Annotated in this window: 207 protein-coding genes, 1 other RNA gene, 1 pseudogene and 1 riboswitch (1 of these 210 cut by a window edge); of the genes and pseudogenes, 119 read left to right on the top strand and 90 right to left on the bottom strand. The window is 62.9% G+C overall.

The features are described from left to right. The 18 genes from rsmI to lpxC all read left to right on the top strand — a co-directional run. Positions 1-361: the final stretch of a 16S rRNA (cytidine(1402)-2'-O)-methyltransferase gene (rsmI, locus tag BM279_RS12340; RefSeq protein ID WP_093504126.1), read on the top strand. The gene continues 512 nt to the left of window position 1, outside the view; only the last 361 of its 873 coding nucleotides appear in the window; the start codon falls outside the window, past its left edge; it ends in the stop codon at positions 359-361. Positions 362-402: 41 nt separating this feature from the next. Continuing rightward, an RNA gene (rnpB, locus tag BM279_RS12335) (RNase P RNA component class A) lies at positions 403-752 on the top strand. 302 nt (positions 753-1054) lie between these two features. After that, positions 1055-1510, top strand: coding sequence for a division/cell wall cluster transcriptional repressor MraZ (gene mraZ, locus BM279_RS12330; RefSeq protein ID WP_013792660.1), 456 nt, complete (start codon positions 1055-1057; stop codon positions 1508-1510). A gap of 2 nt (positions 1511-1512) precedes the next feature. Beyond that, positions 1513-2454, top strand: a complete 942-nt coding sequence (rsmH, locus tag BM279_RS12325) for a 16S rRNA (cytosine(1402)-N(4))-methyltransferase RsmH (RefSeq protein ID WP_093504125.1) — start codon at positions 1513-1515, stop codon at positions 2452-2454. Beyond that, positions 2451-2744 (top strand): cell division protein FtsL, encoded by a 294-nt coding sequence (gene ftsL / locus BM279_RS12320; RefSeq protein WP_013792658.1) that lies wholly within the window; start codon positions 2451-2453, stop codon positions 2742-2744. Before rsmH ends, ftsL begins: the two co-directional genes overlap by 4 nt. After that, entirely contained in the window at positions 2741-4480 is a 1740-nt protein-coding gene (locus BM279_RS12315) for a peptidoglycan D,D-transpeptidase FtsI family protein (RefSeq protein ID WP_093504124.1), read from the top strand. Before ftsL ends, BM279_RS12315 begins: the two co-directional genes overlap by 4 nt. Next, the gene (locus BM279_RS12310; protein ID WP_093504123.1) at positions 4480-5943 is read left to right on the top strand and encodes a UDP-N-acetylmuramoyl-L-alanyl-D-glutamate--2,6-diaminopimelate ligase; all 1464 of its coding nucleotides are present in this window, start codon (positions 4480-4482) and stop codon (positions 5941-5943) included. The genes BM279_RS12315 and BM279_RS12310 overlap by 1 nt, the downstream gene beginning before the upstream one ends. Beyond that, on the top strand, positions 5936-7315 hold the full coding sequence (locus BM279_RS12305; RefSeq protein ID WP_093504122.1) for a UDP-N-acetylmuramoyl-tripeptide--D-alanyl-D-alanine ligase: 1380 nt from the start codon (positions 5936-5938) through the stop codon (positions 7313-7315). The genes BM279_RS12310 and BM279_RS12305 overlap by 8 nt, the downstream gene beginning before the upstream one ends. Further along, positions 7316-8398, top strand: a complete 1083-nt coding sequence (gene mraY / locus BM279_RS12300; RefSeq protein ID WP_027903603.1) for a phospho-N-acetylmuramoyl-pentapeptide-transferase — start codon at positions 7316-7318, stop codon at positions 8396-8398. Positions 8399-8405: 7 nt separating this feature from the next. Next, positions 8406-9752, top strand: coding sequence for a UDP-N-acetylmuramoyl-L-alanine--D-glutamate ligase (murD, locus tag BM279_RS12295; RefSeq protein WP_093504121.1), 1347 nt, complete (start codon positions 8406-8408; stop codon positions 9750-9752). Continuing rightward, positions 9749-10975 carry a putative lipid II flippase FtsW gene (gene ftsW, locus BM279_RS12290; RefSeq protein ID WP_425272684.1) on the top strand — a complete coding sequence of 409 codons (1227 nt, stop codon included), beginning with the start codon at positions 9749-9751 and terminating at the stop codon, positions 10973-10975. The genes murD and ftsW overlap by 4 nt, the downstream gene beginning before the upstream one ends. Beyond that, entirely contained in the window at positions 10965-12035 is a 1071-nt protein-coding gene (murG, locus tag BM279_RS12285; RefSeq protein WP_093504119.1) for an undecaprenyldiphospho-muramoylpentapeptide beta-N-acetylglucosaminyltransferase, read from the top strand. Before ftsW ends, murG begins: the two co-directional genes overlap by 11 nt. Then, on the top strand, positions 12028-13476 hold the full coding sequence (gene murC, locus BM279_RS12280) for a UDP-N-acetylmuramate--L-alanine ligase (RefSeq protein WP_093504117.1): 1449 nt from the start codon (positions 12028-12030) through the stop codon (positions 13474-13476). The genes murG and murC overlap by 8 nt, the downstream gene beginning before the upstream one ends. Continuing rightward, positions 13473-14423, top strand: a complete 951-nt coding sequence (locus BM279_RS12275) for a D-alanine--D-alanine ligase (protein ID WP_093504115.1) — start codon at positions 13473-13475, stop codon at positions 14421-14423. Before murC ends, BM279_RS12275 begins: the two co-directional genes overlap by 4 nt. 2 nt (positions 14424-14425) lie before the next feature. Next, positions 14426-15280, top strand: a complete 855-nt coding sequence (locus BM279_RS12270) for a cell division protein FtsQ/DivIB (protein ID WP_093504113.1) — start codon at positions 14426-14428, stop codon at positions 15278-15280. Between the two features lie 22 nt (positions 15281-15302). Then, the gene (gene ftsA / locus BM279_RS12265) at positions 15303-16550 is read left to right on the top strand and encodes a cell division protein FtsA (protein ID WP_093504111.1); all 1248 of its coding nucleotides are present in this window, start codon (positions 15303-15305) and stop codon (positions 16548-16550) included. Positions 16551-16627: 77 nt separating this feature from the next. Next, complete coding sequence (gene ftsZ / locus BM279_RS12260) at positions 16628-17818, top strand: cell division protein FtsZ (RefSeq protein ID WP_013792646.1); 1191 nt, start codon at positions 16628-16630, stop codon at positions 17816-17818. Between the two features lie 112 nt (positions 17819-17930). Beyond that, on the top strand, positions 17931-18842 hold the full coding sequence (gene lpxC, locus BM279_RS12255) for a UDP-3-O-acyl-N-acetylglucosamine deacetylase (protein ID WP_013792645.1): 912 nt from the start codon (positions 17931-17933) through the stop codon (positions 18840-18842). Positions 18843-19021: 179 nt separating this feature from the next. Here lpxC and BM279_RS12250 read toward each other — a convergent pair whose 3' ends face one another. Then, positions 19022-19480, bottom strand: coding sequence for a DUF721 domain-containing protein (locus BM279_RS12250; protein WP_093504109.1), 459 nt, complete (start codon positions 19478-19480; stop codon positions 19022-19024). An 89-nt stretch (positions 19481-19569) separates the two neighbouring features. On the opposite strand from BM279_RS12250, the gene BM279_RS12245 reads away from it, so the two are divergent. The 7 genes from BM279_RS12245 to BM279_RS12215 all read left to right on the top strand — a co-directional run bounded on the left by BM279_RS12245 (position 19570) and on the right by BM279_RS12215 (position 28527). Continuing rightward, positions 19570-20496 (top strand): M23 family metallopeptidase, encoded by a 927-nt coding sequence (locus BM279_RS12245; RefSeq protein WP_093504107.1) that lies wholly within the window; start codon positions 19570-19572, stop codon positions 20494-20496. A gap of 168 nt (positions 20497-20664) precedes the next feature. Then, on the top strand, positions 20665-23400 hold the full coding sequence (gene secA, locus BM279_RS12240; RefSeq protein WP_093504105.1) for a preprotein translocase subunit SecA: 2736 nt from the start codon (positions 20665-20667) through the stop codon (positions 23398-23400). A 316-nt stretch (positions 23401-23716) separates the two neighbouring features. Beyond that, complete coding sequence (gene argJ, locus BM279_RS12235; RefSeq protein ID WP_093504103.1) at positions 23717-24934, top strand: bifunctional glutamate N-acetyltransferase/amino-acid acetyltransferase ArgJ; 1218 nt, start codon at positions 23717-23719, stop codon at positions 24932-24934. Between the two features lie 109 nt (positions 24935-25043). Beyond that, positions 25044-25676 carry a glutathione S-transferase family protein gene (locus tag BM279_RS12230; RefSeq protein WP_093504101.1) on the top strand — a complete coding sequence of 211 codons (633 nt, stop codon included), beginning with the start codon at positions 25044-25046 and terminating at the stop codon, positions 25674-25676. After that, positions 25673-26623 (top strand): Nudix family hydrolase, encoded by a 951-nt coding sequence (locus tag BM279_RS12225; protein WP_093504099.1) that lies wholly within the window; start codon positions 25673-25675, stop codon positions 26621-26623. The genes BM279_RS12230 and BM279_RS12225 overlap by 4 nt, the downstream gene beginning before the upstream one ends. Positions 26624-26693: 70 nt before the next feature. After that, positions 26694-27620 (top strand): AEC family transporter, encoded by a 927-nt coding sequence (locus BM279_RS12220; RefSeq protein WP_093504096.1) that lies wholly within the window; start codon positions 26694-26696, stop codon positions 27618-27620. Positions 27621-27642: 22 nt separating this feature from the next. Continuing rightward, a complete protein-coding gene (locus BM279_RS12215; protein ID WP_093504094.1) occupies positions 27643-28527 on the top strand; it encodes a pseudouridine synthase in 885 nt (294 codons plus the stop codon). Here the strand turns inward: BM279_RS12215 and BM279_RS12210 are convergent. From BM279_RS12210 to BM279_RS12195, 4 genes are read right to left on the bottom strand one after another with little or no spacing between them, the layout of a single operon-like run. Continuing rightward, positions 28517-29092 (bottom strand): cob(I)yrinic acid a,c-diamide adenosyltransferase, encoded by a 576-nt coding sequence (locus BM279_RS12210; RefSeq protein ID WP_093504092.1) that lies wholly within the window; start codon positions 29090-29092, stop codon positions 28517-28519. The two genes, BM279_RS12215 and BM279_RS12210, sit on opposite strands and share 11 nt — an antisense overlap. A gap of 14 nt (positions 29093-29106) precedes the next feature. Further along, a complete protein-coding gene (locus tag BM279_RS12205) occupies positions 29107-31110 on the bottom strand; it encodes a HAMP domain-containing sensor histidine kinase (protein ID WP_093504090.1) in 2004 nt (667 codons plus the stop codon). Between the two features lie 46 nt (positions 31111-31156). Beyond that, positions 31157-32068, bottom strand: a complete 912-nt coding sequence (locus BM279_RS12200) for a putative 2-dehydropantoate 2-reductase (protein WP_093504088.1) — start codon at positions 32066-32068, stop codon at positions 31157-31159. Further along, positions 32065-33027, bottom strand: coding sequence for a GGDEF domain-containing response regulator (locus BM279_RS12195; RefSeq protein WP_093504087.1), 963 nt, complete (start codon positions 33025-33027; stop codon positions 32065-32067). The genes BM279_RS12200 and BM279_RS12195 overlap by 4 nt, the downstream gene beginning before the upstream one ends. Positions 33028-33284: 257 nt before the next feature. Here BM279_RS12195 and BM279_RS12190 point away from each other — a divergent pair, with 257 nt between their 5' ends. Together BM279_RS12190 and BM279_RS12185 are read left to right on the top strand one after the other, a co-directional pair. Further along, positions 33285-33764 carry a YajQ family cyclic di-GMP-binding protein gene (locus BM279_RS12190; protein WP_093504084.1) on the top strand — a complete coding sequence of 160 codons (480 nt, stop codon included), beginning with the start codon at positions 33285-33287 and terminating at the stop codon, positions 33762-33764. A 116-nt stretch (positions 33765-33880) separates the two neighbouring features. Beyond that, positions 33881-34717: a mechanosensitive ion channel family protein gene (locus tag BM279_RS12185; RefSeq protein ID WP_093504082.1), complete on the top strand. Its 837-nt coding sequence runs from the start codon at positions 33881-33883 to the stop codon at positions 34715-34717. Between the two features lie 53 nt (positions 34718-34770). Here BM279_RS12185 and BM279_RS12180 read toward each other — a convergent pair whose 3' ends face one another. Both BM279_RS12180 and BM279_RS12175 read right to left on the bottom strand, forming a co-directional pair. Further along, positions 34771-36315 carry an AmpG family muropeptide MFS transporter gene (locus BM279_RS12180; protein ID WP_093504080.1) on the bottom strand — a complete coding sequence of 515 codons (1545 nt, stop codon included), beginning with the start codon at positions 36313-36315 and terminating at the stop codon, positions 34771-34773. A 100-nt stretch (positions 36316-36415) separates the two neighbouring features. Further along, positions 36416-36781 (bottom strand): MGMT family protein, encoded by a 366-nt coding sequence (locus tag BM279_RS12175; RefSeq protein WP_093504078.1) that lies wholly within the window; start codon positions 36779-36781, stop codon positions 36416-36418. 132 nt (positions 36782-36913) lie between these two features. On the opposite strand from BM279_RS12175, the gene BM279_RS12170 reads away from it, so the two are divergent. After that, positions 36914-37918, top strand: coding sequence for a DUF481 domain-containing protein (locus BM279_RS12170; RefSeq protein ID WP_093504076.1), 1005 nt, complete (start codon positions 36914-36916; stop codon positions 37916-37918). Between the two features lie 74 nt (positions 37919-37992). Here BM279_RS12170 and BM279_RS12165 read toward each other — a convergent pair whose 3' ends face one another. Then, complete coding sequence (locus BM279_RS12165; protein WP_093504074.1) at positions 37993-38751, bottom strand: SDR family oxidoreductase; 759 nt, start codon at positions 38749-38751, stop codon at positions 37993-37995. A 300-nt stretch (positions 38752-39051) separates the two neighbouring features. Between BM279_RS12165 and BM279_RS12160 the strand changes: the two genes are divergently transcribed. The 5 genes from BM279_RS12160 to BM279_RS12140 all read left to right on the top strand — a co-directional run bounded on the left by BM279_RS12160 (position 39052) and on the right by BM279_RS12140 (position 43826). Beyond that, the gene (locus BM279_RS12160) at positions 39052-39510 is read left to right on the top strand and encodes an FxsA family protein (protein WP_093504072.1); all 459 of its coding nucleotides are present in this window, start codon (positions 39052-39054) and stop codon (positions 39508-39510) included. A 255-nt stretch (positions 39511-39765) separates the two neighbouring features. Beyond that, complete coding sequence (locus tag BM279_RS12155; RefSeq protein ID WP_093504070.1) at positions 39766-40059, top strand: co-chaperone GroES; 294 nt, start codon at positions 39766-39768, stop codon at positions 40057-40059. Between the two features lie 48 nt (positions 40060-40107). After that, positions 40108-41748 carry a chaperonin GroEL gene (gene groL / locus BM279_RS12150; protein WP_093504068.1) on the top strand — a complete coding sequence of 547 codons (1641 nt, stop codon included), beginning with the start codon at positions 40108-40110 and terminating at the stop codon, positions 41746-41748. Positions 41749-42304: 556 nt separating this feature from the next. Next, positions 42305-43135 (top strand): isocitrate lyase/PEP mutase family protein, encoded by an 831-nt coding sequence (locus BM279_RS12145; RefSeq protein ID WP_093504066.1) that lies wholly within the window; start codon positions 42305-42307, stop codon positions 43133-43135. 1 nt (position 43136) lies between these two features. Further along, complete coding sequence (locus tag BM279_RS12140) at positions 43137-43826, top strand: extensin-like domain-containing protein (protein ID WP_093504064.1); 690 nt, start codon at positions 43137-43139, stop codon at positions 43824-43826. A 2-nt stretch (positions 43827-43828) separates the two neighbouring features. Here BM279_RS12140 and BM279_RS12135 read toward each other — a convergent pair whose 3' ends face one another. Then, positions 43829-44260: a hypothetical protein gene (locus tag BM279_RS12135; RefSeq protein ID WP_093504062.1), complete on the bottom strand. Its 432-nt coding sequence runs from the start codon at positions 44258-44260 to the stop codon at positions 43829-43831. Between the two features lie 114 nt (positions 44261-44374). Between BM279_RS12135 and BM279_RS12130 the strand changes: the two genes are divergently transcribed. The 4 genes from BM279_RS12130 (at position 44375) to BM279_RS12115 (ending at position 49171) form a co-directional block, all read left to right on the top strand. Continuing rightward, positions 44375-45154: a class I SAM-dependent methyltransferase gene (locus BM279_RS12130; protein ID WP_093504060.1), complete on the top strand. Its 780-nt coding sequence runs from the start codon at positions 44375-44377 to the stop codon at positions 45152-45154. A 329-nt stretch (positions 45155-45483) separates the two neighbouring features. Next, the gene (locus BM279_RS12125) at positions 45484-45993 is read left to right on the top strand and encodes a (2Fe-2S)-binding protein (protein WP_093504058.1); all 510 of its coding nucleotides are present in this window, start codon (positions 45484-45486) and stop codon (positions 45991-45993) included. Further along, positions 45990-46979 (top strand): FAD binding domain-containing protein, encoded by a 990-nt coding sequence (locus BM279_RS12120; RefSeq protein ID WP_093504056.1) that lies wholly within the window; start codon positions 45990-45992, stop codon positions 46977-46979. The genes BM279_RS12125 and BM279_RS12120 overlap by 4 nt, the downstream gene beginning before the upstream one ends. After that, positions 46976-49171: a xanthine dehydrogenase family protein molybdopterin-binding subunit gene (locus BM279_RS12115; protein ID WP_093504054.1), complete on the top strand. Its 2196-nt coding sequence runs from the start codon at positions 46976-46978 to the stop codon at positions 49169-49171. The genes BM279_RS12120 and BM279_RS12115 overlap by 4 nt, the downstream gene beginning before the upstream one ends. Here BM279_RS12115 and BM279_RS12110 read toward each other — a convergent pair. Further along, positions 49149-50114 carry a DMT family transporter gene (locus tag BM279_RS12110; RefSeq protein ID WP_093504052.1) on the bottom strand — a complete coding sequence of 322 codons (966 nt, stop codon included), beginning with the start codon at positions 50112-50114 and terminating at the stop codon, positions 49149-49151. The two genes, BM279_RS12115 and BM279_RS12110, sit on opposite strands and share 23 nt — an antisense overlap. A gap of 98 nt (positions 50115-50212) precedes the next feature. On the opposite strand from BM279_RS12110, the gene BM279_RS12105 reads away from it, so the two are divergent. After that, positions 50213-51067: a LysR family transcriptional regulator gene (locus BM279_RS12105; protein ID WP_093504050.1), complete on the top strand. Its 855-nt coding sequence runs from the start codon at positions 50213-50215 to the stop codon at positions 51065-51067. On the opposite strand, the gene hutC is transcribed toward BM279_RS12105, so the two are convergent. The 8 genes from hutC to BM279_RS12065 form a co-directional block, all read right to left on the bottom strand. Beyond that, a complete protein-coding gene (gene hutC / locus BM279_RS12100; protein WP_093504048.1) occupies positions 51068-51778 on the bottom strand; it encodes a histidine utilization repressor in 711 nt (236 codons plus the stop codon). Positions 51779-51941: 163 nt separating this feature from the next. Beyond that, positions 51942-53477 carry a histidine ammonia-lyase gene (hutH, locus tag BM279_RS12095; protein ID WP_093504046.1) on the bottom strand — a complete coding sequence of 512 codons (1536 nt, stop codon included), beginning with the start codon at positions 53475-53477 and terminating at the stop codon, positions 51942-51944. A 13-nt stretch (positions 53478-53490) separates the two neighbouring features. Next, positions 53491-55152: a urocanate hydratase gene (gene hutU / locus BM279_RS12090; protein ID WP_093504044.1), complete on the bottom strand. Its 1662-nt coding sequence runs from the start codon at positions 55150-55152 to the stop codon at positions 53491-53493. Positions 55153-55190: 38 nt separating this feature from the next. Next, positions 55191-56516 (bottom strand): YjiH family protein, encoded by a 1326-nt coding sequence (locus BM279_RS12085; protein ID WP_093504042.1) that lies wholly within the window; start codon positions 56514-56516, stop codon positions 55191-55193. 80 nt (positions 56517-56596) lie between these two features. Beyond that, complete coding sequence (hutG, locus tag BM279_RS12080) at positions 56597-57532, bottom strand: formimidoylglutamase (RefSeq protein WP_093504040.1); 936 nt, start codon at positions 57530-57532, stop codon at positions 56597-56599. Beyond that, a complete protein-coding gene (hutI, locus tag BM279_RS12075; RefSeq protein ID WP_093504038.1) occupies positions 57522-58739 on the bottom strand; it encodes an imidazolonepropionase in 1218 nt (405 codons plus the stop codon). The genes hutG and hutI overlap by 11 nt, the downstream gene beginning before the upstream one ends. 174 nt (positions 58740-58913) lie before the next feature. Further along, positions 58914-59285 carry a GFA family protein gene (locus BM279_RS12070; protein ID WP_093504036.1) on the bottom strand — a complete coding sequence of 124 codons (372 nt, stop codon included), beginning with the start codon at positions 59283-59285 and terminating at the stop codon, positions 58914-58916. Positions 59286-59343: 58 nt separating this feature from the next. Then, positions 59344-59979, bottom strand: coding sequence for a TetR/AcrR family transcriptional regulator (locus BM279_RS12065; RefSeq protein WP_093504034.1), 636 nt, complete (start codon positions 59977-59979; stop codon positions 59344-59346). A 94-nt stretch (positions 59980-60073) separates the two neighbouring features. On the opposite strand from BM279_RS12065, the gene BM279_RS12060 reads away from it, so the two are divergent. Together BM279_RS12060 and BM279_RS12055 are read left to right on the top strand one after the other, a co-directional pair. Beyond that, positions 60074-61177, top strand: coding sequence for an efflux RND transporter periplasmic adaptor subunit (locus tag BM279_RS12060; protein WP_093504032.1), 1104 nt, complete (start codon positions 60074-60076; stop codon positions 61175-61177). A gap of 6 nt (positions 61178-61183) precedes the next feature. After that, positions 61184-64273, top strand: a complete 3090-nt coding sequence (locus tag BM279_RS12055; RefSeq protein WP_093504030.1) for an efflux RND transporter permease subunit — start codon at positions 61184-61186, stop codon at positions 64271-64273. 343 nt (positions 64274-64616) lie between these two features. Here BM279_RS12055 and BM279_RS12050 read toward each other — a convergent pair whose 3' ends face one another. The 7 genes from BM279_RS12050 to BM279_RS12020 form a co-directional block, all read right to left on the bottom strand. After that, the gene (locus tag BM279_RS12050; protein ID WP_075931398.1) at positions 64617-65294 is read right to left on the bottom strand and encodes a DUF4197 domain-containing protein; all 678 of its coding nucleotides are present in this window, start codon (positions 65292-65294) and stop codon (positions 64617-64619) included. 128 nt (positions 65295-65422) lie between these two features. After that, a complete protein-coding gene (locus BM279_RS12045; RefSeq protein ID WP_093504028.1) occupies positions 65423-66448 on the bottom strand; it encodes a peptidoglycan-binding domain-containing protein in 1026 nt (341 codons plus the stop codon). Between the two features lie 159 nt (positions 66449-66607). Continuing rightward, positions 66608-69091, bottom strand: a complete 2484-nt coding sequence (gene plsB, locus BM279_RS12040) for a glycerol-3-phosphate 1-O-acyltransferase PlsB (RefSeq protein ID WP_093504026.1) — start codon at positions 69089-69091, stop codon at positions 66608-66610. A gap of 121 nt (positions 69092-69212) precedes the next feature. Next, positions 69213-70151: a LysR family transcriptional regulator gene (locus tag BM279_RS12035; protein ID WP_093504024.1), complete on the bottom strand. Its 939-nt coding sequence runs from the start codon at positions 70149-70151 to the stop codon at positions 69213-69215. Between the two features lie 112 nt (positions 70152-70263). Beyond that, positions 70264-71784, bottom strand: coding sequence for a tripartite tricarboxylate transporter permease (locus tag BM279_RS12030; protein ID WP_075931395.1), 1521 nt, complete (start codon positions 71782-71784; stop codon positions 70264-70266). Then, positions 71781-72311, bottom strand: coding sequence for a tripartite tricarboxylate transporter TctB family protein (locus BM279_RS12025; RefSeq protein WP_093504022.1), 531 nt, complete (start codon positions 72309-72311; stop codon positions 71781-71783). Before BM279_RS12025 ends, BM279_RS12030 begins: the two co-directional genes overlap by 4 nt. Positions 72312-72376: 65 nt before the next feature. Continuing rightward, positions 72377-73381, bottom strand: coding sequence for a tripartite tricarboxylate transporter substrate binding protein (locus tag BM279_RS12020; RefSeq protein WP_093504020.1), 1005 nt, complete (start codon positions 73379-73381; stop codon positions 72377-72379). 256 nt (positions 73382-73637) lie between these two features. On the opposite strand from BM279_RS12020, the gene BM279_RS12015 reads away from it, so the two are divergent. The 9 genes from BM279_RS12015 (at position 73638) to BM279_RS11975 (ending at position 82857) form a co-directional block, all read left to right on the top strand. Beyond that, positions 73638-74963 (top strand): MFS transporter, encoded by a 1326-nt coding sequence (locus BM279_RS12015; protein WP_093504018.1) that lies wholly within the window; start codon positions 73638-73640, stop codon positions 74961-74963. After that, complete coding sequence (locus tag BM279_RS12010; RefSeq protein ID WP_093504016.1) at positions 74956-75915, top strand: amidohydrolase family protein; 960 nt, start codon at positions 74956-74958, stop codon at positions 75913-75915. The genes BM279_RS12015 and BM279_RS12010 overlap by 8 nt, the downstream gene beginning before the upstream one ends. After that, the gene (locus tag BM279_RS12005) at positions 75912-76928 is read left to right on the top strand and encodes a 4-hydroxythreonine-4-phosphate dehydrogenase PdxA (RefSeq protein WP_093504014.1); all 1017 of its coding nucleotides are present in this window, start codon (positions 75912-75914) and stop codon (positions 76926-76928) included. The genes BM279_RS12010 and BM279_RS12005 overlap by 4 nt, the downstream gene beginning before the upstream one ends. A 130-nt stretch (positions 76929-77058) precedes the next feature. After that, a complete protein-coding gene (locus BM279_RS12000; RefSeq protein ID WP_093504013.1) occupies positions 77059-77586 on the top strand; it encodes a TRAP transporter small permease in 528 nt (175 codons plus the stop codon). Then, entirely contained in the window at positions 77583-78863 is a 1281-nt protein-coding gene (locus BM279_RS11995) for a TRAP transporter large permease subunit (RefSeq protein WP_093504011.1), read from the top strand. The genes BM279_RS12000 and BM279_RS11995 overlap by 4 nt, the downstream gene beginning before the upstream one ends. A 31-nt stretch (positions 78864-78894) precedes the next feature. Next, a complete protein-coding gene (locus BM279_RS11990) occupies positions 78895-79881 on the top strand; it encodes a TRAP transporter substrate-binding protein (protein WP_093504009.1) in 987 nt (328 codons plus the stop codon). A 49-nt stretch (positions 79882-79930) separates the two neighbouring features. Then, entirely contained in the window at positions 79931-80857 is a 927-nt protein-coding gene (locus BM279_RS11985; protein WP_093504007.1) for a YncE family protein, read from the top strand. 27 nt (positions 80858-80884) lie between these two features. After that, positions 80885-81895 (top strand): TRAP transporter substrate-binding protein, encoded by a 1011-nt coding sequence (locus tag BM279_RS11980; RefSeq protein WP_093504005.1) that lies wholly within the window; start codon positions 80885-80887, stop codon positions 81893-81895. A gap of 2 nt (positions 81896-81897) precedes the next feature. Next, a complete protein-coding gene (locus tag BM279_RS11975) occupies positions 81898-82857 on the top strand; it encodes an amidohydrolase family protein (protein WP_093504004.1) in 960 nt (319 codons plus the stop codon). Positions 82858-82903: 46 nt separating this feature from the next. Here the strand turns inward: BM279_RS11975 and BM279_RS11970 are convergent, their stop codons facing one another. Next, the gene (locus BM279_RS11970; protein ID WP_093504002.1) at positions 82904-83857 is read right to left on the bottom strand and encodes a hypothetical protein; all 954 of its coding nucleotides are present in this window, start codon (positions 83855-83857) and stop codon (positions 82904-82906) included. 555 nt (positions 83858-84412) lie between these two features. Here BM279_RS11970 and BM279_RS11965 point away from each other — a divergent pair. Beyond that, a complete protein-coding gene (locus tag BM279_RS11965; RefSeq protein WP_093504000.1) occupies positions 84413-85588 on the top strand; it encodes an L-rhamnonate dehydratase in 1176 nt (391 codons plus the stop codon). Between the two features lie 50 nt (positions 85589-85638). Here the strand turns inward: BM279_RS11965 and BM279_RS11960 are convergent, their stop codons facing one another. Then, positions 85639-87021 carry a M16 family metallopeptidase gene (locus BM279_RS11960; protein WP_208604534.1) on the bottom strand — a complete coding sequence of 461 codons (1383 nt, stop codon included), beginning with the start codon at positions 87019-87021 and terminating at the stop codon, positions 85639-85641. 8 nt (positions 87022-87029) lie between these two features. Further along, positions 87030-88673, bottom strand: a complete 1644-nt coding sequence (locus BM279_RS11955; protein ID WP_093503996.1) for a Na/Pi cotransporter family protein — start codon at positions 88671-88673, stop codon at positions 87030-87032. A gap of 397 nt (positions 88674-89070) precedes the next feature. On the opposite strand from BM279_RS11955, the gene BM279_RS11950 reads away from it, so the two are divergent. Both BM279_RS11950 and prfH read left to right on the top strand, forming a co-directional pair. Continuing rightward, positions 89071-90207: an RNA ligase RtcB family protein gene (locus BM279_RS11950; protein WP_093503994.1), complete on the top strand. Its 1137-nt coding sequence runs from the start codon at positions 89071-89073 to the stop codon at positions 90205-90207. Further along, complete coding sequence (gene prfH, locus BM279_RS11945) at positions 90207-90833, top strand: peptide chain release factor H (RefSeq protein ID WP_093503992.1); 627 nt, start codon at positions 90207-90209, stop codon at positions 90831-90833. The genes BM279_RS11950 and prfH overlap by 1 nt, the downstream gene beginning before the upstream one ends. Before the next feature lie 58 nt (positions 90834-90891). Here the strand turns inward: prfH and BM279_RS11940 are convergent, their stop codons facing one another. The 3 genes from BM279_RS11940 to BM279_RS11930 form a co-directional block, all read right to left on the bottom strand. Beyond that, the gene (locus BM279_RS11940; protein WP_093503990.1) at positions 90892-91665 is read right to left on the bottom strand and encodes a TerC family protein; all 774 of its coding nucleotides are present in this window, start codon (positions 91663-91665) and stop codon (positions 90892-90894) included. A 90-nt stretch (positions 91666-91755) separates the two neighbouring features. Continuing rightward, positions 91756-93060: a CitMHS family transporter gene (locus tag BM279_RS11935; protein WP_093503988.1), complete on the bottom strand. Its 1305-nt coding sequence runs from the start codon at positions 93058-93060 to the stop codon at positions 91756-91758. Positions 93061-93354: 294 nt separating this feature from the next. Then, the gene (locus tag BM279_RS11930; RefSeq protein WP_093503987.1) at positions 93355-94269 is read right to left on the bottom strand and encodes an AEC family transporter; all 915 of its coding nucleotides are present in this window, start codon (positions 94267-94269) and stop codon (positions 93355-93357) included. Positions 94270-94358: 89 nt separating this feature from the next. Here BM279_RS11930 and BM279_RS11925 point away from each other — a divergent pair, with 89 nt between their 5' ends. From BM279_RS11925 to BM279_RS11895, 7 genes are all read left to right on the top strand, one after another. Next, complete coding sequence (locus tag BM279_RS11925) at positions 94359-94763, top strand: GFA family protein (protein ID WP_093503985.1); 405 nt, start codon at positions 94359-94361, stop codon at positions 94761-94763. A gap of 239 nt (positions 94764-95002) precedes the next feature. Further along, positions 95003-96961: a methyl-accepting chemotaxis protein gene (locus tag BM279_RS11920; RefSeq protein ID WP_093503983.1), complete on the top strand. Its 1959-nt coding sequence runs from the start codon at positions 95003-95005 to the stop codon at positions 96959-96961. Between the two features lie 141 nt (positions 96962-97102). After that, positions 97103-97492 carry a response regulator gene (locus BM279_RS11915; RefSeq protein WP_093503982.1) on the top strand — a complete coding sequence of 130 codons (390 nt, stop codon included), beginning with the start codon at positions 97103-97105 and terminating at the stop codon, positions 97490-97492. 93 nt (positions 97493-97585) lie between these two features. Further along, positions 97586-97939, top strand: coding sequence for a hypothetical protein (locus tag BM279_RS11910; protein WP_093503980.1), 354 nt, complete (start codon positions 97586-97588; stop codon positions 97937-97939). Positions 97940-98070: 131 nt separating this feature from the next. Beyond that, entirely contained in the window at positions 98071-99039 is a 969-nt protein-coding gene (locus BM279_RS11905) for an XdhC family protein (RefSeq protein ID WP_093503978.1), read from the top strand. A 2-nt stretch (positions 99040-99041) separates the two neighbouring features. Further along, on the top strand, positions 99042-99593 hold the full coding sequence (locus tag BM279_RS11900) for a nucleotidyltransferase family protein (protein WP_093503976.1): 552 nt from the start codon (positions 99042-99044) through the stop codon (positions 99591-99593). A gap of 262 nt (positions 99594-99855) precedes the next feature. Beyond that, a complete protein-coding gene (locus BM279_RS11895) occupies positions 99856-100968 on the top strand; it encodes a metallophosphoesterase (RefSeq protein WP_093503974.1) in 1113 nt (370 codons plus the stop codon). Positions 100969-101199: 231 nt separating this feature from the next. Here the strand turns inward: BM279_RS11895 and BM279_RS11890 are convergent, their stop codons facing one another. The 3 genes from BM279_RS11890 to BM279_RS11880 are packed head-to-tail and all read right to left on the bottom strand — an operon-like array spanning position 101200 to position 103680. Then, positions 101200-102864, bottom strand: coding sequence for a phosphoethanolamine transferase (locus tag BM279_RS11890; protein WP_093503972.1), 1665 nt, complete (start codon positions 102862-102864; stop codon positions 101200-101202). Between the two features lie 10 nt (positions 102865-102874). After that, positions 102875-103414, bottom strand: coding sequence for a cytochrome b/b6 domain-containing protein (locus tag BM279_RS11885; RefSeq protein WP_093503970.1), 540 nt, complete (start codon positions 103412-103414; stop codon positions 102875-102877). Then, entirely contained in the window at positions 103414-103680 is a 267-nt protein-coding gene (locus tag BM279_RS11880) for a PepSY domain-containing protein (RefSeq protein ID WP_093503968.1), read from the bottom strand. Before BM279_RS11880 ends, BM279_RS11885 begins: the two co-directional genes overlap by 1 nt. Before the next feature lie 150 nt (positions 103681-103830). Between BM279_RS11880 and BM279_RS11875 the strand changes: the two genes are divergently transcribed. After that, entirely contained in the window at positions 103831-104496 is a 666-nt protein-coding gene (locus tag BM279_RS11875; RefSeq protein WP_093504281.1) for a response regulator, read from the top strand. Then, complete coding sequence (locus BM279_RS11870) at positions 104493-105854, top strand: sensor histidine kinase (protein WP_093503966.1); 1362 nt, start codon at positions 104493-104495, stop codon at positions 105852-105854. The genes BM279_RS11875 and BM279_RS11870 overlap by 4 nt, the downstream gene beginning before the upstream one ends. A 24-nt stretch (positions 105855-105878) precedes the next feature. Here the strand turns inward: BM279_RS11870 and BM279_RS11865 are convergent, their stop codons facing one another. The 11 genes from BM279_RS11865 to BM279_RS11815 form a co-directional block, all read right to left on the bottom strand. Continuing rightward, positions 105879-107828: a DUF7844 domain-containing protein gene (locus tag BM279_RS11865; protein ID WP_425272680.1), complete on the bottom strand. Its 1950-nt coding sequence runs from the start codon at positions 107826-107828 to the stop codon at positions 105879-105881. Beyond that, entirely contained in the window at positions 107825-108145 is a 321-nt protein-coding gene (locus BM279_RS11860; protein ID WP_093503961.1) for a DUF2388 domain-containing protein, read from the bottom strand. Before BM279_RS11860 ends, BM279_RS11865 begins: the two co-directional genes overlap by 4 nt. Before the next feature lie 75 nt (positions 108146-108220). Beyond that, on the bottom strand, positions 108221-108538 hold the full coding sequence (locus tag BM279_RS11855; protein WP_093503959.1) for a DUF2388 domain-containing protein: 318 nt from the start codon (positions 108536-108538) through the stop codon (positions 108221-108223). Between the two features lie 182 nt (positions 108539-108720). Then, the gene (locus BM279_RS11850) at positions 108721-108933 is read right to left on the bottom strand and encodes a DUF1127 domain-containing protein (RefSeq protein ID WP_093503958.1); all 213 of its coding nucleotides are present in this window, start codon (positions 108931-108933) and stop codon (positions 108721-108723) included. 388 nt (positions 108934-109321) lie between these two features. Further along, complete coding sequence (locus BM279_RS11845) at positions 109322-110758, bottom strand: NAD(P)(+) transhydrogenase (Re/Si-specific) subunit beta (protein ID WP_093503957.1); 1437 nt, start codon at positions 110756-110758, stop codon at positions 109322-109324. 3 nt (positions 110759-110761) lie between these two features. Beyond that, entirely contained in the window at positions 110762-111073 is a 312-nt protein-coding gene (locus BM279_RS11840; protein ID WP_093503955.1) for an NAD(P) transhydrogenase subunit alpha part 2, read from the bottom strand. A gap of 52 nt (positions 111074-111125) precedes the next feature. Continuing rightward, positions 111126-112244 (bottom strand): Re/Si-specific NAD(P)(+) transhydrogenase subunit alpha, encoded by a 1119-nt coding sequence (locus BM279_RS11835; RefSeq protein ID WP_093503954.1) that lies wholly within the window; start codon positions 112242-112244, stop codon positions 111126-111128. 540 nt (positions 112245-112784) lie between these two features. After that, positions 112785-113156: a hypothetical protein gene (locus BM279_RS11830; protein ID WP_093503952.1), complete on the bottom strand. Its 372-nt coding sequence runs from the start codon at positions 113154-113156 to the stop codon at positions 112785-112787. Positions 113157-113180: 24 nt separating this feature from the next. Beyond that, positions 113181-113990 carry a putative RNA methyltransferase gene (locus BM279_RS11825; RefSeq protein ID WP_093503950.1) on the bottom strand — a complete coding sequence of 270 codons (810 nt, stop codon included), beginning with the start codon at positions 113988-113990 and terminating at the stop codon, positions 113181-113183. Continuing rightward, on the bottom strand, positions 113990-115132 hold the full coding sequence (gene dapE / locus BM279_RS11820) for a succinyl-diaminopimelate desuccinylase (RefSeq protein ID WP_093503948.1): 1143 nt from the start codon (positions 115130-115132) through the stop codon (positions 113990-113992). The genes BM279_RS11825 and dapE overlap by 1 nt, the downstream gene beginning before the upstream one ends. Before the next feature lie 160 nt (positions 115133-115292). Next, on the bottom strand, positions 115293-117902 hold the full coding sequence (locus BM279_RS11815) for a glycosyltransferase (protein WP_093503946.1): 2610 nt from the start codon (positions 117900-117902) through the stop codon (positions 115293-115295). Between the two features lie 217 nt (positions 117903-118119). Here BM279_RS11815 and tcdA point away from each other — a divergent pair, with 217 nt between their 5' ends. After that, entirely contained in the window at positions 118120-118932 is an 813-nt protein-coding gene (gene tcdA, locus BM279_RS11810; RefSeq protein WP_093503943.1) for a tRNA cyclic N6-threonylcarbamoyladenosine(37) synthase TcdA, read from the top strand. Here tcdA and BM279_RS11805 read toward each other — a convergent pair. The 4 genes from BM279_RS11805 to BM279_RS11790 form a co-directional block, all read right to left on the bottom strand. Next, a complete protein-coding gene (locus BM279_RS11805; RefSeq protein WP_093503941.1) occupies positions 118929-119333 on the bottom strand; it encodes a SufE family protein in 405 nt (134 codons plus the stop codon). The genes tcdA and BM279_RS11805 overlap by 4 nt on opposite strands. Then, positions 119330-120535 (bottom strand): aminotransferase class V-fold PLP-dependent enzyme, encoded by a 1206-nt coding sequence (locus BM279_RS11800; protein ID WP_093503939.1) that lies wholly within the window; start codon positions 120533-120535, stop codon positions 119330-119332. The genes BM279_RS11805 and BM279_RS11800 overlap by 4 nt, the downstream gene beginning before the upstream one ends. Positions 120536-120626: 91 nt before the next feature. Continuing rightward, the gene (gene dapD, locus BM279_RS11795; RefSeq protein ID WP_093503938.1) at positions 120627-121661 is read right to left on the bottom strand and encodes a 2,3,4,5-tetrahydropyridine-2,6-dicarboxylate N-succinyltransferase; all 1035 of its coding nucleotides are present in this window, start codon (positions 121659-121661) and stop codon (positions 120627-120629) included. Between the two features lie 39 nt (positions 121662-121700). After that, positions 121701-122048 (bottom strand): ArsC family reductase, encoded by a 348-nt coding sequence (locus tag BM279_RS11790; protein ID WP_093503937.1) that lies wholly within the window; start codon positions 122046-122048, stop codon positions 121701-121703. A gap of 173 nt (positions 122049-122221) precedes the next feature. Here BM279_RS11790 and BM279_RS11785 point away from each other — a divergent pair, with 173 nt between their 5' ends. Further along, positions 122222-123862, top strand: coding sequence for a Na+/H+ antiporter (locus tag BM279_RS11785; RefSeq protein ID WP_093503935.1), 1641 nt, complete (start codon positions 122222-122224; stop codon positions 123860-123862). 347 nt (positions 123863-124209) lie between these two features. Here BM279_RS11785 and BM279_RS11780 read toward each other — a convergent pair whose 3' ends face one another. The 6 genes from BM279_RS11780 to leuS form a co-directional block, all read right to left on the bottom strand. Continuing rightward, positions 124210-125361: an acyl-CoA dehydrogenase family protein gene (locus BM279_RS11780; RefSeq protein WP_093503933.1), complete on the bottom strand. Its 1152-nt coding sequence runs from the start codon at positions 125359-125361 to the stop codon at positions 124210-124212. A 160-nt stretch (positions 125362-125521) separates the two neighbouring features. After that, positions 125522-126805: a lytic murein transglycosylase gene (locus BM279_RS11775; RefSeq protein ID WP_093504279.1), complete on the bottom strand. Its 1284-nt coding sequence runs from the start codon at positions 126803-126805 to the stop codon at positions 125522-125524. Between the two features lie 71 nt (positions 126806-126876). Continuing rightward, entirely contained in the window at positions 126877-127029 is a 153-nt protein-coding gene (gene arfA / locus BM279_RS11770) for an alternative ribosome rescue factor ArfA (RefSeq protein WP_075929904.1), read from the bottom strand. 87 nt (positions 127030-127116) lie between these two features. Next, on the bottom strand, positions 127117-128151 hold the full coding sequence (gene holA / locus BM279_RS11765; RefSeq protein ID WP_093503931.1) for a DNA polymerase III subunit delta: 1035 nt from the start codon (positions 128149-128151) through the stop codon (positions 127117-127119). Positions 128152-128347: 196 nt separating this feature from the next. Then, positions 128348-128953 (bottom strand): LPS-assembly lipoprotein LptE, encoded by a 606-nt coding sequence (locus BM279_RS11760; RefSeq protein WP_093503929.1) that lies wholly within the window; start codon positions 128951-128953, stop codon positions 128348-128350. A 97-nt stretch (positions 128954-129050) separates the two neighbouring features. After that, entirely contained in the window at positions 129051-131654 is a 2604-nt protein-coding gene (gene leuS, locus BM279_RS11755; RefSeq protein ID WP_093503926.1) for a leucine--tRNA ligase, read from the bottom strand. 178 nt (positions 131655-131832) lie between these two features. Here leuS and BM279_RS11750 point away from each other — a divergent pair, with 178 nt between their 5' ends. Together BM279_RS11750 and BM279_RS11745 are read left to right on the top strand one after the other, a co-directional pair. Then, positions 131833-132141: a hypothetical protein gene (locus BM279_RS11750; RefSeq protein ID WP_093503923.1), complete on the top strand. Its 309-nt coding sequence runs from the start codon at positions 131833-131835 to the stop codon at positions 132139-132141. Between the two features lie 79 nt (positions 132142-132220). After that, positions 132221-132985 (top strand): YdcF family protein, encoded by a 765-nt coding sequence (locus BM279_RS11745; RefSeq protein ID WP_093503921.1) that lies wholly within the window; start codon positions 132221-132223, stop codon positions 132983-132985. 216 nt (positions 132986-133201) lie between these two features. Here the strand turns inward: BM279_RS11745 and lnt are convergent, their stop codons facing one another. The 5 genes from lnt to miaB form a co-directional block, all read right to left on the bottom strand. Beyond that, positions 133202-134719, bottom strand: a complete 1518-nt coding sequence (gene lnt / locus BM279_RS11740; protein ID WP_093503918.1) for an apolipoprotein N-acyltransferase — start codon at positions 134717-134719, stop codon at positions 133202-133204. Positions 134720-134767: 48 nt separating this feature from the next. After that, positions 134768-135604, bottom strand: a complete 837-nt coding sequence (locus BM279_RS11735; RefSeq protein WP_093503916.1) for an HlyC/CorC family transporter — start codon at positions 135602-135604, stop codon at positions 134768-134770. Between the two features lie 24 nt (positions 135605-135628). Further along, entirely contained in the window at positions 135629-136087 is a 459-nt protein-coding gene (gene ybeY, locus BM279_RS11730) for an rRNA maturation RNase YbeY (protein WP_093503914.1), read from the bottom strand. Continuing rightward, positions 136084-137103 carry a PhoH family protein gene (locus tag BM279_RS11725; protein ID WP_093503912.1) on the bottom strand — a complete coding sequence of 340 codons (1020 nt, stop codon included), beginning with the start codon at positions 137101-137103 and terminating at the stop codon, positions 136084-136086. Before BM279_RS11725 ends, ybeY begins: the two co-directional genes overlap by 4 nt. A 131-nt stretch (positions 137104-137234) precedes the next feature. Then, complete coding sequence (miaB, locus tag BM279_RS11720; protein WP_093503909.1) at positions 137235-138569, bottom strand: tRNA (N6-isopentenyl adenosine(37)-C2)-methylthiotransferase MiaB; 1335 nt, start codon at positions 138567-138569, stop codon at positions 137235-137237. 149 nt (positions 138570-138718) lie between these two features. On the opposite strand from miaB, the gene BM279_RS11715 reads away from it, so the two are divergent. Continuing rightward, entirely contained in the window at positions 138719-139045 is a 327-nt protein-coding gene (locus BM279_RS11715) for a DUF1820 family protein (protein ID WP_027911089.1), read from the top strand. A gap of 28 nt (positions 139046-139073) precedes the next feature. Here BM279_RS11715 and BM279_RS11710 read toward each other — a convergent pair whose 3' ends face one another. The 4 genes from BM279_RS11710 to BM279_RS11695 all read right to left on the bottom strand — a co-directional run bounded on the left by BM279_RS11710 (position 139074) and on the right by BM279_RS11695 (position 142645). Then, positions 139074-139622, bottom strand: coding sequence for a tetratricopeptide repeat protein (locus BM279_RS11710; protein WP_093503907.1), 549 nt, complete (start codon positions 139620-139622; stop codon positions 139074-139076). A gap of 236 nt (positions 139623-139858) precedes the next feature. Then, complete coding sequence (gene hemL / locus BM279_RS11705) at positions 139859-141148, bottom strand: glutamate-1-semialdehyde 2,1-aminomutase (RefSeq protein ID WP_093503905.1); 1290 nt, start codon at positions 141146-141148, stop codon at positions 139859-139861. Between the two features lie 22 nt (positions 141149-141170). Beyond that, complete coding sequence (gene thiE, locus BM279_RS11700) at positions 141171-141812, bottom strand: thiamine phosphate synthase (RefSeq protein WP_093503903.1); 642 nt, start codon at positions 141810-141812, stop codon at positions 141171-141173. Next, positions 141812-142645 (bottom strand): bifunctional hydroxymethylpyrimidine kinase/phosphomethylpyrimidine kinase, encoded by an 834-nt coding sequence (locus BM279_RS11695; protein WP_093503901.1) that lies wholly within the window; start codon positions 142643-142645, stop codon positions 141812-141814. Before BM279_RS11695 ends, thiE begins: the two co-directional genes overlap by 1 nt. Before the next feature lie 236 nt (positions 142646-142881). Between BM279_RS11695 and BM279_RS11690 the strand changes: the two genes are divergently transcribed. Both BM279_RS11690 and BM279_RS11685 read left to right on the top strand, forming a co-directional pair. Then, complete coding sequence (locus tag BM279_RS11690; RefSeq protein WP_093503899.1) at positions 142882-143736, top strand: ABC transporter substrate-binding protein; 855 nt, start codon at positions 142882-142884, stop codon at positions 143734-143736. Between the two features lie 367 nt (positions 143737-144103). Continuing rightward, positions 144104-146509 (top strand): hybrid sensor histidine kinase/response regulator, encoded by a 2406-nt coding sequence (locus BM279_RS11685; protein ID WP_093503897.1) that lies wholly within the window; start codon positions 144104-144106, stop codon positions 146507-146509. A 188-nt stretch (positions 146510-146697) separates the two neighbouring features. Here BM279_RS11685 and BM279_RS11680 read toward each other — a convergent pair whose 3' ends face one another. The 3 genes from BM279_RS11680 to BM279_RS11665 form a co-directional block, all read right to left on the bottom strand. After that, entirely contained in the window at positions 146698-147450 is a 753-nt protein-coding gene (locus BM279_RS11680; RefSeq protein WP_093503895.1) for an OBAP family protein, read from the bottom strand. A 52-nt stretch (positions 147451-147502) separates the two neighbouring features. Beyond that, on the bottom strand, positions 147503-148012 hold the full coding sequence (locus BM279_RS11675; protein ID WP_093503893.1) for a DUF4142 domain-containing protein: 510 nt from the start codon (positions 148010-148012) through the stop codon (positions 147503-147505). 778 nt (positions 148013-148790) lie between these two features. Next, complete coding sequence (locus tag BM279_RS11665; RefSeq protein ID WP_093503890.1) at positions 148791-149300, bottom strand: ferritin-like domain-containing protein; 510 nt, start codon at positions 149298-149300, stop codon at positions 148791-148793. A gap of 266 nt (positions 149301-149566) precedes the next feature. Here BM279_RS11665 and BM279_RS11660 point away from each other — a divergent pair. From BM279_RS11660 to BM279_RS11650, 3 genes and pseudogenes are all read left to right on the top strand, one after another. Beyond that, positions 149567-150444, top strand: a pseudogene (locus BM279_RS11660) (manganese catalase family protein). 238 nt (positions 150445-150682) lie between these two features. Then, positions 150683-152059 (top strand): iron-containing redox enzyme family protein, encoded by a 1377-nt coding sequence (locus tag BM279_RS11655; RefSeq protein WP_093504277.1) that lies wholly within the window; start codon positions 150683-150685, stop codon positions 152057-152059. 17 nt (positions 152060-152076) lie between these two features. Continuing rightward, positions 152077-153033 (top strand): methyltransferase, encoded by a 957-nt coding sequence (locus BM279_RS11650; RefSeq protein ID WP_093504275.1) that lies wholly within the window; start codon positions 152077-152079, stop codon positions 153031-153033. 44 nt (positions 153034-153077) lie between these two features. On the opposite strand, the gene dapC is transcribed toward BM279_RS11650, so the two are convergent. Next, entirely contained in the window at positions 153078-154274 is a 1197-nt protein-coding gene (gene dapC / locus BM279_RS11645) for a succinyldiaminopimelate transaminase (RefSeq protein ID WP_093503888.1), read from the bottom strand. Between the two features lie 312 nt (positions 154275-154586). On the opposite strand from dapC, the gene BM279_RS11640 reads away from it, so the two are divergent. After that, positions 154587-156479, top strand: coding sequence for a methyl-accepting chemotaxis protein (locus BM279_RS11640; protein ID WP_093503886.1), 1893 nt, complete (start codon positions 154587-154589; stop codon positions 156477-156479). A 39-nt stretch (positions 156480-156518) separates the two neighbouring features. Here the strand turns inward: BM279_RS11640 and BM279_RS11635 are convergent, their stop codons facing one another. After that, entirely contained in the window at positions 156519-159212 is a 2694-nt protein-coding gene (locus BM279_RS11635; RefSeq protein WP_093503884.1) for a [protein-PII] uridylyltransferase, read from the bottom strand. A gap of 40 nt (positions 159213-159252) precedes the next feature. Further along, on the bottom strand, positions 159253-160059 hold the full coding sequence (map, locus tag BM279_RS11630) for a type I methionyl aminopeptidase (RefSeq protein ID WP_279626500.1): 807 nt from the start codon (positions 160057-160059) through the stop codon (positions 159253-159255). 294 nt (positions 160060-160353) lie between these two features. On the opposite strand from map, the gene rpsB reads away from it, so the two are divergent. From rpsB to ispD, 23 genes are all read left to right on the top strand, one after another. After that, positions 160354-161097 carry a 30S ribosomal protein S2 gene (gene rpsB, locus BM279_RS11625; protein WP_013792518.1) on the top strand — a complete coding sequence of 248 codons (744 nt, stop codon included), beginning with the start codon at positions 160354-160356 and terminating at the stop codon, positions 161095-161097. A 128-nt stretch (positions 161098-161225) separates the two neighbouring features. Beyond that, positions 161226-162089 carry a translation elongation factor Ts gene (tsf, locus tag BM279_RS11620; RefSeq protein ID WP_027903504.1) on the top strand — a complete coding sequence of 288 codons (864 nt, stop codon included), beginning with the start codon at positions 161226-161228 and terminating at the stop codon, positions 162087-162089. 185 nt (positions 162090-162274) lie between these two features. Next, on the top strand, positions 162275-163018 hold the full coding sequence (pyrH, locus tag BM279_RS11615) for a UMP kinase (protein ID WP_013792516.1): 744 nt from the start codon (positions 162275-162277) through the stop codon (positions 163016-163018). Further along, on the top strand, positions 163015-163572 hold the full coding sequence (frr, locus tag BM279_RS11610) for a ribosome recycling factor (RefSeq protein ID WP_093503880.1): 558 nt from the start codon (positions 163015-163017) through the stop codon (positions 163570-163572). Before pyrH ends, frr begins: the two co-directional genes overlap by 4 nt. Before the next feature lie 16 nt (positions 163573-163588). Further along, positions 163589-164353, top strand: coding sequence for a polyprenyl diphosphate synthase (uppS, locus tag BM279_RS11605; RefSeq protein ID WP_093503878.1), 765 nt, complete (start codon positions 163589-163591; stop codon positions 164351-164353). Then, on the top strand, positions 164353-165168 hold the full coding sequence (locus tag BM279_RS11600; RefSeq protein ID WP_093503876.1) for a phosphatidate cytidylyltransferase: 816 nt from the start codon (positions 164353-164355) through the stop codon (positions 165166-165168). Before uppS ends, BM279_RS11600 begins: the two co-directional genes overlap by 1 nt. Next, complete coding sequence (gene ispC / locus BM279_RS11595; RefSeq protein ID WP_093503874.1) at positions 165165-166358, top strand: 1-deoxy-D-xylulose-5-phosphate reductoisomerase; 1194 nt, start codon at positions 165165-165167, stop codon at positions 166356-166358. Before BM279_RS11600 ends, ispC begins: the two co-directional genes overlap by 4 nt. Beyond that, positions 166355-167707, top strand: a complete 1353-nt coding sequence (gene rseP, locus BM279_RS11590; RefSeq protein ID WP_093503872.1) for an RIP metalloprotease RseP — start codon at positions 166355-166357, stop codon at positions 167705-167707. The genes ispC and rseP overlap by 4 nt, the downstream gene beginning before the upstream one ends. 73 nt (positions 167708-167780) lie before the next feature. After that, positions 167781-170138 carry an outer membrane protein assembly factor BamA gene (gene bamA / locus BM279_RS11585; RefSeq protein ID WP_093503870.1) on the top strand — a complete coding sequence of 786 codons (2358 nt, stop codon included), beginning with the start codon at positions 167781-167783 and terminating at the stop codon, positions 170136-170138. Between the two features lie 44 nt (positions 170139-170182). Then, a complete protein-coding gene (locus tag BM279_RS11580; protein WP_027911076.1) occupies positions 170183-170686 on the top strand; it encodes an OmpH/Skp family outer membrane protein in 504 nt (167 codons plus the stop codon). Next, a complete protein-coding gene (lpxD, locus tag BM279_RS11575) occupies positions 170686-171747 on the top strand; it encodes a UDP-3-O-(3-hydroxymyristoyl)glucosamine N-acyltransferase (RefSeq protein ID WP_093503868.1) in 1062 nt (353 codons plus the stop codon). Before BM279_RS11580 ends, lpxD begins: the two co-directional genes overlap by 1 nt. Positions 171748-171790: 43 nt before the next feature. Next, positions 171791-172231 (top strand): 3-hydroxyacyl-ACP dehydratase FabZ, encoded by a 441-nt coding sequence (fabZ, locus tag BM279_RS11570; RefSeq protein ID WP_013792507.1) that lies wholly within the window; start codon positions 171791-171793, stop codon positions 172229-172231. After that, entirely contained in the window at positions 172228-173004 is a 777-nt protein-coding gene (lpxA, locus tag BM279_RS11565) for an acyl-ACP--UDP-N-acetylglucosamine O-acyltransferase (RefSeq protein WP_093503866.1), read from the top strand. Before fabZ ends, lpxA begins: the two co-directional genes overlap by 4 nt. A 3-nt stretch (positions 173005-173007) precedes the next feature. Beyond that, entirely contained in the window at positions 173008-174141 is a 1134-nt protein-coding gene (lpxB, locus tag BM279_RS11560) for a lipid-A-disaccharide synthase (RefSeq protein WP_093503864.1), read from the top strand. Further along, positions 174141-174749 (top strand): ribonuclease HII, encoded by a 609-nt coding sequence (gene rnhB / locus BM279_RS11555; protein WP_093503862.1) that lies wholly within the window; start codon positions 174141-174143, stop codon positions 174747-174749. Before lpxB ends, rnhB begins: the two co-directional genes overlap by 1 nt. Positions 174750-174825: 76 nt before the next feature. Beyond that, positions 174826-178365: a DNA polymerase III subunit alpha gene (gene dnaE / locus BM279_RS11550; RefSeq protein WP_093503860.1), complete on the top strand. Its 3540-nt coding sequence runs from the start codon at positions 174826-174828 to the stop codon at positions 178363-178365. 241 nt (positions 178366-178606) lie between these two features. Next, positions 178607-179557, top strand: coding sequence for an acetyl-CoA carboxylase carboxyltransferase subunit alpha (locus BM279_RS11545; RefSeq protein WP_093503858.1), 951 nt, complete (start codon positions 178607-178609; stop codon positions 179555-179557). 76 nt (positions 179558-179633) lie between these two features. Further along, positions 179634-180944, top strand: a complete 1311-nt coding sequence (gene tilS, locus BM279_RS11540) for a tRNA lysidine(34) synthetase TilS (protein WP_093503856.1) — start codon at positions 179634-179636, stop codon at positions 180942-180944. A gap of 292 nt (positions 180945-181236) precedes the next feature. After that, positions 181237-182868 (top strand): CTP synthase, encoded by a 1632-nt coding sequence (locus BM279_RS11535; RefSeq protein WP_074881162.1) that lies wholly within the window; start codon positions 181237-181239, stop codon positions 182866-182868. Positions 182869-182871: 3 nt separating this feature from the next. Next, positions 182872-183717 carry a 3-deoxy-8-phosphooctulonate synthase gene (gene kdsA, locus BM279_RS11530; protein ID WP_013792499.1) on the top strand — a complete coding sequence of 282 codons (846 nt, stop codon included), beginning with the start codon at positions 182872-182874 and terminating at the stop codon, positions 183715-183717. Between the two features lie 141 nt (positions 183718-183858). Further along, a complete protein-coding gene (gene eno / locus BM279_RS11525) occupies positions 183859-185148 on the top strand; it encodes a phosphopyruvate hydratase (RefSeq protein ID WP_093503854.1) in 1290 nt (429 codons plus the stop codon). Between the two features lie 154 nt (positions 185149-185302). After that, positions 185303-185581, top strand: coding sequence for a cell division protein FtsB (ftsB, locus tag BM279_RS11520; protein WP_027903495.1), 279 nt, complete (start codon positions 185303-185305; stop codon positions 185579-185581). Next, positions 185578-186288, top strand: coding sequence for a 2-C-methyl-D-erythritol 4-phosphate cytidylyltransferase (gene ispD / locus BM279_RS11515; protein ID WP_093503852.1), 711 nt, complete (start codon positions 185578-185580; stop codon positions 186286-186288). Before ftsB ends, ispD begins: the two co-directional genes overlap by 4 nt. Positions 186289-186303: 15 nt before the next feature. On the opposite strand, the gene BM279_RS11510 is transcribed toward ispD, so the two are convergent. Next, entirely contained in the window at positions 186304-186627 is a 324-nt protein-coding gene (locus tag BM279_RS11510) for an HPF/RaiA family ribosome-associated protein (RefSeq protein WP_093503850.1), read from the bottom strand. A gap of 129 nt (positions 186628-186756) precedes the next feature. Continuing rightward, the gene (locus tag BM279_RS11505; RefSeq protein WP_093503848.1) at positions 186757-187644 is read right to left on the bottom strand and encodes a LysR substrate-binding domain-containing protein; all 888 of its coding nucleotides are present in this window, start codon (positions 187642-187644) and stop codon (positions 186757-186759) included. Between the two features lie 124 nt (positions 187645-187768). Here BM279_RS11505 and BM279_RS11500 point away from each other — a divergent pair, with 124 nt between their 5' ends. Then, positions 187769-188881, top strand: coding sequence for an S-(hydroxymethyl)glutathione dehydrogenase/class III alcohol dehydrogenase (locus BM279_RS11500; RefSeq protein ID WP_093503846.1), 1113 nt, complete (start codon positions 187769-187771; stop codon positions 188879-188881). 60 nt (positions 188882-188941) lie between these two features. Beyond that, the gene (gene fghA / locus BM279_RS11495; RefSeq protein WP_093503844.1) at positions 188942-189787 is read left to right on the top strand and encodes an S-formylglutathione hydrolase; all 846 of its coding nucleotides are present in this window, start codon (positions 188942-188944) and stop codon (positions 189785-189787) included. Positions 189788-189964: 177 nt separating this feature from the next. On the opposite strand, the gene BM279_RS11490 is transcribed toward fghA, so the two are convergent. Continuing rightward, positions 189965-190522 (bottom strand): Dps family protein, encoded by a 558-nt coding sequence (locus BM279_RS11490; RefSeq protein WP_093503842.1) that lies wholly within the window; start codon positions 190520-190522, stop codon positions 189965-189967. Positions 190523-190714: 192 nt separating this feature from the next. On the opposite strand from BM279_RS11490, the gene ispF reads away from it, so the two are divergent. The 7 genes from ispF (at position 190715) to rpoS (ending at position 196627) form a co-directional block, all read left to right on the top strand. Beyond that, a complete protein-coding gene (ispF, locus tag BM279_RS11485; RefSeq protein ID WP_093503840.1) occupies positions 190715-191188 on the top strand; it encodes a 2-C-methyl-D-erythritol 2,4-cyclodiphosphate synthase in 474 nt (157 codons plus the stop codon). After that, a complete protein-coding gene (gene truD, locus BM279_RS11480) occupies positions 191185-192243 on the top strand; it encodes a tRNA pseudouridine(13) synthase TruD (RefSeq protein ID WP_093503838.1) in 1059 nt (352 codons plus the stop codon). Before ispF ends, truD begins: the two co-directional genes overlap by 4 nt. Then, positions 192231-192983: a 5'/3'-nucleotidase SurE gene (gene surE, locus BM279_RS11475; protein WP_093503836.1), complete on the top strand. Its 753-nt coding sequence runs from the start codon at positions 192231-192233 to the stop codon at positions 192981-192983. The genes truD and surE overlap by 13 nt, the downstream gene beginning before the upstream one ends. Next, positions 192980-193648, top strand: a complete 669-nt coding sequence (locus BM279_RS11470; protein ID WP_093503834.1) for a protein-L-isoaspartate(D-aspartate) O-methyltransferase — start codon at positions 192980-192982, stop codon at positions 193646-193648. The genes surE and BM279_RS11470 overlap by 4 nt, the downstream gene beginning before the upstream one ends. 22 nt (positions 193649-193670) lie before the next feature. Beyond that, positions 193671-194597, top strand: coding sequence for a polyprenyl-phosphate transporter (locus BM279_RS11465; protein WP_093503832.1), 927 nt, complete (start codon positions 193671-193673; stop codon positions 194595-194597). 91 nt (positions 194598-194688) lie between these two features. Beyond that, positions 194689-195507: a peptidoglycan DD-metalloendopeptidase family protein gene (locus BM279_RS11460; RefSeq protein WP_167363135.1), complete on the top strand. Its 819-nt coding sequence runs from the start codon at positions 194689-194691 to the stop codon at positions 195505-195507. Positions 195508-195616: 109 nt separating this feature from the next. Then, a complete protein-coding gene (gene rpoS / locus BM279_RS11455) occupies positions 195617-196627 on the top strand; it encodes an RNA polymerase sigma factor RpoS (RefSeq protein ID WP_093503828.1) in 1011 nt (336 codons plus the stop codon). Between the two features lie 119 nt (positions 196628-196746). Here rpoS and mqo read toward each other — a convergent pair whose 3' ends face one another. After that, positions 196747-198249, bottom strand: a complete 1503-nt coding sequence (gene mqo / locus BM279_RS11450; RefSeq protein WP_093503826.1) for a malate dehydrogenase (quinone) — start codon at positions 198247-198249, stop codon at positions 196747-196749. 484 nt (positions 198250-198733) lie between these two features. Continuing rightward, positions 198734-198928 (bottom strand): hypothetical protein, encoded by a 195-nt coding sequence (locus BM279_RS11445; protein WP_093503825.1) that lies wholly within the window; start codon positions 198926-198928, stop codon positions 198734-198736. A 143-nt stretch (positions 198929-199071) separates the two neighbouring features. Here BM279_RS11445 and BM279_RS11440 point away from each other — a divergent pair, with 143 nt between their 5' ends. Next, the gene (locus BM279_RS11440) at positions 199072-199656 is read left to right on the top strand and encodes a YajG family lipoprotein (RefSeq protein WP_093503823.1); all 585 of its coding nucleotides are present in this window, start codon (positions 199072-199074) and stop codon (positions 199654-199656) included. A gap of 63 nt (positions 199657-199719) precedes the next feature. Here the strand turns inward: BM279_RS11440 and BM279_RS11435 are convergent, their stop codons facing one another. After that, positions 199720-200883 carry a 1-acyl-sn-glycerol-3-phosphate acyltransferase gene (locus tag BM279_RS11435; RefSeq protein WP_093503821.1) on the bottom strand — a complete coding sequence of 388 codons (1164 nt, stop codon included), beginning with the start codon at positions 200881-200883 and terminating at the stop codon, positions 199720-199722. A gap of 145 nt (positions 200884-201028) precedes the next feature. Between BM279_RS11435 and BM279_RS11430 the strand changes: the two genes are divergently transcribed. The 4 genes from BM279_RS11430 (at position 201029) to BM279_RS11415 (ending at position 203008) form a co-directional block, all read left to right on the top strand. Further along, positions 201029-201211 (top strand): CPXCG motif-containing cysteine-rich protein, encoded by a 183-nt coding sequence (locus BM279_RS11430; protein WP_093504273.1) that lies wholly within the window; start codon positions 201029-201031, stop codon positions 201209-201211. Beyond that, a complete protein-coding gene (locus BM279_RS11425) occupies positions 201211-201471 on the top strand; it encodes a putative signal transducing protein (protein WP_013792478.1) in 261 nt (86 codons plus the stop codon). Before BM279_RS11430 ends, BM279_RS11425 begins: the two co-directional genes overlap by 1 nt. A gap of 33 nt (positions 201472-201504) precedes the next feature. After that, positions 201505-202122, top strand: coding sequence for an SOS response-associated peptidase (locus BM279_RS11420; RefSeq protein ID WP_093503819.1), 618 nt, complete (start codon positions 201505-201507; stop codon positions 202120-202122). Between the two features lie 67 nt (positions 202123-202189). Beyond that, positions 202190-203008: a M48 family metallopeptidase gene (locus tag BM279_RS11415; RefSeq protein WP_093503817.1), complete on the top strand. Its 819-nt coding sequence runs from the start codon at positions 202190-202192 to the stop codon at positions 203006-203008. A gap of 91 nt (positions 203009-203099) precedes the next feature. Here BM279_RS11415 and BM279_RS11410 read toward each other — a convergent pair whose 3' ends face one another. From BM279_RS11410 to BM279_RS11400, 3 genes are all read right to left on the bottom strand, one after another. Further along, entirely contained in the window at positions 203100-203687 is a 588-nt protein-coding gene (locus tag BM279_RS11410; RefSeq protein ID WP_093504271.1) for a TMEM165/GDT1 family protein, read from the bottom strand. Positions 203688-203777: 90 nt separating this feature from the next. After that, positions 203778-203922, bottom strand: a riboswitch (yybP-ykoY riboswitch). Between the two features lie 61 nt (positions 203923-203983). Beyond that, the gene (locus tag BM279_RS11405) at positions 203984-204982 is read right to left on the bottom strand and encodes a methyltransferase (protein ID WP_093503815.1); all 999 of its coding nucleotides are present in this window, start codon (positions 204980-204982) and stop codon (positions 203984-203986) included. 72 nt (positions 204983-205054) lie between these two features. Continuing rightward, positions 205055-206020, bottom strand: coding sequence for a 2-hydroxyacid dehydrogenase (locus BM279_RS11400; RefSeq protein WP_093503813.1), 966 nt, complete (start codon positions 206018-206020; stop codon positions 205055-205057). Positions 206021-206126: 106 nt separating this feature from the next. Here BM279_RS11400 and BM279_RS11395 point away from each other — a divergent pair, with 106 nt between their 5' ends. Further along, positions 206127-206756: a LysE family transporter gene (locus BM279_RS11395; RefSeq protein ID WP_093503811.1), complete on the top strand. Its 630-nt coding sequence runs from the start codon at positions 206127-206129 to the stop codon at positions 206754-206756. Positions 206757-206785: 29 nt separating this feature from the next. Here BM279_RS11395 and BM279_RS11390 read toward each other — a convergent pair whose 3' ends face one another. Beyond that, positions 206786-207961: an acetyl-CoA C-acyltransferase gene (locus BM279_RS11390; protein ID WP_093503809.1), complete on the bottom strand. Its 1176-nt coding sequence runs from the start codon at positions 207959-207961 to the stop codon at positions 206786-206788. 179 nt (positions 207962-208140) lie between these two features. Here BM279_RS11390 and BM279_RS11385 point away from each other — a divergent pair, with 179 nt between their 5' ends. The 5 genes from BM279_RS11385 to trfA all read left to right on the top strand — a co-directional run bounded on the left by BM279_RS11385 (position 208141) and on the right by trfA (position 215334). After that, entirely contained in the window at positions 208141-209820 is a 1680-nt protein-coding gene (locus BM279_RS11385; RefSeq protein WP_093503807.1) for a fatty acid--CoA ligase, read from the top strand. 212 nt (positions 209821-210032) lie between these two features. Beyond that, positions 210033-211943, top strand: a complete 1911-nt coding sequence (locus BM279_RS11380; protein WP_093503805.1) for a DUF1302 domain-containing protein — start codon at positions 210033-210035, stop codon at positions 211941-211943. Between the two features lie 28 nt (positions 211944-211971). Continuing rightward, entirely contained in the window at positions 211972-213339 is a 1368-nt protein-coding gene (locus BM279_RS11375) for a DUF1329 domain-containing protein (RefSeq protein WP_093503803.1), read from the top strand. Positions 213340-214133: 794 nt separating this feature from the next. Continuing rightward, positions 214134-214430: a helix-turn-helix transcriptional regulator gene (locus BM279_RS23755; RefSeq protein WP_093503801.1), complete on the top strand. Its 297-nt coding sequence runs from the start codon at positions 214134-214136 to the stop codon at positions 214428-214430. Further along, entirely contained in the window at positions 214423-215334 is a 912-nt protein-coding gene (trfA, locus tag BM279_RS11365) for a plasmid replication initiator TrfA (RefSeq protein WP_167363132.1), read from the top strand. The genes BM279_RS23755 and trfA overlap by 8 nt, the downstream gene beginning before the upstream one ends. 321 nt (positions 215335-215655) lie before the next feature. Here trfA and BM279_RS11360 read toward each other — a convergent pair whose 3' ends face one another. Continuing rightward, positions 215656-216390, bottom strand: coding sequence for a TraX family protein (locus BM279_RS11360; RefSeq protein ID WP_093503796.1), 735 nt, complete (start codon positions 216388-216390; stop codon positions 215656-215658). 312 nt (positions 216391-216702) lie between these two features. On the opposite strand from BM279_RS11360, the gene BM279_RS11355 reads away from it, so the two are divergent. Genes BM279_RS11355 through BM279_RS23155 form a run of 3 tightly spaced genes read left to right on the top strand, consistent with a single transcriptional unit; the run spans position 216703 to position 218001 of the window. Next, entirely contained in the window at positions 216703-217389 is a 687-nt protein-coding gene (locus tag BM279_RS11355; protein WP_093503794.1) for a YiaD family glycine zipper/OmpA-like lipoprotein, read from the top strand. Further along, entirely contained in the window at positions 217389-217547 is a 159-nt protein-coding gene (locus BM279_RS23380; protein WP_167363129.1) for a hypothetical protein, read from the top strand. Before BM279_RS11355 ends, BM279_RS23380 begins: the two co-directional genes overlap by 1 nt. A gap of 31 nt (positions 217548-217578) precedes the next feature. Further along, on the top strand, positions 217579-218001 hold the full coding sequence (locus BM279_RS23155) for a hypothetical protein (RefSeq protein ID WP_143103587.1): 423 nt from the start codon (positions 217579-217581) through the stop codon (positions 217999-218001). A 40-nt stretch (positions 218002-218041) separates the two neighbouring features. Here BM279_RS23155 and BM279_RS11350 read toward each other — a convergent pair whose 3' ends face one another. Then, a complete protein-coding gene (locus BM279_RS11350) occupies positions 218042-220213 on the bottom strand; it encodes a hypothetical protein (protein WP_093503792.1) in 2172 nt (723 codons plus the stop codon). A gap of 4 nt (positions 220214-220217) precedes the next feature. Next, positions 220218-220454: a hypothetical protein gene (locus tag BM279_RS23150; RefSeq protein ID WP_143103586.1), complete on the bottom strand. Its 237-nt coding sequence runs from the start codon at positions 220452-220454 to the stop codon at positions 220218-220220. A 599-nt stretch (positions 220455-221053) separates the two neighbouring features. Here BM279_RS23150 and BM279_RS11345 point away from each other — a divergent pair. After that, complete coding sequence (locus BM279_RS11345) at positions 221054-221545, top strand: hypothetical protein (RefSeq protein ID WP_093504269.1); 492 nt, start codon at positions 221054-221056, stop codon at positions 221543-221545. 202 nt (positions 221546-221747) lie between these two features. Here BM279_RS11345 and BM279_RS11340 read toward each other — a convergent pair whose 3' ends face one another. From BM279_RS11340 to BM279_RS11310, 7 genes are all read right to left on the bottom strand, one after another. Then, a complete protein-coding gene (locus BM279_RS11340) occupies positions 221748-222608 on the bottom strand; it encodes a hypothetical protein (protein WP_093503789.1) in 861 nt (286 codons plus the stop codon). Continuing rightward, positions 222605-225160 carry a type IV secretory system conjugative DNA transfer family protein gene (locus BM279_RS23460; protein WP_208604533.1) on the bottom strand — a complete coding sequence of 852 codons (2556 nt, stop codon included), beginning with the start codon at positions 225158-225160 and terminating at the stop codon, positions 222605-222607. Before BM279_RS23460 ends, BM279_RS11340 begins: the two co-directional genes overlap by 4 nt. Before the next feature lie 77 nt (positions 225161-225237). Beyond that, entirely contained in the window at positions 225238-225726 is a 489-nt protein-coding gene (locus BM279_RS11330) for a hypothetical protein (RefSeq protein ID WP_093503786.1), read from the bottom strand. Beyond that, complete coding sequence (locus BM279_RS11325; RefSeq protein ID WP_093503784.1) at positions 225726-226100, bottom strand: hypothetical protein; 375 nt, start codon at positions 226098-226100, stop codon at positions 225726-225728. The genes BM279_RS11330 and BM279_RS11325 overlap by 1 nt, the downstream gene beginning before the upstream one ends. A gap of 28 nt (positions 226101-226128) precedes the next feature. Further along, positions 226129-226893, bottom strand: coding sequence for a hypothetical protein (locus BM279_RS11320; protein ID WP_093503782.1), 765 nt, complete (start codon positions 226891-226893; stop codon positions 226129-226131). Between the two features lies 1 nt (position 226894). Beyond that, positions 226895-227617, bottom strand: coding sequence for a StbB family protein (gene stbB / locus BM279_RS11315; RefSeq protein WP_093503780.1), 723 nt, complete (start codon positions 227615-227617; stop codon positions 226895-226897). 28 nt (positions 227618-227645) lie between these two features. Continuing rightward, complete coding sequence (locus tag BM279_RS11310) at positions 227646-228188, bottom strand: hypothetical protein (protein WP_093503777.1); 543 nt, start codon at positions 228186-228188, stop codon at positions 227646-227648. Positions 228189-228371 lie beyond the last annotated feature (183 nt).

Here is a 228371-nt window from a genome sequence, read left to right as displayed (position 1 = left end):
GCCGCATCGCATCCTCGAGTGCCTGCAGGACATGCGCGAGGTGTTTGGCAGCGAGCGCCAGGCGCTGCTGGCCCGGGAGCTGACCAAGACGTTCGAGACCCTGCAGGGCATGCCGCTAGAGCAGTTGTGCGAGTGGGTGGCGGCCGATGCCAATCAGCAGCGTGGCGAATGCGTGGTGCTGGTTGCCGGTTGGCAGGCGCCCGAAGACGAGGCGGCGGTAAGCGTCGAGGCGCTGCGCGTGCTCGATCTGCTGCTTGCCGAAATGCCGCTCAAGCGTGCGGCAGCACTGGCCGCGCAGATCACCGGCGCGCGTAAGAACCTGCTCTATCAGGCAGCTTTGGAGCGTCAGCAGGACGGTTGACCTTGTTCTAGGCGTGCGCCAGCGGTTACCCTACGCGGCGGAGAGTCGATCGGACAGTCGCTGCCTTCCATCTGGAAGGGGGAGGAAAGTCCGGGCTCCATAGGGCGGAGTGCCAGGTAATGCCTGGGAGGCGTGAGCCTACGGAAAGTGCCACAGAAAATAACCGCCTAAGCGCTTCGGCGCCGGTAAGGGTGAAAAGGTGCGGTAAGAGCGCACCGCACGGCTGGTAACAGTCCGTGGCTAGGCAAACCCCACTCGGAGCAAGACCAAATAGGGTTCCATTGGCGTGGCCCGCGCTGGAACCGGGTAGGTTGCTAAAGACGTGCAGTGATGTACGTCGTAGAGGAATGGCTGTCCTCGACAGAACCCGGCTTATAGATCGACTCTCCACCTCCTTACTGTTTTTGCTTCTCCTCCTCATTTCTAATACCGAAAAAATCTTACTCTTAACAAACTACTTTAAGTTCGTTGAGTAGGTTCTTGTATGTGGTTGTTTTTTAGCCATCTTTCCGGCTTTGGGCGCTCGTCCCACTTCTTATTTATTCGCTAAATCTCCGTTCTATAAGGAATTTTCCGTTCTGGCCCGCCTTGACGGTGGGGTATGCGCGTTCCTATAGTGTGCTCCGGTGGTAAAAAGTGGCATGAAGTGGGTTTTTTTGGATGCGGATGGCTGATTAAAGGGGAAACGCGATCGTGTTTCGCGGAGCTAACGCCATAAGTCTTGACGCCAAGGGGCGGCTCGCGATGCCAAGTCGGTATCGGGATGAGCTCGTTTCGCGTTCGGCTGGCCAGCTCATCGTCACCATCGACGCCATCGATCCCTGCCTTTGTGTCTACCCGCTGCCGGAGTGGGAAATCATCGAGAACAAGCTGCGCGAACTGGCCTCCTTCCGTGAAGAGAACCGTCGCCTGCAACGTCTGCTGATTGGTAATGCCGTCGATCTCGAACTGGATGGCAGCGGTCGTTTCCTGGTTCCACCGCGGTTGCGCGAATACGCCAAACTGGACAAGCGCGCGATGCTGGTGGGGCAGCTCAATAAATTTCAACTGTGGGATGAGGATTCCTGGAACGCCGTGGCTGATGCCGATCTGGCCGCCATCAAACAACCGGGTGCTCTTTCCGATGACCTTCGTGACCTGATTCTGTGAACATGACCTCTACCTTCCGCCATATCACCGTGTTGCTCGAGGAAGCCGTTGCGGCGCTCTCGCTGCGCACCGATGGCTGCTATGTAGATGGCACGTTCGGGCGGGGTGGGCACAGCCGGCTGATCCTGGAGAGGATTGGGCCAGGCGGTCGCTTGCTGGGGTTCGACAAGGACCCTCTCGCAATCGCGACTGGAAATACGCTAGCGGCCGAAGACGGCCGCTTTGTCGTTGTACAGAGAAGCTTTGCGGAACTTGCCGACGAGCTCGCTGTCCGCGGCCTGGCCGGTCAGGTCAGCGGCATTCTGCTGGATCTGGGCGTGTCGTCGCCGCAGCTCGATGACGCCGAGCGCGGCTTCAGCTTTCTCAACGACGGTCCGCTGGATATGCGCATGGACCCCTCGCGCGGCGTCAGCGCGGCGCAGTTCATCGCCACTGCCGACGAAGACGAAATCGCCCGGGTGTTCAAGGAGTATGGCGAGGAGCGTTTCGCCAAGCGTATGGCCCGCGCCGTGGTCGCCCGTCGCCAGGAGCAGCCGTTCGAGCGCACCGCCGATCTGGCCCAGGTGCTGACCGTCGCCAATCCCGCCTGGGAGAAGGGCAAGAATCCGGCGACTCGCGCGTTCCAGGGGCTGCGCATTCACGTCAACAACGAGCTGGGTGATCTGGAGCGCGGCCTTGATGCGGCGCTGGAAAGTCTGGAAGTCGGCGGCCGCCTGGTGGTGATCAGCTTCCACTCCCTGGAAGACCGCATCGTCAAACAGTTCATGCGCAAACACGCCAAGGGCGAGATGGACAAGCTGCCGCGTGATCTGCCCATCATCCCCAAAGCCTTCGAGCCGCGTCTGAAGCTGATCGGCAAGCCGCAGTTCGCTTCCGAGGCCGAACTCAAAGCCAACCCACGTTCGCGCAGTGCGGTCATGCGTGTCGCGGAGAAGCTACGATGAGCGGCGTGGGCGCCAAGCGCTTTCCCAAGGGCAGCCTGCTGATGCTGGTGCTCTTTATCGCCGTGCTGGGCTCCGCGCTGGCGGTTTCCTACAGCGCGCACTGGAATCGCCAACTGCTCAATAGCCTGTACGGCGAGCTCAGCGTGCGTGACAAGGCGCAGGCCGAGTGGGGCCGTTTGATCCTCGAGCAGAGCACCTGGACCGCCCACAATCGTATCGAGACCCTGGCCAGCGAACAGCTTAAAATGCGCATTCCCGACGCCGCCGAAGTGCGCATGGTGGCGCCATGATGAAGCTCGAGGGTGCTCTGTACCCATGGCGCTTCCGTCTAGTCATGTTGCTGCTGGCGCTGATGGTCGCGGCCATCGCCGCACGTATCTTCGAGCTGCATGTGTTCGACCATGACTTCCTCAAGGCTCATGGCGATGCGCGTAGCGTGCGACATATCCCGATTCCGGCGCATCGTGGCCTGATTACCGACCGTAACGGCGAGCCGCTGGCGGTCAGTACGCCGGTCACCACGCTGTGGGCCAACGGCAAGGAGCTGCAGGCTGGCAAGGCGCAGTGGCCGGTGCTGGCAGCGGCCCTGGGCCAGGAGCCCAATGCCTTCGCGCAGCGTCTGCAGGCCAACGCCGAGCGCGAGTTCATGTACCTGGTGCGCGGCCTGACCCCCGAGCAGGGTCAACGCGTGCTCGACCTCAAGGTGCCGGGCGTCTACTCCATCGAAGAGTTTCGTCGTTTCTATCCGGCCGGCGAAGTCACAGCGCACATGGTCGGCTTTACCGATATCGACGACCACGGTCGCGAAGGCGTCGAGCTGGCGTTCGAAGACTGGCTGGCTGGCGTGCCGGGCAAGCGTCAGGTGCTCAAGGATCGCCGCGGCCGTCTGATCCGCGATGTGCAGGTCACCCAGAATGCCAAGGCCGGCAAGTCGCTGGCGCTGTCCATCGACCTGCGTCTGCAGTATCTGGCGCACCGTGAACTGCGCAACGCGCTGGTCGAGTTCGGCGCCAAGGCCGGCAGCCTGGTGATGCTCGACGTGAAGACCGGTGAAATCCTCGCCATGGTCAATCAGCCGACCTACAACCCCAACAACCGTCGCAACCTGCAACCGGCGGCCATGCGTAACCGCGCCATGATCGACGTGTTCGAGCCGGGTTCGACCATGAAACCGTTCTCTATGAGCGCCGCCCTGGAAACTGGGCGCTGGAAACCGACCGACAAGGTCGACGTGCAGGGCGGTACGCTGCAGATCGGCCGTTACACCATCAAGGACGTATCGCGCGCGCCGGAAGGTGTGCTGGATCTGACCGGCATTCTGATCAAGTCCAGTAACGTGGGCATGAGCAAGGTCGCCTTCGATATTGGCGGCGCGGCTATTTATGACGTGATGCAGCAGGTCGGCCTCGGTCAGGACACCGGCCTGAGTTTCCCTGGCGAGCGCGTCGGCAACCTGCCCAACCACCGTGAGTGGCGCAAGGCGGAAACCGCGACCCTGTCCTACGGTTACGGCCTGTCCGTGACCGCCGTGCAGCTGGCCCACGCCTATGCGGTGCTCGGCAATAACGGTCGTAGCGTACCGATGTCGCTGACCCGCACCGACAGCGTACGTGACGGCGTGCAGGTGATTCCTGAAGACGTCGCCCACACCCTGCAGGGCATGCTGCAACAGGTTATCGAGGCCCCAGGTGGCGTGTTCCGCGCTCAGGTTCCGGGTTACCACGTGGCCGGCAAGAGTGGCACGGCGCGCAAGACCGCCTCGGGTACCAAAGGCTACCAAGCCAATGCCTATCGCTCGCTGTTCGCCGGCTTCGCACCAGCCAGCAACCCACGCATCGCGGTGGCCGTGGTCATCGACGAGCCGAGCAAGAGCGGCTACTTCGGCGGCCTGGTATCGGCACCGGTATTCAGCCGCGTCATGGCTGGCGGCCTGCGCCTGATGAACATTACCCCGGACAACCTGCCCGAAACCGCCGCGGCGAAAGCCGATGCGCCGGCGGCGGCTAGCAATGGAGGGCGCGGCTGATGCCCATGCCATTGAATCAGCTTCTGCCTCAGGCCAGCAGCGGCGTACTGATCCGCGAATTGACCCTCGACAGCCGCCAGGTGCGCCCAGGCGACCTGTTCCTGGCCGTGCCCGGTACTCGTCAGGACGGTCGCGTACATATCGCCGATGCAATTTCCCGCGGTGCGGCGGCAGTTGCTTATGAAACCGACGGCTCGCTGCCGATGACTGCCGAAAGCGCCGAGCTGGTCGCCATCAAGGGCCTGGCCGGCCAACTGTCGGCCATCGCCGGGCGCTTCTATGGCGAGCCGAGCCGCGGCCTGCACATGGTCGGCATCACCGGCACCAACGGTAAAACCAGCGTCAGCCAGCTGCTGGCCCAGGCGCTGGATCTGCTCGGCGAACCCTGCGGCATCGTCGGCACCCTCGGCAACGGCTTCTACGGCGCGCTGGCCCAGGGCATGCACACCACGCCTGATCCGATCGGCGTACAGGCGACTCTGGCTGGTCTGAAGAAGCAAGGTGCCCGTGCGATCGCCATGGAAGTGTCCTCCCATGGCCTGCATCAGGGCCGCGTGGCCGCTCTGGATTTCGACGTGGCGGTGTTCACCAACCTGTCGCGCGATCACCTCGACTACCACGGTTCGATGCAAGCCTATCAGGCTGCCAAGGCCGCACTGTTCGCCTGGCCTAGCCTGCGCGCTCGCGTTATCAATCTTGACGACGCCATGGGCCGCGAACTGGCTGCTCAGGAGCGTGACTCGCGGCTGATCGGCTACAGCCTGCAGGATCAGGGCGCCTACCTGTTCTGCCGCGATATTCACTTCGACGATCAGGGCGTGCGGGCCACGCTGGTCACCCCACGTGGCGAAGGCAGCCTGCGCAGTTCGCTGCTGGGCCGCTTCAACCTGAGCAACCTGCTGGCCGTGGTCGGTGCGCTGGTCGCCATGGACTACCCGCTGGACGAAATTCTCAAGGTGTTGCCGCGTCTGCAGGGCCCGATTGGCCGCATGCAGCGTCTGGGCGGCCAGGATGCGCCGCTGGTAGTGGTCGACTACGCCCACACCCCGGATGCGCTGGAGCAGGTGCTGGGCGCACTGCGCCCCCATGTGACCGGCCGCCTGCTGTGCCTGTTCGGTTGTGGCGGTGACCGTGATCGCGGCAAGCGCCCGCTGATGGCTGAAGTGGTCGAGCGCCTGGCCGATGCTGCGCTGGTTACCGACGACAACCCACGTACTGAAGCGCCCGCACAGATTTTCGACGACATTCGCGAAGGCTTCCGTAGCGCTGATCAGGTCCGCTTCGTACACGGCCGTGGCGATGCAATCGCCAAGCTGATTGGCGAAGCCCAGGTCGGCGATGTGGTGGTGTTGGCCGGCAAGGGCCATGAGGACTATCAGGAAATCGACGGCGTCCGCCAGCAGTTTTCCGATCTGCAGCAAGCCAGCAGTGCGTTGGCTGCATGGGAGGCGGCACATGCTTAAGGCCCTGCGGTTGAGCGACGTGGCAAGTGCACTGAATGGCCGTGTGGTTGGTGCCGACTGCGCCTTCTCGGCAGTCAGCACCGACAGCCGCAGCATCGTGCCGGGCCAGCTGTTCGTGGCCCTGAGCGGCCCGCGCTTCGACGGCCATGACTACCTGGCTCAGGTCGCTGCCAAGGGCGCCGTCGCTGCGCTGGTGTCGCGCGAAGTGGCGGGCGTCGATCTGCCGCAGCTGGTCGTCGCCGACACTACCCTGGCGCTCGGCCAGCTCGGCGCGCTCAATCGTCAGGCCTACGGCGGCTTACTGGCAGCCGTGACCGGTTCCAGCGGCAAGACCACGGTCAAGGAAATGCTCGCGGCCATCCTGCGTGCAGCCTGTGCCCAAGACGGCGGCGCCGTGCTGGCGACCCGTGGCAACCTCAATAATCAACTGGGTGTACCGCTGACTCTGCTGGAACTGGGCCCGCAGCACACCGGCGCTGTGATCGAGCTCGGCGCTTCGGGTATCGGCGAGATCGCCTACACCGTTGGCTTGACCAAGCCGCAGGTTGCCATCATCACCAATGCCGGTAACGCCCACGTCGGTGAGTTCGGCGGTCCCGAGAACATCGTGCTGGCCAAGGGCGAGATTCTCGAAGGCCTGAGCGATAACGGCGTGGCCGTGCTCAACCGTGACGACGTGGCGTTCGAGCGCTGGGTCAAGCGCGCTGCCGGTCGCCGCGTGCTGAGCTTCGCCCTGCGCGACGCCAGCGCTGATTTCCATGCCCGTGAGCTGAGCCGCGATCCACGCGGCTGTCCGGCGTTCACGCTGTTCTGCCATGAAGGCCAGGCCCGCGTGCAACTGAATCTGCTTGGCGAGCACAACGTGGCCAATGCGCTGGCCGCCGCTGCCGCCGCCCATGCCCTGGCGGTGCCGCTGGTGGCCATCAAGAACGGTCTCGAGAGCCTGCTGCCGGTCAAGGGCCGCGCCGTGGCGCAACTGGCGCAAAACGGCGCCCGGGTGATCGACGATACCTACAACGCCAATCCGGCCTCCATCTGCGCAGCCATCGACATCCTTACCGGCTTTTCCGGCCGCAAGGTGCTGGTGCTGGGCGATATCGGCGAGCTGGGCGAGTGGTCCGAGCAGGGCCACCGCGAAGTGGGTGAATACGCCCGCGGCCGCGCCGACGTGCTGTACGCGGTTGGCCCGCAGATGAAACACGCCGTGCAGGCCTTTGGCGCCGAGGGTCGGCATTTCGCCGATCAGGCCGCGCTGATCGACGCGGTACGCGCCGAGAGCGGCGACAGCACCATTCTAATTAAAGGTTCACGCAGCGCCGCGATGGAAAACGTCGTCGCCGCCTTGTGTGGCGACAGTGGGGAGAGTCACTAAATGCTGCTGCTGCTGGCAGAGTATCTGCAACAGTTCTACAAGGGCTTCGCGGTCTTTCAGTACCTGACCCTGCGCGGGATTCTCGGCGTGCTGACCGCGCTGGTGCTGGCGCTGTGCCTGGGCCCGTGGATGATTCGTACCCTGCAGATACGCCAGATCGGCCAGGCCGTGCGTAACGACGGCCCGCAATCGCACCTGTCCAAGAAGGGCACGCCGACCATGGGTGGCGCGCTGATCCTCTCGGCCATCGCCATCAGCACGCTGCTGTGGGCTGACCTGAGCAACCGTTACGTGTGGGTGGTGCTGATCGTCACCCTGCTGTTCGGCGCCATCGGCTGGGTCGACGACTACCGCAAGGTGATCGAGAAGAACTCGCGCGGCCTGCCGAGCCGCTGGAAGTACTTCTGGCAGTCGGTGTTCGGCATCGGCGCGGCTGTCTTCCTTTATATGACTGCGCAGAGCCCGATCGAAACCACCTTCATCGTGCCGCTGCTCAAGGACGTCAGCATCCCGCTGGGCATCGGTTTCGTGGTGCTGACCTACTTCGTGATCGTCGGCTCCAGCAACGCGGTGAACCTCACCGACGGCCTCGACGGCCTGGCGATTCTGCCCACCGTAATGGTTGGCGGCGCCCTGGGCATCTTCTGCTACCTGTCGGGCAACGTGAAGTTCGCCGAATACCTGCTGATTCCCTACGTGCCGGGCGCGGGCGAGCTGATCGTGTTCTGCGGCGCGCTGATCGGCGCCGGCCTGGGCTTTCTGTGGTTCAACACCTACCCGGCGCAGGTGTTCATGGGCGACGTCGGCGCGCTGGCGCTGGGCGCCGCGCTGGGCACCATCGCCGTGATCGTGCGTCAGGAAATCGTGCTGTTCATCATGGGCGGCGTGTTCGTGATGGAAACCCTGTCGGTGATCATCCAGGTCGCCAGCTTCAAGCTGACCGGCAAGCGCGTGTTCCGCATGGCACCGATTCACCACCATTTCGAGTTGAAGGGTTGGCCCGAGCCACGGGTCATCGTTCGTTTCTGGATCATCACCGTCATTTTGGTGCTGATCGGCCTCGCTACTTTGAAACTGCGTTGAGGACAGCATGAGCCTGATCGCTTCCGACCAATTCCGCATCGTTGTCGGCCTCGGCAAGAGCGGCATGTCCCTGGTGCGCTACCTCGCGCGCCAGGGCGTGCGCTTCGCCGTGGCCGACACCCGTGCCAATCCGCCGGAACTGAGCACCTTGCGTGAGCAGTTCCCGCAGGTCGAAGTGCGTTGTGGCGAGCTGGACGTGGAATTCCTCAGCCGTGCCAGTGAACTGCTGATCAGCCCCGGCCTGGCCGTAGCCACCCCGGCGCTGCAGGAAGCGGCCAAACGCGGCGTCAAGCTGTCCGGCGATATCGACCTGTTCGCCCGCGCGGCAAAGGCGCCGATCGTCGCCATCACCGGCTCCAATGCCAAGAGCACCGTGACCACCCTGGTCGGCGAGATGGCTGCCGCGGCCGGCCGCAAGGTCGCCGTGGGTGGCAACCTCGGCACGCCGGCGCTGGATCTGCTAGCTGATGACGTCGAGCTTTACGTGATCGAGCTGTCCAGCTTCCAGCTGGAAACCACCGAGCTGCTCAACGCCGAAGTGGCCACCTGCCTGAACGTCAGCGAAGACCACATGGATCGCTATGCCGATCTGCCGGCCTACCACCTGGCCAAGCACCGCATCTTCCGCGGCGCGCGTCAGGTGGTGGTCAACCGTGACGATCCGCTGTCGCGGCCGATGATCGGCGATCAGGTACCGTGCTGGAGCTTCGGCCTCGGCAAGCCGGACTTCAAGCGCTTCGGCTTGCTCGAAGAGAACGGCGAAAAATACCTGGCCTATCAATTCGACGCGCTGCTTCCGGTACGCGAGCTCAAGGTGCGTGGCGCGCACAATCAGTCCAACGCCCTGGCGGCGCTGGCGCTGGGCCATGCCGTGGGCCTGCCTATGGCGGCCATGCTGGAAACCCTCAAGCAGTTCACCGGGCTGGCGCACCGCTGCCAGTGGGTCGGTGAGCGCGCGGGCGTGAGTTACTACGACGATTCCAAAGCCACCAATGTCGGGGCAGCACTCGCGGCCATCGAAGGCCTGGGCGCGGACATCGCCGGCAAGCTGGTGCTGATCGCCGGTGGCGACGGCAAGGGCGCCGACTTCTCCAGCCTGCGCAAGCCGGTTGCCGCTCACTGCCGCGCCGTGGTGCTGCTCGGCCGTGATGCCGACAAGCTGGCTGCGGTGCTCGATGGCGCGGTGGACATCATTCGTGTCGACAGCCTGCAGGCCGCCGTCGAGCGCGCTGCTGCCATCGCCCAGAGCGGCGACGCCGTCCTGCTGTCGCCCGCCTGCGCAAGCCTGGACATGTTCAAGAATTTCGAAGAGCGCGGACGTCTGTTCGCCCAGGCAGTGGAGGAGCTTAACTGATGCTGTCCTTCCTGCGCCCCTATCCGTCCCCACTGTTCGGCCGTCGTGGCCTGATGGACATGGACTTCGCGATGCTCGCCGGCTGCCTGGCGCTGCTCGGTCTCGGCCTGGTGATGATCTCCTCGGCCTCCACCGAAGTGGCGGCGGCCAACACCGGCAGCCCGCTGTACTACATGATCCGCCACCTGATCTATCTGGCCATCGGCCTGGGCGCAGCCGGCGTGGTGCTTATGATCCCGCTGTCCACCTGGCAACGTCACAGCTGGGTGATGCTGATCATCGCCATCGTGCTGCTGGTCTTGGTGCTGCTGCCCGGCATTGGCCGTGAGGTCAACGGCGCCAAGCGCTGGATCGGTTTCGGCGCCTTCAACATTCAGCCGTCGGAGATCGCCAAGGTCTTCGTGGTGCTTTATCTGGCTGGCTACCTGGTGCGTCGTCAGGAAGAAGTGCGTGAAAGCTGGGCCGGCTTCTTCAAGCCCTTCGTGGTGTTGCTGCCGATGGCCTTCCTGCTGCTGCTCGAGCCCGACTTCGGCGCCACGGTGGTCATGATGGGCGCGGCCATGGCCATGCTGTTCCTCGGCGGCGTCGGCCTGTTCCGCTTCCTGCTGATGGTGGCTCTGGCAGTCGGCGCGGTGTTCGTGCTGGTGCAGAGCCAGGAATACCGCCTGCAGCGTCTGATCACCTTCACCGATCCCTGGGCCGACCAGTACGGCTCCGGTTACCAGCTGACCCAGGCGCTGATCGCTTTCGGCCGTGGCGAGTGGCTGGGCGTTGGCCTGGGCAACAGCATCCAGAAGCAGTTCTACCTGCCTGAAGCCCACACCGACTTCGTATTCTCCGTTCTGGCCGAAGAGCTGGGCCTGGTCGGCGCGCTGGCGACCGTGGGCCTGTTCGTGTTCGTCAGCGTACGCGCGCTGTACATCGGCCTGTGGGCCGAGAAGGCCAAGCAGTTCTTCTCCGCCTATGTGGCGTTCGGCCTGGGGTTCCTGTGGATCGGCCAGTTCCTGATCAACATCGGCGTGAACATCGGTTTGCTGCCGACCAAGGGCCTGACCCTGCCGTTCCTCAGCTACGGCGGTTCGTCCCTGGTGATCTGCTGCGTCAGCCTGGCGCTGCTGCTGCGCATCGAGTGGGAAGCACGCAACGGCCTGGGCAACGAAGACATCGAATTCGACGAGAGCGACTTCCCCGAGCCCGAGCGGGAGGTGCAGCATGGCCGCTAACGTATTGATCATGGCCGGCGGCACTGGCGGCCACGTGTTCCCGGCGCTGGCCTGCGCCCGCGAATTCCAGGCGCGCGGCTATCGTGTGCACTGGCTGGGCACACCGCGCGGCATCGAGAACGAATTGGTGCCGGCGGCTGGTCTGCCGCTGCACCTGATCAACGTCAGTGGCCTGCGCGGCAAAGGCAAACTGTCGCTGCTCAAGGCGCCGCTGCAACTGATCAAGGCACTGTTCCAGGCCCGCAAGGTGGTGCGCGAGCTGCAACCGGTCTGCGTGCTCGGCATGGGCGGCTACGTGACTGGCCCGGGCGGCCTGGCTGCCAAGCTGGCCGGCGTGCCACTGATCATTCACGAACAGAATGCCGTGGCTGGTACCGCTAATCGCAGCCTGGTGGCATTCGCCAGCCGGGTCTGCGAGGCTTTCCCCGATACCTTCGCTGCGTCCGACAAGCGTCGTACCACCGGCAACCCGGTGCGCGAAGAGCTGTTCCTGGAAACCCCGCGTGATTCGCTGACCGGCCGTCGGCCACGTCTGCTGATTCTCGGTGGCAGCCTGGGCGCCGAACCGCTGAACAAACTGCTGCCGGAGGCGCTGGCACAGGTATCTGCCGAGTTGCGTCCGGAAGTCTTCCACCAGGCCGGCAAGCAACACGCCGCGGTGACCGCCGAACGATACAGTGCAGTGGGCGTCGAAGCGCAGGTCGCTCCCTTTATCAGCGACATGGCCCGCGCTTACGCCTGGGCCGACCTGGTGGTCTGCCGCTCCGGTGCGCTGACCGTCAGCGAACTGGCTGCCGCCGGTCTGCCGGCTTTCCTGGTGCCGTTGCCCCACGCGATCGACGATCACCAGACGCGCAACGCCAGCTATCTCGCGAAGGACGGTGCCGCCGTTCTTCTGCCGCAACGTTCCACTGACGCTGCCGATCTGGCAGCGCAGCTGACCGAGGTCTTGATGCACCCCGAACGACTCAAACAAATGGCCAGCACCGCACGTCGCCTGGCCAAGCCCGATGCTACCCGTACCGTTGTCGATGTTTGTCTGGAGGTGGCCCGTGGCTAAGTCTCCCGCAGCGGTCAAGGCAGAAGTGCGGCGCATGCGCCGTATCCGCCGCATTCACTTCGTCGGTATCGGCGGCGCCGGCATGTGCGGTATCGCGGAAGTCCTGCTCAACCTGGGCTACGAAGTGTCCGGCTCCGATCTGAAAACCTCGGCCGTGACCGAGCGCCTGGAAAAATTCGGCGCGCAGATCTTCATCGGCCACCGCGCCGAGAACGCCGAGAACGCCGATGTGCTGGTGGTTTCCAGCGCAATCAATACCTCCAACCCGGAAGTGGCCACTGCCCTGGAGCGTCGCATCCCCGTGGTGCCGCGCGCCGAGATGCTCGCCGAGCTGATGCGCTACCGCCATGGCATCGCCGTGGCCGGTACTCATGGCAAGACCACCACCACCAGCCTGCTGGCTTCGGTGTTCGCCGCCGGCGGCCTGGATCCGACCTTCGTGATCGGCGGCCGCCTCAACGCTGCCGGAACCAACGCCCAGCTGGGTTCCAGTCGCTACCTGATCGCCGAAGCTGATGAGAGCGACGCCAGCTTCCTGCACCTGCAGCCCATGGTGTCGGTGGTGACCAACATCGACATGGACCACATGAGCACCTATGAGGGCGACTTCAACAAACTGAAGAAGACCTTCATCGAGTTCCTGCACAACCTGCCGTTCTATGGCTTGGCTGTGCTCTGTGTGGACGATCCGGTGGTGCGCGAGATTCTCGCCCAGGTCGGTCGCCCGACCCTGACCTACGGCTTCAGCGAAGACGCCGACGTGCGCGCCATCAACGTGCGCCAGCAGGGCATGCAGACCTTCTTCACCGTGCTGCGCCCGGACTGCGAACCGCTGGACGTATCGGTGAACATGCCGGGCAACCACAACGTGCTCAACGCCCTGGCGACCATCTGCATCGCCAGCGACGAAGGCATCAGCGACGAGGCCATCGTTCAGGGCCTGTCGCAGTTCCAGGGCGTCGGCCGGCGCTTCCAGGTGTACGGTCAGCTGCCGGTCGAAGGCGGCGAAGTGATGCTGGTCGACGACTACGGCCACCACCCGCGCGAAGTGGCGGCGGTGATCAAGGCCGTGCGCGGCGGCTGGCCGGAGCGTCGCCTGGTGATGGTCTATCAGCCGCACCGCTACAGCCGTACCCGCGATCTGTACGACGATTTCGTGCAGGTGCTGACCGATGCCAACGTGCTGCTGCTGATGGAGGTCTACCCGGCCGGCGAAGAGCCGATCCCCGGTGCCGACAGCCGTCAGCTGTGCCACAGCATCCGCCAGCGCGGTCAGCTGGACCCCATCTATATCGAGCGCGGTGCCGACCTGGCGCCGCTGATCAAGCCGCTGCTGCGTGCTGGCGACATCCTGCTGTGTCAGGGCGCCGGTGACATCGGTGGCGTGGCCCCCCAACTGCTGCAGAGCCCGCTGTTTCGCGCGCAAGGTCAAGGGAAATGAGTGCTGAAACCCTGAAATCACAACTGCCGGGCGCCGCCTTCGGTCGCGTTGCCGTACTGTTCGGCGGCAAGAGCGCCGAGCGCGAAGTGTCGCTCAAGTCCGGCAATGCCGTGCTCAGCGCGCTGCAGAGCGCCGGTGTGGACGCCTTCGGCATTGACGTGGGCGATGATTTCCTGGCGCGTCTGACCAGCGAGAAGATCGACCGCGCCTTTATCGTGCTGCACGGCCGTGGGGGTGAGGACGGCAGCATGCAGGGCCTGCTCGAGTGCGCCGGCATTCCTTACACGGGCAGCGGCATCCTGGCTTCGGCCCTGGCCATGGACAAGCTGCGCACCAAGCAGGTGTGGCAGAGCCTGGGGCTGTCCACGCCGCGTCACGCGGTGCTGAGCAGCGCCGACGATTGCCGCCGCGCCGCCTACGAGCTGGGCTTCCCATTGATCGTCAAACCGGCCCACGAAGGCTCGAGCATCGGCATGGCCAAGGTCGGCGACGTCGACTCCCTGATCGCCGCCTGGCAGGACGCTGCCTGCTACGACAGCCAGGTGCTGGTCGAGCAGTGGATCCAGGGCCCGGAGTTCACCATCGCCATGCTGCGCGGCGAGGTACTGCCACCGATCGCCCTGGGCACGCCACACAGCTTCTACGACTACGACGCCAAGTACCTGGCCAATGACACCCAGTACCGCGTGCCCTGCGGCTTGCCTGCAGACAAGGAAGCCGAGCTGAAGGCCCTGACCGCCCGCGCCTGCGAAGCCGTTGGCGCCCAGGGCTGGGCCCGCGCCGACGTGATGCAGGACGCCGACGGCCGCTTCTGGCTGCTGGAGGTGAATACCGTTCCGGGTATGACCGACCACAGCCTGGTGCCGATGGCGGCGCAGGCGGCCGGTCTGGATTTCCAGCAGCTGGTGTTGGCGATTCTCGCTGACAGCGTCGAGGCTCGGGGGTAAGCATGGGCGCCGTCCTTCGTCATCAGCCAGGTTCAGGCACGCCGCCACGCGGCAAGGCCGTACCGCGTGGCGCCAGCCGCCTGGTGGCCAAGGAGCCGATCAGTGCGCGTCTGCCGCGGCCGAATTTCAGCCTGTTCAAGCGCCTGACCTGGCCGGTGATGCTGCTGGTGCTGGGCTTTGGCGCCTATGAACTGTCGCTGCGTCTGCTGCCTTACGCCGACCGGCCCATCGCCAAGATCAGCGTGGAAGGCGACCTGAGCTATATCAGCCAGCAATCGGTGCAACAACGCATTGAACCTTTTGTGAGTGCGAGCTTCTTCAGTGTCGACCTTGTCGGTATGCGCCATGAACTGGAGCAGATGCCATGGATCGCCCACGCCGAAGTTCGCCGCGTGTGGCCCGATCAGGTGGTGGTGCGCCTTGAAGAGCAGCTGCCGATCGCCCGCTGGGGCAACGAGGCGCTGCTCAACAACCAGGGCCAGGCATTCGCGCCACGGGAACTGGCGCACTACGAGAATTTGCCGCAGCTGGTCGGCCCGAAACGCGCCCAGCAGCAAGTGATGCAGCAGTATCAGGTACTCAGCCAGATGCTGCGCCCCATGGGCTTCACCGTGACACGCCTGGAACTGCGTGAGCGGGGCAGCTGGTTCCTGTCCACCGGGCAGGGGATCGAAGTGCTGCTGGGGCGCGACCATCTTGTGGAAAAAATACGTCGTTTCGGCGCCATTTACAGCAAGGCGCTGAAGGATCAGAAAGACAACATCGCGCGGGTCGATCTGCGTTACGCCAACGGCCTGGCCGTCGCGTGGCGCGAGCCGCCGGCACCTGCGGCGGTCGACACCGCTGCAGTGCAGTGAATAGAGAGAGAAGGCAGGAAACATGGCAAACGTGCAGAGCGGCAAGATGATCGTCGGCCTCGACATCGGCACCTCCAAGGTGGTGGCGCTGGTAGGCGAAGTGACCGCTGATGGTCAGCTGGAAATCGTTGGCATCGGTACTCACCCATCGCGCGGCCTGAAGAAGGGCGTGGTGGTCAACATCGAGTCCACCGTGGCGTCGATCCAGCGCGCAGTGGAGGAAGCCCAGCTGATGGCGGGCTGCCGCATCCACTCGGCATTCGTCGGCGTGGCCGGCAACCACATCCGCAGCCTGAACAGCCACGGTATCGTCGCCATCCGTGATCGTGAAGTCAGCAATGCCGACCTGGAGCGCGTGCTGGATGCCGCCCAGGCAGTGGCCATTCCTGCCGACCAGCGTGTGCTGCATACCCTGCCGCAGGACTACGTGATCGATAACCAGGAAGGCGTGCGCGAGCCCCTGGGCATGTCCGGCGTACGCCTGGAAGCCAAGGTGCACGTGGTCACCTGCGCGGTGAACGCGGCGCAGAACATCGAAAAATGCGTGCGCCGTTGCGGCCTGGAAGTCGACGACATCATCCTCGAGCAACTGGCTTCCGCCTATGCGGTGCTGACCGACGACGAGAAAGAGCTGGGTGTGTGCCTGGTCGACATCGGCGGCGGCACCACCGACATCTGCATCTTCACCGAAGGCGCTATCCGTCACACCGCGGTAATCCCGATTGCCGGTGACCAGGTTACCAACGACATCGCCATGGCGCTGCGCACCCCGACCCAGTACGCCGAAGAGATCAAGATCCGTTACGCCTGCGCCCTGGCCAAGCTGGCCGGCGCCGGCGAAACCATCAAGGTGCCGAGCGTCGGTGATCGTCCGCCGCGCGACCTGTCGCGCCAGTCCCTGGCCGAGGTGGTCGAGCCGCGTTACGACGAGCTGTTCACCCTGATCCAGGCCGAATTGCGCCGCAGTGGCTACGAAGATCTGATCCCGGCGGGCATCGTGCTTACCGGTGGTACGGCGAAGATGGAAGGCGCGGTCGAGCTGGCTGAAGAAATCTTTCACATGCCGGTGCGCCTGGGCGTGCCGCACAGTGTCAAAGGCCTCAGCGATGTGGTCCGCAACCCTATTTACTCGACGGGCGTTGGCCTGTTGATGTATGGCCTGCGCAAGCAGTCCGACGACATCCCGATGCCCGGCAATGGCGGGTACGGTGATGAAACCAAGGCACCCGCTCTGGAACGGCTCAAGCGCTGGATTCAGGGCAATTTCTAAGGCGGGCGACGCGGCACGGGCGTGTGCAGCGTTGTCGGCACTAGGCGTTAAAAACTAGAAAATACAGGAGAGAGACCATGTTTGAACTCGTAGACAACCTTCCGCAAAGCGCGGTCATCAAGGTTATCGGTGTCGGCGGTGGCGGTGGCAACGCAGTCAACCACATGGCCAAGAGCAACATCGAAGGCGTCGAATTCATTTGCGCCAACACCGATGCTCAGGCACTGAAGAACATCGGCGCACGTACCGTGCTGCAACTCGGTACTGGCGTCACCAAGGGCCTGGGCGCTGGCGCCAACCCGGAAGTTGGCCGTCAGGCGGCCATCGAAGACCGTGAGCGCATCGCCGAAGTACTACAGGGCTGCGACATGGTTTTCATCACCACCGGCATGGGCGGCGGTACCGGTACCGGTGCAGCACCTGTGATTGCCGAAGTGGCCAAGGAGCTGGGCATCCTCACCGTTGCGGTGGTGACCCGTCCGTTCCCGTTCGAAGGCCGCAAGCGCATGCAGATCGCCGACGAAGGCATCCGCGCGCTGCAGGAAAGCGTTGACTCGCTGATCACCATCCCCAACGAGAAGCTGCTGACCATCCTCGGCAAGGACGCCAGCCTGCTGTCCGCCTTCTCCAAGGCCGACGACGTGCTCAGTGGTGCCGTGCGTGGTATCTCCGACATCATCAAGCGCCCGGGCATGATCAACGTCGACTTCGCCGACGTGAAGACCGTGATGAGCGAAATGGGCATGGCGATGATGGGCACCGGCTGCGCCAGTGGTCCGAACCGTGCGCGTGAAGCCACCGAAGCGGCCATCCGCAACCCGCTGCTCGAAGACGTCAACCTGCAGGGCGCCCGCGGCATCCTGGTGAACATCACCGCTGGCCCGGACCTGTCCCTGGGTGAGTACTCCGATGTGGGTAACATCATCGAACAGTTCGCTTCCGAGCACGCTACCGTCAAGGTCGGCACCGTGATCGATCCGGACATGCGCGACGAGCTGCACGTGACCGTGGTTGCCACTGGTCTGGGCGCGCGCATGGAGAAGCCGGTCAAGGTCGTCGACAACACCGTTCAGGTCGCCGCCGCACAGCCAGTTGCCCCGGTAGCCGCTCCGGTTCGCGCCGAGCAGAACGTCAACTACAAGGACTACGAGCGCCCGACCGTTCAGCGTCAGAGCCATGGTGGCGCAGCCACTGCGGCGAAAATGAATCCGCAGGACGACCTGGATTACCTAGACATTCCGGCATTCCTGCGTCGTCAGGCGGATTAATGAAATCTATCAGGGGTATAAAGGTGATTGGTGTTCAGCAAAGGTCGGTTCTGCTATCATCGCCAGCCTTTGTTGAAAACAATTCGCACCTAGCGTAATAGCGGCCAGACCCATGATCAGACAACGCACCCTGAAGAACATCATCCGCGCCACGGGTATCGGCCTGCATTCCGGGGAGAAGGTTTACCTGACCCTGAAGCCGGCTCCGGTGGATACCGGTATCGTGTTCCGTCGTACCGACCTTGACCCTGTGGTGGAGGTGAAGGGGCACGCCCTGAACGTTGGTGAGACCACCATGTCGACCACGCTGGTCAACGGTGATGTCAAGGTGGATACGGTCGAGCATCTGCTTTCGGCCATGGCAGGCCTGGGCATCGATAACGCCTACGTCGAGCTCTCCGCCTGTGAAGTGCCGATCATGGATGGCAGTGCGGGTCCCTTTGTTTTCCTGATTCAGTCGGCTGGTCTGCAAGAGCAGGACGCCCCCAAGAAGTTCATCCGCATCACCCGTGAAGTGACCGTGACGGACGGCGACAAGCGCGCCACCTTCGTTCCGTTCGATGGCTTCAAGGTGAGTTTCGAGATCGACTTCGATCACCCGGTATTCCACGACCGCACCAAGACCGCGAGTGTCGATTTTTCCAGCACCTCGTTCGTCAAGGAAGTCAGCCGTGCCCGCACCTTCGGTTTCATGCGTGATATCGAATTCCTGCGTTCGCACAACCTGGCGCGCGGCGGCAGTGTGGACAATGCCATCGTGGTGGACGAAGACGGTGTGCTCAACGAAGACGGCCTGCGTTACGAGGACGAATTCGTCAGGCACAAGATTCTCGATGCGATCGGTGACCTCTATCTGCTCGGCAACAGCCTGATCGGTGAGTTCCGCGGCTACAAATCCGGCCATGGCCTGAACAATCGTCTGCTGCGAGCGTTGATCGCACAGCCGGATGCTTGGGAAACGGTGACGTTCGAAGACGCCGACACTGCTCCGATCTCTTACATGCGCCCGGCTGCGGCGGTGTAAGGCACTCTCTCCTAGTTTTAACTTCTTCAAGGCCACCCTCGGGTGGCCTTTTTTATGCCGAGTTCAAGTGACCCGACAAACGGCCAGGGGCCGGTCCGGCGTGAGTTGTGCAGGAATCGTTAACCGAGCTGTCATTTTTATGGCGCTCGCCGTTTGGTGAATCTAACTGGCTGACGAGTTTAAGAATCACTGCGGCGGCGATGGCTGGCGAGGCGTTCCAGAGCGGCCTTCAGGCGCGGATCGCTGACCCCTTCGGCAGTTTCCTGGATGTTGTCGGCGGCGCTGTCGGAGAGCTTAAAAGGCCGTGGCGCCTGGCGTTTCTCGCCGCTCGGAGGTTGCACCTTGAAGAGGATTTTCGTTAAGGTCGCGAACGTTTCGAGCGCCTGCAACTGCCGTTGCAGGCGTTTTTGTTGATAACGCAGCCGCGTGGCCCAGTGGCCGTCGGTGACGATCAGCAGCAGGCAGCCTTCACGCCACGATGCCACGCGACAGTGTTCACGGGCGGCAGGCTGCAGCTGGCTTTCCACCACCTGCTGCAGGTGGTCGAGGCGTTGAGCCTGGCTGAACAGCGCTTTCAGCGGCTTCGCCTCGCGCAGGAGCGCGGCGGGCGCCTTGGCCGGCAAGGGACGAAAACTCATGGCAGGAAGCCTGCGACGTTTTGGGGCCGTCATGGTAGCAGAACCTCTGCTGACCGCTCGGGTTCCACTTTTTTCGAAATGGGGATGTGATGCACATCATTTTGCTCAGCAGGCGCCACGGCGCCGCGCGCTCGCTCAGCCTCGATTTGCGCTGGCTGATGGCCGGCGCGGTGCTGCTGGTCGTTCTGGCGGTGGGCGGCGGTGCAGCGCTGGGGGCGTGGATTGCGCCGCAATCGGTGCCGGTACTGAACAGCGATGTTGTCAGCCAGGCCCTCGATGCCCAGCGCGAGGAAGTCGGGGCGGTGAAGATCGACGCCCAGCGTCAGCTCGATGCCTTCGCCGCCCACGTCGCCGAGCTGCAGGCGCGCCTGACCCGGCTCGACGCCCTGGGCGAGCGGCTTACCGAACTGGCCGAACTGGATGCTAGTGAGTTCGATTTTTCTCTTGGCGTGGGGCAGGGCGGTCCTGAGGAACCGCTTGGCAGCGCGGCCTACGCGCCACCGCCGTTCATGAGCACTCTCGACGAGCTGGCCCTGCGCATGGACAGCCGTGAGCAGCAGCTCGAAGTGTTGGAACAGCTGCTCGCCGACCGTCGTCTCGACGAGGCGACGATGCTCTCCGGCCATCCGGTGTTGCAAGGCTACGTGTCGTCACCGTTCGGGCGGCGTATCGACCCGCTGACCGGACGCGTCAGCGTGCACAAGGGCGTTGACTTCGCTGCCAAGGCCGGCAGTGACGTGGTGGCGGTCGGTGCCGGCGTGGTGACCTTCGCCGGGCGCCGCAATGGTTATGGCAACACCGTGGAAATCAGCCACGCCGACGGCTATGTCACCCTGTATGCGCACAACCGCAGCAACAAGGTGCAGGTCGGCGATCTGGTCCAGCGTGGCCAGGCCATCGCCACGGTCGGCAGCACTGGGCGCTCGACCGGTAACCACGTGCACTTCGAAGTCACCCGCAGCGGCGAGCTGGTCAACCCGCACAGCTATATCGCCCGCGTCAGCGACGAGCCCTGACAAAAGCCGGTCAAGGCCGGCTTGCCCTGCGCCAATGGCCCTGTGCCAATCGCGCTCTTTCTTCAATTCCGTTTCCGGGTAGAATGCCCCCTTCGCACGCAGCCATACGGGCTGCATGGGCGACTCACGGGGCCGCCCTCCATTCATAGCGTGGAAGATCCTGTCGATATGTTTGCGCCTTTGTTGAAAAAACTCTTTGGAAGCAAGAACGAGCGTGAAGTCAAACGCATGCTCAAGGCGGTTCAGGCCGTCAATGCATTCGAGGAGCAGATGCTCGCGCTCTCCGATGAGCAACTGCGTGCCAAGACCGAAGAATTCAAGGCCCGCCTGGCCAAGGGCGAAACCCTGGATCAACTGCTGCCTGAAGCCTTTGCCGTGGCCCGCGAGGCGGGTAAGCGCGTGATGGGCATGCGCCACTTCGACGTCCAGCTGATCGGCGGTATGACTCTGCACGAAGGCAAGATCGCCGAAATGCGTACCGGTGAGGGTAAAACCCTGGTCGGTACCCTGGCCGTCTACCTTAACGCCCTGGAAGGCAAGGGTGTGCACGTGGTCACGGTCAACGACTACCTGGCCCGCCGCGACGCCAACTGGATGCGCCCGCTGTACGAATTCCTCGGCCTGTCGGTCGGCATTGTCACCCCGTTCATGCCGCCGGAAGAGAAGCGCGCCGCTTACGCTGCCGACATCACCTACGGTACCAACAACGAATTCGGTTTCGATTACCTGCGCGACAACATGGCGTTCAGCCTGGAAGAGAAATTCCAGCGCGAACTGAATTTCGCGGTGATCGACGAAGTGGACTCGATCCTCATCGACGAAGCCCGTACGCCGCTGATCATTTCCGGTCAGGCCGAAGACAGTTCCAAGCTGTACATCGAGATCAACAAGCTGATTCCCCGCCTCAAGCAGCACATCGAGGAAGAGGAAGGCGTGGTCACTCAGGAAGGCCACTACAAGGTCGACGAGAAGAGCCGTCAGGTCGAACTCAACGAAGCCGGCCATCAGATCATCGAAGACATGCTCACCCAGATCGGCTTGCTGGCCGAGGGCGAGAGCCTGTACTCGGCGCATAATCTGGGCCTGCTGACCCACGTATATGCCGGCCTGCGTGCCCACACCCTGTTCCATCGCAACGTCGAATACATCGTGCAGAACGGTCAGGTCATCCTGATCGACGAACACACCGGGCGTACCATGCAGGGCCGTCGCTTGTCCGAAGGCCTGCACCAGGCCATCGAGGCGAAGGAAGGCGTGCAGATCCAGGCCGAAAGCCAGACCCTGGCGTCGACCACCTTCCAGAACTACTTCCGCCTGTACAACAAGCTGTCCGGCATGACCGGTACCGCCGACACCGAAGCTTTCGAATTCCGCCAGATCTACGGTCTGGACGTGATGGTGATCCCGACCAACAAGCCGATCGCCCGTAAGGACTTCAACGACCTCGTCTACCTGACCCAGGAAGAGAAGTACGCCGCGATCATCAACGATATCCGCGAGTGCCAGGCCCAGGGCCGCCCGATCCTGGTCGGCACCGCGACCATCGAGACCTCCGAATACGTGTCGCGCCTGCTCGAGCAGGAAGGCATCGAGCACAAGGTGCTCAACGCCAAGTTCCACGAGAAGGAAGCCGAGATCATCGCCCAGGCCGGTCGTCCCGGCGCGCTGACCATCGCCACCAACATGGCCGGTCGTGGTACCGACATCCTGCTCGGCGGCAACTGGGAAGTGGAAGTCGCTGCGCTGGAGAACCCAAGCGACGAGCAGATCGCGCAGATCAAGGCCGACTGGCAGAAGCGTCACCAGCAGGTGCTGGAAGCCGGTGGCCTGCACGTGATCGCCTCCGAGCGCCACGAGTCGCGGCGTATCGACAACCAGCTGCGCGGCCGTGCCGGTCGCCAGGGCGATGCCGGTTCCAGCCGCTTCTACCTGTCTCTCGAAGACAGCCTGATGCGCATCTTTGCCTCCGACCGCGTGAAGAACTTCATGAAAGCCCTGGGCATGCAGCCGGGAGAAGCCATCGAACACCGCATGGTGACCAACGCCATCGAGAAGGCGCAGCGCAAGGTCGAAGGCCGTAACTTCGACATGCGTAAACAGCTGCTCGAATACGATGACGTGGCCAACGAGCAGCGCAAGGTGATCTATCACATGCGCAACACCGTGCTGGCTTCCGACAACGTCGGCGAGACCATCGAAGACTTCCGCCAGGAAGTGCTGGACAGCACCATCAGCGCGCACATGCCGCCGCAGTCGCTGCCCGAGCAGTGGGACATCGCCGGTCTGGAAGAGGCGATCTTCGCCGGCTTCAACCTGCGCCTGCCGATCCAGCAGTGGCTCGACGAAGACGACAAGCTGTACGAAGAAACCCTGCGCGAGCGCATCCTCAAGGAACTGGTGGACGCTTACAACGAGAAGGAAACCCAGGCCAGCGCCGAAGCCCTGCGTACCTTCGAGAAGCAGATTCTGCTGCGCGTTCTGGACGACCTGTGGAAAGACCACCTGTCGACCATGGACCACCTGCGTCACGGTATCCACCTGCGTGGTTACGCGCAGAAGAACCCGAAACAGGAATACAAGCGCGAGTCCTTCACCCTGTTCCAGGAACTACTGGATTCGATCAAGCGCGACACCATCCGCGTGCTGTCCCACGTGCAGGTGCGCCGCGAAGATCCTGCCGAGGAAGAAGCCCGTCTGCGCCGCGAAGCCGAAGCCATGGCCCAGCGTATGCAGTTCCAGCACGATGAAGTTTCCGCGCTCGAAGAGCCGGAAGCCGAAGGCCAGGACGGCGATGTCGCCGTGGCTGCCGCGCCGGTACGCGCCGAGCAGAAGATCGGTCGCAACGAGCTGTGCCCTTGCGGTTCCGGCAAGAAGTACAAGCACTGCCACGGTCAGGTCAACTGAGAGCCTGAACACGACTAGCTGCGCGTCGGCCCTGCGGCGTTGAAAACAGGTTCGGCAAGCCGCTTGCGGCTAACGCACTTTAGTGCGGCCCCGTAGGGGCGAGCGAAGCGAGTAATGCTCATGTACACCAGTACACTCCGCGTCCTCGCCTGTTTTCGTGGGGCCGCCTAGGCCTTGCAGGACTCTAGCTCGCAAGGTCGTGATCAGGTTCTTAACCTGAGCTGGTTATAAAATTAACGCCGCGAGGGTCTAGCCCTTCGCGGCGTTTTCGCATCGAACATGCTGTGCCCATCCACCTAATTCAAGGAGCTTCACCATGGCTGTTGGTCTTGGCCCGCTGTCTACCCTGCATCCGGTTCCAGGTTTCGAGCTGGGCATCGCCTCTGCCGGCATCAAGCGCCCAGGGCGCAAGGATGTAGTGGTGATGCGCTGTGCCGAGGGGAGCAGCGTGGCGGGAGTGTTCACCCTCAACGCGTTCTGCGCGGCGCCGGTGATCCTGGCCAAGAAGCGAGCGTCCGGCAGCGTGCGTTACCTGCTGACCAACACTGGTAATGCCAATGCCGGCACCGGCGAGCCGGGCCTGCAGAACGCCATGCGTACCTGCGCCAGCCTGGCTATCCTGGCCGGCGTCGATGAGAGCGAAGTGCTGCCGTTCTCCACCGGGGTAATCGGTGAGCCGCTGCCGGTCGAGAAGATCGAAGGTGCCCTGCAGGCCGCGCTGGACAACCTCTCTGAAAACAACTGGGCCGATGCCGCCACCGGCATCATGACCACCGACACGCTGCCCAAGGGGGCCAGCCGCCAGTTCACCCACGAGGGCGTGACCGTCACCGTGACCGGCATCAGCAAGGGCGCGGGCATGATCAAACCGAACATGGCCACCATGCTCGGCTACATCGCCACCGACGCCAAGGTCGCCCAGGGCGTGTTGCAGGACCTGCTGCGCGACGCGGCGAACAAGTCGTTCAACCGCATCACTATCGATGGCGATACCTCCACCAACGACTGCTGCATGCTGATCGCCACCGGCAAGGCCGCCCTGCCGGAAATCACCCAGGCCAGCGGGGCGCTGTTCGCCGCGCTCAAGCAGGCTGTATTCGAGGTGTGCATGGAAGTGGCCCAGGCCATCGTGCGTGACGGCGAAGGCGCTACCAAGTTCGTCACCGTGCAGGTCAACGGCGGCGCGACCCACCAGGAATGCCTGGATGTCGGCTATGCCGTGGCCCACTCGCCGCTGATCAAGACCGCGCTGTTCGCCTCCGACCCCAACTGGGGGCGCATCCTCGCCGCCGTCGGTCGTGCCGGTGTGGCGCAGCTGGACGTCAGCAAGATCGACGTGTTCCTGGGCGAGGTGTGCATCGCCAGCAAGGGCTGCCGTGCGGTCAGCTACACCGAAGAGCAGGGCGCGGCGGTGATGGCCGAAGAGGAAATCACCATCCGTATCGAGCTGGGCCGCGGCACCTGCAGCGAGACGATCTGGACCACCGACCTGTCTCACGAGTACGTGAAGATCAACGCCGAATACCGTACCTGATCGCCGATGGATTCCGCGCGCGCATGGCCCCATGCGCGCGGGGAATTTGCCTTGCTGGCAGCCACGGGTGAAGCTGTCGCTCTGTTCCTTCCGAACGCTGGAGAAATAGATGTCGCTCGAACTGGTGATAGGCAACAAGAACTACTCCTCCTGGTCGCTGCGCGGCTGGCTGTTGGTTGAACTCAGCGGCGCGGCCTATCAGGAAACCCTGGTGCCGCTTTTTCGCGCCGACACCCATGCACGCCTGCTGGAGCATTCGCCGACCGGCAAGGTGCCGGTGCTCAAGACCGAGGACGTCGGGGTGATCTGGGATTCTCTGGCCATCGCCGAATACCTGGCCGAGCGTTTCTCCGATGCCGGGCTGTGGCCCCGTGATGTGGCTGCCCGCGCGATGGCCCGTTCGGCCTGCGCGGAAATGCACAGCGGCTTCGGTGCGCTGCGTAGCCACATGCCGATGGACATGCAGCGCAATGCGCCGCTGGCCAGCGTGACCGACGAGGTCAAGCACGATATCCAGCGCATCGTCGCGCTGTGGGCGGGCTGTCGTGAGCGATTCGGTCAAGGCGGGCCGTACCTGTTCGGTCAGCTCAGCATTGCCGACGCCTACTTCGCCCCGGTCGCCAGCCGGCTGCGCAGCTACGGCGTGCAACTTCCGGCGGATGCGGCGGCCTATGTGGAAACCATTTTTCAGTGGCCGGCATTCCAGCGCTGGCACCAGGCAGCTCTAGAGGAGAAGACGTGAAACGCGTGCATGTAGCGGCCGCGGTAATCCGTGGTGATGATGGGCGGATCCTGATCGCCAAACGCTCGGACGACAAACACCAGGGCGGGCTTTGGGAGTTTCCGGGCGGCAAGGTCGAGGAGGGCGAGGCCGTTCTGGCGGCGCTGTCGCGCGAGTTGCACGAGGAATTGGACATACGCGTGGAAGCGGCGCGGCCGCTGATTCAGGTGCGCCACGACTACAGCGACAAGCAGGTGTTGCTGGACGTCTGGGAAGTCAGTCGCTTCGCGGGTGAACCCCACGGCGCCGAAGGCCAGCCGCTGGCGTGGGTCAGCGCACGGCAATTGGGCGACTATGAATTTCCTGCCGCCAACCGACCGATCGTCGCGGCTGCTCGGCTGCCCGAGCATTACCTGATCACCCCGGAAGGGTTGGACGGCCCCGAGCTGCTTGCGGGTGCACGTGCAGCGATTGCCAACGGTATTCGCCTGATCCAACTGCGCGCGCCGGCGATGTTCGACGCCCAGTACCGGGACATCGCCGTTGACGTCCAGGGGCTCTGCGCCGGCAAGGCGCAGTTGATGCTCAAGGGCCCGCTGGAGTGGCTGGGCGATTTCCCCGCAGCCGGCTGGCACCTCACTGCCGAGCAGCTACGCAAGTACGCCAGCAAGGGCCGTCCACTGCCCGAAGGCCGCTGGCTGGCCGCTTCCTGCCACAATGCCGAAGAGCTCGAGCTGGCCTCGCAAATCGGTGCCGATTTCATCACCCTGTCGCCTTTGCAGGCCACCGCAAGCCATCCCGATGCCCTGCCGCTGGGTTGGGAGCAGGCGACCGAATTGCTGAAGGGCTTCAACCAGCCGTGCTACCTGCTCGGCGGTGTGGGGCCGCAGCAGATCGAGCAGGCCTGGCAGGCCGGTGCCCAGGGCGTCGCCGGGATTCGTGCGTTCTGGCCCGAGCGTCAGCAGTGACGGCTGCGCTTGTGTGAGCAGGCCGTAGCGCCTACCCTGCGGCGTCCCGTTTTCGAGTGATCCACGGCCCATGGCCTCCGTTCTCAACGTCATCCTGCCGGTCTTCGCGCTGATCCTTGCCGGATTCGCCTGCCGGCGCCTGGGCCTGCTGGGCGCCACCGCCGCCTCGGAGATCAACCGCATGGTGGTCTGGCTGTGCCTGCCGGCGCTGCTGTTCGAGGCGATGGCCACCGTGGTGTGGGACGAGATCTGGCAGCCCGGTTTCATCCTCGCCTATGGCATCGCCACCCTGGGCCTTTTTGCCCTGGTGCTGCTGTGGCGCCTGCGCAGCACCAGCCTGGCCGATGCCAGCGTGCAGGGGCTGAGCGCTTCCTACGCCAATACCGGTTACATGGGCATTCCGCTGTGCCTGCTGGTGTTCGGCGATGCCGGTATGGAGCCGGCGCTGATCGCCTGCCTGATCGTCATCTGCGTACTTTTCGCCCTGGCGGTGGTGTGCATCGAAGTGGGCCTGCAGAACGAAAAGAGCCTGCTGGCCGCGGTGCGCAAAGTCGGTATCGCTCTGCTGAAGAACCCCATCGTCATGGCGCCGCTGCTCGGTGGTCTGTGGGCGGCTACGGCGCAGCCGCTGCCGGCGCCCCTGCACCAGTTTCTCAAATTGCTCGCCGCCGCCACGGGCCCCTGCGCGCTCATCGCCCTGGGTTTGTTCCTGGCTGCAAAGCACGCAGGGCCGAAGCAGCGCGGTACCGGCCTGGTACTGATCAAGCTGGTCGCTCATCCGCTGATCACCTGGACATTGGCCGTCTACGTGTTCCGCCTGCCGTCGATGTGGGCCCACGCCGCGCTGCTGCTCAGCGCGTTGCCGACCGGTACCGGGCCGTTCATGCTCGCCGAGTTCTATCGCCGCGACGGTGCCGAGGTGTCGAGCACCATTCTGTTGTCGACGCTGGGTTCGCTGGTGACGCTGTCGATCTTTCTCTACCTGATCGCGCCCTGACTACCGCGCCTGGAGCCTTCGCATGCCACCATCCGATCAGCCGACCCTGCGTCCCAGCACGCTGCACCTGCCTGCCGGCGACTGGGCGACGGTGCTCGACTGCCTGTGCGCGCATTTCTCGGCGATTCCGCGAGACGTCTGGCTCGAGCGCATGGCCCGTGGCCGGGTGCTGGACGCCGACGGCGCGCCCATCGGCGTCGATCACCCGTATCGGGTCGGCCTGCGCGTGCATTATTTCCGTGAGGTGCCCGCCGAGCCGCTGATTCCCTTCGAGGAAGCCATCCTGCATGTCGACGAGCACATTCTGGTCGCCGACAAGCCACATTTCCTGTCGGTGATGCCGGCCGGCGCCTATGTCGAGCAGACTCTGCTGGCGCGGCTGGTCAAGCGTACCGGCAATGCCGATCTGGTGCCCCTGCATCGCATCGACCGGCACACCGCCGGGCTGGTGCTGTTCTCCAGCAATCCGCAGACTCGCGGGCGCTACCAGGCAATGTTTCGCGAGCGCGCCATCGACAAGCGCTACGAGGCGCTGGCTGCTCCCTTGCCCGGGCTGCAGTTTCCGCTGTTGCGCGAGACGCGTTTCGAAGCCGGGGAGCCGTTCTTTCGCATGCGCGAGGCACCGGGGGTGGCGAACACCCGTACGCGCGTCGAGGTGATCGAGAAGCGCGCCGAGCATTGGTTGTACGGTCTGGAGCCAGTCACCGGCAAGAAACATCAGCTACGGGTGCATATGGCGGCCCTGGGCGCGCCGATCCTCAACGATCCGTTCTATCCCGAAGTCAGCTGCGCCGAGGGTGAGCCCGACGACTACGGGCGGCCGCTGAAGCTGCTGGCCCGTGGGCTGTCGTTCAGCGACCCGCTGAGCGGCGAGCTGCGCCGCTTCGAGAGTTGCCTCAGCCTTTGACGGCGGCCTGCCAGAGCACTTCGTCGATGCCCTGGCGCCTGGCGATCAGCCGCGCGGCCACGAACAGCAGGTCGGACAGCCGGTTGATGTAGGCCAGCAACTCACCGCGCAGTGGTTCGATGGTATGCAGCTGGCCGCAGCGTCGCTCGGCGGTGCGGGCGCTGCTGCGACACAGGTGGGCCTGGGCGATCAGCCGTGAGCCGCCGGGCAGGATGAAGTTGGTGAGCGGCCCGACTTCCTCGTTCCAGCGGTCGATGGCCGCTTCCAGGCGCTCGATTTCGGCGCCCTGCAGCGCTTGGTACTCGGGCATCGCCAGCTCGCCACCGAGGTCGAACAGGCGGTGCTGGCAGGGCGCGAGCACTTCGACAAGCTCGCCGAGACCCGGGTGGTTAGCCTGCTGCTCGAGCAGGTCGGCGAGTAGCAGGCCGAGCTGGCTGTTGAGGGTGTCCACTTCGCCGATGGCTTCGATGCGCGGATGATCCTTGGCGACGCGGCGGCCGTCGGCCAGACCGGTTTGTCCGGCATCGCCGGTGCGCGTGTAGATTTTCGAGAGTCGATAACCCATGGGGTCTCCGCTGATCAGCTGCTGGCGCCCAGGGGCAGGCGCAGGGTGAAACAGGTGCCCTGGCCGGTGCGCGAGTGCACTTCCATCTGGCCCTTGTGGTTGTTGGTGACGATGAAGTACGACACCGAAAGTCCCAGTCCGGTGCCTTGACCGACCTCTTTGGTGGTGAAGAACGGTTCGAAGATGCGCTTGCGCACGGCTTCGGGGATGCCCACGCCATTGTCTTCGACCTGCACTTCGGCCCAGGGCGGCGCCAGGCGCGTGCGCAGTATCAGCTTGCCGGGCTCACTTTCGTCTTCACGCAGGTGAATGGCCTGGGCAGCGTTCTTCAGCAGGTTGAGCAGCACCTGCTCCAGTTCGTTGGCGATGCCGGGAATTGGCCCCAGCTGCGGGTCGAATTCACGCTGGATCAGCAGGCTCTTGAAGTCGAAGCTTTCGGTCAGGTCGAAGTCGTTGCTGGCGATCTCCACCGCCTGGTCGATCAGCGCCGGCAACTGGCAGGGCGCCAGCTGACGGTTGCTCAGGCGGCTGAAGCTGAGCATGTGGGTGACGATCTTCGAGGCTCGTGCACCGGCCTGCTGGATGCCGTCGAGCAGCATAGGGATCTCCCGCGCTACCAGGTATCGGTCAATGGCCGGCAGGCTGACGCCGGCCAATTCGGCTTGCTCCTGATTGCGTGGAAGCTCCGGCGACAGGCGCCGGCGGATGTTCTGCACGTTGTGCAGGATGGCGCCCAGCGGGTTGTTGATCTCGTGCGCCATGCCGGCCGCCAGGCCGCCCACGGAAAGCATCTTCTCGGACTGCACCATGACCTCTTCGAGATTCAGGCGCTGGGTGATGTCGTCGATGCGGATCACCACGCCACGGCCGATGCTGCCGATCAGCGGATAGAAGGTCAGGGCGTAGTGATGGGGCTCGTCATCGCGAATCCAGGTAACGCGTTCGATCTTCTCGACCCGATGTTGCTCGGCGGTGCGCTTGAGTTTGGACAGGTACGGCTTGAGCAGCGGGAAGGCGAGGAACACCGGCTGGTTGACAGCCTCGTCGATGGATGTGCCAGACAGCGCACTGGCCTCCTGATTCCACTGCGCCACATAGAGCTGCTCGTCGAGGGCGATGAGCGCCGAGGGCATGGAGTCGATGATGCTGTTGAGGTAGTTCTGGAAGCCCGTGAGCTTCTTCTCGATCTTGCTGCGAACCTGCACTTCGAGTTCCAGCTTGCGGTTCGACAGGCGGGTTTCCTCGGCCAGACCGCGGGCCTGGTTGTAAGCCTCTTCGGAATCGTCGCGGGCACGCTTGAGCTGCTGTTCGCGGGCCTCGATGCGCTCGAGCATGGTGTTGAAGGCTTCGGCCAGGCTACCGATTTCGTCGCGGTTGCCGCGTCGCGCGCGCAGCGAGTAGTTCTCTTCGCGGGTGACCTGGCGGGTCAGCTCTTCCAGGCGTTTGATCGGGCTGGTGACCAGGCGGCGGATCTGCCGCGCCACCAACAGCCATAGCACCAGGCTGAACAGCAGGATCACCAGGCTGGCGGTGACGGTGCCGGTGTAGAACGCGCCCGGCAACTCACTGGATGCGACCAGTAGCAGGTGGCCTGGCGGAGCATCGGATCGCGGCAGCTCGACCAACTGGTTGGCGCGAAATTCACCGATGCGCCAGTTGTCCAGAGCAGCGACCTGCTCGGGTAGGTCGAGTTTCTCGCCCCTCTGCAACTGCGCCATGCTATTGCCGTCGGCGTCGTAGATCACCGCGGCGCGTAGTGGGCCATAACCCTCCAGGCGCTTGAGTAGCTCATGGGCGTTTTCGGGAGAGCTCAGGGCGTCGCGGCTCAGGGCGGGAGTGGCGAACAGCCGGCCCAAGGTCTGCAGCGCCTGGGGCGCGACGCTTTCCTGGGAGATCCAGTAGGCCGCGCTGATGAAGGTCATGTTGGCGACCACCAGCACGGCGGCCAGCAGGACCAGCAGGGCAGCGAGCAGCTTTCGGCCTACGGGCAGGTTCTTCAGGCGGTGGCGCAGACGCATGGGCGTGTTTCGTGGTGGCAGGTGAGGGCGCAGGGTAGCGCGTGACTCAATAGCGCGGCAATCCGTGGCCGTCCAGATGCTCCTGCAGTCGCTGGTGCAAGGCTTTCAGCTGCGGCAGCTGCAGCAAAGCGCGTTCGCCGGCGGCGCAGGCGTAGCCGAGCAGGTAGCTGATTTCGGTGCGCCGACCAGCGGCGACGTCCTGGTACATGGACGAGTAATTGGCGGCCGTGGCCTCGATCACCCGCCACACTTCGCTATGCAGCTTTTGGGCGGCCTCTACCTGGCCACAGCCGATCAACAGCTCGGCCAGCTCGGTACATAGCGCATCGACCTGTTCGTGATAGCGCACCAGTTCGCCATTGCGGCAGCCGTGCAGCACGGTCAGCGGGTTTATCGCGCAATTGAACGCCAGCTTACGCCACAGGCGCGCGAGGATGTCCGCGCTCCAGGTGTGGGGAATCTGGCTACGTTCCAGTTCCTGCAGCCAGGCAGGCGCCGCCGCGCCGCATGGATCGCCGATCCAGGTGTGGCCCTGACCGGCGAATACCACGCGCCAGTCACCGTCACGAAACGCGCCTTCGGTGCTGGAGGCGGGCAGGCAACGGCGGCCAGGCAACTGCTGCGCCACTTCGTCCTGGCTGCCCAGGCCGTTCTGCAGCAGGACGACTTCGGCAGCCGGTGTCAGGCGATGGGCCACGGCGGCAATCGCCTCAGCGGCGTCATAGGCCTTGCAGGCCAGCAGCAGACGCTCGATGGGCGCCGAATCCTGCAGGTCGCTGGCCGGGATAGGGTAGAGGTGGCTGTGGCCCTGCTCGACCAGGGTCAGGCCGCTCGCCTGGCGATACGCGGTCAGACGCCGCGGGTCACGGAGCACAAGCTGCACCTGCACATCGGCGCGAAACAGGCGGCAGGCCCACAGACTGCCCAGGCTGCCGGCACCGAGTACATGCCAGCTCATGGACGGGGCAGGCGTACCGCGGTCACGCGGCCGCTGGCGTGGGCTTCGGGTAGCAGACGAGTGGCCAGGTCGAGCAGTTGCTGCTGCTCCATGGGCATGGCCTTGCTGTCCAGCCCGACCACGGCGATGCCGGCCTTGAGGCTGATAAAGCCTTCGCTGGTCTTGAAGGCCTTGAGGTTGAGGCCTTCGTGCAGACGCTTGAAGCTGCTCGGCGAGCATTCCTGCAGATCTTCGAGCAGGGTGATCAGTGCGAAATGACGATCATCCAGGCTGACCAGCACGTCCAGCGGGCGTACCAGCTGTTGCAGGCGGCGGGCCACGCTGCGCAGCAACTCGTTGCTGAATACCGCGCCGTGGCGTGCGCTCAGCTCGTCGACGCCCTGCAGACCGATCATCAGGTAGCACAGTGCGCCACCACGCGATTCCACCTGGCGCAGGCTGTCGGCCATCTTCTGTTTCAGGTAGCGGGTGTTGCCCAGGCCGGTCAGTGGGTCGACCAGGTTGCGTTCTTCCAGGCTGGCGATGTTCTGCACCAGCAGGGCGTTTTCGTGGAGCAGGCGCTGCAGGGTGCTGCACAGGCGTTCGGCGGCGAATACCCGGGGCAGCAGCTGTTCGTTCATCGCTGACTTGCTGATGAAGTCATCGACGCCGCGGTCGAAGGCTTCGTTGAGGACGTTCTCGCCCTCCTTGCCGGTCAGCAGGATGATGTAGGTGTAGTGCTCGGCCGCCTCGTCGAGCTGGCGCACCCGTCCGGTCAGCTCCAGACCGTCCATTTCGGGCATCAGCCAGTCTGCCAGCAGTACGCTGGCGGGGCGTTGTTCGAGATTGCTGATGGCTTCGGCAGCGCTGCTGGCGAAGCGAATATCCTGATATCCAGCCTGGCTCAATGCACGGCCGATCATGGCGCTCGAGAACTTGGCGTCGTCCACCACCAGAATACTGAGATGGGGGTTGGGCATTTTTTATGGCACTCGCGGGCAGGAAAACAGGTCGAGGGAAGGGAGTAACCAATACAACGCCGAGCGATCTGTATCAGAGCGGATATAATGATCGCGCCAATTTTATCGTCAAGCCATCCGCGCGATTTGCGCAGACTTAATTCACGATCTCGCGAACTGGCGCCCAGCCCGATGCATTCGTAGCGCGGCCAAGGCGGCTGCCGGCAGCGACTCGCGAAACGGTGCTGCCGGTCGCGCTTTTTAACTGGAGGAATTCCATGCCCTCGTTCGACGTGGTGTCGGAGCTGGACAAACACGAACTCACCAACGCCCTGGATAATGCCACCAAGGAGCTGGAGCGGCGCTTCGACCTGCGCGGCAAGTGCAGTTTCGAAGTCAAGGACAAGGCCGTTACGCTGACCGCCGAAGCCGATTTCATGCTTGAGCAGATGCTCGACATCATTCGCAGCTGCCTGATCAAGCGCAAGATCGACAGCCAGTGCATGGAGACCAAGGACCCGTATGCGTCCGGCAAGGTGATCAAGCAGGAAGTCGAATTCCGCGAAGGCATCGACAAGGAGCTGGCCAAGAAGATCGTCGCCCACATCAAGGACGCCAAGCTCAAAGTGCAGGCCGCCATCCAGGGCGAGCAGGTGCGCGTTACTGGCAAGAAGCGCGACGACCTGCAGGAATGCATCGCCTCGCTGCGCGGCAAGGACTTCGGCATGCCCCTGCAGTACAACAATTTCCGCGACTGATAGGGCGGGGTTTATTGAACCCCGACGGAACGGCAGCGTCGCAAGTTCGTGAACGCCCGAGCAAACGCCATGGCCTGCCATGGCGTTTTCGTTTGAATTGCTAGAAGGAATGCCCGATGGATATGAGCATCGACCAGCTGGTCGTCATGTCACAGGCCTGGATTCCGGTATTGCTGCAGTACAGCGGCAAGCTGGCCCTGGCCATCGTTACCCTGCTGATCGGCTGGTGGCTGATCAGCAAGCTGACCAGCAAGGTCAGCGCCCTGATGGACGGCCGCAAGGTCGACCGCGCGCTGAGCAGTTTCATCGGTAGCCTGGCGAGCATTGTGCTCAAAGTGCTGCTGATCATCAGCGTGGCGTCGATGATCGGCGTGGAGACCACCTCGTTCATCGCGGTGATCGGTGCGGCGGGCCTGGCCATCGGCCTGGCGCTGCAGGGCAGCCTCGCGAACTTCGCCGGCGGCGTGCTGATCATGCTGTTCCGCCCCTTCAAGGCCGGCGACTTCATCGAGGCCCAGGGTGTTTCCGGTTCGGTGGACTACATCCAGATCTTCCACACCGTGCTGCGTACCGGTGACAACAAGGTGGTGATCGTGCCCAACGGCACCCTGTCCAACGGCATCATCACCAACCACTCGCGGCAGAACACCCGCCAGGTGCTGTACGACGTGAAGCTCGACTACGATGCCGACCTGGCCAAGGCTCGCGAAGTGCTGCTGGAGCTTTCCAAGGATGCGCGCGTGCATCAGGAGCCGGCGCCGGTGGTGGTGGTATCTAGCCTGGGCGAAACCTCGATCAACCTGTCGCTGCGCATGTGGACGGCTGCCGGCGATTACTGGCCAGTGATCTTCATGCTCAACGAGAGCGTGCGCGATCGTCTGCGCGCCGAGGGCGTCGAGCTGGCGCAGCCGCCGCGCATGGTGCAGATGATGCAGCAGGGCAAGGCCGGCTGACGCGCGGCCCGCAGAAACGAAAAAGCCGACGAGAGTCGGCTTTTTCATGGGCGTCATTCCTGCTTCGGTGGCTCGTCGGCCGGTAGCGCGCTGGCCCGGTTACCCTGGCGATGCCACTGCAGCAGGATCAGCAGCAGGGTCGGTACGCCCATCAGTGCGGTGATCAGGAAGAAATCCGCGTAGCCGAACTTCTCCACCAGTACGCCGGAATAGCCGCCGATCAACCGTGGCAGCAGCAGCATGATGGAGCTCAGCAGCGCGTACTGGGTGGCGGAGAACTTCAGGTTGGTCAGGCTCGACAGGTAGGCGACGAACGCCGCCGTGGCCAGGCCGGAGCTGAAGTTGTCCGCCGAGATGGTGAAGATCAGCATTTGCAGGTTGGCGCCCATGCCAGCCAGGGCCATGAACAGCAGGTTGGTGGCCGCCGACGCCGCGCCGCCGATGAACAGGATCGGCATGATGCCGAAGCGCACGATCAGCAACCCGCCGGCACCGGCGCCGACCAGGGTCATGATCAGCCCAAACAGTTTGCTGACGCTGGCGATCTGGTCCTTGGTAAAGCCCTGGTCGATGTAGAAGACGTTGGCCATCACGCCCATGACCGTGTCGGACATGCGGTAGGTGGCGATCAACCCCAGTAGCAGGAAGGCCTGCCAGCGGTAACGCAGGATGAAGTCGTTGACCGGCGTGAGTACTGGCGCCAGTCCGCGGCGGCCCATGGACGACAGGCACAGGGCAGTCAGGATCGTATAGAGGATGGCGCGCAGGAAGGCGCGGTCCTCGAGCAACAGGTCCAGCAGCGTGGCTTCACCGGTGACCAGACTGGGGAAGTCGGTGTTGTAGAGCTGGGTGAACATCGCCGGCACCGACACCAGCAGCACGATCAGCACCAGCACCGAGGCGATCTGGTGGCTGAATCCATACTTGGCGGCGGCCAGCTGGGTCTTCATCGACACCGCCGGCTCTTTCATCCACAGGCTGGTCAGGAGGCCCGGCAGCATCAGCAGGGCGAACAGCAGGTAGGTGCCGGCCCAGGCGGCGTGCTGGTAGAGCAGGGTGGTCGAGCCGAGGCCCTCGGCGACGTACAGTGCGCCGGCGGTGGCGAGCAGCGCGGCGACCCGGTAGCCGGCCATGTAGCTGGCGGCCAGGGCGGCCTGGCGGGTGTCGTCGACGATCTCCAGACGGTAGGCATCGACAGCGATGTCCTGGGTTGCCGAGGCGAAGGCCACCAGCACGGCGAGGGCGATCAGCCAGGTCAGGTGGGTGTGCGGATCGCACAGCGCCATGCCGGCGAGGCCGACGGCGATCAGAATCTGCGACAGCACCAGCCAGGAACGTCGCCTGCCGAGCTTGCCGAGCAGCGGCAGGCGCCATTGGTCGAGCAGCGGCGACCACACCCATTTGAAGGCGTAAGCCAGGCCGATCAGGCTGGCGAAACCGATGGTTTCCCGCGCCACGCCGGCTTCGCGCAGCCACACCGACAGGGTCGAGAACACCAACATGTAAGGCAGGCCGGCGGCAAAGCCCAGCACCAGAAGAACCAGTGTCGAGGGGCTGGAATAGGCGGCGACCGCGTCGCGCCAGCTTTTACGATGCATTGAGGGGGATCGGCCTGGAGGGAGAAAGCATGAACAAGTGGCGCACTCTAGGGGCTAGGGTCGGGTCAGTGCAAGCCGGTTGCGCGTGGCGCCGCGAGTCTCATGCCTCGTGCTCCAGGGGCCGCCAGCCGTGGCGTCGGATATCCACCCGACCATTGTGGGATAGCACCCCTTCGACGCGCAATCGGGCACGTTGTTCAACCCCGCTTGGCGAGTCTGCTGTCAGGCTCAACCGGCCGCCAGCCGCGACCACCCGATGCCAGGGCAGGGTGGTGCCGTCCGGCAACTGGCCTAGGGTGCGGCCGACCCAGCGCGCTGCACGTCCCAGGCCGGCCAGCGCCGCCAGTTCGCCATAGGTCACCACCTTGCCGGGCGGCACCTGGGCCAGCGCCAGATAAAGGGCATCGCGGCGGGCTTGCTGATCGTCTGGACGAGGGGCGTTGTCACCGGGCTGTAGCGCGGGCATTACAGACTCCTGAGGCCGACGAATAACGGCTCTCGATGAACTCAAGGCATTTCCGTCGGTCATTTCTTGCTCAATTTTCGGGTATGCGGATAATGCCCGATTTCCCGCGAACCGGAGCAGACTCGTCCGCTTATGTTTACTCGTACTCTGTTGTGCCTGGGCCTTAGCGTGGCCGCCACGCCGCTGATGGCCGATACCGTCTGGATGAAGAACGGCGACCGCCTGACCGGGACCATCCGTGTCTTCGACGGCGGCAAATTGATGCTGCAGACCGAATACGGCGGCTCCATCCCGCTGGACTGGAAGCAGGTCGCTACTCTGGAAAGCGACCGCGAACTGCTGGTCAAGGAAAACGACATCACCGGCGAGCGGGCCAAGTCGCTGCAGGCCGCAGAGCCCGGCAAGGTGACGTTGGCCAATGGCGCTGCACCCAAGACCGTCGAGCTGGCCAGCATCAAGCAGATCATGAAGCCCAAGCCGCTGGTGGAAGACTTCCTGTGGAAGGGCAACGTCGACGTGGCCATGGACTACAAGCGCGCCGAGCGCGACACCGATGACTACGATGTCGATCTCAAGACCCAGGCGCGTCATGGCAAGTGGCGTCACAACGCCGAGGTCGATTACAACCGCGAACTCAAGGACGACGTGGTCAGTACCGACAACTGGAGCACCGAGTACGCGCTGGACCGCTTTCTCGACGAGAAGTGGTTCTGGCAGGGGCGCCTGGAATACAAGCGCGACAAGATCGAGGATCTGGCCCGTCAGCGCACTGTCGGTACCGGTCCGGGTTACCAGTTCTGGGATAACGAACTCGGCGCCTTCTCTCTGGCTGGCCTGATCAACCGTTCCGACTACGAGTTTGCCAATGGCGAGAAGGATAACTTCTACGCCATCAGTATGAAGTGGGATTACAACCGCTACCTGGTCGGCAAGACCATCGAGCTGTTCAGCAATGGCGAGATTGGCAAGCCGCTGGCCGGCGCTGCCGATTATTCCCTGGATGCCGAAGTGGGCCTGCGCTACAAGGTCACCGACTGGGCGTCGCTGAACATGAAGGCTTCCAAGGATCAGGTCAGTGGATCGGAAGGCGACAAGGACGAAACCCGTTACACTCTGGGCTTCGGTGTAGGCTGGTAAGCCAAGCCGATGCACAGCAAAAAGCCCCGCCAGATGCGGGGCTTTCTGTTGTCCGGCGTTTGCCGGCTGACGCCTTACAGCCGCACGCCGCCGTCGAGTTCGAGGATGCGCCCGGTGAAGTAGTCGTTTTCCAATAGGAAGGCGATGGCGTGGGCGATCTCCTGCGGCTTGCCGAGGCGCTTGAGCGGGATCACGTCGGTCATGCGCTGCAGCGCTTCGGGCTTCATGCTGGCGACCATGTCGGTTTCGATGAATCCGGGCGCCACGCCGGACACGCGGATGCCATAACGGGCGAACTCGCGGGCCCATACCACGGTGTCGGCAGCGACCGCCGCCTTGGCTGCCGAGTAGTTGGCTTGGCCGATATTGCCGGCGCGCGACACCGAGGAAATATTGATGATCGCGCCCTCGTTCTGCAGCTCGATCATCTTCGCCGCCACTTCGCGAGTACACAGGAACACGCCGGTCAGGTTGACGTCGATCACCGACTGCCACTGGGCCAGGCTCATCTTGCTCATCTCGCCGTCTTTGACCTTGATGGTCAGGCCATCGCGCAGGATGCCGGCGTTGTTGACCAGGCCATTGATCGAACCGAAGTCCTCGGCGATCTGCGCCACGGTCTGAGTCACCTGTTCTTCGTTGGCCACGTTGCACAGGTAGGTACGCGTCTGCACGCCGATGGCCCGGCAGGCCGTGGCGGTTTCATCGAGCTTTTCCTGATTCAGGTCGACCAGTGCCAGGCGCACGCCGCGCTCGGCGAGATACTCGGCCATGGCGCGGCCCAGGCCCTGGCCGCCGCCGGTGATGATGATGACTTTGTCTTGGAGTTGCATGCCAATTCCCTTGATTGAGAGTCGAACGGGTCGTACCGGTGCAAGGTGATTCGCTTGTTCGCGCCGGTCGATTGCCATGACGTACCGGCAGCAGCATAGAGTGCGACGAGGCCGGCGCACCAGTGCCTGTAATCGCGATCACCAACATCCTGTAACAGCGCTGCTCGCCTAGCCGAAGCCCCGCGTCGCCTGGCTTGGAACGTGGCGGCTACTTGAGAAGTCGAAACTTCAGCTTGAATTAAGCGCAACACCCCATATTTCTCTCCTACTGGAAGGTGTTCTTCCGTCAAGGAAACCGCGATGCGCATTTTCACGTTGTTGTTCCTGCTGTTCCCGATTCTCGAGCTGGCCGTGCTCATCTCGGTGGGCAGTGCTATCGGTGTGCTGCCGACCATTGCCCTGGTGATTCTCACCTCGATCTTCGGCGGCCTGATGCTGCGCATCGCCGGTATCACCACCGCTTGGCGTGCCCGCGAGCGCCTGGCGCGCGGCGAAATGCCGGATCAGGAAGTGCTGCAGGGCCTGATGATGGCAGTCGGTGGTGGCCTGTTGCTGCTGCCGGGGTTCATCAGTGATGTCATCGGCATTTTCTGCCTGCTGCCCTTCACCCGCCGCTGGCTGGTCGAGCGGGTACGTCAACGCGCTGCCGAGCAGGCCGAGCGGCAACGTGCTTTCGCCGATGACATGGCGGCTCGTAATGGCCAGCCCGGCGGTCACAAGCCCAATGTGCTTGAAGGTGAATACGAGCGCCGCGACTGATCCCGCGCGCTGCTCCCGGGCCCCGGTCAGTGTTCACTGACCGGGGCCTTGCTTTTTCAGGTGCCGAGCGTCCGTTGCCTGCGTAAAAAAATTAGCGGCTGCCCTTGAATTGCGTTTGGCCGCCCCTATGTAGCGGACACCGCAAGGTTTTTCAGCGTCAGCTGAAGCAAATTTCGGCGTTGGGTGTTTGCGCAGCGCCATGATCCTGCCGGTGAGAGCACCGGTAATTTCAACAACTATTGGGAGAGATCGACAATGAAGCTTCGTCCTTTGCATGACCGCGTCGTGATCCGTCGCAGCGAAGAAGAAACCAAAACCGCTGGCGGTATCGTGCTGCCGGGCTCGGCCGCCGAGAAGCCGAATCAGGGCGAAATCGTTGCCGTTGGTACTGGCCGTGTTCTGGACAACGGTGAAGTCCGTGCCCTGGCCGTCAAGGTCGGTGACAAAGTGGTGTTCGGCCCGTATTCGGGCAGCAACACCGTCAAGGTCAATGGCGAAGACCTGCTGGTAATGGGCGAGAGCGAAATCCTCGCTGTTATCGAAGCCTGATCGACCGCGAATTTCCGTTTAATCGTCAAGAATTGAGGATCAAATAACATGGCAGCTAAAGACGTAAAATTCGGCGACGCCGCTCGCAAGAAACTGCTCACCGGTGTCAACGTTCTGGCCGATGCAGTCAAAGCCACCCTCGGCCCGAAGGGCCGTAACGTGGTCCTGGAGCGCAGCTTCGGCGCGCCGCTGATCACCAAGGACGGCGTTTCCGTCGCCAAAGAGATCGAGCTCAAGGACAAGATCGAAAACATCGGCGCCCAGCTGGTCAAAGACGTTGCCTCCAAGGCCAACGACGCTGCCGGTGACGGCACCACCACCGCTACCGTTCTGGCTCAAGCCATCGTCACCGAAGGCCTGAAGTCGGTCGCTGCCGGCCTGAACCCGATGGACCTGAAGCGCGGCATCGACAAGGCCACCGCAGCCATCGTCGCCGAGCTGAAGAACCTGTCCAAGCCGTGCACCGACAGCAAAGCCATTGCCCAGGTTGGCACCATCTCCGCCAACTCCGATGACTCCATCGGCAACATCATTGCCGAAGCCATGGAAAAAGTCGGTAAAGAAGGCGTGATCACCGTTGAAGAAGGCTCGGGCCTGGAAAACGAACTGTCCGTCGTAGAAGGCATGCAGTTCGACCGCGGCTACCTGTCGCCGTACTTCATCAACAAGCCGGACACCATGGTTGCCGAGCTGGATAGCCCGCTGCTGCTGCTGGTCGACAAGAAAATCAGCAACATCCGCGAACTGCTGCCGGTCCTGGAAGCCGTTGCCAAGGCTGGCCGTCCGCTGCTGATCGTTGCCGAAGATGTCGAGGGCGAAGCCCTGGCTACTCTGGTAGTCAACAACATGCGTGGCATCGTCAAGGTCGCTGCCGTCAAGGCGCCGGGCTTCGGTGATCGTCGCAAGGCCATGCTGCAGGACATCGCCGTTCTGACCGGCGGTACCGTGATCTCCGAAGAGATCGGCCTGAGCCTGGAAAGCACCACTCTGGAGCACCTGGGTCAAGCCAAGCGTGTAGTCCTGAACAAGGAAAACACCACTATCATCGACGGTGCTGGCCAGCAATCCGACATCGAGTCGCGCGTTGCCCAGATCCGCAAGCAGGTTGAAGAGACCTCTTCGGACTACGACAAAGAGAAGCTGCAAGAGCGTCTGGCCAAGCTGGCCGGCGGTGTTGCAGTGATCAAGGTCGGCGCTGCCACCGAAGTCGAGATGAAAGAGAAGAAAGCCCGCGTTGAAGACGCCCTGCACGCAACCCGCGCAGCCGTCGAAGAGGGCGTGGTACCTGGCGGTGGTGTTGCCCTGGTTCGTGCTCAGTCCGCTCTGGACGGCCTCAAAGGCATCAACCTGGAGCAGGACGCTGGTATCAGCATTCTGCGCCGTGCCATCGAAGCGCCGCTGCGTCAGATCGTCACCAACGCTGGCGACGAAGCGTCCGTGGTTCTGGACAAGGTCAAACAGGGTTCCGGTAACTACGGTTACAACGCTGCCAACGGCGAGTACGGCGACCTGATCGAGTTCGGCATCATCGACCCGGCCAAGGTTACCCGTAGCGCGCTGCAAGCCGCTGCTTCCATCGCTGGCCTGCTGATCACCACCGAGGCGATCGTTGCAGAGCTGCCGGAAGACAAGGCTGCTCCGGCCATGCCGGACATGGGCGGTATGGGTGGCATGGGCGGCATGATGTAAGCCTCCCGGCACCTGAGCTGTACCGAAAACCCCGCGCCCTGCGCGGGGTTTTTTATTGCGTGCTTTTTTGCACCGCAAGTGTCTAGCTGGCGGGCCAGCGGCAATAGTTGGCTGATGGCGAGACCGCTTTCGGCGCAAAGGGTTTTGACCGTTCGTCTTGTTGCAACCTTTCCAAGTCCATCGTGATCTAGTGTTAGCGGACGCATTGGCCGCACTATCAAGAGGTTGCGATCATGAGCTTAGGCGTAGCCAGAGGTTTGTTTCTTGTTGCTGCATTGAGCGTTTCGGCGTTCGCGGCGACCTCCTGGTATGAGCCTGGCCCAGGTGTCGTGACCAGCACTCACCGAACCAATTGCCTGAGCCCGAAAATCAAACGGGTTACCCAGGCGTCTCCTGAAGCCAGCCAGAATCTGTTGTTATTGGTGATGGGCCTTTCCCAGGCACGACGCTGATCTCCTGCCGATTTGCCTTGCGCCGGATCGCGGAACAGTGAATTTCTTCCGAAGCTGCGAACTCCGATACCCTGAGCGCTCACTCGACGCAAGGGAAGCAGCCGATGTCCATCTACCGTGAACGTGCCGAACGCCTCCGGGCATTGCACCAGCAAGCCGAGCTACTGGTTCTGCCCAACCCCTGGGATGCCGGGTCGGCGAAGATGCTCGCCGCGCTTGGTTTTCACGCTCTGGCTACCACCAGCGCCGGACTGGCCTTTTCCTTGGGCCGCCGCGATGCCGAAGGCGCGGTAAACCGCGACGAGGCACTGGCCAATGCCCGCGCCATCGTCGAGGCGACTTCGCTGCCGGTGGTCGCCGACTTGGAAAATGGCTATGGCGATTCCCCCGAGGCATGTGCCGCGACCGTGCGGCTGGCGGCGCAGGTCGGCCTGGTCGGCGGCTCCATCGAGGATGCCACCGGCCGGCCGGAACAGCCCATCTACCCCTTCGAACTGGCGGTGCAGCGCATTCGCGCTTGCGTGGTGGCGGCTCGCGAGCTGGACATTCCCTTCACCCTGACGGCGCGGGCGGAAAACTTCCTGCACGGCCGTGCCTACCTGAACGACACCATCCGCCGCCTGGTGGCTTACGCTGAGGCGGGCGCGGACGTGCTCTACGCGCCAGGGCTGACCAGTCGTGAACAGATCAAGGCAGTGGTCGAGGCGGTGGCGCCCAAACCGGTCAACGTGCTGGTCGGCTCGCCGAGCCTGACACTGTCGCTAGACGAGCTGGCGCAACTGGGCGTCAAGCGTGTCAGCCTGGGCTCCAATCTGGCCCGCGCTGCCTATGGCGCCTTTCTGCAGGCAGCCACGGGGCTTGCCGAACGTGGCGACCTGGGCGGCGCCCGACAGGCCCTGCCGTTCGACGCCATCAACGATCTGTTCAAGGGCTAGCGTGCGGCAGTTCCTGATTGCGCTGCTGATCTTCGTGGTGGTCGGCGGCCCACTGGCGCTGTACCGCCAGTGGATCGACGTGCCGCCGCGCTGGAATCCCTGGGCGCCTCTGGACCTGCGCGACACGCCCAACTGGCTGACCGCCTACAAGCTGCGTCGTCTGCAGGGCGACGCCGAGCTATGCCGCACGGTGCTGGATACGTCCGCGCTGCGTTATGTTGTGCTGCCCGACAGCACGCCTGCCGCCGACTGCCCGCTGACCAATACGGTACGCGTGCAGGGCAGCGACGTGCGCCTGAGCAGCAGCTTCATCGCCACCTGCCCGGTAGCTGCGGCCTTCGCCCTGTTCGAGCGCCACGGCCTGCAGCCGGCAGCTGAGCAGCGCTTCGGCCAGCGTGTGGTGCAGGTCGACCACGTTGGCAGCTTCGCCTGCCGCACCATCGCTGGTAGTCAGCGGCGCAGCCAGCACGCCTCGGCCAATGCCCTGGATATCGTCGGCTTTCGCCTGGCCGATGGCCGGCGCATCAGCGTGCTGCGCGACTGGCCGGGGGAGGATGACAAGTCGCTGTTCCTGCGCCAGGTGCAGCAGGCGGCGTGCTCCAGTTTCAACACTACTCTGGGTCCGGACTACAACGCCGCGCACCGCGATCATTTCCACTTGGATATGGGCGGTTTTCGCATGTGTCGTTGAGTTCAGCGAGCCAGGCGTTGCTGTAGGGTCAGATGGCCCATCAGCAGCTCCCAGGGCGCCAGGGATTCTTCCAACAGCGGGTTGCTCGAGGCGTTCTCGGCATTGCCAGACGGCGCCAGCAGATTCTGCTGCGACGCCAGTTCTCCGAGGGGCAGGGCGGCGCCCACGTCTTTCAGCGAGCAGGTGAACTGGCGCTGCATCATCACATCTTCCAAGGTTCGCATGCCTTGCAGGGGCGCTTCATCGGCGGGGGTTGCCGTTGGTGTGGGCGTGACCAGTGCTGGCGCCGAGTGCTGGGCGATGGCGCTTTCCATCTCGCGCAGCACGCTGCGCAGAATCTGGTCGTACAGCGCCGCGCTGGCGCTCGATGGCGTACCGGATTTCTGGGCGGCTACCCGGATGTCACCGGGAATACGGGAGATGACTTCAAACATCGAACGTCGGGCTCTGGCAAACTAGCGCTTTCCAAGGTATCGGCTGCTGTCGGCCCGAGTTGAGCCCCGCGGTTGCTTGAAAGCTGCCGCATCTGAGTTGATGGACGATCCGCAATGAGTGAACTACAGCCCGACGCGCGCATTCGCATGGAGGCCCTGGCGCCGCATCTGCAAGCCGGCGCGCAGCAATGGGCGCAGCGTCTGGGCTTGCCGCTCGAAGGCGAGGCCGGTTATGCGTTGCAACTGGGCGAGGCTGGCTTGCAGCTGGTCGAGCTCGGCCCGCAGGCGCCAGGGCCGGTGCGGGTGGATTTCGTCGAGGGCGCGGTGGCGCATCGTCGCCAGTTCGGCGGCGGCGCTGGGCAGATGATCGCCAAGGCTGTCGGCATCTCCCAGGGCATTCGCCCGCGGGTGCTGGATGCCACCGCAGGGCTGGGCCGCGATGCCTTCGTGTTGGCCAGCCTGGGTTGCCAGGTCGACCTGATCGAGCGCCAGCCGCTGGTCGGTGCGCTGCTCGAGGAGGGCCTGCAGCGGGCGGCAGCGGACGCCGAGGTGGCAGGTATCGTCGCGCGCATGCGCCTGCTGCAGGGCAACGCCATCGAGCTGATGGCCGGTTGGCAGGGCGAGGCGCCGCAAGTGATCTACCTCGACCCGATGTTTCCTCACCGCGACAAGAGCGCTCTGGTGAAAAAGGAGATGCGCCTGTTCCGTCCCTTCGTCGGCGATGATCTGGATGCTCCGGCACTGCTCGAGGCGGCGCTCAAACTCGCCAGCCACCGCGTGGTGGTCAAGCGCCCGCGCAAGGCGCCGGTCATCGAGGGCGCTAAGCCGGGTTATGCGCTGGAGGGCAAGTCCAGCCGCTACGACATCTACCCATTGAAGAAGCTCACGCCTTAAAGGCTTGCTCACGATCTTTCGGCTCGGCTTCAGCGCTTGACCGCCAAGTGGCGGGAGCTGACGTTTGCGTAAACGTGTAGGAGGGGCTTCAGCCCCGAGCTCTTTTCACCCATCTAAAGCTCGGGGCTAAAGCCCTTCCTACAAAAGCAGCGGCGCCCTGATGTCCGCTTCCGCCTTGTAACCGCCTCATCAATGTCGCCCAAAGAGACCGTGAAGAGGTTCTTCAACGAACCGCTCTACGGTCGTGATCCAACCTGAACGTTTTTGGCGGGCCTCACCTCAGATTTTGAACGGATGCACGAGATATCCGAGCGAACCGAGGTAGCCCCATGAGCGAGACCATCACAGCTGGCGCCGAGCGCCGGACGATTTCCCTGTCGTTGAACGGCAGCCCCACCCAGGTCGAGGTGTACCCGTGGATCACGGCCCTTGATCTGCTTCGTGAACAGCTCGACCTGATCGGTACCAAGAAAGGCTGCGACCACGGCCAGTGCGGCGCCTGCACGGTGCTGGTGGACGGCCGGCGGGTCAATGCCTGCCTGACCCTGGCGGTCATGCTCGACGGTCGTGAGCTGACCACCATCGAAGGCCTGGCCACGGGCGACGAGCTGCACCCCATGCAGCGTGCCTTCGTCAAGCACGATGCCTTTCAATGCGGCTACTGCACACCTGGGCAGATCTGCTCGGCGGTCGGCCTGGCCAATGAAGGGCGGGTCGGCGACGCTGCCGACATCCGTGAGCGCATGAGCGGCAACCTGTGCCGCTGCGGCGCCTACAGCAACATCCTGGCGGCCATCGAAGAGGCACTACCCGAGAGCGAACAGGCGGTGCGCCCATGACCCCCTTCGCCTACAGCAAACCCGAGGCCATCGACGAAGCGGTGCGCCTGGCCGGGCCCGACAGCCTGTTTATCGCCGGCGGCACCAACCTGGTCGACCTGATGAAGGAAAACCTGGTGCGGCCCAAGCGCCTCATCGACATCAACGCGTTGCCGCTGCGTGACGTGACCGCCACCGCCGAGGGCGGCCTGCGCATCGGCGCTCTGGTCGGCAACGCCGAGCTGGCCTGGCACCCGGAAGTCGAGCGGCGTTATCCGCTGCTCGCCCAGGCGCTGCTGTCCGGTGCGTCGCCCCAGGTGCGCAACATGGCCAGCGCGGGCGGCAACCTGCTGCAGCGTACCCGCTGCCATTACTTCTACGATGCCCAGGTGCCGTGCAACAAGCGTGAGCCGGGGAGCGGCTGCCCGGCCCGCGCGGGGCTGAACCGCAACCATGCGCTGTTCGGCGCCAGCGAGCATTGCGTGGCGGTGCACCCGTCGGACTTCTGCGTGGCCCTGGCCGCCCTGGATGCCGAGGTGATCATCACCGGCCTGCAAGGCGAGCGCCGCGTAGCCATGAGCGACTTTCACCGCTTGCCGGGCGATACCCCGCAACGCGACACGGTGCTGGAGCCAGGCGAACTGATCCTTGCCATCGAGCTGCCGGCCGAAGATTTCGCCAGTCATCACGCCTACCTCAAGTTGCGTGACCGTGCTTCGTTCGCCTTCGCCCTGGTGTCGGTGGCCGCAGCGCTGCAGCTGGATGAAAACGGCCAGATCCACCAGGCGCGCATCGCCTTGGGCGGTGTCGCCCACAAACCTTGGCGGCGAGTAGACGTGGAGGCCAGCCTGGTTGGCCAGGTCGCCACACCTGAACATTTCGAGGCAGCCGCCGAGCTGCTGCTCAAGGATGCCCAGCCGCTGGCCCACAACGCCTTCAAGGTCGAACTGGCGCGTCGCGCGGTAGTTCGTGCCCTGTCTACCGCCGCAGAAGGAGCCCGCCCATGAACGCGCGAACCCTCGGCCAACCCCTGGACCGCGTCGACGGCCCGCTGAAAGTCAGCGGCCAGGCGCGTTATGCCGCCGAGCATCCGGCCGATGGCCTGCTGCATGGCAGCGTGATCTGCAGCGTGATCGCTCGCGGCCGCATCACTGACATCGACGACTCGGCAGCCTTGGCGCTGCCTGGCGTCAAGCTGGTGCTCAGCCACCTCAATCGTCCGCCCATGGCCCAGGACGACGAGAGCTACGAGGATGACGATGCCGCCGACGGCTCGCCCTTTCGCCCGTTGTTCAACGCGCGCATCCGCTACAGCGGCCAGCCGGTGGCGCTGGTGGTCGCTGACACCCTGGAGCTGGCCCGTCATGCCGGCTCGTTGGTGCGCATCAGCTACGAGCGGCAGCCCCATGCCACCGACCTGCGCGAAGCCCTCAGCGAGGCTCACGCCGCGCCGGCCGAACTGCCCAAACCCCGTGGCGACGCCGATGGGGTGATCGCTGGCGCGCCGCTGCGCCTGGAGCTGGAATACGAACTGCCGTGCGAGTATCACCACCCGATGGAGCCCCATGCATCGACGGTAATCTACCAGGCCGATGGCAGCCTGCTGGTGCACGACAAGACCCAGGGCCCGCAGAACAGCCAGCGGTATCTGGCCGATGTGCTCAAGCTCGAGCCTGGCCGCGTGCGTATCAAATCTTCCTTCGTCGGCGGCGCCTTCGGTTCCGGCCTGCGCCCGCAGTACCAGTTGCCGCTGGCCGCCATGGCCGCGTTGAAGCTGCAGCAATCGGTGCGCGTGACCCTGACCCGCCAGCAGATGTTCACCTTCGGCTATCGCCCGCGGGCGGTGCAGCACCTGCAGCTCGGCGCTGATGAAAGTGGCAGGTTGCAGGGCCTGGTGCACGAGGTGATCGCCCAGACCTCGCGCTTCGAAGATTTCACCGAGCACGTCGCCGAATGGTCGGGGATGCTCTACCACTGCGATCACGTGCGCCTGGCTTATCGGCTGGCGCCGCTGGATGTCTACACGCCGCTGGACATGCGTGCGCCGGGCGCTGCGACCGGGCTCTATGCCCTGGAGTCGGCGATGGACGAGCTGGCCTGGGCGGCGGGTGTCGACCCCGTGCAATTGCGCCTGACCAACTACGCCGAAACCAACCAGAACGAGGGCAAGCCCTATTCCAGCAAGGAGCTGCGCGCCTGCTACCAGCAGGGTGCCGAGGCCTTCGGCTGGAGCAAGCGCAGCCCGCAGCCGGGGGGCATGCGCGAGGGTAATCAGCTGATCGGCTACGGCATGGCCACCGGCGTGTGGGAAGCCATGCAGATGCCGGCCAGCGCCCGCGCCAGTTTCACCGCCGACGGCCGCCTGATCGTCGCTAGCGCGACCTGCGACATCGGCCCAGGCACCGCCACGGTGATGACCCAAATCGCTGCTGACGTGCTGGGTATGGACCCGTCCCAGGTGGAGTTTCGCCTCGGTGACTCCAGCCTGCCCAAGGCACCGCTGCAGGGCGGCTCGTTCACCGTGTCATCGGTGGGCAGTGCGGTACGCGAGGCGTGCCTGGCCCTGGCCGAAAAACTCTGCGAAGCGGCCCGGCAATGGCCGGAGGCACCGTTCAGCGATGGTGCGGCGCTACGCTTCAGTGCAGGTCGCGTACAGCAGGGCGAGGATGCCAGCCGTGCGGTCGAGCTGGGCGCGCTACTCGCCCGGCATGGCAGCCTGGAGGCCGAAGTGCAGGCGCAGCCCGGCAAACAGCGTGAGCGCTACGCCAGTGCCAGCCATTCGGCGGTGTTCGTCGAGGTGCAGGTGGACGAAGCGCTGGGCACGGTGCGGGTCACCCGCGTGGTCAGCGCCATCGCCGCGGGCCGGGTGATCAACCCGAAAACCGCACGCAGCCAGATTCTCGGCGGCGTGGTGTGGGGCATCGGCATGGCCCTGCACGAGGAGGCGATGATCGATCATGACCTGGGACGCTGCATGAACCACAACCTGGCCGATTATCACCTGCCGGTGCAAGCCGATATCGGTGATATCGAAGTGATCTTCGTCGAGGAGAACGACACCATCATCAACCCGCTGGGCTCCAAGGGCGTGGGCGAGATCGGTATCGTCGGCGTTGCCGCGGCGGTCGCCAATGCGGTCTACCACGCCACTGGCAAGCGCATCCGCCAGTTGCCGATCACCCTCGACAAGCTGCTTTGACGGGTGCCGATGACGGGCTCACCTGCACGGGCCCGTCATCACGCTCCTTTGGTTCATTACGTATCACCAGCCAGATTCCCAGCCCCGAAATCAGCGTGCCCAGGCCCATCACCCAGGACAGTGGCTCGCCGAACATCGCCCAGGCCCACACCAGCGTCAGCGCGGGACTCAGGTACAGCACGCTGGCCACCCGGGTCGGCGTTGAGCGCTTCAGGCACAGCCAGTACAAGCCGTAGCCGCCGATGGTGGAGATGCTCGTCCACAGCACGCTCAGGGCGAAGCCGCCTGAGGGCACCGGCATCAGGCTGCCGTCTATCGCGGCCAGCAGCGCGAACGGCACGCAGCAGATGCAGCATTGCAGCCACAGGTTGCCGAGCAGGTCGAACGACGCCGTGGCCCTGGTGCGTTTCTGCCACAGGGTCGCGACCGCCAGCGAGAACATCCCCAGTAGGGGCAAGCCGTACACCCACAACGGCGCATCACCCCAGGCCAGCGCATCCGAGGTGACCAGCACCACGCCCGTCAGGCCGATGAGCAGACCCAGCCAGGTTTGCCAGCCCAGGCGCTGGCGCAGCACCAGCACGCTGAGCAGGGCAACGCCGATGGGCAGCAGATCGGCCAGCAGGGCGGCAAGCCCGGCAGGGACGCCCAAGGCGATGCCCTGAACCACACCAGCTAGGTAGCCGCCCATTGCCAGCAAACCGATAGCGGCGTGGCGCAGCAGGGTGGCTGGCGCGGCATTGCGCAGGCGGGGCAGCGCCCAGGGTGCCAGCAGCAGCGCGAACAGCAGGCTGCGCCAGAACACCACCAGCATGGCCGGCGCATGGTCGATGGAAAAGCGCGCGCCGATGAAGCCCGAACTCCAGATCACTACCAGCGCTGCCTCGATCAGCAGCAGGGGAATGACAACGGGCCAAAGGCGGGCAGTCTGTCGAACGGACATGGCGGTAAACCGGATGAAGGGTGTAGGTCCAGCCTACGAAGTTGGCGTAATCTAATAAATCAAAATGTATTGAATGAGTCGTTCGGAGTTTTTGAATCATGAGCGCCGTGCTCGACATCGAACTGATCCGCACCTTTCACGCTGTGGCACGTAGCGGGCGCTTCAAGGCCGCTGCCGAACAGTTGCACAAGAGCCCGGCGGCGATCAGCGTGCATATCCAGCGTCTGGAGGTGGTCGCCGGTGGCCGGCTGTTCGACCGCGACAACCAGTCGGTGGCGCTGACCGCGCTGGGCAAGCGGCTGCTGCGCTCGACCAGCGAACTGCTCAGTACCCACGACCGGGTGCTCGCCGAGCTGCATGGCCCGCGGCTGGTCGGGCGCATCCGCCTGGGGATTCCCGATGAGTACGCTGCCCACGTGATCCGCGACATCCTGCCGATCTTCGCGGCGGCCTGGCCCAACGTGGTGCTGGAGGTGAAGACCGCCTCCAGCTACACGCTGCGCGAGCAGGTGCAGGCCGGCAAGCTGCACGGCGCGGTACTCACCCTGCCGTTGGGGCAGCGCGAGCCCCGGGCTCAGGTGCTGGTCGCCACCACGCCGGTGTGGGTCGCGGCGGCGGCCTATCCCCAGGCCTGGAAGGAGACGCTACCGTTGGCCATCCATGCAGCCGAATGTCCGTACCGCAGCCTGATGCTGGAATCGCTTAAAGCGGCGGGGCACACCTGGCGGGTGGTGCTGGAAAGCCCGTCCAGCCAGGCCATCAGGGCCTGTGTCGAATCAGGGTTGGCGATTACCCTGATGGACCGCGCGAAGATGACCAGTGCCATGCGCATCGTCGAGGAGTTGCCCCTGGCTGCCGAGCACGAGGTGATGTTCCTGCGCTCAGCCCAGGCGCAGCACGACGAAGCCCTGGCGCTGTTGGCCCAGGCCATTCATCAGCATTTCCGGCTGTGATCAGCGGTGCTTGGTGCTCGAGCGCAGCTTGTAGCGCTCGCCCGGGTGAATCAGTCGCACGTAGCTGATCAGGTGCTCGTCCGACCAGGTGCGGCGAATCATCGACAGGCACGCGGCGCCCGGTGCGATATCCAGCCATTCGGCGGTGCGGGCGTCGGCGTGCACGGCCTCGACCACATGCTCCACGTCGCTGATCGGGCAACTGGCGACCAGCACTTCGTTGGGCGTCTGCTTGGAAAAGTCGCTGCTCAGGTAATGGGGCACCCAGCGTGGATTGACGAAGCGATCCTCGAGCTGGATCGGCACGCCATCTTCCAGGTGCACGAGGATGCTGTGAAACACCTCGGCGCCGATGCGCAGACCCAGGCGCAGCGCTACTTCGTCGTCGGCGGCCAGCGCTTCGCTGCGCAGGATGCGATTGGAGTAGGTGTGGCCACGGGCGCGCACCTCGGCGGCGATGTTCATCACCTCGTGCAGTGAAGACTCGGACTTGCGGTCGGTGACGAAGGTACCCAGGCCCGCCTGGCGAATCAGGTAACCCTGCTGCACCAGGTTGTTGATGGCCTTGTTGGCGGTCATGCGGCTGACGCCGAAGTCCCTGGCCAGCTGCTCTTCGGGGGGAATCTGGTGATGTAACGGGTAGTCACCGTTGCCGATGCGCTCGAGCAGAAAATCCTCGATGGCCTTGTAGCGCGGGGTGGAACTGGTCACGGCAACTCCTTGGTAATGCCCGGTGCGCGGATGATACATCAGCCATACAACTGATCTCGTAGGAGCCCCGCCTCGGGTCGAAAGCGGTCGGAGCCACTCAGCAAGACCTGCGGTATAACTCCCCTCGCCGCTGGGCGCGGCTCCTACAAAGATGTAGCGCGGCTCAGCCTACCGACGGCAACATGCCGGCCGGCAGCAACGGCGTCAGCACGCGTTCGGCCAGCAGCTCATCGGCGACGGCGATATCCGGGGCGAAGAAGCGATCCTCTACGTAGTAGGGCACCTTGGTGCGCAGCGTCTGGCGCGCCTGCTCCAGCGCCGGCGTGCTCTTAAGGCCCTCACGGAAGTCCAGGCCCTGGCAGGCACCCAGCCACTCCACGGCCAGCACGCCACGGGTGTTGGCAGCCATGTCCCACAGGCGTTTGCCGGCAGCCGGGGCCATGGACACATGGTCTTCCTGGTTGGCCGAGGTCGGCAGGCTGTCGACGCTGTGCGGATGGGCCAACGCCTTGTTCTCGCTGGTCAATGCCGCGGCAGTGACCTGGGCGATCATGAAACCGGAGTTGACCCCGCCGTTGGCCACCAGGAACGGAGGCAGTTGCGACATGTGCTTGTCCATCATCAGTGAGATGCGCCGCTCTGACAGCGCGCCGATTTCAGCGATGGCCAGGGCGATATTGTCGGCGGCCATGGCCACGAGTTCTGCGTGGAAGTTGCCACCGGAAATCACCTCGCCTTCGGCGGCGAATACCAGCGGGTTGTCGGAGACCGCGTTGGCCTCGACACCGAGCACTTCGGCGGCCTGGCGCAGTTGGGTCAGGCAGGCGCCCATGACCTGCGGCTGGCAGCGCAGCGAATACGGATCCTGCACCTTGTCGCAGGCGGCATGGGAGCGGCCGATCTCGCTGCTGTCGCCGAGCAGGTGACGGAAGGCGGCTGCCGCATCGATCTGCCCACGCTGGCCACGGGCGGCATGGATGCGTGCATCGAAAGGCGAGCGCGAACCGAGCAGCGCCTCGACGCTGAGCGCGCCGCAGACGCTGGCGGCGGCATACAAGTCTTCGGCCTCGAACAGGCCGCGCAGAGCGTAGGCGGTGGACACCTGGGTGCCGTTGAGCAGGGCCAGTCCCTCCTTGGCGGCCAGGGTCATCGGCTCCAGGCCGGCGATGGCCAGCGCCTCGCTGGCTGGCAGCCATTGGCCCTTGTGCCGCGCCTGGCTTTCGCCGAGCAGCACCAGCGACATATGCGCCAACGGCGCCAGGTCACCGGAGGCGCCGACCGAACCTTTGAGCGGGATATGCGGGTAGACCTCGGCATTGACCAGGGCGATCAGCGCCTCGATCACCGGGCGGCGGATACCGGAGAAACCACGCGCCAGGCTGTTGATCTTCAGCAGCATGATTAGGCGAACCATGGCATCGCTCAGCGGCTCGCCAATGCCGGCGGCGTGGGACAGCACCAGCGAACGCTGCAGCTTTTCCAGGTCGGCGTTGGCAATGCGGGTCGAGGCCAGCAGGCCGAAACCGGTGTTGATGCCGTAGGCGGTGCGGCCCTCGGCGATGATCTGGTTGACACAGGCGACACTGGCGTCGATGGCCTGATGGGCGCTGGCGTCCAGGTTCAGGTGCACGGGCGTTTGGTAGGCGGCGCGCAGGTCGGCCAGGGTCAGGTGGCCGGGTTTCAGGTTCAGGATGTTCATGAGTTGTGTGTCCTTAGCCGATCATCGGCAGATTCAAACCCTGCTCGCGGGCGCAATCGATGGCGATCTGGTAACCAGCGTCGGCATGACGCATCACGCCGGTGCCCGGGTCGTTGGTCAGCACGCGGGCAATGCGCGCGGCGGCTTCATCGGAGCCATCGCAAACGATGACCATACCCGAATGCTGGGAGAAGCCCATGCCCACGCCACCGCCGTGGTGCAGCGACACCCAGGTGGCGCCGCTGGCGGTGTTGAGCAGGGCGTTGAGCAGCGGCCAGTCGGACACGGCATCGGAGCCATCCTGCATGGCCTCGGTTTCGCGGTTGGGGCTGGACACCGAGCCGCTGTCGAGGTGGTCGCGACCGATGACGATGGGCGCACTCAGCTTTCCCGAACGCACCATCTCGTTGAAGGCCAGGCCGAGCTTGGCACGCAGACCCAGGCCGACCCAGCAGATACGCGCCGGCAGCCCTTGGAAGGCGATGCGCTCGCGGGCCATGTCCAGCCAGCGGTGCAGGTGGGCGTCGTCCGGGATCAGTTCCTTGACCTTGGCGTCGGTCTTGTAGATGTCCTCGGGGTTGCCGGACAGCGCCGCCCAGCGGAACGGGCCGATGCCGCGGCAGAACAGTGGGCGGATATAGGCCGGGACGAAACCGGGGAAGTCGAAGGCATTGCTCACGCCTTCTTCCTTGGCCATCTGGCGGATATTGTTGCCGTAGTCGAAGGTCGGTACGCCCATCTTCTGGAAGTCGAGCATGGCCTGCACGTGCACGGCCATGGACTGCTTGGCGGCCTTGACCACGCCAGCCGGGTCGGTGGCTGCACGGTCCTTGTACTCGGCCCAGCTCCAGCCGATCGGCAGGTAGCCGTTGAGCGGGTCGTGGGCGCTGGTCTGGTCGGTGACCATATCCGGACGCACGCCACGGCGTACCAGTTCCGGCAGGATTTCGGCAGCGTTACCCAGCAGCGCGACGGAGATGGCCTTGCCTTCTGCGCAGTACTTGGCGATACGCGCCAGGGCGTCGTCCAGATCGCTGGCCTGCTCATCGACGTAACGGCTGCGCAGGCGGAAATCGATGCTGCTCTGCTGGCATTCGATGTTCAGCGAGCAGGCGCCAGCCAGGGTGGCGGCCAGCGGCTGGGCACCGCCCATGCCACCCAGACCCGCGGTCAGCACCCAGCGGCCCTTGAGGTTGCCGGCGTAGTGCTGGCGACCGGCTTCGACGAAGGTTTCATAGGTGCCCTGGACGATGCCCTGGCTACCGATGTAGATCCACGAACCGGCGGTCATCTGGCCGTACATGGCCAGGCCCTTGGCGTCGAGCTCGTTGAAGTGCTCCCAGCTCGCCCAGTGCGGCACTAGGTTGGAGTTGGCGATCAGCACGCGCGGCGCGTTGGCGTGGGTCTTGAACACGCCGACCGGCTTGCCGGATTGCACCAGCAGGGTCTCGTCGTCATTCAGGTTGGTCAGGCTCTCGACGATCTTGTCGTAGCACTCCCAGTTGCGCGCGGCGCGGCCGATGCCGCCGTACACCACCAGCTCCTTGGGGTTCTCGGCCACGTCCGGGTCGAGGTTGTTCATCAGCATGCGCAGCGGCGCCTCGGTCAGCCAGCTCTTCGCGGTGAGCGTGGTGCCGCGCGGGGCGCGGATTTCTGTGTCGCGGAACTTGGTCATGTTGCGGGCTCCTGTGGGAACGGGTCAGTGGTGGGCGGTCAGAGCCAACCCAGAAATTGGGCGAGGTAGGCCAGCGGAATGGCCAACAGCAGGCTGAGCAAGGTGCGCTGCAGCCAGATCAGCAGCAGGTGGCCCAGGCTCAGCGGAATTCGCGTGGCCAGCACGCAGGGAATCGAGGCGGAGAGAAACAGCACGCTGCTTACCGAGACGATGGCGGTGACGAACTTCACCAGCACGTCGGCATCCTTTAGCAGCATCGCCGGCAGGAACATCTCGGCCAGGCCGGCTGACATGGCGCGCGCCACCTGCATGGGTTCTTCCAGGCCGAACAGCCAGGTCAGCGGGTAGAGCAGCACGCCGAGGGCGTCGAACAGCGGGGTGTACTTGGCGGCCAGCAGCCCGAGCAGGCCGACGGCGAGAATGCTCGGCAGGATGGCGGCGGTCATGCGCAGGCCATCGATGAAGGTTTCACGCAGTGCCGACCACAGCGACGGCGCCACGCTGGCCTGCTGCATGCCGGCGCGCCAGGCGCTGCCCAGACGACTTTCACCGGGTTGCAGCTGCGCCTCGGGTGTGGACTCGGACGGCAGGCGCGACAGCGGGTAGATGCGCGCGCTGATCGCGGTGACGGCGAAGGTCACCGCCATGGCGCCCCAGAAATACAGGTTCCACTGGCCCATCAGGCCCAGGGTCTTGGCGATGATCATCATGAACGGCGCCGACACGGTGGAGAAGCCGGTGGCGATGATCGCCGCCTCGCGCACGCTGTAATGGCCCTGCTGGTACATGCGATCGGTGATCAACAGGCCCACCGAGTAGCTGCCGACGAAGGACGCCACGGCGTCGATGGCCGACTTGCCCGGCGTGCGCCAGATCGGCCGCATTACCGGCTGCATCAGCACACCGATCAGCTCCAGCAGGCCGAAGCCGATCAGGAACACCAGCGCCAGCGAGCCCAGCGGCACGATCAGCGCCAGGCTGAGCACCAGCTTCTCGAACAGGAACGGCAGCATGTCCGGCTGGTACAGCGCTTGCGGGCCGAGCTGCAGCAGGTAGGCGGCGCCGATCAGCAAGCCGCACACCTTGAGCACGCTGAATGCGCTGTGGGTCAGGCTGCGCCGCCAACTGCCGTCGAGCCAGGGCGCGACGGCGCCGTAGAGCATGAACAGCAGCGCCACGCCGATCACCAATGGCCGCGCGTGCAGTTGCAGGGCGCTGGCGGCGTGGTCGAGGAGGATGGTCGAGCGCCCGGCGATCTCGAACGGCACGAAGAACAGCAGCAGGCCGATCAGGCTGTAACCCAGCAGGCGCGCCAGCGCGCGCGGGCGCGATACGCCGCTGCTCAAGGACAGGGACTCAGACATGACGCGGCTCCTGGCCGCGGCGGGCGGTGATGAACATCGGGTTTTCCTCGTAGTTGTTGTTGTGCGGGAAAGCGTCGGGCTCAGAGGCTAAGCAGATGAATCAGCCGCGCCGCCACCTTGGCAGTGCGGTTGTCGATGTCATATTCGGGGTTGATTTCGGCCAGGTCGGCCAGGCGCAGCTTGCCGCTGGCCTTGAGCCGTTCGAGCAGCGGCTCCAGCAGCTCCAGGCGCACGCCACGGGCGGCTGGCGCGCTGACGCCCGGCGCCTCGCAGGCCGGCAGCACGTCGATATCGATGGTCAGGTAAAGCGCGTCGCACTCGGCGGCGAAGGCGTCCAGCTCGGCGCCGATGGCATCGAGGGTCGACTCGCGAATTTCATGATCCTCACGCACCAGCACATTCAGCTCGGCGGCGCGGGCGAACAGCGCGCGGGTGTTGCTGGCGCGGCTGACGCCGAGGCAGGCATAGCGGAACGGCCAGCCGCGTGCGGCGCACTGCTCGGCGATCTGCGCGAAGGGCGTGCCGGAGGAATGCACATGGGCCGGGTCGCGCAGATCGAAATGGGCGTCGAAATTGATGATGCCGATTTTTGGGGCTGGGTTGCCGGACAGGTGCTCGGCCAGACCCGACCAGCTACCGAAGGCGACTTCATGCCCACCACCGATCACCAGCGGCAGATGGCCGGCGTCCAGCAGCGCGCAGACGTTTTGGCCGAGGCGCGCCTGGGCAGCTTCCAGGTCGCCATCCTCGCAGATCACGTCACCGGCGTCATAGGCCGGCGCCTGGCGATGCCAGGCCAGGTTGGCCAGGGCCTTGCGCACGCTTTGTGGCGCAGCGGCGGCGCCAACGCGACCGTGGTTGCGGCGCACACCCTCGTCGCAGGCGAAACCGAGTAGGGCCAGGCCCGGCTGGCTGTTTTCTGCCAGCGCCTGGATGCGCTGGTGCCAGCGCGCGCTATCGGTTTCCGGATCGGTACGGCCGCTCCAGGCGACCATGCTGTGACGATCAGCGTGCATAGGTAATGGCTCCATTGAACACGCGCTGGCGCAGACGTCCGGCCTGAACCGCGTAGGCCAGTTCGGCCGGTTGCTGGATATCCCACAGGCACAGATCCGCGGGTGCGCCGACGGCGATGCGGCCGAGATCTGGCAGACCGAGGGCACGGGCGCCGTGGGCGGTCATGCCGGCCAGGGCTTCGCGCGGGGTGAGGCGAAACAGGGTGCAGGCCAGGTTGGCCATCAGCGTGGGCATGCAGATCGGCGAGGTGCCGGGATTGGCGTCGCTGGCCACGGCCATCGGCACGCCGTACTGGCGCAGCAATTCAATGGGTGGCAACTGGGTTTCGCGCAGCACATGAAAGGCGCCGGGCAGTAACACGGCCACCGTGCCAGCCTCGGCCATGGCGCGCACGCCGGCTTCATCCAGGTATTCGATATGGTCGGCGGACAGCGCGCCGTGGCGTGCGGCCAGGGCACTGCCGCCAAGGTTGGAGAGTTGCTCGGCATGGGCCTTGATGGCCAGACAGTGGGCCTGGGCTGCCTGATAGATGCGTTCGCACTGCGCCGGGGAAAAGCCGATGCCCTCGCAGAACACGTCCACCGCATCGGCCAGCCCTTCACGAGCAGCAGCCGGGATCATCTCGTCGCAGACCAGGCTTACATAGTCATCGGCGCGGCCGGCATATTCCGGCGGTAGGGCATGGGCACCGAGCAGCGTGGTGAGCACCCGCACCGGGCGCAGTTCGCCGAGGCGGCGGGCCGCACGCAGCATCTTCAGCTCGTCGGCAACGGTCAGGCCGTAGCCGGACTTGATCTCCAGCGTGGTCACGCCATCAGCCAGCAGCGCATCGAGACGCGGCAGGCAGGCGGCGATCAGCTCGTCTTCGCTGGCGGCACGGGTAGCGCGCACGCTGCTGAGGATGCCGCCGCCGTTGCGGGCGATGGTTTCGTAGCTGACGCCTTCCAGGCGCTGCTCGAATTCACCCGCGCGGTCACCGGCGTACACCAGATGGGTGTGGCAATCGACCAGTCCCGGAGTCATCACGCCGCCGCTTGCTGCTTGCTCGGCGTCGCCAGCCAGACTCATATCGAACTCGCTTTCCGACCACAGGCCCGCCACACGATCGTTCTCGATCAGAACGGCCATCGGCTCGGGGAGCTGTTCGAGGCCGTCGAACAGCGTGACGTTGCGCCAGAGCAAGCGGGTGGACTGAGAAGAAACCATGTAGATCGTCCTTTCTTGTAATGTATATACAATTTAACGAAAGGCACGGTCTGGTCAAGAGCCAGGCGATCAATTGCGCTGTCGATGAGGTGCTATGAGATGGTTATGTATATACATATTGGTTGGGCATGACTGCACAAGCGCGGTAATGCGATCAGCGGCTGGCTTAAAGAATCAGATGCGATCCTTGGGATAGCGCTTGCTGACGGAAAAGACCGGCAGCCAGGTTTCGCGCCGGCTGGTCCAGCATTCGTAGGTGGGCTGCAGCTGATCAGGCGCGTCGAGGGCGCCCAAGTGGATTTCGATTTCATCGCCGCTGCGGGCGAAGATCGATGAGCCGCAACGTGGGCAAAAGTGGCGCCCGGCGTAGCTATGGGTTTCGCCACTGATCGTCACGGCGCGCAGGGCAAAGATCGCGGCGGCGTAGAACAGCGCGCCGTGGTGCTTACGGCAGTCGAGACAATGGCAAATACCGACTCGGTCAGGCTGGCCTCTGGCCTCGAAACGTACCTCGCCGCAAAGGCAGCCGCCGCTGAATCGTTCCATGCCACACCTCCTGTTGAGTCATGGCAGAAACCCTAGCAGTAGGCGAGCGCTCGACGGCTCAGGGACGATAGGCGCGCAAGAACAGCTCGACGGTAGCACGAGCATGTTGCTCCTGCTGTGCCTCGGTTTCCGGCTCGCCGCAGCCAATCAGCAGGCGAAAGTTGGCGCAGCCCTTGAGCAGGGAGAAGAACTGATCGGCGGCGAGCTTCGGCGATTCGATACGCAACTGGCCGCTCTGGTCCATCTTGCCCAGCAGGCGCTCCATCTCGGCGAGCAAGCGCTGCGGCCCGGCCTCGTAGAAGATTTTCGCCAGTTGCGGGTCCTGGGCGCCCAGGCTGGTCATCAGGCGATGCAAGTCGACGGACTCGCTGCTGTTGAGTAGTTGGACGAAGCCACGGGCAATATTCAGCAGCACGTTGTGGGCGGTCGCTCCAGCGGGAAATTCGAAGAACAGCTCGGGTAATTGCTCCTCGCACCGGGCCTTCACCGCCGCGCAGAACAGCGTCTCCTTGTCGTTGAAGTGGCTGTACACCGTGAGCTTGGAAACCCCGGCGTGGGCGGCGATGGCATCCATGCTGCTGCCAGCGTAACCGTGGCGCAGAAACAGGCACTTGGCTGCCTCGAGAATGGCTTCGCGCTTGGCGGGATCCTTGGGGCGGCCGGGGCCGCTGGACTGTAATGAAGTGTCTGACATCGGGCGATTTTAATACTGGACTGCCGAGTACGCTATTTTTAATATACTCGGCAGTACAAATATTAGAAAAAGTTCCCCAACAAGGACGCTCATCATGTTTCGCCATGCTCTGTATCGCCTCGCGCCCATGTGCCTGGCCTTGTTCCTTGCCGCCTGCAGCGATACACAGGCGCCGCAGCCGGGCATTCGGCCGGCGATGGTGGCGCAGCCGCAGCTGGCAGCGGAGCAGGTGGACAGTTACCCGGGTGAGATAAGAGCGCGGCTGGAGCCAGAGCTGGCGTTTCGCATCAGCGGCAAGATCACCCGGCGGCTGGTCGAAGTCGGCCAGCGGGTCGGCAAGGATGAGCCACTGGCCGAGTTGGATCCGCAGGACGTGCGCCTGCAGCTCGACGCCAGTCGCGCTCAACTGCAAGCGGCCGAATCCAACCTGCAATTGGCGCGCGCCGAGCGCGACCGTTATCGCACCCTGCAGCAGCGCGGGATGATCAGTAAATCCCAGGCGGACAACGCCGAGAACACCTACCGCGCCGCCGAGGCGCGTCTGCGCCAGGTGCGCGCCGAACTCAACGTTGCCGACAACCAGGCCGGGTATGCCGTGCTGAAAGCGCCGCAAAGCGGGGTGATCGTGCAGCGCCGCGCCGAGGTCGGGCAAGTGGTGGCGGCCGGACAGAGCGTGTTCGTGCTGGCCGCCGATGGCGAGCGCGAGGTGGCGATCGACCTTCCCGAGCAGACAATCAGAAATCTAGCCATCGGCCAGGAAGTGGCCGTGGAACTGTGGTCGCAGCCTGGCGAGCGGCTGGTCGGTCGCGTGCGTGAGCTGTCGCCAGCGGCTGATCCGCGTTCGCGGACCTACGCCGCGCGGGTGACGCTGCAGGCCGCGGATAAACAGGTCGAGATCGGTCAGAGCGCGCGGGTATTCATTGCCCGCAATGGCGACGTGCCGCTGGCGGTGCCGCTGTCGGCGCTGAGTGCGGAAAAGGATCAGCCGTATGTCTGGGTGGTCGATCCGCAAACCTCCACGCTCAAGCGCACCCAAGTGCGGGTCGGCGCCTTTGGCGAGAAGAGCGTGCCGGTGCTTGAGGGCCTCAAGGCCAGCGACTGGGTGGTGGTAGCCGGTGTGCAGGTGCTGCTGGACGGGCAGCAGGTGCGCCCGGTGGACCGGCAGAACCGCGCCGTCGACCTGGCTGCCAAGGAGTAAGCGCCGATGTCGTTCAACCTGTCTGCCTGGGCGCTGCGGCATCGCCAGATCGTGCTCTACCTCATGCTCCTGCTCGGTGTCGTTGGCGCGCTGTCCTACACCAAGCTGGGGCAGAGCGAGGACCCGCCGTTCACCTTCAAGGCCATGGTGGTGAAGACCAACTGGCCTGGCGCCACCGCTGAGCAGGTGTCGCGCCAAGTGACCGAGCGCATCGAGAAGAAGCTGATGGAAACCGGCGAGTACGAGCGCATCGTTTCGTTCTCGCGGCCCGGCGAGTCCCAGGTCACCTTCATGGCCCGCGACTCGATGCACTCCAACGAGATTCCCGAACTCTGGTACCAGTTGCGCAAGAAGATCGGCGACATTCGCCATACGCTGCCCGCCGGAATCCAGGGGCCGTTCTTCAACGACGAGTTCGGTACTACCTTCGGCAATATCTACGCGCTGACCGGCAACGGCTTCGACTACGCGGTGCTCAAGGATTATGCCGACCGCGTGCAGCTGCAGCTGCAGCGCGTTAAGGATGTCGGCAAGGTCGAGCTGGTCGGCCTGCAGGACGAGAAGATCTGGATCGAGTTATCGAACACCAAGATGGCCAATCTCGGGCTGCCGCTCGCTGCCGTGCAGCAGGCCCTCGAGCAGCAGAATGCCATGCCGGTGGCCGGCTTCTTCGAGACCGATACCGATCGGGTGCAGCTGCGCGTCAGCGGTAACTTCGAGACGGTCGAGCAGATCCGCGACTTCCCCATCCGCGTGGCCGACCGCACTTTCCGCATCGGCGATGTGGCCGATGTCAGCCGTGGTTTCAACGATCCGCCGGCGCCGCGTATGCGTTTCATGGGCGAGGATGCCATCGGCCTGGCGGTTTCCATGAAGCCGGGCGGCGACATTCTGGTGCTCGGCAAAGCGCTGGAGGGCGAATTTACCCGCCTGCAGAACAACTTGCCCGCGGGCATGCAACTGCGCAAGGTGTCGGACCAGCCGGCGGCGGTGAAGACCGGTGTCGGCGAGTTCGTGAAGGTGCTTGCCGAGGCGCTGATCATCGTCCTGCTGGTCAGCTTCTTCTCCCTCGGGCTACGTACCGGGCTGGTGGTGGCGCTGTCGATTCCTCTGGTGCTGGCGATGACCTTCGCCGCCATGTACTACCTGAACATCGGCCTGCACAAGATTTCCCTCGGCGCTCTGGTGCTGGCGTTGGGCCTGCTGGTGGACGACGCGATCATTGCCGTGGAGATCATGGCGATCAAGATGGAACAGGGCTACGACCGCCTCAAGGCGGCCAGCTTCGCCTGGACCAGCACGGCCTTCCCGATGCTCACTGGCACGCTGATCACTGCGGCGGGCTTTCTGCCGATCGCCACCGCGCAGTCGGGCACCGGCGAATATACCCGCTCGATTTTCCAGGTAGTGACCATCGCGCTGCTGATGTCCTGGGTGGCCGCGGTGATGTTCGTGCCGTACCTGGGGGCGCGGCTGCTGCCGGACCTGGCCAAGCGCGCTGCAGAAAAACATGGTGGCAGCGAAGGTCACGATCCCTATGCCACGCCGTTCTATCATCGCGTTCGTAACCTGGTGCACTGGTGCGTGCGTTGGCGCAAGACGGTCATCGTGCTGACCCTGGCGCTGTTCGTCGGCTCGATCTTTCTGTTCCGGTTCGTGCCGCAGCAGTTCTTTCCGGCCTCGGGGCGTCTGGAATTGATGGTCGATTTCAAGCTGGCCGAAGGCGCTTCGCTGATCGCCACCGAAGCCGAAGTGCGTCGCCTGGAAGAGCGCCTGACTGGGCACCCGGGTGTGGACAACTACGTGGCCTATGTCGGCACCGGTTCGCCGCGCTTCTACCTGCCGCTGGACCAGCAGTTGCCGGCCACCAGCTTTGCGCAGATCGTGGTGCTGGCCACATCCATCGAGGAGCGCGAAGCGGTGCGCGCCTGGCTGATCGGCGTGTTGCGCGATGAATTCCCGAGCCTGCGCACGCGCATCTCGCGCCTGGAGAATGGCCCGCCCGTTGGCTACCCGGTGCAGTTCCGCGTCTCCGGCGAGCATATCGAAGAGGTGCGCGCCCTGGCCCGCCAGGTCGCCGACAAGGTGCGCGCCAACCCCGATGTGGTCAACGTGCACCTCGATTGGCAGGAGCCGAGCAAGGTGGTGTACCTGAACATCGACCAGGAGCGCGCCCGGGCTCTGGGCGTGAGCACCGCCGATGTGGCCAGTTTCCTGCGCAGCTCGCTCAACGGCTCGTCGGTCAGCGATTACCGCGAGGACAACGAGCTGATCGAGATCCTCCTGCGCGGCACCTCGACCGAGCGCAAAGCACTGGAGCGGCTGCCGAGCCTGGCGGTGCCCACCGACAGCGGCAAGAGCGTGGCGCTGGCGCAGATCGCCACCCTGGAGTACGGCTTCGAAGAGGGTGTGATCTGGCACCGCAACCGCCTGCCGACCGTTACTGTGCGTGCCGATATCTACGGGCCTCAGCAGCCGGCCACGCTGACCAAACAGATCCTGCCGACCCTGGCCGATATCCGCGCCAACCTGCCCGATGGTTACCTCTTGGAAGTGGGCGGCTCGGCGGAGGACTCCGCCAAGGGCCAGGCCTCGGTGGTGGCTGGTGTGCCGTTGTTCATCGTGGTGGTGCTGACCCTGCTGATGCTGCAGCTCAAGAGCTTCTCGCGCATGGTCATGGTGTTTCTCACCGCGCCGCTGGGACTGATCGGCGTGACCCTGTTTCTGCTGCTGTTCGGCCAGCCGTTCGGCTTCGTGGCGATGCTCGGCACCATCGCGCTGTCAGGGATGATCATGCGCAATTCGGTGATTCTGGTCGACCAGATCGAGCAGGACCGCGAGGCCGGGCTGGACAGCTGGAATGCCATCGTCGAAGCCACCGTGCGACGCTTCCGGCCCATCGTGCTGACTGCGTTGGCCGCTGTGCTGGCGATGATTCCGCTGTCGCGCAGCGTGTTCTTCGGGCCGATGGCGGTGGCGATCATGGGTGGGCTGGTGGTGGCCACGGCGTTGACCCTGCTGTTTTTGCCGGCGCTTTATGCGGCTTGGTTCAGAGTGAAGCCGAGTGAGAGGGCGCAGGCTGCGGGTGACAGTTAAGATCCATGGTCTTTTGGGGCCGCAAGCTCGTATTTCTATGGCGAGTTGGTCAAAGGCGATAGCTGCCGGTCAACGATGATAGCTCCCACGCTCTAGCGTGGGAGCACAGGGCAAGGCGCTCCGCGCCGGCTCTGGTGGTGGACTGCATCCAACAGCGGACGCGGAGCGTCCACGGATGCATTCCCACGCGAAGCGTGAGGAACGATCAAAAGCTCTGCTCGCCGGCCGCTCCCGCCACTTTTCAGTCATTACAGTCGTAGACTCGGCGACGCTTTATCCGTCTCCCACGCAGAAAAAAGGGCTGATACATAACGCACCAGCCCTTTTTCTTGCAGCGCTCCAGTTACAGCGCGCCAAACACCTTCTTGGCCAGGCTGGTGGCCGCCGCCGCCGGGTTCTCGCGGATGCTGGCTTCCTGCTTGGCGATCATGTCGAACAAACCGTCTAGGGCCTGTTCTGTCACGTAGCTTTCGATATTGGCGCTCTTGGCGTCGAGTACGCCGAAGGTGGCCGCCTGGCCGGCGAAGCTGTTGTACTGCTTGGCCAGGCCCACCTGGTCGGTGGCCTGCTTGACGATGGGCAGGAACTTGGCGCGAATCTGCTCGCGGCTGCTCTTGTTCAGGTACTGAGTGGCCGAATCCTGAGGGCCTGCGAGGATGCTCTTGGCGTCCTGCACGGTCATCTTCTTCACCGCGTCGACCAGCAGCGCCTGGGCCTGAGGTACGGCGGCTTCGGCGGCCTTGTTCATGCTGGTTTCCAGCTGCTCGACCTGGGCGCCCATGCCCATCATCTTCATGGTCTTGGCGGCCTTGCCGAGTTTGCCCGGCAGTTCGATGCGCACTTCAGGGTTGTTGCTGAAGCCGCCGGGCTTACCGAGCTGCTGCACGGCCACCTTGGCGCCCTGGGTGAGGGCATCCTTGAGGCCGCCGCTGGCGTCCTGCTGGCTGAGGTCGGAGAGCGACAGGGCGAACACGTTGGCGGACAGCAGCAGGCCGGCGACGAGAACGGGGATGCGGAGCATGGCGGTAACCTTCGAGCGGTGGAGATAAGCAGCGAGCTTAGCAGGCTGGCGAGGGGCGCGGCGAAGGTTGAGGAAAAGCATGGGCGGGGAAAGCGCGGCACGCCCGTTGCGGGCGTGCCGGTTCGGCGTTAGCGGACTTCCAGGGCGGTCAGGCTTTCCAGGGTCAGGGCGCCGACGGCCAGGCCGTTGGCGGTCTGGAATTCGGTCAGCGCGTCGAGGGTGCGCTTGCCGAGCTTGCCGTCGACACTGCCTGGGTTGAAGCCGCGCTTGACCAGGCTCTGCTGCAGGCGGGTGACCAGGTCGTCGTTGATGTCCGGGTCACACACGGTCTGCCGGGAAACGATGCGCGCGTTGCCTTCGAAGCGCGTGACCTTAAGCTGGCGCTTCTCTTCCGGCAGGATGATCTGGTTGGCTTCCACCGGGCGTACCACTTCGGTGGAGGCGACCTTGGTGTATTGCGGGTCCAGGGTGACTTCGATGGCCTGGGCCGGCTTGTCGACGATCCAGCGGGTCACGCTCTTGTACTGCGCAGGGTCGGTTTCCACTCGCACGGTCTCCGGCGAAACCAGCTTCTTGACCTTGACTACTTCCTGCTTGGCCGGCACCTGGCGGGCGCAGAAGGACATGGCGCCGGTGCCGCTCGAATAACGGGTGCCGGCAGCGCGGCACTGGTCGAGCACGGTCTTGGCTTCTTCGAGGGTCACGGTTTCCTTGACGTCCTCGTAGACGGCCGGCACCACGATGTAGCGCTTCACTTCCGGGCGCACCTTCACCTGCTCGGAGACCACGCGGTAGGTCGGCGGCTCGATGCGGTAGGTCTTGGTGCCTTCACGGGTGACCACCTGCTTGAAGCCCTTCTCGAGCTCTGCGGGGGTGACGGTGATCTTGTTGACCGAATCCTTGACCACCACTTCCTGGGTGCTCTGCACCGGGCGCGGACGCACCTGGGCGTGCACCCAGCACTGGCCAGGCTGGATCTCGTATTCCTGCGGCTCGCGGGCGACCGGCGCGGCGGCTGGCGCCTCGCTCGGCGTGGCGGCGGCAACCGGCTGCGGCGCGGGTTGCGCGCTGGCGGGTGCGGCGGCGGTCTGTTCTGCGACGGGAGCCGGTTGTGCCGGCTTTTCTTCTTGAGAGGTCGATGCGGACGGTTGCATGGCGCAACCGGAAACCACGATCGCCAGTGATCCTAGAATGGTGTGATAACGCACGAAAATCCCTGCCCTAAGTGGCCCCAACGACGCATCTTAGGTGCTGCGGCGGCAAAGCTCAACAATGCCCGCCGCACTCGATGCATCCGCTGGATAACCGGGCTGTCAGAGCCCGTCGAGCAGCTCCTCACTACGATCCATGGTCACCTGCCGGATCGACAGACGAATCTCCGCCGGCAGCACGCGCTTGGCGGCGCCTTCGGCCAGTTCGGCGAAGGCCGGCGGGTGGCTGAGCTTGCCGGCCTCGTCCTGGCGCAGCACGCCCTTGTCGAGCAGCGTCTGGATGAAATGGCGGAACAGGCTCTTGTCGAAGAACTCCGGCGCATTGAGCCCATGCAGGATTGACAGGCGCTGGGCCATGACCGTGCACAGCTCCTCCAGCTCCTCGGCGCTGATCGCGTTCTGCCCGGCATTGAGCAGCAGGGCGCTGGCCATGTAGAAACGCTGCAGCGTCTGGGCGATGGCCCGCGACAGCAGGGTCAGCAGCACGAAGTTGCGCGAGCTGGGCGCCGGGCGTACGTAGAGGTCGCTCTCTTGCTTGAGCAGGCCCTGCTCGACGAAAGCTTCGAGCCACTGGTCGACCACTTCGTCCAGCTCCTCGTCGGTCCAGCGCAGGTACAGCTCGGACTGCAGGTACGGGTACAGCGCGTGGACGAAACGCAGGATCTGCTCGCGGCTCATCCGCCCGCTGCTCTGGAAGAAACTGGCGATCAGCCCGGGCAGGGCGAAGATGTGCAGCACGTTGTTGCGGTAGTAGGTCATCAGTACCGCGTTCTGCTCGTCCAGATAGAGGATGCGGCCCAGCGCGTCCTTCTGTTCGGAGAGCAATTGCATGCCGCGCACGTGCTCGATCAGCGCCAGGCCGTCGCCTTCCGGCACCGTGGTGTGCGGCGAGTAGGGCACGCGGCGCAGCAGGCTCTGGTACAGGTCGAGGATGCGCACCAGGCCGCGCTCGTCCAACGCCAGCTTGCTGGTGGACAGCAGCGCCAGGGCCACCAGGTTGACCGGGTTGATCGCTGCCGCCTCGTTGAGGCGCTGCGCGACCCGCTCGCCGAGGCGGTTGGTGGTTTCGTTGAGCCAGGCCGGGCGGTAATCCGGCCCCAGGTTCTGCTCGCGCCAGTCGGCCTGTTGCGCATCGAGAAAGGCGTCCAGCTTGATCGGCTCGCCAAAGTTGACCCACACGTGGCCAAAGCGCTGCTTGAGTGCGCCGATGACCTTGAAGATGTCGAAGATCGACTCTTTCTTCTTGCTTGCTCCGCGCAGTTCGCCCAGGTAGGTACGGCCTTCCAGCACGCGCTCGTAGCCGATGTACACCGGTACGAATACCACTGGCAGACGGTGGCTCTGCAGGTAGCTGCGCAGCGTGATGGCGAGCATGCCCGTCTTGGGCCGCAGCATACGCCCGGTGCGCGAACGGCCACCCTCGACGAAGTACTCCACCGGATGGCCCTTGCGGATCAGGGTGTGCAGGTATTCGTTGAACACGGCGGTGTACAGCGGGTTGCCCTTGAAGGTGCGGCGCATGAAGAAGGCGCCGCCCCGGCGCAGCAGACCGCCGATGACCGGCATGTTGAGGTTGATGCCGGCGGCGATGTGCGGCGGCGTCAGACCGTTGCGAAACAGCAGGTAGGAGAGCAGCAGGTAGTCGATGTGGCTGCGGTGGCAGGGTACGTAGATCACTTCGTGACCCTGGGCAATGTCCTGCACGCCTTCGATGTGGTTGACCTTGATACCGTCGTAGATCTTGTTCCAGAACCACGACAGGATCAGTTCGAGAAAGCGGATCGCCGTGTAGGTGTAATCCGAGGCGATCTCGTTGCCGTAGCGCAGCGCCAGGGCCTCGGCCTTGTCGACGGAAATGTTCTCGCGGCTGGCTTCGTCGGCAATCGCCTGGCGTACCTGCGGGCCGTGCACCAGGCCTTTGACCAGGTTGCGCCGGTGCGACACGTCCGGGCCGATGACCGCGGCCTTCTGGTTGCGAAAATGTACCCGCAGGATGCGGTGCACCATACGCAGGGTTCGTTCCTGGCCCTTGTTCTGCTCGACCAGGTCGCGTAGCTGGATGGGCGTGGAAAACTGCACGCGGGTGGTGCGGCCCAGAATCAGGATGCTCACCAGCCGGCGCAGGCGACCGGTGACTGCCCAGCTGTCGGCGAACAACAGCTTCCAGGCACTGGTTTCGCGGTTCGGCGACTGTCCCCAGAACACGCTGACCGGAATGATCTGCGCCTGCTCGGCAGCATCTTCACCGAGGGCTTCGACCATGCGCTGCAGGGTTGGCGAGATACCGCGCTTGTCCTGGCGGCCAAGCCAGTCGGGCTCCGGCGTCAGGTAGAAGAACGCCGCCGGCTCGATCAGCTTGCCCACCGCCACGGGCAGCACCGGGCGCGGCAGGTTGGCCTTGGTGCACTCGTGATCGAGCACTGCCAGGTCGCTCACCGAAGGCTGCTGCAGCACGTAGAACACCGGCTTGCTGCGGTCGAGCTTGAGGGTGAAGGCCGACTGGTTGATGGTTTCCGAGCGCACCCACAGGTACAGCAGGCGGCGCAGGGTGCCGAAGGCAAGGCGGCGAAGCGGGGAGCGGGTCATACGAAATCTGGCTGCGGCGACGAGCCGGAGCTCGGGGCCGCTAGTGTGCCGGATCGCCGCCCTGTCGGCAAAATCTTGTAAAAGTTACCGTTTCGTTGCGAAAAGCGCGGTTGCGGGGCGGTCACTCGTTGGCGTGCTCGTCCTTCACCGCGTTGATGAAGGCCTGCATGGCCGACGACTGAATGCGGTGCCTGCGGGTGATCAGGCCGTAGGGCGGCAGGCGCGGCTCGAAGGTGATCGGCAGGATCTTGAGCAAGTGGCGGGCCGGGTAGTCGTTGATCACCGATACCGGGGTCACGCCGATCATGTCGGTCTGCTGCAACAGCGACAGCAGGGTCATGATCGAGGTGGTTTCGACGATGCTGCTGGGAATGTCGACCCGCGCGTTGTGAAACGCCTGGTTGATGATGGTGCGCATCGGGCTGGGGTGTTGCTGCAGCACCCAGGTCAGGTCCTGCAACTCGTGCCAGGTCAGCTTGTTGGCGCCGGCCATGGGGTGCTGGGCGCCGGCCACCACGCACAGGGTTTCCTCGCCAAGGCTGTCGAACAGCAGGTCATCGGTGCGCGCGCCGTCGGGAATCCGCCCCAGCACCACGTCCAGTTGGTCCTGTTGCAGGGCCTGCACCAGCACGTCGCTGGTGTCGACCTGGATGCTCATCGACAGCCGCGGGTGGCTCTTCTTCAGGGTGGCGATGGTGCGCGTCAGCAGCCCCGAGGCCAGGGCCGGAATGGCGCCGATGGTGACACGGCCGAGGTTGCCCGATTCCAGCGCGGCGAATTCCTCACGCATGCCCGACAGCTCGGCGAAGATCATCTTGGCGTAGTAGATCGCCGTTTCACCGAACGCCGTGGCGCGCATGCCGCGCGGCAGGCGCTCGAACAGCTCGACGCCAAGCAGGCTTTCCGCCTCGTGGAGCATCTTGGTCGCCGCCGGCTGGGTCATGCCGATCTCCTCGGCGGCCCGGCGCAGCGAACCGAACTCCTGCAGGGCCAGCATCAGGCGCAACTGCCGCAAACGCAGGCGACTGTGGATGATGCTGGCGTCAGGAATGCGGGACATGGCGCGGCTCGTGGCAGGGGAATCAGCCAAGGGTGACAAGAAATCGCGACGCTCGCCAGTCATCAGCGAGCGCCCCGTGGCCGTGGCCAGGAACAGCCCGGCCTGCTGGCGATTACGAGACATGACGGGCCTGCCCCTGGCGTGCGCCGAACAGCGCCTTGAGGCCGCGGGCCAGCAGCGGCCAGAACAGCATCAGCAGCGCGGCGGTAGTCAGGCTGCCGACCAGCGGGTTGGACCAGAAGATCGACAGTTGCCCGTCGGAGAACAGCATCGACTGGCGGAACGCGTCCTCGGCCTTGTCGCCCAGCACCGCAGCGAGGATCAGCGGGGCGATGGGGTAGCCGAGCTTCTTGAACAGGTAACCCAGGGCACCGAAGATCAGCATCAGGCCAACGTCGAACATCGAGTTGTGCACCGAGTAGGCGCCGATCGAGCAGACCATGATGATGATCGGCGCGATGATCGAGAACGGAATGCGCAGGATCGAGGCGAACAGCGGCACGGTGGCCAGCACCACGATCAGGCTCACCACGTTGCCCAGGTACATGCTGGCGATCAGGCCCCAGACGAAGTCGTGCTGCTCGACGAACAGCGTCGGCCCCGGGTGCAGGCCCCAGATCATCAGGCCGCCGAGCATCACCGCGGCGGTCGCCGAGCCGGGAATGCCGAGGGTCAACATCGGCAGCAGGGCGCTGGTGCCGGCGCTGTGGTCGGCGGTTTCCGGAGCGATCACGCCTTCCACTTCGCCCTTGCCGAAGTTGTCGCGGTTCTTCGAGAAGCGCCGCGCCAGGCTGTAGCTCATGAACGAGGCGGCAGTCGGCCCGCCGGGCGTCACACCCATCCAGCAGCCGACCAGGGCGCTGCGCAGCCAGGTCAGCCAGTAGCGCGGCAGCTTGGCCCAGGTGCGCAGGATGGTCATCGGTGTGATGCGTGCACGTTCGCCACGGAACACCAGGCCTTCCTCTACGGTGCAGAGAATCTCGCCGATACCGAACAACCCGATCACCGCCACCTCGAAGCTCAGGCCCGAGAGCAGCCAGGGCTGGTCGTAGGTCAGGCGCAGTTCGCCGGACACGGTGTCCATGCCGACGGCGGCCATGGCGAAGCCGATCATCATTGCTACCACGGTCTTCAGCGGCGGGTTCTTGCTCATGCCGATGAAGGTACAGAACGCCAGCAGGTAGACGGCGAAGAACTCTGGCGAGCTGAATTCCATGGCGAACTCGGCGATGCGCGTCGACAGGAAGGTCAGCAACAGCACGCCGACCAGCGCTCCGAGCAGCGCCGAGGTGAAGGCCGCCGTCAGCGCTTCGCCGGCCTGGCCGTTGCGGGCCATGGGGTAGCCGTCGAAGGTGGTCGCCACCGACGAGGGTTCGCCGGGAATGTTGAACAGGATCGAGGTGATCGAGCCGCCGAACAGTGCGCCCCAGTACATGCACGAGAGCAGGATGATCGCCGACACCGGTTCCATGGTGAAGGTCAGCGGCAGCAACAGTGCTACGCCGTTGGGGGCGCCAAGGCCGGGCAGCACACCGACGAGAATACCGAGCAGCACGCCGATGACCATCAGGCCGATGTGGTGCGGGGTCAGAATCAGCGCCATGCCCTGCATCAGGGAGTCGATTTCGCTCATCGCAATGCCCCTCCGACAACGGCCACCAGGTCACCCAGCACGCCGCTGTCCAGCGGCACCTTGAACCACAGTGAGAAGATCAGGTAACTGGCCAGTGCCGCGCCGCAGGAGATGGTCGCGATCAGCGCAATGCCATAGGGCTTGCTGCGCTGACGATCACGCCACATGAACCAGGCGATGAATACTGCGGATGCCAGGTAGATGCCCGCAAAGGGCATGGTGGCTACGTACAGCACGATCGGCAGGAACACCGCCAGCACCTGGCCGAATGCCTGGCGCCCGACGAATGCGGCGCTCATCGCCGGCGTGCGCAACAGTGCCAGGATCAGGTTGCCCACGCTGGCAGCGCTCATCAGCAGACCGATGTAGAAGGGAAAGTAACCGGCCTCGGGGCCGGCGTCGCCCCAGCCGATGCCGATCTCGATGGCGCCGAACATGACGATGCCGCCCAAGGCAGCGGTGAACAGCGCCAGGCCGATCTCCACCCAGCGGGTGGCAACCAGGGGCGTATCCGTGGTGTTGGACATGAGGGTTTCCTCGTGTTGTGCATGGCAATCCGACGCCTGAGCGCCGGTCGGGGAGAGCGCGCGATTTACTCGCGCAGCCATCCGGCCTGCTTGAACACAGGGATAACCCGCTCGCGATCCTTCTCGATGTAGCTCACCAGCTCATCACCGGAAAGGAAGGTCGGTGCCAGGGCGGAGCGCTCCACGTAGGTCTTGAACTCCGGCGTCTGGCTGACCTTGCGCAACAGCTCGACGTAGAAGGCGCGCTGCTCGTCGGTGACACCGCCGGGCAGGAACACGGTGCGCGGGAAACGGTACTGGTCGATGCCCAGGCCCAGCTCCTTGCAGGTCGGCACATCGGCCCAGGACTGGGTCTCGGTGACTTTTTGGGTGTAGCCCATGCGCGCCTGGCTGAATACGCACAGCGGCACCACCTGGCCACCGCGCCACTGGCTGACGCTTTCGGCCGGGTTGTTGAAGTTGGCAGCGATGTGCTTGCCGGCCAGTTGCGTGGACGCCTCGCTGCCGCTTTTGAAGGGGATGTAGGTGATCTTGGCGCCCGCCTGCTGGCCGAGCAGCAGCGACAGGGTCTGGTCGACGTCCTTGGACTGGCTGCCGCCGACGCGCATGTTTGCGGCATTCTTGGCCAGGTCGGCCTTGAACGCGGCGGCATCCTTCCAGGGCGAACCCTGGTAGGTCCAGAGAATGAAGTCATCCTCGGCCACGGCGGCGACCGGCGTCAGGTCCGTCCACTGATAGCCTAGCTTGGCCACCAGCGGCAGCAGGTAGACGTTGTTGGTGCCGATCACCAGCTTGTTGGCATCACCCTTGGCCAACTTCATCTCCAGAAAGGCTTCAGCGCCGTTGCCGCCACCCTTGTTGAGCACCACGGTGTTGACGTCGAGCAGCTTGTGCTGAGTGATCGCCGACTGGATCACCCGGCCGAGCTGATCGGTTCCGCCACCCGGGCCGCCGGCCACCACGATCTCCACGTTCTTTTCGGGTGTCCAGTCCGCCACGGCGGCCAATGGCGCGGTGCAGAGCAGGGCGGCGAGCAGGGCCGGAACATGACGCGTACGGGGGCTGTACATGGGGCTACCTCATTGTTGTCGTTCTTGTGGGTTGCCTGGAGTGTGCGAAGGGTGTCGATAAGCGTCTACTCAAAAGAACTGATACTCCGATAGCCTCAGGTTATGCCTGGTATCCCTGCTCAGCGATAACTCCAGGCTATGTCCGTATGAGAAGCTTTGATTAGACGGTTATCGTTGGCCGGGCAGATAGTTCGCTTGACCGGGCTGACCACTCGTCGCCCGCTACTACAAAAACAACAACACAGAGGTACTCCCCATGGCTCAGGCTCAACCTGTCGCCCTGCAGGTGCGCACCCCCTCGGCCGGTGTTCAGGCTGGCAAACCTTCCCGGGTGCGCTGGCGCATCTTCGCCATCATCTTCGCGCTCACGGTGATCAACCTGGTCGACCGGGTTTCCCTGTCCATCGCCATGCCGGTCATCGCCAATGAATTCAGCCTGAGCCCGAGCATGCAGGGGCTGATCCTCAGCAGCTTCTTCTGGGCCTACGCCCTGTTGCAGATCCCCGGCGGCTGGCTGATCGACCGCTACGGCCCGCGCCGCGTGATCGGCTGGTCGACCGGTCTGTGGGGCGCTTTCCAGACCCTTGCCGCGTTCGCCACCGGTGGCTTGTCGCTGATGTTCGCCCGGGTGGCCCTGGGCGCTGCCGAAGCGCCGTTGTTTCCCGCCGGCGGCAAGCTCAATTCGTTGTGGCTGGGCAGCGGCGAGCGCAGCCGTGGCGCGGTGTTGATGGATTGTGGCGGGCCGCTGGGCGTGGCCCTCGGCGGGCTGATCATCGCCTACCTGATCGCCGTGCTGGGCTCCTGGCGTACCGCGTTCTTTATCGCCGGTATCGCCACGCTCGCCATGGCCTGGTTGGCCTGGCACTACCTGCGCGATAACCCCGCCGATCACCCGGACGTCAACGACGCCGAGCTGGCAGCCATCAACGAAGGCCGCGCGGTCACCATGGCCGAAGCAGCCAAACAGACCGTGCGCGGCCTGGGCATCGCCCGCCGCTCGCTGACCGGCATCCTGCTCGGCCGCGCCAGCTGGGCCATGGTGTTCTTCGGCCTACTGACCTGGGGGCCGAGCTACCTGGCCCAGGCCCGCGGCTTCGATATCAAGGGCATCGGCGCTGCTACCTTCGTGATCTTCATCTGCGGCGCCGCCGGCTCGCTGACCGGCGGCTTCCTGTGCGACCGGCTGATCGCCAAGGGTGTGCGCCGTGGCCTGGCGGCCAAGAGCTTACTGAGCCTCTCCGGGCTGGTGGCGCTGGTCGCCTTCCTGCTGCTGCCGAGCCTGAACGATCCGTACCTGGCCGTCGGCCTGTTGTCGCTGACCGCGTTCTTCCTGATGTGGGGCAGCCTGTACTGGAGCTTCCCGGCGCTGCTGGCTTCGCCGGCGCGGGTCGGGCTGATCGGCGGGGTGATGAACATGGCCGGCAGCCTGGGCGGCATCGCCGTGCCGATTCTGGTCGGCCTGCTGCTGCAACACGCTGGTGGCTACGCTGCGGTGCTGGGTTTCTTTGCGCTGTGCTCGGGGCTGTTCATCGTCGGCACCCTGCTGATCTCCCTCGACAAGGCCGAGGTGGCCCATGGCTGATCTGTACGACGGGCCGATCATCGATGCCCATCACCATTTCTGGGACCCGCAGCGCAACCATCACCCCTGGCTGTCGGACGAGGAGAACATCCCGTTTCGTTATGGCGACTACAGGGCCATCAAGCGGCCCTACTACCCGGACGACTACATGGCCGATGCCGGTGAGCACCAGGTGGTGGCCACCGTGTACGTGGAAACCGAGTGGGACCCGCGTGACCCGATTGGCGAAACCGCTTTCATCCACGACGTCGCCCTGCGCTATGGCGCACCCAACGCCGTGGTCGCCCAGGCCTGGCTGGATGCGCCGGATGCCGCCCAGGTACTGGCCGCACAGGCGGCGTTTCAACGTGTACGTAGCGTACGCCACAAGCCCGGCGGCCCTGCTTCGCCAGCTGACGTTGGTAAGCTGCGCACCCTGATGAGCGATGACGCATGGCGCTGCGGTTACGCCGAACTGGCGCGCCACGGCCTGCACTTCGACCTGCAGACGCCCTGGTGGAACCTTCCCGAAGCCATCGCGCTGGCCCGCGACTTTCCTGGCACCCAGCTGATTCTCAACCACGCCGGCCTGCCGTCGGATCGCAGCGAGCAGGGCCTGGCGGCCTGGCATGCGGCGATGGCGAAGTTGGCCGACTGCGCGAACGTGGCGGTAAAGGTGTCCGGCATCGGCCTGCCGGGCCGGCGCTGGTGCGTCGAAGACAACGCCTGGATCGTGGGCGAAACCATCGCCCTGTTCGGCCCCGAGCGGGTGATGTTCGCCAGCAACTTCCCGGTCGACAGCCTGTGCGGCTCGTTCGACGACATCTATGGCGGCTTCAAGCGCATCGTCGCCGATCTGCCGCGCCATCAGCAGCAACTGCTTTTCCACGACAACGCGCGGCGCCTGTATCGCACCGTGCCCGATGTCATTCGCATCCCGGACGCATCTTCTGACCTGAGGACAACCGCATGAGCAACTCGACTCTTCCCCGCCTGGCCATTGTGCTGGGTGACCCCGCCGGCATCGGCCCCGAGCTGATCGCCCGTCTGCTCGCCGAGCCAGAAGTGCGTCGCAAGGCTCAGGTGCTGCTGATCGCCGATGAAGCCGAAGTGCGCCGTGGCATGGACATCGCCGGCCAGTCGTTCCCGTATCGCCTCATCGACTCGACCGACAACCTGAACTTCGCTGACGACACGCCGCTGCTGCTGCCGTTTCGGGGCCGCGCCAAGGGCGATTTCCCGCGCAGCGAAGCCAGCGTGATCGGCGGCCATTACAGCCTCGACACCCTCGAGCAGGCCCTGCGCCTGACCGCTGACGGCACGACCGATGCCATTCTGTTCGGCCCGCTCAACAAGACCTCGCTGCACATGGCCGGCATGGGCCATAGCGACGAGCTGCACTGGTTCGCCGAGTACCTGGGTTTCGATGGCCCGTTCTGCGAATTCAACGTGCTCGACAACCTGTGGACCTCGCGGGTGACCTCCCACGTCGCCTTGGCCGACGTGCCGGGCATGCTCAGCCAGGATCGGGTGATCGAGGCGATCCGCCTGATCGACACCGCACTCAAGCGCAATGGCCTGGAGAAACCGCGCATCGGCGTCTGTGGCCTCAACCCGCACAACGGCGACAACGGCAGTTTCGGCCGTGAGGAACTGGACATCATCGGCCCTGCGGTGGAGCGCGCCCGTGAGCAGGGCATCGAGGCCATCGGCCCGTACCCGGGCGACACCATCTTCCTCAAGGTGCAGGGCGACAGCCAGGCCTTCGATGCGGTGGTGACCATGTACCACGACCAAGGCCAGATCGCGATCAAGCTGATGGGTTTCTCCCGCGGCGTGACGGTGCAGGGCGGCCTGCCGATCCCCATCACCACGCCGGCCCACGGCACCGCCTTCGACATCGCCGGGCAGGGCAAGGCCAACGTCGGCGCGACCCGCCAGGCCTTCGAGATCGCCTGTCGGATGGGGAGTCGGCAGCGGGGCTGATCCGGCGCTTTTCCGAGAACAACAATAACAAGGAGTCAGTCATGGACACGTTCAACGATTGGCGGCCCTCGCGGCCGTCGATGGGCTGCCGCGTGGGCGGCGTCAAGGGATTACAGGGGAGGGCACTGCCATGCGCCTGCTGAGTCTGCTGCTGTCGCGGCTGTTCGAAAGCATCGTAGTGTTCTGCATGGGCACCATGGTGATCCTGGTGTTCTTCAACGTGGTGCTGCGCTACGGCTTCAATTCCGGCATCGCCCTGTCGGATGAAGGCGCGCGCTACCTGTTCGTATGGCTGACCTTCATCGGCGCCGTGGTGGCCCTGCGTGACAACGCCCACCTGGGCATCGACCTGCTGTACCGCCGCCTGCCGGCCCTCGGCCAGCGAGTCTGCGCAGTGCTCGCCGAGGTGATGATGCTGTTCTGCTGCGGCCTGTTCCTGGTCGGCAGCTACAAGCAGACCGTCATCAACATGGACAACCTGTCTCCGGTGGCCGAACTGCCTCTGGGGCTGATGTACGCCGCCGGTGTGGTGTGCAGCCTGGGCATGGCGGCGATCATCATCAAGCGCCTGTACCTGCTGCTGTTCCGTCACGTGGATCCGGACCAGGTCATGCCGCTGAGCCCTGAAGACGCACTGATTTCCGAGGTGTCGAAATGACCATCGTGGTATTCCTCGGCTCCCTTCTGGGCGCCATGGCGATGCGCATTCCGGTGGCCTTCGCGCTGCTGGTGGCCGGTGTTGCGCTGATGATCCAGCTCGATACCTTCGACGCGCAGATTCTCGCCCAGAACCTGATCAGCGGCGCCGACAGCTTCCCGCTGCTGGCCATCCCATTCTTCATGCTGGCGGGCGAGCTGATGAACGCCGGCGGCCTGTCGCGGCGCATCGTCGCTCTGCCCATGGCGTTGGTCGGCCACAAGCGCGGCGGCCTGGGCTTCGTGGCGATCATCGCAGCCATGGTGATGGCGTCGCTGTCCGGTTCTGCCGTGGCGGATACTGCAGCGGTCGCGGCGATGCTGATGCCGATGATGCGCAAGGCCGGTTACGACCCCAATCGTTCGGCCGGGTTGATCGCCGCTGGCGGCATCATCGCGCCGGTGATCCCACCGTCCATTCCACTGGTGGTGTTCGGCGTCGCCGGTGGCGTGTCGATCACCAAGCTGTTCATGGCCGGCATCGTGCCGGGACTGATGATGGGCCTGGCGCTGTGGGCAACCTGGTGGTGGCTGGCGCGCAACAGTGACCTGCCCTGTGGCGAAAAGGCGCCGTTCAGCGAAGTCTGGAAAGCCTTCCTCGATGGCATCTGGGCATTGCTGTTGCCGGTGCTGATCATCGGCGGCCTGAAGATGGGCATCTTCACGCCCACCGAAGCGGCGGCCGTGGCGGCGGTGTATGCACTGTTCATCTCGCTGTTCGTGTACCGCGAGCTGAAGGTGCGCGACCTGTTCAAGGTGTTCCTCGACGCCGGGCGCACCAGTGCGGTGGTGATGTTCCTGGTGGCCGCGGCGTTGGTTTCGTCGTGGCTGATGACCATCGCCGAGCTGCCGATGCTGGTCAGCGGGTTGCTCGAGCCGTTGATCGACCGCCCGCAACTGCTGCTGGTGGTGATCATGGTCATCGTGCTGCTGGTCGGCACCACCATGGATCTGATGCCCATCGTGCTGATCCTCACCCCGGTGTTCATGCCGGTGATCAAGATGGCCGGTATCGACCCGGTGTACTTCGGGATCCTGTTCATCCTCAACACCTCCATCGGCCTGATCACTCCGCCAATCGGCAACGTGCTCAGCGTCATGAGCGGGGTCGGCAAGGTGCCGCTCGATGGCGTGATGCGCGGCGTGACGCCCTTCCTGTTCGCGCACCTGGGCGTGCTGGCGCTGCTGATCATTTTCCCGGAACTGGTGATGACGCCCATGCGCTGGTTCCTGCCCTGAATCCGTTTTCCCTCACTGCAAGGATGTAACGATGAAAAACAACAAGAACACATTGCGTACCCTGGGCTGCCTGTTGCTGCTGAGCTGTTCGCTGCTGCAGGCCGAGGCGGCCACCACCCTGCGCTTCGGTTTCGCTGGCTCGGACAGCGACACCCAGAGCCTGGCGGCCAAGGAGTTCGCACAGCGGGTCAAGGATGGCTCCAAGGGCGAGCTGCTGGTGCGTCCCTATGGCAACAGCATGCTGGGCAACGACCAGGCGATGATCGCCGGCGTGCGCGGCGGCACCATCGAGATGGAAATGTCCGGCACGCCCAACTTCAGCGGCCTGACACCGCGCATGTCGGTGCTCGACCTGCCGTTCGTGTTCGCCGACAGCGCCCATGCCTACCGCGTGCTGGACGGCGAGATCGGCCAGCAGCTGCTCGACGATCTGTCGGCCTACAACCTCAAAGGCCTGGCCTACTGGGAAGTGGGATTTCGCGACATCACCAACTCGCGCAAACCGGTGCGCGTGCCCGATGACGTCAAGGGCCTGAAGATCCGTACCTCCAGCAACCCGGCGCAGATCGAGGCCTTCCGCCTGCTCGGCGCCAACCCGCAGCCGCTGCCGCTGGCCGAGCTGTACAACGCCCTGGAAATGAAGGCGGTGGATGCCCAGGAGCACCCGCTGAGCATCACCTGGTCGTCGGGCTTCTATGAAGTGCAGAAGTACCTGTCGCAGACCCATCACGCCTATACCGCCCTGGTGTTGGTGATGAACAAGGAGAAGTTCGATGCCTTGCCAGCCGAGCAACAAAAACTGCTGGTTGACGCAGCCCGCGCTGCCGGCCAGTCGCAGCGCAAGATGAACGCCGAGAACGACAGCAAGTTCCTCGTCGAGCTGGCCGAGAAGGGCATGCAGATCGAGCCGAACGTCGATCGCGAGGCTTTCCGCAAGGCGGTGTCCGCGCCGGTGCGCGAGGCCTTCGTGAAACAGCACGGCAGCGAACTGCTCGACGCCATCGACGCCCTGCGCTGAGCCCATCAACCCGGCGGCGCGCCGAGCGCCGCTTCAAGGAATCGAGATCATGAGTCAGGAAGTTCTGCTGCTGGTGCAGAAATGTGCCCATACCTTCAGCTTCTACGACGTGCAGAGCGGCGACGCCATCAAGCATATCCGCCTGCCGGAGTTCCCCCACGAGTTCGTGGTGGATTCGCAGAACCGCTTCGCCTACGTCGGCCACTACGGTATCGAAACCTCCAGCCATGAAGGCGAGGGCGGCTGCTCGGTATTCGTCATCGACCTGGAAAAGGCCGAGCACGTGCGCACCCTGAGCATCTGGCCGTTCCGCCGTCCCCATGGCCTGGCGATGGACGACCAGGATCGCCTCTACGTGCTCAGCGAAGGCAATTCGACCCTGCTGATCTTCGATCAGCCGCACCTCAAGGACACCCCGGACCGGGCCATTCCGTCCGGCGGCTACAAGAGCCACCTGGTGGCACTGACTCGCAGCGGCGAAACCGCCTTCGCCCTCAACCTGCTGAGCAACACCATCACCCGCCTCAAGCCGCAGGATCCGACCATCGCGCCGCTGCCGGTGCAGCCGGGCAGCATGCCCGAGGGCAACTGCTTCAGCGCCGACGAACGCACCCTGTACGTCGCCACCCGCGGCGACGACAGCATCGTCGCCGTGGATGTCGAGACCCTGCAAGTGACCCGCCGTGGCCGCACCGGTGCCGACCCGACGCGTATCTACCGCGACCGTCAGGGTCGCCTGTTCGTGACCAACTATGCCGAACACTCGATCTCGGTATTCAACGCCGATCTCGAGGAAATCCACCGCATCGAACTCGACACCCACGCCATCGCCATGAGCCTGCACCCGACCCGCGACCTGGCCTTCGTCACCCTCAAGGATCAGCGCGTCGGCATGCTCGATCTCGACACCTTCACCTTCCAGCGTTACTTCCACACCCTGCTCGAGCCTGATGTTTCCCAGGTCATCGTGCGCTGAAGTCCCGTGCTTTCGGAGAACAACAAGATGAACAACGCATTCACTCGTACCCTGGCCGCCCTCGGCCTGGCCCTGTTGCTGCCAGGGCTGGCCGCCCATGCCGACGAACGCAGCTTCAAGCTCAGCGCCGGTGACCCCATCGACGCCCCGGGGCCGCAAGGCGCCAAGCTGTTCGCCGAACACCTGAAGGAGGGCAGCGGCGGCGCGATGAACGTCAAGGTGTTCCCGTCGGCGATGCTCGGCAACGATGTGCAGATGCTCGGCGCGCTGCCGGCCGGCACCATCGAGTTCGCCCTGGTGGGCGCGCCGACGCTGGTCGGGCTGGTCAAGGAGTTCGGCGTGCTGGACCTGCCGTACCAGTTCAATTCCACCGCCGAGGTGGACGCCATGCTCGACGGGCCGATGGGCCAGCAACTGTTGGCCAAGCTGGAAGCCAAGGGGCTGGTCGGCCTGGGTTTCTGGGAGATCGGTTTTCGCAACCTGACCAACAGCAAACGGCCCATCGACAAGTGGGAAGACCTCAAGGGCCTGAAGATCCGTACCGTGCAAAGCCCGGTGTTCCGTACCTTCTTCGATCACCTGGGCGCCAATGCCCAGCCGATGCCGATCAACGAAGTGTTCAGCGCCCTTGAGATGCACGCCATCGACGGCCAGGAGAACCCCATTTCGCTGATTGCCACCCAGCGCTACAACGAAGTGCAGAAGTACCTGACCCTTAGCGAACACATCTACACCGCCTACGTGCTGTTGATGAGCAAGAAGACCTGGGACTCGCTCGACGACGCCCAGCGCGCCCAGGTGCGCAAGGCCGCCGAGCAGGCACGTGGCGAGCAGCGTGAGCTGGCGCGCAAGGCCAACAGCGAGAAGCTCGCCGAACTCAAGGACAGCGGCATGCAGGTCAATGCGCTCAGCGACGAGCAGCGCCAGCGCTTCGTCGACCAGGCCAAGGTGGTCACCGAACAGGTCAGCGGCAGCATCGACGCCGAGTTCGTCAGCGCCTGGCAGACCGAACTGCAGCGCCTGCGTGGAGCCAACTGAAAATGACCGAGTGCCTGCACCAGCGCCTCGGTCTGCCGTATGCGGCAGGCGGGCAGCGGCTGATCGATGCCCATCATCACCTGTGGAATCTCGACAGCCACCGCTACCCCTGGTTGCAGGACGAGGTCGACCCGGGCTTCTTTCTCGGCGACTACGCGCCGCTGCGGCGTAACTACCTGCCCGAGGACTACCTGGCCGACAGCGCTGGCCAGCGGGTGCTGGCCACGGTGCACTGCGAGGCCGAGCACGACCGCGCCGATCAGGTGGCGGAAACCCGCTGGATACACGAGCAACATGCTCGCTACGGTTTTCCCAATGCGGTGGTCGCCCACGTCTGGTTCCACCGCCCGGAATGCGAGGAGGTGCTTGGCCGGCATCTGGAATATCCGCTGCTGCGCGGCATTCGCAGCAAACCGGTGACGGCGCCGCGCCCCGAGCTGGCTGCCAGCGTACGCGGCCAGAGCGGCAGCATGCAGGACGAGGCCTGGCTACGCGGCTTCGAACTGCTGGCCAGGCACGGGCTTTCCTGGGATTTGCGCGTACCGTACTGGCATCTGCAGGAAGCCGCCGAGGTGGCGGCCGCCTTTCCCGAGGTGCCCATCGTGCTCAACCACATGGGCTTTCCCTGGGATCGCAGCCCCGCCGGGCTCGACGGCTGGCGCGCCGGCATGGCCGCGCTGGCGGGGCAGCCGAACGTCAGCGTGAAGGTCTCCGAACTGGGCCTGCGGGATCAACCCTGGACGCTGGAAGGCAACCGCGGGGTGATCGAAGAAACCCTGGCGTTGTTCGGCATTGAGCGCTGCCTGTTTGCCAGCAACTACCCGGTGGCGGGTTTGCGTATTGGCTACGACGAGCTGGTCACGGCGCTGCAGACCATTCTTGCCGGCTACGACGAGGCGCAGCGCGATGGCTTCTTCTGGCGCAATTCGCGGGATTTCTATCGGATCGAGCTGGACGAGTAGTCTGCCAGACGTATGCAGCGGGGACGGTCGAAGGCATCCGGCTTCGTCACCGTCCCATGCTATCGATGCTTAGGTAGAGCGACAGCCAAGGGTGTTCACTTTGAGTGGCTTTGGTCTTTTCGATCAGCGAATGGATAAGCCTGAGGGGCATCGTTTCAGAGGCCAGTTCCTCAACGGAAACGTTTTTCCAGGTACCCGAACCATCTTTGCCAACCATAAAGGCCAGTAAGGGTTTGCCCTGGCTATCCAGATTCTGATATTCGGGTAGTGTTGGCAGCTTCGCCGGATCATTGCGCACTGCCGCGACTGCAATAGCCTCGAGTTGCACGGCTGTGGGCCATTTTTTCCATGCCTTCTCTGCCTCGCTCATGGTGCCTTCCAGCTTTGCATCGCGCAGAAAACTGATTACATAAGATCCCGCCAAGTCTTCGGATCTTCTTAATCTTTCACTCAAATCATAGGTTTCATTGCGATACAGCATGTCGCGATTGGTCATTTCCAGAAAGGCTACCTGGCGCTCTGCTGGGGTAAAAAGTCCTGAGTCGTTGAAGGAAATTTTTGAAAGTGTCACGCGATCTAGTGACGCGAAGGGATTTTCTGCCGTTTGGGAGTCATAGAGTTTCTCCTCCTGGTAATGGTGGTCGAGGAGGTAGTTGGCTGCCTGCTTGGCCAGCGCCTGCCGCTCATGGCTGAGGTCGTCTGGCAACGCCTGGACAAAATCGGCGTTCTTGCCCTGTTCCCTGATCTGCTGATGGTTACCGTCCAGAAACGCATCGAAATCGGCGGCAGCGCTGGTACTTCCCGTGGACTCGCTCTTGAGTAAAAGCGATATCTTCGTGGCAGTGGGCGAGAGGGTTACCGTGACGCCTGAGGAGCTGTAGACAGGCTGTCTACTGGGCGCTGACGTGCTTTTTCCGACATCGTTCTGAACGACCTTGATCGAAGCGCCCGCCGTGACCGAGCGGCTTGCCAGCAGGCTGTCCACGCTGAAGTTGGTCATATCCATGTCCTTTGGATTTTGCTGGCCCGGGCGCGCCAATGAGCCCAGGTACGCGATGCGATTTTTCCTTCACTATCACATCGGCCGCTTGCGGAGAGTCTTGAGGGCTGTCGCTTCTGGCTGACACTAGCGGTCATGGGCATAGATGGTTGGTATGTGTGGCGCATCTCAGCCTGATACTGCTTCGCCCCTCTTTTGACGATCAGTGCCGCACCCGAACCGTCGGGCGATAACACCCGCGCGTCTTTTGCCGTTCCAGGCATTTCCTGTGGTTATCACCGAATGCGCATAAGTGATTATCCGCCACCGTGCGCCGTGGCTAGAGTCGTCGGCAACAGGCAGCTCGGCTGCCGCCGTAGACCAACAAGAAGCCGGCCCTGATCGCCAGGGCAAAAAGCGGCAACAAGGAATCGACCATGACACCGATGGCATCGGCCAGAGCGCTGGCCTTGCTGTGCTCGCCACCTCTTTTCAGTTTCCCGCTCAACCAACCCCGTCGTATCGCCGAGAGCCAGTCTCTGCCGGTCGCCCGTCTATCGTGAAAGGAGCCGTACCATGAAAATAAAATCCATCCGTACCCGCGTTTTTGAGTGGAAGGGCGAGGTCGTGCCGCCCCAGGCGCACTTCTGCACCAACGCCAGCGATATTCTGTTCGAGAAGGGCGATGCCATGGGCTCGTTCCGTTTCCACGGCTGGCTGGTTGTGGAGGTGGAGACCGACAACGGCATCGTCGGCATCGGTAACTGCGCCCTGGCACCGCGTGTGGCCAAGGAAATCATCGACACGTACCTGGCGCCCATCGCCATCGGCGAGGACCCGTTCGACAACGAGTACATCTGGCAGAAGATGTATCGCCAGAGCCACGCCTGGGGCCGCAAGGGCATCGGCATGGCGGCGATCTCGGCGATCGACATCGCCATCTGGGACATCATGGGCAAGGCGGTGAACAAGCCGGTGTTCAAGCTGCTCGGCGGGCGCACCAAGGAAAAGATCTGGACCTACGCCTCCAAGCTCTACGCCAACGACAACCTCGACCTGTTCCTCGAAGAAGCCCAGGGCTATTTGAACCAGGGCTTCAATGCTCTGAAGATGCGCTTCGGCTACGGCCCGAAAGACGGCCCGGCGGGCATGCGCCGCAATATCGAGCAGGTGCGTGCGCTGCGTGAACTGGCCGGCCCGGACGTGGACATCATGCTCGAGTGCTACATGGGCTGGACCCTGGAATACGCCCGCCGCATGCTGCCAAAGCTCGCCGAGTTCGAGCCGCGCTGGCTGGAAGAGCCGGTGATCGCCGACGACCTGGAAGGCTACATCGAGCTGAAGAAGATGGGCATCATGCCGATCTCCGGTGGCGAGCACGAGTTCACTTCGTACGGCTTCAAGGAGATGCTCGAACGCCGCGCCGTGGACGTGATCCAGTACGACACCAACCGCGTGGGCGGCATCACCGCGGCGCGCAAGATCAACGCCATGGCCGAGGCCTGGTCGGTGCCGGTGATTCCCCATGCCGGGCAGATGCACAACTACCACCTGACCATGTCGACCACCGCGTCGCCAATGGCCGAGTTCTTCCCGGTGTTCGACGTCGAGGTCGGTAACGAGCTGTTCTACTACGTGTTCAAGGGCGAGCCGGCGCCGGTCAATGGCTATATCCAGCTGGATGACCACAAGCCCGGCCTGGGCCTGGAGATCTCCGAAGAGTACCTGAGCGAGTTCAACATCATCGAGTGAGCCGCAGTGCGTTTGCAGCAGCGAGAGCCCCGGCCATCCGGGGCTTTTCGTTAGCGACGGCGCAGCAGGCTGACCAGACCGATCAGGGCCAGCAGCAGAATCACCACCGCCACCGCACCCCCCCCATACAGACCGGTGGTGCTCAGTAACGGTTGTTCGACGCGCTGGTAGCTCGGCTGTTTGAGCAGCAGGTTCAGCGCGGCATCCAATTGGGCGGTATGGATCTTGCGCAGCTCCGGTGCCGGGTCGGCGAAGTGGCCTTCTTCGTAGCTGCCGAGCGAGCTCCAGTAGGTGTCGGCCAGAGCGCTGTTGCCCTGTGCAGTCCAGTTCTGGCGGGCGAGGGCGACGTTGCGCAGGCGCTCGACGGTGGCGTCGTCCAGCCCGTCCTTGGCGAGGCGTTGCAGCAGGTCATGCAGGCGCTGCCCGGTTTGCGCCACGTCCGCACGGTCCACCTCGGCGCTGATGCTGAAGAAGCTGCTGCTGCCGTAGGCGCTGCGCTCCACTTCGGGGCTGTAGGCCAGGCCGTGCTCGATGCGCAGATCTTTGTATACGGCCCACTGCAGGTAGTCGCGCAGCAGTTGCCAGGTGCCCTGGTCGAGTTCGCCGACCCAGGGCTCGGTGAAGATCAGGTTCACCTGGGCGGTATCACCGAGCAGGCCGGTGATCAGTGTGCGTTCAGGCTCGGCATGGCCGTTGCTTTCCGGCAATTCGCGCAGCTCCGGCATCGGGCCGGGCGGCAGTTCGCCGAAGCGCCGTTCGAGGTAGGCGGGCAGGCGGCGATCCAGATCACCGACCATGATCAGGGTCATGTTGTTGGCCACGTACCATTGCTCGCGCAGGCGCTCCAGGGCCGCGGCGTCCAGGCGCTCCAGCGAGTCCTGTTCGGCGCAGGCCTGGCCAAGTTCGGCGGCCAGCTGTTCGGTGGCGTCGTTGCGCTTGCTCGACGCGCCCAGCAGGCGCTGCCAGGCAGCCGGGTGTTCGCCGTTCTCGTGGACGATCACCCGTTTGGCCGCGTCGATGCGTTCGGGCGTGAGTTCGGTGTTGAACAGCGCGGCGAGCAGCAGGTCCAGCGCCGCCCGCTGGTTGGCGGCAGGCACTTCGAGGACGAAGGTGGTGTCGCTGTCGCGGGTGAAGGCATTCCAGTCGCCACCCAGGGCCTGCATACGTTCTTCCAGGCCGGCTTCGCCGCTGGCGTCGATGCCGCTGAACAGCAGGTGTTCGAGCAGGTGCGGCAGTTCCTTGTGGTCGCAGTCGAACTGGTCGAAGCCGACGCCGACCACCAGGCGAATCGACACGTGGCCGCGGTCGCTGGTGGGCTTGAGGATCAGCTGCAGGCCGTTGTCCAGCGGGTAGCCTTCGACCTTCAGGTAGTCCGCTGCCCATAGCGGGCCACACAGCATCAGGCCCAGCAGCAGCGCCAGTGAGCGGGCCATGGCCCGCACTATTCGCCACCCTCTTCGGCGAGCAGGGCGCCGGTGTCCTGGTTACCAAGTACGGCGTAGGCGCTTGCGCAAAACAGCGAGTTGAGGCGTTTCATGTCGTCGATCAGTTCCAGGTGCAGAGAGCTGGTTTCCAGACTCTTGACCACCTGCTTATGCAGACGTTCGACATGTAAATGGGTGAGCCGGCGCTCCTGGATGCGGAAGCGGCGCTTCTCGCGCAGCAGTTGCCGTGCGGCATCGGCGTCAGCCGAGAAGAACACCGACAGGCCCAGGCGCAGGTTGCCGAGCAGGCGCTCGTGCAGGGCGATGAGTTCCTCCAGGCCACTGTCGGAGAAGGCATGGCGCTGGGCGGTTTTCTCGTCCTGGATCTTGCCGAGCATGCGCTCGATCAGATCACCCGAGCGCTCCAGATTCGAGGAGAACTCGATGATCTCGGCCCAGCGATGGCGGTCGGTTTCGCTCAAGTCTTCCTGGGACACCTGGGCGAGGTAGAGCTTCACCGCGTTGTACAGCGCATCGATGTCGTCGTCGATACGGCGCAGGTCCTTGGCGAGGATCGGCTGGCTGCCTCGCAGGGCATCCTGCAGATGGCCGAGCATGGTGTCGACCAGATCGCCGATGCGCAGTGTCTCGCGCACCGCATTGGCCAGCGCCAGGGTGGGTGTGGAGAGCGCGGTAGTGTCGAGGTGGCGGGGCTTGGCGACAGCGTTGACGTCCGGGCGGTCGGGCAGCAGCCAGTTGCAGAAGCGCGCCATCAGATTCAGGGTCGGCAGCATCAGCAGGCAGCGCAGGGTGTTGTAGAGCACGTGGAAGCCGATCACCAGCTCGGCCGGGTGCCAGTTCAGGCTGTCCAGCCAGTGCGCCAGCGGGTCGAGCACCGGGATCACCAGAATCAGGCCGATCAGCTTGTAGAGCAGGCTGCCCAGGGCCACGCGGCGGCCGGCTTGGCTCTGCATACTGGCGTTGAGAAAGGCCAGCACGCCGCTGCCGATGTTGGCGCCGATCACCAGGCCGATGGCCACCGGCAGGCCGATCACCCCGGAGCCGGTCAACGTGGCGGTGAGCAGAACCGCAGCCAGGCTGGAGTAGGAAATCAGCGCGAACAGCGCGCCAACCACCGCATCGAGCAGCACATCGCCGGTCAGCGAGGCGAACAGCACGTGGATGCCCTTGGCCTCGGTGATTGGCGTGGCGGCGGTGACGATCAACTGCAGGGCGAGGATCATCAGGCCCAGGCCGATGCCCACGCGGCCGAGCTGGCCGGCGCGGGTCTGCTTGCGCGACAGGAAGAACACCACGCCGAGAAAGATCAGCAGCGGCGACAGCCAGCTGAGGTCGAAGGTCAGCACCCGGGCCATCAGCGCGGTGCCGACATCGGCGCCAAGCATGATCGCCAGCGCCGGGGTCAGCGCCATCAGGCCCTGGCCCACGAACGAGGTGACCAGCAGCGCCGTGGCGTTGCTGCTCTGCACCAGCGCGGTCACGGCGATGCCGGCGACGAAGGCCATCGGCCGCTTGCCGACGTTGTGGCTGAGCACGCGGCGCAACTGCGAGCCGTACACCCGCAGGATGCCGGTGCGCACGATATGGGTGCCCCAGATGAGCAGGGCAATGGCGGACAACAGATTGAGCAGCGTCAACATCACGCATCTCCCTGATATGCAGATTCGATCCCGGTACTTGGGATACTGCCGATGACGGCGTTCGCGCAGGTGTGGTCACCAACACCGCTGCCTATTACAAGCTGTAGTTGGAGAAGCGCAGGTTGCCAAGCAAGGAGTGGACCGCCGCCTGGCCGGCAGGTTGCGCGGTGCGTCAGTCAATCACCGTGCTCTGTTGCAAGCGAGCGCCAATGCGCCTAGCATGCGCGCCTTCTCTCAACCGACAGCAAAGGAGGCACATCATGCAGCAGCTGATCACCCTTTGCAGGTCGCGCCTGGCTTGATCGCATTCGCCGCTCCTCGTTAGCGGCGCCGCAACGCCCGGCCTCTGGCCTGCCAATCCGAACATCTTTCTGTTTCAACCCATCAGGATTGGACTATGGGCAATTGCATTCGCAATCTGTCCGACGGCGCCGTATTGGTCGCCGCGGACGACACCTGGATCGAAGGAAAAGCGATCCAGCAACTTGAAACCACCGCTCGCTTAGCGGGCATGCATCGGGTGGCCGGCATGCCGGATCTGCATCCGGGGCGTGGCTACCCGGTTGGTGCGGCATTCTTTTCCGTAGGGCGTTTTTACCCGGCGCTGGTCGGTAACGACATTGGCTGCGGCATGGCGCTGTGGCGCACGGACATACCGACCGCCAAGCTGCATCTGGACAAGCTGGAGAAGCGCCTCGGCAACCTCGACCTGCCACTCGACGAGAGCTGGCAGGAAGCGGTTGGCGCGTTCGGTTTGCCGGTCACGGGGCACGAGCGCTCTCTCGGCACCATCGGCGGCGGTAACCATTTCGCTGAACTGCAGCAACTCGATGAAAGCTACGACGATGCTGCGCTAACAGCCTTGAACATTGAGCGTAAACACCTGCTGTTGCTGGTGCACAGCGGCTCGCGCGGCCTCGGTGAAGCGATCCTGCGTGAGCAGGTCGACCTGTTCGGCCATCAGGGCCTGGAGGCGGGCAGCGATGCCAGCAGCCATTACCTGAGCCGACACGACGGCGCGCTGCGTTTCGCTGAAGCCAACCGCCAGCTGATCGCCCGGCGCATGCTCGAGCGCTTGCGTGCTGATGGCGAGAGGGTGCTCGATATCAACCACAACCTGGTCTCGCCAGCGCGTATCGATGGCCTCGATGGCTGGCTGCACCGCAAGGGCGCCACGCCGTCGGATCAGGGCGCGGTGGTGATCCCTGGTTCGCGCGGCGACTACAGCTACCTGGTGCAGCCGATCGCCGATGAGCGCAGCCTGCTGTCCCTGGCCCATGGCGCCGGGCGCAAATGGATGCGCAGCGAGTGCAAGGATCGCCTCGCCGCGCGTTACAGCGTCGAGCAACTGAGCCGCACCGCACTCGGTAGCCGGGTGATCTGCGCCGACCGCGCGCTGATCTACGAGGAAGCGCCCGAGGCCTACAAGGCCATCGACTCAGTCGTCGGCGCCTTGCGTGAGGCGGGGCTGGTTCGCGTGCTAGCGCGACTGAAACCGGTGCTGACCTACAAGACGCGAGGAGGGTGCTGCTGATGATCCTTTTACAGCTATCAGCGGCCCAAGGGCCGGACGAGTGTGCGTTGGCAGTGGCCAAGGCGTTACCCAGGCTGCAGGGCGAAGCGGACGAGTTGGGCGTGACGGTGCGGGTACTCGAAGACGAACCGGGGCCGCGGCGCGGCACCCTGCGTTCGGTATTGCTGGCGCTGGAAGGCGAGCAGGCCGAGGGGCTGGCCGGTGACTGGACGGGTTCGCTGCAGTGGATCTGCCCCAGCCCCTACAGGCCCGGCCATGCTCGCAAGAACTGGTTCTTCGGTGGTGCGCAATTCACTGCGCCAGCGCCGGAACTGGCCGGCGAAATCCGTTTCGAAACCCTGCGCTCGTCGGGGCCGGGTGGCCAGCACGTCAACACCACCGACTCGGCGGTGCGTGCCATCCATGTGGCCAGCGGCATCAGCGTCAAGGTGCAGAGCGAGCGCAGCCAGCACGCCAACAAGCGCCTGGCGCTGCTGCTGATCGCCCAGCGCCTCGCCCTGCGCGCCCAGGCGCAAGCCGATGCCGCGCGGGCGCAACGTCGTGATGCGCACCTGCAGGTCGAGCGGGGCAACCCGCAGCGGGTGTTTCGTGGTGAGCGCTTCGAGCCCGCAGCGGATCGAGTCTGAGCGCATAAAAAAACGGGGCCGTCGAGGCCCCGTTTTTCATTGCACCGGCGTCAGCCGATCACTGCCCCGGAACGTCCTTGCGCAGTTTTACCGGCTCCGGGTCGGCCTTGCCTTCGGCGCGGCGGCGGGCGGTGCGCATGCGGATGTTCAGCGCTTCCACGGCCAGGGAGAAGGCCATGGCGAAGTAGACGTAGCCTTTGGGTACGTGCACGTCGAAGCTCTCGGCGATCAACACGGTGCCGACCACGATGAGGAACGACAGGGCCAGGATCTTCAGGCTCGGGTGCTTCTCGATGAAGTCGCTGATGGTGCCGGCGCAGATCATCATCACGATGACCGCCACGACGATGGCCGCGACCATGACCGGTACATGGGAGACCATGCCGACCGCGGTGATGACCGAGTCCAGCGAGAAGACGATGTCGATGATGGCGATCTGGATGATGGTACCGAGGAACTGCTTGCCGGCGCCCGAGGGTTGCTCGGTGCTTTCTTCCTCGCCTTCCATGCCGTGGTAGATCTCGGTGCTGCTCTTCCACAACAGGAACAGGCCGCCGAAGAACAGGATCAGGTCACGGCCGGAAATGCCCTGGCCGAACACATGGAACAGGTCGGTGGTCAGGCGCATGATCCAGGTGATGGACAGCAGCAGCATGATGCGCGTGACCATGGCCAGGGCCAGGCCGAAGAACCGGGTGCGCGCCTGCATGTGCGGCGGCATGCGCGACACCAGAATGGCGATCATGATGATGTTGTCGATACCCAGGACGATTTCCAGGGCCGTCAGAGTCAGGAAAGCAACCCAGATTTCCGGGTTGGTGAGCCATTCCATTAGAGGTTCCTTGTGATGATAGAAAACTGGCGCAGGGCCATCGGCACGAATGCCGAAGTCTAGCGCCAGAGATGTGAAATTTTCGTCAAATCAGCTGCCGAACAGCGGAAATACCCCCAGCACCAGAGCAGCGGTCAGGATCGCCATGCAGATCAGGATCGCCCATTTCAGGGTGAAGCGCTGCAGGTCACCGAATTCGATCTTGGCCAGACCGATCAGCAGGTAGGTGGACGGCACCAGCGGACTGAGCAGGTGCACCGGTTGGCCGACGATGGAGGCGCGGGCCATTTCCACAGCGCTGATGCCGTAGCCGGAGGCCGCCTGGTTCAGCACCGGCAGAATGCCGTAGTAGAACGCATCGTTGGACATGAAGAAGGTGAACGGCATGCTCACCAGCGCGGTGATGACCGCCAGATGCGGACCGAGGGCGTCCGGGATGACCGCCAGCAGGCTCTTGGACATGGCGTCGACCATGCCGGTGCCGCTGAGGATGCCGGTGAAGATGCCTGCCGCGAAAATCAGCCCGACCACCGCCAGCACGTTGCCGGCATGGGCGGATATACGGTCCTTCTGCTGCTGCAGGCAGGGGTAATTGATGATCATGGCGATGCTGAAGGCGATCATGAACAGCACCGGCATTGGCAGCAGGCCGGCGATCAGGGTAGCCATCAGCACGATGGTCAGCAGGGCGTTGATCAGGATCAGTTTCGGGCGACGGGCTTCCGGGAACTGGGAAACGCTGATCTCGTTCTGGGTGATCTTGCCTTCCGGCAGTTGCAGCACGCCCAGACGCTTGCGCTCACGCAGACCGTAGAGGTACGCCACGGCGAACAGCACGATGGCGCCGACGATCATGCCGGGAATCATCGGCACGAACACGTCAGACGGGTCCACGTGCAGGGCACTGGCCGCGCGGGCGGTCGGGCCGCCCCAGGGGGTCATGTTCATGATGCCGCCGGCCATGATGATCAAGCCGGCCATGATGGTCGGGCTCATTTTCAGGCGGCTGTACAGCGGCAGCATGGCGCCGACGCAGATCATGTAGGTGGTCGAGCCGTCGCCATCCAGGGAGACGATCAGCGCCAGGGCCACGGTGCCGACCGCGACTTTCAGCGGGTCACCCTTGACCAGTTTGAGAATCAGGCGCACGGGCGGATCGAACAGGCCCGAGTCGATCATGATGGCGAAGTAGAGGATGGCGAACATCAGCATTACGCCGGTGGGCGCGAGCTTGCTGATGCCTTCGAGCATCATCGGGCCGATCTGTGCGGCGAAGCCGCCGATCAGGGCGAAGATGATCGGGATGATGATCAGGGCGATCAACGCCGACAGGCGTTTGCTCATGATCAGGTACATGAAGGTGGAAACCATGGCGAAGCCAAGGAATGTGAGCATGGTGTTTCTCCGGACGTTATTCGGCTAGGTGCGGGTAATGCGCGAAAGGGCTAGCGTGGAAGCGAGCGGAGAAGAAGCAGGCGTGAGGAGCTGGGGCGAAGCATGGTTGGTTACCTGTTTTGTTCTTGTTGACGGCAGCTGCGGGCCTCACTGGCGGCAGCTCATCGACCAATCTGTGTTGGTCAGTGAGCAGATGCTAGAGCACGAAGCTTTCAGCCAGCTTTCGTCGAAGACAGGTAAACGGGGCAGCAGTGGCTCGCTCGCGAGGCCCCTGTAGGCCACGCGAGCCGTGGCCTAGAGGATGATGTCCAGCGTCAGCAATACGCCGACAAGCGAAGCGGCAGCCAGCAGATGCTGCAAGGTGATGATGCCGGCCATCAGGTTGGCATCACCGCCCAACTGACGGGTCAGCACATAGGCGGTCGGTGCGGTGGGCAGGGCGAAGAACAGCACCAGTACGGTGCTTTCCATGGCCGGCAACTGCAGTCCGACGGCCACCGCCAGGGCCAGTAGCGGCATCAGCAGCAGGCGCAGCAGGCTGTTCCAGACCAGGGCCGGTACCTCGCCTCCCAACTGCTCGGGTTTCAGCGCCGCGCCCACGCACAATAGGCCCAGGGGCAGGCTGGCAGCGGCGAGCAGGCTGAGCAGTCGACCGCTGCCGCCGGGCAAGCCCAGGCCGCTCAGGTTGACCAGTGCACCGGCCAGGCAGGCGAGAATCAGCGGGTTGCGGATGATCGGCAGCAGCAGACTGCGCGCACTGACGCCGCGCTCGGCGGTCAGCGACCACACCGAGAGCACGTTGACGGTCGGCACCATCAGCGCCAGCATCAACGCGGCCAGGGTTAGGCCCGGCTGGCCGAACAGGCTGCCCACGGCAGCCAGGCCCAGGTAGGTGTTGAAACGCAGAATGCCCTGGCTGAAGGCGCCGAAGCGCGCCGCCGGCCAGCCGCGCAGGCGCCGCACCACCAGTAGCGCCAGCCAGGCAATGCCCAAGCCGAGCAACACGGCCAGGGCCATGCGCGGCAGTTGTGGGTTGTCCAGCGGTGCGGTGGCCAGGCTGTTGAACAGCAGAGCGGGAAACAGGATGAAGTAGTTGAGGCGTTCGGCGCCTGGCCAGAAGGCTTCGTTGGGAAAGCCCCGACGGCTGAGCACGTAGCCGCCGACGATCAGCGCAAACAGTGGCCAGAGGGCCAAGAGCAGTTCGGTCACGGGAGCCCCCGGTGGTGGTGAGGGTGCATCTTCGCCAGTGCCGGTCGATCAGGCAAGCAGGGATTCGCGCGCGTATTCAGGAGCATGAAATGAGCGATCTGCATCAAGGCGGCTGCCAATGCGGCGCCGTGCGTTACCAGTTCCGTGCGCCGCTGCGCGATATCGCCCACTGTCACTGTTCGGTATGCCGGCGCAGCACTGGCGGCATCCTGGTGACCTGGATCACCGTGCCGCGGGCCAGCTTCACGTGGGCTTGCGGCGAGCCTGCACGCTTCGCGTCTTCGCCGACCTGCGAGCGTTATTTCTGCCCGAGCTGCGGCGCTCACCTGGCGCTGTTCACCACCCTGAGCCCGAACAGCCTGGACGTGACCATCGCCACGCTCGATCACCCCGAACACGCGGCCGCCGACCGGCATATCTGGACCCAGAGCCGTTTGCCGTGGCTGGAGATCGACCCGCTGTTGCCCCAGGAGCAACAAGAGCGGATCGACTAGCGGTGCGTAACCGATTTAGCGGCCTGCAACCTCTCGTTGCCCTGTTTCGATAGTTGGGTCGAACTTTATTAAAGATTGGGTGTCACGCGCCGATTACCCTTCTGTACCTCGTCTATTGCCTAACGTGCCGCATGCCAAATGCGTCCCCCTGTTCAACGCGCCGCGCAGACGGTGCGACAACAGGCAACCCTTCGCTTCGTAATCAGAACTGCCGAAGTAAATTGAATAGGTGAAACGTCGTGCTCAGAAACATCCCCTTGAGCCTCAAGCTCCTGCTGATTCTCGCCTGCCCGTTGCTGGGCTTTCTCTGGCTGGCCGCTCTGCAGCTCAACAGCAGCTACCAGACCTTGCAGGAGATGGAGCAGACGCAGGAGGCCAGCGTCGTCGCGCAAAAGGTAAGCCAGCTGATCACCGTATTGCAGCGTGAGCGCGGCGCCAGTGGCGTATTCCTGGGCAGCCAGGGCAAGAACATGCAAGACGTCCTGCTGCGCATGCGCGGCCAGACCGACACCGCCCTGGCCGACGCACGCGCGCTGGGCAATATCGATGCCGGGCTGAGTGAGGCGTTGGCTGCGTTGAGCGGCCTGGATGCCATGCGTGGACAGATCGACAAGCTGGCGATCAACAACCGTGAATCCGGCGCGCGCTTCACCGACATCATTCGCAAGCTGATCGGCTACACCCACGCCGTCGAGCGTTCGGTCAAGGATCCGATATTGTCGCGGGCGCTGTCCTCGCTCAACCAGTTCATCGAGATGAAGGAGCGCGCCGGCCGCGAACGCGCCATGCTCGGTGTAGTGTTCAACCAAGACCGCTTCGATGCTGACCTGCTGTCGATCTTCAGCCGCAACCTGGGCGAATTCACCGCCTATTCGGAAGGCTTCCGCCGCAACGCCTCGCCTGAGTTCGTAAGCAAACTCGACGAGAAGATGCAGCAACCCAGCGGCCTGGAAGTGGCGCGCCTGCAAAAATTGGCCTTCGAAACGCCGCTCGGCCAGCCGCTGGGCGTCAAGGCCACCGACTGGTTCCAGACCTCTACCAATCGCATCGACCTGATGGGTGAAGTGGAGAATGAGCTGGGGGGCAGTGTGTACGAGTTGGCCGCTCAAGAACGCAGCAAGGCCTCTGCCATGTTGTGGATGACGGTCATCAGCGTGCTTGTGGCCATCGCCGTGGTGGCTGCGCTTTCCTACCTGATCATCCGCAATATCAACCTGGCGGTGGGCGAGGCCAACCGTGCGCTGTTGGCGCTGTCGCAGCGTAACCTGACGGCCCGTTCGGGTTACGTCGGCAACGACGAGTTCGGCGAGATCACCCGCAACCTCAACACCATGGCCGAGGAGTTGACGCAGATCGTCCAGGAAATCGGTTCGGCCACCGCGCAGGTGGCCACCGCCGCCGAGGAGTGCTCGGCGGTCACCCTGCAAACCAGCGACAGCCTGGAGCGCCAGCGCCAGGGCACCGAGCTGGTGGTCACCGCGATCAACGAGATGAGCGCCACGGTTCGCGAGGTGGCGCAGAGCACCAACGACGCCGCGGAGATGTCACGCCAGGTCAACCTCAGCACCACCCAGGGCCGCCAGGAAATCGAGCGCACCGTTGAGGTGATTCGTGAGCTGTCGACCCAGGCCGATGACACTGCGCGCATCATCGGTGACCTCAAGCACGAGAGCGATTCGATCTCCTCGGTGCTCGACGTGATTCGCGGCATCGCCGACCAGACCAACCTGCTGGCCCTCAACGCGGCCATCGAAGCGGCGCGCGCCGGCGATCACGGTCGAGGCTTCGCAGTGGTGGCCTCCGAGGTGCGCACCCTGGCGCAGAAAACCCAGGAGTCCACCGGCAACATCCAGGAGATGATCGCCAATCTGCAGCGCGGCTCCGACCTGGCCACGCAGTCCATGCAGGAAACCCTCGGCAAGGCCCGCGCTGGTGCCAGCAACATCGAGCGCGCTGGCGACCTGCTGGCCGATATCGCCTCGGGCGTCTCCAGTATCAGCGACCGCAACATGCAGATCGCCGCGGCGGCCGAGGAGCAGAGCGCGGTGGCCGAAGACATCAACCGCAACGTGGTAGACATCAACGACGTGGCCATCCAGGTCAGTTCCGGTGCCGAGCAGACCGCCGTGACCAGCCAGGAGCTGGCGCGCCTGGCCGATCACCAGCAGAAGCTGGTGAGCCGCTTCCGCCTGGCCTGATCGCCCTGGCGAGCTGTCGCCCGTCGCAATGGCGGGCGACGATTCGGCGCTTGCAGGCCGCCAGTCGGCGCCACTAAAAATTAATGAAATCTTGCCCGATCGGGCAGGTCAGAGCCTGACCCTTACTGCCGGATCCGCGCAATGCCACTGATAGTCATAGCCGAAGACGAACGCTCGATCAGAGAGATGCTTGTGGAAATCTTCGAAGACGAAGGCCACGAGGTCAAAGCCTTCCCTTGTGCTGACGACGCCTGGGAATACCTGTCCAGCTGCGATGGTCAGGTGGACATGGTGCTCACCGATTTCAGCATGCCCGGCGACATCGACGGCATCTTTCTCGCCCACCTGATTCGTGACCGTTTCCCGGATCTGCCGATCATCATCTCCTCGGGTTTTCTCGGTGCCTCCACGGATTTCGACGGTCTCAACGTTGCGGTGATTCCCAAGCCCTGGAGCGTCAGCCAACTGCTCGCCATGTGCGCCTCGATGACACCCGGCAAGGCGCAACAGCCCGGTGCTCCACGGGGCTGATCGCCCGCATTGTTCAGCGTGGCAGATGATGGCGCGGAAAACGCGGCGGATATGTAAAATCGCCGCCCCGTTTTACTGCCGGAGATGTCCCCCTTGGCTATTCACTTCTCGCCTTCCTCGAACACCATCGCCTGTGGTCGCAGCGGCGCCAGCCTGAGCACCACCGAGGATCAGGCGCAGGTTTCCTGCAAACTTTGCCTGCGGTCGCTGGACAAGGCGGCTGCTCCGGTCGCGACCAATCGCACGCCGACCCTGGCCGAGCTGCGCGCCGCCGCCCGTGCCGCCAAAGCCCCGGCCGAAACTCCAGCTCCGACTTCAGCCCTGGCCCCTGCCAAGCCAGCCGAAAAGCCGGCCCTGAGCGTCAAGACCGCCTGGCAGCATAAGCTCGAGCAACTGCCGGGGCGCAATCGCCTGCCCCGCGGTGCCGCGCGCCAGCGCTTCGTGTAAACCGTTCGGCTGCCGATGCATTCGCCCCAAAAACACTGAACCGAAGCGCCGGCCTGGCCACCAACTTGCATGCCTGCCAGCGTGTCGATTTTGATGCGTTGGCGTAGCGCGATGGTGTTGAGGTGGTGTCGATGAAGCAACTAGACCTGCAGGTGGTTCAGCAGGCTCGCAACTGGCTTGAGCAAGGCCATGCCGTGTGGCTGTGCACGGTGCTGTCCACTTTCGGTTCGGCACCACGTGCGCCCGGGGCGATGTTGGTGGCGCTGCCGTCCGGCGAGTCCTGCGGGTCGCTGTCCGGCGGCTGCGTTGAAGAAGACTTTCTCGAGCGTGTGCAGAACGCTGGTTTCGACACCTGCAACCAGATCGTCCGTTATGGCGAAGGCGGCCTGACGCCCAACCGTGCGCTGCCCTGCGGTGGCGTGCTGGATGTGCTGATCGAGTACCTGCAACCAGGCGAAGCCGTGCAGCGCATGCTCGGCCAGGTCGAACAGGCACTTGGCGGCGGCGAGCTGCTGGTACGCGACGTGCCGCTTGGCGATGGCGCCAGCCGCTGCCGGCCCGGCAGCATGAGCGAGGCGAAGATCCAACGCAGTGCCGAGCAGGTATCGATTCGTGTTGGCGCCGTACTGCGTGTGGTGTTGGCCGGCTGGTCGCCAGTGGCCGAGTTCTGCGCCGGCTTTGCCGTGGCGCTTGGCTACGAGGTGATCGTCTGCGACCCGCGTGCTGAAGCCATCGCCGAAGTGAAGGTGGCGGGCGTGCAGGCGCTCGAAATCCTGCCCGCGCGCTTTATTGCCGAGCAGGGCGCCCACAGCGCCACCGCGATTCTGGCCCTGACCCATGACCCGCGCCTGGACGACCCGACCCTGATCGAAGCGGTCCGCACCGAAGCCTTCTACATCGGCGCCATGGGTTCTCAGCGCACCAGCGCCAAACGCCTGGATCGGCTGGCGCGCCTCGGCGGTTTGCAACCCGAAGACATGGCGCGCATCCACGCGCCCATCGGCCTGCAACTGGGCAGTAAAGCCCCGGCCGAAATCGCTCTGGCGACCCTGGCCGACGTGCTGCGGGTCGCCAACGGCATCGACCGGGGTGCGCTCTAGGCATGAGCGACGGCCCTGTGGTTATCGTGCTCGCCGCCGGGCTCGGCAGGCGCTTTCGTGCTTCCGGCGGCGAGGGCAGCAAGCTGCAGGCCGACCTGCATGGCAAGCCGGTGCTCGACCACGTGCTGGCGACGGTCAAGCGCTCGGGCCTGAAGCATCATGTGGTGCGAAGTGCTGACGGCGACGGTATGGCCGACTCGATTGCCGCCGGTGTGCGGGCCGCGGCAAGCGCATCGGGCTGGCTGATCCTGCCCGGCGATCTGCCGCTGATCGGCGAAATGAGCCTGCATCGCGTGGCCAGGGCCTTGGCCGACCAACCAGTGGTGGTGCCGACCTTCGAGGGCAACCGCGGCCACCCTGTCGGTTTTACCCGGGAATGCTTCGAGGCACTGGCCGTCCTGCGCGGCGAGGCGGGCGCTGCCTCGGTGGTGCAGTGCTATCGCGAGCAGGGCCGCGCTCTGCTGTTACCGCTCGATGATCCGGGCATCCTCACCGATGTCGATACCTTGGACGATCTGCAGTGCGTCCGTGATCTGCTGGACGCATCGCGCTAGCCGGCAGCCTTCGATTATCACTATCGACGCAAATGATGCGGTGCTGCGCGGCTTTACCGATACCCTGTATCTCGATGAACACAACGCCATGGGCTTCGAGCGAAGCCGGTGGTCTCTCCGGTTCATCATCCTTTGGTTACCGCCTCCCTGATGAGGCGGTTTTTTTTTGCCTGGGGAAAATGTCACGAAAGTGCAGTGCACCGCCGGGCCGATGCGCTGTCACAGTGGGGGCTTGCGATCCATCCTGACAGGCGAGATAACGGTGTTCCATCTGATCACGGGCGTTCTGGCCCTGTATGTATTCTGGCGAATGGTGTGGCTGCAGCGTTGGCCACAGGTGCTCAAGGTGTTGCTAGGCGTGTTGATTCTGGCGGCGGCCGAGCACCATCTGGTGACCCGCCACTTCTTCGGCAGCATGGCTTCGCCGGAGATTCCCGGCCCACTTCTGATGATGCTGGGCTGCGCCTTCGGGGCGCTGATCATCAGTGCCATGGCGTTGCTGGTTCTGGATATCGCCGCGCTGCTGCCGCGCTTTCGTAAAGCGTTGACCAAGCCTCGGCTACGCGCCACGGTTGGGGTTGCAGCCATCGCACTCTCGGCGCTGGGCGTCTGGCAGGCAGTGCGGGTGCCGGATGTGCGTGAGGTGGAAATCACCCTGGCCCAGCTACCCGCTGAACTGGACGGGCTGCAGCTGGTGCAGCTCACCGACCTGCACGCCAGCCGCCTGCTGCAGCGGCCATGGCTGGAAGCGGTGGTCGCCAAGACCAATGCGCTGGAGCCGGATCTGCTGGTGATTACCGGTGACCTGGTTGACGGCACCGTGGCGGCGCGAACCCGCGATGTCGAGCCGCTGCGCGAGTTGCACGCGCGCCTGGGTGTGTATGCGATTCCCGGTAACCATGAGTACTACGCCGAGTACCAGCAGTGGCTGGATCACTTCGCGCAGATGGGCCTGCCGATGCTGCTCAACAGCCATGTGACCATCGAGGACCGTAGCGTCAGCCTGGTGCTGGCCGGCGTTACCGATCCGGCCGCCGCGCGTTTCGGCCAGCCGCTGCCGGATATCGACGCCGCCTTGGCCGGGGTGCCGAAAGACGCCGCGGTGATTCTGCTCAGCCACCGGCCCCTGGCCGCAGCGGACAACGCCCTGGCTGGCGTCGACTTGCAGCTGTCCGGGCATACCCATGGCGGCCAGGTGCTGGGCATGCACTGGGTTACCCAGGCGTTCAACCAGGGCTATGTGTCGGGTGAGTACGCAGTGGGCAGCATGCGCCTTTACGTCAGCAACGGCACCGGCCTGTGGAACGGCTTTCCCATCCGCCTGGGCAAACCCTCGGAAATCACCCGCATCACCCTGCGCGCAGCCAAAGGCTAAGGCCTTAGAACCTGTTCAAGGTCTGCTGCGCGTCGGCACTGCTGCGTTAAAAACAGGCTCGGCAAGCCGTTCGCGGCTAAGGCGCTTTAGCGCGGCCCGCAGAGCGAGCGAAGCGAGTACTGCTCATTTACAGCTCGTGAAGTCGAGCGCGACTCCGACCGGTCCTTGCCTGTTTTTGCGAGGCCGCTTAGGCCTTGCATTGCTCTAGCTCGCGAGACGCTGAACAGGCTCTTAGCATCGGGCCTCGGTTTCGCGCAGCAGCAGGCTCAGCAACTGCGGCGGCTGGTGCACCAGACCGTTGGGCGTTTCGCAGACGCGCTGCACGAAGTTGTCGGTGAACAGCAATTTGCCGTGCACGAAGTACTCGTTGGGGCGCAAGTTGGGGTTGTGGATGCGCGTGCCGAGGCGCGCGGCCAGCCATTTTCCGGCTTCGTAATGGCTGATCCAGCGTTCGGCCGACAGGCTCGCCATGGTCTCGGCCTTGGCCTCGCGGCCGATGACGATAACCGGCACGTCGCTGACTTGCGGCACCAGGTCGTTATGGCCCCAGTGACCGCCCTCACCGAGGCGCTGGCCATGGTCACCAGTGATGATCAGGTAGCGCTCGCCCTCCAGGCGGTCGAAGTCGGCGATCACCTCGGCCAACAGGCCGTCCAGGTAATGCACCGAGTTGTCGTAGGCGTTGCTCTGGCCATCGGGCCCCTGGTCAGCCCAGGGCGCCGGGGTCTTTTCATGGCGGTAATTCTGCGCGTAGGGCAGGTGCGCGGTGCGCAGGTTGAGCACCACGAAGTTACGCTCGGCCCAGCGCTGCGCGTCGAGCACGTCGAGCAGGGCGCGATCCTGTTGTTTGAGGAAGCGCACCGGGTGGTCTTCGCGAGTGATCGATACGTCCAGGTAACGGCTGCCCAGGTTGGCCAGCAGCTTGGATTCCTGGGAGGAAATCCAGTGGGTGCGAAAGCCCGCCTGTTTGGCGAAGCGGAACAGGTTGATGTCGCCGGTGCGCAGCAGTGCGTCCTTGCCGGGCTCGCGAATCGGGTTGATCAGGTAGGGCAGACTGACGTCGGTGGCCACGCCGGCAGCGATGCCTGGGCGCACGAAGGCGCTGGGATGCTCACGCAGGTAGGCGGCCAGTTTAGGCGTGGTGTCGCGGCCATAGCCAAACACGCCAAGACGGTCACTGCGCAACGAGTCGGCGACCACCAGCCAGACGTGTTTGGCTTCGCTGATGTTGGGGCTCAGTGTATAGGGCGCGAAGGGCGCAGGCGGCAGCTCGACTTCCGGCTTGAACGCCAGGTGCACGGCCCAGGCGGAGAATACGTTGAGGTTGTTGTGCAGCGCGCTGCGGCTGGGGCTGGCAGCGAACGAGTCGAGGTTGCGGTAGGTGGCGCGATAGGGTTTGGAGAGCAGCACCACGGCGATCAGCAGCAACGCCCAGCGGCTCTGTGGCAGGTTCACACGGCCGGGCAAGCGCCAGTGCAGAGCCAGCAGCAGGCCATAAGGAATGCCCACGCAGAGCAACACCGGCCAGTGCGCGGCCAGGCTGTGCGCAGCGGTCTCGTGCACCTCGCCAGGTTCATTGACCAACGACTGGATATCGATGGCGGTCAGCGGTTCGCCAAAGAAGCTGATGTTGGCCAGCTGCATCAGTTGCATTACCGCGAACAGCGTCAGGATGATCATGCTCAGCGGGCGCAGGTTGCACAGCCACAATCCCAGGCTGAACAGCCACAGCACGACCACGTAGCCCGCTTCCAGCTCGGCGTGGTTGTTCGGGGTGAACAGCTGCTGCAGAAAATCATCGGCAAGCAGCAGGGCGCAGCTCAGGGTGGCCAGGGCAAGCAGCGACAGCCAGGCGCGCGGGGCGCTGGCACGGCGAGGCGCAAGCAGGGTCAGCATGGGTCGAGTCTCAGCGATGTTCGGACGGAGCGCGGCGTTTACCGGTGATCATCGACAGCGGCAGATTCTCGCGCAGGTGCAGGCTTTCGATTACTGCCGCGGCCACATGAATGGCCACCAGCGTCGCCAGGCTGTTGGCGGCCCAGGCGTGCAGGGTGAGCGGCCAGTCGGCGCCCCACAGGGCATCGACCTCCTTCATCAGAAAGCCGCTGATGCCGAGGGTGGCGATGGCCGTCATCATCAGCAGCATCACCAGGGCGCCGATCGGCGAGTGGCCGAGGCGGCGGTGGGGTTCGCCCTTGAGCACCAGGCTCAGGTGTTCGCGCAGCCGCGCGCGGGTCGGCCAGAAGTCCGTCCAGCGTGCACTGCGCGGGCCGACGAAGCCCCAGATCAGACGTACGGCGAGCCAGGCGCAGGCGTAGTAGCCGAGCCAGGTGTGCCAGTCGTCACCTTCCTCGGTAAAGAAATAGTTGGCGACGAAGACCCCGGCCACCGATATATGGAACAGACGGATCAGGGGATCCCAGAGTCGAATCGTCGCCGCGTTCATCAGTCTTCGATCTCGGTCTTGATAGCCTTGCCGCTAACCGGATCGTGGTAGATCTCGACCTTGCGCTTGTCCTTGTCGAAACCGTAGATCTCGTAGCAGTTACCCTCGGTGATCTTGAACTTGCTGATCTGGTAGCCCTGCTCTTTCAGTTTCTCCTGAAACTGTTCCGGGTTCTGCCAGGTCGAGCGATCGGCGGTGGTACATTCTGTACTGGCCATGGCCAGCGGGCTGCCCAGCAGCAGGGCGAAGAGTGCGACGTAACGCATGGTGAATCTCCTTCTTGGGGTAGTCAGGAGCACCTTGCGGCGCGAAGCTTAGGAAAGTCTTAATGGGCAAAGCTCGGTAACATCTCCCCCTGCCCAATACGCCGCGCGAAGCGCATCATGGCGCCGTTTATGGCTGACGAGGTACGTGCCGTGCGAGTCCTGCTGGTTGAAGATGATCGTGCCTTGGCGCGCGGGATCCGCGTGGCCCTGCGTGGCGAAGGCTATACGCTGGACTGGCTGGAGGATGGTCTCGAAGCTGCCCACGCGCTGCGCAGCGAGCAGTTCGATCTGGTGCTGCTCGATCTCGGCCTGCCGCGGCTCGATGGCATGACCCTGTTGCGCCAGCTGCGCACGCGTAGCGAGAACGCCGTGCCGGTGCTGGTGCTCACTGCCCGCGACGCCATGGATGACCGCATTCAGGGTCTGGACGCCGGCGCCGACGATTACCTGGTCAAGCCCTTCGACCCCGAAGAGCTCAAGGCACGCATCCGCGCCCTGCTGCGGCGCAGCCAGGGCCGCGTGCAGCCGGTGCTGGAATTCGCTGGCGTGACCCTGGATCCGTCCACTCAAGAGGTGCGCTACCTGGGCCACAGTGTGGCGATGACGCCCATGGAATATCAGTTGCTGCACCAGTTGCTGATTCGTCCCGGTGTGGTGGTCACCCGCGAGCGCCTGGCCAATACACTCTACGGCTGGCAGGAAAGCGGCCCGGGTAACACCCTGGAAGTGCTTATCCATAATCTGCGCCGTAAGCTGTGCAGCGAGCTGATCCGCACGGTACGCGGAGTCGGTTACCTGTTGGAGCAGAAACCATGATTTCCATCCGCACGCGGATTCTGGCGCCAACCATCGCCCTGGTGCTGGCCGGCAGCCTGGCTCTGGTGCTGCTCGCCCTGCGCGACAGCCACCGGCAGACCGAGGCGGTCTATGATGCCCAATTGGTACAGGCCGCGCGCGTGCTGCAGGGCATGCTGCAGCAGCCGGACGGCCGTCCGGTGGATTGGCAGTTCGTCCGTCAGGCGCTGGATGGCGCCCTGAATCGTTCGACCGAGGGCGTGTTCTCTCATCCCTATGAAATCAACCTGGCGTTTCAGGTGTGGGACCGCGACGGCAACTTGCTGGTGCGTTCCGAGCAGGCGCCGCACCTGACGAAACTGCCGCCGCCGGGCATTCACGAATTCTTCTTCAACGATCAGGAATGGTGCGGCGTGCTGCTCGATGACAGCGCCGCTGGCCTGCGTATCTGGGTTGGCGAGCGTGAGGATCTGCGCCAGGACCTGATCCATCAGATTCTTCAGCACACTCTGATGCCGACGCTGATCTGCTTACCGCTGCTGGCTGCCTTCATCTGGCTGTTGCTCGGTTGGGGCCTGCGCCCGCTGCAGCGTTTGGCCCAGCAGTTGCGCGAGCGCCCTGAGCATAGCCTCGAGCCGCTGCCGACAGGACCTCTGCCGCCGGAGCTGGAGCCGATGCGCCTGGCTCTGGATGATGTATTGAGCCAGCTGCGTGCGCTGCTTGAACGCGAACGCCGCTTCATCGCCGATGCCGCCCATGAGCTGCGCACACCGCTGGCGATTCTCGAGATTCACGTGCGTAACGCGGCGCTGGCCGAAAGCGTGCAGGAGCGCGAGGAGGCATTGGCATTCCTCAAGCACGGCGTGCAGCGCGCCACTCGTATTGCCAGCCAGCTGCTGACCATGGCGCGCCTGGAAGCGCCGTCGCAGAATCTACAACCGCTGGACCTGACCGCCGTGGTGCGCGAGGAACTGGCCGACCTGGCGCCGCTGGCGATCAACCGGCGGATCGACCTGGCCCTGGAGGCCGAGGAAAAAGCTGTGATTCAGGGCGACCGCGGATTGATCGTCATCCTGCTGCAGAACCTGGTCAGCAACGCGCTGACCTTCTCGTCACCGGGCAGCGAAGTCAGCGTGCGCGTGAGCCGCGAAGGCGAAGACGTGCACCTGCAGGTCGTCGACCAAGGGCCGGGCGTCGAGGAAGCTCGCCTGCCACGCCTTGGCGAGCGCTTCCATAGCGCCGGCAATCCCCAGGGTGCGGGGCTGGGGCTAGCCATCGTCGGCATGATCGCCCGTCACCTGGGCGGCTCCATCGGCTTCAGCAATGCCAGCCCGCAAGGCTTCAGCGCGGTGGTCAGGTTTCCCGATACGGCGCTTTGATCAGGACTACCCGGGCTGCGCCATTCAGAGCTGCAGCCCGCCGCTTTCCTTGTGCAGTTTGCGCAGATGGTCGCCGAGCTGTTTCAGGTTGGCCTCGTTGGCTTCCAGCTCGGCCAGGCGCTGGGGTTCGAGCAGGCTGCGCACCTCGCCGTCGAGGTCGGCGCTGAGCAGGCTCAGCTGCTGCTGGCGCGTGCGGGTTTCGCTTTCCAGGCGTTGCCATTCTTCCTGCTGCGGCAGGCCGTAACCGCCTTCGAGCAATTCGGCCGGGCGGCTCAGAAAGCCGGTGTTGGCGAGGATCTGCTCCAGCGCGTCACCGGCCTTGTTCAGGCTGGGGTCCTTGGCGGCGCGGCCGGTCAGGTAACGCTGCTTGAGTTCGTCCTGGGAGAGCAGCAACTGGCGACGCATCGCTGCCTGTTCGAGCAGCAGCATGGCGGCGCTGGCGCGCAGGTCGGCCTGCTCGAACCATTGGCGGCGCTGCTCGGATGGCTGTTCGAGCCAGTCCTCTACGCGCTGTTGGCGAATCGGCAGGCGCTGTTGCAGCACCTTGAACATGGCCTGATAGCGGTCGCGGAACGAGTCGAAACGATACCCCAGGCGCAGTGCTTCGCGGGAATCGTTCAGCACGCTGCCGTCGGCCAGGTCGCGGGCCTCGAGTACTTCCAGCAGGCCGATGGGGGTGATGCTGTCCAGCGTCTGCAGGCGCGGGTCGGCGGTGCCGCTGCGCAGCAGCTTGAGAGTTTCCACCGCGCAGTTGTTGGAAACGAAGAAGTAGTCGCCGTCGTAGCTCCAGTGCTGCTCGACGGCACGGGCGACCAGCTGCTCCAGGCGCTCGCGCGACAGCTTCAGGGGGACCGAGGCGAGGCTGCGTAGCTCGACCTTGGTGTATTCCTCGATCACCTGGGCCAGGGGCAGCACGAACAGCCGCGACGGGTAGGCTCCAGTCAGGCCGTCCCAGCTCGACAGCTGCACGTCGTTGACGAACGCGCGGTAGGACAGCACCAGGTGCTGGTCCAGGTCCAGCCGGCAATCCGGCCCACGGGGGCGGCCCGGCGCGCAGATCACCAGCCGCAGCATGCTGTGGCCCCAGCGGCTGGCCATGTTCTGGTTGGCCTCGGCGAGCAGGTAATCCACTTCGTAAACGCGCTCGGGGTCGAGGTTGGCCAGCGCCTGCTTGTCGAAATCGCGCCCGGCGTTCAGGTAGGCGTAACCATTGCCGCAGGGCGTTTGCCTGGCTGGCGCCCAGCCGAAGTGCTCGCTGAAAAAGCGCGCCAGGGACGGGCGGCGGCAGGCGTATTCGGGGTCGAGGAGAAAGTACTCTATGTTCACCGCGACGAACTCGCGCGGGTTGCTCAGCTCGTAGTTGTCCGGGCTGCGGGCGACCTGGCCGTTATGAATGTCACGCTCACCGCGTTTGCCGACGCGTTGCGGCCAGCCGGCCAGGTCGAGCAGGCGCGGATCGTCGCTGAGGGTGAAGCGCCGTTCAGTTTGGCCGCGGCACTCGGGGCGCAGGCCGACTGGGCCCAGGTCGGCGTTCTGGCGCTGGCAGCGGCGCAGTAGGGTGCGCTGCTCGGCGCTCCAGTAGGTGCCGCGATCATAAAGGTGAGTGATTTCATGCAGCACAGTAGCCAGCAGTTCCTGGCGCACGGTGCCGTGCGGGCGCCCGTTTGGCGTGCTTGCGGCGCTGCCGTCGGTGAGACTCGGCAGCAGCTTGGCATTGAGCTCGACGCCGCTGAGGCGCCCGGCTCGGCCGTAATTGTCCGCTGGCATATCGACCCAGTGCACGGCTACGTCACGATCCAGCGCTTCGCGCAGGTGCGGCGGCAGGGCGGCGTGAGCTTCGTCGAGTAATGTCTGGCTGGCGTGGCGTTGCTCGGGCGTGAGGCCGGAGCCTTCGAGGGCGAATTGCAGCTGGGCGTGGCTGGCCGTGCTGACCAGCAGGGTCAGCAGCAGGAGCCAGCCACGGGCGGTCATCACAGCGCGAGAATGGCTTCTGCGAGCACCTGGTCGGAGGCGTTCTGGGCCTCGGGGACTTGACTGCGCAGCGCGCCGAAGGCGGCTTCGAGCTGGGCACCACGGATGTCACCCTGGCTGGCGACGAAGCTGGCCGCGTCGTCACGGGCTTCGATCACCACTTTCATGTCGCGGATCGAGGTAGTGGTGTCCGAGGTGAAGTTGATGGTGCGATCCAGCGCGCGGACGATGATGTTGCTGGTGGCCACCAGGGTCTGGGCCTGTACGGCGCCAGCGAACAGGGCCAGCGAGGCGGTGGCGGCTAACAACGGACGCTTCATGAACGGTCTCCGAATGGGGTTTGATTGGCTGCTTGGACGAGGAACGCCTGCCGCAGTTCCGGCAATGACGAATGGTTAGTGAGCGAGGATAGCCTGCGCCAGTTGCGCATCGTCGGCCTGCAGGCTCGGCATGCGCTCGCGGATGTGCTGCAGAGCGTTTTCCAGGTGAGCGCCACGCACGGCGCCGGCGCTGGCGACGAAGCTGGCAGCGTCGTCCCTGGCGGCCAGCACGACCTTGTTGTCGACCACCGAAGAGGTCGCGTTGGAGGTGGTGTCGATGGTGGCGGCAAGTGCGTCGACCAGGGTGTCAGTGGTGACCACGAAGCTGCTGGCACTGGCGCCGGTAGCGAGGCCGAACAGACTGACGAAGGCGAGGGTGCGGACGGTGGGCATGGGCTTGGTCTCTACGGCTCACGGAAAGCCGCATTCTAACCGCTCTGCAGCGCGCCGTTGAGAAAGACCTGCACAGTTTGTGTAGCGCTGGTGGCAGTCCGATGACTGTGCCCCTGAAACGACAAAACCCCACAGGCGCTGCATGCCGGTGGGGTTTTGCGGGAGAAGCTCAGCGCGTGCGATTAACGCCAGAACGGCTTGCTCAGCTCGGCGTAACGCTCGCTTTCGCTGATACCGGCGTCGGCCAGCAGGCGAGTGTCGAGGCGTGCCAGCTGGCGGCGGCTGACGATCCGGCGCTGCCACAGGAGCAGGGTGGCCAGGATGTTCAGCGGCAGGCTGGTGGCAGATTTGGACGAGTTGTCGACAAGCAGATCGGAACTGAGGGTACGTTCCATGGCGTGCATCCTTCCGCTTTTGGCGGGATTGGTTAAGTTCTGGTGCCTATTTTCGTCCTCGCGCGGAGTTAGCAGTAGCCACAGCTGAAGTAAATTAGCTAAGTACTAGATAGGTTGCTTTGTAACTGTTCTCATTATTTAAATTGTAACTGTACCGGTGTTTGTGAATTTGCCGTGACTTGAGCTGTTTGTCAGTTTTTTACCCTGAAAATAGTCTTATTTTTAGAGGATTCGTTGCGGTACAGTTACGATTGTTCGCTGTAGTTGCTTAGCTATTTATTTTTCCGAGCAGGGTTTTTCGCTATCCATCAGCACTGCTGTGCTTTTTCTCTTGACCTCGAATTGCACCTGAAAGGGGCGCGTCCGCTCTACTGCGCCCCTTTGCAGGTCATTCTACGGCCTTGAGCATATCCTCGATGACCTTCTTGGCGTCGCCAAATACCATCATGGTCTTGTCCAAATAGAACAGTTCGTTGTCCAGGCCGGCATAGCCGCTGGCCATCGAGCGCTTGTTGACGATGATGGTCTTGGCCTTGAAGGCTTCCAGGATCGGCATGCCGGCAATCGGTGACTTTGGATCGTTCTTAGCCGCCGGGTTGACCACATCGTTGGCACCGAGCACCAGCACCACATCGGCCTGACCGAATTCGGCGTTGATGTCTTCCATCTCGAACACCTGGTCGTAAGGTACTTCGGCCTCGGCCAGCAGCACGTTCATGTGGCCGGGCATGCGGCCCGCCACTGGGTGGATCGCGTACTTCACGGTCACGCCCTTGTGCGCCAGCTTCTCGGTCAATTCCTTCAGTGCATGCTGAGCGCGGGCCACGGCCAGGCCGTAGCCGGGCACGATGATCACGCTGTCGGCATTGCCGAGCAGGAACGCGGCATCGTCGGCGGAGCCGGATTTGACCGGGCGTTGCTCGCCGCCGCCTGCCGCCGGGCCGGCATCGGCCGCGCCGCCGAAACCGCCGAGAATGACGTTGAAGAACGAGCGGTTCATCGCCTTGCACATGATGTACGAGAGAATCGCGCCGCTGGAGCCGACCAGGGAGCCGGCGATGATCAGCATCGAATTGTTCAGCGAGAAACCGATACCGGCCGCCGCCCAGCCCGAGTAGCTGTTGAGCATCGACACCACCACGGGCATGTCCGCGCCGCCGATGGGGATGATGATCAGCACACCGATCACGAAGGCCAGGGCTACCAATACGGCGAAGGCCGTGAGATTGCCGGTGAAGGTGAAGTACAGCCCGAGGCCGGCGATGGCCAGGCCGATCAGCAGGTTGATCAGGTGCTGGCCGGCGAACTGTACCGGCGCCCCCTGGAACAGGCGGAACTTGTACTTGCCGGACAGCTTGCCGAAGGCGATCACCGAGCCGGAGAAGGTGATGGCGCCGATGGCCGCACCGAGGAACAGCTCCAGGCGATTGCCGTTGGGAATCGGATCGCTGATCGCGGCAACGATACCCAGGGATTGCGGCTCGACGACGGCCGCGATGGCGATGAACACCGCCGCCAGGCCGATCATGCTGTGCATGAAGGCGACCAGCTCGGGCATCTTGGTCATTTCGACGCGCTTGGCCATGATCGAACCGGCGGTGCCGCCGACCAGCAGGCCGACGATCACGTAGCCGATGCCCTGAACGGCCAGCTCGCTGCCGAGCTTATGGATGAGGCCAAGGGTGGTGAGCACGGCGATGGTCATGCCGATCATGCCGAAGGCGTTGCCGCGCCGCGAGGTGGTCGGGTGCGACAGGCCCTTGAGCGCCTGGATGAAGCACACCGAGGCGACGAGGTAGAGCAGGGTGATCAGGTTCATGCTCATCGCTTACTTCTCCACCGCCGCTTTGGCGGCCTTCTTCTTGAACATTTCCAGCATGCGTCGGGTAACCAGGAAGCCACCGAACACGTTGACCGCCGCCAGTGCCACGGCCAGGGTGCCCATGGTCTTGCCCAGCGGGGTGACGGTGAGCGCGGCAGCGAGCGTGGCGCCGACGATGACGATCGCCGAAATGGCATTGGTGACCGCCATCAGCGGCGTATGCAGTGCAGGGGTGACGTTCCAGACCACGTGGTAGCCGACGTAGATGGCCAGCACGAAGATGATCAGGTTGTAGATTCCGTCGGAAATCAGATCCATCGCTGTGATCCTTTCTTGTAGTCGTTGGCCTCTCCATAAGGAGAGGAAGGCATCATTTGTTGAGGCGCTTGATCTCGCCGCCCGTGCACATCAGGCAGGCCGCGACGATGTCGTCTTCCAGGTCGAGGTGGAAGACGCCGTCCTTGGTCACCAGCTTGAGGAAATCGAGCAGGTTGCGCGCGTACAGGGCCGAAGCGTCGGCGGCGACCAGAGCGGGCAGGTTGCCGTGGCCGACCAGGGTCACGCCGTGCTTGACCACCACCTTGTCCAGTTCGGTCAGCGGGCAGTTGCCGCCCTGGATGGCGGCCAGGTCGATGACCACGGAGCCGGGCTTCATCTCGGCGACCGTGGCTTCGTGCAGCAGTGTTGGCGCCTTGCGGCCGGGAATCAGTGCGGTGGTGATGACGATGTCGGCCTGCTTGGTGCGTTCGTGCACTGCCCTGGCCTGGCGCTCCATCCACGAGGTCGGCATCGGCCGGGCGTAACCGCCGACGCCCTCGGCGCACTCGCGCTCCTCGTCGGTTTCGAACGGCACGTCAACGAACTTGGCGCCGAGGGACTCGATCTGCTCCTTCACGGCTGGGCGCACGTCGGAAGCCTCGATCACCGCGCCCAGGCGTTTGGCCGTGGCGATGGCCTGCAGGCCCGCAACGCCTGCACCGAGGATCAGCACGCGAGCGGCTTTCGCCGTGCCCGCGGCGGTCATCAGCATGGGCATGAAGCGCGGGTAATGGTTGGCCGCTAGCATTACCGCCTTGTAGCCGGCGATGTTGGCCTGGGAGCTGAGTACGTCCAGGCTCTGAGCGCGAGACGTACGCGGGGCCGCTTCCAGGGCGAAGGCGGTGACGCCGGCAGCGTTGAGCCGGGCGATGGTCTCGTTGCTGAACGGGTTGAGCATGCCGACCAACACGGCGCCGCTTTTCATCAAGGCCAACTCGGCGTCGCTGGGGGCGACCACCTTGAGAATCAGCTCGGCGCCGAATGCCGCGGCGGCATCACCGATGCTGGCACCGGCGGCGGTATAGGCCGCATCGGTAATGCTGGCGGCAATGCCGGCACCGCTCTGAACGGTGACCTGATGGCCTAGGCCGATCAGTTTCTTGATGGTTTCCGGCGTCGCGGCCACCCGCGTTTCGCCTGCCTGGGATTCGAGGGGAACACCAATGTGCACGCTTGCATCTCCTGCGATCGTTGCAGATTCACCCAGAGGGCGGCAGAGGTACGGTGTCGACTAAAGTCGTACCGCGGCATTCTGCAAACAGAGCAAGGCGGTAAGCAATATTCATGGAGTAATTATTTTTCATGACTACAAGTTATCGGAGATATTGTTATTTTTCATGCTGAACTATCTCGATAAAAACTGGGCTTTTAGCGGTTAAAATCGGTTTATGTGCAGTTATCGTGAATAAATGTCTGTAAAGATGATCGCTAAACGTTTGTTTGGGTGCGGCGCGATGTCGCACCGTTCAAAATCATTTACAGGTAGGAAAAACGACGTTTTTGAGATTTATGTAGTCGTTTTGTGGGGCCGCTACCCTTGTTCAGCAGATGTCCTCAAGCGCGTCCCTGATTGATCAGGAAGGTCCATGTCGTGGGTCATTGGCGAGAAAGTACGGGACTTAAAGGAGGGGAGAGAGTCGCTGGGAGAGTGCAAGCGCCCGGTGCCGGCCAGGCGGCACCGCGGCGATGAGTGCTGAGCTGGAGTCGCTGATCAGCCGGTACGCCAGGTGATTTCCTGCACGCCATCGGCGCTGATGCGCAGCCATTGGTCGGCCTGCTCGTCGCTCTCGTTCTCGTCCCAGCTGCCGGGAGCACAACGTACTTCCACGTCCAGAGCCGCATATGCCGCCTGGGCGCAGGCGAGGTCGTCTTCCCATGGAGTGGCATCGCTTTCCAGGTACAGGCTGTGCCATTTGCCTACGGCCTTGGGCAGCCAGGTCACCGGAATGTCGCCGGCGCGGCATTGGAACGTCTGGCCCTTCTGCTGCCAGTCCGAGCAGGGGCCCAGTGCCTGGGTCAGCCAGGCGGCCACGGCCTGGTGGTCGGCGTCCTTCAGGTAGATTTCGATATCCGGTTGGCGCATGTGGGTTCTCATCTGGTCGGGGCGTTAGGACGCGTCTCGCTCGATCCAATCGTAGCGGATGGCGACGGTCACTTCGAAGCGTTCGGCGATCACCGCTGCGCGGCGCTCGGCACTGGCGCGCCAGCCGTGGGGCGTCATCGCCAGCAGGTCGGCGCGAGCTTGCTCGGTCTCGAGCGGCAGGCGAAAACTCAGGGTTTCGCTGTGTGCCAGGTGCATGCCCTGCGGGATCAGTTCGAGGTGCTTGCTGTCATCGTAGTCGCGCACTTCGTCGTAGAGCTTCTGGCGCAGTTCCATCAGGTGCTTGCGAGTCGGGCCCATGCGCAGCAGGCCACCGCCGGGCGCGAGCAGGCGCTTGGCCTCCTGCCAGTCCAGCGGGCTGAACACGCTGGCCAACAGCCCGCAGCTGGCATCGGCCAAGGGCACGCGGGCCATGCTGGCGATCAACCAGTTCAACTGCGGGGCGCGCTTGCAGGCACGCTTGACCGCTTCGCGGGAAATATCCAGCGCATAGCCGTCGGCATCCGGCAGAGCTTCGGCGATCTGCGCGGTGTAGTAGCCCTCGCCGCAACCGATATCCAGCCAGCGCTGTGGCTGATAGCCAGCGGCCAGGGCTGCCAGGCGCTCGGCCAGCGGCGCATAGTGGCCGGCGCTCAGGAAGCGGCGACGGGCCTCGACCATGGCGGCATTGTCGCCCGGGTCGCGGCTGTTCTTGTGCTGCACCGGCAGCAGGTTCAGGTAGCCCTGGCGTGCGCGGTCGAAACGGTGGTTGGCCGGGCAGGCCACGCCATTGTCGACGGCGGTCAGTGGCGCCTGGCAGATCGGGCAGGCGAGCATCAGGCGAGCAGCTTGACCAGGGTCTGGTAGTAGATCTCGGTGAGTACATCGAGATCGCTGGCCAGCACGCGTTCGTTGACCTGGTGGATGGTCGCGTTGACCGGGCCGAGCTCGACCACCTGGGTGCCCAGGGTGGCGATGAAGCGGCCGTCTGAGGTGCCACCGCTGGTGCTCGGCGTGGTTTCACGGCCGGTCACGCTGCGAATGCTGGTGCTGACCGCATCGAGCAGCGCGCCCGGCTCGGTGAGGAACGGCAGGCCCGACAGCGCCCAGTCGATGTGGTAGTCCAGGCCATGCTTGTCAAAGATGGCATTGACCCGCTGCTGCAGGCCTTCAACGGTGGACTCGGTGGAGAAGCGGAAGTTGAACACTGCCTTCAGCTCGCCGGGAATCACGTTGGTGGCGCCGGTACCCGAATTGAGGTTGGAGACCTGGAAGCTGGTCGGCGGGAAGAAGGCGTTGCCGTCGTCCCAATGCTCGGCCGCCAGTTCGGCCAACGCCGGCGCGGCCAGGTGGATCGGATTCTTCGCCAGGTGCGGGTAGGCCACGTGGCCCTGGATGCCACGCACGGTCAGGGTGGCGCCGAGGGAGCCGCGGCGACCGTTCTTCACCACATCACCGACCAGGGTGGTGCTCGACGGCTCGCCGACAATGCACCAGTCCAGCCGCTCGTTGCGCGCGGCCAGGCGTTCGACCACTGCCTTGGTGCCGTGGTGCGCCGGGCCTTCCTCGTCACTGGTGATCAGAAAGGCGATGCGGCCCTTGTGATTCGGGTATTCGGCAACAAAGCGCTCGACGGCGATGATCATCGACGCCAGGCTGCCTTTCATGTCCGCTGCACCGCGGCCGCAGAGCATGCCCTGCTCGTCGATCAGGGCGTCGAACGGGCCGTGCTGCCAGGCCTGAACCGGGCCGGTGGGCACCACGTCGGTATGGCCCGCGAAGCACAGCACCGGGCCCTCGTCATTGCCGTGGCTGGCCCAGAAGTTGTCCACATCCTCGATACGCATCGGCTCGACGGCGAAACCCAGGGCGGCCAGTCGGCGCATCATCAGCTCCTGGCAGCCCTCGTCCAGCGGGGTGACCGAGGGGCGGCGGATCAGGTCGCAGGCGAGTTCGAGGGTGGGGGACAGGGCCGTCATGGGAGCTCCGGTAAAACTGTGCAGGGCGGGAAGGGCGCATAGCTTAAAGCAAAACGCCCGGGGCTCGTAGGCGTAAGGACGGCCGGGGCCTTGATGAAAACTTCAAACCATAAAAAAACGGCGGCCATTGGCCGCCGTTTTCAGATCAGGCTAACGCCGATCAGACTTTCTGCGCTTCGTTCTCAGCGTCGTCCTGCACCACTGGGATTTCCAGCGGTTTGGGTTGCGAGGAGAGCAACGCCATGATCAGGGCGGCCAGATACGGGAGCGACTGCACCAGCAGCATGATCACCCAGAACTTCACGTCATAACTTGGCAGGCCCTGGACGATGCCGATACCCAGGGCGGCGCCCCACAGCAGCAGCATGACGAACACTTCTTCGCGAGCCTCGGCCAGGGCGACCATCAGGCCGTGGCTGGAGCGCATCTTCGGGGTGCGGAAGAACGGGATGGTCTTGGTGAACATGCCGTACAGCACCGCCTTGGCGATGGTGTGCGACAGCGCCAGGCCAGCCACCGCCGCGCAGAAGGCATCCTTGAGGTTAACGCCCACCGCCCGCTGGTAGAGGAAGATGATCTTGCCGACTTTGAACAGGAACAGCGCAAGCGGCGGAATCGCGAAGATCAGCAGCGGTGGGTCGACCCGTTGCGGCACGATGATCATCGCCGCCGACCACAGCAGCGCACCGGCGGTGAAGAAGATGTTCAGGCCATCGGCGACCCACGGCAGCCAGCCGGCGATGAAGTGATAACGCTGGCCGCGCTTGAGCTCGCTGTCCTTGCCAGCCAGCAGCTGACGGGCGTGGCCCTTCATGATCTGGATGGCGCCGTAGGCCCAGCGGAAGCGCTGCTTCTTGTAGTCGATGAAGGTATCGGGCATCAGGCCCTTGCCGAAGCTGTCGTGGGCGTAGGCGGCCGAATAGCCTTTCTCGAACACGCGCAGGCCCAGTTCGGCATCCTCGCAGATGGTCCAGTCGGCCCACTTCAGCTCGTCCATCACGGTACGGCGGATCATGGTCATGGTGCCGTGCTGGATGATCGCGTTGCGGTCGTTGCGGGTCACCATGCCGATGTGGAAGAAGCCCTTGTACTCGGCGTAGCAGAGCTTCTTGAAGGTGCTTTCCTCACCGTCGCGATAGTCCTGCGGCGACTGCACCACGGCAATTGCCGGGTCGGCGAAGTGCGGCACCATATGCTTGAGCCAGTTGCGGTCGACGCAGTAGTCGGAGTCGATCACCGCCACCACTTCGACGTCTGGCGCGGTGTGCGGCAGGATGTAGTTCAGTGCACCGCCCTTGAAGCCATGCAGCGGTGCGACGTGGAAGAAGCGGAAGCGCGGGCCGAGTTCCTCGCAATAGTCGCGCACCGGCTCCCACACCGCCGGGTCCTTGGTGTTGTTATCGATGATCAGGACTTCGAAGTCCGGGTAATCGAGGTTGGCCAGGGCGTCGAGGGTCTGTTTGACCATCTCCGGCGGCTCGTTGTAGCACGGCACGTGGATCGACACCTTGGGCCGGTAATGGCTGTCGCCGACCACCGGGGTGAACGGCCGGCGGCGCTGCGTCCACACCGTCTCGGCCAGCTCGTGGGCTTCGGTGAGCAGCACGATGAACACGCCGATGGCGCCGACGCCGAGCAGCACACCAACCAGAGTGCTGAACCAGGTGCTGTATTGCTGGCTGTAGTCGTAGCCGATCCACACCAGCGCCGAGCCGCCAGCGAACGCCACGAAGGTCAGGAAGGTGCGGCCGCGCTGGCGCAGGGCACTGCCGTCGATCAGCATCAGCGCCAGCGACAGCAGCGCCATGACCACCGAGGCGACGGCCAGCATGCGCCATTTCGGAATGGCGACTACCGGGCCTTCGAAGTTGAATTTCGGCTGACGGTCGAGGTTGTAGACGCCCCAGTAGGCACCCACCGAACCTTCGTCGCCGGCTTTCCACGGCTGGTCGAAGGCCTCGATCACGAAGTAGTTGTAGCCCTGGGCGTTGAGTGTGGTGACCAGGGTACGCAGGTAGATGGCCTGATCCGCCTGGGTCGCCTCGGCGCCGCCGCGCACCCGGCCGTTGCTCGGCCAGCCTACTTCGGAGAGCAGCAGCGGTTTTTTCGGGAACAGTTTCTTCAGGTCGCGGGCGCGGTCCAGGGTGAACTGGGTGGAATCCTTCATGGGAATGAATTCCCAGTAGGGCAGCACGTGGGCGGCGATCAGGTCGGCGTGGTCGGCCAGCTCCGGGTATTCCTCCCAGATGTGCCACTGCTCGGACGTGGTAACCGGCACCTTGACCGCCGAACGCACGCGGTCCATGTAGGCGGTCAGCTGCTTGACGGTGACTTCACGGCGGAATAGCGCCTCGTTACCGACCACCACGCGAACCACGCTGCGCGAGTGGTTGGCGATGTCGATGGCCTTGGTGATTTCGCGCTCGTTGCGCTCCTCGTCCGGGCTGATCCACACGCCCAGGGTCACGCGCAGGCCGAACTCCTCGGCCAGCGCAGGAATCTTGTCGAGGTCGCCATCTACCGAGTAGGTGCGGATGCTGTCGGTCTGCTTGGACAGCAGCTCCAGATCCTCACGCATCTCCTGATCGCTCGGGTAGACGCCGGTTTGCGGGCTCTGTCCCTGGCGGAACGGCGAGAAGGAATAGCCGGAGATCTGTTCCGGCCAATCGGGGGCGGTGACGGGGCGGTTGTAGAGCGCCCAGATACCGGTGAACAAGGCGGCAATCGCCAGGAAAACAACGAGATTGAGACCGAACTTGCGCGAAAGCATGCTGTGTAGGGTTCCGAAGGGTGGAACGGGGAGAAGACCGGCGAGCGCCGGCTGGCGCGCATGCTACTCCGTCGATGATTGACTGTATAGCACAGCTCCGGGGACCTGCCCGGCTATCTGCGCCGGCTTGTATCGCCGCACTGCAATCACCGGCCCGATGGTGCTTGGGAAGCGCTGCCGGCCTTCTTATAATGCCCGCCCGGAAAGAGGAGCCCCCATGTCGTTCGATGAACAGCGTTTCGCCGGTATTGCCCGGTTGTATGGCCGCGAAGGCGCCGAGCGACTGGCCGCGGCCCACGTGGCTGTGGTCGGCATTGGCGGTGTCGGCTCCTGGGCGGCCGAGGCGCTGGTGCGTTCCGGGGTGGGCGAAATCTCTCTGTTCGACCTGGACGATGTCTGCGTCAGCAATACCAACCGCCAGGCCCACGCCCTGCAAGGGCAGGTAGGGCGCGCCAAGGTCGAGGTGATGGGCGAGCGCTTGCGGGCCATCAGCCCGGCTCTGGTGGTCCACGAGGTGGCCGATTTCGTGACCCGCGAGACCATGGCCGAGTACATCACGGTCGAGCTGGATGCGGTGGTCGACTGTATCGACAGCGTGGCCGCCAAGGCGGCGCTGATCGCCTGGTGCAAGCGCCGCAAGATCGCCCTGGTGACCACCGGCGGCGCCGGCGGGCAGATCGACCCGGCCCAGGTGCAGGTGGCGGATCTGAACAAGACCTTCAACGACCCCCTGGCCGCCAAGGTGCGCTCGACCCTGCGCCGCGACTACGGCTTCTCGCGCACGCCGGGGCGCACCTACAGCGTGCCCTGCGTGTTCTCCACCGAGCAGCTGCGCTACCCGGGCGCGGACGGCGGTGTGTGCCAGAGCAAGGCATTCGTCGGTGAGGGCGTGAAGCTCGACTGCGCCGGCGGTTTCGGCGCGGTGATGATGGTCACCGCCACCTTCGGCATGGTCGCTGCGGCGCGCATCGTGGACAAAATCGTGGCTGGGGCCAGGCGCCCAAGCGAGCGCGTCGCGCCGCCCGCTTAACCCGCTTCGATCAGCCGGCGCATCTGCTGCACCACGGCGTTCATGCCGCTGGCTCGTGACGGCGACAGCTGGCGGGACAAACCGAGCTGGGCGAACCAGTCGGCGATATCCAGGGCGGCCAGCTCGCCTGCGTCAAGGCCGTTGACCCGGGCCAGCAGCACGGCCAGCAGGCCGCGTATCAGCCGGGCATCGCTGCTGGCGCGAAAGTGCCAGAGGCCGTCCTGTATTTCACCGCTCAGCCACACCTGGCTTTCACAGCCGTGTACGCGATCCGCTTCATTCCGCTCGGCGAGCGGCTCCAGGCGTTCGCCCCATTGCATCAGCAGGCGCGCGCGCTGTTCCCAGCCGGGGCAGGCGATAAAGGCGTCGAGCGCTTCCTGCGCGGCGGTCGGCAGGGTCATCGCAACAACTCCAGGGCTTTGTCCACGGCGGCGAAGAAGCGCTGCAGGTCGGCCTCGTCGTTGTACAGGCCGAGGGATACGCGAATCGCGCCGTTCACGCCCAGGCGCTGCAGCAGCGGCATGGCACAGTGATGACCGACCCGCACGGCGATGCCCTGCTCGGTGAGCAGGTGGGCGAGGTCGCCGCTGTGGATACCGTCGACGGTGAAGCAGGCCAGTGCAGTTTTCGGCTCGCCAAGCAGGCGCACACCTTCATGGCGTTGCAGGCCTTCCAGCAACACCCGGTGCAGCGCTGCTTCGTGGCGGCTGACCGCGTCGGCGTCGAGGTGCTCGAGGTAGTCCAGTGCTGCGCCGAGGGCGATCACCCCGGATACCGCCGGCGTACCGGCTTCCAGGCCGAGCGGGGCGGGGCGGAAGGTCGCGGCGTGATAATCCGCCTGCTGGACCATCTCACCGCCGAACTGCCAGTGGTTCAGGCGCTGCAGCGCGTCGCGCCGGCCGTAGAGCAGGCCGACGCCATCGGGCCCATACAGCTTGTGGCTTGAGCAGACGTAGAAGTCGCAGCCCAGCGCCTGCACGTCCTGGCGGCCATGCACCACCGCCTGGGCGCCGTCCACCACGGTCAGGGCGCCGTGCTTCTGCGCCTGGCGAATCAGCGGCTGCACGTCCTGCCAGCGCCCCAGCACGTTGGAGAGCTGGCTGAGGGCGAGCAGCCGGGTACGCGGGCCGATCAGCGCGGTGGCCTGCTGCGGGTCGATATCGCCAGCGGGAGTGAGCGGCAGGATCACCAGTTTCAGGGATTTGCGCGCGGCCAGTTGCTGCCAGGGCAGCAGGTTGGCGTGGTGTTCGGCGGCGCTGACGACGATCTCGTCGCCGGCCATGAACACCGACTCCAGCCCATAGGCGAGCAGGTTGAGCGATTCGGTGGCGCCGCGGGTGAAGACGATCTCGTCGCGGCTAGCCGCATTCAGCCAGCTGGCCGCCTTGTCACGGGTCGCCTCGAAGGCGCGGGTGGCGCGTTCGCCTGGCAGGTGCTGGGCACGGTGCACGTTGGCAGCGCCGCCAGCGTAGTAGGCCAGCAGGGCATCGAGTACGGCCTGCGGCTTTTGCGCGGTCGCGGCGCTGTCGAGGTAGGTCTGGCCGTCGGCGTCGAAGGCCCCGAGGCCGGGGAAGTCGGCGCGCCAGGGGGAAATCAGGGTCATCCGGATCTCGTCACGCTGGATGTGAAAACGGGCTGTGCCAACGAAGACGTCAGTCTATCGCGCGCACAGCCCGTTCGGGCGAAGCCTGGGCTCAGTTGTGAGCGTGCAGGGCTTCGTTCAGCTCAATGGCCGACTTGTTGGTCTTGCACTCGACCGCGCCGCTCTGCGAGTTACGACGGAACAGCAGGTCGGCCTGGCCAGCCAGATCACGACCCTTGACCACCTTGACCAGGTTGTTCTGGTCGTCGAGCAGGGCAATCTTGGTGCCGGCGGTGACGTACAGACCAGCCTCGACGATGTTGCGGTCGCCCAGCGGGATGCCGATACCGGCGTTGGCGCCGATCAGGCAGCCTTCACCCACGGAGATGACGATGTTGCCGCCACCGGACAGGGTGCCCATGGTCGAGCAGCCGCCGCCCAGATCCGAACCCTTGCCGACGAACACACCGGCGGACACGCGACCTTCGATCATGCCCGGGCCGGCGGTACCGGCGTTGAAGTTGACGAAGCCTTCGTGCATCACGGTGGTGCCTTCGCCGATGTAGGCGCCCAGACGAACCCGTGCGCTGTCAGCGATACGTACGCCGCTCGGCACCACGTAGTCGGTCATTTTCGGGAACTTGTCCACCGAGAAGACTTCCAGCAGGTCGCCCTTGAGGCGCGCTTCCAACTGACGCTCCGGCAGCTCGGCCAGGTCGACCGCACCCTGACTGGTCCAGGCGACGTTGGGCAGCAGCGGGAAGATGCCGGTCAAGTTCAGGCTGTGTGGCTTGACCAGGCGGTGAGACAGCAGGTGCAGCTTGAGGTAGGCCTCGGGCGTGCTGGTCAGTGCGGCGTCTTCGGCCAGCAGGGTGGCGACCAGCGGCTTGGCGCTTTCGGCCAGGCGGGTGAGCAGCGCGGCTTGTACCGAGTCGACGTGCTTCAGGGCGCTGGCCAGTTCACCGGCTTGCTGATTGGTGATGGCGATGGCCTGGTTGCCGCCGGTATAACCGAGTTTCTCGGTGACCTTGGCGACCAGTTCGGCGCTCGGGTTGAGCAGCGGCTGGGCATAGAACACTTCCAGCCAGGTGCTTTGACGGTTTTGCGTGCCGACCCCGAAGGCCAGGCTGAACAGAGTATTGGACATGAGCTTTTCCTTGCAGCGAATTCGATTGAGGTCGCGATATCAGGCCAGTTCGGCGGCGTAACGCTCGGGTTTGAAACCGATCAGGGTGCGGGTGCCAAGGTCCAGCACCGGGCGCTTGATCATCGATGGTTGGGCCAGCATCAGGTCGATGGCCTTGGCCTGGTCGAGATCGCTTTTCTGCGCGTCGTCGAGCTTGCGGAAGGTGGTGCCGGCACGATTGAGGATGGTTTCCCAGCCGTGTTCGTCGCACCATTTCTGCAGGTTGCCGCGGTCGATGCCGGCGGTCTTGTAATCGTGGAACTGGTAAGTGGCACCGCGCTCGTCGAGCCAGGTGCGGGCCTTCTTCATGGTGTCGCAGGCCTTGATGCCATAAAGCACGTAACTCATTGGTCTACCTCTGGAGGACTCCACTCGTCGAGTCCCCGTTGCTGCTTGTGAATACCGAGGCCGCCGATTATGCCACGTCGATTCGGCTTGCGGCGCATCCGCCTGCACGCTGCTGGCGTTAGAATGCACCGGCCCTCGCCAGGCGGCCGTCATCGCAAAGGATCTCTCCCCTCATGCAGCTTCTCTACACCATTCTGATCATGTTGCTGGTGGTCAGTGGCACCCGTATCAGCGCGCAATTCATTCCCTTGCCGCTGCCGATCCTGCAGATCGTTATCGGCGCCTTGCTGGCGGTGCCAGCGCTGGGCCTGCACGTACGCCTGGACCCTGAGTTGTTCCTGCTGCTGTTCATCCCGCCGCTGCTGTTCGTCGATGGTTGGCGCATGCCCAAGGGGCAGTTTCGCAAACTGCGCGCGCCGATCCTGTTCCTGGCGTTCGTGCTGGTGTTCGTGACTATTCTGGGCGCCGGATATTTCATTCACTGGTTGCTGCCCCAGGTTCCCCTGGCCGCCTGTTTCGCTCTGGCAGCGGTGCTATCGCCGACCGATGCGGTGGCGGTATCGGCGATTACCCACGGGCGCCTGCCCAATACGCTGAACAATCTGCTGCAAGGCGAAGCCTTGATGAACGATGCCTCCGGTCTGGTGGCATTCAAGTTCGCCGTGGCGGCCACCCTCACCGGGGTGTTCTCGTTCACCGATGCCAGCCTGCAGTTCGTGCTGGTAGCCGCCGGCGGCCTGCTGATCGGCATGGCGCTGAGTTACCTGCTCGGTCGCCTGCGCGCCTGGATGATCGCCCGAGGCTGGGAGGAGCCGGCGCCCCATGTGCTGCTCATGCTGTTGTTGCCTTTTGCGGCCTATGTGGCGGCCGAGCACCTGGGGCTGTCTGGAATTCTCTCGGCGGTGGCGGCCGGCATGATGCAGAGCCGCCTCGACCTGTTGCCACGGCAGACCACCACGCGGCTGCTCAACCGTGGCGTATGGGCGATGCTCGAGTTCACCTTCAACGGCCTGATATTCCTGCTGCTGGGCCTGCAGTTGCCGGACATCATCAAGGCGGTGATCGGTGATCATGCCGACGCCTGGCACCTGCTGTGGCCGGCGCTGGGCTATGTGCTGGCGATCTACGGAGTGTTGATGGTGCTGCGTTTCGTCTGGGTGTACTGCTACTGGCGCACCTCCGGCATGCTGCGGCGCTGGCGGGGCAAGTCGACGCGCTTCGCCGGGCAATCGCGCATCGCGCTGACTGCGGTGCTGACCATCGGCGGTGTGCGCGGTGCGGTGACCCTGGCCGGTGTGATGTCGCTGCCGTTGCTGCTCAACAATGGCGAGGCCTTTCCCGAGCGTAACCTGCTGATCCTCATCGCTGCCGGGGTGATTCTGGTGTCGTTGCTGGTCGCCAGTGTGCTGCTGCCCCAACTGCTGCCGCGGCTGCCCCAGGACAACGTGGCGCGGCACGAGGCCGAGCTCAATCAGCACCGCGCCCAGGTGCTAGAGGCGGCGATCCGCTGTCTGGAGGCTGATGAGGAAAAAGCCGCCGATACCGACAGCGCCATCGCTACGGCCGAGATCCGCGCCAAGCTGATGAGCGAATATCGCGACCTGCTCGAACGCGCACGCACCCGGCGTGCCGAGGAGTCGCGCGAGCACCAGCGCCAGTGTGACCAGCTCGAATACCGCATGCGCCTCAATGCCCTGCGCACCCAGCGGCTGGAGCTGTACCGGATGCGCAAGGATCATCAACTGGACGACGACATGCTGGCCGAGATCCTCCGCGATCTGGATAACGCGGAGGCGCGGCTGCTCAAGGGTTAGGAGAAGTGCTTAGAAACTGTTCATGATCTTGCAGCCCAGGTTCTTCGATTTTGGCAGCCAAGTGGCGGTAGTGGTCATCGGCGCAGTATCTGTGGGAGCGGACCATGCCCGCGATTTTTCGCGGGCATGAACTAGGCGTCCCCGCCCGCTCCCACAATGGATCATTGACGGCTGCCTTTTCCCGAGGAAACGGCCGTTCGCGAACTCGTGGGAGGGGCTTTAGCCCCGAGCTCTTTGTTTGCCTTGAAAAAGACTCGAGGCTAAAGCATGTCCCACAAAGCACCATGCCCACCGTCCGCTCTCACCTTGTAGCTGCAGCTTCATGCATAACGATCGTGAACAGGTTCTTACAGCAAGTAGTGCTTGAGTTCCCGGGCGATCAGTAGGCGCTGGATTTCGCTGGCGCCTTCGTAGATCTGGGTGATGCGCGCATCACGGTAATAACGCTGCACCGGGAAGTCCTCCAGATAGCCGTAGCCACCGTGTACCTGCAGGGCCTTGGAGCACACCCGCTCGGCCATTTCCGAGGCGAACAGCTTGGCCTGGGAGGCTTCCGACAGGCATGGCTGGCCGGCGCTGCGCAGGCGTGCGGCATGCAGGGTCAGCAGGCGGGCGGCGTTGATCTGGGTGTGCATGTCGGCTAACAGGTTGGCGATGCTCTGGTGTTCGCCAATCGGCTTGTCGAACTGTACCCGTTCGCGGGAGTAGAGCAGAGCAGCTTCGAATGCAGCGCGAGCGATACCGACCGCTTGGGCGGCAATGCCGATGCGTCCGCCTTCGAGATTGGACAGGGCGATGCTCAGGCCCTTGCCGCGCTCGCCGAGCAGGTTGGCGGCCGGAATGCTGCAGTCGTCCAGGGTGATGGCGCAGGTGTCCGAGGCGCGGATGCCCATCTTGTGTTCGCTGCGCTCGATGCGAAACCCCGGAGTATTGGTGGGCACCAGAAAGGCTGAGATGCCCTGCTTGCCCAGTGGGGCATCGGTCACCGCGAAGACGATGGCCAGCCCGGCGCGGCGGCCATTGCTGACGAACTGCTTGGCGCCATTGAGCACCCAGCGGCCGTCGCGCAGCTCGGCGCGGGTGCGCAGGTTGTGGGCCTCGGAGCCGGCCTGGGGTTCGGTCAGGCAGAAGCAGCCGATTACTTCGCCGCTGGCCAGGCGCGCCAGCCATTCGCCTTTCTGCTCCTCGCTGCCGTAATTGAGCAGCGGGCCGCAGCCTACCGAGTTGTGCACGCTCATCAGGGTGCCGGTGGCACCGTCGGCGGCGGATACTTCTTCCACGGCCAGGGCATAGGCCACGTAATCCAGATAGCTGCCGCCCCAGGTGTCCGGCACGATCATGCCCAAGAGGCCCATCTCGCCCATCTGGGAGACCGCCGCGTCGTCTATCCAGCCTGCCTTTTCCCAGTCCTGGGCGTGGGGCGCGATGGCGCGCCGGGCGAACTGCCGGGTGCAGTCGCGGATCATGCGTTGTTCTTCGTTCAGCTCGATGTCGTGCATAGCGACCTCTCTGTTGTCATTGACCCGCGCCGGATCACGGCTTTCGGGCAGTCAGGCATCTCCTGGATCACAGGGGATGCCTGCTACAGAGTCGCCCAGGAACGGGCGAATCGCAAACGCAGAAAAAACGCGTGGTGAGGGGCATCACCACGCGGCGGGGTCAGTGCGGCTGGCGCAGCTGTTCGAGCAGCTCGGCATCCGGGTAGCCGTCGGCTGGCCAGCCCAGGTGCAGCTGGAAGGCGCGGATGGCCTTGCGGGTGTTGGCGCCGATGATGCCGTCGGCATGGCCGGAGTCGAAGCCGCGCGCGTTGAGGCGTTCCTGCAGTTCGATGCGCTCGCTGCGGCCCAGCTGGCGGTCGCCCTCTGGCCAGCTGGCCTGTACAGCGTTGCCGCCACGCAGCGCGTCGGACAGCAGGCCGATAGCCAGGGCGTAGGAGGTCGAATTGTTGTAGCGCAGGATGCTTCGGAAGTTGTTGAACAGCAGGAACGCCGGCCCGCGGTGCCCGGCGGGCAGCAGCAGGGTGGCGGTGGCGTCGTCACGCGGTGGGCTCAGGGGCTGGCCCATCGGTCGCACGCCCAGTTCGCGCCACTGCGCCAAGCTGCGGCGCACTTCCGGGTCGGCCTGGGCGTAGTCGAAGCCCTTCGGCAGATGGACTTCGAAGCCCCAGGGCTGGCGCAGCTGCCAGTTGCCGCTTTGCAGGTAGTGAGCGGCGGAGGCCAGAGCATCGGCGGTGGAGGTCCATACGTCACGCTTGCCGTCGCCGTCGAAATCCACGGCATGCTCGTTGTAGGTAGTAGGCATGAACTGGGTCTGGCCCATGGCGCCGGCCCAGGAACCGACGAGGCTCTCGGGAGCGATGTCGCCATGCTGGAGAATCTGCAGCACGGCCAGCAACTGCCCCCGCCAGAAGGCCTGACGACGGCCTTCGTAGGCCAGGGTCGCCAGCGAGCGCACCACGTTGTGGCTGCCTATGTTGCTGCCGAAGTTGCTCTCCAGGCCCCAGATGGCGACCAGGGTTTCGGCGTCAACGCCGTAACGCTGTTCGATCTGGTTGAGGGTGGCACGGTTCTGGGCCAGCAGAATGCGCCCGCGAGCGACCCGGCTCGGCGACACCGCGCCCTTGAGGTATTCCCATACGGGGCGGCTGAATTCGGGCTGGCTGCTGTCGGCCTTGACCACATCCGGGTTGGGCGTCACGCCGGCGAAAGCGCGGTCGAACAGGGGCGGGCTGATACCGGCGGCGATGGCGTCGCTGCGCAGCAGGTCGCGCCACTGTTCGAAGGTCAGCTGCTGGTCGACGGGCTGGCTGTTGGCATCGGTTGCACTCGGCGCGGCACTCGTGGACGCCAGGGGCTGGGCAGGGGCATCGGCGCAAGCCGTGAGCAAAAGCAGGAAGCTGGCCGCAGCGGTCGCCGGCAGGCCGCGAATGAACAGGTTGGGCATGGTCATCTCAACACGTTTTGCAGGCGACCACCTTAGCACGGATGAGGGGAAATTCGGGCCGGGCGAATTTTTCAAGCCGCCACAAACGAACAAGCCTCCCAGTTTTGCTGGGAGGCTTGGCGGTTGTAGCTGCCTTTTCCTTTGCCGGGGCGCTCCTGGCGTGAGCGGAACAGCGGCTGGGCGATGATGGATTTGGCCTTGTTGGGGCGCTTCTTCTTGCTCATGGCAGATCCTCGATCGGTGCCCGCCCGGATAGCGAGCGGCGCGAATGATGCGCCGCTGCAGAGCCAATGTCCATACGCAAGGTAGGCTTAAGCGCCAAGCTTCAGACGTTGCCCGGCCATCATCAGCACAAGGCGCGACAGGCTGGCCCAGGGATCACCCGGCGCCTGGCCCTTGACCTGTGCATCGATCTGCTGGGCATCCATCAGCAGGGCGTTCCAGCGTGCTGGCGTGTGTCGCTGCAGGGCCTTGCTGACCAGCGGGCGGCGCTTATCCCACACCGGCGGGCGGGCGGAGGCGAAGGCCTTGTCCAGCGGTATGCCCTGACCATGCTGGTAAGCAATGTTGGCCAACTGGCGCAGTTCGCGGGCCAGCATGACCACGATGAACAGCGATTCCTGACCCTCGCCGCGCAGGCCGTCGAGCATGCGCAAGGCGTGGGCGGCTTCGCCATTGAGGATGGCGTCGATCAGGCCGAAGACGTCGTAACGGGCGCTGTCGGCGACAGCGGCCTGCACGGTTCCGGCATCGATCTGCTGGCCATCGGCGAGCAGCTTGAGCTTCTCGATTTCCTGGGCGGCGGCCAGCAGGTTGCCTTCGACCCGCGCGGCGATCAGGTCGACCGCATCGGCACTGGCGTTCATGCCGGCCTGGGCCAGGCGCTGGCGGATCCACTGCGGCAACTGATTGGCATCCACCGGCCAGATCTGCACGAACTGGCAGTTGGGCCCGTCGATGAGCGCCTTGGCCCACTTGGTCTTCTGCGTGCTGCCATCGAGTTTGGGCAGGGTGATCAGCAGCAGGGTGTCTTCCGGCGGACGATTGAGGTATTCGAGAATCGCCGCCGCGCCCTTGTCCCCAGGCTTGCCGTTGGGGATGCGCAGCTCGATGACGCGCTTCTCGGCGAACAACGACAGGCTGGCGCCGGCTTCGTAGAGCATGCCCCAGTCGAAATTGGCCTCGGCATGAAACACTTCGCGCTCGGTGAAACCCTGGGCGCGGCTGGCGCTGCGGATGGCGTCAGTGGCTTCCTGGCAGAGCAGGGCCTCATCGCCACATACCACGTAAACCGGGGCGAGGGTGCCTTGCAGGTGTTTGCCGAGTTGGGCGGGAGCGAGTTTCATGGGTAAGCCTGAGAGGCCTCGTCCGTCTTGGAACGTCTTTAGATCTTGCGAGCTAGAGCCCTGCAAGGCCTAAAAGGCCTCACAAAAACAGGCGAGGAACGGTCGGAGTCGCGGGCGACTGTACTTTTGTACATGAGCATTCCGCGCCTGTTTTTAACGCCGCAGGGCCGACGCGCAGCAGATCGTAAACAGGTTCTTACTGGACAGGTAGTTCGATGGGCGACTGCTGCGGCTGCGCGGCTTCACGCTGACGGGCTGCTTCCAGGGCGTCGGCTTCGGCCTTCGCCTTGGCTTCGGCGGTCTGCTGCAGTTCGTCCAGCTGTGCCGGGGTGATCTGCTGCAGGCGCAGAGTCAGCTGTTGCACCAGGTCGCGGCGCATTTCGGTGCGCAGCTGGGCAGCCTGCTGGTCGTTGCCGATCAGGTTGTTGGAGTCCTGCACGTAATAGTTCTGCACTTCGAGCGTGTTGCTCAGCAGCAGCAGGTTCTTGGCGCCACGGATCTCGTAATTCAGCGTCATGGTGCGCTCGTACTCGACGCTGCGCGCCGAGCTGGTGTAACTGGCCGAACGCTGGCTTTCCTTCTCGCCTGCCAGGTACAGCTTGTAAGCGGCGCCCTGGAACACTTTTACGCCGTTGTTCTCGAGCACGTCCTTGACCTCACGCACGGTGTCGCCGTAAGTGTCGCGTGCGCTGACGTCGAGCTCCTTGAGGGCGAACTGCACGTCGCCGGTGCCACGCAGCTGGAAGCCGCACGCGCCGAGCAGGCCTGCCAGGCCGATTACCAACAGATTGCGCTTGATCATCTCGTATCCCCTTGTCCTGCCGGCTCCGCTGGCCGGCATGGCCGAAACTCTAGACCGGATGCCGGTCGCCAGTGGCGACCGGCCGTTCCCTGTCGCCTCAACCGGCGACGATATTGACCAGCTTGCCGGGCACCACGATGACCTTGCGGATCGTCAGCCCTTCGGTGAAGCGTTGTACGTTCTCGTTGCTGCGTGCAGCGACCTCGACCGCCTCACGGCTGGCATCGGCCGGCACTTCGATCTGCCCGCGCAGCTTACCGTTGACCTGGATCACCAGGGTCAGGCTGTCCTGCACCAGAGCCGACTCGTCCACCACCGGCCAGCTGGCGTCGATGATGGCTTCTTCGTGGCCCAGCTCCTGCCACAGTTCGTGACAGATGTGCGGGGTGATCGGGGCGAGCAGCAGGGCGACGGTTTCCAGGCCTTCCTGGATCAGGGCGCGCTGCTGGTCATTGTCCTGGGGGGCTTTTTCCAGCACGTTCATCAGGGTCATCACCTGGGCGATGGCGGTGTTGAACTTGTGGTGCTGGCCTACGTCCTGGGAGGCCTGCTTGATGGCCAGGTGGATGGCGCGGCGGATTTCCTTGCCGGCGTCATCCAGCTTGGCGACATCCAGCACGCTCGGCAGGCCCTGAGCGACGTGGCCTTGGGCCAGACGCCAGACGCGGCGCAGGAAGCGGTTGGCGCCTTCGACGCCAGCATCCGACCATTCGCAGCTCATGTCGGGTGGTGAAGCGAACATCATGAACAGGCGGCAAGTGTCGGCGCCGTAGGCATCGATCATCGCTTGCGGGTCGACACCGTTGTTCTTGGACTTGGCCATCTTCTCGGTGCCGCCGATTTCCACCGGAAGTCCGTCGCTTTTGAGAACAGCGGAGATGATCTTGCCTTTGCTGTCGCGCTCGATTACCACGTCAGCCGGGTTGATCCAGGTCCTATTGGTCACTGGGCCGCGGTAGTAGGTCTCAGCGACCACCATGCCCTGGGTCAGCAGGTTCTTGAACGGCTCGTTGGAGGTGACCAGGCCTTCGTCGCGCATCAGCTTGTGGAAGAAGCGCGCATAGAGCAGGTGCAGGATGGCGTGTTCGATACCGCCGATGTACTGGTCAACCGGCAGCCAGTGGTTGGCCGCGACTGGGTCGACCATGCCGCCGGTGTAGTGCGGCGAGGCGTAGCGGGCGAAGTACCAGGACGACTCCACGAAGGTGTCCATGGTGTCGGTTTCGCGCTTGGCCGGTGCGCCGCATTTCGGGCAGCTGCATTCGTAGAATTCCGGCATGCGTGCCAGCGGCGAGCCGGCGCCATCGGGCACCACGTCTTCGGGCAGCACCACCGGCAGCTGGTCTTCCGGCACCGGTACGTCGCCACAGCTGTCACAGTGGATGATCGGGATCGGGCAGCCCCAGTAGCGCTGGCGGCTGATGCCCCAGTCGCGCAGGCGGAACTGGGTGCGGGATTTGCCGAGGTTCTTGCGCAGCAGCGCCGCTTCGATGGCGTCGAACGCGCCTTCGAAGTCCAGGCCGTCGAACTCGCCGGAGTTGATCAGCTGGCCGTGCTCGCCATAGGCGTCCTGCCATTCGCTACCGACTTCATCGCCGGCGCTGGTACGCACCACGGCCTTGACCGGCAGGTGGTACTTGCGGGCGAAGGCGAAGTCGCGCTCATCGTGGGCCGGAACCGCCATCACCGCGCCATCGCCGTAATGCATCAGCACGTAGTTGGCGACCCACACCGGCAGCTTCTCGCCGGTCAGCGGGTGCTCGACGAACAGCGAGGTCGGCAGGCCTTTCTTTTCCTGGGTGGCCATGTCGGCTTCGGCGACGCTGCCAGCCTTGCATTCGGCGATGAACGCCTGCAGCTCGGGGTTCTCCTTGGCGGCCAGGGTGGCCAGCGGGTGCTCGGCAGCCACGGCGACGTAGGTTGCACCCATCAGGGTATCCGGGCGGGTGGTGAAGACTTTCAGCGCACCGGCTTCGCCAATGGAGTCGACGTTGTAGGGAAACTGCACTTCCATGCCGCGGGATTTGCCGATCCAGTTGCGCTGCATGGTCTTGACCTGTTCCGGCCAGCCATCGAGTTCGTCCAGGCTACTCAGGAGTTCATCCGCGTAGGCGGTGATCTTGAAGTAGTACATGGGGATCTCGCGCTTTTCGATCACCGCGCCGGAACGCCAGCCGCGGCCGTCGATGACTTGCTCGTTGGCCAGCACGGTCTGATCGACCGGGTCCCAGTTGACGGTACCGTTCTTGCGGTAGATCACGCCTTTTTCGAACAGGCGGGTGAACAGCCATTGTTCCCAGCGGTAGTAGTCCGGCTTGCAGGTGGTGACTTCACGAGACCAGTCGATGGCCAGGCCCAGGCTTTTCAGCTGGGACTTCATGTAGGCGATGTTCTCGTAGGTCCACTTGGCCGGCGCCACGTTGTTCTTCATGGCGGCGTTTTCCGCCGGCATGCCGAAAGCGTCCCAGCCCATGGGCTGCAGCACGTTCTTGCCCTGCATGCGCTGGTAGCGGGCAATCACGTCACCGATGGTGTAGTTGCGCACGTGCCCCATGTGTAGCTTGCCGCTCGGATAGGGGAACATCGACAGGCAGTAGAAGGTGTCCTTGCCGGGTTGTTCGCTGACAGCAAAGGAGTTCTGCGCGTCCCAGTGGGATTGCGCGGCGGCTTCGATTTCACGTGGCTGATACTGTTCGTGCATGGCTACTTGCGCTAGGGAAAGGGGCTTTCGGGAAACGCCGTAGCATACATGACCCCCCTTGGCAGAGGGAAACGCTGATTGCGCGGCGCGCTGTCGACGGCGCCATTTGTCGTCGCGGCAAGCCGGCTGCGGGGTGGCGGCTACGCTCAGTTGAGGGCGCCCTGCCTGGAGGTGTGCGATGCAAGTCCCCTTAGATACCCATAGCGAGAGCGACCCCTACGGACGGTTGCTGGAACGCCTGACCGTTGCCCTGGACGAAGCCGATAATCTGGCGCAGCTGTCCAGCCAGCCGCCCCCGGACATGGAAGTGCGCGGCCTGTCGCCCGACGAGCTGGCGCTGATCACCGCCTACCTTGCCAAGGATCGCGCCTGGCTCAATGGCTGGCACGCCACGGCGGCGCGTCACTACCAGTCGGCGGTTGCGCAGCCGCCATTCGAGCGCCAGCCGGCCTTGGCCGGTCGCGAGCCCGAGTGCCACAAGTCCTGACCCTGGCCGCAGGTTGCTGCGTTCGCTTGCGCTGAAACGTCAACAGACCCTAGGCTTCGAGCCTTTTTGGAGGTGCTCGATGCCGCTGCGCTATCTGCTCAAGCAATTCTTCATGCCGCCCGGCATCCTGTTGCTGCTCATCGCCCTGGGCTGGTTCCTGCGTCGGCGTTTCCCGCGCCTGGCGCTGTGCTGTTTCACGCTCGGGCTGGGTGGCCTGTGGCTGATGAGCCTGCCGGTGACGGTAGAGTGGATGGCCAAGGTGATCGAGCGCGAGCCGGCCATCGCCCAGCAGCAGTGGAGCGCCCTGGTGCAGCAGGCGGATGTGATCGTCGTGCTCGGCGGTGGCCGTGATTCGGACGACCCCGCCTGGGGTGGCGAGCAGCCCAGCGCCATGGCCCTTGAGCGCACCCGCTATGCGGCGCGGCTGGCCAAGGCGTCCGGGTTGCCGGTGCTGACCACTGGTGGCCTGCATTTTGGTCGCCCGCCGAGCGAAGCGGCGATGATGGCCGAGGTGATGCACGAGGATCTCGGTGTCGAGGTGCGCTGGCAGGAAGCGCGCAGCCGCACCACCTGGGAGAATGCGACCGAGACCGCTGCGCTGCTGAAACCTGAAGGTATTCGCCGGGTGTTGCTGGTGACCCAGGCCTGGCACATGCCGCGTTCGCGCTGGTGTTTCGAACAGGCAGGTTTTGAAGTGGCGACAGCGCCGGTGGGCTTTCTCGGTGTGCCCAACGGCCGACCGATGGGCGGCTGGCTGCCGGAAGGCAAGGCGTTCTGGCAGAGCACCTTGCTGCTCAATGAGGTGATCGGCGCGCTGGCTTATTCGCTGGTTTACGGACGGTAGCGTCAAGTGGTGGGCTAAAGCCCACCCTACTCATCGGAGTGCAGGCTGCGGATTGGCCGGTGAGTTGGTCGTCGCCGCTTATCCCCTGTGGGAACGGGCCATGCCCGTCACGTCGCGCGCATGGACCATGGGGCCCTGCGCGCTTCCATTAGTCATGGCGCCGATTCTGCGTATGGGATAAGCGCCAGCCTGGTCCCAATAGTCAGCTCAACTCAGTTACTTCGCATCCTGACGCCGCCGCACCAGCGCCCAGCCGGCCAGCAAGCTGCAGAGCATGATCAGCGGCCACGAGCGCCATTGCAGGTAGGGCGTCAGGTGCTGCATCGGCTGCACCTGGCCGTAGAGCGTGGCTTGCTCGAATTGCGGCAGGCGTTCGGTGATGTGCCCGAACGGGTCGATCAGCACGGTCACGCCGTTGTTGGTGGCGCGGATCATCCAGCGGCCAGCCTCCAGAGCGCGCATCTGCGCCATCTGCAGATGCTGCAGCGGGCCGATCGACTTGCCGAACCAGGTGTCGTTGCTGACCGTCAGCAGCAGATCGCTCTGGGCTGCCATCTCGGCGGCGAATTCCGGGTAGACCACTTCGTAGCAGATAAAGGTGGCGATGCGGTGCCCCTTGGCTTCGAGCAGCGGCTGGTCGTGCTCGCCGCGGGCAAAGTCGGACATCGGCAGGTCGAAGAAGGCGATCAGCCCGCGCAGCATATCCTGCAGCGGCACGTATTCGCCGAATGGCACCAGGCGCTGCTTGAGGTAGTCGCCAGCGCCCTGGCCGACCACGCTGACCGCGTTGTAGTAACGCATCTCACCGTCGGCATTGGGCTGGCGAATCGGCACGCCGGTGATTAGCGCGCTTTTCCGGTCGCTGGCGAAGCGATCCATCATGCTCAGGTAGCCGATGGCTTGATCCTTGAGCACCGGCACTGCGGTTTCCGGCCACACCAGAATGTCTACTGGCTTGCTGGCGAAACTCATGTCGCGGTACAGCGCCAGCTGCGCATTGAGCTGGGCCGGGTCCCACTTGAGGTTCTGGGCCACATTGCCCTGGATCGCCGCGACGCTGACCGGCTCGCCCGCCGGGGCGGTCCAGGGGTGATCCTTGAATGCCGCGCCGAGCAGCCAGGGCGCGATCAGCAGCACCAGCGCCTCGGCTAGTTGTGGCTTGTTGCCGAGCAGGCGCGGCAGGTTAACCAGGAGCGCGGCGCTCAATGCCAGGGCGAACGACAGCAGCCACACGCCGCCAATCGGCGCCAGGCCGGCCATGGGGCCGTCGAGCTGGCTGTAGCCGGCGTAGAGCCACGGAAAGCCGGTGAGGAACCAACCGCGAAACGCTTCCTGGGCCACCCACAGCGCAGCGAACGCCAGAGCATCGCCCAATGGCGCACTGTCACGGCGCAGGCACAGCGCCCACAGCCAGGTGGCGAGGGCGAAGAAGAGGCCCAGGCCGGCGACAAAACCCAGGGTCAGGAAGGCGGCCAGCGGCGGTGAGGCCGCGCCGTAGTCGTGAATGCTCACGTAAACCCAGCTGGTGCCCGAGGCGAACAGCCCGAAGCCGTACCACCAGCCGCGCCAGGCTGCCTGGCGCGGGGTCAGCGCCCGCAGGCCGCGGTAGAGCAGGGCGATGGACAGCAGCGCCAGCGGCCAGATGCCATAGGGCGCCAGCGCCAGGGTAGTCAGCGCACCGGCCAGCAGAGCGATCAGGTTGCCGGCCCAGCCGGGTTGGAACAGTCGGTTCATCGAGAGACTCACGATAGAAAACACCCCATCGAATGATGGGGTGTCGGGTCAGCGGGCCAGCGGTGTCAGGCGTAGCAGGTGCACACGGCGGCTGTCGGCGTTGAGCACGCGAAAGCGGAATTCGCCGATCACCGTCACTTCGTTGCGCTTGGGCAGGTGGCCGAACGCGCTCATCACCAAGCCGCCGACGGTGTCGAACTCGTCGTCGGAGAAATCGGTGGTGAAGGTTTCGTTGAAGTGATCGATAGGCGTCAGCGCCTTGACCAGGAAGTCGCCGCTGGGCAGCGGTTTGACGTAGCTGTCTTCCTCGACGTCGTGCTCGTCCTCGATGTCGCCGACGATCTGCTCGAGCACATCCTCGATGGTCACCAGGCCGGCGACGCCTCCGTATTCGTCGATCACCACCGCCATGTGGTTGTGGTTGGCGCGAAATTCGCGCAGCAGCACGTTGAGGCGCTTGGACTCGGGCACGAAAGTGGCCGGGCGCAGCATGTCGCGGATGTTGAAGTCCGGCTGGTCGGTCAGCAGCAGGGGCAGCAGATCCTTGGCCAGCAGGATGCCGAGCACGTCGTCGAGGGTTTCGCCGATCACCGGATAGCGCGAGTGCGCCGCGTCGATGATCACCGGGAGGAATTCCTTGGGAGACTGGCTGGCCTTGATGGTTACCACCTGGGAGCGCGGCACCATGATGTCGCGAACCTGCAGGTCGGCGACCTGGATGGCGCCTTCGACGATGGCCAGGGCCTCGCTATCGAGCAGCTTGTTCTGGTGGGCATCGCGCAGGACTTCCAGCAGTTCCTGGCGGTTTTTCGGCTCATGAGCAAAAGCCTGGGTCAGTTTGTTCAACCAGGACTTCTGCTCGTTGCTCGATCGGTCTTCGCTCATGGCGTTTTACTCGGGATCCCTATGTCATTCGTCGCCGGCATACGGGTCGGGATGACCCAGCTCGGCGAGCAATATTCGTTCCAGGCCTTCCATCTCCTCGGCTTCCGAGTCAAGGATGTGGTCGTAGCCCAAAAGATGCAAACAGCCGTGTATCACCAGATGCGCCCAATGCGCCTCCAGAGTCTTGCCTTGCTCGACAGCCTCACGCTCGACCACTGGCACGCAGATCACTAGGTCGCCGAGCAGCGGTATATCGAGTAATTCGTCGGGTACATCGGCCGGGAAGGACAGCACGTTGGTGGCGTAGTCCTTGCCGCGCCAGGTGCGATTGAGCTCGCGGCCTTCCTCTTCGTCCACCAGGCGGATGGTCAGTTCCGAGTCGGCGCTGCGTTGGCGCAAGGCAATCGCACACCAAGCCTGAAAGTCGGCCTCGGCGGGCAGGTGGCCAGCTGTGCTCGCGACCTGCAGATCCAGTTCGATCATGGCTCGGAGCGCGCTCCCGGGTCGTTGTCCGCCGGGCGGCGGTCGAACGGCTGATGCTCGGCGTCGAAACGCTCATAGGCCTCGACAATGCGCTGAACCAGCGGGTGGCGCACCACGTCCTTGGGCAGGAAGTGGGTGAAGCTGATGCCTGGTACGCCCTTGAGCACTTCGATCACGTGCTTGAGGCCACTCTTGGTGCCGCGCGGCAGGTCGACCTGGGTGACGTCGCCGGTGATCACCGCGGTGGAGCCGAAACCGATACGGGTCAGGAACATCTTCATCTGTTCCATGGTGGTGTTCTGACTCTCATCGAGAATGATGAAGCTGTTGTTCAGCGTGCGGCCGCGCATGTAGGCCAGCGGCGCGACTTCGATCACCTGTTTCTCGATCAGCTTGGCCACCTGCTCGAAACCGAGCATCTCGTACAGGGCGTCGTAGAGCGGGCGCAGGTACGGGTCGATCTTCTGCGACAGGTCACCGGGCAGGAAACCGAGCTTCTCGCCAGCCTCGACCGCCGGGCGCACCAGCAGGATGCGGCGGATCTGCTCGCGTTCCAGGGCGTCCACGGCAGCGGCTACGGCCAGATAGGTCTTGCCGGTACCGGCCGGGCCTATGCCGAAGTTGATGTCGTGGTCGAGAATTGCCTTCACGTACAACTGCTGGTTGGCGCCGCGCGGGCGGATCATGCCCTTGCGCGTGCGCAGTGCGATATTGAGGTTGGCACTGGGGTTGTTCAGCTCCTCGATGCCCGACTCCTGCAGGAACAGGTGCACCATGTCCGGCGACAGCTCGGTCGCGTCGGTTTCACGGTACAGGCGGCGCAGCAGGTTCTCGGCAGAGGTGGTCTGCCCGGGCTCGCCCAGCAGCTCGAACTGGTTGCCGCGGTTGCGGATCTCGATGCCAAGGCGCGATTCGATCAGGCGCAGGTGCTCGTCGAATTGCCCGCTGAGGTTGGCGAAGCGCTTGGCTTCGAAGGGTTCGAGGGTGAAGCGATGAGGTGTCGAGGTGGTATTCAAGGTCGTTTTATGGCCGCCGTCGGCTGAATGGAAGGGAGAGAATAGCGCTAGCCAGGGACGAGTGAAAGCGCGGCCGACAGCCGCGCTGCGCTTGGCGCGTCATCACCATATGCGGGCAGCCGGCTACTTCTTCAATGGCGTTCGATCAGGGTGCCGCGTAAGGAGTGCGGCAGCGCTTCGTCGATATGCACGTCGACGAACTGGCCGATCAGGCGTGGGTTGTCGCACTGGAAGTTGACGAAGCGGTTGTTCTCGGTCTTGCCCTGTAGCTTGCCCGGGTCCTTCTTGGAGAAGTCGGTGACCAGGATGCGCTGTACGCTGCCGACCATGCGCCGGCTGGTCTCGAAGCCCTGCTGGTTGATGCGGTTCTGCAGAATCTGCAGGCGCTGCTTCTTGACCTCTTCCGGGGTGTCGTCGGCCAGATCGGCCGCCGGCGTGCCCGGGCGCGAGCTGTAGACGAAGGAATAGGAGAAGTCGAAACCGACGTCCTGCACCAGCTTCATGGTCTGCTCGAAGTCCTTCTCGGTCTCGCCGGGGAAGCCGATGATGAAGTCCGAACTGATCACGATGTCCGGCACCGCGGCCTTGAGCTTGCGGATGCGCGACTTGTATTCCAGCGCGGTGTGGTTGCGCTTCATGGCTGCCAGGATGCGGTCCGAGCCCGATTGCACCGGCAGGTGCACGAATTTCACCAGCTCGGGGATTTCCGCGTGGGCCTTGATCAGCGCGTCGGAGAATTCCAGCGGGTGGCTGGTGGTGTAGCGAATGCGGTCGATGCCGTCGATGGCCGCCACCAGGTACAGCAGCTCGGCGAAGTCGGCGATGCCGCCATCACGGGTTTCGCCGCGGTAGCCGTTGACGTTCTGGCCCAGCAGGGTCACTTCACGCACGCCGTTCTCGGCCAGATGGATGATCTCGCCGAGTACATCGTCCAGTGGGCGGCTGACTTCCTCGCCGCGGGTGTAGGGCACCACGCAGAAGGTGCAGTACTTGCTGCAGCCTTCCATCACTGAAACGAAGGCGCTGGGGCCGTCCACGCGTGGCTCGGGCAGGCGATCGAACTTCTCGATCTCGGGGAAGGAAATGTCCACCTGGGCGGTTTTGGTCACGCGCGCGGCGTCGATCATCTCCGGCAGGCGATGCAGGGTCTGCGGGCCGAATACCACGTCGACGTAGGGCGCGCGGTCACGGATCGCCGCACCTTCCTGGCTGGCCACGCAGCCGCCGACGCCGATCACCAGATCCGGGTTCTCCAGCTTCAGCTCGCGCCAGCGGCCAAGCTGGGAGAACACCTTGTCCTGGGCCTTCTCGCGGATCGAGCAGGTGTTGAGCAGGATGACGTCGGCATCCTCCGGCCGATCGGTGACTTCCAGGGCCTGATGCTCGCCCAGCAGGTCGACCATGCGCGAGCTGTCGTACTCGTTCATCTGGCAACCGTGGGTTTCGATATAGAGCTTCTTGGTCATGGCGATTCGTCGGCGGTGAAAAAATGACCGCGGATTATAGGAGGGTTGGCCGCCCGAGGCCACAGGCGCAGGACGGGAGGGGCACGACGCGATGTGGTGGCGTGCTAAGATTCGCGCCCTTTCATTGCACAGCCAGCCGTTCGTTATCCATGACCAAGCGCGACCCCATCTACAAGGTGATCTTTCTCAACCAGGGCCAGGTGTACGAGATGTACGCCAAGCAGATCTTCCAGAGCGATCTGTGGGGCTTTCTGGAAATCGAGGAATTCGTGTTCGGCGAGCGCTCGCAACTGGTGGTCGATCCCAGCGAGGAGAAGCTCAAGGCGCAGTTCGACGGCGTGGTACGCAGCTTCGTGCCGATGCATTCGATCGTGCGTATCGATGAGGTGGAACGCCTGGGCACGCCGAAGATCAGCGAAGCCAAGGGCAGCGGCAACGTCATGCCGTTCCCGATGCCGCCCCTGCCGGAGAAGTGAGTGGCCGCAAGCGCGGCTGACTAGCTGATTACTTGAGGGGTGCGAACGGCGACAGGCTGTCGGCGGCCTGCAGTTCCTGCAGGTAGTTGCGGAAAATCTGCCCCAGCACCTGGGTGGCGACTTCCTGTTCGGCGCGGGGCATCTGCATGGCCACTTCGTCGGCGCCATCCATCGCTTCATCCGAGCCGTTGACCGCGGCCATCTTCAGCACGATGTAGGCCTGCACGTTGTTGGCGGCCACCCCTTCGCCATGGAAGAACATCATGCCCAGGCGGTACTGCGCCTGGGCATGGCCCTGGAGGGAGGCGTGTTCGAACCAGTTCAGCGCCTGAGGCAGGTCGCGCTCGCCGGAACGGCCTTCGTAATAGAACTCGCCGAGTTCGTACTGGGCCTGGGCATCGCCGCCTTCAGCGCTCTGTTGGCAGGCTTGCAACGCAGCAGGCAGGTCTTCGGTGGCGACGTTGAGCGAGCAGCTCCCGGTCGCCGGGATCAGCAATGAGTTTCCATCCGCCACGCCGAGCGTTGGCAGCAGGAGCAACAGGCAGCCCAGGGACAGGGTGCGGCCGGTGCGCTTCATGAAGATCCGGATACCTCGACAGGCTGAAAGGTGGATGATGGATGACGAGGCCAATTGGGCTCGGCATCACATTATGAAATAAGCAACACCGTTCTTACAAAGTCTTTGCCGGCTTTTCTGCCCCAACCTGGCGCAAAAGTGTCGCCAGAGCGTCGGTTTGTGCGCGGCGGGTGTCTGACAGAGAACTGTTCAGGCTGCCCGCCGTTCACTTCAGGCGCCGAACGGCGCTACTTCGATCAGGCCTGCTTGAGGGCGGCAAAGGCGCGCTCGGCGGCGTCGAGGGTCAGTTTCAGCTCGGTCTCGCCATGGGCGATGGAGGTGAAGCCGGCCTCGAAGGCGCTCGGCGCCAGGTACACGCCGCCGTCGAGCATCAGGTGGAAGAAGCGCTTGAAGCGTTCGGCGTCGCTGGCCATCACGTCGTCGAAGGTGACGATATCGTCGGCGCCACTGAAGTACAGGCCGAACATGCCACCCGCCTGGGTGGTGACGAACGGGATGCCGGCGGCATCGGCGCGATCCTGCAGGCCCTGCAACAGGCGGCTGGTGTAGTCGGCGAGCTCGGCGTGGAAGCCCGGACGGCTGATCAGTTTGAGAGTGGTCAGGCCGGCGGCCATGGCCAGCGGGTTACCCGACAGGGTGCCGGCCTGGTAGACCGGGCCGAGCGGGGCGATGCGCTCCATGATGGCGCGCTTGCCACCGAAGCAGCCTACCGGCATGCCGCCGCCGACGATCTTGCCGAAGGTCGACAGATCCGGGGTAACGCCGTAGTGCGCCTGGGCGCCGCCGAGGGCGACGCGGAAACCGGTCATCACTTCGTCGAAGATCAGCACCACGCCATGTTTGTCGCATTGTTCACGCAGGCCTTCGAGGAAGCCCGGCGCGGGCGGCACGCAGTTCATGTTGCCGGCCACCGGCTCGACGATGATGCAGGCCACGCTCTGGCCGACATCGGCGAGGGTCTTGGCGACGGCGTCGATATCGTTGAATGGCAGGGTCAGGGTGTGTTTGGCGAAATCCGCCGGCACACCGGCCGAGCTGGGTACGCCTTGAGTCAGCAGGCCGGAACCGGCCTTGACCAGCAGGCTGTCGGAATGGCCGTGGTAGCAGCCTTCGAACTTGATGATCGCATCGCGGCCGGTGTAACCACGGGCCAGACGGATGGCGCTCATGGTCGCCTCGGTGCCCGAACTGACCATGCGCACCATCTCCATGGACGGCACGATCGAGCAGGCCAGATCGGCCATCTCGGTTTCCATGGCGGTCGGCGCGCCGTAGGACAGGCCGTGGTCGAGCTGCTTGCGCACTGCGTCGAGTACTTCAGGATGGCTGTGGCCGAGAATCATCGGGCCCCAGGAACCGACGTAGTCGACATAGCGCTTGTCGTCTTCATCGGTGACGTAGGCGCCTTCGGCGTGCTTGAAGAACAGCGGCGTGCCGCCCACGCTCCTGAACGCGCGGACCGGGGAATTGACGCCGCCGGGGATGTGTTTCTGAGCGTTGGCGAACAGCGTTTCGGAGCGGGACATAGGGTTCTCCTGAAAAAGTAGGTCAGTTCGATTCGAACAGCGCGCTGAAGGCGCGCGCGCGGCGCTCCACTTCGGTAGCAGAGTCGGCGGCGAACAGGGCGTGGATCACGGCGATCATGCTGGCGCCGCGCTCGATCAGCGGGGCGGCGTTATGCAGATCGACGCCGCCGATGGCGACGATCGGCAGCGCTACGCGGGCTTTGGCCGTCTCGAGCAGATCCAGGGTGGCGGCCGGAGCGCCGGGTTTGGTCCGTGAATTGAAGAAGCGTCCGAAGGCCACGTAGCTGGCGCCTTCGCGCGCAGCTTGCTCGGCCAGGGCCAGCTGGGCGTGGCAGGTGCCGCCGATGATCGCCTGGCGGCCGAGCAGGGCGCGTGCAGCAGCCAGCGAGCCGTCTTCCTGGCCGAGGTGCAGGCCGACACTCAGGCGCGCCGCCAGCTCGGCGTCATCATTGATGATCAGCGTGGCGCCGTAGTGCTCGCACAGCGTACGCAGTCCTTCGGCCTCGCGCAGACGGCGGGCTTCATCGGTGGATTTGTCGCGGTACTGCAACAGGCGCGCGCCGCCGGCCAGGGCCGCTTCCACGTAGGGCAGCAGCTTGCCGCCGGCCAGCAGTTCGCTGTCGGTGATGGCGTACAGGCCGCGCAGTTTGCCAGGTGCTGCCATCAGCTGAGGTCCAGCGGCAGGCGGCGCGGCACGAACTGGCCGCGGCCGGGTTGTTCGGCATCGCGCAGGGTACGCCAGGTGTAATCCAGGGCGGTTTTCACCGCGCCGATCAGGTCCTGGCCCAGGGCCAGGCGGCCGGCCAGGGTGCTGGCCAGGGTGCAGCCCGAGCCGTGGTAGCTGCCGGGCAGACGCGCGCAGGTGAAGTCGTGGCGGCTGCCGTCACGCAGGTATAGGCGGTTGTGCACTTCGCTTTCGTCGCCGTGGCCGCCGGTGATCAGCAGGTGCTCGATGTAGGGCAGCAGCTTCTCGGCACACTGGTCGGCCGTGCCATCGGGCAGTTCGGCGAGGATGCGTGCTTCGGGGAGGTTCGGCGTGGCGATGGTGGAAACGGCGAACAGCCGCTCGCGCATGGCGAAGCCGACGTCCTCCTTGCCCAGGGCGCCGCCGCCACCGGCGCGCAGTACCGGATCGCAGACCAGCGGGATGCCTGGCAGCTTGTCCATGATCATCAGCACGGTGTCGACCATTTCCACCGAGCCGAGCATGCCCAGCTTGACCGCGGCCACCGGCATGTCGGCGATCACCGCATGGGCCTGGGCCAGCACCCAGTCACGGTCGAGTACCCGGAAGTCGCTGACGTCGACGGTGTCCTGCACCGTTAGCGCGGTGACCGCAGGCGCTGCGTGGCAGCTCTGGGCGAGCAGCGCTTCGATGTCGGCCTGCAGGCCGGCGCCGCCGCTCGGGTCATGACCGGACAGACACAGCACCACGGGGCGCGACGGGGCGAGGCGGGCGGTGCTGCGTGGGTAATCGGGAAGGCCGAAATCGATCATCTGTATCGCGGGTTCCGGTTTACGGGTACGGCGCTGGCGCGGTACCGGGTGGGTCGGGCTCGCACCGGCACGGGGCAGGCGGCATTGGGACGGGGCGCGAGCTTAACATTTTATGGGCGGCGATGAGGCCGACGGATCGACGGTCGCCTTGAGCCGGGCCTGCGAGCTTTGTACGATGGCCTGCGCCCAGGATCGGGCGACATTCCTTTCATCCAGCAGGGCAGAAGGCGCCTGGCATGAACAATCTGTTGCGTTGTGTCCCGCTGCTGCTGTGCCTGCTGGCTGGTCTGGCCCAGGCCGCCGAGCCGCGGGTGGTGGCGCTGAGCTGGGAGGCCGCCGAACACCTGCTCAAGCTCGATATCACCCCGGTTGCCGTGGCCGACGCCAGGCAGTACCGCGCCCAGGTGGCGCGCCCGCCGTTGCCGGCCAATGTGCCCAGCGTGGGATCGCGACGCGCGCCGGATCTCGACAAGCTGGCCGCCCTCAAGCCGGAGCTGATCGTTATCGGCGAGCGCCAGGAAGCCATGCGTGCGCAGCTGGCCCGTATCGCACCGGTCACCACATACGGCAGCCTGTCCCGGGAACATGACAGTTACCTGGTCGCCCGCGACGATTACCTGGCGCTGGCCCAGCGCTTCGGCCGCGAGGATCACGCGTTGCGCGAACTGGCCGCCATGCAGGTGCAGATCGACGGGCTGCATCAGCGCCTGGTCGAGCACTTTCGCGGGCACCTGCCCAAGGTGCTGGTGATCCGTTTCGTGTCGCAGGGCATGGTGCGCGTCGACGGCGGCGACTCGATGATCGACTCTGCCCTGCAGCAGTTGCACCTGCAGCCTGCCTACCCGCAACCCCATGACGCGGTGGTGCCGATTGAAGCCCTGGCAGGTATCGAGGAGGGCGTGGTGGTCTACGTCGAGCCGTTCGCCGGGCAGGAACAGCTGTTCGCCAGTCCCGAATGGCGCGCGATGCCCTTCGCGCGTGCCGACCGCCTGGCGGCGATGCCTGACACCTGGGCCCATGGCGGGGTGTTTTCCATTCAGTATTTGGCCGAGGCCATCACCCAGGCATTGCTCAGCCTGCCGGCGCCCTGAGAACCTGTTCAAAGTCTGCTGCCCGTCGGCACTGCTGCGTTAAAAACAGGCTCGGCAAGCCGCTTGCGGCTAACGCGCTTTAGCGCGGCCCGCAGGGCGAGCGAAGCGAGTACTGCTCATTTACAGCTCGTAAAGTCGAGCGCGACTCCGACCGGTCCTCGCCTGTTTTTGCGGGGCCGCCCAGGTTTTGCATTGCTCTAGCTCGCGAGACTTTGAACAGGCGCTGAGCCAATCGTCATAGCGCTTGCGATGGGCCGGCGAGGCCCCTAGAGTTGCCGACATTCATATGTTGAGTCTTGAACGGCTGCATCACTCTGAAGGCGTGGGGCCTCGCGATGCGGCACAACAGGGCCATCTGCGGGGCTGCATGCGTTTTTTCCTGACTGTTTTTCTGGCGCTCTTTTCGCTGCTGGCCAGTGCGGCCGGGCCGGTGGTTTTCGACGAGCGGGTTCGCTCGCTGCCGCTCGGCGAGCATATGGCGGTGTTCGAGGACGTGCGTGGCGACAAGACCATCGACGATGTCACCTCCAGCGCCCTGCAGGGCAGCTTCCGCCAACACGACAAGGCGGTGCTTAACGCTGGTTATTCGCGTTCGGCGTACTGGCTGCGCATCGATCTGCAGTACCAGCCCAAAAGCGCAGCCGGCAGTGGCCCGCAGACCTGGCTACTGGAGCTGGCCTACCCGCCGCTAGATCACCTCGAACTGTACGAGCAGGGCGCTGATGGCCGCTTTCATCTGACTCGCCAAACCGGCGATGCCTTGCCATTCTCAAGCCGCGAGATCCGCCAGAACAACTACCTGTTCACCCTCGACTTCCAGCCCGAGCAGGTGCGCCGCGTATACCTGCGCCTGGAAAGCCAGGGCTCCATCCAGGCACCGCTGAGCCTGTGGTCGCCGGCCGCCTATCTGGAAGAGCAGCCGGCACGCATCTACGTGCTGGGCATCATCTACGGCGTGTTGCTGGTGATGGCGGTCTACAACCTGTTCATCTTTATCGCCGTGCGCGACACCAGCTATCTCTACTACATCTTCTACATCGCTTCGTTCGGCATGTATCAGGTGTCGGTCAACGGCGCCGGCATCGAGTTCTTCTGGCCAGACAACCCCTGGTGGGCCAATGCCGCCACGCCGTTTTTGATCGGCGCCACGGCGCTGTTCGGCTGCCAGTTCGCGCGTAGCTTCCTGCACACCCGCGAGCACAGCCGTTGGGTGGACCGCAGCCTGCTGCTGATGATGGCCTGGGGCGCTCTGGTGATGGTACTGGCGCTGTGCACCACCTACGCCTTGTCGCTGCGCTTGGCTACTGTGCTGGCGCTGGTGTTCACCGTGGTGGTGCCGGTGGCCGGCGCCCTGGCGCTGTGGCGCGGCATGCGCGTGGCCCGTTACTTCCTGATCGCCTGGGCGGCGTTCCTGCTCGGCGGGGTGGTCAACACCCTGATGGTGCTCGGCTACCTGCCCAATATGTTCCTGACCATGTACGCCAGCCAGATCGGCAGTGCCATCGAGGTGGCGTTGCTGTCCCTGGCGCTGGCCGACCGCATCAACGCCATGAAGGAGGAGCGCGCGCGCATCCTGCAGAACGCCAGTGCCAAGCTGGAGGTGCTCAACCACGAGCTGGCCGACAGCAACCGCCTCAAGGACGACTTCCTGGCCACCGTGACCCACGAGTTGCGCACGCCGATGAATGGCGTGATCGGCTCCCTGGAGCTGATGCAGACCCTGCGCCTGGACCCCGAGGTGGAGCAGTACCAGAAGACCGCCACGCGTTCGGCGCGGGACATGATGCAGATGGTCAACGACATCCTCGCGCTGACCGAACTGCAGGCCGGGCGGCTCTATCCGCGGCGCGAGACCTTCAGTTTGCGCGGGCTGCTCGACGGCCTGTGCGCCAACTTCGAGGGGCGCGCCCGCGACAAGGGCCTGGACTTCGCCCTGGATCTCGACGAGCGCCTGGCCGATACCGTCGAAGGCGACGGGCAGAAGTTGGCCCAGGCCCTGGGTTATCTGCTCGATAACGCCATCAAGTTCACCTCGGCCGGCCAGGTGCGCCTGCGTGTACGCGGCGATGCCCAGGCCGCGCTGGACAGCCTGCCGCTGAGCTTCGAGGTGATCGACGCCGGCATTGGTCTGGAGAATGTGCGGGAAACCGATCTGTACCGCCGCTTCCATCAGCTCGACACCTCGATGACCCGCGAATATGGCGGTCTGGGCATCGGCCTGAGCATCTGCCGGCAGCTGGTCGATCTGCTCGGCGGCAAGCTGGCCTACGAGCCCAATCGTGCCGGCAGCGGTGGCAGCATCTTCCGACTTGAACTGACCCTGGCACTGCCAGTGCAAAAGCCTGCTGAGCAGACCGCGATACGGCGCAGCAGTGGCGCGGCATTGCGAGCCCCCGAGCAGTGCACCGTACTGATTGTCGAGGACAACGCTATCAATCAACTGGTGATCCGCGGCATGCTGCTCAAGCTCGGCTACCGGGTGCGTACCGTCGACAACGGCAGCGATGCGCTGGAGCAACTGCAGCGCGAGCCCATCGACGCCGTTCTGCTGGATTGCCAGATGCCGGTAATGGACGGCTTCGCCACTTGCCGTGCCCTGCGTCAGCTGCCGGCTTGCGCCGAGCTGCCGGTGCTGGCGATCACCGCCCATAGCCAGTCGGGCGACCGTGAGCGCTGCCTGGCGGCAGGCATGAGCGACTACCTGGCCAAGCCGGTGAAGTTCGACGAGTTGCGCGTGCTGCTACACGACTGGGTGCTGTGCCGCCCGGCCTGAGGGCGACACTTAGAGCCTGTTCAAAGTCTGCTGCGCGTCGGCACTGCGGCGTTGAAAGCAGGCTGGATTGCCAGCCCAGTCGGACTGCTCATTTACAGCTCGTAAAGTCGAGCGCGACTCCGACCGGTCCTCGCCTGTTTTCTCCTTGCATTGCTCTAGCTCGCGAGACTTTGAACAGGCTCTTAGGCTCAGTGATGCACGTGGGCGCCGGTAGGGTCTTCGATCTGGAATACCTTGCCCTTCTGCCAGGCATCGGCGCCGGGCTGTATGGGAGGGCGCTGGATGTCAGCGCGGCTCTGGCGCTTCTCGTTGCTGTCGATGCCGAAGCGCTGGTCGCGCTCATCGACCATGCGTTGGTCCAGTTGGCCATCGGCGGTAAAGCCCATCATCAACTGTGGCACGCCCAGGGGCAGACTTTTCTTCTGGTCGGTATGCCAGGTGTGCCAGGTCTTGCCGTAGGTGCGCACCAGCTTTTGCATCAGCGCATGCTCGGCGGTTTGCGGAATGCCGGGCGCCACCAGTTGGCCTGATTTCACTTCGTGTACGTGGCTGTGCCACAGCATCTTTTCGTCTTCCGGCAGGGTTTTGAACAGCTGCTCGCTGATGATGTACTCGACGCCCATCAGCTTGGCGTCCCTGACATTGCCGTCATAGATCACGCACTGGATCAGCTCTTCGCTGAGGATGGCGCAGTAATGATGGGCTTCCATCTGCGCCTGCTGCCGGCCGTTGTAGAAATGAAAGCCATTGAGGTAGGCGTTCAGGGCGGTGACTGGCGGCTGGGTTTGCAAGGTTGCCGCGCCGGCTTCCAGCAAGCGGGTATCGGCCTGAGCGGGTGCGCCCTCGGTGCCGACGTTGGAGTGGCTGGCGGTGGTCATGCAGCCGGCCAGCGGCAGGATGGCCAGAAGGGGTAGCAGCGCTGCGCCGATTCGCGCGGACATGGTGGTCTCCAAACGTGCCAGAGCCCGGAATTTGCCGGGCTCTGGGCTGAGATTACTGACGTGTCTTGCCCTGCAGGTCCGTGGCCATTTGCAGGTGATGTTCCAGCTTGGGCAGGGTCTTCTTGGCCCAGGCGCTGATTTCACCGTCGTCAGGCGCGGCCGCCTTCTGGTACAGCTCGATGGCCTGCTCGTGGGCAACGACCTGGTTGTTGGCATAGGCCTCGTCGAAGTTCTCGCCATCACGTACCTGCAGAATCATGGCCTTGGCCTTGTTCATCAGGTCGGCGTCGTCGGAGAGCTCGAGGTTGTTCTTCTTGGCTAGGGCCTTGAGCTCTTCGTTGGCGCGGGTGTGATCGTCGATCATCGTCTGGGCGAATTTCTTGACCTCGGCGTTGCTGCCTTTTTCGAGTGCCAGCTTGCTGGTCTCGATCTCGGCGATGCCCTTGGCCGAGGCTTCTTCGGCAAAGTCGTTGGCGCTGACCTTGTCGGCTGCCTGGACCAAGCCGGCGAAAGCGAAGAGCAGGGCGGCGGTTGCGCCGATCAATACAGCTGTGCGTTTCATGGTGACTCCTTGGAGAGATCTATGCAGAGCACCGATGCCCGGATGGCGGCGGTGGTAAGTTTTTGCGTTGTATTGGAATACGTGCTGGCAACTTGATTAACGAAGCGGTCTTTAGCGAAGCCGGTTTAGCCTGCCATCAGTGACAGGTAAAAGTTCGAGAGGAGGGCCTTGCACAATGTTCGAGTTAAAAGTTGCAGGGAACGATGAGCGGTAAAAGTGATGGTGTTGTGCTGCCAGCTTGTACAGTTACTGTATAAGAGTCTGGCTGGTGTAATTAATTTGTGTCCGAGATTAGTGCTTCGCTTGCTGTCACTGTGCTTCAAGTTCCTAAGTAAGAGTTTTTTGAACATTGGTTTTTTATTGGCAGTCAGTGCTTTGGCTGTGCTGCGTTTATACGCGGGATAAACTGATAAAACTATGTGCCAGCACGCCGAGTGCTGGCCTTTCAGTAGCGAGGTCTCTCCATGAAAGGGCAGATATTTCTGATCAACTACATCTGTGATAACCAGCCGATGCATCTTGAGATGTCGTCTGACGCTGAGACGCTGAGACGCTGAGACGCTGAGACGCTGAGACGCTGAGCAGGCCAGCAGCATGTGCAAAACGAGGGAGCCAAAGGGCGGATCACCGATGTACAGGTGAGCAAGATCACCCGCACTTGCGAGGCGGACACCACGCCTGGGCATTACCAGCAGCCCTGAGCCATTACGTATAAAGCCGGCGCATGCGCCGGCTTTATACAAAGTTTGGCAGCCCCGGATTAGAAGGCCTTACTCGTCTAGCGCTTGGCTTCCAGGCCCGGTGTATCGGAGCGATCCAGAAAGGCCTGACTCAACTCCGACAAGTGCAGGCGCAGCCAGTCGGCCATGGCGATTTCCTGCTGCAGGATCGCTTCGCAGTCCTGCTGGGTCTGGGTATCGCCCACCGCTTTGGCGGTGGCGATCAATACCGTGTAAGAGGCGATTTCCAGAGTCTCGAAGACATAGCCGGACATGGTGCCCTTGAGCACTTCGTCGCTCATCATCATGCCGCCCACGGCCTGACCGAAGGCCATCAACTTGCCGCTCATGTCTTTCAGTGTTGACGGTTCGCTGCCGAGGCGGGTCAGGGCCCGTTCCAGTGTTTTGCGTTGGCCCACGGTTTCTTCGATATGTTTTTCAATGCGTTTGCGCAACTTCGGGTAATTGTGCAGGCGCTCTTTTTGCGCCGTCAGCATCTGTTCGGCTTGCTGTTCCAAGGCGTGCGCGTCGCGCAGCCAACTCACCAGGTTTTCATGTTTCGTGGTCATGATCGACTCCCGCAGTTTAGAAATAGCCACTGTTGCGAGAGGGGCGCTGAGTTGGAGGTTCATTACTTTTCGTCAGTGGTATTAAACGAAGCGCTATTAAGCGAAACGGCAAAGCGGAGTTTGCCTAGGAAGTTGCCGTTTCGGTTAATTGTAAAGTTTGTTTTTACTTGAGCTCGTTGCGCACTTTTGCATTCGGTTATTACAAGTCCCATCAGGGCAGGGAGCGAAACCATCAAGGGAATTATAGCCGGTGAGGAGAACGTTCCATGTTCGTACATAACAAGCGATTGCAATACACGGTAAGAGTGGCCGGGCCCAATCCGGGGCTGGCCAATCTGCTGCTCGAACAATTCGGTGGCCCCCAGGGCGAATTGGCAGCGGCCATGCGTTATTTCACCCAGGGCCTGGCTGAAGACGATGCAGGGCGCAAGGATCTGCTGCTGGACATCGCCACCGAAGAGCTCAGCCACCTGGAAATCATCGGCTCGATCGTCGGCATGCTCAACCCGCCAAGGGTGATCTGGCCGAGGCGGTGGAAGAGGAGGCGGCGCTTTACCGCTCGTTGACCGAGGGCGGCAACGACTCGCACATCACCTCGCTGCTGTATGGCGGTGGCCCTGCGCTGACCAACTCTGCCGGTGTGCCCTGGACGGCGGCCTACATCGACACCATCGGTGAGCCGACGGCGGATTTTCGCTCCAACATCGCCGCCGAGGCCCGGGCCAAGATCATCTACGAGCGGCTGATCAACGTCACCGACGATCCGGGCATCAAGGATGCGCTGGCCTTTCTGATGACCCGTGAGCTGGCGCACCAGAAATCCTTCGAGAAGGCGCTGCACGCCATCCAGCCGAACTTCCCGCAAGGCAAGCTGCCGGGCGTGCCGGAGTTCACCAGTGTGTACTTCAACATGTCCCAGGGTGACGAGGACCGTCGTGGGCCATGGAACGAAGGGGATCAGTGGGAGTTCGTCGCCGATCCGCAACCCGCGGTGGACGGGGGCGATGGCACCGCCGAGGTAATGCTGCCAGCCAAGCAGGCGGAAACCCTGCTGCAGATGGCCAAGCGCACCGCGTCGGATCCGACCCTGGACTCGATCACCGGCGCCGACCTTGGCTTCGGGGCTGCGCGCAAGCCTGAGTAAGCATGGCTTGTTGCATCTACACAGCCAGGCGAGCACTGCTCGACCTGGCTTTCTTATGCCTGTTGCCACGAACCACGCCGGGCTGGTTACCACTGATCCCCGAGGTTGAATCTTTTCTCGGGCGGCATTCTCCCAACCTCATAAGGCCATGAGCGTCATGGGCGCCGGCCATTCCAAGAAACCTGTGAGCGCCGCCTCGTTGCCCCCGGCGCTTTCGACTGCCACGCAAGGCTCGACCATGACGACTTTGATGCCGATTTTCACCACGTCCAGCCAGAGCTGCCATTTCCTCAAGGCCGGCCCCGCCCGCACCCTGTATGAGCGCCTGCTGCAGCCGCAGCTGGATGACGCCGCGCTTAACGAAGCGCGCAGCTTTCTAGAAGCTCAACTGACCAAGACCAGTGAGTTGCCCTGCGATATTCCCGCTAAGCCTGAAGCCCTGCTGGACTGGATGCGCAGTGCGGCCCTACGCACCACCGAGGCGTACGGCCACTACCTGCAGGAGCGACGCCAGGGCGCGCTGCGGCGTTACTTTCACAATCGCGCCCATGCCCTGTATTTTCTGCGTCATGTTGCGCCCACCAAATTGGTGGACGGCGCCTGGTTGTATGGGTTGCTCAGGCACTGGCAGGAGCTGCGCCTGCGTCCCTTGCTGCGCACCTATCTGGAAGAGCTGGGCGATGGTGTGCCGGCGATGAACCATGTGGTGCTCTACAAGCAGTTGCTGGCCCAGCATGGCTGCGACGAGCTGGCCGAACTCGAAGACGAGCATTTTCTGCAGGGCGCCCAGCAACTGGCGCTCGGTCATCTGGCCGATGATTATCTGCCTGAAGTGATCGGCTACAACCTGGGCTACGAGCAGTTGCCACTGCACCTGCTGATCACCAGCTATGAGCTGACCGAGCTGGATATCGACCCCTATTACTTTCAACTGCACGTGACCATCGACAACGCCAGTACCGGCCATGCCCAGAAGGCCGTGCAGGCGGTGCTGGAAAACCTGCCGCTGGTGGGTGATCGCGATGAATTCTATCGCCGCGTGATGCGCGGCTATCAGCTCAACGATCTGGGCATTGGCTCCACTGCGGTGATCGCCGCTTTCGACCTCGAGGACGAACTCTGTGCGATGCTCGAACGCAAGCGCGAAGTGGCCACCCAGGTGCATTCTGACTACTGCCGCATCGAAGGGCGCACGGTCAACGAATGGCTTAGCGAGCCCGGCCAGGTGCGCGCTTTTCTCGACGCTCTGCAGAAACGCGGCTGGATTCGCCGCGACGAAGATCCGCAGAACAGCCGGTTCTGGCAACTGGTGCAGGGCGAGCGCGCCGCCATGTTCGGGGTGTTCAGTGCCTATGAGCAGCAACTCTTGCACGACTGGATCGCTGGCAGCTGGGCGCCTGCCCGCAGGCGCGCTCGTCCACGCAGTCGTCCGGCTGCCACTGGCGCCGAGCAGTCGGTTGGTCTGGACGACGAAGCCCAGGCGCTGCAGGCTGCCCTGCGCGAACTGCCGGCCGGCCAGCAGACCAGCAAACTGATTGAGCTGATGTCGCCGGCCAGTCACTTCACGCCGGCCGGTTTATTGGCCACCCGTCTGTTCAACGCCTACCTCCAATAACCATGTCCGGGGCATCGATGCACAGCGAGCAAAACACCGAAAAGCAGCAGGCGTTATTGAGCCTTGGCCAGCATCTCAAGAACGAGGGTTATCGATTCACCACCGGCACGCCGCTGACCCACGAGCGGGTCAACGCGCGCAGCGAAAATCGGCAAGCCTACGACTTGGCCGGCGTGTTTGGTTGGAGCCGGCCGTTCGAGGCGCCGGTGCTGGGCGGCCAGTTGCTGGGGTTGCTGAGAGCCGGCGGCATGTTGGTCGAGGAGGGCGCCCAGTTCGCCAGCGCGGTGCGTTGGTCGAGCCTGGGCGACAACCTGTTCGTGCATTCTCGCTACCCGACGGTGCAGGGCGACGCCGTGTTCTTCGGCCCCGATACCTATCGCTTTGTGCGCGCCATCGATGCCTTTCTTGCCACGCCGTCGACTGCGACGGTGTTGCGGGCGGTGGATATCTGCTGCGGCGCAGGGCCGGGCGCCCTTTGCATCGCCCAGGCACGGCCGGCGGCTCAGGTGCTGGCAGTGGATATCAACCCGCGGGCGCTGGAGTTCACTCGCATCAACGCGGCGCTGGCGGGGGTAAGCAATGTCGAGGCGCTTTACAGCGATCTGCTTAGAGATGTGGATGGCGCGTTCGACCTGATCGTCGCCAATCCGCCCTATATGCTCGACGCCGACAGCCGCGCCTATCGCGATGGCGGTGGTGAGTTGGGCATCGGCCTGTCCCAGGCTATCGTCGAGGCAGCCATCGCTCGCCTGGCGCCGGGCGGCAGTTTGTTGCTGTATACCGGTGTGGCGATGAAGGCGGCGGGTGATCCGTTTCTGGCCTATGTCAAACGCACCTTGGGCGATGCGTCCCTGGCCTGGCGCTATGAAGAAGTGGACCCGGACGTGTTCGGCGAGGAACTGCTCAAGCCTGGCTATGAGCAGGTCGAGCGCATTGCCGCGGTGGTGCTGACGGTTACCCGCACGGCGGGCTGATGGTGTGGCGCTGAGGGCCGTTGCGAGCCCTCAGCGCCCAGGCATCAGGCGTTTTCGATAAAACGGCGGATGCGCTGCGCCGCCTCTACGCATTCGGCCAGGGGCGCGACCAGCGCCATGCGCACTCGACCCGCGCCTGGGTTGAAGCCATTCACGTCGCGAGATAGGTAAGAGCCCGGCACCACGGTGACGTGTTCCCTGGCGAACAGCGCGCGGGTGAACTCGGCATCGTCGCCCGGCGTTTTGGCCCACAGGTAGAAACCGCCGTCCGGGCGCTGAACGTCCATCACGCCGTTGAGAATCGCCAGCACGGCATCGAACTTCTCGCGGTACAGGTCGCGGTTGGCGCGTACATGGTCTTCGTCCTGCCAGGCGGCGATGCTGGCCAGCTGGGTTTGTACCGGCATGGCGCAGCCATGGTAGGTGCGGTACAGCAGGAAGGCTTTGAGAATCTCCGCATCGCCGGCCACGAAGCCCGAGCGCAGGCCCGGCAGATTGGAGCGCTTGGAGAGGCTGTGGAACACCACGCAGCGCTTGAAATCGCTACGGCCCAGCTCGGCGCAGGCAGTCAGCAGACCGGCCGGCGGGTTCGCCTCGTCGAAATACAGCTCGCTGTAGCACTCGTCGGCAGCGATCACGAAGTCGTGCTGGTCGGCCAGGGCGATCAGCTTTTTCAGGGTATCGAGCGGAATCAGTGCGCCGGTCGGGTTGCCCGGCGAGCATAGGAAGAGGATCTGGCAGCGCTGCCAGACGTCAGGCGTGACAGCGTCGAAATCCGGATTGAAGCCATGTTCTTCCAGGCACGGCAGGTAGTGCGGCTGGGTGCCGGCCAGCAGCGCCGCGCCTTCGTAGATCTGGTAGAACGGGTTGGGGCTGACTACCAGGCCATCGACATCACGCTGCGCCACGGTCTGGGTAAAGGCGAACAGCGCCTCGCGGGTGCCGTTGACCGGCAGCACGTGGTGGGCGGCGTCCAGCCAGCCGGCTGGCACCTTGAAGCGTCGCTCGCACCAAGTAGCAATGGCTTCGCGCAGCGCCGGGATGCCCAGGGTGGTCGGGTAGACCGCCATCTGGTCGAGGTTGTCGGTCAGCGCCTTGGCGACGAAAGCCGGCGAGCGGTGCTTGGGTTCGCCGATGGACAGGGCAATGGGCGAGCGATCCGCAGCGGGGGAAACGCCGGCGAGCAGGGCGCGCAGTTTTTCGAAGGGGTAGGGCTGCAGCTGGGCGAGGGCGTGGTTCATGATGATCCGACGGGTCCTTTGTAAGGCGGCGACAAAGCCGGTGACACTAGCACGGCAGCGGTCTCAGGAAAATTTCTTATCGGCGCTGCCCCGTGGTGAGGGCACCAACACGCTGCCTGCTGGTTGGTTTCGGGTCAATCAATCCGCACATTGGCAAACGCGCTTGAGCCGCTCAAGCATGCGCTTTTCCGTCGCCATTTATTTGGCTGACACTTTGGTCAGATTTTTCGTGAAGGTGCTAAAGACGCATCGCTTTGGGTCGATAGCCTGGGCGTAATCCCCTCCGGCATTCCTTTAGCGAGAGCTTCTTTCATGCGCACCCTCAAGTTCAGCCACAAGATCATGCTGGCTGCTTCCCTGGTGGTCATTGCGGCCTTCGCATCCTTTGCGCTGTACAACGATTACCTGCAGCGCACGGCGATTCGCGACAACCTGAGCAACTACCTGCACGATGTCGGTCAGGTGTCGACCGGCAACATCCAGCACTGGCTTTCCGGGCGCATGCAGCTGCTCGACAACCTGGCCGAGTCGGTGCAGGACGACAGCGCCCAGGCGCCGCTGGCCAGAAACCTGCAGCACCGCAGCGTCGCTTCGGCTTTCCTGTATGCCTACTACGGCCAGAACGACGGCACCTACACCCAGTTTCCGCCCAGCGAACTGCCGGCCGGCTACGATCCGCGTCAGCGCCCCTGGTACAAGAGCGCGGCGAACAGCAGCGGCCCGGGCCTGACCGAGCCATACCTGGCGGCTGACCCCCGTGACGGCCTGCTGATCACCATCACCCGCCCGGTCAGCGTTGGCGGCACCCTGCAGGGCGTGGTCGGCGGCGACCTCAAGTTGCAGACCATCGACGACATCCTCAACTCTTTCGATCTGGGCGGCATGGGCTATGCCTTCTTGGTCGACGACAAGGGCACGGTGTTCGTGCACCCGGACAAGAGCCTGGTACTGAAGAAACTCAGCGACCTGTTCCCGGGTGGTGCACCGCGCCTGGATCCGGGCCTGCAGAACGTGGTGGCAGCCGATGGCAGTGCGCGCATCGTCAGCTTCCTGCCGGTGCAGGGCCTGGCGGGCGTGCGCTGGTACGTCGGCCTGTCGGTCGACGAAAGCAAGGCCTTCGCTGCACTGCGTGAATTCCGCATCTCGGCGCTGACCTCCACGGTCATCGGGGTGATCGCCATCCTGCTGCTGCTTGGTGCGCTGATCCGCATTCTGTTGCGTCCGCTGCACGTGATGAGCCACGCCATGAGCGGTATCGCCGAGGGTGAGGGCGACCTGACTCAGCGCCTGAAGGTCGAGTCCGGCGACGAGTTCGGTGAGCTGGCCGGCGCCTTCAACCGCTTCGTCGAGCGTATCCACGAGTCGATCCGTGAAGTGGCTTCTGCCACCCGAGAGGTGCATGCCCGGGTCAGTACCGTGGTACAGGCCTCCAATGCGTCCATGGGTAATTCCAGCGAGCAGGCGGCGCGCACCGACAGCGTCGCTGCGGCGATCAACGAGCTTGGTGCTGCGGCCCAGGAAATCGCCCGCAACGCTGCCGATGCCTCGGTGCAGGCCAGCGAGGCGCGCCGTGATGCCGAAGAAGGCCAGGGCATGGTCGAGCGCACCCTGGGTTCGATGGGTGACCTCTCGGACAAGATCCAGGCCTCTGGCAGCCATATTGAGTTGCTCAGCGAGAAGAGTAACGACATCGGCCAGATTCTCGACGTGATCAAGGGCATTTCCGAGCAGACCAACCTGCTGGCGCTCAACGCCGCCATCGAAGCGGCGCGTGCCGGTGAGGCCGGTCGCGGCTTTGCCGTGGTGGCCGACGAGGTGCGCAACCTGGCTCAGCGTACGCAGAGCTCGGCCCAGGAAATCCAGCAGATGATCGAGCAGTTGCAGTCAGGCGCCCGTGACGCCGTGGCGACCATGGGCGAGAGCCGCCGCTTCAGCGACGACAGCGTGCGTATCGGTGGTCAGGCCGGCGAGAACCTGCGCGGCGTGACCCGCCGCATCGGCGAGATCGACGGCATGAACCAGTCCGTGGCCACAGCCACCGAGGAGCAGACCTCGGTGATCGAGAGCCTGAACATGGATATCACCGAGATCAATACGCTCAACCAGGACGGCGTGCGCAACCTGCAGGCCAGCCTCAGCGCCTGTACCGAACTGGATCAGCAGGTCGGGCGGCTCAAGCAGCTGGTCGACAGCTTCCGCATCTGACACCCACTGCGCGGGCCCCAAATGGGGCCCGCGCTGCATTCAGATGCTGATTTGCGCCGGGCTGGGGCTGCTCGCCGACAGCTGGGTGACGATGGTCTGCTGCAGGCGCGCGCACAGCTCGGGGTCGGACAGCGGCTGGTTGTCGGCATCGGTGACGAAGAACACGTCCTCTACCCGTTCGCCAAGCGTGGCGATCTTGGCGTTCTGCACCGACAGGTCGAAGTCCAGGAAGATGCGCCCGATCTTGGCCAGCAGGCCCGGGCGATCCGGCGCGGTCAGCTCGACCACGGTGACCGGCCGCTGTGCATCGTTGTGAATGGTCACCTGGGGCGCAAAGGCGAAGTGCTTGAGCTGGCGCGGTACGCGGCGCTGGATGATGCTCGGGTACTCGTCCGGGTGCATCAGGGTGTCGATCAGGCTTTGGCGGATCTGCTGGATGCGCTTGGGGTTGTCGCCGATCGAGCCGCCTTCGGCCTCGAGTACGATGTAGGTGTCGAGGGTGAACTGGCTGGTGGAGGTGAGAATACGCGCGTCGTGAATGTTCAGGTTCAGCTGCGCCATGGCCGCTACCGTCACCGCGAAGAAGTCATGCTGATCCGGCGCATAGATGAAGATCTGCGTGCCGCCCTCGAATTCGCGTTGGGTGGTTTCCTTGATCAGTACCAGCGGGCCGCCGTCATCGGGGTGACGGAGGATGGCATCGCTGTGCCAGGCCACGTCGCTGGCGCTGTGGCGCAGGAAGTAGTCATCGCCCAGCTGTGACCAGAGTTGCTCGACGTCGTCGGCATCGGTGCCGGCAGCGGTCAGAATGTCCAATGCTGCAGCCTGGGTCAGGCGAATCTGCTCCTCGCGCTCCACCGGGTTTTCCAGGCCGCGGCGCAGGGCGCTGGCGGTTTCGGTGTACAGCTGGCGCATCAGGCTGGCACGCCAGGAGTTCCACAGCGTCGGGTTGGTAGCGTTGATGTCGGCCACGGTGAGCACGTAGAGGTAATCCAGATGCGTCTGGTCACCGACGAAGGCGGCGAAGTCGTTGATCACCTGCGGGTCGGACAGGTCCTTGCGCTGGGCGGTGGTCGACATCGCCAGGTGGTTCTGCACCAGCCAGACGATCAGCGCGGTGTCCCAGGCCGGCAAGTGGTGGCGCTGGCCGAAGGCTTCGGCATCCAGGGCGCCGATCTCCGAGTGATCGCCGCCGCGGCCCTTGCCGATGTCGTGGTACAGGCCGGCCAGGTAGATCAGCTCGGGCTTGGGCAGCTTGTCGATCAACTGGCTGGCCAGGGGGAATTTCTCCGCCAGCTCCGGCCACTTGAACTTGCGCAGGTGCTTGATCAGGTTGAGCGTGTGGGCGTCGACCGTATAGATGTGGAACAGGTCGTGCTGCATCTGCCCGACGATATGGCCGAACTCCGGCAGGTAGCGGCCGAGGATGCCGTAGCGGTTCATGCGCCGCAGGTTGCGGTGGATGCCCTGCTCGCACTTGAACAGTTCGATGAACAGGCTGGTGTTGCGGATGTCGCGGCGGAACTCGTCGTCGATCAGGTAGCGGTGATCGCGCAGCAGGCGGATGGTGTCGGCGCACACGCCGTTGAGCTCGGGGTGCTGGGCCATCAGCACGAAGATCTCGATGATGGCGAACGGCGTGCGCTTGAAGACGTTGGCGTGGGTGACTTCGATGTAGCCGTCACGCACCTGGAAGCGACTGTTGAGCGGCTGCACCGGCAGGTTTTCACCGGCGCGCAGGATTTCTTCCTCGAAGTGCTGGTTGATCAGGTCGCTCAGCTCGGCGATGGCCATCACCACGCGGTAGTACTTCTGCATGAAGCGCTCGATGGTGCGCTTGGTGTCGCCCTCGTTGTAGCCGAGCAGCTCGGCAACCTTGCTCTGGTGATCGAACAGCAGTCGGTCTTCGGCGCGCCCGGCCAGCATGTGCAGGGCGTAGCGCACCTTCCAGAGAAACTCCTGGCTGGAGGCGAGCAGGGCGTATTCGCTTTCCAGCAGAAAGCCCTGGCCGACCATGGCATGCAAATTCAGCGTGCCGAAATGCCGACGCGCCACCCACAGGATGGTCTGGATATCGCGCAGGCCGCCTGGTGACCCCTTCACGTTGGGTTCCAGGTTGTACTCGGTGTCGTTGTACTTGGCGTGGCGGGCCTTTTGTTCGTCGCGTTTGGCCCGGTAGAAGGCCTTGCTCGGCCACATCTGGGCGGTGGAGGTCACCGTCTGCATGCGCTCGCGCAGGTGCTCGGGGCCGGCGATGGTGCGGCTTTCCATCAGGTTGGTGATGATGGTCAGGTCGGCGCGCGCCTCTTCGCCACACTCGGCCACCGAGCGCACGCTCTGGCCAACTTCCAGGCCGATGTCCCAGAGTAGGGTGAGAAAGCCTTCGATGGGTTCGCGGAAGGTTTCCTGATCGTCCCCGCCAAGCAGGATCAGCAGGTCGATATCGGAATAGGGATGCAGCTCGCCGCGGCCGTAGCCGCCCACCGCCAGCAGGGCGATTTCCGCCTCGCTGCTCCAGGTGAAGCGGTTCCAGGCTTCGAGCAGGATCTGGTCGGTGAAACGGGCGCGATCCTCGACCAGGCGGCGCACGTCGCGGTTGTCGCGAAAACGCGCATCCAGCACCTCGTGGGCGCGGCGGATGGCTTTCTTGAAGGCGCCGATTGGGCTGGACTTGAGCGCCAGTTCCGCCTGGAACTGGCCGCGATCGAACAACTCGGTGTCTGTCAGCGACATGCGGCGGCCTTCCTTCATCTAATTTGTGGGGCGGCGGATCTCAGGCCGAGGTGTGGGCGATGGTGTCGTCGCTGCGCAGGGTAAAGATCTCGTAGCCATCGGCGGTGACCAGCAGGGTGTGCTCCCACTGGGCGGACAGCTTGCGGTCCTTGGTGATGGCGGTCCAGCCGTCACCCAGTACGCGGGTTTCCGGGCGGCCCTGGTTGATCATCGGCTCGATGGTGAAGGTCATGCCTTCCTTGAGCTCCATTCCGGTGCCGGCACGGCCGTAGTGCAGGATCTGCGGGTCTTCGTGGAACACCGAGCCGATGCCGTGGCCACAGAACTCACGCACCACCGAGAAGCCGTGTTTCTCGGCGTGCTTCTGGATCACTTCGCCGATGTCGCCCAGGCGTGCACCCGGACGCACCACTTCGATGCCTTTATAGAGGCATTCCTGAGTGACGCGCGACAGGCGTTCGGCCCACTCCGGCACTTTGCCGATATGGAACATACGGCTGGTGTCGCCGAAGTAGCCGTCCTTGATCACGGTAACGTCGATATTCATCACGTCACCTTCCTTGAGCGGCTTGTCGTTGGGGATGCCGTGGCATACCACGTGGTTGAGCGAGGTGCAGATGGATTTCGGAAAGCCCGGGCGGCCCGGCGCTGCGCCGTAGTTGAGCGGGGCGGGAATGGCCTTCTGCACGTCGACGATATAGTTGTGGCAGATGGTGTTGAGTTCGTCCGTGGTAACGCCGGGTTTGACGTGTTCGGCGATCATCTCCAGTACGTCGGCGGCCAGGCGACCGGCGATGCGCATTTTCTCGATTTCGTCGGGCGTCTTCAGGGTGACGGTCATGGTGATCTCGTAAGCTCGATAGAGGACGACATTCTAAGCCGCAGGCCACAAGCTGCAAGCCACAAGTGCGGGCACGGCGCCGATCCTGAGCTAGACTCAATGGTCCGGGCGCACGGCCTTAGCGCTTGTGTCTGGCTCTTGTAGCTTACGGCTGCTTGTTGTGGTATAAAACGCGCCGCTTTACGGGGTAGACCCCGAAAGCCTAAACCCCACACACGTATCGACACGATTTCCTGGGTGCCCGCAAGGGTTGGAAATTGGGATGCGTGGAGGCCTAACCCGACTTATCAAGGAACTATCATGTCCCAAGTCAATATGCGCGATATGCTGAAGGCCGGTGTGCACTTCGGCCACCAGACCCGTTACTGGAACCCGAAAATGGGCAAGTACATTTTCGGCGCGCGCAACAAGATTCACATCATCAACCTGGAAAAGACCCTGCCGATGTTCAACGACGCCCTGTCGTTCGTTGAAAAGCTGGCTGCTGGCAAGAACAAGATCCTGTTCGTCGGCACCAAGCGTTCCGCTGGCAAGATCGTTCGCGAAGAAGCTGCTCGTTGCGGCTCGCCGTTCGTCGATCACCGCTGGTTGGGCGGCATGCTCACCAACTACAAAACCATCCGTGCCTCGATCAAGCGTCTGCGCGATCTGGAAGTACAGTCCCAGGACGGTACCTTCAGCAAGCTGACCAAGAAAGAAGCCCTGATGCGCACCCGTGATCTGGAAAAACTGGATCGCAGCCTGGGTGGTATCAAGGATATGGGCGGTCTGCCGGACGCGTTGTTCGTCATCGACGTTGATCACGAGCGCATCGCGATCACCGAAGCCAACAAGCTGGGCATCCCGGTTATCGGCGTTGTCGATACCAACAGCAGCCCGGAAGGCGTTGACTACATCATCCCGGGTAACGACGACGCCATTCGCGCCATCCAGCTGTACATGGGTGCCATGGCCGACGCCGTGATCCGTGGTCGCAGCAACACCGGCGGCGCTACCGAAGAGTTCGTCGAAGAAGCGCCGGCTGCAGAAGCTGCCGAAGGCTAAGCGGTAACGCAGAGCATCTCGTGTTATGCGCTGCGCAAAAAGGGGGCTAGGCCCCCTTTTTGCCACTCACAGATTTGATCGCCCGCCGTGCGGGTGATGGTTGAAGACCTACCAAGAGGATTTTCAAGATGGCAGAGATTACTGCAGCACTGGTCAAGGAACTGCGCGAGCGTACCGGCCAAGGCATGATGGAATGCAAGAAGGCCCTGGTTGCCGCCGGTGGCGACATCGAGAAGGCCATTGATGACATGCGCGCTTCGGGCGCCATCAAGGCTGCCAAGAAGGCTGGCAACATCGCTGCTGAAGGTTCCATCGCCGTTCGCGTCGAAGGCAACCGTGGCCTGATCATCGAAGTCAACTCGCAGACCGACTTCCTGGCTCTGCAGGACGACTTCAAGGCTTTCGTCAAGGAAAGCCTGGACGAAGCCTTCGAGAAGAACCTGACCGAAGCCGCTCCGCTGATCGCCTCGCGCGAATCCGCTCGTGAAGCCCTGGTTGCCAAGTGTGGCGAGAACGTCAACATCCGTCGTCTGACTGCTGTTTCCGGTGACACCGTTGGTGCCTACCTGCACGGCCACCGTATCGGCGTTCTGGTTGTCCTGAAAGGCGGCAACGACGAACTGGCCAAGCACGTTGCCATGCACGTCGCCGCTTCCAACCCGGCCGTTGTTTCCCCGGATCAGGTTTCCGAGGAACTGGTTGCCAAGGAAAAGGAAATCTTCCTGCAGCTGAACGCCGAGAAGATCGCCGGCAAGCCGGAAAACATCGTCGAGAACATGGTCAAGGGTCGTATCGCCAAGTTCCTGGCTGAAGCCAGTCTGGTCGAGCAAGCCTTCATCATGGATCCGGAAGTCAAGGTCGGTGACCTAGTGAAGAAAGCCGGTGCCGAAGTCGTTTCCTTCGTTCGTTACGAAGTGGGCGAGGGCATCGAGAAGGCCGAGACCGACTTCGCTGCCGAAGTTGCTGCTCAGGTTGCTGCCAGCAAGCAGTGATAACTGCTTAGGTAGCGCCCCAGAAGAGGCTGCCCGCTCACGCGCGCGGCCTCTTTTTCAAAGGGGATTTTTTTCGAAACGACGGTTGGTGCCTGTGGCACTCACGGTCGTGAGCGCTGTCGAAGCGCTCGATATGCGAGCCACTCGGTTCGCAGGTTTTTCTTACGCCGCAGGAGAGATTGGTAATGGCTCAGCAGGTGAGTGGTCGTCAACCGCGCTACAAGCGCATTCTGCTCAAACTCAGCGGCGAGGCCCTGATGGGCTCCGAAGATTTCGGCATCGATCCCAAGGTGCTCGATCGCATGGCGCTGGAAGTCGGTCAGTTGGTCGGTATCGGCGTGCAAGTGGGTGTAGTGATCGGCGGTGGCAACCTGTTCCGTGGCGCTGCATTGAGCGCTGCCGGCATGGACCGCGTTACCGGTGACCACATGGGCATGCTGGCCACGGTGATGAACGCCCTTGCCATGCGTGACGCCCTGGAGCGCTCGAACATCCCGGCGCTGGTCATGTCGGCCATCTCCATGGTCGGCGTCACCGATCACTACGATCGCCGCAAGGCCATGCGCCATCTGAAGACCGGTGAGGTGGTGATCTTCGCCGCTGGCACTGGCAACCCGTTCTTCACCACCGACTCGGCCGCCTGCTTGCGGGGTATCGAGATCGACGCCGATGTGGTGCTGAAGGCAACCAAGGTCGATGGTGTGTACACTGCCGATCCATTCAAAGATCCGCATGCGGAGAAGTTCGATCGCCTCACCTATGACGAGGTGCTCGATCGCAAGCTGGGTGTGATGGATCTGACGGCTATTTGCCTGTGCCGTGATCACAACATGCCGCTGCGCGTTTTCAACATGAACAAGCCCGGTGCCCTGCTCAATGTCGTGGTGGGCGGCGCCGAAGGCACTCTGGTCGAGGAAGGTAAAGAATGATCAACGAAATCAAGAAGGACGCCCAGGCGCGCATGCAGAAGAGCCTGGAATCGCTGGCTCATGCATTCAGCCGCATTCGTACCGGTCAGGCTCACCCCAGCATCCTCAGTGGCGTGATGGTTCCGTACTACGGCGCCGACACCCCGCTCAACCAGGTTGCCAGCGTTACCGTCAAGGACTCGCGTACCCTGCAGGTCGTGGCCTTCGAGCGCAGCATGCTGAGCGCAGTCGACAAGGCCATCCAGAGCTCCGGTCTGGGCTTCAACCCGACCAACCTGGGCGAGTTGCTGCTGGTCACCATGCCGGCGTTGACCGAAGAAACCCGCCGCGGCTTCACCAAGCAGGCCCGTGATGCTGCCGAAGACGCCCGTGTTGCCGTGCGCAACATCCGTCGTGACGCCATGAGCCAGCTCAAGGATCTGGTGAAGGAAAAGGAAATCACCGAGGACGAAGAGCGCCGCGCCGCTGACGACGTACAGAAGCTGACCGACAAGTTCGTGGGCGAAATCGACGTCGCCGTGAAGCAGAAAGAAGCGGACCTGATGGCCGTCTGACGGCCAGGAAGTCGCCATGGACAATTCCAAAGTCGGTGCCGTGATGGCCGTTCCACGGCACGTGGCGATCATTATGGATGGTAACAACCGCTGGGCGCGCAAACGCCTGTTGCCTGGCGTCGCCGGGCATAAGGCCGGCGTCGATGCGGTGCGAGCGGTCATCGAAGTGTGCGCCGATTCCGGCGTTGAAGTGCTGACCCTGTTCGCTTTCTCCAGTGAGAACTGGCAGCGCCCGGCCGATGAGGTCGGTGCGCTGATGGAGCTGTTCCTCAGTGCCCTGCGTCGCGAGGCACGCAAGCTCGACGAGAACCGCATCAGCCTGCGCATCATCGGCGACCGTTCGCGCTTCCATCCCGAGCTGCAGGCCGCCATGCGCGAAGCCGAAGCGGCGACCGCCGGCGCGCCGGGCGAGCAGCGCTTCATCCTGCAGATCGCCGCCAACTACGGCGGTCAGTGGGATATCGCCCAGGCCGCGCAACGCCTGGCGCGTGAAGTGCAGGGCGGTCATCTGCAACCCGAGGACATCACCCCGCGTCTGTTGCAGGGTTGTCTGGCCACTGGTGAGCAGCCGCTGCCGGATCTGTGCATCCGCACGGGCGGCGAACACCGGGTCAGCAATTTCCTGCTCTGGCAGATGGCCTACAGTGAATTGTACTTCTCCGACCTGCTGTGGCCGGACTTCAAGCACGACGCCATGCGCGCAGCGCTGGCGGATTTTGCCAAGCGCCAACGGCGTTTTGGCAAAACCAGTGAACAAGTCGAAGCCGAGGCCCGCGCCTGATGCTCAAGCAACGAATCATTACGGCGCTGATCCTGCTGCCGATCGCCCTGGCAGGTTTCTTCCTGCTCGAAGGTGGCGCATTCGCGCTGTTCATCGCCGTAGTGGTCGTGCTCGGTGCCTGGGAGTGGGCCCGCCTGGCGGGCTTCGAGGCCCAGCCGCTGCGTGTTGCCTATGCCGCCCTGGTGGCGGTGTTGCTTTATCTGGTTTACGCCGCCCCCGCGCTGGCGCCCTGGCTGTTGGCCATCGGCGTGCTGTGGTGGGCGTTCGCGACCTTTCTGGTGCTCAACTACCCGGATAGCAGCCGCTACTGGGGCGGTCTGCCGGGGCGTCTGGCGATAGGCCTGCTGATTCTGCTGCCGGCCTGGCAAGGACTGGTGGTGATCAAGCAGTGGCAGCTGGCCAACTGGCTAATCCTGGCGGTGATGGCGCTGGTCTGGGTGGCGGATATCGGCGCCTATTTCTCCGGCAAGCGCTTCGGCAAGCGCAAGCTGGCCCCGCAGGTCAGTCCTGGCAAGAGCTGGGAAGGCCTGGTCGGTGGTTTGCTGCTCAGCCTGCTGCTGACCATCGTGGTCGGCGTTGTTCGTGATTGGTCGTTTACTCAGTTTCTGCAGGCGCTACCGGCCGCTGCCTTGGTGGTGCTGATCTCCGTGGTTGGTGACCTGACCGAGAGCATGTTCAAGCGTCAGTCCGGCATCAAGGACAGCAGCAATCTGCTGCCGGGGCATGGTGGGGTGCTCGACCGCATCGACAGCCTGACCGCCGCGGTGCCGGTATTCGCCCTGCTGCTGTGGCTGGCTGGCTGGGGCACATTGTGAGCCAGGTTCAGCAGATCACCGTTCTTGGTGCAACCGGCTCAATCGGTCTCAGCACCCTCGATGTCATCGCCCGCCATCCGTCGCGTTACCAGGCTTTTGCCCTGACCGCTTTCACGCGGCTGGCCGAGCTGGAGGCGCTTTGCGTCATTCACCGGCCGCGTTTCGCCGTTGTAGCCGATGCCGTAGCGGCAGCCGATCTGCAAGCTCGCCTGCAGCAGGCCGGGCTGGATACTCGCGTATTGTCTGGCGAGGCCGGATTGTGCGAGGTTGCCGCCCATGCCGAGGTGGATGCCGTGATGGCTGCCATCGTCGGTGCGGCCGGGCTCAAGCCGACACTGGCTGCGGTCGAAGCCGGCAAGAAGGTACTGCTTGCCAACAAGGAAGCCCTGGTGATGTCTGGCGCGCTGTTCATGCGCGCGGTGCGTCAGAGTGGCGCCGTGCTGCTGCCGATCGACAGCGAGCACAACGCGATCTTCCAGTGCCTGCCTCAGGATTACGCTCGTGGCCTGCAGCCGGTCGGCGTGCGGCGTATCCTGCTCACCGCCTCTGGTGGCCCGTTTCGTCAGGCCTCGCCCGAGTCGCTGCACGCGGTAACGCCCGAGCAGGCCTGTGCTCACCCAAACTGGTCGATGGGCCGCAAGATTTCCGTCGACTCGGCGAGCATGATGAATAAGGGCCTGGAGCTGATCGAAGCCTGCTGGCTGTTCGATGCGTGCCCGGAGCAGGTCGAGGTGTTGATTCACCCGCAGAGCGTCATCCATTCGTTGGTCGATTACGTCGATGGTTCGGTGCTCGCTCAACTGGGTAATCCCGACATGCGCACGCCCATCGCCCATGCGCTGGCCTGGCCGCAGCGCATCGACTCGGGTGTGGCGCCGCTGGATCTGCTCGCGGTGGCGCGTCTGGATTTCCAGGCGCCGGATGATGTTCGCTTCCCCTGTCTGCGCCTTGCCCGCGAGGCCGCCGAAGCAGGCGGCAGCGCGCCGGCCATGCTCAATGCCGCGAACGAGGTGGCGGTGGCGGCATTTCTCGAGCGGCGGATTCGCTTTACCGATATCGCGCGTATCATTGGCAGCGTTCTCGAGGCAGAGCCTAGCGTTGCGGTGGACTGTCTCGATGCCGTGCTTGAAGCTGACCGCCGCGCGCGGGAGCTGGCCGGGCAATGGTTGAATCGTGGAGAGGTGGCATGAGCGCACTCTATATGATCGTCGGTACCCTGATCGCCCTCGGGGTGCTGGTGACCTTTCATGAATACGGTCATTTCTGGGTTGCTCGCCGCTGTGGCGTCAAGGTGCTGCGCTTCTCCGTAGGTTTCGGCACGCCGCTGGTGCGCTGGCACGACCGTCAGGGCACCGAATTCGTGATCGCCGCCATCCCGCTGGGTGGCTATGTGAAGATGCTCGATGAGCGCGAAGGCGATGTGCCGCCGGAGTTGGCCGAGCAGTCGTTCAATCGCAAGACCGTCAAGCAGCGCTTCGCCATCGTCGCCGCTGGGCCGGCTGCCAACTTCGCCCTGGCCCTGGTGTTCTTCTGGCTGGTGGCCATGCTCGGCAGCCAGCAGGTGCGCCCGGTCATTGGCGCCGTGGAGTCGGGCAGCCTGGCTCAGGTCGCTGGCCTGCAGGCCGGTGAGGAAATCGTTTCGGTCAACGGCAAGGCGGTCACCGGCTGGTCGGCGGTCAACCTGCAGTTGGTACGCCGCCTCGGCGAAAGCGGCGAGCTGCTGATCACCACCCGCCATCCTGATGGTGGAGCCGATACTCCGCACCGCGTCGAGCTGGACAACTGGCTGCGCGGCGCCAATGAGCCGGATCCGATTGCCTCGCTGGGTATCCGCCCGTGGCGGCCAAGCCTCGAGCCAGTGCTCGCCGAGTTCGACCCTGAAGGGCCGGCCCAGGCCGCCGGCCTGCGCATTGGAGATCGCCTGCTGGCGCTCGACGATCAGCCGCTGAGCGACTGGCAGGATCTGGTCGATCGTGTGCGCGGGCTGCCGGGCAAGTCGGTATCCATTGCGCTGGAGCGCGATGGGCTGCGTCTGGATGTGCCCGTCACCCTGGCCGCGAAAGGCGAGGGCGAGGCGGCCACTGGCTACCTCGGCGCCGGCGTGGCAGCGGCTCAGTGGCCGCCTGAAATGCTCCGTGAAGTCAGCTACGGCCCGCTGCAGGCGGTCGGTGAAGCGGGCACACGCACTTGGACGATGAGCCTCCTGACTCTCGATTCACTGAAGAAAATGCTCTTCGGTGAGCTCTCGGTAAAAAACTTGAGTGGGCCGATAACCATTGCTAAAGTGGCGGGCGCTTCGGCCGAGTCGGGCCTTGGGGACTTTTTGAATTTCCTCGCGTACCTGAGCATCAGCCTGGGCGTTCTCAATTTGCTGCCCATCCCGGTTCTGGATGGCGGACATCTGCTTTATTACCTGCTCGAGTGGGTGCGAGGCCGCCCGCTTTCGGAACGGGTGCAGGGTTGGGGGATGCAGATTGGTATCAGCCTGGTGATCGGGGTGATGCTGCTGGCTCTGGTCAACGACCTTGGTCGCTTGTGAGCTCAGCTGAATTATATATCTTTCGTCTCGAACGACTGATTTCTTATCGTTAGTTGGAATAAGAAAGGACTTCATGAAACGTCTGCTGCTACCTGCGGTTCTTTCCGCATTGATGATCGCCGAAGTTCACGCCGAGTCCTTCACCATCTCCGATATTCGCGTTAACGGCCTGCAGCGCGTCTCCGCGGGCAGCCTGTTTGGCGCACTGCCTCTGAACGTTGGCGAGTCGGCCGACGACCGTACGCTTACCGAAGCGACGCGCGAACTGTTCAAAACCGGTTTCTTCCAGGACATCCAGCTCGGCCGCGACGGCAACGTGCTGGTCATTACCGTTGTCGAGCGTCCGTCGATCTCCAGCATCGAGATCGAAGGCAACAAGGCCATCAGCACCGATGACCTGATGAAGGGCTTGAAGCAGTCCGGCCTCGACGAAGGTGAAATCTTCCAACGCGCGACTCTGGAAGGCGTGCGTAACGAATTGCAACGTCAGTACGTGGCCCAGGGCCGTTATTCCGCCGAAATCGACGCCGAAGTGATTCCTCAGCCGCGCAATCGCGTGGCGCTGAAGATCAACATCAACGAAGGCAGCGTCGCGGCCATTCAGCACATCAATGTGGTCGGCAACAAGGTCTTCTCTGATGAAGAGTTGCAGGATCTGTTCGAGCTGAAAACTACCAACTGGCTGTCCTTCTTCAAGAACGATGACAAGTACGCCCGCGAGAAGCTCTCCGGTGACCTGGAGCGTTTGCGTTCCTATTATCTGGACCGCGGCTACATCAACATGGATATCACCTCTACCCAGGTATCCATCACTCCGGACAAGAAGCATGTCTACATCACCGTCAACGTCGACGAGGGTGAAAAGTACACCGTTCGCGACGTGAAGCTGTCCGGCGACCTCAAGGTGCCGGAAGAAGAAGTACGCGCGTTGCTGCTGGTCAAGGAAGGTCAGGTGTTCTCCCGCAAGGTGATGACTTCCACCAGCGAATTGATCACGCGTCGCCTGGGCAACGAGGGCTACACCTTCGCCAACGTCAACGGTGTGCCAGAGCCGCACAACGATGACAACACCGTATCCATCACTTTCGTCGTGGATCCGGGCAAGCGTGCCTACGTCAATCGCATCAACTTCCGCGGTAACACCAAGACCGAAGACGAAGTACTGCGTCGCGAAATGCGCCAGATGGAAGGCGGCTGGGCTTCGACCTATCTGATCGACCAGTCGAAGACGCGTCTGGAGCGTCTGGGCTTCTTCAAGGAAGTCAACGTCGAGACCCCTCAGGTGCCGGGCACCGATGACCAGGTCGACGTCAACTACAGCGTCGAGGAACAGGCATCGGGCTCGATCACCGCCAGCGTGGGCTTTGCCCAGAACGCCGGTCTGATCCTCGGCGGCTCGATTACCCAGAACAACTTCCTGGGTAGCGGTAACCGCGTCAGCATTGGCCTGACCCGCAGCGAATACCAGAGTCGCTACAACTTCTCCTATACCGATCCGTACTGGACCGAAGATGGCGTGAGCCTGGGCTACAACGCCTTCTACCGCACCACCGACTACGACAAGCTCGATGTGGACGTGTCCAGCTACTCGGTCGACAGCCTCGGTGCCGGCATCAATATCGGTTACCCGATCAGCGAGACCTCGCGCCTGACATATGGGCTGACCGTACAGCAGGACGAGATCAACACCGGCCGCTATACCGTCGACGAGATCTTCGACTTCACCCGTCAGGAAGGCGACAAGTACCTCAACTTCAAGGCGTCTGCCGGCTGGTCCGAGTCGACCCTCAACCGTGGCGTGCTGGCCAACCGTGGCCACTCGCAGAGCCTGGTATTCGAAACCACGGTGCCGGGTAGCGACCTTTCGTTCTACAAAATCGATTACCGCGGCCAGATCTTCAAGCCGCTGACCGATACCTACACCATGCGCTTCCATACGCAGCTGGGTTACGGCGGCGCCTTCGGTTCCACCAGCAAGCTGCCGTTCTACGAGAACTACTACGCCGGTGGTTTCAACTCTGTGCGAGGCTTCAAGGACAGCAGCCTGGGCCCGCGCAGTACACCGAGTACTGGTCAAAATGGCACGGCGCGTGACCCAGATCAGGATCCGTTGCCGTTCGGTGGCAACGTACTGATCCAGGGTGGTGCCGAATTGCTGTTCCCGATGCCATTCGTCAAGGACCAGCGCTCGCTGCGTACTGCGCTGTTCTGGGATGTGGGTAACGTCTTCGATACAGACTGCAGCGCCGGCCAGAAGCGCCGTGGCGACAGCTGCGACATCGATTTCGGCAACCTGGCCAGCTCTGTGGGTGTTGGCGTCACCTGGATCACGGCTCTCGGTCCGCTGAGCTTCAGTCTGGGCATGCCGATCAAGAAACCGGATGATGCCGACACCCAGGTGTTCCAGTTCTCCCTCGGTCAGACGTTTTAAGCGTCTGCTCATGAATCAAGACAGTTTTCTGCAGGAGTTGCACCGTGCGTAAGTTGATTAAACTGGCTCTGTTAAGCGTCACCATGCTGGCTACCCCGGCCTTCGCGGAAATGAAGATCGCGGTGCTCAACTACCAGATGGCTCTGCTCGAGTCGGACGCTGCCAAGCGTTACGCCGTCGATGCCGAGAAGAAATTCGGTCCGCAGCTTAACAAGCTCAAGACCCTGGAAAGCGACGCCAAGCGCATTCAGGACCGCATCGTCAAAGACGGTGAGAAGATGCAGACTGCCGAACGCGAGCGCCTCGAGCTGGACTTCAAGCAAAAGGCCCGTGACTTCCAGTTCCAGTCCAAGGAACTGAACGAAGCCAAGGCCGTCGCAGATCGCGACATGCTCAAGAAGCTCAAGCCCAACCTGGACAAGGCCGTTGAAGAAGTCATCAAGAATGGCAACTTCGATCTCGTGCTCGAGCGTGGCGCCGTCATCGATGTGAAACCGCAATTCGACATCACCCGTCAGGTGATCGAGCGCATGAACCAGATGCGTTGATGATGTCCACACCGGTATTCACGCTCGGCCAGTTGGCCGAGCAGCTGGGCGCCACCTTGCGTGGCGTGGCTGATCAGACAGTCGACGGGCTGGCAACCTTGCAGGATGCCGGCCCGTCTCAGCTGACGTTCCTGTCCAATGCGCAGTACCGCAAGCATCTGGCCAGCTGCCAGGCCGCTGCTGTGTTGCTCACTGCGGCCGATGCGGAGAGCTTCAGCGGTAATGCGCTGGTGGTTGCCAATCCGTATCTGGCCTACGCCTCGCTTTCCCATCTGTTCGATCGCAAGCCCAAGGCGCAGCCAGGCGTTCATCCTACCGCGGTGGTGGCTGATGACGCTCAGATCGATACTACTGCTGCGATCGGTCCTTACGCAGTGATCGAAACGGGCGCGAAGATCGCCGCCGGCGTGACCATAGGCGCCCACTGCGTGATCGGTGCGCGTTCGCAGATCGGCGAAGGCGGCTGGTTGGCACCGCGGGTTACCCTGTATCACGACGTGCGTATCGGCAAGCGGGTGGTCATCCAGTCCGGTGCGGTGATCGGTGGCGAGGGCTTCGGCTTCGCCAACGAGAAAGGTGTCTGGCAGAAGATCGCTCAGATCGGTGGCGTCAGCATCGGTGATGACGTCGAAATCGGCGCCAACACCACGCTCGACCGCGGCGCGCTGTCCGATACGCGGATCGGCAACGGCGTGAAGCTGGATAACCAGATCATGATCGCGCATAACGTGCAGGTCGGCGACAACACGGCGATGGCCGCCTGCGTTGGTATTTCCGGCAGTACCTCCATCGGCAAGAACTGTATGATCGCCGGCGGCGTAGGCATGGTCGGCCATATCGACGTGTGTGACGGCGTATTCGTGACAGGCATGACCATGGTCACCCGCTCGATCACCGAGCCCGGCGCCTATTCCTCGGGCACCGCCATGCAACCTGCAGCCGAGTGGAAGAAAAGCGTGGCGCGCATCCGCCAGCTGGACGACATGGCGCGGCGTGTGAAGCAGTTGGAAAAACAGCTGGCTGCCGTGACCTCGAGCGGGAATGCCTCATCTGATGCCTGAGCCAATGGCTGGCTCTTTCTCTTTATTACGGGCTTCTCTGGAAATGATGGAAATCAACGAAATTCGCGAGTACTTGCCGCACCGTTATCCGTTCCTGCTGGTGGACCGGGTCACGGATCTGGATCTGGAAGGCAAGTGCGTTCGTGCCTACAAGAATGTCAGCGTCAACGAGCCATTCTTCAACGGCCACTTTCCCGAGCACCCGATCATGCCAGGCGTGCTCATCATCGAAGCCATGGCGCAGGCCGCCGGTATCCTCGGCTTCAAGATGATGGATGTGAAGCCTGCCGATGGCACGCTCTACTACTTCGTCGGCTCCGATAAGCTACGCTTCCGTCAACCGGTCGTGCCCGGTGACCAGCTGATCCTCGAGGCCAAGTTCCTCAGCAGCAAGCGCAGCATCTGGAAGTTCGAATGCAAGGCCACGGTCGATGGCAAGGAAGTGTGCTCGGCCGAAATCATCTGTGCGGAACGCAAGTTATGAGTTTGATTGACCCTCGTGCCATCATCGATCCCAGCGCCAAGCTGGCCGACGACGTCGTCGTCGGCCCTTGGTCGATCATTGGGCCCGACGTAGAAATTGGCGAGGGCTGCGTGCTGGGTCCCAACGTGATCATCAAGGGCCCTACCCGAATCGGGAAGCACAACAAGATCTACCAGTTCGCCTCGCTCGGTGAAGACACCCCGGATCGCAAGTACAAGGGCGAGCCTACGCGCCTGGTCATCGGTGATCACAACATCATCCGTGAAGGCGTGACCATGCACCGCGGCACCATTCAGGATCGTGACGAAACCACCATCGGTGACTACAACCTGATCATGGCCTATGCCCATATCGGCCACGACAGCGTGGTCGGCAATCACTGCATTCTGGTCAACAACGTGGCTCTGGCCGGCCATGTACACATCGGCGACTGGGCGATCCTGTCCGGCTACACCCTGGTGCACCAGTTCTGCCATATCGGCGCGCATGCCTTTGCCGGCATGGGGGCGGCGATCGGCAAGGACGTCCCTGCTTACGTGACGGTATCCGGCAACCCGGCCGAAGCGCGCAGCATGAACTTCGAAGGCCTGCGCCGTCGTGGTTTCAGTGCCGAGTCGATGCAGGCGTTGCGCCGCGCCTACAAGATCGTCTATCGCCAGGGCTTCACCATCGAAGAGGCGCTGGTCGAGCTGGAAGAAGTAGCTGCCCAGTTTGCCGAAGTGGCGGTTTTCCGTGATTCGATCCTGACCTCCAGCCGCGGCATTACCCGCTGAATCATGGCTGAGGTATTGCGTGTCGCGCTGGTCGCCGGCGAGGCATCGGGCGACATTCTCGGTTCCGGCCTCATGCAAGCGCTCAAGGCGCAGCACCCGAACGTCGAGTTCATCGGTGTTGGCGGACCGCGTATGCAGGCTGAGGGGCTGGTCAGTGATTTTCCGATGGAACGCCTGGCGGTCATGGGGTTGGTCGAGGTGTTGGGCCGACTGCCTGAATTGCTGTCGCGCCGCCGCCGCCTGATCGCCAGCCTGATCGAGCGTAAGCCCGACGTATTTATTGGCATCGATGCACCGGATTTCACCCTCGGCGTCGAGCTCAAGTTGCGGCAGGCCGGCATTCGCACCGTGCACTACGTCAGCCCCTCCGTGTGGGCGTGGCGGCAGAAACGCGTGTTGAAGATTCGCGATGCCTGCGACCTGATGCTGACCCTGTTTCCCTTCGAGGCGCAGTTCTACGAGGCGCATCAGGTGCCGGTCTGCTTCGTCGGCCATCCGCTGGCTGATGCGATTCCGCTACAGGCTGATCGCGCCGCCGCCCGTGAACAGCTGGGCTTGCCCCTTGACGTACCGGTCATCGCGTTGCTGCCCGGCAGCCGCGGTGGCGAGGTTGCGCGCCTGGGTAGTCTGTTTCTCGATGCCGCCGAGCGCCTGCGTGCGCTGCGTCCGGGCGTGCGTTTCGTGCTGCCCTGTGCCAGCGCCGAGCGTCGCCAGCAGCTGGAGCAGATGCTGATCGGCCGTGATCTGCCGCTGCACTTGCTCGACGGCCGCTCACACGACGCGCTGGCAGCCTGCGATGCAGTGTTGATCGCCTCTGGAACCGCTACGCTCGAAGCGCTGCTCTACAAGCGGCCGATGGTGGTGGCTTACCGCGTCGCACCGATGACCTTCCGCATTCTCAAGCGGCTGGTGAAGAGCCCGTACATCTCGCTGCCCAATCTGCTCGCCCAGCGCCTGCTGGTGCCCGAGCTGATTCAGGATGCCGCCACGCCCGAAGCGCTGGCCCAGACCGTTTCACCGCTGCTGGTCGACGGTGAAGTGCAGACCGAAGGCTTCGATGCCATTCACCGCACCCTGCGCCGTGACGCTTCCCAGCGTGCCGCGGCTGCCGTGCTCGGTCTGCTGGGGCGTAATTGATGCAACTGGGCCTGGATTTCGCTACCGTCGAGGAGCTGGTCGCCGGTGTCGACGAAGTGGGTCGTGGTCCGCTGTGTGGTGCAGTGGTGACCGCGGCGGTGATTCTCGATCCGGCGCGGCCGATCCTCGGGCTCAACGACTCCAAGAAGCTGACCGAGGCGCGCCGTGAGAAGCTGTTCGACGAGATCCGCGAAAAGGCTTTGGCCTGGTGCATCGCCCGCGCGGAAGTAGAAGAAATCGACCGCCTGAATATTCTGCATGCCACCATGCTGGCCATGCAGCGCGCGGTCGAGGGCCTCAGTGTGACGCCTAAACTGGCGCTTATCGACGGCAACCGCTGCCCTAAACTCTCGGTGCCCAGCGCGCCGGTGATCGGCGGCGATGCCCAGGTGCCAGCCATCGCTGCGGCTTCGATCCTCGCCAAGGTCAGCCGTGATCGCGAAATGCGCGAGCTGGACGCCCTATACCCGGGTTACGGCATCGCGCTGCACAAGGGCTATCCGACGCCCGTTCATCTCGAGGCCCTGACCCGTCTGGGCCCGACTCCCATCCACCGGCGCTCCTTCGCGCCGGTACGTCGCCTGCTGGAAGCCACGAGCGGCAACTGAGCGTACTCAGGCCGCTGTCGATCCTTCCAGTTACGGTACAATCCGCGTTTTGTCGCTTTTCCTGCAGGGCTTCTTCATGGCTGTTTCCTTCGTTCATCTTCGCCTGCACACCGAATACTCCCTTGTCGATGGCCTGGTTCGCGTCAAGCCACTGGTCAAGGCCGTGGCTGGCGGCGGCATGCCCGCCGTGGCGGTCACCGACATGAGCAACATGTGCTCGCTGGTGAAGTTCTACAAAGCGGCCATGGGCGCCGGCATCAAGCCGATCTGCGGTGCCGACATCTGGCTGGCCAGCGCCTACGAAGATGGCCCGCTGACGCGTATCACTCTCTTGGCGATGAACCCCAAGGGCTATCGCAACCTGACCGAACTGATCTCGCGCGGTTGGAGCGAGGGGCAGAGCAATGACCTGGTGATCATCCAGCGCGACTGGGTCAAGGAAGCCAGCGAAGGGCTGATCGCCCTGTCCGGCGCCAAGGAGGGCGAGATCGGCCATGCGCTGCTCGATGGCGAGCTGGCCAAGGCCGAAGCGCTGCTGCAGGAGTGGCTGGCGGTGTTCCCCGAGCGCTTTTACCTCGAAGTGCAGCGCACCAGTCGCGTCAACGACGAAGAGCACGTGCACGCCGCCGTTGCCCTGGCCGACAAGACCGGCGCGCCGCTGGTGGCCACCAACGACGTGCGCTTTCTCAAGCAGAGCGATTTCGAAGCCCACGAGACCCGCGTGTGCATCGGCGAAGGCCGCATCCTCGACGACCCGCGCCGCCCGCGGATCTACTCCGACCAGCAGTACCTGAAATCGCCAGAGGAAATGGCCGAGCTGTTCAGCGACCTGCCGGACGCGCTGCAGAACACCGTCGAGATCGCCAAGCGCTGCAACATCGACGTGCAACTGGGCAAATACTTCCTGCCGGATTTCCCGGTACCGGAAGGCATGACCATCGACGAGTATTTCCGCAAGGTTTCGTTCGACGGCCTCGAGGAGCGCCTCGAGGTCCTGTTGCCCAAGGACACGCCGGATTACGACGCCAAGAAGCAGGTGTACATCGACCGGCTGAATTTCGAGCTGGATATCATCATCCAGATGGGCTTCCCCGGTTACTTCCTGATCGTTATGGACTTCATCCAGTGGGCCAAGAGCAACGGCGTGCCAGTGGGGCCGGGCCGTGGTTCAGGTGCCGGTTCGCTGGTGGCCTACGTGCAGAAGATCACCGACCTCGATCCGCTGGCCTACGACCTGCTGTTCGAGCGCTTCCTCAACCCCGAGCGGGTCTCCATGCCCGACTTCGACGTCGACTTCTGCATGGACGGTCGTGACCGGGTCATCGATTACGTGGCCGAGAAGTACGGGCGTAATGCGGTGAGCCAGATCATCACCTTCGGCTCCATGGCGGCCAAGGCGGTAGTGCGCGACGTGGCGCGGGTACAGGGCAAGTCCTACGGCTTGGCGGATCGTCTGTCGAAGATGATCCCCTTCGAAGTCGGCATGACGCTGGAAAAGGCCTTTGAAATGGAAGAGCCGCTGCGCGACTTCCTCAAGGTCGACGAGGAGGCTGCTGAGATCTGGGACATGTCCCTCAAGCTCGAAGGCATCGTGCGTGGTACCGGCAAGCACGCCGGGGGCGTGGTGATCGCGCCGACCAAGCTGACCGATTTCGCGCCGATCGCCTGTGACGAGGAGGGCGCCGGCCTGGTGACCCAGTTCGACAAGGACGACGTCGAGCAGGCCGGTCTGGTGAAGTTCGACTTCCTCGGCCTACGCACCCTGACCATTATCAAGTGGGCACTGGAAACCATTCACCGTGACCAGCGCGCCGCCGGGGTGGCCGAAGAGGATCTGGTCAACATCGACTTCATTCCGCTCGATGACAAGCCGACTTACCAGATGCTGCAGAAAGCCGAAACCACGGCAGTCTTCCAGCTCGAATCGCGCGGCATGAAGGAGCTGATCAAGAAGCTCAAGCCCGACTGCCTGGAAGACATGATCGCATTGGTGGCGCTGTTCCGCCCCGGCCCGCTGCAGTCCGGCATGGTGGACGACTTCATCAACCGTAAGCACGGCCGCGCCGAGCTATCCTACCCGCACCCTGATTACCAGTACGCGGGCCTGGAACCGGTGCTCAAGCCGACGTACGGGATCATCCTCTATCAGGAACAGGTCATGCAGATCGCCCAGGTAATGGGCGGTTATACCCTGGGCCAGGCGGACATGTTGCGCCGCGCCATGGGCAAGAAGAAGCCCGAGGAAATGGCCAAGCAGCGTGGCGGCTTCATCGAAGGTTGTGCCAACAACGGCATCGATGCCGATCTGGCGGGCAACATCTTCGATCTGGTGGAAAAGTTCGCAGGCTACGGCTTCAACAAATCCCACTCCGCCGCTTACGGCTTGGTGTCCTACCAAACCGCCTGGTTAAAGGCGCATTACCCGGCGCCATTTATGGCCGCGGTGCTGTCGGCGGATATGCACAACACCGACAAGGTGGTGATCCTTATCGAGGAATGCCGCAGCATGAAGCTGCGCATCGATCCGCCGGATGTGAACGCTTCGGAGTTCAAGTTCACCGTCAGCCACGACGCGAACCAGACCCAGCGCATCCTCTATGGCCTCGGTGCAGTCAAGGGCGTGGGCGAAGGTCCGGTGGAAGCCATCGTCGAAGCGCGTCAGGACGGCCCGTTCAAGGACCTGTTCGACTTCTGCTCGCGCGTCGACCTCAAACGCATCAACAAACGGACCATGGAAGCGCTGATTCGCAGCGGCGCTCTGGATCGCCTGGGCCCGCACTTTCACGACGAGATCAAGGCCTACCAGGCCAACATCGACCGTAATCGTGCCGTGCTGCTCGCAGCGATGGAAGAGGCGGTGCAGGCCGCCGAGCAGACCGCACGTAGCCACGACAGCGGCCATATGGACCTGTTCGGCGGCGTGTTCGCCAGCCCCGAAGCGGATGTCTATGCCAACCATCGCAAGGCGCGCGAGCTGTCCCTCAAGGAGCGCCTCAAGGGCGAGAAGGACACCCTGGGCCTGTACCTGACCGGCCACCCGATCGACGAATACGAAAGCGAAGTGCGTCGGTTCGCCCGCCAGCGCATCGTCGACCTCAAGCCGGCTCGCGACACCCAGACCATCGCCGGCCTGATCGTCAACCTGCGGGTGATGAAGAACAAGAAAGGCGACAAGATGGGCTTCATCACCCTGGACGACCGTTCCGGGCGCATCGAGGCCTCGCTGTTCGCCGATGCCTTCGCCAGCAACCAGGCACTGCTGCAGAGCGATGCCTTGGTGGTGGTGGAAGGCGAGGTCAGTAACGACGATTTCTCCGGCGGCATGCGCCTGCGTGCCAAGCGGGTGATGAGCCTGGAAGAAGCGCGCACCGGCCTGGCCGAAAGCCTGCGGGTCAAGGTGCAGGCCGCGGCGCTCAAGGGCGACCGGCTGCGCTGGCTGGGCGAGCTTTGCCAACGCCATCGCGGGGCTTGTCCGATCACCCTGGATTACACCGGTGCCGATGCCAAAGCCCTGCTGCAGTTTGGCGAAGAGTGGCGAATCGACCCGGCCGACAGCTTGATTCAAGCGTTACGTGACCAGTTCGGGCGAGACAACGTCTTCCTGCAATACCGCTGATATGGCGGCGCTGAAAAGGTAGGGCTCAGGCCACGTCTTTTCAGCCCTGACACTGCATGTTTGCCCCTGGTGTGCGCAAATCTTATGATTTGCCGCCGTGCGAATGCCTGGCGCATTTGCCGGCATTTTCGCCGGAAGTGCACTGCAGGTGTCGACCTGAAGGCGCCTGTTCCTATAAGGTAGGCGCCAATTGGATACACGCTCCCCGGCCCTTTTGGCCGTCGACGCATGACGGATGCCTATGAACCCGAATTATCTCGATTTCGAACAGCCGATTGCCGACCTGCAAGCCAAGATCGAAGAGCTTCGTCTGGTCGGTAACGACAACTCCCTGAACATCGGCGACGAAATCGCCCGCCTGCAGGACAAGAGCAGCACGCTCACCGAGAGCATTTTCAGCAATCTGACCAGCTGGCAGATCGCCCGCCTCGCGCGCCACCCGCAGCGTCCGTATACCCTGGACTACCTGCAGCACATCTTCACCGAATTCGAAGAGCTGCATGGCGACCGCCATTTCTCTGACGACGCCGCCATCGTGGGTGGCGTTGCCCGTTTGAATGGCCAGCCAGCCATGGTCATCGGCCACCAGAAGGGCCGCGAAGTGCGTGAGAAGGTACGCCGCAATTTCGGCATGCCGCGCCCGGAAGGCTACCGCAAGGCTTGCCGTCTGATGGAAATGGCCGAGCGCTTCAAGATGCCGATCCTGACCTTCATCGACACTCCAGGCGCCTATCCGGGTATCGACGCCGAAGAGCGTGGCCAGAGCGAGGCAATCGCCTGGAATCTGCGCGTGATGGCCCGCCTGAAAACGCCGATCATCTCCACCGTGATCGGTGAAGGTGGCTCCGGCGGCGCTCTGGCCATCGGCGTGTGCGACAACCTCAACATGCTCGAATACTCGACCTATGCGGTGATCTCGCCGGAAGGCTGCGCTTCGATTCTGTGGAAGACTGCCGAGAAAGCGCCGGATGCTGCCGAAGCCATGGGCATTACCGCCGAGCGCCTGAAAGGCCTGGGTATCGTCGACAAGGTGATTGCCGAGCCGCTGGGTGGTGCACACCGTGATCCGGCCGCTGCCGCCGAATCGATCCGTCAGACGCTGGCCGCTCAGCTCGAGGACCTTCGCAAGCTCGACACCGACGCGCTGCTGGCCCGTCGCTACGAGCGCCTGATGAGCTACGGTATCGCCTGATGCCGCTTCACCCCGCAAGCAGGCCAATCGCCCCGATGGCCGCCATGCTTGCGGGGTTGCTCCACTGATCTGTCCAATGTCTCTCGAATCTGCGGTGCTTGCACGCCTTGCGGCCTGGCGTCATGCGCCTGCCTGGCGAGTAGCGTTTTCCGGCGGGCTCGATTCTTCCGTTCTGTTGCATCTGCTCGCCACGGCGGCCCGGCAGCATGAGTTGCCGCCGATTTGCGCCGTTCACGTTCATCACGGGTTGCAGGCGGTTGCTGATCAGTGGCCTGCGCATTGTCAGCGCTTTTGCGATGAACTTGGTGTTTCTCTAAATATCGCGCCTGTACAGGTTGCGCCCGGAGCGAGCCTGGAGCGCGCGGCACGCGAGGCGCGCTATGCAGCATTTTCCGATTTGCTGAAAGCGGACGAAGTGCTTTTGCTGGCCCAGCATCAGGATGACCAGGCGGAAACCCTGCTTTATCGGCTGCTGCGTGGCGCCGGTGTGCGCGGGCTGGCGGCGATGGCGCAGAGTCGTTCATTGGGTGCGGGGCATGCGGTCAGACCGCTGCTGGAGGTGCCTCGCAAGACGCTGGAAGCCTACGCCGCTCGTCATGGGCTGCAGTGGGTGGAAGACCCCTCGAACGACGACAGCGGTTTTGCCCGCAACTTTCTGCGTCGAGACATCCTGCCTAAGCTGGCCGCTTATTGGCCCGGCGCACCGGCGGTACTGGCCCGCGCCGCGGCGCATCAGGCTGAGGCTCACGGGTTGCTGCGGGATCTGGCGGAAATCGATCTTGAACGCTGTCGCGGGCAGCTGGAGATTTCCTGGTTGGGTACTCCCTGTCTGGATCTGTCGGCGCTGCGCCAGCTCACCGAGGCGCGGCAGCGCAACCTGCTCAGGCACTGGCTGGACAATGAAACCCGTATGCCGGACAGCCGGCATTGGCAGGGCTGGGCGGATCTGCGTGATGCTGTCGCCGATGCGTCGCCCGTGTGGCGGCTGGAAAGCGGCGAGCTGCGCCGCCATGGCGATCAGCTGCTGTGGCTTGGCGAAGCATGGGGCGCGCCATGGGCGAGCCAGGAGCAACCTTGGCCTAACGGTGAACGCCCGCTCGAGCTGCCCGGCAACGGCATCGTTGCCTTTGCCGGGCCAGTTCCCGATGGGCGACTGAGCATCGCTTATCGGCAGGGCGGGGAGGTGCTCGACCTTCCAGGGCGTGGCCGGCGTGATCTGAAGAAGTTGCTTCAGGAAGCTGGCGTGCCCGAGTTCATCCGTCCGCGGCTGCCGCTGTTGAGGCGTGATGGCCAGGTTGTCGCGGTGGCCAATTTGCGGCTGGATCCTTCTGGCGCAGAACTGCGCTGGCAATTCTCATCGGTGGTGAGGCCTGTTGGGGCGTGGTAACGCCGGCCGTAGTTTTTGCTCGGCGCTAACTCGCTGATTTGTTGAAAGTTATCCCCGGCTCGGAAGTTACACCGGTAGCCGTTTTCACGCCGTACCAGCTTGCTGTTCTTCCCCCCTCAGGACCTTTCCGGTAGACTACGCTCCCGTCTCTATTCAGGTATTCGCTGCTTCTTCCGGAAGCGGTGGATGTTTGCTATTTGCCGGCATGGTTCGCCATGTTTGCTAAGGTGAACCAAGGCCTTCTCTGCTCCCCGGCGGCACGACCGCCACTGCTGACTTCTTAGGGTTTTTCATGACGCGCTTCATTTTCGTCACGGGTGGTGTTGTTTCTTCATTGGGGAAAGGCATCGCCTCGGCATCCTTGGCGGCAATCCTGGAGGCGCGGGGCCTGAAGGTCACGATGCTCAAACTGGATCCGTACATCAACGTCGATCCGGGCACCATGAGCCCGTTCCAGCATGGTGAGGTGTTCGTCACCCACGATGGCGCCGAGACCGACCTCGACCTGGGGCACTACGAGCGTTTCATCCGCACCACCATGACCAAGAGCAACAACTTCACCACCGGCCGCGTGTACGAAGACGTACTGCGCAAGGAGCGCCGTGGTGATTACCTGGGCGCGACCATCCAGGTCATTCCGCACATCACCGACGAGATCAAGCGCCGCATCATCAAGGGTGCTGGAGACGCCGACGTGGCCATGGTCGAGATCGGCGGTACGGTCGGTGACATCGAATCCCAGCCGTTCCTAGAGGCGATCCGCCAGCTGCGCGTGGAAGTGGGCGCCAAGCGCGCCATGCTGATGCACCTGACTCTGGTGCCATACATCGCCACCGCCGGCGAAACCAAGACCAAGCCGACTCAGCATTCTGTCAAGGAACTGCGCTCCATCGGCCTGCAACCCGACGTACTGGTGTGCCGCTCGGATCACCCGATCGATGTATCGTCGCGCCGCAAGATCGCCCTGTTCACCAACGTCGAAGAGCGCGCGGTGATCAGCCTGGAAGACGTGGATACCATCTACAAGATCCCGGGTGTGCTGCATGCCCAAGGCCTGGATGACTTTGTCGTCGAGCGTTTCGGCCTGGATTGCCGCGGCGCCGATCTCTCCGAATGGGACCGCGTGGTGGATGCCAAGCTGAACCCGGAGAAGGAAGTCACCATCGCCATGGTCGGTAAGTACATGGAGCTGCTGGATGCCTACAAGTCGCTGATCGAAGCGATGAGCCACGCCGGTATCCAGAACCGCACCAAGGTCAACCTGCGTTACATCGACTCCGAAGACATCGAGAACCAGGGCACCGACCTGCTGCAGGGCGTCGACGCGATTCTGGTGCCGGGCGGTTTCGGCCTGCGCGGTGTGGAAGGCAAGATCACCACGGTCAAATATGCCCGTGAGAACAAGATTCCGTACCTGGGCATCTGCCTCGGCATGCAGGTGGCGGTCATCGAGTTCGCCCGTAACGTGCTGGGCTGGAGCGACGCCAACTCCACCGAATTCGATATCGCCAGCGGTCACCCGGTGGTCGGCCTGATCACCGAATGGCAGGACGCGACCGGCGTCACCGAGTCGCGCACCGAGGCCTCCGATCTGGGCGGCACCATGCGCCTGGGTGCCCAGGATTGCCAGCTACTGCCGAACTCGCAGGTGCATGCCTGCTACGGCAAGGACGTGATCGTCGAGCGCCATCGCCATCGCTACGAAGTGAACAACAACCTGCTGCCGCAGCTCATCGAAGCGGGCCTCAAGGTGACCGGCCGCTCCGGTGACGGTGCTCTGGTCGAAGTAGTGGAGAGCGCTGACCATCCGTGGTTCGTGGCCTGCCAGTTCCACCCGGAGTTCACCTCCACGCCCCGTGATGGTCATCCGCTGTTCAGCGGCTTCGTCAACGCGGCGCTCGCCCATCAAGCTAAGAAGGCCTGACCCATGGCACAGAAAACCGTTCGTGTCGGCAAGATCGACATCGCCAACGACAAGCCCTTCGTGCTGTTCGGCGGCATCAATGTGCTGGAGTCCCGTGACCTGGCCATGCGTGCCTGCGAGGAATACGTACGGGTTACCGACAAGCTCGGCATCCCCTACGTGTTCAAGGCCAGTTTCGACAAGGCCAACCGCTCCTCGGTGACCTCCTTCCGCGGCCCTGGCCTGGAAGAAGGCATGAAGATCTTCGAGGAAGTGAAGAAGACCTTCGGCGTACCGGTGATCACCGACGTGCACGAACCCTACCAGGCGCAACCGGTGGCCGATGTCTGTGACATCATCCAGCTACCGGCCTTCCTGTCCCGGCAAACCGACCTGGTCGTCGCGATGGCCAAGACCGGCGCGGTGATCAACATCAAGAAGGCGCAGTTTCTCGCTCCCCAGGAGATGAAACATATTCTCGCCAAATGTGTCGAAGCCGGGAACGATCAGTTGATCCTCTGCGAGCGTGGCTCGTCCTTCGGGTACAACAACCTGGTGGTCGACATGCTCGGCTTCGGCATCATGAAGGCCTTCGAATACCCGGTGTTCTTCGATGTTACCCATGCCCTGCAGATGCCGGGGGGCCGTGCGGATTCCGCCGGCGGGCGTCGCGCCCAGGTCACCGAGCTGGCCAAGGCCGGCATGAGTCAGGGCCTGGCAGGTCTGTTCCTCGAGGCGCATCCGGATCCGGAAAACGCCAAGTGCGACGGCCCGTGCGCATTGCGTCTGGACAAGCTGGAGCCGTTCCTGGCGCAGCTCAAGCAGCTGGATGATCTGATCAAAAGTCAGGATCCGATCGAAACCGCCTGATGGCGTTTCCCGGTCTCGTCTGTTTCACCGCCCGGCCTTTTGGCCGGGTTTGTATGTCCGGCTGGCTGCCATCGCGTGCGGCCGGTCGCGATCAGCGAATGCAGCAGTGCGTTTTCGACAACTTCTGGAGAGCTTACAAGAATGGCAAAGATCGTCGACATCAAGGGTCGTGAGGTTCTCGACTCCCGTGGCAACCCCACCGTGGAAGCGGACGTAATCCTCGACAACGGCATCGTTGGCAGCGCCTGTGCGCCGTCCGGTGCCTCCACCGGTTCGCGCGAAGCGCTGGAACTGCGTGATGGCGACAAGAGCCGTTACCTGGGCAAGGGTGTGCTGAAAGCCGTGGCCAACATCAATGGCCCGATCCGCGACGCACTGCTGGGCAAGGACCCGGTCGACCAGAAAGCCCTCGACAAGACCATGATCGAGCTCGATGGCACCGAGAACAAAGCCAAGCTGGGCGCCAACGCCATCCTCGCCGTGTCCCTGGCCTCTGCCAAGGCTGCTGCCCAGGATCAGGATCTGCCGCTGTACGCGCACATCGCCAACCTCAACGGCACCCCGGGCCTGTACTCCATGCCGGTGCCGATGATGAACATCATCAACGGTGGCGAGCATGCCGACAACAACGTCGACATCCAGGAGTTCATGGTGCAGCCGGTTGGCGCCAAGACCTTCTCCGACGGCCTGCGCATGGGCACCGAAATCTTCCATCACCTCAAGGCTGTGCTGAAGGCCCGTGGCCTGAACACCGCTGTAGGTGACGAAGGCGGCTTCGCACCGAACCTGACCTCCAACGAAGACGCCCTGTCGGCCATTGCCGAAGCCATAGCCAACGCCGGCTACAAGCTGGGCACCGACGTGACCCTGGCTCTGGACTGCGCGGCTTCCGAGTTCTATGAAGATGGCAAGTACAACCTGTCCGGTGAAGGCAAGTCGTTCGATGCGGAAGGTTTCGCCGAGTACCTCAAGGGTCTGACCGAGCGCTTCCCGATCATCTCCATCGAAGACGGTCTGGACGAGTCCGACTGGGCGGGCTGGAAGATCCTTACCGACAAGATCGGCGCCAAGGTTCAGCTGGTGGGTGACGACCTGTTCGTGACCAATACCAAGATCCTCAAGGAAGGTATCGACAAGGGCATCGGTAACTCGATCCTGATCAAGTTCAACCAGATCGGCTCGCTGACCGAAACCCTGGAAGCCATCCAGATGGCCAAGGCGGCCGGCTATACCGCGGTGATCTCGCATCGCTCGGGCGAAACCGAAGACAGCACCATCGCCGACCTGGCTGTCGGTACTGCCGCTGGTCAGATCAAGACCGGTTCGCTGTGCCGTTCCGACCGCGTCTCCAAGTACAACCAGTTGCTGCGTATCGAAGAGCAGCTGGGCGCCAAGGCGCTGTACCGCGGTCGCAGCGAGTTCCGCGGCTGAGTCAGGTTCGTGCGGCTGGGGCAATTTCCTGCCGCGCGGGCTTCCTTGGAGCACCGCCAGGCTCACTGGCGGCCTTGCCGGATAGCAATGACGCAGGGAGAATCCACGGATGTCCGCCGCCGCGACCCTTTCCTACCCGAGTGCCTCACCTGCCATGCGTAGTCCCTACTGGCTCTTTCCCGTTCTGATCCTTGTGCTTGCAGGCCTGCAGTATCGCCTGTGGGTGGGCGAGGGCAGTCTGGCGCAAGTGAGTGAGCTGCAGCAGCAGATCGCCGATCAGCAGGGCGAGAACGAGCGCCTGCTCGAACGCAACCGCATCCTCGAAGCCGAGGTGATGGAGCTGAAGAAAGGTATGGAAACCGTCGAAGAACGTGCCCGCCACGAGCTGGGTATGGTCAAGGACGGCGAAACCCTCTATCAGTTGGCTGAATGAACACACCTGATCTGCCGCCGTTCTGGGCGGTAATTCCGGCCGCCGGCATCGGCAGCCGCATGCGTGCCGACAGGCCCAAGCAGTATCTGCAGCTGGCCGGCAAGAGCATTCTCGAACACACCCTCCACTGTTTTCTCGATCACCCCTGCCTGCGTGGTGTGGTGGTCAGCCTGGCCGAGGACGATCCGTTCTGGCCATCGCTCGATTGCGCCCATGATGGGCGAATCCACACCGCTGCCGGCGGGGCCGAACGCGCCGACTCGGTACTCAACGCCCTGCTGCGTCTGGCCGAGCTGGGTGCTGGTGAACAGGACTGGGTGCTGGTGCACGATGCCGCGCGGCCGAATCTGGCGCAGTCTGATCTGGATCTGCTGCTGGCCGAATTGGCCGACGACGCCATCGGCGGGCTGCTCGCCGTGCCGGCCCGCGATACCCTCAAGCGCGTGGGTAGCGATGGCCGCGTGCGCGAAACCATTGATCGCTCGGTAATCTGGCAGGCTTACACGCCGCAGATGTTCCGTCTCGGCGCCTTGCATCAGGCACTGGCTGAAGCCTTGGTGTCGGACGTCGCGGTCACCGATGAGGCCTCGGCCATGGAATGGGCCGGGCAAGCGCCGCGGCTGATCGAAGGCCGGGCGGACAACCTCAAGGTCACCCGCCCGGAAGACTTGCACTATCTGGAGCGCCTCTGGCGAGGCCGCCACTGAGTCACAGTCTGGAGCTTAGTGAATCCACTTCTTGGCGTTCTTGCCGATGTTGCGTTCCAGCACCGAAGTTAGCTTGTTCATGGCGCCGTCGATAGCCTGCTGCAATTCGCAGGCATCAAAAGACACCGACATCGGGTCACGCCCCTTCATCCGCGCTTCGACCTTGCAGCGTTTGTCCTGGGGGCCGCTCTTGAGGGCGTTCTCGTCCGAGAGGTGGATTTCCACCCGTGTGAGATGTTCTTCGTAGCGCTGAAGTTTGTTGCGCACTCGACTGCGAATGTCCGTCTTGAAGGCCATGGAGGTATCGACGTGCTTTCCGCTGTTGACCATGACTTGCATAACCCTGTCCTCATGCTGGTGGTTTGCAACGCCCCGAGCAGGGGCCTCATGGATTCCGACGGAGTGTGGGCGGCGGTGTTCGCCGGCGCTTGTGACATTCTGTGAGCGCTGGGCTTGCAGGCACCGGCATCAGGCGTATTCAGGGCGCTTGGCAAGACCGTAACGCAATGCGTCGATCAACTGCCTAACCTTGGGCGACAGATGACGCTGTTGGGGATACAGCGCCCACACCGCGGTGTTGGGCGGTTGGTGATTGTCTAGCAGGGAAACCAGGGCACCGCTGCGCAGATGCTCGAGCACGTAGTAATCCGGCAACTGACACAAGCCGAGCCCGGCCATGGCTGCGTCCAGAACGGCCTGTCCGCTGTTGCAGCGCCAGTTTCCGTTGATTCGCTGCGAAGCTTCACGGCCTTCGAGTTGAAAGGCCCAGACATCGCTGCTGCCAATCAGGCAATTGTGCCGAGCCAGTTCTGACAGGCTGTGCGGGCGACCGTAGCGCTGCAGGTAGTCGGGCGACGCGCACAGGTACATGCGCCGAGGTGCCAGGCGGGAGGCCAGCATGCGTGAATCCTGCAGGCGCCCCAGGCGGATGGCGATGTCGAAGCCGTCCTGCACCAGATCGAGGGTGCGATTGCTCAGCTCGATTTCCACGGAAAGCCTGGGGTGGCGCGCCATGAAGCTGGTCACCAGCGGCACGATGAAGCGCTCGCCGTAGGCCACCGCGCAGGTCATGCGCAGCAGACCCTTGGGCTCGCTGCCCAGGTCGCCGACGGCGTTCAGTGCCTCCTCGCGCGCGTCCTGCAGGCGCTGGCAGTGCTGCAGAAAGGTCTGGCCGGCTTCGGTCAGCGCCACCTTGCGTGTGGTGCGGTAGAACAGGCGGGTATGCAGGCGTTCTTCGAGGCGCGCTATCTGCCGGCTCACCTGCGAAGACGAAAGCCCCAGGCGTTCTGCCGCTGCGGTGAACTGGCCGCATTCGGCGACGGCAACGAATTCGTCCAGCCCTTCCCAGCGGCTCACGGCATCACTCGCGACATTATCGATTATCCCTGTAGAGCAATAATGTTTTGCATTCTGCCTGATTATCTCAATCGATGGCTCTACTACACTCGTCGCCATCGCAATTCATCTGGAGAGCCGAAACATGATCAAGTCGCGCGCCGCTGTAGCCTTTGCCCCCAACGAGCCGCTGAAAATCGTCGAAGTGGATGTCGAGCCGCCAAAGGCCGGCGAAGTGCTGGTGCGCATCGTCGCCACCGGCGTGTGCCATACCGATGCCTACACCCTGTCCGGCGCCGACTCCGAAGGCGTGTTCCCGTCGATCCTCGGCCATGAAGGCGGTGGCATCGTCGAAGCCATCGGCGAGGGCGTGACCTCGGTGGCCGTCGGTGATCATGTGATCCCGCTGTATACCGCCGAATGCCGCAAGTGCAAATTCTGCCTGTCCGGCAAGAGCAACCTGTGCAGTTCGGTGCGCGCCACCCAGGGCAAGGGCCTGATGCCCGACGGCACCACGCGTTTCAGCTACAACGGCGAGCCGATCTACCACTACATGGGCTGCTCGACCTTCTCCGAGTACACCGTGCTGCCGGAAGTGTCCCTGGCCGTCATTCCGAAAGAAGCGCCGCTGGAAAAGGTCTGCCTGCTCGGTTGCGGCGTGACCACCGGCATCGGCGCCGTGCTCAACACCGCCAAGGTGGAGGAGGGGGCCACCGTGGCGATCTTCGGCCTGGGCGGCATCGGCCTTGCGGCGATCATTGGCGCCAAGATGGCCAAGGCCTCGCGCATCATCGCCATCGACATCAACCCGGCCAAGTTCGACGTGGCTCGGGAGCTGGGTGCGACCGATTTCGTCAATCCGAAGGATTACGACAAGCCGATCCAGGACGTCATCGTCGAGCTCACCGACGGCGGCGTGGACTACAGCTTCGAGTGCGTCGGCAACGTGCAACTGATGCGCGCCGCTCTGGAATGCGCCCACAAGGGCTGGGGCGAGAGCGTGATCATCGGCGTGGCCGGCGCGGGTCAGGAGATCAGCACTCGTCCGTTCCAGCTGGTGACCGGTCGAGTATGGCGCGGCAGCGCCTTCGGTGGCGTCAAAGGCCGTACCGAACTGCCGAGCTATGTCGAGAAGTCGCAGAGCGGCGAGATTCCGCTGGACACCTTCATCACCCACACAATGGGCCTGGACAAGATCAACGACGCCTTCGACCTGATGCATGAAGGCAAGAGCATCCGCACCGTCATCCACTACTGATCAGTGGGGCGGATGGCACCTTCGCAAGAGGGCGCTATCCTCCGCCCGTGAGGATTTGCCATGACCTTGGAAATCGTTTCCAGCAACAAGAGCTTCGGCGGCTGGCACAAGCGCTACAAGCACCGCTCCTCCAGCCTCAACTGCGACATGGTGTTCGCCGTCTACCTGCCGCCGCAGGCCGAAAAAGGCGCCAAGTTGCCGGTGCTGTACTGGCTCAGTGGCCTGACCTGCACCGACGAGAACTTCATGCAGAAGGCCGGCGCCCAGCGCATTGCCGCCGAGCTGGGGTTGATCATCGTCGCGCCGGACACCAGCCCGCGAGGCGAGGACGTGCCGGATGACGCCAATGGCGCTTATGACTTCGGCCTCGGCGCCGGCTTTTACGTCAACGCCACCCAGGAGCCCTGGGCCCGCCATTACCGCATGTACGACTACGCGGTGCAGGAGCTGCCGGCGCTGATCGAGGCCAACTTCCCAGTATCGGAGAAGCGCGGTATCGCCGGCCACTCCATGGGCGGCCACGGTGCGCTGATCTGTGCGCTGAAGAACCCGGGTCGTTACCAGTCGGTATCGGCGTTTTCGCCGATCGCCAACCCGGTCAATTGCCCGTGGGGCGAGAAAGCTTTCAGCAACTATCTGGGTGAGGACCGTTCGCGCTGGCGCGAGTGGGATGCCAGCCTGCTGATCGCCGAGGCCGGGGAGAAACTGCCGATTCTGGTTGATCAGGGTGATCGCGATGATCTTCTCGATGGTCAGCTCAAGCCCCAGGCGCTGGAGGCAGCCGCCAAGGCGGCAGGGCACCCGCTGACTTTGCGGATGCAGCCGGGCTACGACCACAGCTATTACTTCATTGCCAGCTTCATTGAAGATCACCTGCGCCATCATGCCGAGGCGTTGGCAGGCTGAAGTAGTTCCTCGATAGGAGAGACTTTCGCGGGCATGGACTGGGCGTGCCCGTCCGCTGCCAAAGGTTTCCGCTCATATTGTGGGAGCGGGCCATGCCCGCGAAGCGATAGTGAAAGCACAGAACGGAAAAAGGGCGCTGCAGACCAAATCCGCAGCGCCCTTTTTATCGCCTGACGCTTATTCGCCCAGACTGGAACGCAGCATCCAGGCGTTCTGCTCGTGCACGCCGATTCGCGCTACCAGCATGTCGTGGCTGAACAGGTCGCCAGCCTCTTCGGCCAGCTCCGCGAACTCGCTCATGCGACGGGCAGCGGTTTCGTTATCCAGCACCAGTTGCTTGATCATCTGCGGCGTGGTGCCGTGGGGCGCCTCGTTGTCGATCACGGTCAGCGAGCGGAAAGTTTCTCCGCCAGTCGGCACCAGCTTGCCCAGGGCGCGGATGCGCTCGGCAATTTCGTCGGCGGCCTGGTGCAGTTCGTTGTACTGCTCGTCGGTCAGCTTGTGCAGACCATAGAAGTTGGCGCCTTGCACGTTCCAATGCACACCCAGCGTTTTCACGTACAGGGTATAGCTGTCGGCCACCGCCTTAGTTAGGGCCTCGGCGACTTTCTCGCGAGCGCCACGATCAACACTGGTGTTGATGCTCAGGCCATCGCCTTTGGGTTTGGGTTGTGCAGCCTTGGGCGCGGCTTTGCTCTTGGGTTTCGCTACTGCTGGTTTCTTTGCTACTGCCATGATGGTCTCCATGGTTGCTAGAAATTCTGCTACCTCTTGTCGACCCACCAAAACGCCAAAACATTCCCACGTTTTTCATCATGGCGACTCCGTCCCACTAAACAGCACGCCAGTACCTGCCTCGATTGCCGAGTCGCCCGTTCACCGCTTGCTTTCGGGTAGAATCAGCCTTTTTTGCGAGGGCAGCGGCTCATGCGGATTGGCCATGGTTACGACGTGCACCGGTTCGGCGACGGGGATTTCATCACCCTGGGCGGGGTGCGCATTCCCCACAAGTTCGGCCTGGTTGCCCATTCCGATGGCGACGTGGTGCTGCATGCCCTGAGCGATGCGCTGCTGGGCGCCATGGCGCTCGGTGACATCGGCAAGCATTTCCCCGACATCGACCCGAATTTCAAGGGCGCCGACAGCCGCGTGCTGCTGCGTCACGTGGTCGGCTTGGTGCATGCCAAGGGTTGGAAGGTCGGCAATGTCGACGCCACCATCGAAGCTCAGGCGCCGAAGATGGCGCCGCATATCGAGACCATGCGCAAACTGATCGCCGAAGACCTGCAGGTCGAACTCGACCAAGTCAACGTCAAGGCCACGACCACCGAAAAACTCGGTTTCGTCGGCCGTGAAGAAGGTATCGCCGTACACGCCGTCGCGCTGCTGGTCAGCGCATGACCGAGCAGGAATTGCTCGGCCCGCGCGCCCATGGCGAACCCTGCGGCCAGGCCATACTCAAAGCCGTGGCCAAGGATTTTCAGGTCGACGAAGTGCTGGACATCGAGCTGTCCGGCGCCGGTGAGCACCTATGGCTGTGGGTCGAAAAACGCGAGCTGAATACCGAGGATGCCGCCCGCCGTCTGGCGCGCGCGGCAGGCGTGCCGGTTCGGCTGATCAGCTACGCCGGCTTGAAGGACAAGCAGGCGCTGACCCGGCAATGGTTCAGTTTGCACCTGCCGGGCAAGCTCGATCCCGATCTGAGCATCGCCCAGGACGACACCCTGACGATCCTCAAGCAGGTGCGTCACAGCCGCAAGCTGCAGCGCGGCGCCCATGCGGCCAATGGCTTCACCTTGCGCCTGACCCAGCTCCAGGCCGATCAGGCCGCGCTGGAGCAGCGCCTGCAGGCGATCCGCGGGCAGGGCATTCCCAATTACTATGGCGCCCAGCGCTTCGGCTTCGAGGGCGGCAACGTGGCTCACGCCCGGCATTTCGCCGAGCGCGGTGAATTGCCGGAAAAACGCAACGTGCGCTCGCGGGTGCTCTCGGCGGCGCGCAGCTTCCTGTTCAACCGCGTACTGGCGGAGCGGGTGGCGGCCGGCACTTGGAGTCAGGCGTTGCCTGGCGATCTATTGGCATTCACCGACAGCCGCAGCTTTTTCGCCGCTGGCGAGGCCGAATGCAAGGATCCACGCCTGGCTGAACTGGATCTGCATCCCACTGGGCCACTGTGGGGCGAGGGCGCTTCGCCTGCCCGGGGTGCCACGTTCGATCTCGAGCAGCGCGTCGCGGCTGCCGAGCCACAACTGACAGCTTGGCTCGCACAAGCGGACATGGCGCACGAACGGCGTATCCTGCGCCTCCCCATCAGCGGTTTGACGTGGCATTATCCCGAGCCTGACATTCTGCAACTGGAATTCGTCCTGCCGGCTGGATGTTTTGCCACCGCTCTGGTGCGCGAAATCGTCGAGCTTTTGCCGGCAGGGCAGACGGACAACCCATGCGTATTCTGATTTCTAACGATGACGGCGTGGCCGCACCGGGCCTCGCCGCGTTGCATGCTGCGCTGGCTGATTACGCCGACTGCACGGTGATTGCCCCTGATGGTGACCGTAGCGGCGCCAGCAGCGCGCTGACCCTGGATCGCCCGCTGCATCCGTGCACGCTGGCCAATGGTTACATCAGCCTCAACGGCACGCCCACCGACTGCGTGCACCTGGGCATTAACGGCCTGTTGCCCGAAGTGCCAGACCTGGTCGTCTCGGGAATCAACATGGGTGCGAACCTGGGTGACGACGTGCTGTATTCCGGCACCGTCGGCGCCGCGCTCGAAGGTCGCTTTCTGGCCAGGCCGGCGTTCGCCTTTTCGCTGGTTTCGCGCTCGGCCGAGAATCTGGCCACTGCCGCCCATTTCGCCCGCAAGCTGGTCGAGGCCCATGAGCAGCTAGACCTGCCGCCGCGTACGGTATTGAACGTCAACGTACCGAACCTGCCGCTCGAGCGTATCCGTGGCGTGCAGCTGACCCGCCTGGGCCACCGTGCCCGCTCCGCCGCACCAGTTCGGGACGTCAACCCGCGTGGCAAGGCCGGCTATTGGATCGCCGCTGCCGGTGACGTCGAAGACGGCGCCGAGGGCACCGATTTCCACGCCGTGATGCAGGGCTTTGTGTCGGTCACGCCGTTGCAGCTCGACCGTACTTATCAGGATGGACTCAACCGCCTCAAACCCTGGCTGGAGGGGTTGATGAAATGAATCGGGAGCATGACCGCCACGGGATTGGCATGACCTCGCAGCGCACCCGCGAGCGCCTGATCCAGCGACTCTATGAAGAAGGGCTGTCCAACGCCGGGGTGCTCGAGGTGATCAGGCGCACGCCGCGTCATCTGTTCGTTGACGAAGCCTTGGCCCATCGCGCCTATGAAGATACGGCGCTGCCGATCGGCCACAACCAGACCATCTCGCAGCCTTATATGGTGGCGCGCATGAGCGAGCTGCTGCTCGCCGCCGGGCCGCTGGACAAGGTGCTGGAGATCGGCACCGGCTCCGGCTACCAGACGGCGATCCTGGCGCAACTGGTCGAGCGGGTGTTCACCGTCGAGCGCATTCAGGGGCTGCAGGAACGAGCGAAGGAACGATTGATCAAACTCAGCTTGCGCAATGTGGTCTTTCGTTGGGGCGACGGCTGGGAAGGCTGGCCGGCGTTGGCGCCTTACAACGGCATCATCGTGACCGCAGCAGCCTCGGAAGTGCCCCAGGCGCTGCTGGATCAGCTGTCTCCGGGGGCGCGCCTGGTGATCCCCGTCGGTTCAGGTGACGTTCAGCAACTGTTATTGATCATTCGTGAGGAACAGGGTTTCTCCCGGCACGTACTCGACGCAGTACGGTTCGTGCCTCTGCTTAACGGCCCCTTGGCCTGATTCAAATCGAACGGAAGGATGCATGAAGAAAACCTTGTTGCTGTATACCAAAGGAATGGCGATGGGCGCGGTCGATGTGGTGCCTGGTTTCTCCGGCGGCACCGTTGCCCTCATCACCGGTATATACGACAAGCTTCTTGCGTCCTTCGCCGCCATGCCCAAGGCGCTTATGCTGGTCGCCCGCGGGCGCATCGGCGCGGCCTGGCGGGCTTGCAACGCCAGCTTTCTGCTGGTGGTTCTGCTGGGCATTCTCAGCAGCATCTTTACCCTGGCCCGGGCCATCAGCTACCTGATGAACGAACACCCGGTGCCGCTGTGGGCCTTCTTCTTCGGGCTGGTACTGGTGTCCGTCTACCTGGTGGGGCGCGAGGTGCAGGCCTGGCGCGGTAACCGGTTGATCGGCTTTGCCGTCGGCCTGGCATTCGCATTGTGGATTACTCTGGCGGTGCCCATGCAGCTATCTGCCGATCCACTGATGCTGTTCTTCGCCGGCGCTATCGCCATCAGCGCGATGATTCTGCCGGGCATCTCGGGCAGCTTCATTCTGGTCTTGCTGGGCCTTTACCCGGTGGTGCTGGGGGCGGTGAAGAATTTCGATCTGGCCGTGCTCGCGGTGTTCTGCGCAGGCTGCGTGCTTGGCCTGCTGGCCTTCTCGAAGGTGTTGAGCTGGCTGCTCGCTCATATGCGCGACCTGACCATGGCCTTTCTTGCAGGGCTGATGCTTGGTTCGCTGGTCAAGGTCTGGCCCTGGAAACAGACGCTGACGTGGCAAACCAACCGGCACGGTGAATCGTTTCCTCTCGAGCAGGTCAATCTATTGCCCTGGCAGTTCGCCGATATCAGCGGCGAGGATGCACAACTGCTGCTGGCCATCGTGCTGAGTCTGTGCGCCATTGCCCTAGTGTTGGGCGTCGAGTGGCTGGCGCGCCGCCAGGTTGAAGAGGTATGAGGTTGCCGCGTTCGTTACCGGTCGCTCGAGGCCGTCTGCAAGGGAGATTGGGGTGAGTTCCACAGCCAAACAAGGACTGCGTTCCTCGGGCATGCTGCGCAACCTGCTGGTGTTGGTCGCCGTAGGTGCGCTGTCGGCCGGCTGCGCCAGCTCGCCATCCGGCGGTGTGCAGGTCGTGGATCGCAACAACGCGGCGGCGCAGCGTCAGCCGGTTACATCCGGCCAATACCGTGTGCAACGTGGCGATACACTTTACTCCATCGCCTTTCGCTATGGGTGGGACTGGAAAGCACTGGCAGCACACAACAGCATCGCACCGCCTTACATGATTCGTGTTGGCCAGGTTATTCGCTTCGGCTCGGGGAGTTCGAGCAGGCCTGTCGTGGCTTCTACGCCGACTGTCTCAACACCCGTGGTGACCACGCCTAGCCGGCCATCTACGTCAGTGCAGACTCCTCCAGCACAAACGCCTGCGCGGCCCTCGACACCGGTTGTAGTGACGCCTGCAACCACGCCCGTGCAGAGCGTTCCTCGCTCTTCGACCGGCTGGGCATGGCCCGCTGGTGGTGCGATTATCGGCCGATTTTCCTCAAACGGTAGTTTGAATAAAGGCATTGATATAGCAGGGGAATTGGGACAGCCTGTCCTTGCTGCGTCTGGTGGAACCGTTGTATACGCCGGGAGTGGGTTACGGGGCTACGGCGAATTGGTGATCATCAAACACAGCGATACCTACGTGAGTGCCTACGGCCACAACCGCAGGCTGTTGGTACGGGAGGGGCAGCAGGTCAAGGTCGGGCAACAGATTGCCGAGATGGGCTCTACGGGAACTGACCGGGTGAAACTTCACTTTGAAATTCGCCGCCAAGGTAAGCCTGTAGATCCAATGCAATACCTGCCAAGCCGTTGATCTGTCGCTCGTTCACCCGCTCACGTGGGATGGACGGGCTCGGATGTAGCCAAGGAGAAGGGCACATCGGAGCTTGCTGGTCGAACTCAGCAAGGGACGGAATAATAAAATGGCACTCGATACCAAGGCAGCGCCGGAGTTTGACATCGATGACGCCGTGCTCCTGATGGAGCCTGACATCGATCTTGACGAGGCTAATGACAAAGCGGCCTGTGCCAAGGTCGCCACGCGCAGCAAGGCCAAGCAGCCGGCCGGCAGCAAGCAGCATAAGTACATCGACTACACCCGGGCGCTCGACGCCACTCAGCTTTACCTCAACGAAATCGGATTTTCTCCCCTGCTTACCCCGGAAGAAGAGGTGTTCTTCGCGCGTCTCGCGCAGAAGGGCGACCCCGCCGGGCGCAAACGCATGATCGAAAGCAACCTGCGGCTGGTGGTGAAGATCGCCCGGCGCTACGTGAATCGCGGGTTGTCGCTGCTGGACCTGATTGAAGAAGGCAACCTGGGCCTGATTCGCGCTGTCGAGAAGTTTGACCCGGAGCGCGGTTTCCGTTTCTCCACCTACGCAACCTGGTGGATCCGGCAGACAATCGAGCGGGCGATCATGAATCAGACCCGCACCATCCGCTTGCCTATTCACGTCGTCAAAGAACTTAACGTCTACCTGCGCGCCGCGCGGGAGCTTACCCAGAAGCTCGACCATGAGCCTTCCCCGGAAGAAATCGCCAACCTGCTGGAAAAACCGGTGGGAGAGGTCAAGCGCATGCTGGGCCTGAATGAGCGCGTATCCTCGGTGGATGTGTCGCTGGGCCCAGATTCCGACAAGACGCTGCTCGATACCCTGACCGATGACCGTCCTACGGACCCTTGCGAGTTGCTGCAGGACGATGATCTGTCCCAGAGCATCGACCAGTGGCTTTCGGAGCTGACCGACAAGCAGCGTGAAGTGGTGGTACGCCGCTTCGGTCTGCGCGGCCACGAGAGTTGTACGCTCGAAGAGGTAGGCCAGGAAATTGGCCTCACCCGTGAGCGCGTGCGGCAGATCCAGGTCGAAGCACTCAAGCGCCTGCGCGAAATACTCGAGAAAAACGGCCTTTCCGCCGACTCGCTGTTCCAGTAACGCCCGGCCTGCCAGGCCCTCGGCCAGTCAGCTTGCTGACTGGCTTTTTTATTGTCTCGGGCTTTGGATGGAGAAATGAAAACGGCGCCTCAAGGGCGCCGTTTTCGTCAGGCCATCGATCAGACCGGCGAGACATCTCGCAGCTGCAGCAGCGTATCGGACTGCGCCTGAACAGCACGGTACTGCTCGGCATCCTTGATCAGGACCGAGGCAGGCACCGGGAAGATCTCGTTCAGCTTGGTGCTCCACTCGGCTGAGGTCGCCTGCTCGGGGAAGCAGCGGCGAATCAGGTCGAGCATGATCGAAACGGTTACCGAGGCGCCTGGAGAGGCACCCAGCAGAGCGGCGATGGAGCCGTCCTGAGCCGCCACCAGTTCGGTACCGAACTGCAGGATGCCGCCTTTCTTGGCGTCCTTCTTGATGATCTGCACACGTTGACCAGCAATCTCCAGGCGCCAGTCGCTGGCTTTGGCCTCCGGGTAGAAGCCGCGCAGGGTATTGAGGCGCTGCTCCTGGGACTGCATGACTTCCTTGACCAAGTAACGGGTCAGGTCGAAGTTGTCGCGGGCAACGGCCAGCATCGGGCCGATGTTGTTCAGGCGCACTGACATCGGCAGGTCCAGGAACGAGCCCTTCTTCAGGAACTTGGTGGTGAAGCCGGCATAAGGCCCGAACAGCAGCGATTTCTTGCCGTCGACCACACGGGTATCCAGGTGCGGTACCGACATGGGCGGTGAGCCGACTTCGGCCTGGCTGTATACCTTGGCCTGATGCTGGTTGACCACCTCCGGGTTGTCGCAGCGCAGCCACTGGCCACTGACCGGGAAGCCACCGAAACCCTTGCCCTCTGCGATGCCGGACATCTGCAGCAGGGGTAGGGCGCCGCCGCCGGCGCCGAGGAATACGAAGCGCGCCTGGATCTGGCGATGATTACCGCTTTGCTGATCCTTGGTGCTCACACGCCAGCCGTGCTCGTTGCGGGTGAGATCAGTGACGCGCTGATTGAAGGTCACACGGGCATTGCTCTGCTGAACCAGATGATCGAGCAGGCTCTTGGTCAGCGCGCCGAAGTTGACATCGGTGCCATTGGCCACGCGGGTCGCTGCAATCGGCTCGTTCGGGTCACGGCCCGGCATCATCAACGGCATCCACTCGCTCATGGTGGCGCGGTCTTCGCTGTACACCATGTCTTCGAAAGCGTGATGCACGTGCAGCGCCTCGAAGCGCTTCTTGAGGTAGTCGATGCCTTTCTGGCCACGGACGAAGCTCAGGTGCGGTACCGGGTTGATAAAGGACTTGGGCGAGCCAAAGGTGCCTTTCTTGACCAGGTGGGCCCAGAACTGCTTGGACTCCTCGAACTGAGCATTGATGCTCACGGCTTTCTTGATGTCGATGGAACCGTCGGCGGACTCGGGGGTGTAGTTGAGTTCGCACAAACCGGCATGCCCGGTGCCCGCGTTGTTCCACGGGTTGGAGCTTTCTGCCGCGCCGGCGCTCATTGCCTCGACGACTTCCAGTTTGATGCCAGGGTCGAGCTCCTTGAGCAGCACGGCCAGCGTTGCGCTCATGATGCCGGCACCGACCAGCACTACATCTACAGCTTCGTAATCGTTCTGCGCCATTACCACATCTCCAAAAAATCAGCGTCCAGTCATAGGCCGTCGGCCTGGGCGTCAAAGGCGCCTGTCAGCAGCGGTTGCAGAGCTGTAATGAGGAATGGGATGACGGAAGGAGGTCGCCTTGTCCTGCCGCAAGCTGATTCATATGTTCGCCACACTCTTGTGAAGTTATTGAAACCGTTTTTTCACGTTCTTTTGGAACGCGAACCTCAAAAGTTCATGTGCCTGTTGGGCCGTCTCAGCCGGCAGATGTTCCGCGAAAACGCAGCTTCTGCAGCGGGTGATGGCCTTCGATATCGAGCAGCACGAAGTGGGCGACTCTCTGTGGCGTTGCCGATGGCATGAGTGCATCAGCGGTACGGCGATGCCGATCAGGAGGCGTCCTTATAATCGGGGCGCGATTATAAGGCGAAAGCGGGGGAAGTGATCAGCTGCGTGTGACTTTTATTGCACACGCATCAGGGTAGGAAAACGCCCCTATGAGCGCTCAGTGGCGGGTAAATGCGCTTTTCGGTAAGGGCGCGCCAAGCCAGCTCAGACGTTGCTCGTTGACCTCATGCCAGCCTGCAGGGCCCGGCGGCTGGGCGCTCTGGCGAAAGGCCCGGCAAATGCCGTGCTCGTCCAGACAGGCAAAAATGCGTGGGCTAGGGGCGCTGGCGACTTTCTTGAGGAATGCACGCATCAAACAAGCTCCGTTCATGCAAAGCGACCAAAGTCTTATACCGCCAGCATGTGACGAGCAGGTGACGCGGAACCGCGCTGACCGTTTACAGGTCGATTCGTTATACTTCGCCAGCCTTTAGCGCCCCTCATGGAGAACCGAGTATGAAACGCCTGTTGTTTGGTCTGGTTGCCGTTTTCAGTCTGGCTCTTGTTGGTTGTGCCCACAGCCCGCAGCAACTCAGCCCGCAGCCCAAACTGACCGGGCCGCTCAACGCGGTAGGCCAGGGCCAGCCTGTGGTGGTGCGGGTGGTCGATGGGCGTCCTTCTCCGGTGCTGGGCACCCGAGGCGGTCTGTACCCTGAAACCAGCGCGATCAGCGTTTCCGGCCAGGACATTCTGCCCAAGCTGCAGGCGCAGGCCGAAGCTGCTGTGCGTTTGCTGGGTTTCACCCCGACGCCAAACGCTTATAACGCACCGCAGCTGACCCTGACCCTGGCCGAGCTGAAATATCAGTCGCCCAAGGAAGGCATGTACGTGACTGAGGCCGACATGACCGCCAGCTTCCGAGCTGATGTGCAGAACAGCAATCGTCGTTACAGCGGCCGCTACGGCGCTTCGTTGAACCAGCGTTTCGGCATGGCGCCGAACCAGGAAACCAACACCAAGCTGGTCAGTGATGTGCTGAGCGACGCTCTCACCCGTGCATTCAAGGATCCGACCCTGGGGCAGATCCTCAACGGTCAGTAACTGCCGGCAGATGCAAAAAAGCCCCGACTCGTCGGGGCTTTTTCGTTTTTCGGGGCAGCTGAATCAGAGCGGCAGACCAGCCTTGACGCGATATTGGTTACGCACCGGCATCGCGTACTGCAGGATCAGGTAAGGCTGTTGTTCGCTCGGGCAGCGGCTCAGGCGCTGTTGCCACTGTTCCTTGGCGGCGGCCAGCTCGTCTGCGCCGAACAGCGATTCGGCTGCCGGCACTTCAAGCTGCGGATCGCGCTCGCTCCACATGGCGTAGGCCAGGTAGTGCACCGGGAACAGCCGGTAGCCGGTGAGGATCTGCGCATCGGTCAGCGCTGCCAGCTGCTTGGCATCCTCGAAGCCGCTGGTGATCGGGTCGCCGAAATGCACATGCACGCGGCCCTTGTAGCCAGTGATGCCCAGGCCGATGCTCTTGTCATCCTCGCCCGGCTGCTTGGTGTAGCTGCCGGTAGTAGCGCGGGTGTACAGCTCGCGCGCCTTGGCCTGGTCACAGGGATCGTATTCGTAGCTGATCGACACCGGGGTCAGTTTGAGGCTGGCGATGACGTCGGCGAACGGCTCGTCCTTGCGGCTCATGTGAAACATCTTGAGGATTGCCGAATCGGTGCGGTCATCACCGTCCTTGGCGCGGCCTTCTGCCTGGGCGATCCAGATCGATTCGCCATCCTGCCCGATCGAGTGGCTGATGTAGGCCGACAGCAGCTGGTAGGCCGCGAGTTTTTCGCGACGCCCGGTGATCGAGCGGTGCACGATGAAGCTCTTGTTCAGGCGCATCAGGTCGCTGACGAAAGGCTTCTGCAGTAAGTTGTCGCCGATGGCGATGCGCGGCGTCTGTAGGCCGGCGTGATACACGGCGTAATTGACGAAGGCCGGGTCCATGACGATGTCGCGGTGGTTGGCGAGGAACAGGTAGGGGCTGCCGGCCTTCAGCGTTTCCACGCCCGAGTAGGTCACGCCATCGGTGGCGTGCTCGACGGTGCGGTCGATATACGGCTCGATAGATTCCTGCAGCGCGCGAACCGAATCGATATGGCGGAACTGCGAACGCAGCCGATGAGCTATAAGAGGTTTGAGCGCCCAGCCAAACGGGCCGGCCAGGCGCGGAAAACGAAACTGGGTAAGGATGTCGAGAAACGCATCGTCGGCCAACAGGCGCGCCAGAACCGCTGGAATTTCCGCGTCGGCGTAGGGTCGGATGCTGTCGAATTCGCCCATCATGATCTCTTGTGATTATCGCTGCGATTGAAGAGTTGAAAGCGCTGCGCCCCGTGCCGTGATGACGCCTGATGAGGGCGTGACGGCAACCCGGAAGCAGCAAGTGATCGAGCATTATAACCTGCAAGTCACCCGGAGGCGCCCCATGTTGGAAACCCAGGATTACCAGTGCCCCTATTGCGGTGAACTGGTCGAAGCGGTGCTGGACTTGTCGGCGGGTGATCAGCATTACATCGAGGACTGCCCCGTGTGTTGCCGGCCCATTGTCTTCCTGCTCGAAACCGACGGCCAGAGCTGGAATCTGGATGTGCGTGGGGAGAACGACTGATGAAGCGCGTTTACGAGCCGCAGGACCTGATGGAGGGCGAGTTGCTCAAGGCCATGCTGGCCAGCGAGGGCATCCAGGCGCATCTGGTCGGAGCCCATCTGGCTGGCGCCGTGGGCGAGCTGCCAGCCTGCGGGTTGCTCGGCATGCTGGTCGAGGACGCCGACGCCGAGCGCGCCCGCTGGCTGATCGGCGAGTACAATGGCGCGCAACCGCTACCCGGTGACGAGCCGGACTCTGTTCAGGGCGTACTGCTGTGTTGAGCAGCTTGCGCCACCCATCCCGATGAGCCTTTCATGAGTGGACGCTTCGCGCTGTTTCGCTGGACGCCCGCCTTCGCAGAGCAGTCTGGTTTTCCCGCTGACCAGCTACCACACTGGAACCTGGCACCTGGCTCCCAGGTGTTGCTGCTGCGCAGCGCACATGAGCAGCCCGCTCTGGTTCGTGCGCGCTGGGGGCTGACTCCCCCATGGCTCAAGGATCTGTCGAAGACGCCATCCCACGCCCGCGCCGAAACCCTGAGCGAGCAACCGATGTTTCGCGATGCGTTTCGTCTGCGCCGCGGCCTGATTCCTGCCAACGGTTTCTACGAATGGCGCGGCGCGGCGCGCAAGCGCCCGTACTGGCTGAGCGGTGAGGATTCGCTGCTGTATTTCGCAGCGGTGTGGGAGGCTTATCCAGTGGAAGGGCACGTGTACCTGAGCACGGCCATGATCACCCAGGCGGCCGCGACGCTGCGTCGCCCCTTGATTCTCGATACCGAGCAACGGCAGCGCTGGCTGGCCGCCGATACGCCGCTTGAGGAATTGCAGGCGCTGCTCGTCGCCAAGCCGATAGCGCTGCGCGAACGCGTGTTGAGCAATCTGGTCAATGACCCGAAGCTCGACGGGCCGGAGTGCCTGACGCCTGCCTGAGGCTTTGCTTGCACTGAAATACGGGCAGCCCCTAGCATACCTTTCTTAGTTACCAGGGAGATCCAGCATGAAACCGTCGTTGTCCATCACCACGCTGACCGCGGCTCTGCTGCTGGCAGGATGCCAAGCCGTCAATACCACCAGCGGTGGCTCGGTCGGCGTCGAGCGCAAGCAGTACATGTTCAGTGCGCTGTCGACCGATGAGGTCAACCAGATGTATGCCCAGTCCTATCAGCAAACGTTGAAGGAAGCCTCTAGCCAGGGCGCGCTGGACAAGAACAGTGCCGAGGCCAAGCGCTTGCAGCGCGTGGCCGACCGCCTGATCAAGCAGGCGCCGCTGTTCCGTCCGGATGCGGCCCAGTGGCAATGGGAGGTCAACCTGATCAAGAGCCCTGAGCTGAACGCCAACTGCGGCCCAGGCGGCAAGATCATTTTCTACACCGGCATCATCGACAAGCTGAATCTTACCGATGACGAAATCGCCGCGGTCATGGGCCATGAGATCGCCCATGCCCTGCGTGAGCACGGCCGCGAAGCGATGTCCAAGGCCTATGGCGTGAACTTGGCGAAGCAGGGCGCTGCCGCGCTACTGGGCGTCAGCTCGGACCAGATGGCACTGGCCGATGCTGCAGTGAATTACGGCATGACGCTACCCAATAGCCGCGGCAACGAGAACGAAGCCGACCTGATCGGCCTCGAACTCGCTGCACGTGCAGGCTACAACCCCAATGCGGCGGTCAGCCTGTGGCAAAAGATGGCCAAGGCCAGCGAAGGTGCGCCGCCAGAGTTCATGAGCACGCACCCATCCTCGTCGAGCCGTATCGCCTCGCTGCAGGCGGCTATCCCGAAAGTCATGCCACTGTATCAGCAGGCCAAGAAAGGCTGATCACGATGTGAAAAGCCGCCACCGTCTGCTTGGTGGCGGCTCAGCTTCAAGGCCAAAACCTTGTGCCGGCGTTGGTTTTGTCCCTGGGAGTTCAGCCGTTTAAAAAGCCACTCAACAGCATGGCCTGGTACGCCGCATAGATCGCCAGTACGGCGAAGGCGAGGGCGGCAAGCCGGCGAATCAGAGTGAGCGGCAGGCGGTCGGCCGCAAAGTTGCCGGCCAGCACCACCGGTACGTTGGCGATCAGCATGCCCAGCGTAGTCCCCAGCACCACCATGATGAAGTGTGGGTACTGGGCGGCGAGCATCACTGTCGCCACCTGGGTCTTGTCACCCATCTCCGCCAGGAAGAAGGCCACCAGGGTGGTCAGGAACGGCCCATAGCGTTTTAGGCTGGAGCTTTCGTCATCGTCGAGCTTGTCGGGGATCAGTGTCCACAGTGCCACGGCGATAAAGGACGCCGCCAGAATCCAGCTCAGCAGCGCGGGCGAGAGCAGACCTGCGACCCAGTTGCCTACCGCGCCGGCGGCCAGGTGATTGGCAAGGGTGGCGGCGACCATGCCCCAGATGATTGGCCAGGGCCTGCGAAAGCGTGCGGCCAGCAACAGGGCGAGCAGTTGCGTCTTGTCGCCGATTTCCGCCAGGGCAACGATCAGAGTGGGAACGAACAGGGATTCCAGCATCAGGCTTCCTAAAGGGGCGGGTAGACACGGCTATGACACGGACGGCCTCCCCGCCCCGGGTAAGGTGTTCGTGTCATAGGTCTTGTCAAACCCTGTGCGGCGTTCGAGCCGAACGGCGCAGATCCATCTCGGCGGATCTTGGGTCGCACGCACCATGGTCTGTGGACCAAGTATGTTGATGCATGCCGGGCGAGCTGGTGCTCGCGGGAGACTACTCCCCTAGGACGCGCGCATTCTGCCCAAACGCCTCACGTTGGGCAAGGCCTGCGCCGCTCTGCCGCAGGCGACCTGCGTTACGGGCGGGTCGCCTGGTAGATACGAAAGCCATCGGCATCGGCCAGGGTCTGGCAGGGGCCGATATGCTGTTCGATCAGCGGCGGGTACTTGAGAAAACGGTTGGCCACCAGGCGGATCTGGCCGCCCTTGCGCAGATGCTGCGAGGCCTGGCGCATCAGGTCTTCGCTGGCCTGGTAATGAGTATATACGCCCTGATGGAAGGGCGGGTTGCTCAGAATTGCGCTCAGTTCGAAGGGCGCGGCGGCAATACCATCGCCGCTGATCACCTCGGTCTGCAGCCCGTTGGCGGCCAGGGTCAGGCGGCTGCTGGCGACGGCGAAGGCGTCGACGTCCAGCATCGTGACTTGGCTTTGCGGATAGCGGCGCTTGAGCACTGCACCGAGCACGCCTGCGCCGCAGCCGAAGTCGAGCAGATGGCCATCTGGCAATTGATCCAGGTATTCGAGCAGCAGTGCGCTGCCGATATCCAGGCGGCCGTGGCTGAATACACCGGGCAGGGTGACTATCTCGAGGGGGCCGTCAGCCAGCGGCAGGCTGTAGCGCTGAGCCAGTGCGTTCAGGTCGGGTTCGGCCGGAGCCAGATCAACCCGCACCTCCCACAGCTGGCAGTGGCGTGCGCTGTCGAGCTTGCGCGGCTTGCCGTAGGCGGCCATCTGCTTGGCGGCACGTTCGACGCCGGCGCGCTTCTCGCCCACCAGATACAGCGGTTTGCCGGGCAGGCGGGAGGCCAGGGCGTCGAGCAGATAGGCCGTCAATTCGCGGGACTTAGGCAGGAACAGCACGGCCGTCTCGCAGGCGGCCGCCGGCGGCATGACGCCAAAGGCGCTACGCCCGGCAAAACGCCCTTCCAGTCGGGCGTGATCGCCTGCATGCCAGCTCCAGCCTGCAGCCTGTGGTAGCTGCCCGAGCAGATCATCGGCCGGCAAGCCCGCGAGCAAGGCGGGGCCAGCGAATAGTTCGGCCTGGCGCAGCAGCACTTCACTTCGCGGATCCATCAGCTATACCCCGGCAAAAGCGCGAAGGGTAGGGGCGTGGACCTTAAGCTGCAAGCCCGAGGTACCAAAGGATCAGTTGACTTGGCGTTTGGCATGGCCTGCGAAAAATCCCGCGGCGTTTTCCGCCAGTTGGCCGACGATCCGCTGGCGCGCCTCGCGAGCGCCCCAGGCGCTGTGCGGGGTGATTATCAGTCGCGGAATGTCGTCGGCCAGCAATGGATTGCCTTCTCTGGGTGGTTCCTGGGTCAGCACGTCGGTGGCTGCACCGCCCAGCTTTCCCGCTCGTAGGGCGTCGGCCAGAGCCTGTTCGTCGATCAGGCCGCCGCGGGCGGTGTTGATCACGAAGGCGCCTGGCTTGAGCAGATCGAGCTCGCGGGCTCCAATCAGGTTGCGGGTCTGTTCGGTGAGCGGGCAGTGCAGGGTCAGGGCATCGGCCTGGGTGAGCAACTCGTCCAGCGCGAGCCGATCAGCGCGGGGCGGGCGCCCCGGCAGTTGGCCATAGAGCACGCGCATGCCGAACGCTTCGGCCAATCTGGCTACTGCGCCGCCCAGCTCGCCATGACCGAGCAGCCCCAGCGTCTTGCCTTCGAGCTCGACGATGGGGTGGTCGAGCAGGCAGAACATGGGCGACTGCTGCCAACGGCCAGCGCGAACATCACGCTGATAGTCTTGCAGACTTGTGGCCAGGGCGAGCAGGAGTGTCAGGGTGTGCTGGGCCACCGAAGGTGTGCCGTAACCCTGGCAGTTGCACACGGTGACGCCATGCGCCCGGGCGGCGGCGAGGTCGATGTTATTGGTGCCGGTGGCAGCAACGAGGATCAGTTCGAGCTCGGGGCAGCCTGCCAACACGTCCGCATCGATCACCGCCTTGTTGCTGATCGCTACGCGGGCGCCCTGCAGACGCTCGATGATCTGCACCGGGCTGCTTTGGTCGTGCAGTACCAGCTCGGCGAAGGGCTCGCGCAGCGGCGCCATGTCCAGATCGCCGAGGTCGAGGGAGCGATAATCGAGAAACACTGCGCGGCCTGTTTTACTCATCAGCTGTACCTTTCTGGCTGTCCTGTCGGGAAGTAAAGTGCAGCCTATCAGAAGTGCTCTGCCGCAGAGTGCGCCCTTGGACCCACTAGCCAATCCTGGAGTCGCCGTGTACTGGATGGAATTCTTTACCGTTGCCCTCATCCATCTGCTGGCCTTGGCCAGCCCGGGACCGGACTTCGCCATCGTGGTGCGTGAGAGCGTGGCCCATGGGCGCCGTGCCGGTGTGTTCTGTGCGCTGGGCGTGGGCACCGGAATTTTTGTGCACGTAGCCTATTCGCTACTGGGCATCGGCCTGATCGTGTCCCAGTCGATCGTGCTGTTCAACGCGCTGAAGTGGCTGGCCGCCGCCTACCTGCTGTATATCGGCTTCAAGGCACTGCGGGCGCAGCCGGCAGCGCCCGGCGCGGTTCAGGAACAAGCCGCCGCTCCAGCGAGAACGCCACGCGGCGCCTTCGTTACCGGCTTCGTGACCAACGGCCTTAACCCCAAAGCGACGCTGTTCTTCCTGTCGTTGTTTACCGTGGTGATCAACCCCCACACCCCGTTGCTCGTGCAGGGCGGCTACGGCGTTTATCTGGCCGTGGCGACGGCCTTGTGGTTCTGCCTGGTGGCAATGCTGTTCAGCCAGCAGCGTGTGCGCGACGGCTTCGCGCGCTTGGGCCACTGGTTCGATCGTCTGATGGGCGCGGTACTGGTTGGTCTGGGGATCAAGCTGGCGTTTACCGAGCTGAAATAAGGGGCGCGAGCGCGCCCCTGACTGGTCTCTTACAACACCTCAACCGCGACCGCTGTTGCTTCGCCGCCGCCGATGCACAGCGAGGCGATGCCGCGCTTGCCGCCGGTCTGGCGCAGGGCGTTGATCAGCGTGACGATGATCCGCGAGCCGGTCGAGCCGACCGGATGCCCCTGCGCGCAGGCGCCACCGTAGATATTCACCTTGGCGTGAGCGAGGTCATGCTCCTGCATGGCCAACATGGTGACCATGGCGAAGGCCTCGTTGATTTCAAATAGATCCACCTCGTTCTTCTGCCAGCCGGCCTTGTGCTGCACCTTGCTGATAGCGCCGATGGGCGCGATGGTGAATTCGCTGGGGTCCTGACTCTGGGTGGCGTGGGCAACGATGCGTGCCAGCGGTTTCAGGCCGCGGGCCTGGGCCTGCTCGGCGCTCATCAGCAGCAGCGCGCTGGCCCCATCGGAAATCGAACTGGCATTGGCGGCAGTGATGCTGCCGTCCTTGCTGAAGGCCGGTTTCAGGCTGGTGATCTTGTCTATCCTGGCGTTCAGCGGCTGTTCGTCTTCGCTCACTTCGATATCGCCCTTACGGCTCGCCACCGTCACCGGCACGATCTCATCGACCAGTGCACCGGACTGCATAGCCTGCTGCGCGCGTCGCAGCGATTCGATGGCGTAGGCGTCCATCGCTTCGCGGGTGATGCCGTAGCGGTCCGCGGTTTCCTGGGCGAAGGAGCCCATAAGGCGCCCAGTGCGGGCATCCTCCAGGCCATCGAAGAACATGTGATCCTTCACTTCGCCATGGCCCATACGCAGGCCGCCGCGTGCCTTGGGCAGCAGATAGGGCGCGTTGGACATGCTCTCCATTCCGCCAGCGATCATCACCTCGGCGCTGCCGGCCTTGATCAGGTCGTGGGCGAGCATCACCGCCTTCATGCCCGAGCCGCAGAGCTTGTTAATGGTGGTGCAACCGGTGGCGCTCGGCAGGCCGGCGGCCAGCGATGCCTGACGCGCCGGGCCCTGCTTGAGGCCGGCGGGCAGCACGCAGCCCATGATCACTTCCTGTACGTCGCTTGCTGCTACGCCCGCCCGAGCGATGGCGGCGCGAATCGCCGCGGCACCAAGATCCGTTGTGCTTAGCGAAGACAGGCTACCCTGAAAACCACCCATCGGCGTGCGAGCGCCGCTGACGATAACAATATCCGACATGAATCCACCTCAATTCGCAGTGAAGGGGCGAAACCGGCTTGTGCTCAGCTTGGGCCACAATCCTCCTTTCGGCTGATTGAGCAGGCGCTGGCGCAGGCTACTTTTAGGCAATGCCCGTTAACGATCAGGTTTCGCTTCAATTTCGACGCTTTCAACAATAGTCCAGAACAGGTGAGCCCATGTTGCAGACCCGCATCATTCCCCCCGCCGCAAATGCCCACCCATACCCGCTGTTGATCAAGAGCCTGCTGCTTTCCGGCAGCCGCTACGAAAAAAATCGGGAAATCGTCTATCGCGACACCTTGCGTTACAACTACGCGACCTTCAATGAGCGGGTGGCACGCCTCGCCAATGTGCTTACCGAGGCTGGCGTAAAGGCCGGTGATACCGTGGCGGTGATGGACTGGGACAGCCACCGCTATCTGGAATGCATGTTCGCGGTACCGATGCTGGGGGCGGTGTTGCACACCATCAACATTCGCCTGTCGCCCGAGCAGATTCTCTACACCATGAATCACGCCGAGGACCGCTTCGTGCTGGTCAACAGCGATTTCGCGGCGTTGTACCAAGGCATCGTCGGGCAGCTCACCACGGTGATCGGCACCATGCTGCTGACCGACAACGCCGCCGCCGTCGAGCTTCCCGGTTCGGTCGGTGAATACGAGAGCCTGTTGGCGGCAGCCGAGCCTAGCTACGCATTCGCCGATTTCGACGAGAACTCCGTCGCCACCACGTTCTACACCACCGGCACCACCGGCAACCCGAAGGGCGTGTACTTCACCCATCGCCAGCTGGTGCTGCATACCCTGTCGATGGCCACCACCCTGGGCAGCCTGGACAGCATCCGCCTGATGGGCAGCGACGATGTGTACATGCCCATTACACCCATGTTCCACGTACATGCCTGGGGTGCGCCCTACGTGGCGACGATGCTGGGTGTGAAACAGGTCTATCCGGGGCGTTACGAGCCGGAGATGCTCTGCAAATTGATCAAGCAAGAGCAGGTGACCTTCTCTCATTGCGTACCGACCATCCTGCAGATGGTACTGGCGGCGCCTGGCGCTCAAGGCCATGACTTCAAGGGCATGAAAGTGATCATCGGCGGCAGCGCGCTTAATCGCGCGCTGTACGAAGCCGCCAAGGCCTGCGGCATCCAGCTGACGGCCGCTTATGGGATGTCCGAGACCTGCCCGTTGATTTCATGTGGCTACCTCAACGAAGAATTGCTCGCGGTGGGCGAGGAGCAATCTACGACCTATCGCATCAAGGCTGGAGTTCCCGTGCCGCTGGTCGAGGCGGCGATCATGGACAGCGAGGGCAATCGCCTTCCTGCTGATGGTGAGACCCAGGGCGAGCTGGTGCTGCGCGCACCCTGGCTGACTCAGGGTTACTTCCGCGAGCCGGAGAAGGGACAGGAGTTGTGGACCCACGGCTGGTTGCACACCGGCGACGTGGCAACCCTGGACGAAATGGGCGTTATCGACATTCGCGACCGCCTCAAGGATGTGATCAAGACTGGCGGCGAATGGATTTCCTCGCTGGAGCTGGAAGACCTGATCAGCCGTCAGCCTGCGGTCAAGGAAGTGGCTGTCGTGGGCGTGGTCGACTCGCAGTGGGGCGAGCGTCCGTTCGCCCTGATTGTCGCGAAGGAAGGCCAGTCGCTGAACGCAGGCCTGCTCAAGGAGCATCTCAAGCCATTCGTCGAGCGGGGCGTCATCAACAAGTGGGCCATTCCCTCACAGATAGCCCTTGTTACCGAAATTCCCAAGACCAGTGTGGGCAAGCTGGACAAAAAGCGTATCCGCGTTGATCTGGCGCAGTGGCAGGAGGCCGGAAGCGAGTTTTTATCGTCCCTGTAAGGCACGAATTTCAACGCCAAAAAAGTGACTGGTCAGTCAAACAAACGTTTGGCTTGCTAATTGCTGGATTCGGACCATCCTTGGCTTGTCACGGATGGGACTGATCCCTCTAAACCGGCGAGCCAGAGTGTCTCGGGCACTGCAAGCCACTCGTGGGAAGGCTCGCTGGATTTAGTCAATCAGCCATAACAAAAACAAATGGAGTAGCGTCGATGACCAACACAACAAGGCCGTTCTGGCGTCTGGCAAAACTGCCGCTGGCCGTCAGCCTCGCATCAACTCTTGCCAGCCCGGCATTCGCGGTGAACTTCAATATTGGGGAAATCGAAGGTCAGTTCGACTCGTCGTTGTCGGTGGGGGCTAGTTGGTCGATGGCTTCGCCGAACAAAGATTTGATTGGCTCAAATAATGGGGGGCGTGGACTGTCGCAGACGTCTGATGATGGGCATCTCAATTTCAAGCGTGGTGAAACGTTCTCGAAGATTTTTAAAGGCATCCATGATCTGGAGTTAAAGTACGGAGATACCGGTGTTTTTGTTCGAGGTAAATACTGGTATGACTTCGAGCTGAAAGATGAAGGGCGCGAGTTTAAGGATATCAGCGATTCTAATCGGAAAGAGGGTGCGAAATCGTCCGGTGCGCAGCTGCTTGACGCCTTTGTCTACCATAACTATTCGATTGCGGATCAGCCAGGCTCTGTTCGTCTTGGCAAGCAAGTTGTCAGTTGGGGAGAGAGTACTTTCCTACAGAATAGTATCAATTCTATAAACCCTGTTGATGTCGCCGCTTTTCGTCGCCCAGGGTCTGAGATTAAAGAAGCTCTGATCCCGGTTAACATGTTCTATGTTTCTCAGGGGTTGACGGAAAACTTATCTGCTGAGTTTTTTTATCAACTCGAGTGGGATCAAACAGTTGTCGAGAACTGCGGCACGTTCTTTTCTCAGGCAGATATCGTAGCCGATGGATGCGATGACAATTTGAGGGTTCTTCGTCCTGCTTCTTCCTTAAGTACCGCTGCCTTGGGAGCGTTAGGGAATTTCGGTGTAAATGCCAATGAAGAGGGGGTTTTGGTTCGGCGAGGGGGTGACAGGGATCCGTCTGATAGTGGGCAATGGGGAACGGCTTTCAGGTATTACTTTGCACCCCTTGATACTGAGTTCGGTGCTTATTTTATGAATTATCATAGTCGCAACCCAGTGTTTAGCGGTACTAGCGCTACCCAAGCGCAACTAAATGCGATTAATGCGGGGTTACCAAACGTTCCTGCTTTAGGTGCTAATAACCCGGCAAACTTAAGGCCTTTAGCGGTGGCTGGGTCCTCTCGTTACTTTATTGAATACCCCGAAAATATACAGCTCTACGGTCTAAGCTTCTCTACCACATTGCCCACTGGTACGGCGTGGAGTGGTGAAGTCAGCTATCGTCCCAATGCTCCTGTTCAGCTGAATACTACAGATATTCTCTTTGCCGGTGTTGGGTCTCTGGGCGGGCTATTCGGTAATGCATCTGTGTTGGATGGTGCTGCTGGGCAGGATTTACATGGTTATCGGCGCAAGGAAGTTACTCAGTTTCAGACAACTTTTACGCATTTCTTTGATCAGGTAATGGGGGCTAGCCGCTTTACAGTTGTTGGAGAAATAGGTGTTGTGCATGTAGGCGGGTTGGAAAGTACATCCGAGGCTCGTTACGGCCGTGATCCCGTTTTCGGCCCAGGGCCGTTACCGCCCACACAAGTTGCACCCGGGACAGTCGTCAATACATGTGAAACGCTAAACGGTTCTACGCTCGGTGGGGCGTCAAGGAAAAACGTTTCCCGGTATTGTGAGAACGACGGCTTCGTAACCAGTACCTCGTGGGGGTATCGCGCACGTGCAATTTGGGAGTACCCAGATGTATTTGCAGGCGTGAACCTTAAACCCAACGTCGCCTGGTCTCATGATGTGAATGGCTATGGCCCCAATGGCTTGTTCACTGAAGGTGCAAAAGCTGTGAGTCTGGGTCTGGATGCTGAGTATCAGAACACCTACACCGCCAGCCTCGCCTACACCGACTTCTTCGGCGGCAAATACAACACCCTTGTCGATCGTGACTTCCTGGCCCTCAGCTTCGGTATGAACTTCTAAGCGCCCGTATTCATAGGAAAACGTATTTATGAAAACAACAAAAAGGCTGTTGCAAACTGGCGCTCTGACCCTGTCGCTGCTGGCCACTGGTGTGATGGCGGCAGTGTCTGCGGATGAGGCGGCCAAGCTGGGTAACACCCTGACGCCGGTTGGTGCGGAAAAGGCAGGCAATGCCGATGGCAGCATCCCGGCCTGGACCGGCGGGCTGCCGGTCAATGCCGGTGCGGTGGATTCGGCTGGCTTTCTGGCCGATCCGTTCCCAAGCGAAAAGCCGCTGTTCACCATCACCGCGCAGAACGTCGAGCAATACAAGGACAAGCTGACGCCTGGCCAGTACGCGATGTTCAAGCGCTATCCGGAAACCTACCGGATGCCGGTCTACACCACGCACCGTACGGCGAACGTGCCGGACAGCATCGTCGCGGCGACCAAGGAAAATGCCACCAATACCAAGCTGATCCAGGGGGGCGAAGGGCTGGAGAACTTCAAGTTCGCTAACCCGTTCCCGATTCCGAAGGACGGCCTGGAAGCGATCTGGAACCACATCACTCGCTACCGTGGTGCCAGCGTACGTCGTCATGTGGTGCAGGTGACGCCGCAGGCCAATGGCTCGTTCAGCCCGGTCAGCCTGGAAGAAGAGTTCGCCTTCCGCAGCATGATGAAAGGCGTCGATACCAGTCAGCCGAGCAACATCCTGTTCTACTTCAAGCAGCGGGTAACCGCACCGTCGCGTCTGGCGGGTAACGTACTGCTGGTGCACGAGACCATCGACCAAGTGAAGGAGCCGCGCATGGCGTGGCTCTACAACGCCGGTCAGCGCCGCGTGCGTCGTGCGCCTCAGGTGTCCTACGACGGTCCGGGCACTGCGGCCGATGGCCTGCGTACCTCCGATAACCTGGATATGTACAACGGCTCGCCTGATCGTTACGACTGGCAGTTGCTGGGCAAGAAGGAAATCTACATTCCCTACAACAGCTACCGTCTCGATTCGCCGAAGCTCAAGTACACCGACATCGTCAAACCAGGCCATCTGAACCCGGATCTGACCCGCTACGAGCTGCACCGCGTCTGGCACGTGACCGCCACCCTCAAGCAGGGCGAGCGCCACATCTATGCCAAGCGTGACTTCTACATCGACGAGGATACCTGGCAGGCCGCTGCCATCGACCACTACGACGGTCGCGGTACTCTGTGGCGCGTGGCGGAAGCCCACGCACAGTACTACTACGACAAGCAGGTGCCGTGGTATGCCGTCGAGGTGATCCACGATCTGCTCTCCGGTCGCTATCTGGCCCTGGGCCTGAAGAACGAGGAGAAGCAGGCCTACGAGTTCGATTATCCTGCCAAGGAGAGCGACTACACTCCGGCAGCATTGCGTCAGTCCGGCGTGCGTTGATCGCTGCTTGAAACCAGAAAGCCGGCCCTCGGGCCGGCTTTTTGTTGCCTGTTCGACTGGCTTTTGAGGCTAGGGTGCTAGGTAGCTGACGGCGATAGGTGACCTGCCGTTCCAGCGCGCGACGGTTACAATCGGCTATCGCCTGCCATCCGCGTTACAGGAAACCCTTATGCAACTCACCTCACCTGCCCTGATCCGCGAAACCTTTCCTGTCGGGCCTTTGCAGTGCAACTGCAAATAAAGGCAATTTTACGAGCGATGTGAGACCTGGCTTTCAGGTGTCTAAGCCTCGTAAATCAAGGATCTAAGGCTGTTAACCAATAATCCATGTTCACGATGAGTCATCTGAAATCACACGCTCAGTGTGACAAGATTGTGCCGCGACGGTTGCGAGAATTACCGCCGATGATTACTCTGTCCTAGATCGCGCTGGCGAGGTACGAAAAATGCCCTGGCTCGGCATCTGCCACCTGGTAGTGGCTGGTGTAGCTAAACGAGTTAGCAGGGTTCCTCGGTTCAGCACTGTAGTGGGGAAAAGCGGAAGTACCTGCTACGGAAGAAAGGATGCCTCGAACGAGGCTATCGCCTGATGATGTCGAGCTACCGGCTTTGATGGGGCCGGAACCCAATTAGTGAGACACGGAGGAGAGCGGGAGCAGCTGAGGGCAAAACCCCGCGTCGGGCACGGTTCCCATTCTAGAGCTGAACCAGCAGTTCTAATTGGCAATCGCCGGCGCTGCCGCGCACCCATCCAAACCTGATCCTGCAATGCATGGATCGGGGGAGGATGAGTTATGTCTCTCGAAAAACTTCTCACAGTCGATGATCTCGCCAAAATCTTAGGCCGGTCGGCCGGCACCATCAAAAATCAGCACTCAAAGCACCCCTACAAGTTACCTCCTGTCTGCCGCATTCCTGGGGCGGGCCGGCTGCTGTGGCGTCGAGAGGATGTTGATCGATGGCTTCAGCAACACGTCGTCCGGCTCAATGACCCTGTTCTTAGTCCCGAAAAGCGGAAGCCGGGGCGACCGCGGAAGTCCGAAACGCTGGCTCGCAATAGGCTGGCGGATCGGGGGGCTCAGTATGCATGAGCCTTGGCAGGGGGAAGACGCTGCGCACGGCACCTCTTCAAGAGTTCATGCAGTTTTGCATAGGCGATTGCAAGAAGCTGCTGAACGAGAAAATTCTAAAAATGCCATGCAAGCCGAAGTTGGACGCCAAACCAGCGAGGCCGCGCCTTCTCAATATCAATTTCCCTTTCTACCTGTCATGGCATCAGCGATGCCGACGCAGTGGACTAGGACTAGTTTGTTTTCAAATCTCAAGAAAGGAGAGCGGAGAACTTTAAAGAATCAAGTTCTTGAGGGGCGGTCTGATTGCTTAGTAAGAATGTCAGGCGAGGAGTTAGATATGTATGACAATGATGTTTTTTTGCATACAATTCAGTTGGCCCAAGGTGCTTTCCCAGGCGAAAGGGTATATTTCGAGCGATCATCATTCTTGCGTGCAATTGGTCGTGGGAGCGATCTTTCTTCAGAGAGTTATCGACGTCTTCATGAGTCAATGGAGCGACTTACAAGTGCCACCATATTTGTTCAAGGCCAAATGGGGGGTGAAAGCTTTAGGTTGATAGATAAATTAAGATGGGGCGTGAGTGGGCAGTACTCCATAGAGATGGATGCGGAGATCGTTTCGATATTTGCAAATGAGTATCTCGCTTTCATTGATATGGATGTTCGGATGAGATTAAAAAGCCCTCTGGCAAAATATCTCCAAAATTATATTGCGGGACATAAAGTTGGGGGGCACGGAATAGGTTGTGACAAACTCAGAGTGTGGAGCGGTTCGCGAGGACGCGCACGTGACTTCAATTGCCGGGCATTACCGAGTGCGCTTAGCGAATTAGAAAATGAGGGAGTTATCAGAGATTGGTCAATCGGAGGCGATATCGTTCGATGGACGCGTATACCTCACGTCAGAAGCAGGAGGCTATGAGTTATCCACAGGCGTCGGGGTAGCTGCGCAGCTCTCATCGGGGTAGCTGCGCGTTGCTTCGGGGTTACTGCGCGGATCATCGGGGTTACTGCGCACACACACACGATGAAGACCAGTCTTCACGCGGGCTCCAGCGATGAGGTAGGGCCCCTAACATGTTTTTAAAATTGTATTTAACATCAGAGATTCAGGATTTTCGGCGTCGGGGTTACTGCGCACAGGTTGGATTCAGATATACCTGCCCAACTAAGCGCCTTACGGCGCTTTAGAGCCCCAGAAGGGAAAGGGAGTGGTTGGGAGCTGTGTGGCGGCTTCGCCGCTTCAGATCCAGGTGAGCGACAGGGAGCTGAACAGCAGCATATGAATCGGATAAAGCGGGTACATCCAGGTGCTGACCGGCCTGATCGACCGCACGCGGAATTGCAGTAGTGCCAGGCCGAGCAGCGGCGCCAGGGCGGCTGCAGAGATACTGGCCAGCGCCCTGGCGGGCAGATCGGGCAGTAGCATGATTCCGGCGCCGGTGTTCGCGAGAACCGCGATCAGAGCTGCAGTCGACCAGGTGACGATCTTGGTTTCAATGACGCGCGCCTGGAGAGCGGCCAGCAGAACGGCTGGCAGAAGTACGCCAGCAAGGCCGTAGCTCAGAATCGGTCGATAAGCTGCGGCGACGGCCAAGGCTACGACCCCTGCAGTGATCAGTGAGGGCGTTCGGTGATGTATCGCCTGAGTGATGACAAGACCAAGGCCCAAGGTGAAGAGGATATTTAAATAATTGCTCTCGAAAAATCTCGAATAAGGTTGCTGGCTAATCAGTGCAAATAAAAGAATTCCGCCGAGATATTTCAACCCGCCTGAGTATCCTGTCGGCTGCCGATAAACATTCGCCGCGATTGCGAGGCAGAAGAGAGGGAACGCGAGGCGTCCGATGGTGCGCATCCAGCGGAATGTCTCTTGTAACTCAACAGGCAGGATGTACCAGGAGTGATCGATGATCATGGTGATCAATGCGATCCACTTGAGTAGATCAAGAGAGTTATCTCTTTCGAAATTTTTCATTAGATAAACTCTACGAAGTCTGGCGTTTCAAAGGTTAATTAAATGGTACTTTTTTAGTGTGTAAAAGTCATCGCTTTTTTGTTTGTGGTGCTTGTATGATGAGTTTTGAGGATTATAATTAAGTTAAGATTTTTTGTTTGAGCAGTTGCTATATACCGAACCTCCCAGGATCAGCGACAGGGGAGGCTAGGCAATTAAAAGAAATGCTCTGTCGAGTGCTCGCTGTGACCTCAAGTTGATCCGCCGTTCAATCGGCTTCGCATGCAATCGCGTGCAACTTCAATCAACCTGTCGCAGTAAAGGACTCGACACATGAAAAAACTCATCACCTCATCGCTGATCCTCAGCATCCTCTCTCTCGCTGGCTGCGCTGGCATTGGCCCGACCGATCAGGACGGTAGTCGCAATCAAACTTTGACTTGGGGCAGCATCGGCACCCTGGCCGGCGCAGCTGCAGGCGCGCTCATCAACCAGGACAACCGTGGCAAGGGTGCGTTGATCGGCGCAGGTATCGGTGGCCTGGCAGGCGCTGGCTATGGCGCTTACGCCGACCGACAGGAAGCTGAATTGCGCAAGGCGACCGCAGGCACAGGGATCGAAGTGCAACGCCAGGGGGACGACATCAAGCTGGTGATGCCCGGCGCGATCACTTTCAACACTGGTTCGACTGAGCTCAGCCCAGCAGCTCAATTCAACCTCGATAAGCTGGCCGGCAGCTTCCGCCAGTACGGCGACAACAACATCGAGGTCACCGGCCACACCGATAGCGTGGGCTCCAACGCCAGCAACATCGAGCTGAGCCAGAAGCGCGCAATCAGTGTCGGCAAGCACCTGATCAGCCAGGGCATCGATAAGTCGCGCATCCAGGTATACGGTGCCGGCCCTTCGCAGCCGATCGCAAGCAATTCGAGCAAGGAGGGGAGGGCGCAGAACCGCCGCGTTGAGATCCGCCTGAAAGCGCCGATCCAGCCGGGTACCCTGGAACAGGGGGCCAGCTGATGACCCTGCGCCTGGCTCCGCTGCCAGGCCTCGATACCGCCCTGCTTCTCATGCAGGGCGAGATCCTAGAGCACGCTGCGCTGATGATTGAATCAGCGACCGCCAGCCGGGAGGAAATCGAGAAGCTGCGCTTACTGGGTCTGCCACCCACGCGGTAAGACTGAATATCAAGAAGTAGAGGTATCAAAAATGAAGACGGCAATCGGAGTTATAGGGGTCGCTTTTGCTGTAGCGGTTGCTGTTAGCGGCTGCGAGAAAAGTCCGGAAGTAAGACCTGACTCATGGAACGCAGAGGCAACAGCGTATTTCAATAAAAACGTACCACCACTGAAGAGTCTGCGTGGTGATAAGTACCACCTTCAAGTAGTTCGGGAAGAAGGAAATTACGCGTGTGTAACACGGGCATTTGTCGACGGAATACAAGTGGATTATACCAGTCGTAGTGCAGTCCAAGTTTTACCTGGTAATATCGACCCCTGCCAGTTTGACGGAGTGCATGTCGAGTACACTCGTGATGATGGATATCGGGTATTTCCAGGAGATAACCTTCCGAGCAGCGTGAAAGCTTTTCTTTATGCTGAAATACCAAGTCTATTTAGAAAGTACCAATGAATAAGGGCGCCATAGGGCGCCCTTAGTGTTTTGGGCAGTCTTAACCGCCAGCTTGGGGCGTTCGGGGGAAAGAACCAACGAAACGCCTAGCAATTGCTTGCGTAGCCATCGACAGCGGTGCCTTCACCATGCTGCTAACGCCGCCCATGACGCCTTGCGCTGTGTTCTCGTACGGGTTCAGGCCCGGCTCGGAGAACGAGATCATGTTCAGCACGGTGCGTGGGAAGTTGGTGATCAGGGATGCAGAGGTCATGCACACCGACCAGAACAGCATGCAGGTGAGCAGAACCATCATGACCGAGCCAATAAGAAGGCCCGCGAGCATGTCAAAGGGCTGGGTCAGATCGGCAACTCCGTTATCCATCATTCCCCACAGGCCACCCATCATGGTGTTCACGATCGGCAGACCGATGCTGGTGATGGTCACTGCAGCCGCAAGGCCACCTACGGCAAGCATTGGATAGAAGCCGATAAACACAAGAATGTTCCATCCCTTGCCGGCCATCTGAGACGTATGCTCTTCTCCCTTTGGTGCTGCCTGAGCTGCGCCCCATAGGGTTACCCCGAAGAACGCAGATGCGACAAAGGTCAGCCAGCTGATGACGCCCATGAGGCCGAAAATTGCGAATACGACCGGCAGAACGTAGCCAATCATCGCGCCTGCGAGTAGCAAAGCAAAACCGATTACTGTAAGTGCCTTAGAGCTCGCGCCATCAAAGCCTAGATACTTAGCTGCGCCAGTACCAGAAATCAGCATTAGACCTGTACCAGCAAGTTCACGTCCAAAGCCAGACACAGTATGTAGGTTTGCTTTTGATGGGTCGCTTTCGAGAATATTAAGACCGAGCAGCTCTTTGATATTTACATTGGGAATGACTCTCTCATTAGATAGCTCAAGCTTGCCTTGAGCAATTTTAGTTAGGTCGTCTCCAGTAGTTAGCGAAGCTAAAGCAGTGGTAGGATAAATTTTCGACGTGCTGCTTGCGGCTGACTTTTGAGCTCGTGAAAAATCATTTGCAGAGCGTAGAACGAATGTCCCGCCCATCATCCAACCCCATTGTTCAAGGCTGCTAAAGAAAGCTTCGCTTGCTTTTATGTTGACTTCAATTAGCTTTGAGCGGATTGTGCTTTTAGCAATTGCTGTATACCACTTAGCTTCTGCTTCATAATAGTTGTTGATGTCGGACGCAAGTTTTTGCTCTTGCTCATAGGTAAGGTCAAATATTGTCGCATTAACGGAGTTGGCAGTTTTGTACAGCCTTGTCCAAAGTTCTCTTTGAGCTTTAGCAAGTGCAACCGATATTGCTTTCTCATTTTGTACGCGCAACGCGTTCACTTCATTCGAGCACAACGAAGAATCTGAACCAAGCCAGGAGCATATGCCGCTTTCTGATCCCATTTCGTACTCTGTTGTTTGCTCGCCGAGCGAATTTCTGTCGATCTCATTTGATGAGTAAAGTATGGCTGATGCAATTGCATCGCTAGGCGGTATCAGAGGGATGTTTGTGTATTTGAGAATTGACTCAATGATTGGCGGCGTGGCCTCTGTGGAACCGTAGTATGCAGAGCTGTTTGGGTTTGTGTATTGGTTTCTCCACTTCGATTCAATCAGCAGCTTTGCAATTTCTTCAGCAGTTAAATCTTTAAGCTGATCGTGTGGGTTTTTATGTGTGAAGTAACCTGCCGCTGAATATGCAAGTGCGCTCCAGTTTTTTGCCATCTTCAGGCTTTCAGTTTCCTTAACCTGCGGTTCGTAGTTTGGATTCGTGAACAGGTTATATTCGTGCATCGCTTTGAACGATTGAATCTGAGCATCGTCTCCTGCGTTACTTCCGGCTTTGGCGATCCCCGCTATCAGTTGGTGACCAGGAGTAAGAACAATTTGTTGTGAATGCTGGCTGCTGCCAACAGGAATAACAGGTGCACAGAGAATTAGGGCCGCCACCACTCGAAGCGGGTAGAAGAACGCTTCATTGCCGTCTCGGGCGCCGAAGAAGTTGCCGTTCTGGCGGAGCCGGAAGATGCCCAGGAACATTGCCCATGATGCCAGTATGCCGAAGCCGGTCAGGCCGACGATGGAAAAGTAGCTAGCGAAGATCGTGAGCGGGGTGATCTGCGTCGCTTCGGCTAGGGCTTCCGCAGGAATTTCACCAGCAACGAACATCCAAGAGCCAAATAACCACAAGAGCACAAGCATTGAGAAAGTCGGCATGTCGCTATTCCTTTGCGAAGTAAGGCAACTCAGGCGGAGGAATCTGAGCAAATACTACCGGTTTAGGTGTGCTGATTTGCGGTTTCATAGAATGGCCTTCAATGAGCTCATGCAAGTGCGGTGCTGGAGGTGGTCCGATAATTAGTGTCATCAAGCAAAAAACGATAATCGCAAGTTTAATTTTGGCCAGATGCTCTGGCTTAAGGTGCTGTTTTATATAAGCGATATAGTGTTTAAGCATTTGATTTTCCTCTGTATCGACTCCACATTGTCGCTAAACTTTTTTTCTCGAATCTGTCTGAAAACAGGCTGTTTATGTACGAAAGTGAATTTCTGTAGCTATAGCCGTGCGTTGCAAGGCGCTCGATATCGCCGCTTACAAGATCGAAAATCTTTGTTGCGTTGACTATATCTTTGGGGAGCTTTCGGAGTCGGCGTGTTTTCTTCTCGATGCTATCGAGAAGAATCTCTGATTCTGGTTTTTCTGTTGCCATGACTTGTCCTCATTACATGGATTAATTATCAACCATGCGTAAACACTAGACAAATCACCTGCTTTATTAACGCAATCTCGAAAGAATAACTTTTATGGCCTTTTTCAAATTATTAAAACAATCGTTTGAAAATATTTTTTGCCGCTCATAAAAAAGCCCCTCTGGAAGGGGCTTTGAGAGCGTTTTGTTTAATACCGGACTTCATCCTTTTCAACGGTCACGCGCCATGTCATTGGTGCTCTCCCAGAGCAGCTGAAGATTTATAACGATAATGTATTTTATCGAGAATTTTCGATCCTGCTGGGAATTGAGCGGGGCAGGGTGGCCCGGTAGCATCCAGCCAATGATGAAACCCCACCTCGCCGATCTTCTCCTCGATCACATCGACCGCACCGTGCCCGTCATGCAGATAGGCCGAGATCGAATGATTTACTACCCGGGAGCGGCTTTCGCTGGCCTGGCCAGCAACGCCTACCCGCAAGCCTGGAAAGCATGGCCATCGAAAGAGCCCAGCGGTTCGCAGTGGTTTGCGATTCACCTGGACGCGATCGGCATCTTCTGGGAAGTGGACTATGTGACTTGGGGGAAGAGGTGCGCTTTCGTGTCGACGACAGATCACCGCTTTTACTGGCCGGACGGGAAACCCGGGCTGGCGTGGAGGGTGCTACGGCCCTTGTACCTGGACTGGATGCTCAGAGGTGCGCTTGCGGGAGAGTTCGGGCCTGACTATCTGCTTGGTCTGGCATCAGATCCGGTGCTACTGGATGAGTACGACGAGCACCTGGAGGAGATGGCCACGCTGCTGGCCAGGTACGAGATCGAGGAGAGGCAGAGCTGAAAAAACTAACCCCCTGGTGCGCAGTACCGGCAGAGTCGGCCCGAGGCGTGGGGGTTATTCTTGCTGACAAGGGTATTGCCCGCGGTGCTGGGCGTCAACACGAATCCGGCACACACCGTTTTCCCTTCTGGGCTGAAGCCCGCACAGCGGGCATAAAGAACCCGGCCGAGGCCGGGATCCTTTAAGGCGCGAGCCGACCAGGCTACCAGTCCAGTACCTGGACCTTTCCAGGCACACCAGTCGGTGCCGTGCGCGCCTTCGCCGTCGGTACGGGTGCAGCGGCTGGAGCTGATGCCGCAGGCGTCTCCAGCGGCATCACCGGCTCCGGTGCAACCGGCGCGGCCGGCGCCGCAGGCACAGAGCGAAGAGTTTCCGGCTTCGCCGGGGACCCGTGATCTTTCAGCTCACGAGTCTCGGTTTCAGAGCCAGAAGCAAAGCGCTCATAACCCATCCAGGCTGGCAGGCGCTTGCCCTGATCGATCAGTTCCAGGGCCTCGTTGATGTACCGCAGGTAATCAGCACCGGCCTGCAGCTTGGCACGCTCTACCTGGTAGTGCTCATCGAGCTTCGGACTTGTGCCAGCAGCAATCCAGCTATCGCGATCCGCATCAATAAATGCGTCGAAGGCGACGGGATCAATGCTCTGGAGCGGTTTGTAAGGCGCCGGATAACGGCGAAGCATTTCGGCCACGGCCGGGTCTTTATCCTTGTCCGCCAGCAGCCGCTGGAAACGGTCTTGCAGGGCATCACGCTCGGTGCTGATCTGGGTCTGCATAGCCGTCAGGCGTTTCTGCAGGCCGGCAACTTGCGCCGCAGCAATGCGCTGTTCCTCGGCTAGGCGTTCCGCCTCGGCCTTCTCCGCAGCAGCAACACGAGCAGCTTCCTCACGGATACCTTGGGTTACGTATCCTGCGCCAGCGGCAATCGAGATGCAGAGAGCTGCTGCGCCAAGAGCTTTCAGGAATCGCCCCGATTTACCCTGTAGGGGCTGGCCGGTGACAACTGGGCCGACTTGGAGCAGCTCGCCGTGCTGGGCGAGGAGATGAGCGGATGTGTTGTTCATGCTGCAGCCTCCTCGGTGGCCTGTTCGGTTTTCATCTCAACTGGGAAGGCGAACATCGGGCTCAAACGGATCTGGGCGCGACGAATTGTGCCGCAGCGATTCACTGCAGCCAGGGCCGTGAATTTATTCATCGTTAGCGAACGGATCTCATCCGGTGAAACAAGCGGGATTTCGCCAATCTTCACGCTGCCGGCTGGCCGTTCGCGGCGAATCGCGGCGGGCAGTTGCTGCCAAGCCTGTTCGGCACCCAGCTTCTTCGCCAACTCGGCTACGGTGCTGATCGCCTGGCCAACATGGCTATAGGAGCGGCCAACTTTGATCATCTCGTCCGACGTTTGCGCTTTAGCAGCCAGGGTTCCGGTGGAGTAACCACCAGCATTGGCGCCGTATAGATTGGCGGTGGCCACCGGGTCGGTGGAGTTCGCAGCGACTTCGGTGAACACTACGCGAGGCGCAGCGCCCAGACGCTGCGACACGTAGTCGAGAGTCATTTCAGAACCGACCTGCAGCGTTACTACAGAACGGAACTGATCGAGCAGCATGATCGTCGCCTGTTCGTCCTGGAGAGCAACCTGCAGACCATCGAGCCCCTGAGTCGAATACAGCGCACATAGGCCGAGCGAACGGGCTTTAGGCAGGATCGCCAACTCTTCATGCGACACCAGATCCTGCGCCTCATCGATCACCAGCAGCACAGGCACTTGGCCTTCAGCCTTCCAGCCATCGCCACGGCGCTTGATCGAGCTGTAGAAGCGGCGCTTGGCAAGAGCGGAGATGGCAACGCCAGTCTGGCTGTCTGGCAGAGCCAGGCCGAGCATCGCGCCATAAAGGCAGTCCTCGATCTCGACGCCTTCAACGGTGTCAGCCCATGCCCCGAGCTCTTGATCGTTGATCAGCGTACCCAACCAGGTCTCCAGATTGAGCTCAATGGAAGAGCGTGTTTCGTTCGCTTTTTCCATGTGGCGAGTCATGAATGCGCTGTAGGCACGGCGGAGATGGCCAGGGAGAAGATCGAAGCACTTGCTGTTCTCTTCGATGATTTGCTTAGCACGTGCGCGGCTGTTCGACTCGAATGCCAGTTTGTAGATTGACCCCAGAGTCCACGGCCATTCATCGGGCTCGATGGCATTCATCATTGCCAGAACCTTAGAGGCGCTGCGCAGCAATTCCCGCGCAAATTGCTCCCATTCGTTTCCGGCAACGTCGCCGGCGTTTCCCTTATCGGACGAGAAGAGCTTGAACAGTGTTTCCGCCACCTCATCCGGCATGAGCCCTTGGATTGGATTGAACGCAGTGTTTTCAGGGCTGATCACCTGGAAGCCTGGAAGGCCAACCAACTCCTTGGGCAGTTGGCCTTTACCATCGAGGACCAGCAGCCCACCCGCGTTGGCAACCTGCCATTGCCATACAACGGGGCGGATCACAGCAGCCGTTTTGCCGGTACCGGTTTGGCCCAGCGCGAGCATGTGGGTAGAAAGGTCCGCAACAGACAGGCCAAATGGCATGCCCGCTTGAGGCGGGCTGTACGGATCACGTCGCTCAGCAAAGAGATCAGTAGCAATGCCCAGGTTGATGAACAGCGACTTTTCGGCCATCGCTCGTTCGAGCTGTTCATCCAGGGCGCGATCAAAGTCCGCAAACTTCGACTTCCCTTCCTGTTCGATCAGCTTGGGGTAAGCGCTTACAGCGAGCGCCTCGCGAGCAGCTGCGGCGCGAGTCTTAGCGATCGACGCCAGATCGAAAATGGCCAGGAATGACCAAACAGCGGCGCCGCCGGCGGCAACAGGCGCGATGAACCAACTCAACGAGTCTGTCGCCACGAACAGGCCGGCCAGCAGAATCGCAATGCCAGCGACAGCCATCGGCACCGACTCATCAACCAACGCCTTGCGCAAATACGAAACAGACAGATCGTCAGGGACGATTTGACCATCGACAGGGTTGCCGTCGCGGTCGTACGTCCAGGAGCGATACGAACCCACCAGGTCGGCCGGTGACTGTGGCGGCGTGACGCGCAGCAGCACGCGAGCACCGAACTCCTTCACGTCCTGGATCTCTTCGCTGGTCAGCAACTCACCGGCCGGGACCATCGCCCGCCAAGCTGCAGGCGAAAGGCCGAGAGATAAGCGGAAAACATAGGCGCCGGCGCCCGCAATGCACAGACCTGCAGCCGTCGAGCCCCACTGCCATGCAAGGCTGGAGCCGTTGCGACCAAGCAGGTACGCCGTAGCAGACACGATAAAGAGCGTGCCGATGCTGAGCGCAAAATTCCGGGCACGCAGTCGGCGCTGGAGGCGGGCGCCGGCATGAAATGCAGCTCGGCCGTAGAAGGCGCGGCGCGTCAGCGCCGCACGATCTGACGGCAAAGGCTCGATCACATCGTCATGCAGGATCTGATTGACCGGCCAACCGCGGGTGTCAGCACTGAGTTGCGGGCCGAGAGCTGCGCGAATTGCCAGCGTGCGGCGCTCCCGCCAGGCGCGCTTAGCTGCTTCTGGATCAGTGACCCAGATGAGCAGGCTTTTCATATACTTCTGAAATTGCGTTACCATGTAATTTCTTCCTTTCGTGGGTTTTCCCTACCGCGAAACCGGCTCACGAGAGTTGCCGCTCTCGTGAGCCACCTATTTCACTCGATGATCCGGCGCGGTTTACGCGGCTGGCCTAGTTCTTCAGCAGCTTCCTCAATCATCGATCGCAGAACACTCGCGTGGATGCGTTGATCGAGTCGATCGAGCTGCGGCATGCGCCCAGTCGTCAGCACCTGGAGCACATCCGAAGCGATCGCGTCATGCAGACTCTGATACGAAGGCAACTGACGCATGCTCGTGAAGTCGGGCTCTTTGCCTGTTTCAAGGGCGCGCCGCAGAGCCCGGTTTTCGGCCTGGATCATTGCCACTTGCAGGCGCGATGCGATCAGCGCGGTATGTTGCATCGCCTGAACTGGATCTTTCAGATCCTGCATCCGCTCGAACCAGTCTTTGCCCATCGCAACGACATAAGCCTTATCCTCGTTCGAGCCAGCCAGCTCGGGCATGCACTCGCTGAGAGGGCAGGCCGACACAGAAACGCTCGCCAACAGGGCGGCGATCATCACCGCAATTTTCTTCATATCCATCACATCGATCTCCGTTGTGCTTGTTGTTCCTCGTTTCCCTGGACTACCTGCTTTTCCAACTCGCTGATCTCGTTCATCGGCACGAGGGTGCGCTCGTTTTTTTCACGCTGGCCCGCCGCTTCCGCTTTGTCCGAGTCGGCTTTTTCATGCGCCTTGTCCGAGGCGGCCTGCCGATCGACGTGGCCCTTATGGATCTCATCCATCCGGGGATCACGGGCCAACTTGTCGAGTCCGTCCATGTCGGTGCCTTCGGCAGCCTTGAACTGCTCGCGCTCCTCGCGTTTGGCCTTGATCCAGGCCTCGGCGTCGTAGCCGAGAATGCGCGCCTGCTTTTTGCGGCCGCGAAAGTCTTCATCATCGCTATGAGTACCCATGCGATTTTTCTCCTGCAGGTTGTGCGCGTTAGCGCTGTTGGTGGTTATGCGATGGGGTTTTGAGGTACTGCTCAGCAGCTGGGTACAGGGTGCTCAGCGAAACCACGAGCGCGATCAATGCACCGACTCCGACATCGACCATTCGAGCGCTACCGGAGCGTTTGCTCACGTTCGCGAATTCAGAGGAAAGCAGCCGTAGAGCGTTGTCTTTGTCCTGTTCGAAATACGCCATACGCTTCACAAGCGCGGCGTTCTTCTCCCTCTCTGCTTCGAGTTGGCCCTTAAGTTGGTTTCGCTCGGCGAAGTAGTTCGCCGAGCTTTCACCCATCTGAGCCATTGCAGCTTTGATGCGGTTAGCCACATCGCTAATTGCCACATCAACCGCTTCACTCTCGACCTGGAGCTTCGCGTCGATGATCGAATCGGCGAGAACCTGGGCGATCCCCTCGCGCAGCGAGGCACGGAAATCCATCTCATCAGCCGGCTTCAGTAGGCGACTTGGCAGGCCTGCAATTTGACGGGAGAGTGAATCGAGCACCTGGGAGAAACCATCCAGGTTCATTCCCTGAATGGTCGAAGCTGCGCCACGGATCTGCCCAGCGGCATCGAGGAGCAACTCAGCCAAGCCGGCCTGTTCGCCTGTGCCGTGCAGCGAGCGTTCAACAGCAGCGACCTGCTGTGCGGCAGCCTCGAACTGATCAGCTAACTTAAAGTGATCCTGGAACAGTTCTCGCAGCATGAGCTGCTCCCGAGTGAGAGCAGCATCGCCAACATTCATCGGGAGCGCGCTCATTTCAGGCACCTACCGGCGAGGTCAGCAGTTCAAACACATGCTGGAGCTGGCGATCCATCGACTTGGATTGTTTGGTAATGGCCAGCATGTCCATTGCACGACGCCAGGCCTTTTTGTCGTCGCTGCGCGTTGCTGCTTTCAGCTCAGCCTTGTAGTCCGTGGTATCCGCCAGAGCCTGAACGATGTTCATTTTCCGGTCGCTGAGGAGCGCGAAAAGTTCGGATTCCGGGACTACGCATGCTGGATTGGCCTGAGCCAAACCAGTCTTCTTCGCAAAATTCAGCACGTCACCGAATTCGGCTTCTACCCCATCCACTACGCGGTTGAAGACAAACTGGATCTTTTCGGCCGGGACGCCGAGCGCGCTCAGCATGTGGGCGGTTTTGATGGCCTCAGTGCGCTCCTTGGTATCCGAAGTACACGGAATGACAAAGAGATCGATTTCATCGTGGCCATCTTCGAAGCGGCTGAGGCCGACCAGGAAGTCTTCGATATTGGATGCACCGACATCGAGGATCAGCTCATCGGCCGCGGCGAGTTCGGCATAGATACGGGCGAACTGCTCACCCTTCAGCTGCTCAACAGCAGCACCAAGGTCGCCACCGGCAGCGTTGATCGTTTCAACAGCCAGGATCTTCGCTTCCGGCATACGCGGGGCGAACAGGTTAACTGCGAGGGTGGTCTTGCCTTGGTTGCCGCCAAGGTTGACGAGTGCTACGCGCATGTTTCTCTTCCTTTCGTGGTTGTCCCGACTACTCGTCGGATCGGTACGTCTCAGGGTCAATCTGCCCCGTCATGGCCCGAAGATCGCCAGCTGTAAGCGGCGGTTTCTTTGCAGACGGTTCAGCGGGTTTAACTTGTGTTTCAAGGGTTGCCGACCCTAGAAACTTGTCTACTTCAGCTTGCTCGACCGGGGTCAGCGGAGCTTGTAGTTCCTCATCAGTCGGCTTTGATTCATCCCTGAAAACACGGTTTTCCTTCTTGCCGCGTTTCGTTGCGCCTAGGTACGAGGCGTATTCCTCGGGCATGTGGTCGACCATGAATTTGCGAACTGTCTTCAGGTCCACCTTGATGCCGAGCGCTTCATCGAGCGCACGGTGAATGTCCTTAACTGTCTTCCCGCGCTGCATCAGCAGAGCGATCTGTGCTCGAACCGGGTTCAGTAGGCGATACCCCGCCCCCCGCCGATTTTTCTGCTCCGTGGCTTCTTCTTTCGCGAGCCATGCCTCCAGTTCTGCAGCCATCTCTTCGGCTTCCTGTTGTTCCGCGATCAGGTCCTCAGGGCGTTTGAACATTCCCGTTCTCCTCCAGTGTGCTGTTAATGGCTAAAACTGGATGTTAGTGGGTTTATCTGGTTTTACACACCCCTTGGCGACGATTTAAAGCTGGATTTATCTGGCCGTCAATGGTTTATTCTGGTTTTGCGTGGTGGATATTGTGGTTTTTCTGGTATTGCTAAAGTGGTTTTACTGGATTAT

The sequence above is a fragment of the Phytopseudomonas straminea genome, assembly GCF_900112645.1.
In the GTDB taxonomy this organism is placed as follows: domain Bacteria; phylum Pseudomonadota; class Gammaproteobacteria; order Pseudomonadales; family Pseudomonadaceae; genus Aquipseudomonas; species Aquipseudomonas straminea.
The sequence above is the reverse complement of the archived record's forward strand: the minus strand, read 5'-3'. Positions and strand labels throughout refer to the sequence as shown.

What these genes read in the sequence shown, in the direction of transcription:
- rsmH (WP_093504125.1), top strand. Translation starts at nt 1,513, where the DNA reads ATGACCTCTACCTTCCGCCATATCACCGTGTTGCTCGAGGAAGCCGTT.
- ftsL (WP_013792658.1), top strand. Translation starts at nt 2,451, where the DNA reads ATGAGCGGCGTGGGCGCCAAGCGCTTTCCCAAGGGCAGCCTGCTGATG.
- BM279_RS12315 (WP_093504124.1), top strand. Translation starts at nt 2,741, where the DNA reads ATGATGAAGCTCGAGGGTGCTCTGTACCCATGGCGCTTCCGTCTAGTC.
- BM279_RS12310 (WP_093504123.1), top strand. Translation starts at nt 4,480, where the DNA reads ATGCCCATGCCATTGAATCAGCTTCTGCCTCAGGCCAGCAGCGGCGTA.
- BM279_RS12305 (WP_093504122.1), top strand. Translation starts at nt 5,936, where the DNA reads ATGCTTAAGGCCCTGCGGTTGAGCGACGTGGCAAGTGCACTGAATGGC.
- mraY (WP_027903603.1), top strand. Translation starts at nt 7,316, where the DNA reads ATGCTGCTGCTGCTGGCAGAGTATCTGCAACAGTTCTACAAGGGCTTC.
- murD (WP_093504121.1), top strand. Translation starts at nt 8,406, where the DNA reads ATGAGCCTGATCGCTTCCGACCAATTCCGCATCGTTGTCGGCCTCGGC.
- murG (WP_093504119.1), top strand. Translation starts at nt 10,965, where the DNA reads ATGGCCGCTAACGTATTGATCATGGCCGGCGGCACTGGCGGCCACGTG.
- BM279_RS12275 (WP_093504115.1), top strand. Translation starts at nt 13,473, where the DNA reads ATGAGTGCTGAAACCCTGAAATCACAACTGCCGGGCGCCGCCTTCGGT.
- BM279_RS12270 (WP_093504113.1), top strand. Translation starts at nt 14,426, where the DNA reads ATGGGCGCCGTCCTTCGTCATCAGCCAGGTTCAGGCACGCCGCCACGC.
- ftsA (WP_093504111.1), top strand. Translation starts at nt 15,303, where the DNA reads ATGGCAAACGTGCAGAGCGGCAAGATGATCGTCGGCCTCGACATCGGC.
- ftsZ (WP_013792646.1), top strand. Translation starts at nt 16,628, where the DNA reads ATGTTTGAACTCGTAGACAACCTTCCGCAAAGCGCGGTCATCAAGGTT.
- lpxC (WP_013792645.1), top strand. Translation starts at nt 17,931, where the DNA reads ATGATCAGACAACGCACCCTGAAGAACATCATCCGCGCCACGGGTATC.
- BM279_RS12250 (WP_093504109.1), bottom strand. Translation starts at nt 19,480, where the DNA reads ATGAGTTTTCGTCCCTTGCCGGCCAAGGCGCCCGCCGCGCTCCTGCGC.
- BM279_RS12245 (WP_093504107.1), top strand. Translation starts at nt 19,570, where the DNA reads ATGCACATCATTTTGCTCAGCAGGCGCCACGGCGCCGCGCGCTCGCTC.
- secA (WP_093504105.1), top strand. Translation starts at nt 20,665, where the DNA reads ATGTTTGCGCCTTTGTTGAAAAAACTCTTTGGAAGCAAGAACGAGCGT.
- argJ (WP_093504103.1), top strand. Translation starts at nt 23,717, where the DNA reads ATGGCTGTTGGTCTTGGCCCGCTGTCTACCCTGCATCCGGTTCCAGGT.
- BM279_RS12230 (WP_093504101.1), top strand. Translation starts at nt 25,044, where the DNA reads ATGTCGCTCGAACTGGTGATAGGCAACAAGAACTACTCCTCCTGGTCG.
- BM279_RS12220 (WP_093504096.1), top strand. Translation starts at nt 26,694, where the DNA reads ATGGCCTCCGTTCTCAACGTCATCCTGCCGGTCTTCGCGCTGATCCTT.
- BM279_RS12215 (WP_093504094.1), top strand. Translation starts at nt 27,643, where the DNA reads ATGCCACCATCCGATCAGCCGACCCTGCGTCCCAGCACGCTGCACCTG.
- BM279_RS12210 (WP_093504092.1), bottom strand. Translation starts at nt 29,092, where the DNA reads ATGGGTTATCGACTCTCGAAAATCTACACGCGCACCGGCGATGCCGGA.
- BM279_RS12205 (WP_093504090.1), bottom strand. Translation starts at nt 31,110, where the DNA reads ATGCGTCTGCGCCACCGCCTGAAGAACCTGCCCGTAGGCCGAAAGCTG.
- BM279_RS12200 (WP_093504088.1), bottom strand. Translation starts at nt 32,068, where the DNA reads ATGAGCTGGCATGTACTCGGTGCCGGCAGCCTGGGCAGTCTGTGGGCC.
- BM279_RS12195 (WP_093504087.1), bottom strand. Translation starts at nt 33,027, where the DNA reads ATGCCCAACCCCCATCTCAGTATTCTGGTGGTGGACGACGCCAAGTTC.
- BM279_RS12190 (WP_093504084.1), top strand. Translation starts at nt 33,285, where the DNA reads ATGCCCTCGTTCGACGTGGTGTCGGAGCTGGACAAACACGAACTCACC.
- BM279_RS12185 (WP_093504082.1), top strand. Translation starts at nt 33,881, where the DNA reads ATGGATATGAGCATCGACCAGCTGGTCGTCATGTCACAGGCCTGGATT.
- BM279_RS12180 (WP_093504080.1), bottom strand. Translation starts at nt 36,315, where the DNA reads ATGCATCGTAAAAGCTGGCGCGACGCGGTCGCCGCCTATTCCAGCCCC.
- BM279_RS12175 (WP_093504078.1), bottom strand. Translation starts at nt 36,781, where the DNA reads ATGCCCGCGCTACAGCCCGGTGACAACGCCCCTCGTCCAGACGATCAG.
- BM279_RS12170 (WP_093504076.1), top strand. Translation starts at nt 36,914, where the DNA reads ATGTTTACTCGTACTCTGTTGTGCCTGGGCCTTAGCGTGGCCGCCACG.
- BM279_RS12165 (WP_093504074.1), bottom strand. Translation starts at nt 38,751, where the DNA reads ATGCAACTCCAAGACAAAGTCATCATCATCACCGGCGGCGGCCAGGGC.
- BM279_RS12160 (WP_093504072.1), top strand. Translation starts at nt 39,052, where the DNA reads ATGCGCATTTTCACGTTGTTGTTCCTGCTGTTCCCGATTCTCGAGCTG.
- BM279_RS12155 (WP_093504070.1), top strand. Translation starts at nt 39,766, where the DNA reads ATGAAGCTTCGTCCTTTGCATGACCGCGTCGTGATCCGTCGCAGCGAA.
- groL (WP_093504068.1), top strand. Translation starts at nt 40,108, where the DNA reads ATGGCAGCTAAAGACGTAAAATTCGGCGACGCCGCTCGCAAGAAACTG.
- BM279_RS12145 (WP_093504066.1), top strand. Translation starts at nt 42,305, where the DNA reads ATGTCCATCTACCGTGAACGTGCCGAACGCCTCCGGGCATTGCACCAG.
- BM279_RS12135 (WP_093504062.1), bottom strand. Translation starts at nt 44,260, where the DNA reads ATGTTTGAAGTCATCTCCCGTATTCCCGGTGACATCCGGGTAGCCGCC.
- BM279_RS12130 (WP_093504060.1), top strand. Translation starts at nt 44,375, where the DNA reads ATGAGTGAACTACAGCCCGACGCGCGCATTCGCATGGAGGCCCTGGCG.
- BM279_RS12125 (WP_093504058.1), top strand. Translation starts at nt 45,484, where the DNA reads ATGAGCGAGACCATCACAGCTGGCGCCGAGCGCCGGACGATTTCCCTG.
- BM279_RS12120 (WP_093504056.1), top strand. Translation starts at nt 45,990, where the DNA reads ATGACCCCCTTCGCCTACAGCAAACCCGAGGCCATCGACGAAGCGGTG.
- BM279_RS12115 (WP_093504054.1), top strand. Translation starts at nt 46,976, where the DNA reads ATGAACGCGCGAACCCTCGGCCAACCCCTGGACCGCGTCGACGGCCCG.
- BM279_RS12110 (WP_093504052.1), bottom strand. Translation starts at nt 50,114, where the DNA reads ATGTCCGTTCGACAGACTGCCCGCCTTTGGCCCGTTGTCATTCCCCTG.
- BM279_RS12105 (WP_093504050.1), top strand. Translation starts at nt 50,213, where the DNA reads ATGAGCGCCGTGCTCGACATCGAACTGATCCGCACCTTTCACGCTGTG.
- hutH (WP_093504046.1), bottom strand. Translation starts at nt 53,477, where the DNA reads ATGAACATCCTGAACCTGAAACCCGGCCACCTGACCCTGGCCGACCTG.
- hutU (WP_093504044.1), bottom strand. Translation starts at nt 55,152, where the DNA reads ATGACCAAGTTCCGCGACACAGAAATCCGCGCCCCGCGCGGCACCACG.
- BM279_RS12085 (WP_093504042.1), bottom strand. Translation starts at nt 56,516, where the DNA reads ATGTCTGAGTCCCTGTCCTTGAGCAGCGGCGTATCGCGCCCGCGCGCG.
- hutG (WP_093504040.1), bottom strand. Translation starts at nt 57,532, where the DNA reads ATGCACGCTGATCGTCACAGCATGGTCGCCTGGAGCGGCCGTACCGAT.
- hutI (WP_093504038.1), bottom strand. Translation starts at nt 58,739, where the DNA reads ATGGTTTCTTCTCAGTCCACCCGCTTGCTCTGGCGCAACGTCACGCTG.
- BM279_RS12070 (WP_093504036.1), bottom strand. Translation starts at nt 59,285, where the DNA reads ATGGAACGATTCAGCGGCGGCTGCCTTTGCGGCGAGGTACGTTTCGAG.
- BM279_RS12065 (WP_093504034.1), bottom strand. Translation starts at nt 59,979, where the DNA reads ATGTCAGACACTTCATTACAGTCCAGCGGCCCCGGCCGCCCCAAGGAT.
- BM279_RS12060 (WP_093504032.1), top strand. Translation starts at nt 60,074, where the DNA reads ATGTTTCGCCATGCTCTGTATCGCCTCGCGCCCATGTGCCTGGCCTTG.
- BM279_RS12055 (WP_093504030.1), top strand. Translation starts at nt 61,184, where the DNA reads ATGTCGTTCAACCTGTCTGCCTGGGCGCTGCGGCATCGCCAGATCGTG.
- BM279_RS12050 (WP_075931398.1), bottom strand. Translation starts at nt 65,294, where the DNA reads ATGCTCCGCATCCCCGTTCTCGTCGCCGGCCTGCTGCTGTCCGCCAAC.
- BM279_RS12045 (WP_093504028.1), bottom strand. Translation starts at nt 66,448, where the DNA reads ATGCAACCGTCCGCATCGACCTCTCAAGAAGAAAAGCCGGCACAACCG.
- plsB (WP_093504026.1), bottom strand. Translation starts at nt 69,091, where the DNA reads ATGACCCGCTCCCCGCTTCGCCGCCTTGCCTTCGGCACCCTGCGCCGC.
- BM279_RS12035 (WP_093504024.1), bottom strand. Translation starts at nt 70,151, where the DNA reads ATGTCCCGCATTCCTGACGCCAGCATCATCCACAGTCGCCTGCGTTTG.
- BM279_RS12030 (WP_075931395.1), bottom strand. Translation starts at nt 71,784, where the DNA reads ATGAGCGAAATCGACTCCCTGATGCAGGGCATGGCGCTGATTCTGACC.
- BM279_RS12025 (WP_093504022.1), bottom strand. Translation starts at nt 72,311, where the DNA reads ATGTCCAACACCACGGATACGCCCCTGGTTGCCACCCGCTGGGTGGAG.
- BM279_RS12020 (WP_093504020.1), bottom strand. Translation starts at nt 73,381, where the DNA reads ATGTACAGCCCCCGTACGCGTCATGTTCCGGCCCTGCTCGCCGCCCTG.
- BM279_RS12015 (WP_093504018.1), top strand. Translation starts at nt 73,638, where the DNA reads ATGGCTCAGGCTCAACCTGTCGCCCTGCAGGTGCGCACCCCCTCGGCC.
- BM279_RS12010 (WP_093504016.1), top strand. Translation starts at nt 74,956, where the DNA reads ATGGCTGATCTGTACGACGGGCCGATCATCGATGCCCATCACCATTTC.
- BM279_RS12005 (WP_093504014.1), top strand. Translation starts at nt 75,912, where the DNA reads ATGAGCAACTCGACTCTTCCCCGCCTGGCCATTGTGCTGGGTGACCCC.
- BM279_RS12000 (WP_093504013.1), top strand. Translation starts at nt 77,059, where the DNA reads ATGCGCCTGCTGAGTCTGCTGCTGTCGCGGCTGTTCGAAAGCATCGTA.
- BM279_RS11995 (WP_093504011.1), top strand. Translation starts at nt 77,583, where the DNA reads ATGACCATCGTGGTATTCCTCGGCTCCCTTCTGGGCGCCATGGCGATG.
- BM279_RS11990 (WP_093504009.1), top strand. Translation starts at nt 78,895, where the DNA reads ATGAAAAACAACAAGAACACATTGCGTACCCTGGGCTGCCTGTTGCTG.
- BM279_RS11985 (WP_093504007.1), top strand. Translation starts at nt 79,931, where the DNA reads ATGAGTCAGGAAGTTCTGCTGCTGGTGCAGAAATGTGCCCATACCTTC.
- BM279_RS11980 (WP_093504005.1), top strand. Translation starts at nt 80,885, where the DNA reads ATGAACAACGCATTCACTCGTACCCTGGCCGCCCTCGGCCTGGCCCTG.
- BM279_RS11975 (WP_093504004.1), top strand. Translation starts at nt 81,898, where the DNA reads ATGACCGAGTGCCTGCACCAGCGCCTCGGTCTGCCGTATGCGGCAGGC.
- BM279_RS11970 (WP_093504002.1), bottom strand. Translation starts at nt 83,857, where the DNA reads ATGACCAACTTCAGCGTGGACAGCCTGCTGGCAAGCCGCTCGGTCACG.
- BM279_RS11965 (WP_093504000.1), top strand. Translation starts at nt 84,413, where the DNA reads ATGAAAATAAAATCCATCCGTACCCGCGTTTTTGAGTGGAAGGGCGAG.
- BM279_RS11960 (WP_208604534.1), bottom strand. Translation starts at nt 87,021, where the DNA reads ATGGCCCGCTCACTGGCGCTGCTGCTGGGCCTGATGCTGTGTGGCCCG.
- BM279_RS11955 (WP_093503996.1), bottom strand. Translation starts at nt 88,673, where the DNA reads ATGTTGACGCTGCTCAATCTGTTGTCCGCCATTGCCCTGCTCATCTGG.
- BM279_RS11950 (WP_093503994.1), top strand. Translation starts at nt 89,071, where the DNA reads ATGGGCAATTGCATTCGCAATCTGTCCGACGGCGCCGTATTGGTCGCC.
- prfH (WP_093503992.1), top strand. Translation starts at nt 90,207, where the DNA reads ATGATCCTTTTACAGCTATCAGCGGCCCAAGGGCCGGACGAGTGTGCG.
- BM279_RS11940 (WP_093503990.1), bottom strand. Translation starts at nt 91,665, where the DNA reads ATGGAATGGCTCACCAACCCGGAAATCTGGGTTGCTTTCCTGACTCTG.
- BM279_RS11935 (WP_093503988.1), bottom strand. Translation starts at nt 93,060, where the DNA reads ATGCTCACATTCCTTGGCTTCGCCATGGTTTCCACCTTCATGTACCTG.
- BM279_RS11925 (WP_093503985.1), top strand. Translation starts at nt 94,359, where the DNA reads ATGAGCGATCTGCATCAAGGCGGCTGCCAATGCGGCGCCGTGCGTTAC.
- BM279_RS11915 (WP_093503982.1), top strand. Translation starts at nt 97,103, where the DNA reads ATGCCACTGATAGTCATAGCCGAAGACGAACGCTCGATCAGAGAGATG.
- BM279_RS11905 (WP_093503978.1), top strand. Translation starts at nt 98,071, where the DNA reads ATGAAGCAACTAGACCTGCAGGTGGTTCAGCAGGCTCGCAACTGGCTT.
- BM279_RS11900 (WP_093503976.1), top strand. Translation starts at nt 99,042, where the DNA reads ATGAGCGACGGCCCTGTGGTTATCGTGCTCGCCGCCGGGCTCGGCAGG.
- BM279_RS11890 (WP_093503972.1), bottom strand. Translation starts at nt 102,864, where the DNA reads ATGCTGACCCTGCTTGCGCCTCGCCGTGCCAGCGCCCCGCGCGCCTGG.
- BM279_RS11885 (WP_093503970.1), bottom strand. Translation starts at nt 103,414, where the DNA reads ATGAACGCGGCGACGATTCGACTCTGGGATCCCCTGATCCGTCTGTTC.
- BM279_RS11880 (WP_093503968.1), bottom strand. Translation starts at nt 103,680, where the DNA reads ATGCGTTACGTCGCACTCTTCGCCCTGCTGCTGGGCAGCCCGCTGGCC.
- BM279_RS11870 (WP_093503966.1), top strand. Translation starts at nt 104,493, where the DNA reads ATGATTTCCATCCGCACGCGGATTCTGGCGCCAACCATCGCCCTGGTG.
- BM279_RS11860 (WP_093503961.1), bottom strand. Translation starts at nt 108,145, where the DNA reads ATGAAGCGTCCGTTGTTAGCCGCCACCGCCTCGCTGGCCCTGTTCGCT.
- BM279_RS11855 (WP_093503959.1), bottom strand. Translation starts at nt 108,538, where the DNA reads ATGCCCACCGTCCGCACCCTCGCCTTCGTCAGTCTGTTCGGCCTCGCT.
- BM279_RS11850 (WP_093503958.1), bottom strand. Translation starts at nt 108,933, where the DNA reads ATGGAACGTACCCTCAGTTCCGATCTGCTTGTCGACAACTCGTCCAAA.
- BM279_RS11845 (WP_093503957.1), bottom strand. Translation starts at nt 110,758, where the DNA reads ATGAGCATGAACCTGATCACCCTGCTCTACCTCGTCGCCTCGGTGTGC.
- BM279_RS11840 (WP_093503955.1), bottom strand. Translation starts at nt 111,073, where the DNA reads ATGGATCTGATTTCCGACGGAATCTACAACCTGATCATCTTCGTGCTG.
- BM279_RS11830 (WP_093503952.1), bottom strand. Translation starts at nt 113,156, where the DNA reads ATGCGCCAACCGGATATCGAAATCTACCTGAAGGACGCCGACCACCAG.
- BM279_RS11825 (WP_093503950.1), bottom strand. Translation starts at nt 113,990, where the DNA reads ATGCTCGCCTGCCCGATCTGCCAGGCGCCACTGACCGCCGTCGACAAT.
- dapE (WP_093503948.1), bottom strand. Translation starts at nt 115,132, where the DNA reads ATGACGGCCCTGTCCCCCACCCTCGAACTCGCCTGCGACCTGATCCGC.
- BM279_RS11815 (WP_093503946.1), bottom strand. Translation starts at nt 117,902, where the DNA reads ATGCTTTCGCGCAAGTTCGGTCTCAATCTCGTTGTTTTCCTGGCGATT.
- tcdA (WP_093503943.1), top strand. Translation starts at nt 118,120, where the DNA reads ATGTCGTTCGATGAACAGCGTTTCGCCGGTATTGCCCGGTTGTATGGC.
- BM279_RS11805 (WP_093503941.1), bottom strand. Translation starts at nt 119,333, where the DNA reads ATGACCCTGCCGACCGCCGCGCAGGAAGCGCTCGACGCCTTTATCGCC.
- BM279_RS11800 (WP_093503939.1), bottom strand. Translation starts at nt 120,535, where the DNA reads ATGACCCTGATTTCCCCCTGGCGCGCCGACTTCCCCGGCCTCGGGGCC.
- dapD (WP_093503938.1), bottom strand. Translation starts at nt 121,661, where the DNA reads ATGTCCAATACTCTGTTCAGCCTGGCCTTCGGGGTCGGCACGCAAAAC.
- BM279_RS11790 (WP_093503937.1), bottom strand. Translation starts at nt 122,048, where the DNA reads ATGAGTTACGTGCTTTATGGCATCAAGGCCTGCGACACCATGAAGAAG.
- BM279_RS11785 (WP_093503935.1), top strand. Translation starts at nt 122,222, where the DNA reads ATGCAGCTTCTCTACACCATTCTGATCATGTTGCTGGTGGTCAGTGGC.
- BM279_RS11780 (WP_093503933.1), bottom strand. Translation starts at nt 125,361, where the DNA reads ATGCACGACATCGAGCTGAACGAAGAACAACGCATGATCCGCGACTGC.
- BM279_RS11775 (WP_093504279.1), bottom strand. Translation starts at nt 126,805, where the DNA reads ATGCCCAACCTGTTCATTCGCGGCCTGCCGGCGACCGCTGCGGCCAGC.
- arfA (WP_075929904.1), bottom strand. Translation starts at nt 127,029, where the DNA reads ATGAGCAAGAAGAAGCGCCCCAACAAGGCCAAATCCATCATCGCCCAG.
- holA (WP_093503931.1), bottom strand. Translation starts at nt 128,151, where the DNA reads ATGAAACTCGCTCCCGCCCAACTCGGCAAACACCTGCAAGGCACCCTC.
- BM279_RS11760 (WP_093503929.1), bottom strand. Translation starts at nt 128,953, where the DNA reads ATGATCAAGCGCAATCTGTTGGTAATCGGCCTGGCAGGCCTGCTCGGC.
- leuS (WP_093503926.1), bottom strand. Translation starts at nt 131,654, where the DNA reads ATGCACGAACAGTATCAGCCACGTGAAATCGAAGCCGCCGCGCAATCC.
- BM279_RS11750 (WP_093503923.1), top strand. Translation starts at nt 131,833, where the DNA reads ATGCAAGTCCCCTTAGATACCCATAGCGAGAGCGACCCCTACGGACGG.
- BM279_RS11745 (WP_093503921.1), top strand. Translation starts at nt 132,221, where the DNA reads ATGCCGCTGCGCTATCTGCTCAAGCAATTCTTCATGCCGCCCGGCATC.
- lnt (WP_093503918.1), bottom strand. Translation starts at nt 134,719, where the DNA reads ATGAACCGACTGTTCCAACCCGGCTGGGCCGGCAACCTGATCGCTCTG.
- BM279_RS11735 (WP_093503916.1), bottom strand. Translation starts at nt 135,604, where the DNA reads ATGAGCGAAGACCGATCGAGCAACGAGCAGAAGTCCTGGTTGAACAAA.
- ybeY (WP_093503914.1), bottom strand. Translation starts at nt 136,087, where the DNA reads ATGATCGAACTGGATCTGCAGGTCGCGAGCACAGCTGGCCACCTGCCC.
- miaB (WP_093503909.1), bottom strand. Translation starts at nt 138,569, where the DNA reads ATGACCAAGAAGCTCTATATCGAAACCCACGGTTGCCAGATGAACGAG.
- BM279_RS11715 (WP_027911089.1), top strand. Translation starts at nt 138,719, where the DNA reads ATGACCAAGCGCGACCCCATCTACAAGGTGATCTTTCTCAACCAGGGC.
- BM279_RS11710 (WP_093503907.1), bottom strand. Translation starts at nt 139,622, where the DNA reads ATGAAGCGCACCGGCCGCACCCTGTCCCTGGGCTGCCTGTTGCTCCTG.
- hemL (WP_093503905.1), bottom strand. Translation starts at nt 141,148, where the DNA reads ATGTCCCGCTCCGAAACGCTGTTCGCCAACGCTCAGAAACACATCCCC.
- thiE (WP_093503903.1), bottom strand. Translation starts at nt 141,812, where the DNA reads ATGGCAGCACCTGGCAAACTGCGCGGCCTGTACGCCATCACCGACAGC.
- BM279_RS11695 (WP_093503901.1), bottom strand. Translation starts at nt 142,645, where the DNA reads ATGATCGATTTCGGCCTTCCCGATTACCCACGCAGCACCGCCCGCCTC.
- BM279_RS11690 (WP_093503899.1), top strand. Translation starts at nt 142,882, where the DNA reads ATGAACAATCTGTTGCGTTGTGTCCCGCTGCTGCTGTGCCTGCTGGCT.
- BM279_RS11685 (WP_093503897.1), top strand. Translation starts at nt 144,104, where the DNA reads ATGCGTTTTTTCCTGACTGTTTTTCTGGCGCTCTTTTCGCTGCTGGCC.
- BM279_RS11680 (WP_093503895.1), bottom strand. Translation starts at nt 147,450, where the DNA reads ATGTCCGCGCGAATCGGCGCAGCGCTGCTACCCCTTCTGGCCATCCTG.
- BM279_RS11675 (WP_093503893.1), bottom strand. Translation starts at nt 148,012, where the DNA reads ATGAAACGCACAGCTGTATTGATCGGCGCAACCGCCGCCCTGCTCTTC.
- BM279_RS11665 (WP_093503890.1), bottom strand. Translation starts at nt 149,300, where the DNA reads ATGACCACGAAACATGAAAACCTGGTGAGTTGGCTGCGCGACGCGCAC.
- BM279_RS11655 (WP_093504277.1), top strand. Translation starts at nt 150,683, where the DNA reads ATGACGACTTTGATGCCGATTTTCACCACGTCCAGCCAGAGCTGCCAT.
- BM279_RS11650 (WP_093504275.1), top strand. Translation starts at nt 152,077, where the DNA reads ATGCACAGCGAGCAAAACACCGAAAAGCAGCAGGCGTTATTGAGCCTT.
- dapC (WP_093503888.1), bottom strand. Translation starts at nt 154,274, where the DNA reads ATGAACCACGCCCTCGCCCAGCTGCAGCCCTACCCCTTCGAAAAACTG.
- BM279_RS11640 (WP_093503886.1), top strand. Translation starts at nt 154,587, where the DNA reads ATGCGCACCCTCAAGTTCAGCCACAAGATCATGCTGGCTGCTTCCCTG.
- BM279_RS11635 (WP_093503884.1), bottom strand. Translation starts at nt 159,212, where the DNA reads ATGTCGCTGACAGACACCGAGTTGTTCGATCGCGGCCAGTTCCAGGCG.
- rpsB (WP_013792518.1), top strand. Translation starts at nt 160,354, where the DNA reads ATGTCCCAAGTCAATATGCGCGATATGCTGAAGGCCGGTGTGCACTTC.
- tsf (WP_027903504.1), top strand. Translation starts at nt 161,226, where the DNA reads ATGGCAGAGATTACTGCAGCACTGGTCAAGGAACTGCGCGAGCGTACC.
- pyrH (WP_013792516.1), top strand. Translation starts at nt 162,275, where the DNA reads ATGGCTCAGCAGGTGAGTGGTCGTCAACCGCGCTACAAGCGCATTCTG.
- frr (WP_093503880.1), top strand. Translation starts at nt 163,015, where the DNA reads ATGATCAACGAAATCAAGAAGGACGCCCAGGCGCGCATGCAGAAGAGC.
- uppS (WP_093503878.1), top strand. Translation starts at nt 163,589, where the DNA reads ATGGACAATTCCAAAGTCGGTGCCGTGATGGCCGTTCCACGGCACGTG.
- BM279_RS11600 (WP_093503876.1), top strand. Translation starts at nt 164,353, where the DNA reads ATGCTCAAGCAACGAATCATTACGGCGCTGATCCTGCTGCCGATCGCC.
- rseP (WP_093503872.1), top strand. Translation starts at nt 166,355, where the DNA reads ATGAGCGCACTCTATATGATCGTCGGTACCCTGATCGCCCTCGGGGTG.
- bamA (WP_093503870.1), top strand. Translation starts at nt 167,781, where the DNA reads ATGAAACGTCTGCTGCTACCTGCGGTTCTTTCCGCATTGATGATCGCC.
- lpxD (WP_093503868.1), top strand. Translation starts at nt 170,686, where the DNA reads ATGATGTCCACACCGGTATTCACGCTCGGCCAGTTGGCCGAGCAGCTG.
- fabZ (WP_013792507.1), top strand. Translation starts at nt 171,791, where the DNA reads ATGATGGAAATCAACGAAATTCGCGAGTACTTGCCGCACCGTTATCCG.
- lpxA (WP_093503866.1), top strand. Translation starts at nt 172,228, where the DNA reads ATGAGTTTGATTGACCCTCGTGCCATCATCGATCCCAGCGCCAAGCTG.
- lpxB (WP_093503864.1), top strand. Translation starts at nt 173,008, where the DNA reads ATGGCTGAGGTATTGCGTGTCGCGCTGGTCGCCGGCGAGGCATCGGGC.
- rnhB (WP_093503862.1), top strand. Translation starts at nt 174,141, where the DNA reads ATGCAACTGGGCCTGGATTTCGCTACCGTCGAGGAGCTGGTCGCCGGT.
- dnaE (WP_093503860.1), top strand. Translation starts at nt 174,826, where the DNA reads ATGGCTGTTTCCTTCGTTCATCTTCGCCTGCACACCGAATACTCCCTT.
- BM279_RS11545 (WP_093503858.1), top strand. Translation starts at nt 178,607, where the DNA reads ATGAACCCGAATTATCTCGATTTCGAACAGCCGATTGCCGACCTGCAA.
- tilS (WP_093503856.1), top strand. Translation starts at nt 179,634, where the DNA reads ATGTCTCTCGAATCTGCGGTGCTTGCACGCCTTGCGGCCTGGCGTCAT.
- BM279_RS11535 (WP_074881162.1), top strand. Translation starts at nt 181,237, where the DNA reads ATGACGCGCTTCATTTTCGTCACGGGTGGTGTTGTTTCTTCATTGGGG.
- kdsA (WP_013792499.1), top strand. Translation starts at nt 182,872, where the DNA reads ATGGCACAGAAAACCGTTCGTGTCGGCAAGATCGACATCGCCAACGAC.
- eno (WP_093503854.1), top strand. Translation starts at nt 183,859, where the DNA reads ATGGCAAAGATCGTCGACATCAAGGGTCGTGAGGTTCTCGACTCCCGT.
- ftsB (WP_027903495.1), top strand. Translation starts at nt 185,303, where the DNA reads ATGCGTAGTCCCTACTGGCTCTTTCCCGTTCTGATCCTTGTGCTTGCA.
- ispD (WP_093503852.1), top strand. Translation starts at nt 185,578, where the DNA reads ATGAACACACCTGATCTGCCGCCGTTCTGGGCGGTAATTCCGGCCGCC.
- BM279_RS11510 (WP_093503850.1), bottom strand. Translation starts at nt 186,627, where the DNA reads ATGCAAGTCATGGTCAACAGCGGAAAGCACGTCGATACCTCCATGGCC.
- BM279_RS11500 (WP_093503846.1), top strand. Translation starts at nt 187,769, where the DNA reads ATGATCAAGTCGCGCGCCGCTGTAGCCTTTGCCCCCAACGAGCCGCTG.
- fghA (WP_093503844.1), top strand. Translation starts at nt 188,942, where the DNA reads ATGACCTTGGAAATCGTTTCCAGCAACAAGAGCTTCGGCGGCTGGCAC.
- BM279_RS11490 (WP_093503842.1), bottom strand. Translation starts at nt 190,522, where the DNA reads ATGGCAGTAGCAAAGAAACCAGCAGTAGCGAAACCCAAGAGCAAAGCC.
- ispF (WP_093503840.1), top strand. Translation starts at nt 190,715, where the DNA reads ATGCGGATTGGCCATGGTTACGACGTGCACCGGTTCGGCGACGGGGAT.
- truD (WP_093503838.1), top strand. Translation starts at nt 191,185, where the DNA reads ATGACCGAGCAGGAATTGCTCGGCCCGCGCGCCCATGGCGAACCCTGC.
- surE (WP_093503836.1), top strand. Translation starts at nt 192,231, where the DNA reads ATGCGTATTCTGATTTCTAACGATGACGGCGTGGCCGCACCGGGCCTC.
- BM279_RS11470 (WP_093503834.1), top strand. Translation starts at nt 192,980, where the DNA reads ATGAATCGGGAGCATGACCGCCACGGGATTGGCATGACCTCGCAGCGC.
- BM279_RS11465 (WP_093503832.1), top strand. Translation starts at nt 193,671, where the DNA reads ATGAAGAAAACCTTGTTGCTGTATACCAAAGGAATGGCGATGGGCGCG.
- BM279_RS11460 (WP_167363135.1), top strand. Translation starts at nt 194,689, where the DNA reads ATGCTGCGCAACCTGCTGGTGTTGGTCGCCGTAGGTGCGCTGTCGGCC.
- rpoS (WP_093503828.1), top strand. Translation starts at nt 195,617, where the DNA reads ATGGCACTCGATACCAAGGCAGCGCCGGAGTTTGACATCGATGACGCC.
- mqo (WP_093503826.1), bottom strand. Translation starts at nt 198,249, where the DNA reads ATGGCGCAGAACGATTACGAAGCTGTAGATGTAGTGCTGGTCGGTGCC.
- BM279_RS11445 (WP_093503825.1), bottom strand. Translation starts at nt 198,928, where the DNA reads ATGCGTGCATTCCTCAAGAAAGTCGCCAGCGCCCCTAGCCCACGCATT.
- BM279_RS11440 (WP_093503823.1), top strand. Translation starts at nt 199,072, where the DNA reads ATGAAACGCCTGTTGTTTGGTCTGGTTGCCGTTTTCAGTCTGGCTCTT.
- BM279_RS11435 (WP_093503821.1), bottom strand. Translation starts at nt 200,883, where the DNA reads ATGGGCGAATTCGACAGCATCCGACCCTACGCCGACGCGGAAATTCCA.
- BM279_RS11430 (WP_093504273.1), top strand. Translation starts at nt 201,029, where the DNA reads ATGTTGGAAACCCAGGATTACCAGTGCCCCTATTGCGGTGAACTGGTC.
- BM279_RS11425 (WP_013792478.1), top strand. Translation starts at nt 201,211, where the DNA reads ATGAAGCGCGTTTACGAGCCGCAGGACCTGATGGAGGGCGAGTTGCTC.
- BM279_RS11420 (WP_093503819.1), top strand. Translation starts at nt 201,505, where the DNA reads ATGAGTGGACGCTTCGCGCTGTTTCGCTGGACGCCCGCCTTCGCAGAG.
- BM279_RS11415 (WP_093503817.1), top strand. Translation starts at nt 202,190, where the DNA reads ATGAAACCGTCGTTGTCCATCACCACGCTGACCGCGGCTCTGCTGCTG.
- BM279_RS11405 (WP_093503815.1), bottom strand. Translation starts at nt 204,982, where the DNA reads ATGGATCCGCGAAGTGAAGTGCTGCTGCGCCAGGCCGAACTATTCGCT.
- BM279_RS11400 (WP_093503813.1), bottom strand. Translation starts at nt 206,020, where the DNA reads ATGAGTAAAACAGGCCGCGCAGTGTTTCTCGATTATCGCTCCCTCGAC.
- BM279_RS11390 (WP_093503809.1), bottom strand. Translation starts at nt 207,961, where the DNA reads ATGTCGGATATTGTTATCGTCAGCGGCGCTCGCACGCCGATGGGTGGT.
- BM279_RS11385 (WP_093503807.1), top strand. Translation starts at nt 208,141, where the DNA reads ATGTTGCAGACCCGCATCATTCCCCCCGCCGCAAATGCCCACCCATAC.
- BM279_RS11380 (WP_093503805.1), top strand. Translation starts at nt 210,033, where the DNA reads ATGACCAACACAACAAGGCCGTTCTGGCGTCTGGCAAAACTGCCGCTG.
- BM279_RS11375 (WP_093503803.1), top strand. Translation starts at nt 211,972, where the DNA reads ATGAAAACAACAAAAAGGCTGTTGCAAACTGGCGCTCTGACCCTGTCG.
- BM279_RS23755 (WP_093503801.1), top strand. Translation starts at nt 214,134, where the DNA reads ATGTCTCTCGAAAAACTTCTCACAGTCGATGATCTCGCCAAAATCTTA.
- trfA (WP_167363132.1), top strand. Translation starts at nt 214,423, where the DNA reads ATGCATGAGCCTTGGCAGGGGGAAGACGCTGCGCACGGCACCTCTTCA.
- BM279_RS11360 (WP_093503796.1), bottom strand. Translation starts at nt 216,390, where the DNA reads ATGAAAAATTTCGAAAGAGATAACTCTCTTGATCTACTCAAGTGGATC.
- BM279_RS11355 (WP_093503794.1), top strand. Translation starts at nt 216,703, where the DNA reads ATGAAAAAACTCATCACCTCATCGCTGATCCTCAGCATCCTCTCTCTC.
- BM279_RS23380 (WP_167363129.1), top strand. Translation starts at nt 217,389, where the DNA reads ATGACCCTGCGCCTGGCTCCGCTGCCAGGCCTCGATACCGCCCTGCTT.
- BM279_RS23155 (WP_143103587.1), top strand. Translation starts at nt 217,579, where the DNA reads ATGAAGACGGCAATCGGAGTTATAGGGGTCGCTTTTGCTGTAGCGGTT.
- BM279_RS11350 (WP_093503792.1), bottom strand. Translation starts at nt 220,213, where the DNA reads ATGCCGACTTTCTCAATGCTTGTGCTCTTGTGGTTATTTGGCTCTTGG.
- BM279_RS23150 (WP_143103586.1), bottom strand. Translation starts at nt 220,454, where the DNA reads ATGCTTAAACACTATATCGCTTATATAAAACAGCACCTTAAGCCAGAG.
- BM279_RS11345 (WP_093504269.1), top strand. Translation starts at nt 221,054, where the DNA reads ATGAAACCCCACCTCGCCGATCTTCTCCTCGATCACATCGACCGCACC.
- BM279_RS11340 (WP_093503789.1), bottom strand. Translation starts at nt 222,608, where the DNA reads ATGAACAACACATCCGCTCATCTCCTCGCCCAGCACGGCGAGCTGCTC.
- BM279_RS23460 (WP_208604533.1), bottom strand. Translation starts at nt 225,160, where the DNA reads ATGGTAACGCAATTTCAGAAGTATATGAAAAGCCTGCTCATCTGGGTC.
- BM279_RS11330 (WP_093503786.1), bottom strand. Translation starts at nt 225,726, where the DNA reads ATGGATATGAAGAAAATTGCGGTGATGATCGCCGCCCTGTTGGCGAGC.
- BM279_RS11325 (WP_093503784.1), bottom strand. Translation starts at nt 226,100, where the DNA reads ATGGGTACTCATAGCGATGATGAAGACTTTCGCGGCCGCAAAAAGCAG.
- BM279_RS11320 (WP_093503782.1), bottom strand. Translation starts at nt 226,893, where the DNA reads ATGAGCGCGCTCCCGATGAATGTTGGCGATGCTGCTCTCACTCGGGAG.
- stbB (WP_093503780.1), bottom strand. Translation starts at nt 227,617, where the DNA reads ATGCGCGTAGCACTCGTCAACCTTGGCGGCAACCAAGGCAAGACCACC.
- BM279_RS11310 (WP_093503777.1), bottom strand. Translation starts at nt 228,188, where the DNA reads ATGTTCAAACGCCCTGAGGACCTGATCGCGGAACAACAGGAAGCCGAA.